At 42.8% G+C, this 205,691-nt stretch carries 181 protein-coding genes, 2 tRNA genes, 1 other RNA gene, 6 pseudogenes and 1 other annotated feature; of the genes and pseudogenes, 97 read left to right on the forward strand and 93 right to left on the reverse strand.

Features of this window, described 5'->3' with window-relative positions:
* Positions 1–449 precede the first annotated feature (449 nt).
* An RNA gene (ffs, locus tag BM135_RS00990) (signal recognition particle sRNA small type) lies at positions 450–546 on the forward strand.
* 83 nt (positions 547–629) lie between these two features.
* On the opposite strand, the gene BM135_RS00995 is transcribed toward ffs, so the two are convergent.
* From BM135_RS00995 to BM135_RS01010, 5 genes are all read right to left on the reverse strand, one after another.
* Positions 630–833 carry an HHA domain-containing protein gene (locus tag BM135_RS00995; RefSeq protein ID WP_010845060.1) on the reverse strand — a complete coding sequence of 68 codons (204 nt, stop codon included), beginning with the start codon at positions 831–833 and terminating at the stop codon, positions 630–632.
* A 121-nt stretch (positions 834–954) separates the two neighbouring features.
* Positions 955–1,170, reverse strand: coding sequence for a hypothetical protein (locus BM135_RS17800; protein WP_422646144.1), 216 nt, complete (start codon positions 1,168–1,170; stop codon positions 955–957).
* 16 nt (positions 1,171–1,186) lie between these two features.
* Positions 1,187–1,270: a hypothetical protein gene (locus BM135_RS17855; RefSeq protein WP_422646145.1), complete on the reverse strand. Its 84-nt coding sequence runs from the start codon at positions 1,268–1,270 to the stop codon at positions 1,187–1,189.
* A 528-nt stretch (positions 1,271–1,798) separates the two neighbouring features.
* Positions 1,799–4,948, reverse strand: coding sequence for an efflux RND transporter permease subunit (locus BM135_RS01005; protein ID WP_092516999.1), 3,150 nt, complete (start codon positions 4,946–4,948; stop codon positions 1,799–1,801).
* 14 nt (positions 4,949–4,962) lie between these two features.
* The gene (locus BM135_RS01010; RefSeq protein ID WP_092517000.1) at positions 4,963–6,162 is read right to left on the reverse strand and encodes an efflux RND transporter periplasmic adaptor subunit; all 1,200 of its coding nucleotides are present in this window, start codon (positions 6,160–6,162) and stop codon (positions 4,963–4,965) included.
* 141 nt (positions 6,163–6,303) lie between these two features.
* On the opposite strand from BM135_RS01010, the gene acrR reads away from it, so the two are divergent.
* Entirely contained in the window at positions 6,304–6,954 is a 651-nt protein-coding gene (gene acrR / locus BM135_RS01015) for a multidrug efflux transporter transcriptional repressor AcrR (RefSeq protein ID WP_139204064.1), read from the forward strand.
* A 114-nt stretch (positions 6,955–7,068) separates the two neighbouring features.
* Here acrR and rsmS read toward each other — a convergent pair whose 3' ends face one another.
* Complete coding sequence (gene rsmS / locus BM135_RS01020; RefSeq protein ID WP_092517004.1) at positions 7,069–7,221, reverse strand: pleiotropic regulatory protein RsmS; 153 nt, start codon at positions 7,219–7,221, stop codon at positions 7,069–7,071.
* Between the two features lie 23 nt (positions 7,222–7,244).
* Positions 7,245–7,787 carry a primosomal replication protein PriC gene (gene priC / locus BM135_RS01025; RefSeq protein WP_092517293.1) on the reverse strand — a complete coding sequence of 181 codons (543 nt, stop codon included), beginning with the start codon at positions 7,785–7,787 and terminating at the stop codon, positions 7,245–7,247.
* Positions 7,788–7,994: 207 nt separating this feature from the next.
* On the opposite strand from priC, the gene apt reads away from it, so the two are divergent.
* The 9 genes from apt to BM135_RS01070 all read left to right on the forward strand — a co-directional run bounded on the left by apt (position 7,995) and on the right by BM135_RS01070 (position 18,612).
* Positions 7,995–8,546, forward strand: coding sequence for an adenine phosphoribosyltransferase (gene apt / locus BM135_RS01030; protein WP_092517006.1), 552 nt, complete (start codon positions 7,995–7,997; stop codon positions 8,544–8,546).
* A gap of 97 nt (positions 8,547–8,643) precedes the next feature.
* Positions 8,644–10,623 carry a DNA polymerase III subunit gamma/tau gene (gene dnaX, locus BM135_RS01035; protein WP_092517008.1) on the forward strand — a complete coding sequence of 660 codons (1,980 nt, stop codon included), beginning with the start codon at positions 8,644–8,646 and terminating at the stop codon, positions 10,621–10,623.
* 48 nt (positions 10,624–10,671) lie between these two features.
* Positions 10,672–11,001, forward strand: a complete 330-nt coding sequence (locus tag BM135_RS01040) for a YbaB/EbfC family nucleoid-associated protein (RefSeq protein WP_092517010.1) — start codon at positions 10,672–10,674, stop codon at positions 10,999–11,001.
* Positions 11,001–11,609 carry a recombination mediator RecR gene (gene recR / locus BM135_RS01045; RefSeq protein ID WP_092517012.1) on the forward strand — a complete coding sequence of 203 codons (609 nt, stop codon included), beginning with the start codon at positions 11,001–11,003 and terminating at the stop codon, positions 11,607–11,609. The genes BM135_RS01040 and recR overlap by 1 nt, the downstream gene beginning before the upstream one ends.
* A gap of 202 nt (positions 11,610–11,811) precedes the next feature.
* Positions 11,812–13,701 (forward strand): molecular chaperone HtpG, encoded by a 1,890-nt coding sequence (htpG, locus tag BM135_RS01050; RefSeq protein WP_175485886.1) that lies wholly within the window; start codon positions 11,812–11,814, stop codon positions 13,699–13,701.
* 167 nt (positions 13,702–13,868) lie between these two features.
* Positions 13,869–14,516: an adenylate kinase gene (gene adk / locus BM135_RS01055; RefSeq protein ID WP_092517016.1), complete on the forward strand. Its 648-nt coding sequence runs from the start codon at positions 13,869–13,871 to the stop codon at positions 14,514–14,516.
* 239 nt (positions 14,517–14,755) lie between these two features.
* Positions 14,756–15,736, forward strand: a complete 981-nt coding sequence (hemH, locus tag BM135_RS01060) for a ferrochelatase (RefSeq protein ID WP_092517018.1) — start codon at positions 14,756–14,758, stop codon at positions 15,734–15,736.
* Between the two features lie 180 nt (positions 15,737–15,916).
* The gene (gene wzz(fepE), locus BM135_RS01065; protein WP_092517020.1) at positions 15,917–17,029 is read left to right on the forward strand and encodes an LPS O-antigen length regulator Wzz(fepE); all 1,113 of its coding nucleotides are present in this window, start codon (positions 15,917–15,919) and stop codon (positions 17,027–17,029) included.
* 272 nt (positions 17,030–17,301) lie between these two features.
* Complete coding sequence (locus BM135_RS01070; RefSeq protein ID WP_092517295.1) at positions 17,302–18,612, forward strand: inosine/guanosine kinase; 1,311 nt, start codon at positions 17,302–17,304, stop codon at positions 18,610–18,612.
* Positions 18,613–18,731: 119 nt separating this feature from the next.
* Here the strand turns inward: BM135_RS01070 and ybaL are convergent, their stop codons facing one another.
* The gene (gene ybaL, locus BM135_RS01075) at positions 18,732–20,438 is read right to left on the reverse strand and encodes a YbaL family putative K(+) efflux transporter (protein ID WP_092517022.1); all 1,707 of its coding nucleotides are present in this window, start codon (positions 20,436–20,438) and stop codon (positions 18,732–18,734) included.
* 226 nt (positions 20,439–20,664) lie between these two features.
* Positions 20,665–21,906: an MFS transporter gene (locus BM135_RS01080; RefSeq protein WP_092517025.1), complete on the reverse strand. Its 1,242-nt coding sequence runs from the start codon at positions 21,904–21,906 to the stop codon at positions 20,665–20,667.
* Between the two features lie 272 nt (positions 21,907–22,178).
* Here BM135_RS01080 and ushA point away from each other — a divergent pair, with 272 nt between their 5' ends.
* Entirely contained in the window at positions 22,179–23,840 is a 1,662-nt protein-coding gene (gene ushA, locus BM135_RS01085) for a bifunctional UDP-sugar hydrolase/5'-nucleotidase UshA (protein WP_092517027.1), read from the forward strand.
* Between the two features lie 289 nt (positions 23,841–24,129).
* On the opposite strand, the gene ybaK is transcribed toward ushA, so the two are convergent.
* From ybaK to copA, 3 genes are all read right to left on the reverse strand, one after another.
* The gene (gene ybaK, locus BM135_RS01090) at positions 24,130–24,606 is read right to left on the reverse strand and encodes a Cys-tRNA(Pro)/Cys-tRNA(Cys) deacylase YbaK (protein WP_092517029.1); all 477 of its coding nucleotides are present in this window, start codon (positions 24,604–24,606) and stop codon (positions 24,130–24,132) included.
* Positions 24,607–24,682: 76 nt separating this feature from the next.
* On the reverse strand, positions 24,683–25,495 hold the full coding sequence (locus BM135_RS01095; RefSeq protein WP_092517031.1) for a TraB/GumN family protein: 813 nt from the start codon (positions 25,493–25,495) through the stop codon (positions 24,683–24,685).
* Between the two features lie 139 nt (positions 25,496–25,634).
* Positions 25,635–28,394 (reverse strand): copper-exporting P-type ATPase CopA, encoded by a 2,760-nt coding sequence (copA, locus tag BM135_RS01100; RefSeq protein ID WP_092517033.1) that lies wholly within the window; start codon positions 28,392–28,394, stop codon positions 25,635–25,637.
* A gap of 79 nt (positions 28,395–28,473) precedes the next feature.
* Here copA and cueR point away from each other — a divergent pair, with 79 nt between their 5' ends.
* Positions 28,474–28,878: a Cu(I)-responsive transcriptional regulator gene (gene cueR / locus BM135_RS01105; RefSeq protein ID WP_092517036.1), complete on the forward strand. Its 405-nt coding sequence runs from the start codon at positions 28,474–28,476 to the stop codon at positions 28,876–28,878.
* On the opposite strand, the gene BM135_RS01110 is transcribed toward cueR, so the two are convergent.
* The 5 genes from BM135_RS01110 to tesA form a co-directional block, all read right to left on the reverse strand.
* Complete coding sequence (locus BM135_RS01110) at positions 28,869–29,330, reverse strand: NfeD family protein (protein WP_092517038.1); 462 nt, start codon at positions 29,328–29,330, stop codon at positions 28,869–28,871. The genes cueR and BM135_RS01110 overlap by 10 nt on opposite strands.
* A 2-nt stretch (positions 29,331–29,332) precedes the next feature.
* Complete coding sequence (locus tag BM135_RS01115; RefSeq protein ID WP_092517040.1) at positions 29,333–30,262, reverse strand: SPFH domain-containing protein; 930 nt, start codon at positions 30,260–30,262, stop codon at positions 29,333–29,335.
* 46 nt (positions 30,263–30,308) lie between these two features.
* Positions 30,309–31,187, reverse strand: coding sequence for a co-chaperone YbbN (locus BM135_RS01120; RefSeq protein WP_092517042.1), 879 nt, complete (start codon positions 31,185–31,187; stop codon positions 30,309–30,311).
* A 75-nt stretch (positions 31,188–31,262) separates the two neighbouring features.
* A complete protein-coding gene (locus BM135_RS01125; RefSeq protein WP_092517044.1) occupies positions 31,263–32,039 on the reverse strand; it encodes an SDR family oxidoreductase in 777 nt (258 codons plus the stop codon).
* A gap of 63 nt (positions 32,040–32,102) precedes the next feature.
* Positions 32,103–32,735 (reverse strand): multifunctional acyl-CoA thioesterase I/protease I/lysophospholipase L1, encoded by a 633-nt coding sequence (gene tesA, locus BM135_RS01130; RefSeq protein ID WP_175485888.1) that lies wholly within the window; start codon positions 32,733–32,735, stop codon positions 32,103–32,105.
* Here tesA and ybbA point away from each other — a divergent pair.
* Both ybbA and ybbP read left to right on the forward strand, forming a co-directional pair.
* Entirely contained in the window at positions 32,706–33,392 is a 687-nt protein-coding gene (ybbA, locus tag BM135_RS01135) for a putative ABC transporter ATP-binding protein YbbA (protein WP_092517046.1), read from the forward strand. The genes tesA and ybbA overlap by 30 nt on opposite strands.
* Complete coding sequence (gene ybbP / locus BM135_RS01140; protein ID WP_092517048.1) at positions 33,389–35,821, forward strand: putative ABC transporter permease subunit YbbP; 2,433 nt, start codon at positions 33,389–33,391, stop codon at positions 35,819–35,821. Before ybbA ends, ybbP begins: the two co-directional genes overlap by 4 nt.
* Positions 35,822–35,896: 75 nt before the next feature.
* Here ybbP and BM135_RS01145 read toward each other — a convergent pair whose 3' ends face one another.
* The 5 genes and pseudogenes from BM135_RS01145 to BM135_RS01160 form a co-directional block, all read right to left on the reverse strand.
* Positions 35,897–36,952 (reverse strand): LLM class flavin-dependent oxidoreductase, encoded by a 1,056-nt coding sequence (locus BM135_RS01145; RefSeq protein WP_092517050.1) that lies wholly within the window; start codon positions 36,950–36,952, stop codon positions 35,897–35,899.
* 42 nt (positions 36,953–36,994) lie between these two features.
* Complete coding sequence (locus BM135_RS01150) at positions 36,995–38,272, reverse strand: MFS transporter (RefSeq protein WP_175485871.1); 1,278 nt, start codon at positions 38,270–38,272, stop codon at positions 36,995–36,997.
* A gap of 54 nt (positions 38,273–38,326) precedes the next feature.
* Complete coding sequence (locus BM135_RS01155; protein ID WP_092517054.1) at positions 38,327–39,217, reverse strand: outer membrane protein OmpK; 891 nt, start codon at positions 39,215–39,217, stop codon at positions 38,327–38,329.
* 590 nt (positions 39,218–39,807) lie between these two features.
* A pseudogene (locus BM135_RS16485) lies at positions 39,808–39,923 on the reverse strand (IS6 family transposase); the annotation flags it as partial.
* A 217-nt stretch (positions 39,924–40,140) separates the two neighbouring features.
* Positions 40,141–40,779, reverse strand: coding sequence for a TetR/AcrR family transcriptional regulator (locus BM135_RS01160; protein ID WP_092517056.1), 639 nt, complete (start codon positions 40,777–40,779; stop codon positions 40,141–40,143).
* A 549-nt stretch (positions 40,780–41,328) separates the two neighbouring features.
* Between BM135_RS01160 and BM135_RS01165 the strand changes: the two genes are divergently transcribed.
* Complete coding sequence (locus BM135_RS01165; RefSeq protein WP_092517057.1) at positions 41,329–42,483, forward strand: porin; 1,155 nt, start codon at positions 41,329–41,331, stop codon at positions 42,481–42,483.
* Between the two features lie 255 nt (positions 42,484–42,738).
* On the opposite strand, the gene rdgC is transcribed toward BM135_RS01165, so the two are convergent.
* On the reverse strand, positions 42,739–43,650 hold the full coding sequence (gene rdgC / locus BM135_RS01170) for a recombination-associated protein RdgC (RefSeq protein ID WP_092517058.1): 912 nt from the start codon (positions 43,648–43,650) through the stop codon (positions 42,739–42,741).
* A 169-nt stretch (positions 43,651–43,819) separates the two neighbouring features.
* On the opposite strand from rdgC, the gene mak reads away from it, so the two are divergent.
* Positions 43,820–44,728, forward strand: a complete 909-nt coding sequence (gene mak, locus BM135_RS01175; protein WP_092517059.1) for a fructokinase — start codon at positions 43,820–43,822, stop codon at positions 44,726–44,728.
* 470 nt (positions 44,729–45,198) lie between these two features.
* Here mak and BM135_RS01180 read toward each other — a convergent pair whose 3' ends face one another.
* From BM135_RS01180 to BM135_RS01220, 10 genes are all read right to left on the reverse strand, one after another.
* A complete protein-coding gene (locus tag BM135_RS01180; protein ID WP_092517060.1) occupies positions 45,199–45,882 on the reverse strand; it encodes a helix-turn-helix transcriptional regulator in 684 nt (227 codons plus the stop codon).
* A gap of 35 nt (positions 45,883–45,917) precedes the next feature.
* Complete coding sequence (locus BM135_RS01185) at positions 45,918–46,406, reverse strand: helix-turn-helix transcriptional regulator (protein ID WP_339385121.1); 489 nt, start codon at positions 46,404–46,406, stop codon at positions 45,918–45,920.
* Positions 46,407–46,537: 131 nt separating this feature from the next.
* Positions 46,538–46,672, reverse strand: a complete 135-nt coding sequence (locus tag BM135_RS17640; RefSeq protein ID WP_281244085.1) for a hypothetical protein — start codon at positions 46,670–46,672, stop codon at positions 46,538–46,540.
* A gap of 96 nt (positions 46,673–46,768) precedes the next feature.
* On the reverse strand, positions 46,769–47,128 hold the full coding sequence (locus BM135_RS17260; RefSeq protein ID WP_245737256.1) for an ATP-binding cassette domain-containing protein: 360 nt from the start codon (positions 47,126–47,128) through the stop codon (positions 46,769–46,771).
* Positions 47,129–47,156: 28 nt separating this feature from the next.
* The gene (locus BM135_RS01195; protein ID WP_245737258.1) at positions 47,157–47,318 is read right to left on the reverse strand and encodes a hypothetical protein; all 162 of its coding nucleotides are present in this window, start codon (positions 47,316–47,318) and stop codon (positions 47,157–47,159) included.
* 100 nt (positions 47,319–47,418) lie between these two features.
* Entirely contained in the window at positions 47,419–47,997 is a 579-nt protein-coding gene (locus BM135_RS01200; protein WP_092517062.1) for a TerD family protein, read from the reverse strand.
* A gap of 54 nt (positions 47,998–48,051) precedes the next feature.
* On the reverse strand, positions 48,052–49,080 hold the full coding sequence (locus BM135_RS01205; protein WP_092517063.1) for a TerC/Alx family metal homeostasis membrane protein: 1,029 nt from the start codon (positions 49,078–49,080) through the stop codon (positions 48,052–48,054).
* A gap of 27 nt (positions 49,081–49,107) precedes the next feature.
* Positions 49,108–49,563 (reverse strand): tellurite resistance TerB family protein, encoded by a 456-nt coding sequence (locus BM135_RS01210; RefSeq protein WP_092517064.1) that lies wholly within the window; start codon positions 49,561–49,563, stop codon positions 49,108–49,110.
* A gap of 42 nt (positions 49,564–49,605) precedes the next feature.
* The gene (locus BM135_RS01215; RefSeq protein WP_092517065.1) at positions 49,606–50,757 is read right to left on the reverse strand and encodes a TerD family protein; all 1,152 of its coding nucleotides are present in this window, start codon (positions 50,755–50,757) and stop codon (positions 49,606–49,608) included.
* Entirely contained in the window at positions 50,757–51,347 is a 591-nt protein-coding gene (locus BM135_RS01220; RefSeq protein ID WP_092517066.1) for a TerD family protein, read from the reverse strand. Before BM135_RS01220 ends, BM135_RS01215 begins: the two co-directional genes overlap by 1 nt.
* A 592-nt stretch (positions 51,348–51,939) precedes the next feature.
* Here BM135_RS01220 and BM135_RS01225 point away from each other — a divergent pair.
* From BM135_RS01225 to BM135_RS01245, 5 genes and pseudogenes are all read left to right on the forward strand, one after another.
* Positions 51,940–53,016: a phosphoribosyltransferase domain-containing protein gene (locus BM135_RS01225; RefSeq protein WP_245737266.1), complete on the forward strand. Its 1,077-nt coding sequence runs from the start codon at positions 51,940–51,942 to the stop codon at positions 53,014–53,016.
* A gap of 62 nt (positions 53,017–53,078) precedes the next feature.
* Positions 53,079–53,345: pseudogene (locus BM135_RS01230) on the forward strand (hypothetical protein); the annotation flags it as partial.
* On the forward strand, positions 53,338–54,420 hold the full coding sequence (locus BM135_RS01235; RefSeq protein ID WP_092517070.1) for a cysteine protease StiP family protein: 1,083 nt from the start codon (positions 53,338–53,340) through the stop codon (positions 54,418–54,420). The pseudogene BM135_RS01230 and the gene BM135_RS01235, both read left to right, overlap by 8 nt.
* On the forward strand, positions 54,417–55,340 hold the full coding sequence (locus BM135_RS01240; protein ID WP_092517072.1) for an HpcH/HpaI aldolase/citrate lyase family protein: 924 nt from the start codon (positions 54,417–54,419) through the stop codon (positions 55,338–55,340). Before BM135_RS01235 ends, BM135_RS01240 begins: the two co-directional genes overlap by 4 nt.
* Before the next feature lie 142 nt (positions 55,341–55,482).
* Positions 55,483–55,968: a tellurium resistance protein TerW gene (locus BM135_RS01245; RefSeq protein ID WP_092517074.1), complete on the forward strand. Its 486-nt coding sequence runs from the start codon at positions 55,483–55,485 to the stop codon at positions 55,966–55,968.
* Between the two features lie 53 nt (positions 55,969–56,021).
* On the opposite strand, the gene BM135_RS01250 is transcribed toward BM135_RS01245, so the two are convergent.
* The 7 genes and pseudogenes from BM135_RS01250 to rsmE form a co-directional block, all read right to left on the reverse strand.
* A complete protein-coding gene (locus tag BM135_RS01250) occupies positions 56,022–56,516 on the reverse strand; it encodes a TIGR00645 family protein (protein ID WP_092517076.1) in 495 nt (164 codons plus the stop codon).
* A gap of 120 nt (positions 56,517–56,636) precedes the next feature.
* A pseudogene (locus BM135_RS01255) lies at positions 56,637–56,798 on the reverse strand (SDR family oxidoreductase); the annotation flags it as partial.
* 6 nt (positions 56,799–56,804) lie between these two features.
* Entirely contained in the window at positions 56,805–56,969 is a 165-nt protein-coding gene (locus BM135_RS17265; RefSeq protein ID WP_175485869.1) for a hypothetical protein, read from the reverse strand.
* A complete protein-coding gene (locus BM135_RS01260) occupies positions 56,966–58,186 on the reverse strand; it encodes an isochorismate synthase (RefSeq protein ID WP_092517078.1) in 1,221 nt (406 codons plus the stop codon). The genes BM135_RS17265 and BM135_RS01260 overlap by 4 nt, the downstream gene beginning before the upstream one ends.
* Positions 58,187–58,220: 34 nt before the next feature.
* Positions 58,221–58,774: pseudogene (locus tag BM135_RS01265) on the reverse strand (IS1 family transposase).
* 56 nt (positions 58,775–58,830) lie between these two features.
* A complete protein-coding gene (gene gshB / locus BM135_RS01270; protein ID WP_092517080.1) occupies positions 58,831–59,781 on the reverse strand; it encodes a glutathione synthase in 951 nt (316 codons plus the stop codon).
* Positions 59,782–59,790: 9 nt separating this feature from the next.
* The gene (gene rsmE, locus BM135_RS01275; protein WP_092517082.1) at positions 59,791–60,522 is read right to left on the reverse strand and encodes a 16S rRNA (uracil(1498)-N(3))-methyltransferase; all 732 of its coding nucleotides are present in this window, start codon (positions 60,520–60,522) and stop codon (positions 59,791–59,793) included.
* Between the two features lie 363 nt (positions 60,523–60,885).
* Between rsmE and BM135_RS01280 the strand changes: the two genes are divergently transcribed.
* Complete coding sequence (locus BM135_RS01280) at positions 60,886–61,332, forward strand: prepilin peptidase (protein WP_092517084.1); 447 nt, start codon at positions 60,886–60,888, stop codon at positions 61,330–61,332.
* A gap of 848 nt (positions 61,333–62,180) precedes the next feature.
* Here BM135_RS01280 and BM135_RS01285 read toward each other — a convergent pair.
* Positions 62,181–63,065: an MBL fold metallo-hydrolase gene (locus BM135_RS01285; protein WP_092517086.1), complete on the reverse strand. Its 885-nt coding sequence runs from the start codon at positions 63,063–63,065 to the stop codon at positions 62,181–62,183.
* A 140-nt stretch (positions 63,066–63,205) separates the two neighbouring features.
* Between BM135_RS01285 and BM135_RS01290 the strand changes: the two genes are divergently transcribed.
* On the forward strand, positions 63,206–64,120 hold the full coding sequence (locus BM135_RS01290; RefSeq protein ID WP_092517088.1) for a LysR family transcriptional regulator: 915 nt from the start codon (positions 63,206–63,208) through the stop codon (positions 64,118–64,120).
* Here BM135_RS01290 and BM135_RS01295 read toward each other — a convergent pair.
* A complete protein-coding gene (locus tag BM135_RS01295) occupies positions 64,103–65,032 on the reverse strand; it encodes a LysR family transcriptional regulator (protein ID WP_092517090.1) in 930 nt (309 codons plus the stop codon). The genes BM135_RS01290 and BM135_RS01295 overlap by 18 nt on opposite strands.
* A gap of 155 nt (positions 65,033–65,187) precedes the next feature.
* On the opposite strand from BM135_RS01295, the gene lysA reads away from it, so the two are divergent.
* Entirely contained in the window at positions 65,188–66,468 is a 1,281-nt protein-coding gene (gene lysA, locus BM135_RS01300) for a diaminopimelate decarboxylase (protein ID WP_092517092.1), read from the forward strand.
* Between the two features lie 75 nt (positions 66,469–66,543).
* Here lysA and fadE read toward each other — a convergent pair whose 3' ends face one another.
* Complete coding sequence (fadE, locus tag BM135_RS01305; protein WP_092517094.1) at positions 66,544–68,991, reverse strand: acyl-CoA dehydrogenase FadE; 2,448 nt, start codon at positions 68,989–68,991, stop codon at positions 66,544–66,546.
* A gap of 583 nt (positions 68,992–69,574) precedes the next feature.
* Here fadE and BM135_RS01310 point away from each other — a divergent pair.
* The 3 genes and pseudogenes from BM135_RS01310 to pcp all read left to right on the forward strand — a co-directional run bounded on the left by BM135_RS01310 (position 69,575) and on the right by pcp (position 72,001).
* Positions 69,575–70,301 (forward strand): annotated as a pseudogene (locus tag BM135_RS01310) (DUF969 domain-containing protein).
* The gene (locus BM135_RS01315) at positions 70,298–71,317 is read left to right on the forward strand and encodes a DUF979 domain-containing protein (protein WP_175485892.1); all 1,020 of its coding nucleotides are present in this window, start codon (positions 70,298–70,300) and stop codon (positions 71,315–71,317) included. Before BM135_RS01310 ends, BM135_RS01315 begins: the two are co-directional and overlap by 4 nt.
* A 36-nt stretch (positions 71,318–71,353) precedes the next feature.
* Positions 71,354–72,001 carry a pyroglutamyl-peptidase I gene (pcp, locus tag BM135_RS01320; protein WP_092517098.1) on the forward strand — a complete coding sequence of 216 codons (648 nt, stop codon included), beginning with the start codon at positions 71,354–71,356 and terminating at the stop codon, positions 71,999–72,001.
* A 35-nt stretch (positions 72,002–72,036) separates the two neighbouring features.
* On the opposite strand, the gene pgpA is transcribed toward pcp, so the two are convergent.
* The 11 genes from pgpA to queA all read right to left on the reverse strand — a co-directional run bounded on the left by pgpA (position 72,037) and on the right by queA (position 82,121).
* A complete protein-coding gene (pgpA, locus tag BM135_RS01325) occupies positions 72,037–72,528 on the reverse strand; it encodes a phosphatidylglycerophosphatase A (RefSeq protein ID WP_092517100.1) in 492 nt (163 codons plus the stop codon).
* On the reverse strand, positions 72,521–73,567 hold the full coding sequence (gene thiL / locus BM135_RS01330; protein WP_092517102.1) for a thiamine-phosphate kinase: 1,047 nt from the start codon (positions 73,565–73,567) through the stop codon (positions 72,521–72,523). The genes pgpA and thiL overlap by 8 nt, the downstream gene beginning before the upstream one ends.
* Positions 73,568–73,668: 101 nt before the next feature.
* Complete coding sequence (gene nusB, locus BM135_RS01335; protein WP_092517104.1) at positions 73,669–74,085, reverse strand: transcription antitermination factor NusB; 417 nt, start codon at positions 74,083–74,085, stop codon at positions 73,669–73,671.
* A 28-nt stretch (positions 74,086–74,113) separates the two neighbouring features.
* Positions 74,114–74,584, reverse strand: a complete 471-nt coding sequence (ribH, locus tag BM135_RS01340; RefSeq protein ID WP_092517106.1) for a 6,7-dimethyl-8-ribityllumazine synthase — start codon at positions 74,582–74,584, stop codon at positions 74,114–74,116.
* Positions 74,585–74,680: 96 nt separating this feature from the next.
* Positions 74,681–75,802 (reverse strand): bifunctional diaminohydroxyphosphoribosylaminopyrimidine deaminase/5-amino-6-(5-phosphoribosylamino)uracil reductase RibD, encoded by a 1,122-nt coding sequence (ribD, locus tag BM135_RS01345; protein ID WP_092517108.1) that lies wholly within the window; start codon positions 75,800–75,802, stop codon positions 74,681–74,683.
* Between the two features lie 34 nt (positions 75,803–75,836).
* On the reverse strand, positions 75,837–76,286 hold the full coding sequence (gene nrdR / locus BM135_RS01350; RefSeq protein ID WP_092510219.1) for a transcriptional regulator NrdR: 450 nt from the start codon (positions 76,284–76,286) through the stop codon (positions 75,837–75,839).
* A gap of 122 nt (positions 76,287–76,408) precedes the next feature.
* Positions 76,409–77,377 (reverse strand): protein translocase subunit SecF, encoded by a 969-nt coding sequence (secF, locus tag BM135_RS01355; protein ID WP_092517110.1) that lies wholly within the window; start codon positions 77,375–77,377, stop codon positions 76,409–76,411.
* A gap of 10 nt (positions 77,378–77,387) precedes the next feature.
* Positions 77,388–79,235: a protein translocase subunit SecD gene (gene secD / locus BM135_RS01360; protein WP_092517112.1), complete on the reverse strand. Its 1,848-nt coding sequence runs from the start codon at positions 79,233–79,235 to the stop codon at positions 77,388–77,390.
* 28 nt (positions 79,236–79,263) lie between these two features.
* Positions 79,264–79,596 (reverse strand): preprotein translocase subunit YajC, encoded by a 333-nt coding sequence (yajC, locus tag BM135_RS01365; protein WP_092517115.1) that lies wholly within the window; start codon positions 79,594–79,596, stop codon positions 79,264–79,266.
* 185 nt (positions 79,597–79,781) lie between these two features.
* Positions 79,782–80,906 (reverse strand): tRNA guanosine(34) transglycosylase Tgt, encoded by a 1,125-nt coding sequence (gene tgt, locus BM135_RS01370; RefSeq protein ID WP_092517117.1) that lies wholly within the window; start codon positions 80,904–80,906, stop codon positions 79,782–79,784.
* Positions 80,907–81,017: 111 nt separating this feature from the next.
* Positions 81,018–82,121, reverse strand: coding sequence for a tRNA preQ1(34) S-adenosylmethionine ribosyltransferase-isomerase QueA (gene queA / locus BM135_RS01375; protein WP_092517119.1), 1,104 nt, complete (start codon positions 82,119–82,121; stop codon positions 81,018–81,020).
* 104 nt (positions 82,122–82,225) lie between these two features.
* Here queA and BM135_RS01380 point away from each other — a divergent pair, with 104 nt between their 5' ends.
* The 3 genes from BM135_RS01380 (at position 82,226) to ggt (ending at position 85,655) form a co-directional block, all read left to right on the forward strand.
* Positions 82,226–82,813, forward strand: coding sequence for an acyl carrier protein phosphodiesterase (locus BM135_RS01380; protein WP_092517120.1), 588 nt, complete (start codon positions 82,226–82,228; stop codon positions 82,811–82,813).
* 221 nt (positions 82,814–83,034) lie between these two features.
* Positions 83,035–83,637: a peroxiredoxin C gene (locus BM135_RS01385; protein ID WP_092517121.1), complete on the forward strand. Its 603-nt coding sequence runs from the start codon at positions 83,035–83,037 to the stop codon at positions 83,635–83,637.
* Between the two features lie 257 nt (positions 83,638–83,894).
* Positions 83,895–85,655: a gamma-glutamyltransferase gene (gene ggt / locus BM135_RS01390; protein ID WP_092517122.1), complete on the forward strand. Its 1,761-nt coding sequence runs from the start codon at positions 83,895–83,897 to the stop codon at positions 85,653–85,655.
* A 148-nt stretch (positions 85,656–85,803) separates the two neighbouring features.
* On the opposite strand, the gene brnQ is transcribed toward ggt, so the two are convergent.
* The 3 genes from brnQ to phoB all read right to left on the reverse strand — a co-directional run bounded on the left by brnQ (position 85,804) and on the right by phoB (position 89,600).
* Positions 85,804–87,144 carry a branched-chain amino acid transport system II carrier protein gene (gene brnQ / locus BM135_RS01395; RefSeq protein ID WP_092517123.1) on the reverse strand — a complete coding sequence of 447 codons (1,341 nt, stop codon included), beginning with the start codon at positions 87,142–87,144 and terminating at the stop codon, positions 85,804–85,806.
* Positions 87,145–87,532: 388 nt separating this feature from the next.
* Entirely contained in the window at positions 87,533–88,834 is a 1,302-nt protein-coding gene (gene phoR, locus BM135_RS01400) for a phosphate regulon sensor histidine kinase PhoR (RefSeq protein ID WP_092517124.1), read from the reverse strand.
* A 76-nt stretch (positions 88,835–88,910) separates the two neighbouring features.
* Positions 88,911–89,600: a phosphate regulon transcriptional regulator PhoB gene (gene phoB / locus BM135_RS01405; RefSeq protein WP_092517125.1), complete on the reverse strand. Its 690-nt coding sequence runs from the start codon at positions 89,598–89,600 to the stop codon at positions 88,911–88,913.
* 277 nt (positions 89,601–89,877) lie between these two features.
* Here phoB and sbcD point away from each other — a divergent pair, with 277 nt between their 5' ends.
* Both sbcD and BM135_RS01415 read left to right on the forward strand, forming a co-directional pair.
* Positions 89,878–91,095 carry an exonuclease subunit SbcD gene (sbcD, locus tag BM135_RS01410; protein ID WP_092517126.1) on the forward strand — a complete coding sequence of 406 codons (1,218 nt, stop codon included), beginning with the start codon at positions 89,878–89,880 and terminating at the stop codon, positions 91,093–91,095.
* Positions 91,096–91,112: 17 nt separating this feature from the next.
* Positions 91,113–94,820 (forward strand): AAA family ATPase, encoded by a 3,708-nt coding sequence (locus BM135_RS01415; RefSeq protein ID WP_092517127.1) that lies wholly within the window; start codon positions 91,113–91,115, stop codon positions 94,818–94,820.
* A 449-nt stretch (positions 94,821–95,269) separates the two neighbouring features.
* Here BM135_RS01415 and BM135_RS01420 read toward each other — a convergent pair whose 3' ends face one another.
* The 4 genes from BM135_RS01420 to exbB all read right to left on the reverse strand — a co-directional run bounded on the left by BM135_RS01420 (position 95,270) and on the right by exbB (position 99,712).
* Positions 95,270–96,322: an alpha-xenorhabdolysin family binary toxin subunit B gene (locus BM135_RS01420; RefSeq protein ID WP_092517128.1), complete on the reverse strand. Its 1,053-nt coding sequence runs from the start codon at positions 96,320–96,322 to the stop codon at positions 95,270–95,272.
* Positions 96,323–96,363: 41 nt separating this feature from the next.
* Entirely contained in the window at positions 96,364–97,578 is a 1,215-nt protein-coding gene (locus BM135_RS01425) for an alpha-xenorhabdolysin family binary toxin subunit A (RefSeq protein WP_092517130.1), read from the reverse strand.
* A gap of 694 nt (positions 97,579–98,272) precedes the next feature.
* Entirely contained in the window at positions 98,273–98,698 is a 426-nt protein-coding gene (gene exbD, locus BM135_RS01430) for a TonB system transport protein ExbD (RefSeq protein WP_092517132.1), read from the reverse strand.
* A 6-nt stretch (positions 98,699–98,704) separates the two neighbouring features.
* Complete coding sequence (exbB, locus tag BM135_RS01435; RefSeq protein ID WP_092517134.1) at positions 98,705–99,712, reverse strand: tonB-system energizer ExbB; 1,008 nt, start codon at positions 99,710–99,712, stop codon at positions 98,705–98,707.
* A gap of 474 nt (positions 99,713–100,186) precedes the next feature.
* Here exbB and metC point away from each other — a divergent pair, with 474 nt between their 5' ends.
* The 3 genes from metC (at position 100,187) to dkgA (ending at position 103,552) form a co-directional block, all read left to right on the forward strand.
* Positions 100,187–101,380, forward strand: a complete 1,194-nt coding sequence (gene metC, locus BM135_RS01440) for a cystathionine beta-lyase (RefSeq protein WP_092517135.1) — start codon at positions 100,187–100,189, stop codon at positions 101,378–101,380.
* A gap of 307 nt (positions 101,381–101,687) precedes the next feature.
* Complete coding sequence (locus BM135_RS01445) at positions 101,688–102,359, forward strand: DedA family protein (RefSeq protein ID WP_092517137.1); 672 nt, start codon at positions 101,688–101,690, stop codon at positions 102,357–102,359.
* Between the two features lie 362 nt (positions 102,360–102,721).
* Complete coding sequence (gene dkgA / locus BM135_RS01450) at positions 102,722–103,552, forward strand: 2,5-didehydrogluconate reductase DkgA (RefSeq protein WP_092517138.1); 831 nt, start codon at positions 102,722–102,724, stop codon at positions 103,550–103,552.
* 3 nt (positions 103,553–103,555) lie between these two features.
* On the opposite strand, the gene BM135_RS01455 is transcribed toward dkgA, so the two are convergent.
* A complete protein-coding gene (locus BM135_RS01455; protein ID WP_092517140.1) occupies positions 103,556–104,224 on the reverse strand; it encodes a YtjB family periplasmic protein in 669 nt (222 codons plus the stop codon).
* A 132-nt stretch (positions 104,225–104,356) separates the two neighbouring features.
* On the opposite strand from BM135_RS01455, the gene serB reads away from it, so the two are divergent.
* From serB to BM135_RS01475, 4 genes are all read left to right on the forward strand, one after another.
* Positions 104,357–105,334: a phosphoserine phosphatase gene (gene serB, locus BM135_RS01460; RefSeq protein ID WP_092517142.1), complete on the forward strand. Its 978-nt coding sequence runs from the start codon at positions 104,357–104,359 to the stop codon at positions 105,332–105,334.
* A gap of 39 nt (positions 105,335–105,373) precedes the next feature.
* Complete coding sequence (radA, locus tag BM135_RS01465) at positions 105,374–106,756, forward strand: DNA repair protein RadA (protein ID WP_092517144.1); 1,383 nt, start codon at positions 105,374–105,376, stop codon at positions 106,754–106,756.
* A gap of 658 nt (positions 106,757–107,414) precedes the next feature.
* Positions 107,415–108,641 carry a multifunctional transcriptional regulator/nicotinamide-nucleotide adenylyltransferase/ribosylnicotinamide kinase NadR gene (gene nadR / locus BM135_RS01470; protein ID WP_092517145.1) on the forward strand — a complete coding sequence of 409 codons (1,227 nt, stop codon included), beginning with the start codon at positions 107,415–107,417 and terminating at the stop codon, positions 108,639–108,641.
* Positions 108,642–109,317: 676 nt separating this feature from the next.
* Positions 109,318–110,046, forward strand: a complete 729-nt coding sequence (locus BM135_RS01475) for an ATP-binding cassette domain-containing protein (protein WP_092517147.1) — start codon at positions 109,318–109,320, stop codon at positions 110,044–110,046.
* 106 nt (positions 110,047–110,152) lie between these two features.
* Here the strand turns inward: BM135_RS01475 and ettA are convergent, their stop codons facing one another.
* Entirely contained in the window at positions 110,153–111,820 is a 1,668-nt protein-coding gene (gene ettA / locus BM135_RS01480) for an energy-dependent translational throttle protein EttA (RefSeq protein WP_092517149.1), read from the reverse strand.
* Between the two features lie 408 nt (positions 111,821–112,228).
* Here ettA and sltY point away from each other — a divergent pair, with 408 nt between their 5' ends.
* Together sltY and trpR are read left to right on the forward strand one after the other, a co-directional pair.
* A complete protein-coding gene (gene sltY / locus BM135_RS01485; protein WP_092517151.1) occupies positions 112,229–114,148 on the forward strand; it encodes a murein transglycosylase in 1,920 nt (639 codons plus the stop codon).
* A 57-nt stretch (positions 114,149–114,205) separates the two neighbouring features.
* Entirely contained in the window at positions 114,206–114,529 is a 324-nt protein-coding gene (trpR, locus tag BM135_RS01490; RefSeq protein ID WP_092517152.1) for a trp operon repressor, read from the forward strand.
* A gap of 122 nt (positions 114,530–114,651) precedes the next feature.
* On the opposite strand, the gene yjjX is transcribed toward trpR, so the two are convergent.
* Positions 114,652–115,185, reverse strand: coding sequence for an inosine/xanthosine triphosphatase (yjjX, locus tag BM135_RS01495; protein ID WP_092517154.1), 534 nt, complete (start codon positions 115,183–115,185; stop codon positions 114,652–114,654).
* 54 nt (positions 115,186–115,239) lie between these two features.
* Here yjjX and gpmB point away from each other — a divergent pair, with 54 nt between their 5' ends.
* Positions 115,240–115,887, forward strand: coding sequence for a 2,3-diphosphoglycerate-dependent phosphoglycerate mutase GpmB (gpmB, locus tag BM135_RS01500; RefSeq protein WP_092517155.1), 648 nt, complete (start codon positions 115,240–115,242; stop codon positions 115,885–115,887).
* Here gpmB and robA read toward each other — a convergent pair.
* Positions 115,884–116,765: an MDR efflux pump AcrAB transcriptional activator RobA gene (gene robA, locus BM135_RS01505; protein ID WP_092517157.1), complete on the reverse strand. Its 882-nt coding sequence runs from the start codon at positions 116,763–116,765 to the stop codon at positions 115,884–115,886. The two genes, gpmB and robA, sit on opposite strands and share 4 nt — an antisense overlap.
* 441 nt (positions 116,766–117,206) lie before the next feature.
* Between robA and creA the strand changes: the two genes are divergently transcribed.
* A complete protein-coding gene (gene creA, locus BM135_RS01510; RefSeq protein WP_092517159.1) occupies positions 117,207–117,683 on the forward strand; it encodes a protein CreA in 477 nt (158 codons plus the stop codon).
* 157 nt (positions 117,684–117,840) lie between these two features.
* On the opposite strand, the gene arcA is transcribed toward creA, so the two are convergent.
* A complete protein-coding gene (arcA, locus tag BM135_RS01515; RefSeq protein WP_092517161.1) occupies positions 117,841–118,557 on the reverse strand; it encodes a two-component system response regulator ArcA in 717 nt (238 codons plus the stop codon).
* A gap of 54 nt (positions 118,558–118,611) precedes the next feature.
* On the opposite strand from arcA, the gene BM135_RS16840 reads away from it, so the two are divergent.
* The 4 genes from BM135_RS16840 to thrC all read left to right on the forward strand — a co-directional run bounded on the left by BM135_RS16840 (position 118,612) and on the right by thrC (position 124,068).
* Positions 118,612–118,773: a hypothetical protein gene (locus tag BM135_RS16840; protein ID WP_175485882.1), complete on the forward strand. Its 162-nt coding sequence runs from the start codon at positions 118,612–118,614 to the stop codon at positions 118,771–118,773.
* Between the two features lie 466 nt (positions 118,774–119,239).
* Positions 119,240–119,356, forward strand: a sequence feature (Thr leader region).
* Positions 119,357–119,381: 25 nt separating this feature from the next.
* Positions 119,382–121,841: a bifunctional aspartate kinase/homoserine dehydrogenase I gene (thrA, locus tag BM135_RS01525; RefSeq protein WP_092517165.1), complete on the forward strand. Its 2,460-nt coding sequence runs from the start codon at positions 119,382–119,384 to the stop codon at positions 121,839–121,841.
* Entirely contained in the window at positions 121,823–122,773 is a 951-nt protein-coding gene (gene thrB, locus BM135_RS01530) for a homoserine kinase (protein WP_092517167.1), read from the forward strand. Before thrA ends, thrB begins: the two co-directional genes overlap by 19 nt.
* A 2-nt stretch (positions 122,774–122,775) precedes the next feature.
* On the forward strand, positions 122,776–124,068 hold the full coding sequence (gene thrC / locus BM135_RS01535) for a threonine synthase (protein WP_092517169.1): 1,293 nt from the start codon (positions 122,776–122,778) through the stop codon (positions 124,066–124,068).
* Between the two features lie 102 nt (positions 124,069–124,170).
* On the opposite strand, the gene yaaA is transcribed toward thrC, so the two are convergent.
* Positions 124,171–124,947, reverse strand: a complete 777-nt coding sequence (gene yaaA, locus BM135_RS01540; RefSeq protein WP_092517171.1) for a peroxide stress protein YaaA — start codon at positions 124,945–124,947, stop codon at positions 124,171–124,173.
* 171 nt (positions 124,948–125,118) lie between these two features.
* Between yaaA and tal the strand changes: the two genes are divergently transcribed.
* Entirely contained in the window at positions 125,119–126,072 is a 954-nt protein-coding gene (gene tal, locus BM135_RS01545) for a transaldolase (RefSeq protein ID WP_092517173.1), read from the forward strand.
* 115 nt (positions 126,073–126,187) lie between these two features.
* Positions 126,188–126,763, forward strand: coding sequence for a molybdopterin adenylyltransferase (gene mog, locus BM135_RS01550; protein ID WP_092517175.1), 576 nt, complete (start codon positions 126,188–126,190; stop codon positions 126,761–126,763).
* Positions 126,764–127,404: 641 nt separating this feature from the next.
* Here mog and satP read toward each other — a convergent pair.
* On the reverse strand, positions 127,405–127,977 hold the full coding sequence (satP, locus tag BM135_RS01555) for an acetate uptake transporter (protein ID WP_092517177.1): 573 nt from the start codon (positions 127,975–127,977) through the stop codon (positions 127,405–127,407).
* Positions 127,978–128,316: 339 nt separating this feature from the next.
* Between satP and dnaK the strand changes: the two genes are divergently transcribed.
* Both dnaK and dnaJ read left to right on the forward strand, forming a co-directional pair.
* Positions 128,317–130,227, forward strand: a complete 1,911-nt coding sequence (gene dnaK, locus BM135_RS01560; protein ID WP_092517179.1) for a molecular chaperone DnaK — start codon at positions 128,317–128,319, stop codon at positions 130,225–130,227.
* Positions 130,228–130,459: 232 nt separating this feature from the next.
* Complete coding sequence (gene dnaJ, locus BM135_RS01565) at positions 130,460–131,587, forward strand: molecular chaperone DnaJ (protein ID WP_092517181.1); 1,128 nt, start codon at positions 130,460–130,462, stop codon at positions 131,585–131,587.
* 378 nt (positions 131,588–131,965) lie between these two features.
* On the opposite strand, the gene BM135_RS01570 is transcribed toward dnaJ, so the two are convergent.
* Positions 131,966–132,127, reverse strand: coding sequence for a hypothetical protein (locus tag BM135_RS01570; protein ID WP_245737261.1), 162 nt, complete (start codon positions 132,125–132,127; stop codon positions 131,966–131,968).
* Positions 132,128–132,464: 337 nt separating this feature from the next.
* Between BM135_RS01570 and nhaA the strand changes: the two genes are divergently transcribed.
* Positions 132,465–133,625: a Na+/H+ antiporter NhaA gene (nhaA, locus tag BM135_RS01575; RefSeq protein WP_092517183.1), complete on the forward strand. Its 1,161-nt coding sequence runs from the start codon at positions 132,465–132,467 to the stop codon at positions 133,623–133,625.
* A gap of 155 nt (positions 133,626–133,780) precedes the next feature.
* Complete coding sequence (nhaR, locus tag BM135_RS01580; RefSeq protein ID WP_092517185.1) at positions 133,781–134,713, forward strand: transcriptional activator NhaR; 933 nt, start codon at positions 133,781–133,783, stop codon at positions 134,711–134,713.
* A gap of 126 nt (positions 134,714–134,839) precedes the next feature.
* Here nhaR and rpsT read toward each other — a convergent pair whose 3' ends face one another.
* Positions 134,840–135,100, reverse strand: a complete 261-nt coding sequence (gene rpsT / locus BM135_RS01585) for a 30S ribosomal protein S20 (protein ID WP_038269713.1) — start codon at positions 135,098–135,100, stop codon at positions 134,840–134,842.
* 348 nt (positions 135,101–135,448) lie between these two features.
* Between rpsT and ribF the strand changes: the two genes are divergently transcribed.
* The 5 genes from ribF (at position 135,449) to ispH (ending at position 141,479) form a co-directional block, all read left to right on the forward strand.
* Positions 135,449–136,393 (forward strand): bifunctional riboflavin kinase/FAD synthetase, encoded by a 945-nt coding sequence (gene ribF, locus BM135_RS01590; protein WP_092517187.1) that lies wholly within the window; start codon positions 135,449–135,451, stop codon positions 136,391–136,393.
* Positions 136,394–136,544: 151 nt separating this feature from the next.
* Positions 136,545–139,367 carry an isoleucine--tRNA ligase gene (gene ileS, locus BM135_RS01595; RefSeq protein WP_092517189.1) on the forward strand — a complete coding sequence of 941 codons (2,823 nt, stop codon included), beginning with the start codon at positions 136,545–136,547 and terminating at the stop codon, positions 139,365–139,367.
* Positions 139,367–139,870, forward strand: a complete 504-nt coding sequence (gene lspA, locus BM135_RS01600; protein ID WP_092517191.1) for a signal peptidase II — start codon at positions 139,367–139,369, stop codon at positions 139,868–139,870. The genes ileS and lspA overlap by 1 nt, the downstream gene beginning before the upstream one ends.
* 204 nt (positions 139,871–140,074) lie before the next feature.
* Positions 140,075–140,545, forward strand: coding sequence for an FKBP-type peptidyl-prolyl cis-trans isomerase (gene fkpB, locus BM135_RS01605; protein ID WP_092517193.1), 471 nt, complete (start codon positions 140,075–140,077; stop codon positions 140,543–140,545).
* Complete coding sequence (gene ispH / locus BM135_RS01610) at positions 140,526–141,479, forward strand: 4-hydroxy-3-methylbut-2-enyl diphosphate reductase (protein ID WP_092517195.1); 954 nt, start codon at positions 140,526–140,528, stop codon at positions 141,477–141,479. The genes fkpB and ispH overlap by 20 nt, the downstream gene beginning before the upstream one ends.
* Before the next feature lie 181 nt (positions 141,480–141,660).
* On the opposite strand, the gene BM135_RS01615 is transcribed toward ispH, so the two are convergent.
* A complete protein-coding gene (locus tag BM135_RS01615; protein ID WP_092517197.1) occupies positions 141,661–141,828 on the reverse strand; it encodes a hypothetical protein in 168 nt (55 codons plus the stop codon).
* Between the two features lie 317 nt (positions 141,829–142,145).
* Between BM135_RS01615 and dapB the strand changes: the two genes are divergently transcribed.
* The 5 genes from dapB to BM135_RS01640 all read left to right on the forward strand — a co-directional run bounded on the left by dapB (position 142,146) and on the right by BM135_RS01640 (position 149,405).
* On the forward strand, positions 142,146–142,967 hold the full coding sequence (gene dapB / locus BM135_RS01620) for a 4-hydroxy-tetrahydrodipicolinate reductase (RefSeq protein ID WP_092517199.1): 822 nt from the start codon (positions 142,146–142,148) through the stop codon (positions 142,965–142,967).
* A 437-nt stretch (positions 142,968–143,404) separates the two neighbouring features.
* Complete coding sequence (gene carA, locus BM135_RS01625; protein ID WP_092517201.1) at positions 143,405–144,565, forward strand: glutamine-hydrolyzing carbamoyl-phosphate synthase small subunit; 1,161 nt, start codon at positions 143,405–143,407, stop codon at positions 144,563–144,565.
* 17 nt (positions 144,566–144,582) lie between these two features.
* On the forward strand, positions 144,583–147,813 hold the full coding sequence (carB, locus tag BM135_RS01630) for a carbamoyl-phosphate synthase large subunit (RefSeq protein WP_092517203.1): 3,231 nt from the start codon (positions 144,583–144,585) through the stop codon (positions 147,811–147,813).
* Positions 147,814–148,019: 206 nt separating this feature from the next.
* Positions 148,020–148,700, forward strand: a complete 681-nt coding sequence (locus tag BM135_RS01635; RefSeq protein ID WP_092517299.1) for a tyrosine-type DNA invertase — start codon at positions 148,020–148,022, stop codon at positions 148,698–148,700.
* Positions 148,701–149,063: 363 nt separating this feature from the next.
* Positions 149,064–149,405 (forward strand): DUF4156 domain-containing protein, encoded by a 342-nt coding sequence (locus BM135_RS01640; protein WP_092517205.1) that lies wholly within the window; start codon positions 149,064–149,066, stop codon positions 149,403–149,405.
* 170 nt (positions 149,406–149,575) lie between these two features.
* On the opposite strand, the gene epmB is transcribed toward BM135_RS01640, so the two are convergent.
* Positions 149,576–150,607, reverse strand: coding sequence for an EF-P beta-lysylation protein EpmB (gene epmB / locus BM135_RS01645; protein WP_092517207.1), 1,032 nt, complete (start codon positions 150,605–150,607; stop codon positions 149,576–149,578).
* 40 nt (positions 150,608–150,647) lie between these two features.
* Here epmB and efp point away from each other — a divergent pair, with 40 nt between their 5' ends.
* The gene (efp, locus tag BM135_RS01650) at positions 150,648–151,214 is read left to right on the forward strand and encodes an elongation factor P (RefSeq protein WP_092517208.1); all 567 of its coding nucleotides are present in this window, start codon (positions 150,648–150,650) and stop codon (positions 151,212–151,214) included.
* A gap of 201 nt (positions 151,215–151,415) precedes the next feature.
* Positions 151,416–151,730, forward strand: coding sequence for a quaternary ammonium compound efflux SMR transporter SugE (sugE, locus tag BM135_RS01655; protein ID WP_092517209.1), 315 nt, complete (start codon positions 151,416–151,418; stop codon positions 151,728–151,730).
* Between the two features lie 45 nt (positions 151,731–151,775).
* Here the strand turns inward: sugE and BM135_RS01660 are convergent, their stop codons facing one another.
* Positions 151,776–151,988: a helix-turn-helix domain-containing protein gene (locus tag BM135_RS01660; protein ID WP_092517210.1), complete on the reverse strand. Its 213-nt coding sequence runs from the start codon at positions 151,986–151,988 to the stop codon at positions 151,776–151,778.
* 144 nt (positions 151,989–152,132) lie between these two features.
* On the opposite strand from BM135_RS01660, the gene BM135_RS01665 reads away from it, so the two are divergent.
* Positions 152,133–152,372, forward strand: coding sequence for a helix-turn-helix domain-containing protein (locus tag BM135_RS01665; RefSeq protein ID WP_092517211.1), 240 nt, complete (start codon positions 152,133–152,135; stop codon positions 152,370–152,372).
* Between the two features lie 309 nt (positions 152,373–152,681).
* Here the strand turns inward: BM135_RS01665 and uriH are convergent, their stop codons facing one another.
* A complete protein-coding gene (uriH, locus tag BM135_RS01670; protein WP_092517212.1) occupies positions 152,682–153,632 on the reverse strand; it encodes a uridine-preferring nucleoside hydrolase UriH in 951 nt (316 codons plus the stop codon).
* A 440-nt stretch (positions 153,633–154,072) separates the two neighbouring features.
* On the opposite strand from uriH, the gene BM135_RS01675 reads away from it, so the two are divergent.
* The 4 genes from BM135_RS01675 to phoA all read left to right on the forward strand — a co-directional run bounded on the left by BM135_RS01675 (position 154,073) and on the right by phoA (position 159,019).
* The gene (locus tag BM135_RS01675) at positions 154,073–155,374 is read left to right on the forward strand and encodes an NAD(P)/FAD-dependent oxidoreductase (RefSeq protein ID WP_092517300.1); all 1,302 of its coding nucleotides are present in this window, start codon (positions 154,073–154,075) and stop codon (positions 155,372–155,374) included.
* 99 nt (positions 155,375–155,473) lie between these two features.
* Positions 155,474–155,842, forward strand: a complete 369-nt coding sequence (locus tag BM135_RS01680) for a cupin domain-containing protein (RefSeq protein WP_092517214.1) — start codon at positions 155,474–155,476, stop codon at positions 155,840–155,842.
* A gap of 27 nt (positions 155,843–155,869) precedes the next feature.
* A complete protein-coding gene (locus BM135_RS01685; RefSeq protein WP_092517216.1) occupies positions 155,870–157,363 on the forward strand; it encodes an aldehyde dehydrogenase family protein in 1,494 nt (497 codons plus the stop codon).
* A 213-nt stretch (positions 157,364–157,576) separates the two neighbouring features.
* Positions 157,577–159,019 (forward strand): alkaline phosphatase, encoded by a 1,443-nt coding sequence (gene phoA / locus BM135_RS01690; protein ID WP_092517217.1) that lies wholly within the window; start codon positions 157,577–157,579, stop codon positions 159,017–159,019.
* A 216-nt stretch (positions 159,020–159,235) separates the two neighbouring features.
* Here phoA and BM135_RS01695 read toward each other — a convergent pair.
* Positions 159,236–159,322 (reverse strand) — tRNA-Leu (locus tag BM135_RS01695).
* Between the two features lie 217 nt (positions 159,323–159,539).
* Positions 159,540–160,553, reverse strand: coding sequence for a 16S rRNA (guanine(1207)-N(2))-methyltransferase RsmC (rsmC, locus tag BM135_RS01700; protein ID WP_092517218.1), 1,014 nt, complete (start codon positions 160,551–160,553; stop codon positions 159,540–159,542).
* A 138-nt stretch (positions 160,554–160,691) separates the two neighbouring features.
* Between rsmC and BM135_RS01705 the strand changes: the two genes are divergently transcribed.
* The 17 genes and pseudogenes from BM135_RS01705 to BM135_RS01785 all read left to right on the forward strand — a co-directional run bounded on the left by BM135_RS01705 (position 160,692) and on the right by BM135_RS01785 (position 179,296).
* A complete protein-coding gene (locus tag BM135_RS01705) occupies positions 160,692–161,102 on the forward strand; it encodes a DNA polymerase III subunit psi (RefSeq protein WP_092517220.1) in 411 nt (136 codons plus the stop codon).
* Positions 161,071–161,520, forward strand: coding sequence for a ribosomal protein S18-alanine N-acetyltransferase (gene rimI / locus BM135_RS01710; protein WP_092517222.1), 450 nt, complete (start codon positions 161,071–161,073; stop codon positions 161,518–161,520). Before BM135_RS01705 ends, rimI begins: the two co-directional genes overlap by 32 nt.
* A 230-nt stretch (positions 161,521–161,750) precedes the next feature.
* A complete protein-coding gene (prfC, locus tag BM135_RS01715) occupies positions 161,751–163,340 on the forward strand; it encodes a peptide chain release factor 3 (RefSeq protein WP_092517224.1) in 1,590 nt (529 codons plus the stop codon).
* 253 nt (positions 163,341–163,593) lie between these two features.
* On the forward strand, positions 163,594–164,004 hold the full coding sequence (locus BM135_RS01720; RefSeq protein ID WP_092517226.1) for a BON domain-containing protein: 411 nt from the start codon (positions 163,594–163,596) through the stop codon (positions 164,002–164,004).
* A gap of 269 nt (positions 164,005–164,273) precedes the next feature.
* The gene (locus tag BM135_RS01725; protein ID WP_092517228.1) at positions 164,274–165,401 is read left to right on the forward strand and encodes a patatin-like phospholipase family protein; all 1,128 of its coding nucleotides are present in this window, start codon (positions 164,274–164,276) and stop codon (positions 165,399–165,401) included.
* Positions 165,402–166,172 carry a TatD family hydrolase gene (locus BM135_RS01730; RefSeq protein ID WP_092517229.1) on the forward strand — a complete coding sequence of 257 codons (771 nt, stop codon included), beginning with the start codon at positions 165,402–165,404 and terminating at the stop codon, positions 166,170–166,172.
* A gap of 352 nt (positions 166,173–166,524) precedes the next feature.
* A complete protein-coding gene (locus BM135_RS01735; RefSeq protein ID WP_175485894.1) occupies positions 166,525–167,790 on the forward strand; it encodes a NupC/NupG family nucleoside CNT transporter in 1,266 nt (421 codons plus the stop codon).
* A 468-nt stretch (positions 167,791–168,258) separates the two neighbouring features.
* On the forward strand, positions 168,259–169,038 hold the full coding sequence (gene deoC, locus BM135_RS01740) for a deoxyribose-phosphate aldolase (protein ID WP_092517233.1): 780 nt from the start codon (positions 168,259–168,261) through the stop codon (positions 169,036–169,038).
* 103 nt (positions 169,039–169,141) lie between these two features.
* Positions 169,142–170,512: a thymidine phosphorylase gene (gene deoA / locus BM135_RS01745; RefSeq protein ID WP_092517235.1), complete on the forward strand. Its 1,371-nt coding sequence runs from the start codon at positions 169,142–169,144 to the stop codon at positions 170,510–170,512.
* A gap of 77 nt (positions 170,513–170,589) precedes the next feature.
* Positions 170,590–171,813, forward strand: coding sequence for a phosphopentomutase (gene deoB / locus BM135_RS01750; RefSeq protein ID WP_092517237.1), 1,224 nt, complete (start codon positions 170,590–170,592; stop codon positions 171,811–171,813).
* A 70-nt stretch (positions 171,814–171,883) separates the two neighbouring features.
* Complete coding sequence (gene deoD, locus BM135_RS01755; protein WP_092517239.1) at positions 171,884–172,600, forward strand: purine-nucleoside phosphorylase; 717 nt, start codon at positions 171,884–171,886, stop codon at positions 172,598–172,600.
* 217 nt (positions 172,601–172,817) lie between these two features.
* Entirely contained in the window at positions 172,818–173,357 is a 540-nt protein-coding gene (locus BM135_RS01760) for a fimbrial protein (protein WP_092517241.1), read from the forward strand.
* 557 nt (positions 173,358–173,914) lie between these two features.
* A pseudogene (locus BM135_RS01765) lies at positions 173,915–176,565 on the forward strand (outer membrane usher protein).
* Between the two features lie 133 nt (positions 176,566–176,698).
* Complete coding sequence (locus BM135_RS01770; RefSeq protein ID WP_092517243.1) at positions 176,699–177,460, forward strand: fimbria/pilus periplasmic chaperone; 762 nt, start codon at positions 176,699–176,701, stop codon at positions 177,458–177,460.
* 73 nt (positions 177,461–177,533) lie between these two features.
* Positions 177,534–178,097 carry a fimbrial protein gene (locus BM135_RS01775; protein WP_092517245.1) on the forward strand — a complete coding sequence of 188 codons (564 nt, stop codon included), beginning with the start codon at positions 177,534–177,536 and terminating at the stop codon, positions 178,095–178,097.
* Between the two features lie 65 nt (positions 178,098–178,162).
* The gene (locus BM135_RS01780; RefSeq protein ID WP_092517247.1) at positions 178,163–179,002 is read left to right on the forward strand and encodes an MrpH family fimbial adhesin; all 840 of its coding nucleotides are present in this window, start codon (positions 178,163–178,165) and stop codon (positions 179,000–179,002) included.
* 18 nt (positions 179,003–179,020) lie between these two features.
* The gene (locus BM135_RS01785) at positions 179,021–179,296 is read left to right on the forward strand and encodes a helix-turn-helix domain-containing protein (RefSeq protein ID WP_092517249.1); all 276 of its coding nucleotides are present in this window, start codon (positions 179,021–179,023) and stop codon (positions 179,294–179,296) included.
* A gap of 193 nt (positions 179,297–179,489) precedes the next feature.
* Here the strand turns inward: BM135_RS01785 and groL are convergent, their stop codons facing one another.
* The 3 genes from groL to BM135_RS01800 all read right to left on the reverse strand — a co-directional run bounded on the left by groL (position 179,490) and on the right by BM135_RS01800 (position 182,227).
* On the reverse strand, positions 179,490–181,136 hold the full coding sequence (groL, locus tag BM135_RS01790) for a chaperonin GroEL (RefSeq protein ID WP_092517251.1): 1,647 nt from the start codon (positions 181,134–181,136) through the stop codon (positions 179,490–179,492).
* Between the two features lie 58 nt (positions 181,137–181,194).
* Positions 181,195–181,488 (reverse strand): co-chaperone GroES, encoded by a 294-nt coding sequence (locus BM135_RS01795; protein ID WP_092517253.1) that lies wholly within the window; start codon positions 181,486–181,488, stop codon positions 181,195–181,197.
* Between the two features lie 175 nt (positions 181,489–181,663).
* On the reverse strand, positions 181,664–182,227 hold the full coding sequence (locus BM135_RS01800; RefSeq protein WP_092517255.1) for an FxsA family protein: 564 nt from the start codon (positions 182,225–182,227) through the stop codon (positions 181,664–181,666).
* A gap of 357 nt (positions 182,228–182,584) precedes the next feature.
* Between BM135_RS01800 and aspA the strand changes: the two genes are divergently transcribed.
* The 5 genes from aspA (at position 182,585) to BM135_RS01825 (ending at position 188,177) form a co-directional block, all read left to right on the forward strand.
* A complete protein-coding gene (aspA, locus tag BM135_RS01805) occupies positions 182,585–184,009 on the forward strand; it encodes an aspartate ammonia-lyase (protein WP_092517257.1) in 1,425 nt (474 codons plus the stop codon).
* A gap of 141 nt (positions 184,010–184,150) precedes the next feature.
* On the forward strand, positions 184,151–185,452 hold the full coding sequence (locus tag BM135_RS01810; RefSeq protein WP_092517258.1) for an anaerobic C4-dicarboxylate transporter: 1,302 nt from the start codon (positions 184,151–184,153) through the stop codon (positions 185,450–185,452).
* Positions 185,453–185,662: 210 nt separating this feature from the next.
* Entirely contained in the window at positions 185,663–187,381 is a 1,719-nt protein-coding gene (locus BM135_RS01815; RefSeq protein WP_092517260.1) for a protein-disulfide reductase DsbD, read from the forward strand.
* An 18-nt stretch (positions 187,382–187,399) separates the two neighbouring features.
* Positions 187,400–187,972: a division control transcriptional repressor DicD gene (dicD, locus tag BM135_RS01820; protein ID WP_092517262.1), complete on the forward strand. Its 573-nt coding sequence runs from the start codon at positions 187,400–187,402 to the stop codon at positions 187,970–187,972.
* A gap of 129 nt (positions 187,973–188,101) precedes the next feature.
* Positions 188,102–188,177 (forward strand) — tRNA-Phe (locus tag BM135_RS01825).
* 350 nt (positions 188,178–188,527) lie between these two features.
* On the opposite strand, the gene BM135_RS01830 is transcribed toward BM135_RS01825, so the two are convergent.
* From BM135_RS01830 to BM135_RS16500, 9 genes are all read right to left on the reverse strand, one after another.
* Positions 188,528–189,556: a tyrosine-type recombinase/integrase gene (locus tag BM135_RS01830; protein ID WP_092517264.1), complete on the reverse strand. Its 1,029-nt coding sequence runs from the start codon at positions 189,554–189,556 to the stop codon at positions 188,528–188,530.
* A gap of 139 nt (positions 189,557–189,695) precedes the next feature.
* A complete protein-coding gene (locus BM135_RS01835) occupies positions 189,696–190,652 on the reverse strand; it encodes a TraI domain-containing protein (RefSeq protein WP_245737262.1) in 957 nt (318 codons plus the stop codon).
* A 224-nt stretch (positions 190,653–190,876) separates the two neighbouring features.
* Positions 190,877–191,560, reverse strand: coding sequence for an N-6 DNA methylase (locus BM135_RS01840; RefSeq protein WP_092517268.1), 684 nt, complete (start codon positions 191,558–191,560; stop codon positions 190,877–190,879).
* Between the two features lie 108 nt (positions 191,561–191,668).
* The gene (locus BM135_RS01845; protein ID WP_092517270.1) at positions 191,669–192,592 is read right to left on the reverse strand and encodes a DUF1281 domain-containing protein; all 924 of its coding nucleotides are present in this window, start codon (positions 192,590–192,592) and stop codon (positions 191,669–191,671) included.
* A gap of 89 nt (positions 192,593–192,681) precedes the next feature.
* Positions 192,682–192,978: a TA system toxin CbtA family protein gene (locus tag BM135_RS01850; RefSeq protein ID WP_092517272.1), complete on the reverse strand. Its 297-nt coding sequence runs from the start codon at positions 192,976–192,978 to the stop codon at positions 192,682–192,684.
* 15 nt (positions 192,979–192,993) lie between these two features.
* On the reverse strand, positions 192,994–193,536 hold the full coding sequence (locus BM135_RS01855; protein ID WP_092517274.1) for a hypothetical protein: 543 nt from the start codon (positions 193,534–193,536) through the stop codon (positions 192,994–192,996).
* Positions 193,537–193,658: 122 nt separating this feature from the next.
* Positions 193,659–194,078, reverse strand: coding sequence for an antirestriction protein (locus BM135_RS01860; protein WP_245737264.1), 420 nt, complete (start codon positions 194,076–194,078; stop codon positions 193,659–193,661).
* Between the two features lie 60 nt (positions 194,079–194,138).
* The gene (locus tag BM135_RS01865; protein ID WP_092517278.1) at positions 194,139–194,573 is read right to left on the reverse strand and encodes an antirestriction protein; all 435 of its coding nucleotides are present in this window, start codon (positions 194,571–194,573) and stop codon (positions 194,139–194,141) included.
* Positions 194,524–194,808 carry a hypothetical protein gene (locus BM135_RS16500; RefSeq protein WP_139204065.1) on the reverse strand — a complete coding sequence of 95 codons (285 nt, stop codon included), beginning with the start codon at positions 194,806–194,808 and terminating at the stop codon, positions 194,524–194,526. The genes BM135_RS01865 and BM135_RS16500 overlap by 50 nt, the downstream gene beginning before the upstream one ends.
* A 943-nt stretch (positions 194,809–195,751) precedes the next feature.
* Here BM135_RS16500 and BM135_RS01870 point away from each other — a divergent pair.
* From BM135_RS01870 to BM135_RS01885, 4 genes are all read left to right on the forward strand, one after another.
* The gene (locus tag BM135_RS01870) at positions 195,752–196,975 is read left to right on the forward strand and encodes an ABC-three component system protein (RefSeq protein ID WP_092517279.1); all 1,224 of its coding nucleotides are present in this window, start codon (positions 195,752–195,754) and stop codon (positions 196,973–196,975) included.
* Positions 196,972–197,460 (forward strand): three component ABC system middle component, encoded by a 489-nt coding sequence (locus BM135_RS01875; protein WP_092517281.1) that lies wholly within the window; start codon positions 196,972–196,974, stop codon positions 197,458–197,460. Before BM135_RS01870 ends, BM135_RS01875 begins: the two co-directional genes overlap by 4 nt.
* The gene (locus BM135_RS01880; RefSeq protein ID WP_092517282.1) at positions 197,457–199,412 is read left to right on the forward strand and encodes a DUF3732 domain-containing protein; all 1,956 of its coding nucleotides are present in this window, start codon (positions 197,457–197,459) and stop codon (positions 199,410–199,412) included. The genes BM135_RS01875 and BM135_RS01880 overlap by 4 nt, the downstream gene beginning before the upstream one ends.
* 200 nt (positions 199,413–199,612) lie before the next feature.
* Positions 199,613–200,836: a deoxyguanosinetriphosphate triphosphohydrolase family protein gene (locus BM135_RS01885; RefSeq protein ID WP_092517284.1), complete on the forward strand. Its 1,224-nt coding sequence runs from the start codon at positions 199,613–199,615 to the stop codon at positions 200,834–200,836.
* A gap of 259 nt (positions 200,837–201,095) precedes the next feature.
* Here the strand turns inward: BM135_RS01885 and BM135_RS01890 are convergent, their stop codons facing one another.
* The 5 genes from BM135_RS01890 to BM135_RS16505 form a co-directional block, all read right to left on the reverse strand.
* Positions 201,096–201,953 carry a DUF4365 domain-containing protein gene (locus tag BM135_RS01890; protein ID WP_175485884.1) on the reverse strand — a complete coding sequence of 286 codons (858 nt, stop codon included), beginning with the start codon at positions 201,951–201,953 and terminating at the stop codon, positions 201,096–201,098.
* 146 nt (positions 201,954–202,099) lie between these two features.
* Positions 202,100–202,588 carry a hypothetical protein gene (locus BM135_RS01895; RefSeq protein WP_092517288.1) on the reverse strand — a complete coding sequence of 163 codons (489 nt, stop codon included), beginning with the start codon at positions 202,586–202,588 and terminating at the stop codon, positions 202,100–202,102.
* Positions 202,589–202,592: 4 nt separating this feature from the next.
* The gene (locus tag BM135_RS01900; protein ID WP_092517290.1) at positions 202,593–203,006 is read right to left on the reverse strand and encodes a hypothetical protein; all 414 of its coding nucleotides are present in this window, start codon (positions 203,004–203,006) and stop codon (positions 202,593–202,595) included.
* A gap of 505 nt (positions 203,007–203,511) precedes the next feature.
* Positions 203,512–204,429 (reverse strand): integrase domain-containing protein, encoded by a 918-nt coding sequence (locus BM135_RS01905; protein WP_092517292.1) that lies wholly within the window; start codon positions 204,427–204,429, stop codon positions 203,512–203,514.
* Between the two features lie 471 nt (positions 204,430–204,900).
* The gene (locus tag BM135_RS16505; RefSeq protein WP_139204066.1) at positions 204,901–205,092 is read right to left on the reverse strand and encodes a hypothetical protein; all 192 of its coding nucleotides are present in this window, start codon (positions 205,090–205,092) and stop codon (positions 204,901–204,903) included.
* Positions 205,093–205,691: the final 599 nt, after the last annotated feature.

Consider the following 205,691-nt stretch of genomic DNA (forward strand, 5'->3'; position numbering starts at 1 on the left):
TATAGGCCATAGCGCATTTTCCTTTGGCGAGAAAGATGCCTACTATAGCAACTGACCACCTTTTTCAGAAATTGCACCTATCATGCGAATCCAAGTGATAAAACAATGATTAATTAATATTATTAAATGTATTTATTGTTGCATTTGTTTGCTTCTGTATGTTACGTCCTCTCGTCTACTATGAGTTACTAACTTGAAAAAGTTGGAAAAAATTTCAGGTTTAAAAAAATGCTAAATGCATTTCATTAAGCAAAATCATTAGATAGTAGAATGATTAAAGATCAGGTAGTAGACGTAGGCATTTTCAGTGCCAAAATTTCTATTTTGATGGTTTTTGCAACGAAATGAGCAATAAACCAGCATTCAAATGACGTTTCCTTGCTATTTCATAATGATTGAAAGATAATGACCACCGCTTCGAAATTTGAAGCTAACGTCAATGGGGGCTCTGTTGGTTCTCCCGCAACGCTAACTTGTTAACTTGGTCAGGTCTGGAAAGAAGCAGCCATAGCAAGGGATGTGTGTGCCGGGATGTCGCTGGCAGAGCCCTCACCAGTTTCAAAATTGTTATCATACTGTTAGCCGATAATAGTTACCGGCTTAGTCACTTTCTATCTGAACACTACAACTTAGCGGACAAACTTCCAAACAGATGATGGGATTTTATCATAAAGTTTATTCATGGTAAGCTCAGCTAAACGGTGGTCAGCCGCGGAGTAGAACAACTCAAGTTCATCATCCGAAAGTTCATATTTATTTTTTTCAATTACACGTTCCAGTGTTTCAATAGAAGTGCATTTTCTCAAACGCATCAGATAGTCAGTTTTAGTCATAGTCGCCTTATCTTCTTGGGAATAAAAAATAGTTAGAAATATATTTATTAGGTTTTGCTTAAAGGAGCAGTCAAATCATGTAACAGAATCTAAGTTAACTGTTCATTTCATTTGTTTTTTGCTACTTTGTAAGTTCAATAAAACTTATATTATCATTTTCAAACAAATTATATGTTTCATCTAGATAATTATCAATTAAGACACTTAGAATGTAGTTGTCTGAGTATTTAATTTTAGAGCTCCAGACAATAGCTGCAATGTGTCCAATCAACTTGTTTAGTTTTAAGCTTTTCTCAGAAGCCAGATCGTAAATCCAGTGATTATCAGTGTGATTCAGGGTAGAGCCTCATGAATTAAATTTCACATAAGTATTTTAATTCAGCAGCATCATGTCTTCTTGGTGAATATTCGTCCATAATCACCTCCGTAAATGACATATAGCTTATTTGACCTAAGGTTTATAAATGAGCTTATACATGCTCATTATTATAGAATAGAGCCTATCAAAACATGATTATTATTTATTAATATTAAAGCTTTGTTTTACGTTTCTGCCAAGTGCTAGCTCTCTACTACGCAGAGTACCCATATCTACATATTTTGTAGATATATAGAATTATACTAAGACAGTAGATGTTGTAGCAATAGCACACGAGTCATTATAGGCGATTATATTACGACTTTCAAAATCAATATAGTGCCATTATTACATATGTCACCATCAAGATGGAAAATTTTTTACCATTAACGGTATGATCAAGAGAAAAACAAGGAAAATTGCTAATTTATCTTCTGTTTATTATAAAAAACAGGAAGATGTTACTTTTTTAAACGTAACCTGTTTTTCATAAGTATTTATTTTAATTAGACTATGGATGAATTTTAACTTAGATATTGTAATTTGTTGTTTGAAGAATTTTTTACCCATTTTAAAAGGCCACTCATGTGGCCTTTTGTAGTTAAATTTAGTGAGGGGTTGAGATATGTTCAATTTCCTCATTTTTCTTCGAGAACCGCCTCTTAATGACAACGAAAAACACAGGGACAAAATAAATTGCTAATGATGTAGCAGCAATCATACCACCCAATACTCCCGTTCCCACGGCATTTTGTGCACCGGAACCTGCACCATTACTCAGTACCAGAGGCATAACTCCAAGCATAAAGGCTAAAGAAGTCATCAGGATTGGGCGCAAACGCATTCTGGCAGCATCAAGTGTTGCTTCTATTAACCCTTTTCCTTCTTTCTCTATCAAATCCTTAGCGAATTCTACGATAAGGATGGCATTTTTCGCTGACAACCCGATGGTAGTCAATAAACCAACCTTAAAGTAAACATCATTATCCAGTCCACGCATTGATGTTGCCAGTAATGCACCGATAATCCCCAGAGGGACGACTAGCATGACCGAGAACGGAACAGACCAGCTTTCATATAACGCTGCCAGACAAAGGAATACAACGATCAATGACAGTGCATACAGAGCTGGAGCCTGATTACCGGACAGACGTTCTTGATAAGACATTCCAGTCCAGTCATAGCCAATTCCAGGGGGTAGCTGTGATGCTAGTTGCTCCATAAGAGCCATTGCATCACCAGTACTTTGTCCATGAGCTGCTTCACCCACAATTTCCATAGAAGGGAGACCATTATAGCGTTCTAGGCGCGGTGAACCATAAACCCACGGCTCTTTTGATACATCTATGAACGCAGAAAACGGTACCATTTGGCCACGGTAGTTACGGACATACAACTTGCTGATATCGCTTGGCAACATACGGAAAGGAGCATCCGCTTGGATATAGACTTTTTTGACACGACCTCGGTCGATAAAGTCATTGATGTAAGCACCACCAAACATCGTACTCAAAGTTGAGTTGATATTAGTCATAGATACACCCAGTGCTTCTGCTTTTTCCTTATCGATATTAATGCGATATTGCTGTGTGTCATTTTGCCCATTGGGGCGAACACTCGTCAGCATTTCTGGATGTTGTGCAACCATACCAAGCAATTGGTTGCGTGCTGCTGTCAATGCTTCATGTCCCAGATTTCCTTTATCAATCAATTGGAAATCAAAACCGGTGGCAGAACCCAACTCTACAATTGAAGGTATATTAAACGCAAAGACGATACTTTCCTTGATTTGAGCAAAATTAGCGTTTGCTCGGTCAACAATAGCTGGAACCTTGTCTTTCTGCTCCTTACGTTGCACCCAATCTTTTAAGCTGATAAATGCCAGACCAGTATTTTGCCCTTGACCACCCAAACCAAAACCATTAACTGTAAACACAGATTTAACAACATCTTTTTCTTTGGTATAGAAGTAATCATTAATTTGATCCAATACCTTTTGTGTTTGCTCCTGAGTTGAGCCAGATGGTAATTGAACCATTGCTAATAAAACACCCTGATCTTCTTCTGGCAGGAAAGAGGAGGGCAGATTTTTAAATATCCAGCCCATGCCAGCGATCAATATGACATAGATCACCAAGTAGCGCCCTGTGCCACGTAACATCTGACCGATACTATCAGTGTAGTGGTGTGTGCTCTTTTCAAACAGGCGGTTAAACCAGCCAAAGAATCCTGTATGAGTTCCATGGCTGCCTTTGGCAACAGGTTTGAGCATCGTCGCGCACAGTGCAGGAGTCAGGATTAAGGCCACCAGAACAGACAGTATCATTGCTGAAACGATAGTGATTGAGAACTGGCGGTAAATCGCTCCTGTTGCACCTCCGAAGAATGCCATTGGTACAAATACAGCAGAAAGCACTAGCGCGATACCAACCAGAGCACTCTGTATCTGCCCCATCGATTTTTTGGTGGCTTCTTTCGGTGATAGTCCCTCTTCCTGCATGACTCGTTCGACGTTTTCCACCACAACAATGGCATCATCCACGAGCAGACCTATGGCAAGTACCATGGCAAACATGGTTAATGTATTGATGGAGTAGCCAAATGCAGCAAGAATGGCAAATGTACCAAGCAGTACAACCGGAACCGCAATAGTTGGGATCAAGGTGGCCCGGAAGTTTTGCAGGAACAGGTACATGACGATAAACACCAACAGGATGGCTTCTGCTAATGTTTTTACCACTTCAAAAATAGAAATTTTGACGAAAGGTGTGGTGTCATATGGATAAACAACCGCCAACCCTCGAGGGAAGAAAGGTTCCATCTCAGTCAGTGCTTCTTTGACTGCTTTGGAGGTATTCAATGCATTGGCACCTGTTGCCAGTTTGATACCAACTCCCGCTGAAGGTTTGCCGTTAAAGCGGCCAATAATACTGTAATTTTCAGCGCCCAATTCAATGGTAGCAACATCATGCAAGCGAATTTGTGAACCATCAGGATTCATGCGCAACAAAATATTGCCGAATTCTTTTGTTGAATTCAGACGAGTTTGTGCAATTATCGACGCATTTAAACGCTGCCCTGGAACAGGTGGCGTTCCTCCTAATTGCCCGGCTGCAACCTGATTGTTTTGTGCCTTGATTGCACTAATAATATCCTGAGTAGATATTTTATAGTTGAGCAATTTGTCAGGATCGAGCCAAATACGCATGGCATACTGTGTGCCGAAGAGTGTTGTTTCTCCTACGCCAGTAACACGGCTCAAGTTATCTTTGACACTAGCCCCGACATAGTCGGCGATGTCATCTTGAGTCATGGAACCGTCTTGAGAGATGAAACCGGCCACCATCAAAAATGAACTGGTGGTTTTATCAACACTGACACCTTGTTGCTGAACTTCTTGAGGCAACAGTGGCATCGCCAATTGCAGTTTATTTTGAACCTGAACTTGCGCGACATCTGGATTTGTGTTCGCTTCAAAGGTCAGCGTGATATTCATATGGCCCGCAGAATCGCTACTAGAAGACATATACACTAGATTATCGATGCCATTCATATTCTGTTCGATAATTTGTGTTACAGTATTTTGTACTGTTGTCGCGTCAGCTCCCGGGTAAACTGCTGAAATAGAAATAGCAGGTGGGGCAATTGCGGGGTATTGCTCCACGGGTAATTTCATGATTGCCAGCAGGCCAGATAGCATGGTGATGATCGCTATCACCCATGCAAAAATTGGCCGTTCGATAAAAAACTTAGGCATGAATCACCGACTCCTTATTGAGGCTTTTTTGCAGATTCATCTTGATTAGCCGTAGGCTTGGCGTTCAGATCTGTTTCCGTTGGCTTAACTGTTATTCCCGGTGCTATTTTCTGTAATCCTGTGACGATTACTCTATCCCCAGTTTTCAGACCATCTGCTACCAGCCATTTGTCACCGATTGCCTGAGTAGCATTGATATTGCGCAATTCTACTTTATTATCTTTATTCACAATCAGTGTGGTTGCCTGACCACGAGGTGTTCTGCTAATAGCTTGCTGAGGAACCAAAATCGTATTTTTGCGCACACCTTCTTCCAGCTTGGTGCGGACAAACATACCCGGGAGTAATTCTTCATTCGGGTTTGGGAACACGGCTCGCATAGTAATAGAGCCGGTTGTTTCGTCAACCGCCACGTCAGAAAACTCAAGGTAACCTTCTCGACTGTATTCTTGCCCAGCGTCAGTTATTAGGCGGATTTTGGTTTTTTTACTCTCTTTTTGAACTGTTCCTTTTGCAATTTCATTTTTGAATCGCAGGTAGTCGTCACTAGATTGAGTGATGTCAACATAGATAGGGTCTAACTGCTGAACAATTGTTAGGGCTGTTGGCTGACCCGCAGAAACCAGTGCTCCTTCTGTGACGGTGGACTTACCCGCACGCCCAGAAATAGGAGATGTCACTTTGGTGTATGCCAGGTTGATTCTGGAACTTTCTAACGCAGCCTTAGAGGATTCAACATCTGCTTTTGCCTGAGCATAATCTGAATTTGCTTTATCAAATTCCTGCTTACTCACATATTGTGTGCCCAGTAAGGACTGATAACGTTCAACGGTTAAGCGGGAAACGTTCTCGTTGGCTTGTGATCTGGCCAGACTTGCTTTGGCTTTACTATACTCTGTTTGATAAGTTGCTGAATCTATTTGGTATAATGACTCCCCAGCAGCAACATCACTTCCTTCTTTATAGTTACGTTTCAGTATGATACCGCCGACTTGGGGACGAACCTCAGCAACACGATAAGCCGATGTACGGCCCGGTAATTCTGTGATAACCGTTAGAGGTTCTGCCTTCAGCGTTACGATACCAACTTCAGGAACATGCTGACCAGCGGCCCCTTGCTGTGTATTTTTATTGTCATTACATCCTGAAAGAATGAAATTGCCTGAAATTACCAGTAATGTAGCCAGAGGCAAAACTCTCCTGTTCTTTCGCATAAGTAAACCTCAATTTTTCAATATTGATTCTCTAATCTGACAAGTGAAATCATTACTTCATTGATTAAGGGTGCTATAATACAAACATACATGAATGTATGTAAATCAGCCTCAGTCAAAAATAAAGTTTATGGCACTAAAATGGCACGAAAAACTAAACAGCAAGCAAACCAAACTCGTCAGAAAATCATAGAAGCTGCGATAAAGACTTTCTCTAAGAGAGGCATTTCAGCTACCTCACTATCCGATATCGCAATTGCCGCAGGTGTAACGCGCGGAGCAATTTACTGGCATTTTAAAAATAAAACGGATCTACTTTCTGTTGTTTGCAGAATGCCAGAGCACAAAATAGACGAACTAGAGAAAGAGTATCAATCAAAATATCCGGATAATCCACTTATTGCTTTGAGATATTTATTGATTTCTATGTTACGAATGGTAATTGATGATTCTCAAATCCGCCAATTAATGGAAATTTTTTTCCATAAATGTGAATTCGTTGGAGAAATATCTTCGTTAGTAGAGGAAATTAGGGAAATATGTATTTCCGATTACAAGAAGATTGAAAAAATGTTAGCTGATTGCATTCAATCAGGGGAACTGCCTTATGATCTTGACCTTAGGCGTTCAGCCATTATGTTGAGAGCATTAATGACAGGATTACTGGATAACTGGTCATTCTCACCGGACAGTTTTAATATTCAAGAACAGTCTGCTCATTTGGTGGATAGTTTCATAGATACACTAAAATACAGCCACCATTTGCGGAACAAAAAAGAAAACGAGTCTTGAATACAGGAGCAAATGTCATGGAATCCATTTTCTATTCTGTCTTTTGTTTAAGCTGTTTTTTGCTTAGATATGTAGTCTGAGAGGGATAAGTGTTAATCCTGCTTATTCCTCAGACTACGGGGGCTGTTTTTCCAATTTTTCTTGAAGATCATGTTTGACGATGTCTAATGCTGCCAATGCGATAGCAGGAGGAACTTCGTTATATTCAAGCAAATAAATAAGATCTACGGCGAGTTGCACTTCCGGCGGCGCTTGTTCCAGAGTCATAGTTGGTTTTATTCCCCTTGTGATTAATCTGAATTTTCTTGCTTTTCTATCGATTTCTCGATCCGCATTAATGCTTGACGACAGCGGGCGAGTCTGCCAGCTAAAGCGGCTATTTCTCTTTGCAGTTTATGCTGATTGGTAAGTGTCATTTGTGTGCTTAACTGTAATTCTCTGTCATCGATCATTGCAATTAATCGACGCTCATAATCCTGATGTTCTGCCAGACGTTGGTAAAGATCCCGTTCTTGTGATAGGCGCTCAAATTTATCTTCCTGTTTTCGCAGCGATTGAGTTGATATTTCGCGTTTAAGTGCCTCGATTTGTGTTACTAAACGCTCGGCAAGGAATTTCACTTGCTTAGTACGATAATCGCTTACACAGATTTTCAATTGTTCCATATTTTGTCTGATTTCTTGCATATACCCACCGAGTTTATTGCTGTTGTGGTGGAATAGTGCTTGATCAAAACGAGCGGTGGAAAAAGGGATGTCTGGCAGTAAAGCGAGATCTTTTTCCAGAATACTGATTTGTTTTTCAAGCGCACTTAATAAATTTTGTATGCCCATCAGCATCTCATTATCATTAATAATCTGTTTGTCAAAGCCCATTTTAATTAGCTTAGCATATTCGGTTGTAATGACACCGAATGTGGCAGGTGTGAATCTTGATTTAATTCAATAAAATATAAGCAGCAACTTATCTTGCAGTTGCTTTTTTTCGGTAGTTTGAATAGATTTTACCGTTTTCTTTTTATAACCTAGCTGGCATCAATTATGACCGCTAACGCACAAATACTGCAATTAATTAAAGATAGTATCGAAACAATCCCTGATTATCCAAAGGCGGGAATACTTTTTCGTGACATTACCACATTGCTTGATAATCCAGCAGCCTACCAAGCTACAATAGATCTATTGGTGGCTCACTATCAGGATAAGGGCATCACGAAAATTGTTGGTACTGAAGCACGTGGTTTCTTATTCGGAGCTCCTGTTGCATTGCGGCTGGGGGTTGGTTTCGTTCCTGTTCGTAAAAAAGGTAAATTACCGCGTGAAACACTGAGCGAAACTTACGATCTGGAATATGGTACAGATACTCTGGAAATTCATAAAAGCAGCATCAACGAAGGAGATAAAGTTCTGGTTATTGATGACCTGCTTGCAACTGGTGGCACCATTGACGCGACGGTACGCTTGATTCGTCGTTTGAGTGGTCAAGTTTCCGAAGCTGCATTTATCATTGGGTTACCGGATTTAGGTGGTACTGAGCGTTTGAAAAAACAAGGCGTTGACTGCTACACGATCGTTGAATTTCCCGGCCACTGATTATTCTGTTTTTTGCATTAATGATACATCAGCCTCGCCGTTAATGGTGAGGCTGTGCTAGCATGATAGGCAGTCATGTTCAATTTCTTCGGTACTTATGAGCTATCAGGTACTCGCCCGTAAGTGGCGCCCACAAATATTTTCTGATGTGATTGGTCAGCAACATGTGCTGACTGCGTTGGCTAATGGTCTTGCACACCAACGCCTCCATCACGCTTATCTTTTTTCCGGTACTCGTGGTGTTGGGAAAACTACTATTGCACGTCTGTTGGCAAAAGGACTGAATTGCGAAACAGGTATAACAAAGACTCCGTGTGGCCAGTGTGCGAACTGTCTTGAAATTGAACAGGGTCGGTTTGTTGATCTGATTGAAATCGACGCGGCTTCCCGCACAAAAGTAGAAGATACCCGTGAGTTATTGGACAATGTCCAGTATGCGCCCGCTCGAGGGCGTTTCAAAGTTTACCTTATTGATGAAGTTCACATGCTTTCTCGCCATAGTTTCAATGCATTATTGAAAACATTGGAAGAGCCTCCAGAGCATGTGAAATTCCTTTTGGCAACGACAGATCCACAGAAACTGCCAGTGACTATTCTTTCACGCTGTTTGCAATTTCACTTGAAAGTACTTGATGTGAATCAAATCAGTAGTCAATTGGAGCATATCCTTAATGCAGAACAAATAGAAAGCGATGTTCGTGCTCGTCAACTTCTTGCCCGTGCTGCGGATGGCAGTATGCGTGATGCCTTGAGTTTAACGGATCAAGCCATTGCTCTTGGTGGAGGAAAGCTAACATCGGATATTGTTAGCCAGATGTTGGGAACGCTGGATGATGATCAACCATTGGCGATGATTGAATCGTTGGTGCGTGCAGATGGTCAACAAATGATGGCTCTGGTGGAGCAAGTGGCCTCTCGCGGTGTGGATTGGGAAAACTTGCTGGTTGAAACATTATCGCTGTTGCACCGTATTGCCATGCTCCAGTTATTGCCTCAGCAACCTGAAAACGAGCCTTCTTCAACGGAAGGGCGGTTGCGTTTGCTGGCCAGATCAATCTCTCCGACTGATTTGCAGCTTTATTATCAAGCGCTGCTGGTAGGGCGCAAAGAGCTTCCTTATGCACCAGAACGGCGGATGGGAGTGGAAATGGCATTATTGCGAGCTTTAGCCTTTCACCCAAAAACTGTCATTGAGGAAACGTCACCATCTACTGTGGAAAATCTCGTATCACCAATTGAAGTAGTGCCTGTAGCACAACCTCCGGCTCAGTTTTCCTCAGGTCATCTGTCCTCAAATAATAATGCAGGAAACGAACGTCCTGAGCAAAAAATGCCTCAGCTACTGGGTAATGAATCCTCTGCAAACAGCCCAACAGCGAAACTATTGCAAGCGAGAAATTCGCTGAATCGCCAAGGAAATACACCACCAAAAAAGCCTGAGCCGGCAGAGTCTGCGAAGGCTAAGCCGGCAAGTTCGGCGTTAGAGCGACTGGTGGCGGTAGCAGAGCAACGGCCTCAATCTTATGTCCCTAAAAAACAGGAACCTAAACCAGTAAAAAAAGAAGCTTATCGCTGGCGGGCAACGAATGCTGGGGAGGAAAAGCCGCGTTCGACTGCGACACCGAAAGCGATCAAAGCGGCGCTGGAGCATGAGAAGACAACAGAATTGGTAGAAAAGCTGACCATTGAATCGAAACAAAGAGATTCATGGGCTGCGGAAATTGATAAACTGCATATTCCAAAATTGGTTCAGCAGGTAGCACTGAATGCGTTTAAAGAACAGGTTGATGAAAATCGCCTTTGTCTGCATTTACGTTCAAAGCAATGCCATCTTAATTCAGCATCGGCTCAGAAAGTATTGACTGAAGCATTAAGTGAGTTATATGGAAAACCTATTGAACTCAATATCATTGAAGATGATAATCCTGCGGTAAAAACGCCGCTGGAGTGGCGACAAGCCATTTATGAAGAAAAATTGGCACAAGCGCGTCAATCCATTATTTCGGATAAAACGATTCAAACACTTCAGCAACTATTCGATGCGGAATTGGATGAAGAGAGTATCCGGCCTGTTTAATTGCCATAGTGTATTTTTATGCTGTGGCTATAGCGAAGAGAGAGAATTATGTTTGGTAAAGGTGGTTTGGGTAATTTGATGAAACAGGCCCAGCAGATGCAAGACAAGATGCAGAAAATGCAGGAAGAAATTGCAAATCTGGAAGTTACAGGTGAATCTGGTGCAGGACTGGTAAAAATTACTATTAATGGCGCACATAACTGCCGTCGTGTTGAAATCGATCCAAGTTTAATGGACGACGACAAAGATATGCTGGAAGATCTGATTGCTGCGGCATTCAATGATGCAGCTCGCCGCATTGAGGAAACCCAGAAAGAAAAAATGGCCAATGTTTCCAGCGGAATGCAATTACCGCCTGGATTTAAGATGCCATTCTAATGCAAACCAGTCCTCTTCTTGAATCTCTGATGGAATCCCTGCGCTGTTTGCCCGGCGTAGGCCCCAAATCTGCGCAGCGGATGGCATTCCATCTATTGCAGAGAGATCGCAGTGGTGGAATGCGATTGGCACAGGCACTAACGCGAGCCATGTCTGAAATTGGGCACTGTCGGGATTGCCGGACATTCACGGAACAGGAACAATGTACGATTTGCACTAACCCCCGTCGTCGGCAGAATGGTCAGATCTGTGTAGTAGAAAGCCCTGCGGATATTCATGCCATCGAACAAACTGGCCAGTTTACGGGGCGTTACTTTGTCCTAATGGGGCATTTATCGCCGTTGGATGGCATTGGGCCAATGGATATTGGTTTGGATCGTTTAGAAGAACGTTTATCTTCTGAAACCTTGTCAGAAATCATTCTGGCAACCAATCCAACTGTCGAAGGAGAGGCAACGGCAAACTATATTGCAGAAATATGCTTTCAATATGGTGTGACAGCCAGCCGAATTGCTCATGGTGTCCCTGTGGGGGGGGAGCTTGAAATGGTGGATGGAACAACGCTTTCTCATTCACTGGCTGGCCGTCAAAAAATCACTGATTTGTGATTTATCTTCCAAATTAAGATAAGTGACATCGATGGATGGTACTGATTATACTGCCATCCATAGTTTATTTACTCGCTCATCAAACTAATTTTACATTCTTCTTGTTATCTTAACTTGAAACTTCCCGTATCTATCCCCATTTGATTATCATCGTCCGATTTTACATATCTGAACTAGATTTAGATTGAGGTAATAAATGAGCATGAAAGGTCAGGAAACCCGTGGATTTCAGTCTGAAGTTAAGCAACTGTTGCAATTGATGATCCATTCTCTCTATTCCAACAAAGAAATTTTTCTCCGTGAACTGATTTCAAACGCATCTGATGCTGCTGACAAATTGCGTTTCCGTGCATTGTCCGCGCCTGAGCTGTATGAAAATGATGGTGAATTGCGTGTGCGTTTAGCTGTTAATGGCGAACAAAAAACCATCACCATCAGCGATAATGGTATCGGCATGTCCCGTGATGAAGTGATTGATAATCTGGGAACGATTGCAAAATCTGGTACTAAAGCATTTCTTGAATCCATTGGTTCTGATCAAGTAAAAGACAGTCAATTAATTGGTCAATTCGGTGTCGGCTTTTACTCTGCATTTATCGTTGCGGACAAAGTTACTGTACGTACTCGTGCAGCAGGAACTCCAGTTGAACAAGGTGTATTCTGGGAATCAACAGGAGAAGGTGATTACACTGTTGCTGATATTGAAAAATCAGAGCGTGGTACAGAAATTACTCTACATCTGCGCGATGAAGAAAGCGAATTCCTCAATGACTGGCGTCTGCGTTCTATCATTGGTAAATATTCTGATCACATTGCTTTGCCGGTTGAAATTGAAACCCAGACTAAAAACGAAGAAGACGACTCGGTTACCGTTACATGGGAAAAAATTAACAAGGCTCAAGCCTTGTGGACTCGTGGTAAAGCTGAAATCAGTGATGAAGAGTATCAAGAGTTTTATAAACATATCTCCCATGACTTTACAAACTCTCTGATTTGGAGTCATAACCGAGTTGAAGGTAAGCAAGAGTACACCAGCCTGCTGTATATTCCTTCTCAGGCACCTTGGGACATGTGGAACCGTGAACATAAGCATGGACTGAAACTATATGTACAGCGTGTGTTCATCATGGATGAAGCTGAGCAGTTCATGCCAAATTACCTGCGCTTTGTCCGTGGTCTGATTGATTCCAACGACCTGCCATTGAACGTTTCCCGCGAAATTTTGCAAGATAGTACAATCACTCGTAACCTGCGCAGTGCGCTGACCAAACGAGTGTTGCAAATGTTGGATAAACTGGCGAAAGACGACGCAGAAAAATATCAGACCTTCTGGCAACAGTTCGGCTTGGTGATGAAAGAAGGGCCTGCCGAAGATAGTGCAAATAAAGAAGCCATTGCTAAATTACTGCGCTTTGCTACGACTCACAATGATGACTCCGCTCAAACCGTTTCTCTGGAAGATTACGTTAGCCGCATGGCAGAAGGGCAGGAGAAGATTTATTTCATTACTGCAGATAGTTATGCTGCGGCGAAGAATAGTCCACACTTGGAGCTGTTCCGCAAGAAAGGCATTGAAGTTCTATTGCTGTCTGACCGTATTGACGAGTGGATGATGAGCTACCTGACAGAATTTGATGGCAAATCACTCCAATCTGTCAGCAAGGCTGATGAATCCCTCGACAAACTGGCGGATGAAAACAAAGCTGAGCAGGAAGAAGCAGACAAAAAACTGGAGCCATTTGTTGAGCGCGTGAAGGCTCTACTGGGTGAGCGAGTGAAAGAAGTTAAGCTAACTCATCGTCTGACAGAGACTCCGGCTATCGTAACAACCGATGCCAATGCAATGAGTACTCAAATGGCGAAGTTGTTTGCGGCTGCAGGTCAGTCCGCACCAGAAGTAAGTTATAACTTTGAGCTGAATCCTGAACACGTTCTGGTTAAAAAAGCAGCTGACATTGATGATGATGTTCAATTTGCTGATTGGGTAGAATTGTTGCTGGACCAAGCATTATTTGCTGAACGTGGCACATTGGATGATCCAAACCAATTTATTCGTCGAATGAATCAACTATTATTAGCTGAAAAAGCTTAAAATCTTTGAAATAATGATAAAAACCACGCTTCAACGAAAAATAGAGCGTGGTTTATTTTTTGGTGAATGCGAAAACGTTTACCTGTTTTCTTGAGCCACCCCTATTCAAATGGTATGGTGGTGCGTTTTTTTAAATACGAAAAGTAAATAGCAAGGGGATTTACGCAATGCGTATTATTCTGCTAGGCGCCCCAGGCGCCGGTAAGGGGACTCAGGCACAATTTATCATGGAGAAATATGGGATTCCCCAAATTTCTACTGGTGACATGCTGCGTGCTGCAGTAAAAGCTGGCAGCAAATTGGGTTTACAAGCAAAAGAGTTGATGGATAATGGTCAACTGGTGACTGATGAGTTGGTCATTGCTTTGGTTAAAGAGCGCATCAAACAAGATGATTGTCACAATGGCTTCTTGTTGGATGGGTTCCCGCGTACCATTCCTCAGGCTGATGCCATGAAAGAAGCGGGTATCAAAGTCGATTATGTTCTGGAATTTGATGTTCCTGATGAAATTATCGTTGAACGTATTATTGGTCGTCGTGTGCATGCGCCATCCGGTCGTGTTTATCATATCAAATTCAATCCACCAAAAGTGGAAAACAAAGATGATGCCACTGGCGAAGAACTGACTATCCGTAAAGATGATCAGGAAGATACGGTTCGTAAACGTCTGGTCGAATACCACGCACAAACTGAACCTTTGGTTTCTTACTATCAGAAAGAAGCACAGGCTAGTAACACAGAATACTTCAAACTTGATGGTACTCGTCAAGTAACAGAAGTTAGCGCAGAACTGGTTAACATTCTGGGCGAATGATTTAGTGTATCTTTGAATGATTATCCCCCAAATTGTTTCAGGTCTTTGCTTGAAAGATGAAGGGGATAAATTTCGAATTGTTAAACAGGTAGTTTGCCGCCACCTGGCTTTTTGTCGTTTTTATCCTTGTTTTTGTAATTTGCTCATCTGTATGAGAAATTCACTCCATGAAATGTTACATGTGGCTATCATTCATATTTTATACTAGATTGTCAGTCATTTTAATGGAGCTATGAGGAATGAGTAGCAAGAAGTATGGTGTCCTATTGGTGAACCTTGGTACACCTGATGCGCCAACACCAGCAGCAATAAGATGTTATCTGGCAAAGTTTCTGAGTGACAGAAGAGTCGTTGATATCCCTAAATTTATTTGGAAACCTATATTGAATGGTTTTATTCTTCCTTTCCGTTCTTTTCGTGTTGCTAAGCTTTATCAAGAAATTTGGATGGAAGAAGGTTCTCCTTTATTAGTTTATAGTCGCCGTCAGCAGAAATTGCTGGAGGAAAAGCTATTGAAAGAAAAGTTGGTGAATATCTCTGTTGTTTTGGGAATGACTTACGGCTCCCCCTCTTTGCCTCAGGCAGTAGATAGTTTACTGCAACAAGGCATTGATGATCTCATTATATTGCCACTTTATCCTCAATACTCCAGTACAACTTCGGCAGCGGTTTTTGACAGTATCAGTAAAATATTGCGGGGATACCGGACAATTCCTACCTTATATTTTGTCCGTAGTTATGCCACACATCCTGCCTATATTGCAGCATTAAAGGAAACCATTGAGCAGAGCTTTGAAAAACATGGTCGGCCTGATCGTTTAATTGTTTCCTATCATGGTATTCCTGAACGTTTGGCAGCGATGGGGGATATTTATCCACAAGATTGTCAGGCTACGACTGAACTGTTGAGCCAGGCACTGGATTATCCAACAGATAAAATTATGATGACATATCAATCGCGTTTTGGCCGCTTACCGTGGTTATCTCCTTATACAGATAAAACAGTGGCATCATTGCCAAGCCAGGGTGTGGAACATGTTCAAGTAGTATGTCCGGGGTTTGCATCAGATTGTTTGGAAACATTGGAAGAGATTGAGCAACAGAATAAAACGATCTTTTTGGGCGCTGGTGGGAAAAAGTTTGAATATATCTCCGCACTTAATGATAATGAAGCCCACATTTTGTTGCTTGCCCAATTGGTAACTAATGTTATGAAATAACATGCAACTGCTTGTTATGGGACATTATCACACATAGTGAATGGCAGGCATTGATAGTTATATGATTTTTAAGGATGTGGTTTTTAAGGGTACGGTTTTTAAACCAATAAGTACGGTAAGCGGGAGAAAAGGCTTGCGTATCAATGAAAATCAAAATTATTTGGATTGGACATATAAATAATGAGTAATAGACCTATTAAGCACCCCGATTTTTACGAAGAGCATTCAAATTATTATCATCCAGCGAAGGAAGATGAAATTGATTTGTTTGAGCTATTTTCTGTGCTCTTCCAGTCAAAATATTTGATTATTGCGATCTCTCTCGTTTTTGCAATTATTGGTTTCAGTATTGCATCATTTTTACCCCAAAAATGGACCAGTACAGCTGCCGTGGTGCAACCAGGATTGGAAGAATTCCAGCCATTAAAAGTTGTGTTAACGGATTTGCAGGTTCTGAATCTTGAACCTAAAGTGACCGAAGTATCGTTGTATAAGCGGTTCGTTGAAAATTATAACTCACGTGTATTACGCGAAGAATATTTAGTTAATACAGATTACTTTAAAGCCTTGTCCACTAAGAATCATGATGGTCCCGGGCAGGAGCAAAGAAAACTTATTGAGCAAATAGTTAATAAAAACATTGAAATATCGTTACCTAAGTTACCTAAAAAAGATAACGATATTGATGAAGCAATTCTCTCTTTCAGTGCTGATAATGCAAAAGATGCTTATAATCTATTAAATGGCTATATCAAATTCGTCTCTGCAGTGGTTCGTGATCAAGTAAAAGATGAGCTGAATGATATAGTTCATCAGAAATTGGTGTACTCACAAAAGCTTTATGCTCTCGATTTTTCTCGTGCTGACAATTTGCGCAATGTGGATATTGAGCGATTAAAGTATGCGATTTCTATTGCTAATTCTGCCGGTGTCAAAAAACCTGTATCGAATGGTGGAGCTATGATCAAGGATGATCCGGATTATTCGATCGCATTAGGTTCTGATGCACTGCAACGTAAGTTACAGATTACTGAAGAAATTACTGATCCAGCTAAAATTGATGCAGATATGCGTAACCGTCAGTTATATATCAAAAATCTGGAAAAAGTGAATATTGATAAGGTTGATTTCGTGCCATTCAAGTATATGCAGGAACCTTACGAGCCAACTTCAAAAGACTCACCTAAGCGTTTGTTGATTTTGATTGGAGCAGGTTTCATTGGATTGATTTTATCCATCATGTATATTCTGCTGCGCCACATGGTACGTAGTCGCCAGAAACAAGAGGCTTAATATTATTTAAAGCTCAATCTTTATTCTTCGTTGTTATATACCCTTCGCCTTCCAAGTTGCCTCTTTGTTGGCTGCGCTTACTCCCCCTGGTCACATAGTTATCTATGCTTCCGGGGATTCGCTTCCTTACCACCGCGACGCACCTTAAATCCATTGGGATAGATAACGTTAACGTTCTGATAGCTGATGTTTCGTATTATAACGAATTGTATTGTAACAAATGGTACTGTGCTAATATGCTCCATATTTTGGCTCTATATCAGCAATTAATTATGAAATTCCCTGGTAAACGTAAATCTAAACACTATTTTCCTGTCAGTTTAAGAGATCCTCTGCTCCAACCTATCAAAGAGATGATGGATACTGAAAATAATCAAGCCTATATTGTTGGCATTGATCAGACACTGGTTGATATCGAAGCCAAAATTGATGAAGATTTTATCCAACGTTATAACCTGAGCCAAGGACACTCTTTAGTCATTGAAGATGATGTAGCCGAGGCACTCTACAAAGAACTGACAAACAAGAATCTAATCAGCCACGAATTTGCAGGGGGAACTATCGGTAACACCTTGCACAATTACTCTGTTCTGGCTGACGATAAATCCGTATTGCTTGGTGCCATGTGCAATAACATCCAAATAGGAAGTTATGCGTATTACTATCTTTGTAATACATCCAGCCGTATGGATTTAAATCACCTTCAGGGTGTTGATGGTTCAATCGGTCGCTGTTTTACCTTAGTGACAGAAAATGGTGAAAGAACGTTTGCTATCAGCCCTGGTTTAATGAATCAGCTTCATCCAGAAAGTATTCCCGAACACATTATTGCGGAAGCATCAGCTTTGGTCATCACCGCTTATCTAGTGCGCTGCAAACCGGGTGAGCCCATGCCAGAAGCGACGATGAAAGCCATTGAGTATGCGAAGAAATATAACGTACCTGTTGTATTGACGCTAGGAACAAAATATGTCATTGCTGATGATCCACAATGGTGGCGTGATTTTCTAGCTGAAAATATTTCTGTCGTTGCAATGAATGAAGATGAAGCTCATGAACTGACAGGTTTCAGTGATCCGTTGTTAGCGGCTGATAAGGCACTAGATTGGGTGGATTTGGTGTTGTGTACCGCTGGACCTGCTGGATTGTACATGGCGGGTTACACTGAGGAGGAGTACAAGCGCCAAACGACGCATCCATTGTTGCCTGGTGCGATTGCGGAATTTAACCGTTATGAATTCAGTCGTGCGATGCGTAAAGTGGATTGTCAGAATCCCATACGGGTCTATTCCCATATTGAACCTTATATGGGTGGACCTAAAAAAATCATGAATACCAATGGTGCTGGAGATGGCGCATTATCTGCATTACTGCATGATATCACTGCTAATAGTTATCATCGCCTGAATGTGCCGAACTCTAGTAAGCATATGCGTTCTTACTTAACTTATTCTTCTTTGGCTCAGGTATGTAAGTATGCTAATAGAGTGAGTTATCAGGTATTGAGTCAGCATTCTCCGCGCTTGACCCGAGGGTTGCCGGAGAAAGAGGATAGCCTGGAAGAGTCTTACTGGGAGCGTTGATTCTGGTAGCCTGAAATGATGTGAAATGTTGGTAATCTGAAATATTGCTTTAACTGTTTTTATTGGATTTACTGGAATATCCCCAAATTGTGGGGATATTCCTTAGTTACAAATTACATTTATGCTGGAGCCGTTGGTGAAGGTAGTGGTGGTGGTTCTATCGGACAACCCTCCTCATATTCAGGCAGTGCATCAGCCATTGCTCGTGCTATCTCATGTTCACCAATTATGATATGGCTAGTACCTCGCTCTTTAATGTAGGTGACTTCATCATCATAATGGGCTCGAACAATGATATTGATATCTGGCCTGATTTCTCTGGCATTCGCGATAATTTCACCCGATTCATAACCATTGGGGATTGTCAAGAATAACGTAAAAGCGCAATCAAGCCGTGCCAGGGCCATGATCTCTTTATTGGCAGCGTTACCTATTACTGCGCTGATACCCATTTCGTTCATTTCTTCAAATCGGGCACGTGTATCTTCAATAACCACAACTGGGAAGTTTCTTTCTTGTAAATGTTGGCAAAGTTGGCGGCCTACTCGACCATAACCTACCACAATAGCGTGACCACAAATATTGATAGGGATTTGAGTTTCTTCTTCCAGTGTTTCTTCGAGTAATTGTTCTTCAATAGTTTCTGTTTTTTCCAAATAGCGATCCAGTAAACTGAATAGAAGAGGATTCAACATAATTGAAATGATGGCGCTAGCCAATACAAGATTACGGGCTTCTCCACTCAAGAACCCTAGTGTGACACTGAGTCCCGCGAGAATGAAGGCAAACTCACCAATTTGGGCAAGGCTGACAGAGATGGTTAGAGCGGTACGGCGTGAATGCCCAAACATTTTGACCAGTATCATGGCAGCCAAAGATTTGCCAATGATAATAATAGTAAGGGCTCCTAAAATAGCCAGAGGCTGCTGGAACAGAACCATAGGATCAAATAGCATCCCAACAGAAACAAAGAAAAGAACCGCAAAAGCGTCTCGTAAGGGCAAAGTGTCTTGAGCTGCCCGGTGGCTCAATTCTGATTCATTCAGTACCATACCCGCGAAGAATGCTCCGAGAGCAAATGAAGCATCAAATAGTGACACAGCACCATAAGCAACACCTAATGCAATGGCAAGTACCGCCAGTGTGAATAATTCACGGGAGCCTGTTCCTGCCGTTTTTGCCAGTAACCAAGGTATGACCCGTCGTCCGACGAAAATCATCAATAAAATAAAAGCAATGACTTTTCCAATTGTGACAGACAACTTTAATAATAATTGCCCAAAGTTTGCATTCTGATTGTCCAGAATACCCGCCACTGCTGGGAGTAACACCAACGCCAGTACCATTGCCAGGTCTTCAACAATTAACCAACCAATGGCAATTTGTCCTCTTTGGCTATCAATGAGTTGCCGTTCTTCTAATGACCTGAGCAATACCACTGTGCTGGCGGTGGACAGACAAAGACCAAAAACAATGCCGTTCAATAATCCCCAGCCAAGTAGTGCCGATAAACCTGTACCCAATAAAGTTGCGACTGCAATTTGGGCGATTGCACCAGGAATGGCAATGGATTTAACGGCTAACAAATCTTTAAGTGAAAAATGTAGACCGACACCAAACATCAATAAAATCACGCCAATCTCTGAAAGTTCTGGAGCTAAAGACGTATCGGCAATGAAACCTGGTGTAAAGGGACCCGCTAGTACACCTGCTACAAGGTATCCTACCAGAGGTGAGATTTTCAGGCGCTGTGCAAGCATTCCAAGCAGATAGGCGAGAACAAAGCCGCCAACAATGGTCGTGATAAGAGGTGTCGAATGCTCCATCAAGGCTCCTTTTGGGTAGCGAATATAATAATTTGTATAGTTATGTGAGGTAATAATATATTTTATAAGTAATCAGCGATAAGACTGCTAAAAAATATCCTGATCGATGAAAATGAGCATGATCTACATAAATGGCATTTTAATGTAATTTTAATGTAATTTTATGTAGATATTATCATTATTTACTCTTGTTTACAAAATATACATGGTGTAATAATTGTGATTATTATACATTGATTTTGTTATTTTTTTGGTTTTTATTTTCTATATTTGGCAGTAATAGAGTAAAAATGCCAATAAGTGGTAAAAAAGCACAGATTTTGTAAACCCATTCTATACTGGTCTTATCCGCAACATAGCCAAGCACAGCAGCTCCAATACCACCCATACCAAAGGCCAGACCAAAGAATAAACCTGCGATCATGCCTGTTTTACCGGGAATGAGTTCCTGAGCATAAACTAAAATAGCAGAAAATGCAGATGCCAATATTATACCGATAATAACCGTTAGTATGCTTGTCCAAAATAGGGATGCATAAGGTAACATCAAGGTGAAAGGTGCAACGCCAAGAATTGAACCCCAAATGACATATTTCCTGCCTATCCTATCCCCAACGGGTCCCCCAATCAGAGTACCTGCTGCTACAGAAAACAAAAAGACAAATAGGTGGATTTGGGCGTTTTGTACTGATACCCCAAATTTCTGTATTAAGTAAAATGTATAGTAGCTACTAATACTGGTTAGATAAAAGTATTTGGAGAAAATCAGTAATAAAAGTATAGCAAAAGAATTTATGACAGTTTTTCTAGGCAGGCTTGGCAAGGAAGTCGCTCGAGCAGATAAGGGAGTTATAGCTTGATGTTGCATCTTATACCATTGGCTGACCTGCAAAAGAATTACGATAGCCAATAATGCTGCCAGAGAAAACCAACCGACATTTCCCTTGCCGTAAGGAGCAATGAAAATAGCTGCCAGTAATGGTCCCAGTGAACTTCCTAAATTTCCTCCTACTTGAAATAATGATTGCGCCAGTCCATGACGTCCACCTGAAGCCATGCGTGCGACTCGTGACGATTCCGGATGAAAAACAGATGAACCTGTACCGACTAGGGCGGCAGCCATTAATATAATTGAAAAATTTTCAGCATAAGCTAGTAGGAGTAAACCGGATAAAGTAAATCCCATACCGATAGGCAATGAAAAGGGCTGCGGGTATTTATCCGTATACCATCCGATAAGAGGTTGCAATAGAGATGCTGTTATCTGATAAGTCAAAGTTATCATACCAATCTGAATGAAACTGAGTGTAAATTCAGATTGCAGCAGTGGATAAACCGCCAGAATTAACGATTGAATCATATCATTCAGCATATGGGATAAGCTGATAGCGCCAAGAATTGAAAAAACTGTCCGATGTGTTTTTGTTGATGAGGTTGGCAAAGGAGCTATTTTACTTTTCTCACTCATATTTATTCGCTTCTCAATATTTTTATAGGGGAAAATTTAATCGATTAGTTTAATTTCTGTTTAATTTTTACACCATAATCTATCTTAGATAACTAACAAAAATTTTGCTCATATCGGTATAATTTGACTGCTATCTCAAAAAGGTGAAAGAAGGCATTATTTAATGACGCAATTATGTAATCCTGATCAGAAAAATGTGGTATGTATGCCATTTTTCACACCCTATTTGGGGACTATAACCAATAGAATTTTAAATAACATGGAGATACCCCATGAAACTATCGTTTAAAGCATCAGTATGTGCCTTTGCCATTTCTCTGTCATTAGTGCCATTAATTGCAAGCGCTTGGGAAAAAGATAAAACCTATGACATTACAATTTTGCATACTAATGATCATCACGGTCATTTCTGGCATAACGATCATGGTGAGTATGGTTTGGCAGCCCAAAAAACGGTAGTAGACTCCATTCGGCAAGAGGTTGCTAAAAAAGGAGGCAGCGTATTGTTATTGTCTGGTGGTGACATTAACACAGGCGTACCGGAATCAGATATGCAAGATGCTGAGCCAGATTTTAAGGGCATGAATCTTGTAGGGTATGACGCAATGGCATTGGGGAATCATGAATTTGATAAGCCATTGAATGTATTGAAACAGCAACAAAAATGGGTAAATTTCCCATTTTTATCTGCCAATATTTATCAAACCAGTACAAGCAAGCGTTTATTTAAGCCATATGTCATGTTTGATAAGCAAGGTGTGAAAGTTGCAGTTCTTGGTCTGACAACTAATGATACAGTGAAAATAGGCAATCCGGCTAATTTTCCGGATGTTGAATTCCGCGTTCCTGCTGAAGAAGCTAAAAAAGTTATTGAAGAGCTGAAAAAGAATGAAAAACCGGATGTGATTATTGCGGCAACCCATATGGGGCACTATAACGATGGTTATCATGGCACTAATGCACCGGGAGATGTTGAAATGGCGCGCAGTTTGCCTGCGGGTTATTTAGATATGATTGTGGGTGGTCACTCACAAGATCCGGTATGTATGTCGGCAGAAAACAAAAACTATAAACAAGTAGATTATGTTCCGGGCACACCTTGTTCTCCAGATCGCCAAAATGGTACTTGGATTGTTCAAGCCCACGAATGGGGGAAATACGTGGGCCGTGCTGATTTTCAATTCCGTAATGGTGAATTCAAGCTGGTTCATTACCAGTTGATCCCCATCAACTTAAAGAAAAAAGTGACAAAAGAAGATGGCAGCACGGAACGCGTTTACTATACACATGAAATTCAGCAAAGCCCTGAGATGCTTAAATTGCTGACACCTTATCAAGATAAAGGCAACCGGAAACTTAGTGTAAAAGTGGGTTTTGTCGATAACAAATTGGAAGGTGATCGCAGTAAAGTACGTTTCGTTCAAACAAATATGGCACATCTTGTATTGGCTGCTCAGATGGAACGAACAAATGCTGACTTTGCAGTGATGAGTGGTGGCGGAATTCGTGATTCAATTGAACCGGGTGATATTACTTACAAAGATGTCCTGAAAGTTCATCCATTTTCTAACCAACTGGTTTATGTGGATTTCAAAGGTAGCGAAGTTCTGCCATATTTGAAGGCTGTTGCAAATATGGAAAAAGATTCTGGTGCTTATGGACAGTTCTATAATGTTAGTTTTGTAATGAATGGTAAGAATATCCGTAATGTAAAAATTGGCGGTAACCCATTGGATCCAAATAAAACTTATCGTATGGCAACTTTGAATTTCAATGCGATTGGAGGAGATGGTTATCCACGGATTGATAATTTGCCTGGTTACGTTGATACGGGTTTCATCGATGCTGAGGTATTGAAAGGCTATATTGAGAAACATTCTCCATTGAAAACCTCTAATTATGAGCCGAAAGGTGAAATTTCACATAAGAAATAACAACTAGTTAATAGATTGTTGTTAGTTACCCGTATAACTAGTTACCCGCATAAAAGACCATCTTATTTTCAGATGGTCTTTTACTTAACTATCTGTAAGGACTGTTATACATAACCTAAATCGGGATAGCTGAAACTGAATAATAATTTAATTATTAAATAAGTTAATTGAAATGGTAATTAATACTTTTATCACTGTGATAAAAGTATATCGGTATTATTTATTACAAGGCTCTGCTTTAAAAAAACGGAGCTGGCTCGAAAAAATTAGTGGGAGTTGCAATTTAGTTTCAAATTTTAGCAATATCAGCAAACGAACAGTTAAGTAGTTGGCATAAGTCTGCAGGGGACAATTCAATATCTAATCCACGCTTGCCACCAGAAATAAATAAAGTTAGCAAATTTTGAGCCTGATTATCAATAACGGTAGGTAGACATTTTTTCTGTCCTAACGGGCTAATGCCCCCCACTAAGTAACCCGTTACTTTTTGTGCCTGCTGAGGATCGGCCATATCTGCTTTTTTTGCCTTAAAAACTTTGGCTACTTTTTTCAAATCGAGTTGTCCAGCAACAGGTGTAACAGCGACAGCAAGGTTTTTAGGATCGCCATTCAATGAAATTAATAGCGTCTTAAAAACTTGTTTGGCATCTAAACCGAGTTTTTTAACTACTTCATCACCGAAATTGTGTGCATTAACATCATGTTCATAAGGATGGAGTTTGAAATTTATTTTTTGTTTTTCCAGCAAAACGATGGCGGGAGTCATATTTTTTCCTGTAACTGTCTATTTTGTAAATGTTTATCGGTAATGATTTTTCAACATGAAGCAGATAAATATGTTTTTATTCTTGCGATCTTACCAGCATTTGTCCTAAATTGTTCTCTCCATGAAGATGCAATGCTCCTACAGCAACCAAATATTTCCCTGCTGGTAATCTATGTAATTGCTCACTCCATTGGTGGTTTCTTTCAGTCATTAAGGTCTGGTAAATTTCTTCGCAGAATGTCATCGGTAGTACCTGATTTTGTTTCTCAGGCCTGTAATTCATCCACCAACTAATCATAGTCTGTAACGCGCGCGCATTGGTGTGCCAATGGGTGATAGTATCTTCCAACAAAGAAAGCCCTCCATTTGGCAGATTGATGAGAAGGTCGACCTGCGCATCGGTTCCTTCTAACTCAATGATGGGTTTATTGATGGTTTTTGCACTGTTCAGTAATTGGTAATCGATACCATATTGAGGGCGCAATCCCAAATACTGGGCTTGGGCAGCCTGTAATATCAATGCAACTTGCCATGATGGCAATGGATCCAGCAGTGTGACAGGATGTTGAATTTCTCGGCAATAACGTTGTAAACAGTCAAAATGTTCGGGAGATAAACGTTGTGATAGCTCAATCTGCTCAGGGAAAGTTTCCTTGAAGGGGGAATCAATTTGAGTGATATCTGCCTCAACAATAAGAGCGTCCATTTGCTCCAGTTGTCCCAACAATATTGCAGAAAGCGGGTACATATTTTCTGCACCCATATGAATACTGCCAACAATATGCAATTGTTTGTTTTTATTTAAAGTAATGTCGAAAGCAGGATAGGGATAACGCCTTTGGGAATTGAGTCCCAATATCTTACTGAAATATGTCATTAATTTACCCATGCTGCATACTCCAATAGTTGGCATTGAACGGTATGCTAACCTGTTAATGGTTAACAAGAAAGAGGGAAAAGTACGGGATGAAAAGCTAAATGGAATATATTTAGCTTTTCGGATGCAATGTAACTGCCTGAATGTTATGTCAGAATTTAGGTTTGAAGCGCAATAAGCGATTGGCGTTACTAACGACAGTAATTGAAGACAATGCCATGGCTGCACCGGCAACTACAGGGTTTAATAACGTCCCGGTAAGAGGGTACAAAATACCGGCTGCAATTGGAATGCCCAAGGTATTGTAGACAAATGCACCAAATAAGTTTTGTTTCATATTGCGCAATGTGCCTCGGGATAATTCAACTGCATCAGCAACTCCATGCAGACTATGACGCATAAGGGTAATGCTTGCTGTTTCTATGGCGATATCACTGCCACTTCCCATTGCGATACCAACATCCGCTTGTGCCAATGCAGGTGCATCATTAATGCCATCACCGATCATTGCCACTTTTCTGCCTTCTGATTGAAGTGATTTAATGGCTGCTGCTTTGCCATCAGGTAAAACACCAGCAATGACATGGTCGATTCCAGCTTCTTTAGCGATAGCATTCGCTGTGGTGGGGTTATCCCCTGTCAACATGACCAAACGATAGCCTTGGTTATGTAAACGAAGCAGAGCAGAAACGGTATCTTGACGCAAGGGATCGCGGATAGAAAACAGAGCAGCGATTTTTCCATTGGCTGACAGAATGACAGGAGTTATGCCTTTTTCTGCCTGCGCCACCACTAATGGCTTTAATTCCGTCGTATCAATCTGATGTTGCCCAAATAATTTTTGATTACCTAATAATAGGGTGATATCCCCGATTTCCCCCTTAACACCCAATCCTGCGAGTGTGCGGAATGTCTGCACCTCTGGTAATTTTTGTCCTTCAATCTTCATCAAAATGGCTTTTGCCAGAGGATGATTTGAGCCACTTTCCAATGCACCAGCCCATATCAATACTTGTTCTTCGGTGAAACCATTGAAAGTGTGGATCTCAGTGACTTGTGGCATACCTTCAGTTAAGGTGCCGGTTTTATCAAAGACAATGGTATCCAGTTGGCTGGCATGTTGCAGAGCATCAGCATCACGCACTAATACACCTAACTCGGCGGCTCGTCCCACCCCAGAAATGATCGACATGGGAGTTGCCAGCCCAAGAGCACAAGGACAGGCGATAATTAAGACTGTAGTCATAATGACCAGCGCGTACATGATTTGTGGAGCAGGACCGATAAAATACCAGAGCGCGCCAGCAATCAGGGCGATAGCAACGACGATAGGTACAAATATCGATGATATTTTATCTACCAATTGACCAATTTCAGGTTTACTGCTTTGTGCCTGACGAACTAATTTGATGATGCGCGCTAATGTCGTTTGGCTACCAACCGCATTGGTTTTAAACAGTACCGTACCGTCTTGAACTACAGTGCCAGCATGGACGATATCACCGATAGTTTTTTGTTGAGGAATGGGTTCACCTGTCAGCATGGCTTCATCCAGCCAAACTGTACCCTGAGTAATTTCACCATCGACCGGAACACGATCTCCTGTTGTCAGGCGCAATATCATATCAGGCATAACATCTGCCAGTGGCAGTATTTTTTCGCCTTCAGCGGTAACCACCCGTGCTGTTGGCGGCGTTAAGTCCAATAATCGCTCAAGAGCTTTGGAAGAGCGTTGACGGGCACGTTGTTCTAATGCATGGCCGAGATTGATCAAACCAATAATCATGGCACTAGCTTCATAATAAAGATGACGAGCTTGAGGAGGAAAAATCTCTGGCCACAAATTAACACTAATTGAATAAAGCCATGCTGCACCAGTACCCAGAGCGACGAGAGTATCCATTGTCGCACTGCCATTTCTTAGGCTTTGCCACGCATTGCGATAAAAATGCCCGCCGGCAAATACCATTACAGCCAGTGTAAACAAACCAATAGTTAGCCAAATAGTGTGATTTGAAGGTGTAAGTATCATATTGTCACCTATCATTCCCCACACCATGACAGGTATCCCAACGACTAACGCAAGGGCTGATTGCCAACGAAAGCGCCGCATATTAGCTTGCGCCACTTGCTGTTGGCGCTCACGGCGCTCAGCTTCATCCTGAATGACTTCCGCACCATAACCAGCCTTGATAACTGCTTCAACTAAGGCGTTTGGTGTTACATGGCCTGTGACTAATGCGCTTCTTTCCGCAAGATTGACTCTGGCATGTTCCACGCCATCAATAGATTGCAGAGCTTTTTGTACCTTGCTGACACAGCTTGCACAGCTCATACCATCTAGCAAAAGTTGAATGTTGTCATCATTGCTGTCATTAACACTTGCATTATTTTTGTTGCTGTACCCAACAGAGGTTGTTTCTACCGGAGTTGAATGGATTGCCGCTGTCAGGGACTCCGGAGTCTGTGGAACATGTGTTGCCAGCGGCTTATTTTTTGGGAAATCTACCTCCGTTGCTAATTCGGCGTGGTATCCGGCTTGTTCAACCGCATGAATTAACGCACTGCTCTCTGCTTTACCATAGATTTTTGCTGTTTGGGTATCAACTTCAGTAGCGATAACACCTTCCACGGTTTCTAATGCTTTTTGTGTCTTACCTGCACATTTCATGCAGTTTAAACCTGACAATTGCAATTCAATATCAGGTTGAGTAGCAACAGTGGCTTTATAATTTTCGGCAACAATGCTGGCAATCAATTCATCAGATGAAACATTGCTGATAATTTTGGCATAATTCAGATTCACATCTGCCAGCTCGACGCCGGGGATTTTTTCCAGAGTTTTTTTGACCCTGTTGACACAATGCATACAAGTTAAGCCTTGAAGTGCCAGAATGGTGGTTGTGGACATAACAATATCTCCTGATACAGAGTTATATACTTATCATTAAGGCTAAACCTTCCAGCAAGGGGAAGGTCAAGGGGGAATTATGAATATCAGTGAAATTGCCCATAAGACTGGTTTAACCAGCAAAGCGATCCGGTTTTATGAAGAAAAAGATCTTATTACTGCGCCGGAGCGGGGAGATAATGGCTATCGTTATTATGGGCAAAAGCATATTGATGAGCTGATACTTTTGCGTCAGGCGAAAGAAGTCGGATTTACGTTGGAGGAGTGTCGTGAATTACTGCGATTATTCCGCAATCCTGGCCGCCACAGTGCGGATGTAAAAACGGCGACCCAGCAAAAAGTGGCAGAAATAGAAAAAACGATTTTGAAATTGCAAAAGATCAAGAAAAAACTGCTGGCATTGGTGGCTGAATGTCCGGGAGATGATGGAGCTGATTGCCCCATCATTGAGCATTTATCTGGCTGCTGTAAGCATCACATTTGACGGGAAATAGGTCTCACCTTCAATGTAATTCCGTCAACGGCGATGACCTCAACTTCAGTATTGGCAGGAAGTTCTCGGTCACAGTGAACGCGCCAACTACCGTCGGCCAGTTTGACTCGCCCAAAACCGTTTTCGGTATTCGTGATTAAACGGGTACGAAGTCCAATCAGCTGGTGATTTTTCTGATTGAGAATTTTATCACTAGCCTTGCGGGGTCGATGGCGTAGCCAGCTACGCCATGCAATAGCAGAAAGCAAGGTCAGAGCAGCAAACAGAGTACCTTGCAGTTCCCAGCCCACGTTAGGAAAAATCCATGTGATCAGGGCGACAACGATGGCTGCGGTTCCTGTCCACAACAGATATCCCCCCGTTCCCAGCAATTCCGCAATCAGAAGCAGTCCACCAATACAGAGCCAGAACCAAGCTGGCTGAGCGGCGATCTGTTCAATCATGGCTATTTATCCTGTTTGCTTTTTTTGCTTTCACCAATTAATTCAGCAATACCACCAATGGCTCCCATTAAATTGCTGGCTTCCAGTGGCATCATAATAACTTTGCTGTTATTTGAGGCACCAATGTTGGTGAGGGCATCAGTATATTTTTGGGCAACAAAGTAGTTAATTGCCTGCATATCGCCATCAGCAATAGCGTCAGAAACCATTTTAGTTGCACGAGCTTCTGCTTCTGCAGCACGTTCACGGGCTTCCGCTTGCAGGAAAGCTGACTGCCGCTCACCCTCGGCTTTCAGGATTTGTGACTGTTTTTCCCCTTCGGCTTTCAGAATGGCTGCCTGACGGATACCTTCTGCCTCAAGAATATCTGCACGTTTAGTACGCTCTGCTTTCATCTGAGCGTTCATTGCGGAGACCAATTCTTTAGGAGGACGCACATCGCGGATCTCAATACGCGTGATTTTTACACCCCACGGGTTAGTGGCTTCGTCGACGATTGTCAGCAGTCGGCTGTTGATGGAATCGCGCTGGGACAGCATTTCGTCCAGTTCCATAGAACCCAGCACGGTACGGAAGTTAGTCATTGTCAGATTAATGATGGACAGTTCCAGATTACTGACTTCATAGGCTGCACGTACTGGATCGACAACCTGAATAAAGCAAACGGCGTCAATGGTTACATTAGCGTTATCGCGAGAAATGACTTCCTGCGATGGGATATCCAGAACCTGCTCCATCATATTGATTTTACGGCCGACACGATCAACAAACGGCATGATGATATGCAGGCCAGGCGTTAATGTACGAGTATAGCGCCCAAAGCGCTCAACAGTCCATTGATAACCCTGTGGAACGGTCTTTACACAAGTAAAGACGATAACAACAGCAATAATGATTAAAATTGGTACGGCACCAAAAGAGAGTAAATCCATAACAATTTCCTTATTTATCAACCATAAATATATAAATTTTATTTACCTAATAGAGTAAGGAGTATACATGACGACGGTATTTAGATGCCAGTACATCTCCAGTACCCAGTGTAGAAAAAATATCCATCATTGTCGTTTTCACTGCCCCATCGGCAGCAGCAAGGTCTTTCTTCAAAAAACCAAACAACAATTCCAGGGCTTCTTCATTACGGCCAACTTTGTGTAATTCGGACGCCAATTGTACGGCTAATTCCGCATTTTCTGGCTGAGCTGTCAACTCTTGTTGCAGTTGTCGAATCTCAGGTGAATCTGCGGCCTCTTTCTGAGACTTAATATGTTCAAATAACTCATGATAACGTTCATCTTGTTCTTCTAATGGGACGGTATCCAGTATTTTTTGGGCATCTTCAAGATGATTGAGTGAAAGATTTACTTCGACCAACAATAACGTAATTTCAATGTCTTGAAGATTTTCTTTATGGACTTCTTTCAGTAAAGATAACGCCTCCAGATTTTTGCCTTCTTCAAGCAACTCGTTCACTTGTTCTAATGGTGACTTTTCTTCTTGTACCAAAAGAGTAGAGAAAATTTTTCTGATAGCGTCATCGGTTTGGATGCCTTCAAAACCTTGAACAGGGCGAGCTTCTTTTACAAACAGCACAGTAGGCAAGCCACGTACACCAAATTGTGCGGCAAGATAGGGAAGTTCGCCACAATTGACTTTTGCCAGAGTAAATTGCCCTTCATATTCATGGGCTATTTTGTCAAGAGTTGCTTCTAATTCATGGCAATGTAGATCCTGTGGCGACCAAAAATAGAATACAACGAGTTGGTTAAGTGAGTGCTGTACAATTTGAGCAACATTCGATTCATCAATATTAATGATATGAGCAGTATTATTGTTTATATTCACTGAGGGTTCCATGGACGTTTCTCTCTGGTTCATTGCTAGGCGATGATATGTGTAAATAAGGCTCGTTTGTACGGTTTTCAATGCTCCTTAACTTTGCCAACATACGATTTTATCGAGCCATTTTTCTGGGAGTATACGACGCATTATTTTTACGGTGTAAGTTATCAATGTAACAGAATAACGTAATTTAGGATTGGGACTTTCCAAAGCATGAATCAGTTTCGAAACCACATCTTCGGGCATAAGCGTGAAACGGCGAGCAAGGCTTGGATTTTCAACCGGATGATCCTGCTGCGTTTGATTCACATTCTCCGTAAAACGGGTATTGATTGACCCCGGTTCTATCAGACTGACTTTAATGCCTGTTTTTGCCAGTTCTCCCCGCAAAGCATCTGACCATGCTTCAAGGGCATATTTACTGGCTGCATATGCACCACGGCCTGGTGTTGAGAGTAATCCCATAACAGAGCTAGTCTGGACAATTCGTCCCGAACCATAAGCACGTATCGCTGGTAGTAATAAGCAGGTAAGTTGATGAGTGCCAAAAAAATTAGTGGAAAACTGTTTTTCCATCTGCTCACGCGAAACGGTTTCCAACGGACCATAAACAGCGAATCCACTATTATTGAATAGCCCGAACAGACGACCGTTGGTTAACTTGATTACTGTTTTGGCTGCATGCTCTACACTTTCTTTATCATCTAAGTCCAATTCAATCGGTTCGAATCCCAATTCTTGCATATGAGCTAAATCAGTAGGTTTACGGCAAGCTGCGAGTACGCGGTAACCACGTTGATGAAGTATTTTGGCTGCTGCTAAGCCAATCCCACTAGAACATCCTGTAATAAGAATTGTTTTTTGCATAACTTTACCTGTTATCTACATCAATTTATGGAAATAAATGATTTACTATTAGGAATAATTTACTTAAGGATAGTTGATGTATGCCGACAATTTGTTGGACATCCAATCAGCAATAAAAGGTTGTGCAGCTTGATTAGGGTGCAGCCCGTCGTCTTGCATCCACTCTGGTTTGATAGCAACCTGCTCCATAAAAAATGGCAGTAGGGGAATTTGATTGCGTTCAGCAAGTGTAGGATAAATTTTTGCAAAGGATTCGGTATAACGTTTTCCGTAATTAGGAGAAATTCGAATTTGCATTAACAATGGTTGTGCGCTGGCTTGTTTGATCAAAATAATACTCTGTTGCAAATCTTGTTCTATGTTTTGAATGGGAAAACCACGCAGTCCATCATTCGCGCCAAGTTCTATCAGAACCCATTTGGGATTGTGCTGCTTCAATAATTCAGGCAAACGTTCGAGACCCTGCGCTATGGTATTGCCACTAATACTGCCGTTAACGATGACCGTTTTTTTACCAGCTTGTTGCCATTGTTTTGCCATCAGAGCAGGCCACGACTGCTCAACCGGCAAACGGTATCCGGCACTGAGGCTATCTCCCAATATCAGCAGAGTATCCGAAGCAGTTGCTCTGGCACTGCATAGCACCAACAATAAAAGGAAAAATACATGGCTGTAGAAAGTATTCTTGAAGTTCATCATCTCACTAAACATGTAGGCCAAGGGGAACAGGTAATTAATATATTGCAGGGTATTGAGTTGGTTGTCGAGCCAGCACAGACAATTGCATTAATTGGCGAATCAGGTTCAGGGAAGTCGACACTTCTGGGGATTATTGCTGGATTGGATGATGGCAGCGGGGGAGAGGTCCACCTGTTGGGACAGAATATCAGCCGCATGAATGAAGAACAGCGGGCGCAGTTAAGGGCAGAAAATGTAGGTTTTGTTTTCCAATCGTTTATGTTGATTCCAACCCTGAACGCGCTGGAGAATGTTCAACTTCCGGCGTTATTGCGCGGCGAACCGGAACACCAAAGTCGTAAACAGGCTATTGAGTTACTCGAACAGTTGGGATTGGGAAAACGCCTGAAACATATGCCAGCCCAACTTTCGGGTGGTGAACAGCAGCGAGTGGCTTTGGCTCGGGCGTTCTGTACCCGCCCCAAAATTTTGTTTGCTGATGAACCAACAGGCAACCTTGATCGCCAGACAGGTGATCGCATTGCTGATTTATTATTTTCTCTCAATCAGGATTACGCTACTACTTTGATTTTGGTCACCCATGACAGCCAACTTGCTGCCCGTTGTCAGCGTCGTTTACGTCTGGTGGATGGAAAATTGCGGGAGGAAGCATGATCTGGCGCTGGTTTTGGCGTGAATGGCGCACACCATCTCTTCTGATTGTTTGGTTATCCCTGACATTGGCGGTGGCCTGCGTGCTGGCATTAGGGCGTATCAGTGATCGCATTAATCAAAGTGTGCATTATCAAAGCCGTGATTTTTTGGCGGGTGATCTTGTCTTAAAGGCTTCTTATCCGGTTGATGAAACTTGGTTGAGCAGGGCACAAGAGCAGGGATTGACATTGAGTCGCCAAATTTCATTTTCGACCATGACATATGCGGGAGATATTCCACAACTGGCTCAGGTAAAAGCCGCAGATGAGCGTTATCCTCTATATGGAGAACTGGAAACTAATCCGCATGGGTTAAAGCCAGAGAAGGGTTCTGTGTTGGTGTCGCCGAGATTACTGACGCTGTTGGGAATTAAGGTTGGGGATAATCTTGACGTGGGGGATGCCACGTTGAAAATTAGCGGCGAATTGCTGCAAGAACCTGATAGCGGGTTCAGTCCCTTCCAGATTTCTCCCCGAATTTTAATCAATATTGATGATGTTCAGGCAACAGGAGCGATTCAACCCGGCAGCCGCTTGACTTACCGTTATATGTTTGCGGGTTCTCCTGCCGCCACCCAATCATTCCAGCAATTTGTTGAACCACAACTAAAAGCGGATCAACGCTGGCTGACATTGAAACAGGATAATGGCGTAATGGCGCAATCCATTGAACGCGCCCAGCAATTTTTACTCTTATCAGCTTTGTTGACATTGCTGCTTGCTGTAGCTGCGATGGCAGTATCTATGACTCATTATTGCCGCAGTCGGCATAACCTGATTGCCATTCTGAAAACACTGGGGGCAGGACGTTGGGCTTTGCGCCAATGGATCATTGGGCAATGGTTGGTAATATTGCTTGCTGCCATAGCGGTAGGCTCTACTTTAGGCTTGGTTTTTGAATCGGCATTGATTCGAATTTTGGCTGAGATGTTGCCTAAGGTGTTGCCAGCGGCAGGAATATGGCCGTGGGTATGGGCGATTGTAACCCTATTTGGTATTGCAATATTGGTGGGCATTCGCCCGTATCGCCAACTCATGGCTACCCAGCCTTCACGGGTATTGAGAAGTGATGTAACAGCGTCTATCTGGCCATTACGTTATTATTTATCTGTGGTGGCATTAATGATAACGGGGGGATTGGTATTATTGGCAGGTACTCAGCCTTTGTTATGGTCACTTTTGGCAGGAGTGCCGGTTGTTGCATTGTTTTTGGCGTTATTGGGATGGCTGGGATTATGGTTGCTGCGCCGTGTGACATTCCGTCAGATAAGCCTGCGTCTGGCGGTCAATCGGTTACTGTGTCGACCGTTTCAGACCATGACCCAATTGGCGGCATTTTCCCTGTCATTTATGTTGCTGGCTTTACTTATTATGGCAAGGGGTGATTTATTGAGTCGATGGCAGCAGCAATTGCCGCCGGATAGCCCGAATTATTTCCTGATTAACATGACCCAACCACAAATTGCTCAAGTTAATGATTTACTATCCAAAGATCAGGTGAAGCCTACCGATTTTTATCCTGTAGTGTTGGCGCGATTGACGCAAGTGAATGGACAATCTGCGCTTGAATGGGCGGTTGAAAAACAACCTAACAGTACGACAGTGAGTCGTGAACTAAACTTAACATGGAAAACAGAATTACCGCCTTTTAATACCTTAAGTTCGGGGACATGGCCTCCTAAGCCGAACGAAGTTTCCATAGAGCAAGGCGTTGCAGAACGATTGAAAATCAAGTTAGGAGATAGGCTTACATTCACGGGCGATACCCGAACGTTTCATACCACAGTAAGCAGTATTCGCAAGGTGGATTGGGAAAGTATAAATCCAAACTTTATTTTCATTTTTGCTAAAGAGACGTTGGAAAATCAGCCCAGAACGTGGCTGACCGGCTTTCATTATGAAGGCGATGGGCGGCTGTTAACAGAAATTAACCGTCATTTCCCGACCATTGGCATACTGGATATTGGCTCGATAATCAAGCAAGTACAAAGTATTTTGCAGCAAGTTAGCAAGGCATTGGAAATTATGGTTGTTCTGGTGATGATTTGTGGCGGATTGCTTTTGTTGGCACAAATTCAGGTCGGGATGAACCAACGACAACTTGAATTAGTGGTATACCGTACATTGGGAGCGAGCAAAAAACTTTTGCGTCGTACATTATGGAGTGAATTTGCTCTGCTTGGTTTGATGGCGGGTTTGGCGGCAGCATTTGGTGCAGAAATTGCACTTTGGTTGTTGCAGACTCAGGTCTTTGATTTCCCGTGGCAACCACAATGGTTGATGTGGCTTCTGCTTCCGACCATCAGCAGTTTGCTGCTTTCAGTATGTGGTGGTTGGTTGGGTGTTAGGCTATTGCGGAAACAAGGGCAATATCAGCGTTTGCCTGAATAATTCTCGCTATATGCTATATATAGAAATAAACCTCGTTATTTAAACGAGGTTTATCATTTGAAAGGCTGGATATTATCAGGCAAATTCCGCTCTTAATCTGGGTAGGATCTGATCCCCAAAAACTGTTAATCCTTTGATGTAATTGGGGAAAATCAACATCACACCATCCAAATCACAATTACGCATTAAATCTGTCAGTTGTCTATAGCAGGTATCCGGTGTACCAATGGCGGTATGGGTCATAAAGGCATTTTGCGAACGTTCTACCATTGCATTGCTTTTTCCATCCATATCGACCCCAAAACTGTGCATCATATTTTTGACGGCTTCTACATCCAAACCTTGATGGTAGAACTGGGCGAGCGTTTCAGCATAGGCATCTGTTTCAGCGCAAATCACGGTACACATGCAGAATGTTTTGGTTGTTGTATTATACTCAGCGGCGATGCGTTTGGCGGTTAAACTGATATTTCGGGTTTCTGTCTCATCTTTGCCCCCGATAAAACATACATCGGTATGGCGTACACTGAAACGCAGCCCTTGCTCGGATTGACCAGCACAAACAAGATAAGGACGAGGAAGGGAAAGAGGTTTAGGTTCAGAAACGCACTGCTTTAAATGAAAGTAAGTGCCTTCGTGGTCTACCTGTTTTTCACGCCAAAGACGTTTAATCAACTGAGTCCATTCTTCGGTCATGGCATAGCGCTGGTCATGGCTCAAACTATCATCCCACTCCCCCATTTGTTCAAATTCATCCCGGAATGAACCTGAAACAATATTCAGCCCGGCACGACCTTGACTAATATGATCCAACGTAGCGATCATTTTGGCGGTAACAGCCGGATTATGCAGTCCGGCATGAACAGTGGCGATCAATTTTGCACGGTGAGTAACTTCGGCAATGCCAGCCATCAGCGTGACGGATTCGAGTGAGGAACCCCAATGATCGGTTTCACCGCCAAACCCGCGCCATTTTCCCATGGACATAATGAAATCAAGACCAATATGATCGGCCAAAATAGCAGCTTCACGGTTTTGTTTATAAGACGCATCCAGTGGCGGTGTGTTTTTGGAGATGATCCATCCACCTTTGGCTATGGGAAGAAATACACCGAACTCTTTCTTTGACATCACTATTTCCTTGTTTGTACGTTGTTTCAGTTCACTTTTATCCTATTCAGTAAATTGAGTATTTTTTATTGAGTGCTTTCCCATTTTCTGAGCAGGTGGTTTCATCATCAATGTTACGACAAGAACAACAAATACGGGGATAGCAATAATTAAGAATGCTGAAGTAAAACTGCCTGAATAATCCTTGATGGCACCAGCTAAAAAAGGCGCCAGACACGCCAACGTGGAAATCAGGTTCATGATTGAAAACAGTTCCAGATAAGGCTTGCGGCCAAAATAGTTTGCCAGCAGTACACTGGAAGCGAGGAAGGTCATGCCATATCCCATCCCGACAAACACCGTGAACGTAATCAAAAATAGCCATGAAGAGGCAATGCTCAGTGCAATTAAACCAAGAATGATGATAGCCAGACTACCAATCAGTAATTTTTTCGGATCTACCCACTCTCCGATTGCACCACCTGCCAATCTGGAAAACGCATTGATAAAGGCCATTGTACTTAGTAACCCAGCAGCGATAGCTTCGCTGAAACCATTTTCAATAATATGGGCAACCGCAAAACTATTGACTGTAATACCACACCATAAAAATGCGGTGTAAGTTGCGGCAATCACATAGAACTGCCATGTCCGCAGAGCTTGATGTGCCGTCCAACGTTGCTTGGTACGATAAATGCTGGGATTATCCTGACTGTTATTTTTTTGATTTACAGCCTTGGCATGGGCAACTTCCCGTTTTCCCTCTTGAAGAGTAATAATTGTCAGGATAACGAAAATGGAGAGGGCAATGGCGGAAATCATCCAATGCATTCGCCATGTCCCCCAAACACGAGTTGCCAGAAAGTAGATCCACGGGCCTACCACGCCTCCCAATCCTCCTATTGTGAAGTAGAAACCAAAAGCAAGGGATTGTTTCTCATATAGCCGTGAAATCACATAAGTACCCGGGACTGTCGCCAAAAAGGTAAAACCGATACCAATTAAAGACGCACCAATAAAATACGATGAAATAGTGTGTGTGTGATAAAGATTGTAGAAACCAGCCAGAAAAATTAGCAGGCCGATGGACAGAGTGAAACGAACGCCAACTTTACGAATGAATACCGTTGGCAGGAAACTGGATAGTCCGCAAGTTAGGCCAAGCAGCGTGAAGCCTAAACCAGCATTTGTCCAGCTCCAGCCCAGTTCATTAATCATACTGGGCAGGACAACACCCAATGACGTAAAGGTTGTTGCTGTGGATAAAAAATAGACCATGCCTAAAAGTATCAGCAAAAACCACTGATAAGTACGCCCGAACTTGTCGTGTTGAATGGACATTGTGACCCCATCAAGGATATAAACCATTAAAAACGGCACTAGTTTATGTGTTTATCAGAAAAAGCTGTATCGAATAAACACTCCATAGCTAAATTGATTCGTACGAAAGTCAGATGTATCTTTTATTTTATACTTATTTTTGACCGGATTTACGACAACACCTGTCCACAGGTGACCAGCTTGATACCCTAATTTTTTCCCCAAGTCATAATGTAGCTCAGGTTTGAAATCGATCATTTCGGAGTTATCGCCTAAGCCCAATGTATAATCGAAAGTTCCTACAACGCGGAAATCCCCCAGTTGATTACTGAAAGGAATGCCATAATCAATATGGATACGCTGATCGTTCCAATTTCCCTTGGCATTATTTTCAAAATAAAAGATAGTACGCAACCAACTGAATCCACCCACTTGCCAATCAAGGCTGATACCGGGGAAATAGTCATATTTTACATTTTTGGTTTTAGCTATCCACTGAGCAAACAGCACATCTTTTAATGGGCCATAGGAAAGATCATAGCCTGTGATTTTACTGGCACTGAGTCTTGGTACGAATTTATAGTAATAGGTACTTTTATCGCCTTTGTAGTCATGTTGCAGAGAGTTTTGCCAAATGCTATAGACATACATATCACCAATCTTGTAATCACCAAAGGCTTCTACAATGGGTGAAATGGTTTTTTGAGGATCAATCTTATTTTCGAATTGGAAGTAAAGGCTGGTATCGATGGATTGAAAATTGACAAAACCTTCTGCTTGCACATTTTTTGTAAGAATCTGTAATAGTATCAATGATAAGATTATTGGATTTGAAAAAATGCTTTTTAAAAAATGAGGAGTTGATTGTACCTTATAACGTACATTAAAGCATAGAAAGTATTGTGATCTTTTTTGAAAGAATTGTAAGCGGTTTCCTATTTTGTATTTATTGCAGAGAAATAGCATGTTATGAACTCATTTCATTGGAATATAAATAAGGAAAATAATATTTAACTAACGATAATGAGGTGTCAAGAGGGTTAAGTATTCAATATGTGTATTCTGGTTTTATAAAGTCAATTTTAATGCCGAACAAAGCCAGTAGAATAAGACGATTGAACTAATCGAATGCTATCGTGTGTATTGCTAGATCAACAGATTGAATACTTGACCGATTAATACCTAATGTAATTGGTGAAATAATAATGAACGCATCCCGTTTCAAGGTAAAGTTACTCTGGTTATAAAACTCTTGGTTTACTCAGGTCTATTAGCCCGGTAACACGGAGAGCTGGAAAAACACCTGCCAGAAAACAGTTTACCTCCTCACCTGTTCTTCATTTATCTACTCGCTTTTTTTGTATAATATGCGCGAGAAATGAGGAATGCGGTAAGTAGTACAATTTATTTCATTGTTATTCCTCATTTTTTACTCATTTTAATCTTCAGGTTCTGTCGTATTAACAAAAAAGTACGAGTGAAGATGAGGTGATTGATTTTTACTCAGCTAATTGAGAGAAAAATGCCGCGGGTGAAATCGGACACCCTTCTTTTTATCAGTATTGTCCTTTGCACAACATACAGACCAATTCAATCCCTGCCAACACGGTCTGGGCTCGTCTGAAGTTTTTGAACCCCAGCAAGGACGTGTTCGCCGTTTGACATTGCGGTGAGTTGGGGAGTTTTACAGAGATGAAGTGTGGCTCCCCTCAGATTTACGGCATCATAGTGCCCACGAAGTGATGCATTCCGCATCCGATACTGGAGCCACAAGATGAATTATATATCGGTGGAATTTAGCAAGGGCGCTGATGAAATAGTTGTTTCAGCGCCAATTATATTTTTGTGAAACTGAGATAGCCAGTGAGTAACCAGTCAAGCAATAATGGCTATTTCTCGACAATCCCATGCTTAAGCAAAGTCATTGCTGCGTTAATGCGAGGCATAATGTCTGTTTCTGGTAGTGGCGGAAGTAGCCCTAGAGCCATTTGTCTTAGTGGCTCTGCAATGACCATTGAGATTATGAGTTCACTGGTGATATGAAAATCCATTTTTTTCAGTAATCCTTGCTGATATTGGCGTTCAAGCCAATGGGCCAAAATATTTTTGCTTCTTTCAATACTACTTTTTTGATATTTATCCAATAGTGCTTCACTATAAGGGAAATCAGACTGTAATAATCTAAATAACCCTACGGCTTCCATAGATAATGATTTCTTTGCCAGTTCAATTAAATATATTTTCAATAATTTTATGAAGTTCTGGTAATTATTGGCTTCTTTCTCAAAGTCAGGAATAGAACTATCTTTCCAACGCATAACAATCTGTCCGAGTAAATCTTCTCGATTTCTGACAAAACGGTAGAGAGTTTTTTTGGCAATACCCGCTTTTTTGGCAACCACATCCATAGTCGTTTTACTATAACCTTGATTAATAAGAAGTAGTAAGGTGACTTCATGAATTTTTTGGCGTATTTCTTGCTCTGGAATTGTGGGGCGACCTCGTGGACGTGAATGATTTTCTGCCATTTTAGCACCTTATGAGTTGTGAATATTTGTACCGCACTGGCGTGATCCCATTAATAAACAGAACATACTGATTTAAGTTTAAATGGAAGAAATAAATCACATTTCATCAAATACAGAACTCTTAGGTGCTTGTCAACAATATCGAATAATGACTATCACTTAAGCTATTATAAATATTCGTGAAAATACAGATTAAAAATAATCAAGTAGCTTCCCAGTATGAAAAAACTTATTTTTTATCAATTCACTTATTTTTTTATAACTTACTGTTTTAAATAAGTTATTGTCATAATTAATGCTATTTGGTTATGAGATTTATGCCTATGATGTGACTCTCTTCACAGGATGGCATTTTTTGCTAATTTTTGTTAGCAAAAGGTTTATTTAGATCTTAGTATCGTCATTGTTTGTTACAAATTTAACATTTAAATAACCAAAGTGTGTAAAACATTCCGCTCCCCTGATTCTTTATTCCAGAAAAAACATTTCTTGGGATGTGGATTTTTTGGCGGTGGCGAAATAATAACAAGACCAATGAGGATCACGATAATGATAAAACACAACACAATAGCAATGACAATGGCAATTCCGGTACTTCTCATGACTGGGGCTGTAAATGCCGCCGAGATTTATAATAAAGATGGTAATAAAATCGATTTATACGGAAAGGCCGATGTTCAGAGAACATTCTCTAAATCAAGTAGCGAGGCTGGTGACGGCTCTGTTGGTCGTATAGGCATTAGAGGTTCAACCCAAGTTACGGATAAACTGACAGGCTTCGGGCGCTGGGAATTCAATATGGGTGCCAATGGAACAGAAGTGGAGAGCGGTAAAAATACCAGAACACGCTACGCTTTTGCTGGCATTAAATATGGTGAATATGGTTCGCTGGATTACGGTCGTAATATGGGAATCGTCTATGATGCCAACTCATGGACGGATGCTCTGCCAGTATTTGGTGGTGATTCCATAGCAGCAACTGATAACTTCTTAATGGGGCGTTCAACTGGGTTATTAACGTATCGTAATACTGACTTCTTTGGTTTGGTGAATGGCTTGAATTTTGCCTTACAGTATCAAGCTAAAAATGACAGTAGCACCAAAAATAGCCGCAGTGATATTGCAAGACAAAACGGTGATGGTTTTGGTCTTTCTAGTTCTTATGATTTTGGTAACGGTTTCAGTGTTGGTGCTGCATACGGTAATTCTAACCGCACTTCGGCACAGAAACTGGGGACTGAGGAAGCTAAAGTTCTGGCTAAAGGAAATAAAGCGGAAGCGTGGATCGTCTCTGCCAAGTATGACAAAAATAATGTGTATCTGGCGGCCATGTATGGTGAAACTAGCAACTTGACCAGATTTGGTAGTTCTGTGGACAAACACACTATGTTTGCCAATAAAACTCAAAACATTGAACTGACGGCTCAGTATCAGTTTGATTCTGGCTTGCGCCCATCAGTTGGTTTTGTTTATTCCAAAGGTAAAGATTTGGGCAAGGATCTAGCTGATAAGAGCATATTGACAGACAAGGGATCTGAAGATTTGGTGAAATATGTTGCTGTCGGTGCTTCCTATAACTTTAATAAGAATATGCGTACTTACGCTGAATATCAGTTTAATTTGCTGAAAGATAATAGCTTCTCTAAAAATACCAAGATCAACACTGACGATGTGTTTGGTATCGGATTGGTTTATCAATTCTAATTGAAGTAAATGTCTTAAAACAAATACCTTAAAATAAGCACCGTAAAATAGCACGGTGCTGCTTCGTCGAACTGCCTCAATAAGATATACCTTTGCAGGCAGTTCGTTAGTTATACCCTTCATCTTTCAAGTTGCCTCTTTGTTGGCTACGCTCGCTCACCCCGGTCACATAGTTATCTATGCTCCCGGGGACTCACTCTCTTGCCGCCGCGATGCAACTTGAAATCCATTGGGTATATTCCCTTTTGTCTTATATTACCTTTCTGCCTCACCACCCAACGCATCAATAGTGTTTTTGATCAATGCACTTAATTCACCCGTCATTAAGGTAAAATCTGCGTCAAATCGTTGGGCAACATCTTCACGATCGATATCATCGTTTTGTTCACGTAAGGTTTCGCTGAATTTGATACGTTTGAAAGCGCCATCATCTGACAGCATAAACTGAATACGTTCTTCCCAGTCCAAAGCCAACTTAGTGACATACTTACCGGATTCAATATGTGCTGCAATTTCGTCTGACACCAAATTCTGTTTTTTACAGCGGATAACCCCTCCTTCTTCCAGAATGGCTTTCAGCTCGGCTTCATCCATCAAAGCATAGCCTGTAGGGAGATTACCAGAACGTACCCATTTGGTTAACGTCAGTTCAATGGGATCGGTGAAAGTAAGAGGGACAACGGGCAAGGAACCTAATGTTTTTCTCAACAGTGCCAGATTATCTTCAGCGCGTTTTGCGCTGGCAGCATCAACAATGATCAAATGGTTGACGGTATCGATCCAAATATAAGTTTGGCTAAAACGACTGAACGCTCTCGGCAACAGAGTGTGGATTACTTCATCTTTCAGTGAGTCTTTTTCGGTTTTTTTCAGCTTACGGTGCTGTTCACCTTCCAGACGGACTATTTTGGCCTGTAATTCCTGCTTAATTACAGGCGAAGGCAGCATTTTTTCTTCTTTGCGCGCGCAAATAAGGATTTGATTGCTGGAAGCATGAGTTAATGCTTCACCGTGAGAACCCATTGGAGAAATCCAGCCAGTTTTCATCATATCTTGGCTACCACATGGGGTGAATGCCAATGGGCTTAATTGTTTTTCCAGTTCATCCGCCGAAAGGGAAATCTCTCGGTTTAAACGGTAAATCATTAAATTTTTGAACCATAACATGCAGTTACCCCATATTGTTGCGCATCGTGACAAAAGTTATCTTAAAATATAAGGGGGCATAATAACGAATCATGTGACGAAGCCCTAGAACTTCATCAGTTTCATATAATAACTTCCTCAGTTTCATATAATAAAAAGCGTCGTTCTGCTAAATTAGGAAAGGTAAGCTATGCGTATAGGAATTGATCTCGGTGGAACCAAGATTGAAGTGATTGCATTAGGTGATCAGGGGAAAGAGTTATTTCGCAAACGGGTGGATACGCCCCGTAATAACTATCAAAAAACACTGGAAGCCATTGTTGGGCTGATTATTGATGCGGAAAAGGCAACCGGGCAGCAAGGAACTGTGGGAATTGGCATTCCCGGCGCTATTTCGCCTTTTACCGGAAAAGTAAAAAATGCCAATTCAGTTTGGATGAATGGACAAATATTGGATAAGGATATAGCCGCTTTGTTGGGACGTGAAGTACGTATTGCTAACGATGCAAATTGTCTGGCGGTATCAGAAGCCACTGATGGTGCAGGTGAAAGAATGCCAATGGTATTTGCCGTTATCATTGGAACGGGTTGTGGTTCAGGGATTGCATTTGGGGGGCAGGTTCACGCCGGTGGCAATGGATTGGCGGGGGAATGGGGGCATAATCCATTACCGTGGATGGATGAAGAAGATCAGGCATATCAGAATGAAGTTCGCTGTTTTTGTGGCAAACCGGGATGTACTGAGACTTTTGTGTCAGGCACTGGATTTATGACGGATTATTTCCGTTTAAGCGGAGTTAAGAAAAAAGGTTATGAAATCATAGAGGCTTTGGCGCAGGGAGATAAATTTGCAGAATTGGCGATAAGTCGCTATGAAAGGCGTTTGGCACGGGCACTGGCACAGGTGATTAATTTACTGGACCCGGATGTGATTGTACTTGGCGGTGGAATGAGCAATGTCGATCGTATTTACCAAACATTGCCGGATTTAGTCAAAGAGTGGGTTTTTGGTGGAGAGTGTGCGACACCAATCAGAAAAGCAGTGCATGGTGATTCCAGTGGTGTGCGTGGTGCGGCTTGGTTATGGCCTCAGCAATAAAGTGTATTCCTGCCAACGATAACGGCATACCTTAAAATACATTTCAATCTAATTTTTCGCCTACATTCATAATCTGGTTATGTATTCAATGTGTGTATTCTGGTTTTATAAAGTCAATTTTAATGCCGAACAAAGCCAGTAGAATAAGACGATTGAACTAATCGAATGCTATCGTGTGTATTGCTAGATCAACAGATTGAATACTTGACCCTTGAATGAAAACGAGTTTATTGGACGAAAATTTTTTGATAGCTACCTAGAAAATAAAAAGGATAAAAATCTGAAGAGCAGCAATGCGATTTCGGAGTTATTTAAATATTATATTCTGGGATTTTTTAAGGTATCTTAACAGGCCTAGATAAAGGTGGTCATCAGCGTTAGCGTTATTTGTTTTTTAAAAATTCACTGTGATGTATAACAATAACTGAGGTTGACCACTTCTTATTTTGGAGGTTATGTAAATTTTATATTCAAATAAGAATACGGCTTTCAGGACGCAGAAATCTTTCTGGTACATAGAGATCGAAATTATTAAATCGACAGTATTCTTCTAATTGTTGGGCAGAACTAACACCTGTCTTTTTATATATTTGTGCTGTATAATTTTCGACGGTACGATAGGAAATATTTAATACTCTACCAATTTGTTTACTGGTATATTTGTGTAGAGAGAGAAAAATAACATCCCATTCTCGTTGGGTAAATAAATGAGTAGGTGGTTGAAACATAATGGAAGCAGGGAGTTTTCCATGATATAAGCGAGTTAATGAATAATCTTGGGCTTTCCACAGGTGATAGATGATTCCTATACAATCACCATTTTCATGATAAAGAGGTGATTTTTCACAGAAATAAGAAGATAAATTTTTATCTTCTCCCCAAATATGTGTTTCAAGTGAAACATACGACTTTTCTTCTTGCATGACTTTTTGGTCATGATGAATATATTCTTTTGCAAACTCTGCACCATCCCAAGGAAGCTCGTTATCATAAAATCCTTCAAAATCAAATGAATCAGAAAATCCTTTAATGGTATTTAATGCTTTATTGCCATAAATAAAGCATGAGTTTTTATCCTTTATTCCCCAAGGGTCATTACTTGCTGCTAATGTATTTATTATTTGAGGTGAAATGATACTCTTCTTGTTGCTCATGTCTTTATTCCTTTATTATTTTTTGAATAGTATAATCAATTTAGTTCTCTACTGCCAATGGTGACAAATCGTTCTGGGATATAACTATCAAATTTTTGTTCTTTGCAAAAAGATCTCAGATCTGTATCTCTTGAAATATTAAATTTTTGATAAATTGATTGTATATAATTAACAACATATTCTGTGCTTATCATTAATTCCTTTCCGATATTTTTTTCATTCAATGAGCACAAAATCAGAAAAAGAATCTCCCACTCAATTTGTGTCAGAATATTGTCAGGAGGAGTGAATTCCAGGGTTGCTGGAGTAGCTTTATCATAATAATAAGAAGTAGAGAAGCTTGGAGTTTTGTACATGTGAAAAGTGATGCCAATACAATCACCGTTATCATCAAAAAGAGGACATTTATCACAGAGATAAATCTGCTTAACTTTATTTTTTCCAAATAGATGAGTTTCCATTGAAGTTACTCGTTGCATAGCCTGAATAACTTTTTGTTCCTGATGGTTGAATTTTTCGGTCAAGTATTCAATCTGTTGATCTAGCAATACACACGATAGCATTCGATTAGTTCAATCGTCTTATTCTACTGGCTTTGTTCGGCATTAAAATTGACTTTATAAAACCAGAATACACATATTGAATACATAACACATCATCCATCACTACGTTTCAGGGATTTTAGATATTCTTGAGGATTCATAAATACGCCATTAACCATATCAAAAACTCTGTCGGCCGCAGCAATAGCATCTGGTCGATGAGCCGCAAAAAGGCGTGTTATTTTCATGGATTTAATGGCTTCGTTAATCTTCCGCTCATTTTCGATATCTAGGGCTGATGTCGACTCATCCTGTATGAGAATCTTCGGTTTTCTATAAAGCGCTCATGCAATGGAAATTCGCTGTTTCTGACCTCCTGATAAAACGCTCCCCATATCTCCAACCATAGAGCTATAGCCGTCTGGCATCATATCTATCTCATCATGAATAGCAGCTACTCTTGTGCATTCATATATAAATTCAATGTCCGGCTGTTCGGCAAAGCAGGTGATATTTTCCTGCAATGATCCGGTAAACAAAAAATCATTCTGTAAGACATAGGAAACATGCTTACGATAAGCCTCAAGGCCAATGTTAGATATGGATACACCATTAACTCTTATACTCCCCTCGGTAGGCTCAAGCAACGAAGCAAGAACATGCAGCAATGTTGATTTACCACAACCGGATGAACCTACAAACATAATGGCGTTCGAAAGGTGTCCAGTCTTGTTAATTCAGGATCTCCGCAACAATAAATGCACGGCGTTCTCCCATTTGCCTGAGATAATCACAAAGAGAAAGAGAACCCTCCAATACAGATAAATGCTGCGCTTTGACAAACTGACGTTTGGTGTGAGCTGATGGTTCCAGTTTTCGAGTGAATAAGGTCATAAAAGATCCGCGCCCAAAGGAAGAGCTCAGATCTTAATGGATAACATGAGCTTTTACGACACCCTCGCCTGGGCGAGGGTTTACGGCGGATTTTGCTAAATTAAGCAGCATTGATACCATACTGCGCACAAACAGAAGCCAGGCCACCAGCGTAACCTTGACCTACAGCACGGAATTTCCATTCTGAGTTGTGGCGATACAGTTCACCGAACAGCATAGCGGTTTCAGTAGAAGCATCTTCAGTCAGATCATAGCGAGCGACTTCAATTTGAGTATCATCGTTAACCAGACGAATGAATGCACCGGAAACTTGACCGAAGCTCTGGCTACGAGCTTGTGCATCATGGATAGTGACAACAAACACTACTTTGTCTACGTCAGCAGGAACTTGATCCAGTTTGATTTTCAGTGATTCGTCATCGCCATCGCCTTCACCGGTACGGTTGTCGCCAGTGTGCATGATGGAACCGTCAGACGATTTCAGATTGTTATAGAAAATGAAATCTGCATCACCGCGTACTTTTCCGTTTGCCGCCAGCAGGAAAGCTGATGCGTCAAGGTCAAAGTCTTGTCCGTCAGTCGAACGAGCATCCCAACCAAGACCGATCAGAACGTTTTTCATGCTTGGCGCTTCTTTGCTTAGAGAAACGTTACCACCTTTAGAAAGAGATACACCCATTGTTATTTCCTCATTTTGTTACATCGTGTTAATTGATTATTCTTAATACCGGATTTAGCTTGCGTTTTCTTTTTGTGGGAACAGCAGGCTGGCAATAATACCGGCTGCCAGAACCCCAATCACCACAAACAAGCTGCTTGTCGCTGAAATCGAATAGCCGTGATGGAATATGTGCTCAGAGGCGTTCAGACCCAGTTTAATGGCGATGAAGAACAGCAAAACGATTACTGCCTTTTCCAGATGCGCCAGGTACTTTCTCAATGCCTCAAGTACAAAATAGAGCGTACGCAGGCCCAAGATGGCAAACATCATGGCGCTATACACAATTAAAGGTTCCCGGCTGACAGCAATAACTGCTGGTACAGAGTCAAAGGCAAACATAACATCAGAGAGTTCAACTACTGCCAGACACAGCATCAGTGGTGTAGCATAAAGCGTGAATTTACCTACTCGACCCACTTTTACATCGGCGTTTTCTGGTTTAGCCAGCTCTTCATCTACTTCTTTTTGGTTCAGCACAAAAGCATGACCGCGCAGTTTCGGCCAAATTGGGAAGAAGCGCTTCACCAGACGATAGGCAAGATGCTGTGAGTAGTCTTCAATCTCATCGTCATCATCACCGCTTTTCAGCATCATGACCGCTGTCCAGCCAACAATAACCGCAAACAAGATTTCAACCCACGGACCAAGTGCCAGAAGGCTTGTCCCGATGGCGACGAAAATGCCGCGGAAGACGATAGCACCGATAATTCCCCAATACAGGACTCGGTGGCGATAGCGGTCAGGAACAGCGAACCAAGAGAAAATCGCCATGATGACAAACAAATTGTCGACGGAAAGCACTTTTTCCAGCGCGTAGCCCGTTACAAACAGGCTCGCTGTTTCTGCACCATGATGAACATACAGAAATCCCGCGAAAACAAAAGCAATCGCGATCCAGAAAATAGACCAAAGAGAGGCACTGCGCAGCGAAATCGGCTTATCATGACGATGCATAAACAGGTCGATAAAGAGCGCGCCAACCGACAGGAAAATGAATACAGCAACGGTTTCCATCGGAAAACCAATGTGCAGGGATGACATAGAGTAAGTCTCTTAAATTATCTGCGATTATAGTCCGAAGTCAGCCGGTGCAAAGCCAAGGGCTAAGCAAATTTCTTGAACCGCCTTTTTTTCGTTGTCATCAAAATCATCATCACTTTTGGCAACTGCGATACCTACGCGCAAAGCAAGCTGTGCCGCTTCCGGCTGTTGTTTCAGGGCCATGATGAATTTCATCGCTTCACCTTTGCCAATATCAGCATCAAATTCATAGCTGCTGACCAGTTTGTTAAAGAATCCGATAATTTCTGTAGTATCGAAAACATTTAGTTCAGGGGAGTTTTTAATAAACCCTATCATTTTCTGCTTTTCTTCTGAGCTGACACCATTGCTCGCCATGGCAACGTGTGCACATACTGCTACAGTGCCTTCCATGAATTTTTTGTTTTTGAAGCGACTAACTTGATTGGTTAGTTCTTCACGTCCTGAGTTAAATGCTGATTTAATTTTGTTTAAAAAGGACATAAGCCCCTCCACTTGTGTAAAAACGTCTTGTACAAAAGAGTATTATTTACTACCGGATGTCCAACTAAAGCCCCATCCAAATGCTCTGTCCATTTCTTTATGTCCTTTGAAGTATTGATTTATACGTTCTACTTTGATGGCTCCATTTTCATTTACAAGGCGTGCAATGGCACACATGCCTTTGTTGTTGTGGCCTTCCGTCATACGCGTTTCAATTGGTGGCTGGTCAGGGACATAGATTGTGACTACACCGTCGGTTTTGTTCCAGCTAGGTGCACCTTCATAGATAAAGGCGTAGATCAAAACTTCACTGATGTTTTTCCATTCAAGGCCATTGATGTGGAGCCATTCACCGTCACTTACGCTACCAGTGCGATCATCGCCCTGTAATTCTACATATGGCTCATAACGGTAATCGCCAAAGCTGTTCCCCAATGCCTGCACAACGCCCCGGCTTCCATCCTGCAGCCGGATGAATGCACCAAGATCCAAATCCACATTTTTATTTGAACCAAACATACCCTGCAATACGCCCCTTGGGGAGGATGAGGAGGTTTGATTCCAGTTCAGATTGATACGGATTTTACCGTAGTTGTCGCGTTTACTCAGACTGATAGCCGGCTTTTCTTTGGTCAGGGAAACTTTGCTTAAATTAACGTTATTTGATGTTGCGGGAGCTGGTGTTGAAGTTGGCGCATCATCAATGATATCCATACCAAAATACTCTGCCAGTGGCTTGAGGCCGCCATTAAAACCTTGGGCTATAAAACGGAATTTCCACTCGCCATTACGGCGATACAGTTCACCGAGGATTAAAGCTGCTTCTGGACGTCCTTGTACTTCAACATCTCCCTGCAAAATCACGCTGCTGTTCAGTTCAACCCGAATAGATAGATTGCGCAGATTGGAAATCGTTTGGTTGCCGTCGCAGGTTGCAGTGAACGCGACTTTCTGAACATCCTGCCCCAATGCGGGTAAGTTGACGCTGAATGAGGTATTGATGTTGCCGCCAGTCAGACGAATGGTATTGTCGTTATTGACCGGCTGACCGTAGAACACCATGTCTGGATCGCCCTTGACTTTACCATTTGCATATAGACGAAAAGCAGACACATCAACGGCTGAACCAGACAAAACCCGTACTGTAATGGTCTGATTAGAAACGGGGGCGTTGCCCCCGGGGGTTAAATTCATTACCACACCACCACCGTCTTAACGATCTGCGGATACATAGCGTCAATGGTACGTTCAAGACAAGGAACGCCATGTGCCGTAAAATCCCACTGACCACCATTGCGGCGTAGGGAGGAGATGATAATGCCTGTGTGGGTTCCTTGTTCATTCAACTGATAGCGAGCCAGCTCTTTACCGCTTTGATCAACAACGCGACAGAAGGAATTTTCAACATCATTGAAGGTTTGACCACGGAAACTATTGACGGTAAATACAAGGTATTCGACATTCGCGGGGAGTTTGAGCAGATCGACGCGAATAACTTCATCATCGCCATCACCTTCTCCCGTCAGGTTGTCGCCAGTGTGTTGTATAGAACCACATTTTGATTTCAGCTGGCCGAACCACACCGTATCGATAGCATTGCCAGATTTATCAAGCATAATGCAGCTTGCATCCAGATCTATTTCATCATTGCCACTGCCGAATAAACTCGCCAGAAAGCCTTTCTTTCTGATGACAGGATCCCATCCCAGACCAAAATCTACTTTAACCAGTGATGCGCTCTGTTTGGCGAGCGAAACTGACTGATTTTTGTTTAACGAAACCATTAATGACACCTCTATCCTGTTTGTCGGTGAATCACGGCAATTTCACGTATTAAAAAATCATAATATGACAAATAGATAGCTGAAATCTGTCATATTATGATTCCCATAAACAGTATGTCTGGCTGTTAATCGTATGATAGGAAACGATCTGACTTCGTAGATTATAATTTCTTTTTCATAAAAAAAAGTCAAACAAATTTTACACTAAAAAATCATAATATGATTGACATGTGTTTATTGCCGATTCTAGACTGCCGTTTTTATCGCACTACATTAAGAGTAAATTCTGACAGTTACGGCCTTGAATTGTGGGTGTTTAACAGTTTGGTGACTTGGTAATCTGACCATTTAACTATGGTCTATCACTGAATAGATTTATCACTGAATAGCGGAATTTGATTTATGAAAAAGGAGTCATTGTTTTCATAAATTATCCGGAATGTGTTGAAATTTTTTAAAAGGCAACATTATGACTGTGTTGGGTGACCCCCATGTTTATAAAAAACAAAATCATAAAAAACAAAACTATAAGAAACAGGTTGTTCAAAAACAGATTTACCAAAAAAAATTAAACAGTGGGACGTTGACGGTGATGGCTTCCCGTGGCACAGCCTCTTTGGAAACATTGTTTGATATCGCTGAACGCCGTAATCCCAAAAGGGCCTTCTTATTTGTCAGTAAGGTCTTGGGACGGCATATTCCGATCAAGCCATCGGTCATGCGTTCAATTTATCAGCAATTATCTGGGCAGTTCCCTGCTAATCTTCCCAGCCCAGCCTTGTATATTGGTATGGCAGAAACGGCGGTCGGACTAGCTGCGGGTGTATTTCAGGAAACGAAACACAAAGTTGATGAGTCAGTTTTCTTGACTTCGACACGCCATCCCGTTGATGGAGACTTATTGTGTGAGTTTAAGGAAAATCACAGCCATGCTACGGATCATCTGATTTATTGGCCAACAGAAAACCGCTTGCGCCAAAGGGTGATAAATGCCAGAACTCTGGTTCTGATTGATGATGAAGCAACTACGGGTAACACATTCCTGAATTTGCTGGATGCACTGCGTAATGCAGGGCTTGAGCATATTGAGCATATTGTCACAGTGACATTAACGGATTGGAGTGGAAAATCGATTGTGAAACGCAGTCCATTACCTGTGTCTATAGTGTCTCTGATTGAAGGAAACTGGCAGTGGGATGCTGATATGTCTGCTCCTGTTCCGGTGATGCCTCCAGTTAATGTTACAGCTCGGGGAGAAGTCAGCATTATCGGCCAACAGAACTGGGGGCGTTTAGGTCTGGATGAAATTCAGTGTGATATCGGTACAACAATCAGGGTTAAAGCAAGTGAAAATGTGTTGGTATTGGGTTCCAGTGAATTTGTCTGGCAGCCGTTCCTGCTTGCTGAGCGGCTTGAGCAGGAGGGCGCATCGGTAGTATTTGGTTCAACAACCCGTTCCCCTATCTCTTGTGGTCATGCCATTCAATCTGTAATGGCTTTTACAGATAATTACGGGCTTAGCATTCCGAATTTTCTCTACAATGTCGCACACCAGAAGTTTGACCGTATACTGTTCTGTCTTGAAACGCCAAAAATATCCGTTGATCCGGCGTTGATGGCACAGCTTGTCCAGGTTTCTCCGGTTGTAGAGATCGTTGGATATGATTAAGCCTGTATTTTTGATCGATCTTGATGACACGCTATTTCAATCTCGTCGAAAGCTGAAAGAAATATCGGATACATCGACTTTCCGGGTGGGAGCGTTGGCTCGGAAAAATTTTCCCCACAGTTATAAAGTGTGTTGACAAGGGGTTGGCCACTCATCATCTTTTGCAAAAGCTTCGCGCCGAGAGAGGCGTTTTTCCGGTTATTGGCCTGGGAGATAGTCTGAGCGATCACCGTTTTATGCAACTATGCGATTGGTTTGGTATGCCCCAGCAAAGTCAGTTTTCTGACCTATTAATGAATGCTTTATTTGGAGCTGTAAATAATGAATAGCTTTCCTCCTTTCTCTGGGAGTTATGCTTCTGATGATGTTCAATTTCTGCTGGAACCCGTTCAAATTGAGATGACGCCTGTCGATATTAAGGAGCAGTTGATCCAGTCTGGCGCTCGTCATTATTCAGATATGTTAAGTCAGGAGCCAGAGCCAACGCCTTATCACCTTGAACTGTTTGATAAAGCGCTTGAACAAGGAGCTGTCCGGCTGGCGACGGAAGTTGTTATGCTCGCCAAGGCACTGATAGCTCGCTTTGGTGATACGCCGATTGTGTTGGTCAGTTTGGTCAGGGCGGGTGTTCCTTTGGGAGTTATGTTGCATCAGGCTCTCAGAAAAATGGGCAAGTGTTCTTATCATTATGGCATTAGCATTATTCGCGATCGTGGCATTGATAATACAGCTTTATCGTATATCGAACAGAAACATGGAACGGATGGAGTAGTATTTGTTGATGGCTGGACAGGCAAAGGTGCGATTACCACAGAATTGTCGCGATCTTTGGCGGGGAGAGACGGTTATTCAGGGATCCCTCGTCTGGTAGTTTTGGCTGATCCTTGTGGCTGTTCGTGGCTGGCAGCCAGCGATGATGATTGGTTGATTCCTTTCGGCATTATGGGGGCACCGGTATCGGGGCTGATATCGCGCTCGATCTGGCGTGAAGAAGGTTTGCACGGTTGTATGCAATGTGATCACCTGATCAAGTTTGAATGCAGTCGCTTGTTGGTGGATACTGTTGCTGATTGGCATGTTCGATTTGATGTTGCCGCTATACCCGAAGCTGTTTGGTTTCCGCAGGAAAAAGCGCCTTTGCAGCAATTGAGTAAAACAGTGATTTTCGATCTTGCTGAAAAATACCAGATTGACAGTATTAACCGAATTAAACCCGGTATTGCAGAAGCAACCCGCGCAATATTACGGCGTGTGCCAGAACATGTACTGGTGCGTTCTCAGGATGATCCTGATGTTGCCCTGTTGGTTCACTTGGCACGTCAGAAAAATGTAGTGATTACGGAAGTCGGTGCTTTAATAGGTCAATATCGTGCTGTAACTATCATCAAAAAGGTCGTCAGATGAAACCGATTCCTTCTCCATATCAACTTGGTGCCACTCTGTATATGCCAGCTACCCGCCAAAATATTGCAGAAATTGTATTGCAGAATAAGATCCCTGATCTGCGTTCTTTGGTTATTTGTCTGGAAGATGCGGTCAGTGAGCAGGAGATTCCTGCTGCCATCGAAAATCTCAGTGAGATTATGCAAGCATTGACGGAAGCTGATAATTTTTCTTCTAATGTCGAAAGCCATCGTCCCCTGATTTTTATCCGTCCGCGTAATGAAATGATGGCGAAATATCTGGTTGCCAATGTGAATCTCAGTGCTATTGATGGTCTGGTTTTACCCAAATTTACCCACGCTTCATTATCCGGTTGGTGGGATATCATTGGCCCAACTCATCTGTGCATTATGCCAACATTGGAAAGTGAAGAGGTGTTTGATGTTCAGAAAATGAATCGGCTTGCTGACATTCTCAAAACTCACCCTTGCAAGGATCGCATTATTACCTTGCGCATTGGCGGTAATGATCTGATGAATGTCATGTCCCTGCGGCGCTCCCGTAATTTCACCCTTTATGATGGTCCGATGGGATATATCATTAAAATGCTGGTTGCCGTTTTTGTTGCACGGGGATTTGTTCTGACTGCGCCAGTTTGTGAACATATTGACGACTTGAAATTGCTTGAGAAAGAGCTGGAATTAGATATTGCTCACGGTCTAGTAGGAAAAACGGCCATACATCCAAAGCAGATTAAATGCATCCAACGAGCGTTGAGAGTCAGCGCCCATGATCACGCTGAAGCGCTGAATGTTCTTAATTCCAGTAAGGCTGTTTTTAAATCACGGGGAGTTATGTGTGAACCTGCGACTCATCAACGCTGGGCGGTGAATATTCTTGCGAGAGCAGAACATTATGGTATAGAGCCTGAAGCAGCATAGAACCCGAAACAGGTAAAATATTATTAATGATTTTAATTTGTTTTGATATTGATTTACCTGTGATAGTGGTTATTCTGAAAATTATTTTCTAGTTAATAGTCGGAAGCTTGGGGGCCTTTGCCCCTAACTTGGTAATAAAAAAATGCTGCTCAATCCCAAACAATTCAGAAACTTCAAGTTAACTTTATTACTTTCACATGGCAAACCGGTTAGTAAAGTTAGGATCATTAGGGAACTTAATTGTTCGGAGCCAACATTAACACGTGCATTACGGGAATTGAGAGATCTTTACTGTGCTGATATCCGGTTTAGCAAGATGGGAAATACCTATCAGTTAGTTGATAAAGGGATGCTGACCAAGAAGGATGTGAAAAGGATTGAAGAATTGCTTGTCCAGCATCTCAGCTTTAAAGCTGAAGAAGTCACCAGTCATGTTTTCCTTGATAAAGAGAAGAAAAAACCCATTTCTCTTTCTCTGAGAATGTCTGTGCTCAGAAAAATTGATGGTCTGGCCAATCGTCTGGAGACAACTAGAAGTGAAGTGGTTGAAATGGTAGTGGATAAGTTCATTGAAAAGTTGTTAAAAGAGAATATGAACGGAAACATATCAAAGCGGCGAATCCCCTGACGTCGATTGAATTCAATTGGCGTCAGGGGATGTTTGTTAATTTGATAGATCACTTAGTGATGACTGCGGGTAAGTTTATCAAGGTATCCCATTATAAATGCAGATAAAACGAAGGTGAGGTGGATAATGACATACCACATAAGTTTATTGTCTGGCACTTCCTTGGCTTCCATGAAGATACGCAGCAAGTGAATGGAAGAAATAGCGACAATTGAGGCTGCAACTTTACTCTTGAGTGAAGAGGCATCCATTGTTCCCAACCAACTCAATTTCTCTTTGTGTACGTCGATATCCAGACGTGAGACAAAGTTTTCGTAGCCAGAAAACATCACCATAATCACCAGCCCACCAACCATAGCCATATCGATTAGAGTAAGCAGTTTCAGGATTAGCTTAGCTTCATCCATATTGTGAAATTCTATGCTTATGGCATAGATTTCATGGAAGAATTTTCCTGCAAGGGCAAGTAATGCCAATGATAAACCGAAATAAACCGGCGCAAGTAGCCAGCGAGAGGAGTACATCAAATTTTCGAAAAAGCGTTCCATTGTGTATTCTATAAGTTACAAAAAGGATAAAAAAGAGCAGCAGTATAACCTGAATTTAGGTTAATTAATAACTGAGTGATATATTTTTATTTGGGTAATATTTGGTGGTAGTCTTTCAGCTCAGCTACCCAAAGTTGCACCACCATCGACGACAATATCCTGCATGGTGATATGGCTGGCGAGATCAGATGCAAGGAAAAGAACCGCATCTGCAATTTCCTCCGGCAAGGCAATTTTTTTCAAAGGAATACCTAACTTAAACTTGTCAGGAAAGCCATCAATGATGCTTTATCTGGATGCTGCACTTTGCCACATATCATTCAACAATCCTCGGTCTACTTTACTCTGATGATTGGGCTGGGCTGTGTAAAAAACGGGTATTCCCTGCCAGTAGCCGAGTTGGCGATAACGCTGTGATAATTCTTCAGGCCAGCGATTAAACTCAATACTCATAACACATGTTCCTTATTCTCAGATAATCCTAGTGCTTGTAGCATGGTGCCAAGTTTCACCCCGGTTTCTTGCCACTCGGCATTGGGTTGAGAGTCAGCAACGATGCCTGCTCCGGCAAAGAGGCGAATATGGTTTTCGAATACTTCTCCACAGCGAATGGCAACAACCCATTCGCCATTGCCCTTGGCATCACACCAACCGACAATGCCGCCAAAATAGTTGCGTTTGAAAGGCTCGAGTTGAGCGATGAGTTCGTATGCTCGTTCTCTTGGTGCTCCGCAAAGTGCTGGCGTTGGATGGAGTAAACTGGCAATTGAAAGGGAATCTGCATGCTTGTTGCGTAATTCGCTACGTATTTCTGTGGCGAGATGCCAGAGTAAAGGGGTACTGAATATTGAAGGCGAATCAGGGATCAACAGTTCAGTACAATGTTCAGCGAGTGCGGTTCGTATAGCATTAATCACTAATTGATGTTCATGCTGATCTTTAGCTGAATGCAGCAGTGATTGGCGCAAGGCTTTGTCTTCTGCGATATTGCGGCTTCTGCGTGACGAACCCGCCAGTGGTTGAGAAATAATGGTATTTCCCTGTTTTCGTAGTAGAAGTTCCGGGCTGGCACCAATTAACGTGCTGTTCTCTAGCGGAAGATGAAAGTTGTAACTATAAGGGTTTTGGGCATTAAGCTGCATAAAAAGCCGAATAGTGTCAGGCTTCCGATCAAATTCAATGTCCAGTAGGCGCGAAAGGACAACCTTATCAAGCAGACCATAACGTATGGCGTCAACTGCCTGAAAGACCATCTGGCAAAACCCTGCTTTTGCCGGCCATAAATGGCTCTGCTGCAATTGTAGCCATGGCATGGGGGATAGAGCAGAAAAATGTAAGGTTTCCCGTTCTAACCAACGGTGTTCATAAGGTATATAGAGAGCAGACGGTTGTTGTTTATCAAAAGGAATTGCCCCTACTACAATGGGGTTTTTAATTCCCGCCTGTTCAGCCTGATGGAATAATTGAGACAGATTGTCACTTAATGGGTTGCCTTTTAACGGATTGCCACTTAATAAATTGCCAATATAATCATGATGATTGGCAGGTGTTGTTATTTTGGCAAAACATCCTTGTGCATGCAGGCTTTTATTTGAGGACAGGAACACAAAATCATCACAACTAAAGCCCAATAATTCGGATGTGTAATATTCAGTTGTTAAATTAAGCACGATGTTTCCCTATTATTTTGGTATCGCCTCCAATTTATTGATAATGGTGAATGTTCAGATAATGTCTGATGACTCTGTCATGCAGTTTGATGGATTTTGAAAAAGACAAGGTTTTGCGAGTCAGCCTTGCTAAGTCTTTTTCAAAATGTTGGCGAAGATTCAAGTTATGTCTCTCTATGTGTTGGGTATAACACTTGCTGGCCACATGCAATTTCCCCATTAGCGTTTTTTCATGGCTTTGACTTCACGTACGACCATTGTTTATCCATTTCACAGCAGACAATCACTTTGGTGCCAGGAGCAATGACTTCTGTTACCGATTTGGTCTGAGCTTTTTAAATGGCGAAGAACCGTATTCAGGCCAATTCCCATGACACGTGCTGTCGCCCGACATCCCATTCTATTCATGGCCATATCGACAATTTGCTTATGTGTTCCGGGACGACAAGCGGCATAAGTGAATTCCCGTTGCCAAGAATGACGGCAGGACTGGCAAAGATAATGTTGATGACCAGAGCGAGAGCGCCCATTACGGTGGATCCCTTTAACGGCACAACAAGATGGGCAGGTCACATCAATCTTTGCCATCTGAATGTTCTCCAAATAGATATACTATACATGATTCAATAAATTGATATCATGACCTATTTTTCCAATCGTTTTTCGATAGCGTTCATCAACATACCAGTAATGGAAATTTCTGGAAATGCCGCTTCTATTTCACGTACACAGGTTGGGCTGGTAACGTTGATTTCTGTTAAATGGCCGCCAATGATATCCAGCCCAACAAAGATGAGTCCTTTCTCTTTTAGTACTGGGGCAACTGCGCGGGCAATTGCCCAATCACTTTCTGACAATGGGCGTGCTTCTCCTCGCCCACCTGCGGCAAGGTTGCCACGGGTTTCTCCCTGAGCCGGGATACGGGCAAGGCAATATGGCACAGGTTCGCCATCAACAACTAATACGCGTTTATCTCCATCTTTAATGGCGGGCAGAAAATTTTGCGCCATACAATAACGGCTGCCATGTTCAGTCAGGGTTTCAATGATAACTCCCACATTGGCATCGTCTTGCTTCAAACGGAAAATGGAAGTGCCTCCCATGCCATCCAATGGCTTAAAAATAACATCGCCATGTTTTTGATGGAACTCGCGTAAGTTTTTAGCATTGCGGGTAACGAGCGTATCGGGTGTCCATTCAGGGAACCAAGCAGTAAACAGCTTTTCGTTACAGTCGCGCAGACTTTGAGGTTTATTAACGATCAGGCTGCCTTTGGCTTCTGCTCTTTCCAGAATGTAGGTCGCATAAATGTACTCAGTATCAAAAGGTGGATCTTTGCGCATCAAAATAACTTGCAAAGTGTCGAGGGCTATTTCTTGTTCACTACCAAACTGATACCACTGTTGTGGATTTTCTTCTACTGTGAGCAAACGAGTACGGGCACGAGCCTCTCCTTGATGCAGGTAGAGATCATTCATTTCCATATAATGGATTTCCCACCCGCGCTTTTGTGCTTCCAGCAGCATGGCAAAACTAGTGTCTTTCTTGATTTTGATGGATAAGATAGGGTCCATCACTATACCGAGCTTGATCATTTTTTCTCCTTAACCCAGATCACCGAAACGTACTTGCAATGCGGTAATTGCGGTGAGCGCCGTAGTTTCTGTCCTCAGGATGCGAGGCCCTAACAGAATATCAGTAAATTGATGTTTTGCTGTCATTTCTATTTCTTCGGCAGACAATCCCCCTTCAGGCCCAATCAGCAGGCGTACTTTTTCCACGGGGAATGGGAGGGTATTGATGCTGTGGCTGGCACGGGGATGCAGATTCAATTTTAGACTGCCATCGTTTTCAGTACACCACGCTTCAAGTGGCATAACGGGGCGGATTTCGGGGATCCGGTTACGTCCACATTGTTCACAGGCAGAAATGACAATCTTTTTCCATTGTTGTAATTTCTTTTCTAATCTTTCTGCATCCAGTTTTACACCACAACGTTCAGACAGTAGTGGAGTAATTGTGTTGACGCCCAGTTCAACGGATTTTTGGATGGTAAATTCCATCTTTTCGCCACGGGACATAACTTGTCCCAGATGCAGGTTCAGTGGTGATTCATGATCGGACAATTTGCCATCAAGGATAGACACTTTGACCATTTTTTTACTGGTTTCAGTGAGTTCTACATCAAAAACCTGATTGCTACCATCAAAGAGTTGCAATGCTTGCCCGTTACTCATTCTAAGTACGCGACCAACGTGATTGGCAGCATCATCACTCAAATAGATTTCAGTTCCTGTTGAGAGCAGTTCAGGATGATAGATGCGGGGGATTCGCATATTTATTCTTTCCTTCTTTTTTCCGGATTCTTCCGGCATGGCGTACACAGCCACATGACAAAGTTAATTCATCGTCATGATAAATGAGCGTAGTTTGAGTGATCAAGTTATCTCTTAGCTTAAAGAATACAAATTATCTCCTTGCGAGCTGGTTCGCATATTTATTTTGTAATCGTTTTTTTAGCTAAAATTCTATTGCCAATCGCCGGAATAAAAAATTATTATCCATTTTGTCCTGATTAATGTCAGGAAATAGGGAAAGAACATAGTGACAAGGATGTTATTTATAAAGGGATTTTAATTTTTCACAAATGATGCAAAGGATTTAATTCTATTTTAATTTATGTAAATTATATAATAATTATGTTTTTCTGTAGCACTTTATTGTTATTATCTGTTATCGATATAAAAACATATTGCTTGCCAGATATTATCACTTTTCCATTGTTATGGCTTGGGCTTTTATTTAATATTGATAGTAATTTAGTTTCAATAAAGAGTGCAATATATGGCGCCATATCAGGGTATCTTTTTTTGTGGTTTTTGTATTGGTTATGTCGATATACTTTAAATAAAGAGGGAATAGGTTATGGCGATCTTAAATTAACCGCAGCAATCGGTGCATGGTTAGGGGTGGAAATGATCCCAATATTGATGTTGATGGCTTCATTATCTGGACTATTTGTATTTATCATTATTGGAATAAAAAGAAAATATTTTCCTGAATTTATTGCATTTGGTCCTTATTTATGTTTGTCCGCTATAGTATTGGTTTGGGGGGTGTCAGATAGTAACTACGTAACAACTTGAAATATTAATGATGAGGTGAATTCGCCAATAAGTTGATATTCAGGATGGATAATTATTTTTAGGTGGTATAGTTATCAATAATTATAGCTGTTTTTAATTACTTTCAGCCATCGATTTCATTATCGGTTTTATTATCAATAGCATTGATGTTAACTGTAAACAGGAAGGAAATAAAAAATGGCGGAGAGAGCAGGGCTTGAACCTGTGATATACATTCTGCATATGCTAGACGTTAAAAGCATCTAGTTAGCTTAGGCCGCTTTTTTGCATATGCTAGATGTTAAAAGCATCTAGTTGGCTTAGGCAGCTTATCCTGTATATGCTAGACGTTTGAAGCGTCTAGTTGGTTTCAGGCCGTTTATTCTGCATACGCTAGATGTTAAAAGCATCTAGTTGGCTTTAAGCTGCTTGCCTTACATGTGCTAGATGTTAAAAGCATCTAGTTAGTTTTGGCTGCTTGCTTATCTCTCCGCCGACATCAAATTTAAGAAAAAAGAGATTTTTATTCAAGCGGATTTATTGAGTTATGGACTATTGATCACAACCTCAGTTTATTCATTATTTCAAATGTTAAAAAGGGGCTAAATATCACATCATTCAAGAAGAGATTGTGTTTATTTCATAAGTTTTTTCATCGAAAAATTAATTATTTTTCTGAATGTTGAGTGAGGATAAATATAAATTATTAAAGTGGGTTTTTATACAAGTATTATCAGTGTTTGATACGGGTGTTTTATTTTATCTTTAGGGTGTTAGATTATTGAAAATTGAAGGGATGCTAATTATTTTTCTATAACTGGCGTGATTTATATGGGCGTTACTATCAGCAACGCCCGTGATATTTTAACTTACTGAGGCCACTTCATTTCACCTTTTAATACTTTGGCACTTAGTTCAAGGCTGGATTCGTCAGCAAGGTCTGGATAGTGTTTTTTCATAGCTGCAATCAACGCATCGGAATCTTTTGCTTTTGGTAATTCTTTTTCCAATGTAGTCAGATAATTCTGTGTAAAAGTCACGGAATCTAACGTCATTGACGAATTCCCTAAATAATGGCCTGGAACAACTATTTCAGGTTTCAGGCTTTTGATGCGATCTAATGTTTGTCTCCAGTGCTTGCGTGATTCTTTGGTCTGAGTATCCGCAATCCATACATGGATATTGTCAGAAACAGTGACACCACCAACAACGGCTTTCAGTTTAGGAACCCAGACAAAAGTGCGATCTGCGGCTGGGCCATTTAAACCTTCAACAATCAGTTTCTCACCATCAACAGTAAAGGAATTTCCTTTCAATGGCTCTGGTATGACGATCTTTTTTGGAGCCTGTTCTGCAAGAATGCCACCCCAGTAAGCTAGCTTGCCGTCTTTGGTTTCATTGATCGCTTTGATAGTTTCTGGTGATGCAATGACTTTAGCGTCAGGGAAAGCTTCGGTGATCAGATCAAGGCCAAAGTAAAAATCAGGATCGGATTGGCTGATGTAGATCGTTGTCAGTTTTTTGCCTGTTTGCTGGATCATTTTTATTAGTTCTTGTGCATCGTTTTTCTTAAATTGAGCATCGATCAGAACAACTTCATGATCACCACTGATAATTTCAGAAGAAACGGGGAAGATACCTTTTTCACCCGGATTATAGATGTCCAACTTGAGATCAGTTGCTTGAGCCAGTGATGCCATTCCCAAAGAAAGAGCCGCCGCCAAAGCGATATTTAATGTTGTTTTGCGAGCCATAATCGAATTCCTATATCAAAATACTTGTGTGCTTGAATGGTATGTATAATAAGTTGCATATTTCGATTTAAAAACTCTAAAATCAGCAATTATTTGTTGCATAAATCGATCTAATTAGGGCAAAGAATAGGTTGGTCGAAATGGATAGGATCACAGCAGCACGAGTATTTATTACGATTGTTGAGCAGGGTAGCTTAATTGCCGCAGCAGATCGGTTGGATATGTCGAGGGCGATGGTATCGCGATATTTGGCTGAGATGGAAAAGTGGGTGGGAGTTCGTTTATTGCATCGTACAACACGTAAAATTGGCCTAACTTCGGCGGGTGAGAATGCTTATCAACGCAGCCTTAAGTTAATGGAGCTGGCAGAAGGAATGCCTGTACAGCAATCTTTGGAAGCGCAAACCTTAAAAGGATTGTTGCGTGTGAGTTGTTCCCAATCGTTGGGCATTAGTGCACTGGCGGTTGCTATTCCTGAATTTATGCGGATGTATCCACAGATTGCTGTCAATTTGCAGATAAATAATAAAGCCGTCAATTTGATAGAAGAACGCATTGATTTAGCGATCCGTATTACCAATAATCTGGAACCAAATCTGATCGCTCGTCCATTATCAACTTGCCATTCTATTGTTTGTGCTGCACCGTCTTATTTAGTGGGAAAATCTATTCCCCAAAACCCTGCGGATTTAACATCACATAACTGTCTGACTTATAACTTTTTCGGCAAAAGTTTATGGGTATTTGAAAAACAGCATGAGAATTATTCCGTCCCAGTCAGCGGTACGTTAAGTGCCAATGAGTCGACTGTATTAATGGAAGCTATTTTGCAGGGGGCGGGAATTGCAATGCAACCTTATTATTCTGTTTCTTCTTATTTGATGTCAGGACAATTAGTTGAGTTATTACCTGATTATCAACCCCAGGCTATGGGAATCTATGGTCTTTATGCCAGCCGCCAGAATATGCCATCGACTTTGCGGGTTCTGTTAGATTTTCTGGCGAGTTGGTTTACTACATCAACCTATTGGCAGCAGTTAATGTTGAAACGCTAATGCCAATTTTTCGGGAAATAGGGCAGCCTGCTGTTGTAAATGAGTAATAAAAGCTTCGACGGGTTCTGAGGATGGCCGATGTATGGGCTTGATTAAACTTACTGTGAATGGAATGTCGATGCTGAATGGTCGAATGCAAATTTCTGAATTATTATCCAAATAATCCAATGCAGTTAGCGGGTTTACGATAGACACACCGATTCCTTCGTTAATCATGGTGCAAATTGAGGCTGCGCTGTGAGTTTCCATCACTATCTTGCGATTGACCTGATGCTCAGTAAAGATTGTATCAATGAGCTGTCTATAGCTGTCCGTGATCGAGAGGCTGATAAATTTTTGATTGTGAAAATCTGCTGGTGTCAGTTGTGCTTTTTGACTGAGTGGGTGATTGGCAGGTAAGACGCAAATTTCATTTAAGGTTATTAACGTTTTTCTTTCAGTACCGGCAGGGGTCTGTAAATGTTCGGTTAAGCCGATATCGTGGCGTTGTGCTGACAACCATTCTTCCAATAAGGGGGATTCTTGCGGAATGATAGTCAGTTTGGCTTCTGGGTAGTATTCGATAAAACTGCGACAGGCTTTTGGCAGCAGAGATTGGGAGAACATTGGCAAGCAGGCAATGGACAATTGTGCCTGTTCAAATTGTCGGATACTGTCAGCCGCGTTGATGATTCTTTCCAGTCCATAATAAGAGCGCTGTACTTCTTCGAATAGCCGTAATCCTTGCGCAGTGGGAAACAGGCGTCCTTTGATTCGATCAAACAATTTAAATTTCAGTAATTGTTCAAGGCGAGCGAGTTCGCGGCTAACTGTTGGTTGGGACGTTTTCAGCAATAACGCTGCATCAGTCAGGTTTTTAGTTGTCATTACAGCATGAAAAATTTCAATGTGTCGCCATGAGTAAGAGTGCATATATTTGTCTCTTTAATTACTGAGTTTTTCTTTAAGCGAATAAAAAATAGACATAACGATATCAAAAGTGAATAGACTATAGCCAAATAGATATTTTTATTCCTGCTTTGTTATTGTCAATAATGAAGAATCTGCTGATTTAGTGAGACGCTTCAATGACTATATCGACTTTCACTTATGGTTTGGGGAAACATTTTACCCCTGAGAATCTACTCCGTTTACCTATTCAATATGGAACACCATTGTGGCTTTATGATGGTGATAGCATCATCAAACAAATTGAAAAATTGAAGCAATTTGATGTTATTCGGTTCGCACAGAAAGCGTGTTCGAATACCCATATTTTACGCTTAATGAGAGAGCAGAGAGTGAAAGTTGATGCGGTGTCATTGGGAGAAATCGAACGAGCGCTTTATGCAGGTTTTAATCCCGGATGCGATAAATCAGAAATTGTGTTCACTGCGGATTTGATTGATGAGGCGACATTGTCGCGTGTTATTGAGCTGGAAATTCCGGTCAATGTCGGTTCTATTGATATGCTGGAACAAATTGGTGAACGGCAGTCTGGGCATCCGGTTTGGTTACGCATCAATCCCGGATTTGGGCATGGACATAGCCAAAAGACCAATACTGGCGGTGAAAATAGTAAACATGGGATCTGGTTTCAGGAGCTTTCTCTGGCAATAGGAAAAATTCATCAATATGGCCTGAAATTAGTGGGGTTGCATATGCATATTGGTTCAGGTGTGGATTATCAGCATCTTTCTAATGTATGTAATGCCATGGTGAAGCAGATCATTTTGTGTGGAGAGAATATTCAGGCCATTTCAGCAGGCGGTGGCTTATCAATTCCCTATAAAATCGGTGAAGAGTCAGTAGATACCGAACATTATTATAATTTGTGGCATGAGGCTCGTCAGCGTATTGAGCAACATTTGGGGCATCACGTTGAACTGGAAATTGAACCCGGTCGTTTTTTGGTTGCTGAATCAGGTATTTTAATGGCGGAAGTGCGGGCGGTTAAATCTATGGGTAATCGGCATTACGTGCTGGTAGATGCTGGTTTCAATGATTTAATGCGTCCGACAATGTATGGCAGTTATCACCATATTTCTGTGTTGCCGATAAATGGCTGTGAAAGCAGTGAGTGTATTGAAAATAGTGAAAAATTAGCAACTATAGTCGCGGGGCCGTTATGCGAGTCTGGTGATGTTTTCACTCAGTTGGCAGGAGGTGATCTTGTACCACGTCTGCTACCCCGTGCCCGAGTCGGGGATTACCTGATTTTTCATGACACCGGCGCTTATGGCGCATCCATGTCTTCAAATTATAATAGTCGTCCTTTAATCCCTGAAGTTTTGTTTATCGGGGGAGAAAGTCGCCTGATTCGCCGTCGCCAGACAATTGAAGAGTTATTATCGTTGGAATCCATTTAAAATAAAATACGGGGCACTTTATCTCCCCGTATCTTATTTCCTGTATTTGTACTGAATCAGTTTTTCCGGTCAGCATCAAGCGGCTTTATTTTGACGCTGACTTTCAGACTTTTTTGCAGAATTTGGTACAGCAAATGCATCCGGCTCAAATTCATCGACATTGATTGAACGCAGCCGACTGTTTTCAGCACGTTTCAGGATATCAGCTTCTTCCTGAGTAATTTTGTGCTCTGCCAATGCTTTTTCAGCTAATTCGTCTAAACGAGTAAAGCTTAGGTTTTTACCTGCTTCACGGCTTAAGCGTGCATGGATGGGCTCTGCGGCGATGATATCGTGCAATGCTTCTTCCAGTAACCCGTGAGGGTTGTGTTCGCTTGGTGTCAGATATTGTCCACGTCCAATCCGGCTACGGGTTGCGGAAGGGGTTTGTAAGAGCTGAGCCAGTTTGTGATCCAATTTATCGGATGGTGCGGTATGTACACGTCCCAATGGGAAGACAATCACACGGATTAAACCTGCGACCAAACGGTTAGGGAAATTGCGCAGCAAATCATTCATGGCCTGTTCAGCTTGGTGCAGGCTATCTTCTACTGCCCATTGTACCAATGGTAGATCTTCTTTCTGGCGTCCTTCATCTTCATAGCGCTTCAAGGTAGCAGAAGCTAAGAAAATCTGGCTCAGAATATCCCCCAGACGAGCTGAAATGCGTTCACGGCGTTTCAGGCTGCCACCCAATACTCCCATTGAAACGTCTGAGAGCAGAGCAAGGTTGGAACTTAATCGATTGATCTGTTGATAGTAACGTCGAGTAGCGTCATTGGCTGGTGAACTGCTGGTTCTGCCTTTGGTAATGCCAAGCCACAGACTACGCAGAGTGTTGCTGGCAACATGGCCCAAATGACCAAACAAGGCCTTGTCAAAATCTTTCACATTGTTGCTTTCTGCTGCTGCTATTTCAGCCAGCACATAAGGGTGGCAGCGGATTGCACCTTGACCAAAGATAATCATGCTACGAGTCAGGATATTCGCGCCTTCCACGGTGATGGCAATTGGGGCACCCTGATAGCCGCGGGCAAGGAAGTTGGATGGGCCAAGACAGATGCCTTTACCGCCAGCAATATCCATCGCATCAATGACGGAACGCTGTCCCCTATGCGTACAGTGGTATTTCACGATGGCAGATAGAACCGCTGGTTTTTCACCCTGCATGATACCGCTGGTAATCATGGTTGCGGCTGCGTCCATCAGGTAAGAGTTACCTGCGATACGTGCCAATGGCTCTTCAATACCTTCCATCTTACCGATAGGCAGTTTGAATTGACGGCGGATATAAGAGTAAGCACCGATTGCCATCGCTGCACTTTTTAATCCCCCTGTTGCGTTGGATGGCAAAGTAATGCCACGACCAACAGACAGACATTCAACCAGCATACGCCAGCCCTGACCTGCCATTTTTGGCCCACCAATGATGTAATCAATAGGGACAAAAATATCTTTACCACGGGTTGGGCCATTCTGGAATGGGATATTCAGCGGGAAATGGCGGTGACCAATTTCAACCCCCGGGGTATTGGTTGGAATTAAAGCACAGGTAATTCCCAGAGATTCAGTATCACCCAGCAGATGATCAGGGTCATATAATTTAAATGCCAATCCCAAAACAGTAGCGATAGGAGCAAGAGTAATGTAACGCTTATTCCAATTCAGGCGCATACCAAGAACTTGCTCACCTTGCCATTCACCCATACAGACAACACCTGTATCAGGAATAGCCCCGGCATCTGAACCGGCTTCTGGGCTGGTCAAGGCAAAGCAAGGAATTTCTTCACCACAAGCAAGACCCGGCAAGTAACGTTTTTTCTGTTCATCAGTGCCGTAGTGTTGCAGCAATTCACCTGGCCCCAAGGAGTTAGGTACACCAACAGTAATTGCCAGGATACCTGATACTCCAGCCAGTTTTTGTAGTACCTGAGATTGAGCGTAAGCGGAAAATTCCAGACCACCATATTCTTTCTTGATGATCATGGCAAAGAAACGATTTTCTTTCAAATAAGTCCAAAGCTCTGGAGGTAAGTCAGCCAATTCATGAGTGATTTGGAAATCATTTGCCATGCGGCAGGCTTCTTCTACCGGACCATCAATAAATGCCTGTTCTTCAGTGGATAACTGCGGTTTTGGGTAGTTATGCAGTTTTTGCCAGTCAGGGTTACCACGGAATAAGTCACCTTCCCACCATGTGGTTCCTGCATCAATAGCCTCTTTCTCTGTTGTGGACATGCTTGGCATAACCTTACGGAAGGCTTTTAAACCGGGAGCAGAGAATAAAGAGATACGTATTGGTGTAAAGACAAGAGGAAATAGGACAATGGCTAATGGTAACAGCAGCCAGTAGCTCCAAAGACCCGTCATGCCCATCACTAGTGTATAGGCAACAAGCAGTAAGCTACTGAGAGTCAGGCTGACTTTGCGGTAACAAAACCCGCCAATCAAGACTAAAAAAACAATAATGCTGAAAGCGGTCATAGTAAAACTCCTGTAAATCTCAGATTGAGTTGTCAGAGGTCTGACCTGTTGAGGTGTTCTTCTTTTTTAGATGAGGAAAATGTATTTATCAATACATTTACATCTTAATTACAATCTAGCTCACAAAGTCATTATAGTTTTGCGGGTGCGTATTCCCATCCAAGTAGATCACTTTTAAGCTCCCGTGTTATTCGGCGATCTCCATCCATGGTATTTGCCTTTCCTTTGTCACAGGTGGGTCAAGTATTCAATCTGTTGATCTAGCAATACACACGATAGCATTCGATTAGTTCAATCGTCTTATTCTACTGGCTTTGTTCGGCATTAAAATTGACTTTATAAAACCAGAATACACACATTGAATACATAACCCATTCAAGAAGTGAGCTGTATTCCATTTTTACAATCTAATGCGAATTTTATTTGCCTATTTGTTAAGCACAATCTATTTATTGTTCAACAATACTAAAGAAATGGATTAACAATAAGCACAACTCAAACCAACAACTCAAACCAACAATACAAACCAACAATACAAACCAACAATAAAGCAACACAAAGTTTATTCATGGGGAAGTAGAATATGCAACAAACTATCAATTTCTGGCCTCTAATCGGGATCGCCGTCATTATCATCGGTTTTGTCATCAGATTTAATCCTGTCCTGGTCGTCACTATTGCCGGCTTTGTCACGGGATTGGCTGCCCACATGCCTATCGCTGATATTCTGGAAAAGCTATTCTGGGTTTGTTCATACCCTGAATTTAACACTGACTATCCTATTTCCTTTAGTCATTATTGGACTACTGGAAAGAAACGGCTTAAAAGAACGGGCACAGAAATCCATTGCTCATATCAAAACTGCTACCACTGGGCGTTTATTGATTGTCTATCTGTTTATACGAGAAACTGCTGCTGCCTTGGGTTTAACCAGTTTAGGCGGACATCCACAAATGGTTCGCCCTCTGCTGGCGCCAATGGCAGAAGGCGCGGCTGAAAACCAATATGGGGAGTTACCGGATTCCGTTCGCCATCGTATTCGCGCCATGTCGGCAGCAACGGATAATATCGGTCTGTTCTTCGGGGAAGATATTTTTGTCGCTTTTGGGGCAATTATCTTTATGCACAATTTCATGTTGGAATCAGAGGGTATTCAAACCGAACCACTACATATTGCTCTTTGGGGAATCCCTACTGCCATTTGCGCTTTTCTTATCCATTCGGTTCGGTTATATCGCCTTGATTACCATCTTGCTAATGAACTGGATGCCTTGAATCACACCAGGCTGCATGGCAAGGGGAAGAAATAATGTTTCAGTTACAATATCTCTATATGCTGGCAGGACTGCTCTTGATCGCTGTCGCTATTATGTCATGGCGTGATAAAGCTAACTCTCATCGTTTAACTACAGGCTTATTTTGGGCACTTTACGGTTTAATCTTCCTGATGGGGAAATGGAGTCATCATCTGGTGAATATCTGGATCAGCGATGAAGTCTATGCTCAACAGATTACTCATATTAGTATCGGTATTCTGGTTGTTTTTATGGCAATATTGGCAGGATTCGGTGGGGTTAGACTGGGAAATTATCATCAACGTACCCCAGAACAACGGCAGGAGAGTGCTGATCGTCTTGGCAATCGATTATTTCTTCCCGCCCTGCTGATCCCCATTGTCACAATGATTAGTGTGTTAATGTTTAACCACATTCCCGGCTTGCAACAAGCCGCCTTCGGAGAGGGAAATCATTCAACACTAGTGACTCTCTTTTCTGTGACTCTCGGCTGCTTGATAGGGTTAATTATCGCATTAAGCATGAGTCGTGATGCCATGACACAGCCAATACAGGAAACTCGTCGTCTGCTCGATTCCATTGGTTGTGTATTTATCCTGCCACAACTTTTGGCTACGCTCGGATTACTGTTTACCATCGCTGGCATAGGTACTGTGATTGCCCACTTAACTGAAAATTATGTCGCTGTCGATAATCGCTTTATCGCCGTAGTATCGTATGTATTTGGGATGGCGCTGCTGACCATGATTATGGGAAATGCTTTCGCAGCCTTCCCTGTTGTTACCGCTGGTATTGGTATCCCTATTTTGGTCTTACAACATGGTGGTAATCCTGCCGTTATGGCAGCCATTGGTATGTTTTCTGGCTATTGCGGTACATTGATGACTCCCATGGCTGCAAATTTCAATATCGTTCCTGCTGCTCTGTTAGAATTGCCCGACCGCAATGCAGTCATCAAGGCACAGATCCCTACGGGATGTGTTTTGCTGATTATCAATGTCTTTCTACTCTATTTTCTCATGTTCTTATAAAAATAATTACCTATAAATCAATAACAAGGAATCGTCATGAACAATGTTTTAGTTACTGGCTTTGAACCTTTCGGTGGTAAGGCGATAAATCCATCATGGGAAGCTGTTCGTCCATTGCAGGGATGTCAAATCGCAGGTGCTAATATTGAAGTTTGCCTGCTTCCTTGTGTTTTCGATACTTCTCTGGAATATCTTTATGCCGCAATTGAACGCCTTAAACCAGAATTGGTTATTTCAGTAGGGGAAGCCGGAGGCAGATCAAATATCAGCGTAGAACGCGTCGCAATCAATATTAATGATGCCCGTATTCCTGATAATACAGGTAAACAGCCCATTGATATCCCTGTAATTATAGATAGCCCTATGGCTTATTTTTCTACTCTGCCTATCAAAAAAATCGTTAATGAATTAAATCATGCAAAAATACCGGCAACCGTATCCCAAACTGCGGGAACCTTCGTTTGCAACCATGTTATGTATGGTTTGCTGCATTATTTGAACCAGCATTTTCCTACTGTACGTGGCGGCTTTATCCATGTTCCTTATTTACCAGAGCAGGCAAAAAAATTTTTAGATGAGCCAAGTATGGCTGTAGAGATGATGATCGCAGCTTTGAAAATAGCCATTGAAGCAACATTGAGAAATGAAAAAGACATTGCCGTCACAGGTGGAGCAACAAACTGAAAAGAATAGCCACTGAGCTCCAGTGGCTATTTACTTTAGAAAGGTAATACTTGGTAGAAATTCAGCAACCAGATGACCGCTACCGCAAAGATTGCTGCGATAATGTCATCCAGCATGATGCCAACCCCACCTTTTACATAACGGTCGAACCAGCGAATCGGCCACGGTTTCCACATATCGAAAATGCGGAATACCACAAAACCAACCAAAACCCATTGCCAGTTGAGCACAGGAATTGCCATCAGTGTGATCCACATGCCAATGAATTCATCCCAAACCACACAGCCTGGATCTTCCACGTTCATGGCATCAGCAGCTTTCTGGCAAATCACACAACCAATGATGGTTCCCAACACAATAGCCAACCAAATTCCCCATGTCGGTAATTGCACCAACAAGAACCAAAAGGGGATCGCCGCGACTGAACCCATCGTGCCCGGCATAATCGGCGATAAACCACTACCGAATCCCGTAGCCAGTAAATGCCACGGATTACTCATTTTTAAGTGGCGTTTTGCGTTATCCATGAGTTCCCTCCGTTTGATCTTTTTCTTCCTGATGTGCAACCGAACAAGGAACCACGGGTTTTTTATCCGCTTTAAAGTGATCAAAGCCGTTCAGATCCAGCTCAATTTCTTTGTTATTATTAAAATAGCGGATGCCTTCTGATTCTGGCCTGATTTGCCCAATACAGCAAAAACTCGCACCCGTATGGGCCAAAGCCATATTTAACGCGCCACGATTAAGCTCAGGTACGGTGAAGCACAACTCATAATCTTCCCCACCACTCAGCGCCCATTTCAACGCCTGTTCAGAGGAGACATATTGCTGCATTGCTTCCGAATAAGGCAACGTGTCCAGATTAATACGCGCACCACATTGGCTGGCTGTCAGAATATGATTGAGGTCAGAAATCAATCCATCGGATAGATCAATCGCGGAAGAAGCCAGAGCACGCAGTGCCTGTCCTTGTAAAACGCGTGGTTGTGGGCGGAGATGACGTTTAATCAGCCAATTGTGGATCGCTGTATCTTCCACCGTCAGACGCTCTTGCAACAAAGCAAGCCCTGCCGCACTATCACCCAATGTTCCGGTGACATAAATCCAGTCACCGTTCCTCGCTCCAGCACGACGCAACGCCCTGCCAGCCGGTACTAATCCATGTACAGTTAGCGTTAAGCTCATGGGGCCTTTTGTAGTATCCCCACCAATCAACTGCATACCGTAATAGTTCAATTGTTCAAACAGGCTATCACTGAACGGTTTTAGCCAATCTTCATTGACGTCGGGCAATGTTAACGCCAGAGATGCCCACGCAGGATCGGCCCCAACGGCAGCCAGATCACTGATATTGACAGCCAGTGCCTTATAAGCCAAATCTTCCGGTGAGATATCAGGAAGAAAATGGACACCAGCAACCAACGTATCCGTTGTTACTGCTAATTCTTGCTTATCTGCAACGGTCATCAGTGCACAATCATCGCCGATCCCTAGGTTTACATCACGTCGGCGGGTAAGACGGCGATTGAAGTAACGTGCAATGAGGTCAAATTCACCACATGCCATAATAGAATTCCAGAAAGTGACTAACGATGAGCACATGAGGCCGGATTTCCGGCCTCATGTGTAAAATCATCGAGTTATAATGGGGAACTCCTGGCAAGCAATCACTTTTTCTTGCGTGCTGCTGGGCCAGCTTTATCCAGCACCCCATTCACGAATTTATGGCTATCTTCAGCGCCAAACACTTTTGCCAGTTCGATGCCTTCATTAATAACCACTTTGTAGGGAACATCATCACGAAAGCTTAGTTCAAACATCGCAACGCGCAAGATGGCTTTTTCTACCTGACCTAACTCTTCGAGCTGGCGGGAAAGATAAGGTGCCATCAAGGCATCCAATTTTGTAGCATTGACCGCTACCCCGGACAGCAATTCACGGAAATAGGTGACATCAACACCGGTTACGTCCTGCTCTGACAGAAACTGCAATTCAACATCAGCAATGCTGTTTTTGGATAATTGCCATGAATAAATTGCCTGAACAGCACACTCACGAGCACGACGACGAGCAGCAGGTTTCACAAAATTCCCCTTAATTAAAACTAAAAATTCAGCCTTTAATGGCTTTGATTACATTAATCATTTCCAATGCGGTCAAGGCAGCTTCCGCGCCCTTATTACCCGCTTTAGTGCCAGCACGTTCAATCGCCTGTTCGATATTTTCGGTTGTCAGAACACCAAATGTCACAGGAATGTCGCTGGACATTGCCACGCTGGACAAGCCAGAACTGCACTCGCCGGCAACATATTCGAAGTGGGCTGTACCGCCACGGATAACTGTCCCCAAAGCGATAACTGCATCATATTTTTGGGATTCAGCCAGCGCTTTGACCGTCAATGGCAGTTCATAGGCACCCGGTACCCATACTACGGTGATATTGTCTGAAGAAACCTGACCGATGCGTTCCAACGCATCAATGGCTCCTTCCAGCAGGCTGTCATTAATGAAGTTGTTAAAGCGGGCAATTGCAATTGCAATGCGGGCTTCAGGAGCTGCAACAACACCTTTGATTACGTTCATAGCCTTCCTTTACCTTATTCATATCCGCAGGGGCGCGGATCTTATCACATTATTTTTCTCTGCGTCTTGGTTTATGTCCAAACTTAAATCAGGGCACTAGAGTGGTCGCAAGCGAAGGCGCACATCAGGCCCAATCTGTTGTACATCAAACAGAGAAAATTCAGGAGCATTCGATAATTTTTGCAATTCAGGGATATCGAACAACCCACGGGCATTGTTTCCCAACACCTTAGGCGCGATATAAAGGATTAATTCATCTACCAATCCCAATGTTAATAAAGCCCCAGCTAAAGCAGGACCACATTCTGCCCAAACAGAATTTGTCTGGCGCTTACCAAGCTGCATCATCAATAACACTAAATCAACACCATTACCGTGTCTTGGCAATAAAATCTGTTCGACATTATCAGGCCATTCTTGATCAGCCGACTCTTGCTGATCTTGGTTAGTACGTGCTAACCAACATTCTCCTGTTTGCTGCACGACTTGATGCTGTGGGGTTACACGATTTTGACTATCCGTAATGATCCGAATTGGTTGGCGGAGCAGCTCTTGAGGATAAATTGCTTGTGTTTCAGCATCCAGTTCATTCCAACGGACAGTCAGAGAAGGATCATCCGCCAGGATCGTTGCGCTGGAGCTCAAAATAGCACTGCACTGCGCCCGTAATTTCTGCACATCCTGACGGGATTCTGGTGAGGTAATCCACTTGCTTTCACCCGATGCCAAGGCAGTTCGGCCATCCAATGATGCTCCCAGTTTCAATTGCAGGTAAGGGAATCCTGTACGCATTCGTTTGAGAAAACCCTTATTCAAGGATTCCGCCTGTCCCATCATCAAACCATGTTCAACTGCAATACCTGCCTGCTGCAATTTATACAAACCACGCCCAGCAACTTGAGGATTAGGATCTTGCATCGATACCACAACACGGCTTAAGCCTGCGGCAATCAAAGAATCAGCACAAGGAGAGGTTTTACCATGATGACTGCATGGTTCAAGGGTAACGTAAGCTGTCGCACCTTTAGCGTTTTCGCCAGCCATGCGAAGGGCATGAACTTCTGCATGGGGTTCGCCAGCCTGTAAATGGAAACCTTCCCCTACTATCTGCTCATCCTTTACGATGACACAACCTACATTCGGATTCGGGGATGTTGTAAAACGTCCCTGATGCGCCAGCTCCAGCGCTCGGGACATATATATTTCATCAAGTGTCATAGTATTCAGTAAATGTCGAGTAATTATCGATTGTTTAGTCTTGTAATCTGGCGATCTCTTCACCAAATTCACGAATATCTTCAAAACTGCGGTAGACAGATGCAAAACGGATATAGGCCACTTTATCGAGTTTTTTCAACGCATCCATGACAAAGTTTCCGATCATTTTTGACGGAATTTCACGCTCTCCCGTTGCCCGTACCTGCGACTTAATGTGGCTGATTGCTGTTTCTACATCATCAGAGCTGACAGGACGCTTTTCCAGAGCCTTCTGCATTCCACGACGCAATTTCTCTTCGTCGAAAGGCTCCCGAATATCATCACTTTTAATGACGCGCGGCATTACCAGTTCTGCAACTTCAAACGTAGTAAAACGTTCATGACATTCTAGGCACTGACGGCGACGGCGCACTTGTGAGCCATCCCCGACCAGGCGGGAATCAATAACTTTAGTATCAACGGCTGCGCAAAATGGGCAATGCATATCGTTTCCTGACAGTTAACCGAAGGGGTTACAGTGTACCTTGAAGTGATGATGAAAAACACCCTGTCAGTAAGTACTCACAGGGCGTTTTAGTGATATCAACACTCGATCATGCAAAATAATCAAGGGAGGATGGAAGGTTGATCAGCCCCTTCTTTCTCAACTTTCTGCTGAATCATATGTTCGCGCTTCATGCCCAACTTTAACGCCAGTGCAGAAGCAACATAAATGGAAGACACTGTACCGATAGAAACACCGATTAACATTGCCAGTGAGAAGCCCTTCAGCATTTCGCCACCGAAAATGTACAACATCAATACAACCAACAAAGTAGTTGCGGAAGTCATGATCGTGCGGCTCAGAGTCTGAGTCAGAGAAACGTTAGTAATTTCATACGACGTACCACGGCGTATCTTGCGGAAGTTCTCACGGATACGATCTGACACAACGATACTATCGTTCAATGAATAGCCGATAACGGACATCAACGACGCAATGATAGTCAGGTCAATTTCGATGTGGAAAAACGACAGAATACCCAGTGTAATAACCACATCATGCGCAAGCGCGATAACCGCCCCCAATGCCAGACGCCACTCAAAGCGGAAACCGACATAAATCAGGATACAGATCAGTGCAGCCAATAACGCCATCGCTCCGGTTTGTGCCAGTTCGCTTCCCACACTTGGGCCAACGAACTCCACACGCTTGACCTTGGCATCTTTATCGATGTTTTGGTTAATAACCGAAATAATCTTGTTGCCAAGCTCTTGCCCTGCATGACCTTCCACAGGTGGCATACGAACCATCACATCACGGCTGCTGCCAAAATTTTGCAAAAGTGGATCAGCAAAACCATTCTGAGCCAGGCTCTGACGCATCTTGTCCAGATCTGCTGGTTTACTCAGCTTTACTTCAATTACCGTACCACCGGTAAAATCAAGCCCCCAGTTAAACCCACGAGTTCCCATCATAATGATGGAAGCAATCAACAGCAGGAACGAAACCCCAAAGGCAACGTTGTCCCAGCGCATAAAGTCGATGACTTTACGCCCGTAGTTTAATTGTTCAACAGTATAATCCTGTGCCACAACGTGCTCCTTAAATTGACAACTTATTGACGCGCTTGCCACCGTACAGCAAGTTCACGATTGCACGTGTTCCCACAATAGCTGTGAACATTGAAGTCGCCACACCAATACTGGTTGTGATCGCAAAGCCTTTGATCGAACCAGTACCCACGGCATACAAAATGATGGCAGTAATCAGTGTGGTCAGGTTTGCGTCAATGATACTGGAGAACGCCCCTTTATAACCTTCATGAATTGCCTGCTGTACCGTACGGCCATTGCGCAACTCTTCTTTGATACGTTCGTTTATCAATACGTTCGCATCCACAGCCACGGCAAGTGTCAAGACGATACCGGCAATTCCCGGCATGGTCAGCGTCGCTCCCGGCAACAGGGACATAATACCGACGATCAGCACTAAGTTAGCCAGCAATGCACTACTCGCAATCAGGCCAAACTTGCGGTAGTAAATCACCATAAATACGATGGAAGCAATCAGGCCCCACAAACAAGCATCAAGGCCCTGCTTAATATTCTGCAAGCCCAGAGTTGGCCCAATGGTACGTTCTTCCACAATCTGGATTGGCGCAATCAACGCACCCGCACGCAGTAACAACGATAACTGGCGGGCTTCAGCCGGATTGTTAATGCCGGTAATACGGAAACTATTACCCAAACGTGACTGAATAGTGGCTATGTTGATAACTTCTTCTTGCTTAGCCAGAATCGCACGACCATTAGCATCTTTCTTACCGCTGTCCTTGTATTCCACAAACAGCGTTGCCATTGGTTTATGCAGATTATCTTTGGTGAAGTTAGACATCGCTGTGCCACCAGCATTATCCAGAGAAATATTTACCTGAGGATAACCATTCTCATCAGTACTGGAAGTAGAATCGGTGATATGGTCGCCTGTCAGAATAACGCGCTTATACAACACAACAGGGGCACCATCACGGGTATCTTTTACTTCTGAATCAGCCGGAATACGACCATATTGCACTACGTTTTGGTCAACATTGGTATTTACCAGACGGAATTCCAGTGTAGCGGTTGCTCCGAGAATTTCTTTCGCACGGGCAGTATCCTGAATGCCAGGCAGTTCAACAACGATACGGTCTGCACCCTGACGTTGAACCAAAGGTTCCGCAACACCCAATTGGTTGACACGATTACGCAAGATAGTGATGTTCTGCTGTACCGCATAAGAACGGGCTTCACGCAAACGCTCATCACTCATAACAACTTTCAGTGTGCTGTTTGCTCCAGCGGAGAAGACTAAATCGCGGTGGCGAGATTCAAGATAGCTTTCTGCTTTAGAACGAGCATCGTTATCACGGAAACGAACTTCGACGCCATAATTATCAATTTTGCGTATAGTAGAATAAGGAGTGCCTTGAGTACGCAGTTCAGATCGCAGGCTATCAATATTCTGTTCCTGTAATTTGCCCAGTGCAGTATCCATATCCACTTCCATCAAGAAGTGAACACCACCACGCAAGTCAAGCCCCAGTTTCATTGGTTCAGCACTGATTGCTCTCAACCAGATAGGCGTTGCTGGCGCAAGATTCAATGCCACGACATACTGTTCACCCAGTGCAGAAACCAACGCTTCACGCGCACGGAGCTGTACATCAGTATCACTGAAACGAGCAAGAATCGCTCCATTTTCCAATGCAATGGACTTGCTCTTGATTTGATCTTTTTCTAAAACATTACGGACTTGGTCCAGCGTTTTTTCACTGGCGGCGATGCCTCGCGCACCAGTGATTTGTACAGCCGGATCCTCACCATAAAGGTTGGGAAGTGCATAAAGCAAACCGATGAGGATCGCAGCGATCAGCATCAGATACTTCCACAAAGGATAACGGTTCAACACGGCAGTTCCCTTCGGGAAAATCGGAAAATTAAATAGCTTTCATTGTACCTTTCGGCAAAATGGCAGCGACGAAATCACGCTTGATAGTTATTTCTGTGGTGTCATTCAAAGCAACAATAACGTAACCTGTATCAGACACTTTAGAGACACGACCAACCAAACCACCAGAAGTCAGCACTTCATCTCCTTTGGAGATGGAATCCATCAGTTTTTTATGTTCTTTGGTACGTTTTTGTTGTGGACGCAGGATCATGAAATAGAAAATCAAACCGAAAACAACCAGCATGATAATCAGAGAATATGGGCTTCCTTGCGCTGGCGCACCAGCAGTTGCCGCAGCTTCAGAAATAAAAAAACTCATCAAATTTCCCTCATTGTTATCGAATACATAGTCATCGAATACATAGTTGTCGAAAAATATTGTTGTCGAAAAGATTGTTGTCGAAAATGCTACTGTCGAAAATATTGCTATTGAAAATCAACAGCGGCTCGATCAAAAACCAGCTCAATATGCTACACATATTGAGACTGATTAGTCACGATAAATTATATATTTAACGGCGGAACAGGTTTACTGATCTGCTGATAAAACTCTTCAACAAACTGTTCCAGTTTATCTTCTTCAATGGCTTTGCGAATTCCAGCCATCAAACGCTGATAATACCTTAAATTATGTATCGTATTCAGCCTTGCACCAAGGATTTCGTTACAACGATCTAAGTGATGGAGATATGCACGGCTATAATTGCGGCAAGTATAGCAATCACAATGCTCATCCAACGAAGAAGTATCTTCTTTATGTTTAGCATTGCGGATTTTGATAACGCCTTCAGTCACAAACAAATGACCATTGCGGGCATTACGTGTTGGCATCACACAGTCAAACATATCGATACCACGGCGAACACCTTCAACCAAATCTTCTGGCTTGCCGACCCCCATTAAATAGCGAGGCTTATCCTGTGGGATCTGAGGACAAACATGTTCCAGAATACGGTGCATATCTTCTTTAGGTTCACCAACAGCCAAACCACCTACAGCGTAGCCATCAAAGCCGATTTCCACCAGACCTTTTATAGAAACATCGCGCAAATCTTCGTAAACACTGCCCTGAATAATACCAAACAAGGCATTTTTATTATCCAACTCATCAAAACGCTGACGACTACGGGCAGCCCAGCACAATGACATTTCCATGGAACGTTTCGCATAATCCCAATCAGCAGGATATGGCGTACATTCATCAAAAATCATGACAATATCGGAACCCAAATCATATTGGATCTCCATCGATTTTTCTGGGCTGAGGAATACTGGGGTTCCATTGATTGGGTTACGGAAGTGAACACCCTCTTCCTTAATTTTACGCATAGCACCGAGGCTAAAAACCTGAAAACCGCCAGAGTCAGTCAGAATCGGGCCTTGCCATTGCATAAAATCATGCAGGTCACCATGTAATTTCATGATTTCCTGTCCCGGGCGCAACCAAAGGTGGAAAGTATTTCCCAATAGGATCTGCGCTCCCGTTTCTTCCACTTCTTCGGGAGTCATGCCTTTTACCGTGCCGTAAGTACCCACAGGCATAAATGCCGGGGTTTCCACAACGCCACGATCAAAAATCAATCGACCACGACGGGCATTTCCATCCGTCTTTTGTAACTCAAATTTCACTTAACCTCCAGACATCAAAAAAACAGTCTGATGTTTGTTTATACGCCATTCAAACCAGCGGAGCTGAAATGAAGAACAATTTTGATTTTAGAATCTTTTATTCCAAGCTATTTATTTCGATACCGCGGCGTCCGATGCTGCCAATTCTTTTGAAGGCACAGTATTTCGATTGATAAACATCGCATCACCATAACTGAAAAAGCGATATTTTTCTGCTACCGCTTCTTTATAGGCATTCATGGTATTTTTATAACCCGCAAACGCCGAAACCAGCATGATAAGTGTGGATTCTGGCAGATGGAAATTAGTAATCAGTGCATCTACAACCTGATATTCAAATCCAGGGTAGATAAAGATCTGAGTATCATCAAAAAATGGCGAGATAATCCCATCCTGGCAAGCTCTCGCGGCACTTTCCAGTGAACGGACGGAAGTTGTTCCTACAGCAATAACTCTATTGCCACGCGCTTTACATGCCAGTACCGCATCCACGACATTCTGTGGCACTTCAGCATATTCAGCATGCATCACATGATCTTCGATGGTTTCCACCCGCACCGGCTGAAAAGTACCCGCACCAACGTGCAAAGTGACAAAGGCCATCTCAACGCCTTTTTTACGCAGGGCAGCCAGAAGAGGCTCATCAAAATGCAATCCGGCAGTCGGTGCAGCCACTGCGCCCGGACGTTCGCTATAGACTGTCTGATACAACTCGCGATCCGCATCTTCATCAGGACGAGCAATGTAAGGAGGCAGAGGCATGTGACCAATCTGATCCAAAATGGTCAACACATCACGCTCATCATCAAAACGGATTTCAAACAAAGTATCGTGACGCGCCAGCATCGTTGCCTTAATGCTCTGGGTTTCACCGAGAACGTCCTCACCGAGAATAAGTTCAGCGCCTTCTTTCGGTGCCTTGGAGGCCCGAACGTGAGCAAGCACTCGCTTATTATCCAGCATCCTTTCGACTAAAACTTCCAATTTTCCGCCCGTTGCTTTACGGCCAAACAAGCGTGCAGGAATGACGCGGGTATTATTGAAAACCAACAGATCACCGGCTTCCAGCTTATCCAGCACATCAGTAAAAATACCGTGCGTCAGCTTTCCTGTTTCACCATTAAGGGAAAGCAGGCGACAAGCACTTCGCTGCGGCTGGGGATAGTGAGCAATTAGCTCTTCTGGCAGTTCAAATGTAAAATCAGCGACACGCATTTTATCTGTATCATTCAAAAAAACAGGCGGACTAGTCTAGTGCTGCAAACGCAAGGGTGCAACAAAGAAGCATCTAGTTTAACTATTTACGGTATACTTCCACTATGAATTTTCTCGCACACCTTCATTTAGCTGCATTATCAGAAAGTTCTTTATTGGGGAATTTGATGGCGGATTTCGTCCGGGGTTCTCCTGAAGGCGCATTCAGTTCTGACGTTGTAGCGGGTATCCGTATGCACCGTCGGGTAGACAGCCTGACGGACAAGCATCCGCTTGTCACGGAAGCACGCAAATTATTCCGCTACGAATATCGACGCGTTGCACCAATTACTCTTGATATTATCTGGGATCACTTTCTTTCCCAACATTGGGACGAATTTGAAAAAAATTACTCTCTACCTGAGTTTGTCAATTTTGCCCGCAACAATATAGAGCCTCATCTCGCTTCAACGCCTGAAAAATTTCAAGAACTGAACAGTTATCTCTGGTCACAGGACTTGCTCATCCGTTATGCCGATATATCATGCATCGCCAATGTCTTGCAGAGCATGGCACACAGGCGCCCGAAATTATCCGCACTAGCGGGATCATATCAGGATATAGAAAACCATTACCTTGATTTTGAAGCACTATTTTGTCAATTCTATCCAGAAATGATGACATTAGCGTTAAATAAGCGTTTACTTGAGTAGGAGGTTTTTCCAGACCTCATATTTTGCATATCTTGTATTTTTCACAACTTGCACTTTTCATAAATAGCTTTATCTTATGTAGGCCAAAGGAATTAAAACCAAATTATTGATAGGTGATATCTATTACATCGATTGGTATTTTATCCTTTATTGCTATACCCTAATTCCTTATGCTGTAACCCGTTTTTACATAACACCTTTTAAAATCACAGGAGTCAATTATGGTTTTAGTAACCCGCCAAGCCCCTGACTTTACAGCTGCTGCGGTTCTCGGTAACGGTGAAATCGTTAATAATTTCAATCTGAAAAAACACTTGAATGGCCGCCCTGCTGTTATTTTCTTCTGGCCAATGGATTTCACTTTTGTCTGTCCTTCTGAGCTGATCGCTTTTGATCATCGCTATGAAGAATTCCAGAAACGTGGCGTTGAAGTTATCGGTGTCTCCTTCGACTCTGAGTTCGTTCACAACGCATGGCGTAAAACCCCAATCGACAACGGCGGTATTGGCGAAGTCAAATACCCAATGGTCGCTGACATCAAACGTGACATCATGAAAGCTTACGGCATCGAGCACCCAGAAGCTGGCGTTGCTCTGCGTGGTTCTTTCCTGGTTGACAAAAATGGTGTTGTTCGTCACCAAGTAGTTAACGATCTGCCACTGGGCCGTAACATTGATGAAATGCTGCGTATGGTTGACGCTCTGCAATTCCACGAAGAACACGGTGAAGTTTGTCCTGCACAATGGGCAAAAGGTCAAGAAGGCATGGGCGCTTCACCTGAAGGCGTAGCAAAATACCTGACCAAAAACGCTGACAAGCTGTAATCTCTATCAAGCTTAAATAGTTCATAATATTTGAACTGCCATAAACCAGTCGCTTAGTCGGCTGGTTTTTTATACTTAATTCAATTTCCCATCCATTATGTTTACCTATCTAAAATTTCTTACCTCATTGACTTCTTCATAGAAAATCACCTTCCAAAAATCCTGAGCTTTAGATAATGTAAGTTACATATTTACAACATAAAAGCCATAACCATTCAAATCCATTAACAGTAATCTTATCCTCAGGAGAACAACACATGTTCAAAACATGGAAAATTCCACTTATAGCTGTATCCCTACTCATTTCCACCCCACTTTATTCTGCTACTGAACCTGCTGTTGAGGCCAAACAAGGTATGGTTGTCAGCTCACAACACCTTGCTTCACAAGCTGGCATAGACATTCTCAAAATGGGCGGAAACGCCATTGATGCCGCTGTTGCCGTTGGATATACCCAAGCTGTGGTTAATCCCTGCTGCGGCAATATTGGCGGTGGCGGCTTTATGACCATTCATCTCGCCAATGGCAAAGATACTTTCATTAATTTCCGTGAAACAGCCCCTGCCGCAGCCAGCGCTGATATGTATTTGGATAAAGACGGGAATATTATCAAGGGTGCCAGCCTGTATGGTTATAAAGCAATTGGTGTACCGGGTACAGTCATGGGACTTGAAGAGGCACTAAAAAAGTACGGTACATTGACCCGCGAACAAGTCATGGCACCAGCCATCAAGCTGGCGCGCGAAGGCTATATTCTTACCCGTGGCGATACCGATGTTCTGGACACTACAGTTAAGCGTTTTGCTCAAGATCCGGAAGCTGCCCGTATTTTCCTGCGCAAAGATGGTACGCCATTCGAACCCGGTGACAAGCTCATCCAAACAGATTTGGCCAACACGCTGGAAATGATAGCCAAACAAGGGCCTGATGCTTTTTATCACGGCAAAATCCCTCAATTAGTTGAAGCAGCATCAAAAAAATCAGGAGGGATTATTACCGCAGCAGATTTTGCCAATTACTCCATCACAGAAACAGCTCCTATCACCTGTAGTTACCGTGGCTATAAATTCATCTCTTCTCCGCCTCCCAGCTCTGGTGGCGTTACGCTATGCGAGATATTAAACATAGTTGAAGGCTATGATCTTAAATCCATGGGATTCAACTCTGCTGCCTATATTCATACATTGACCGAGTCCATGCGTCACGCCTATATGGATAGAAATACCTATCTGGGCGATCCAGCATTTATTAACAATCCACTTGATCGGTTGTTGAGCAAAAGCTATGCAGAATCGATCAGAAAAGAAATTCAGCCCAACAAAGCCACTCCATCAGTGAATATTCAGCCGGGCAGTCGCCCTCATGAAAAACCAGAAACTACACATTATTCCGTAGTGGATAAAGAAGGAAACGCAGTATCAACAACCTATACCATTAATGGGCGTTTTGGTGCTGTCGTGATTGCACCAGGAACCGGCTTTTTCCTAAACGATGAAATGGACGACTTTACAACTAAAGTTGGCGAGAAAAACCTGTATGGACTAGTACAAGGTGCAACCAATTCAATCGCCCCTGGTAAGCGCCCACTATCATCCATGAGTCCAACACTCGTGACCAAAGATAATAAAATATTTCTGATCTTAGGTTCACCGGGAGGCTCACGCATTATCTCCATCACGCTACAAAGTGCCCTGAATATCATTGACTTCAACATGCCACCACAAGAAGCTGTCAATAGTCCACGAATTCACCATCAATGGTTACCTGATGAAGTTTATTATGAGCAACGTGGCCTATCGAAAGACACCCTGAATTTACTGGAAAAAATGGGTTACAAAATGGTGGAACAGACACCATGGGGAGCGACAGAATTAATCATGATTGGATTACCAGGCGCAGCCGGTGTAGCTCCAGATTCATTAGGCAATGATTCAGCCGTATCAGGTATTGTCCGTGAAGGTTATATCTACGGTTCCAATGATGTACGGCGACCTGCCGGTGCCGCCATTGGTTATTAATTCAGCGTAAATAAACAAAGGTGAGTTGTTTTTATCAACTCACCCTTATCATCTCTATATCACCACTTACATCATAAACAGAACCTTGTATCATGAGCGGGCTTATGAAGTTAGCAGATAACCGCTTGTAATGAGCAAACCTTACTTCCTACTTTTCGTCATGCTGCACTTCATACTTTGGGAGTTTTACTCCTCCTGTGATACGGTCATAAATAGCACACACAGCAATAGTCAGCACAGTAGGCAGTAACCAAGCCAGACCTTGATCTGCCAGTGGCAGATGCTTCGCCCACTCAGGCAGTAAATGAGACAGATACTCAGAAGATTTTACTGCATCCAAAAGCCCGAATAGCAAGCTGATAGACATTGCAGGTGCCAGAATGCGTGTAGGGTTATGCCACCAGCGGATTGTAAAACTCAGCAATATCAGCGCGATACATGGTGGATAAATTGCCGTCAGTACTGGAATTGAGAACTTAATCAAATGGCTTAAACCCAGATTAGAAACCAGCATCGAGAACGTACCCAAAATCAGCACCAGAGTACGATAGGACAACGGCAAATAACGGCTGAAAAATTCAGAACAAGCACAAGTCAAGCCAACAGCGGTAACTATACAAGCAATGAAAATCAGCACCGCGAGGAAGAAACTACCGTAGTTACCAAAAACATTTTGGACATAGGCATGCAAAATCACTGCACCATTTTCTGCTGTAGGTACTAATGTACCGCTGCTTTCCCCTAGTTTGAATAAGGAGAGATACACCAGCGCTAAACCAAGACCTGCAATCAAACCAGCCCACATGGCATAACGAGTTAACAGGGAAGAAGCCTCAATCCCTCTGGAACGTGCTGCATTGACAATCACAATACCGAATACCATCGCGGCCAGCGTATCCATTGTCAAATAGCCATTGACAAAACCATTTGAGAACGGAATTTCCTGATAGGTTCCAGTGGCAGGAATAGGCCCCCCAGCTGGCAACAGTACCGCCGCAATACCCAAAATTGCCAATGCCAGAATTTTGATTGGAGCCAATATATGACCGATGCTATCCAACAGCTTGCCCGGATATAATGAAATCAGCATCACTAGCGCAAAATAGATCACGCTATAGATGAATAGAGGAAGCTCCCCCGTTCCGGTAAGAGGTGCAATACCCACTTCAAAAGAGACCGTTGCCGTTCTTGGGGTTGCAAACAGAGGGCCAACAGCCATATAGCAGACAGTTGCCAGAATCAAACCTGCAACTTTTCCAATGGGAGAACTGAGTGCCTCAATTCCTCCACCCACTTTTGCCAAAGCGATTACAGTAATGACTGGTAAGCCAACAGCAGTTAGCAAAAAGCCTAGTGCAGAGATCCAAACATTCTCTCCTGCCTGCAAACCAACCAGAGGCGGAAAAATAATATTTCCCGCTCCAACAAACAAGGCAAAGGTCATAAAACCTAATGCCCAAATATCCTTCGATGATAAACGGTGTGCCATAATGATTGTTAATGTATTATTGCCAAAAGAAATGAATGTACGATAGTCATATCGCAACCACTTGAATTTTCACTGGCGAGACTGAATTCTGATTTAACAATCAGTGATAAACATAATATTCACTGATAGATGCAAGATACAGAATGATAGTGGTAATACAGCTAGAATCGCCAACAACAGCCCACAAGTAAAACTTTTATAGCGTTAAAAGGCAAGGGTCAAACCAAAAACTAGAACAATATTCCAAACTAATTTTCAAAATCAGTGATTATTGTTATCTATCATTGAATACACACTATATGATTTGCATATTTCTTGCTCATATTGATTAATAAATCATTTTTTGTCTATATTGTTATCACTTAGTTATATCAATCTTGTTGTTTTCTTATGAAAATTTTTTAGCAGAAACGATAAGCCGAGACGCCAATAGAAAACTAAAAACAGATCCTTTCCCTAAGGCACTCGAAATATCAAGACAAGTATTGTAGTGATGCAGTGCATGTTTCACTATCGCCAAACCTAACCCACTGCCCCCAGTTTGACGCGAACGGGAACGATCTACACGATAAAAACGTTCTGTCAGACGCGGTAAGTGTTCAGTGCTAATTCCATCGCCATTATCTTTCACTTTGAACAGGGCACCCTGAGAAACATTTTGCCAACTAATCTCAATTCTTGTTCCCGGAGAAGTATGTTTAATGGCGTTGTAGACAAGGTTCGACATTGCACTGCGCAACTGTTCTTCATTACCGAAAACTTTCAGCTTTTCATCAATGTTAAACACAATATCGTACTGCTCATTACCCAAGGCTAAAGCCTCCTGCTGCAATATTTTCAATATGTTAGGGACATCAACAACTTCATTTATATCCACTTGTGGCCCCACTTCGATTTTGGAAAGATGCAACAATTGCTGAACCAGGCTATCCATTCTCCGTATTTGTTCCTGCATCGTACCAACGGCTTTTTGATTTAACTTATTGCTGCATGTCCGATCCTCCATCATCTCCAAATAACCTTGCAGTACAGTAAGCGGTGTTTTCAGTTCGTGACTCACATTGGCAAAAAAATCCCGTCTGGCATTTTCCAGCTGTCGTTTTTGGGTAATATCGCGTGCGACCATCAATAATTGCGTCTCGGAATAAGGCATGATGCGGAATTCCATCATATTTCCATTATTCAATTCGATGGATAGAGGGCGGGAAAAATCATTCACCGTGATATAACGGCTGAAATCGGGGTAACGAAGTAGATTGAAGATATGCTGACCATTATCCTCAGGCCAACGAAACCCAAGTAAATGTTGTGCCAGACGATTACACCAAAAAATATTGCCTTCCGTGGTCATCATCACAATGGCATCCGGCAGTGATTCAGCTCCACTGCGAAATCGCTTGATTAATAATGCCAGTTCACGACGCCGTTTGCGATTGCGTTGCTGCATCTGGTAAATACCATAAAAGATAGGTTCCCAGCCGCCATGACCAACTGGCGGTAATGTACTGCGATCCAGCCATAACCAATCGGATAACTTCAGCAAATTATAGCCATGCCATACCAGAGCTAAAAATAGCGCGATAACCAGCAACCATGCCAAATGACCAATAAAAAGAGACAAAATGACAGCAGGCAAGCAAAAAAGCACAAGACCCAATACCAACTTTTTCCAAGATAAACGTTCAAGCATGCTACTTTACTCCGGAATAAAAACACTAAGACTAAATTACTAGTCAATACCCCAATGCCAACATCATCAATAACAGTCAATAACGGATAGAAAAGCGGTATCCTGTACCCCGCACAGTCTGTACCATCTTATCGTGATTTCCTATCTCCAACGCCTTGCGTAAGCGTCTAATATGTACATCAACCGTGCGGTCTTCCACATAAACATCTGTTCCCCACACATAATTGAGTAACTGTTCGCGGCTATAAACACGCTCAGGGTGAGTCATAAAAAAGTGGAGAAGCTTGAATTCAGTTGGCCCCATTTCCAAATCCTGTCCCTGACTGGAAACGCGGTGGGATGATGGATCCAGAATCAATCCATCCATATCGATAATGTCTTCCGCCTCCATAGGTGAAAGACGACGCAAAACAGCCTTGACGCGGGCAATCAATTCCTTGGGCGAGAAAGGTTTCGTTATATAGTCATCGGCTCCTACATCTAAACCACGTACCCGATCTTCTTCTTCTGTCCGGGCAGTTAGCATAATGACAGGGATCGTCTTGGTATTATTATCCCGTTTCATTTGCCTGATAAGTTGTGTTCCCGATCCCCCCGGAAGCATCCAGTCCAATAATACTAAATCTGGATAAGGCTCAGACAAACGTCTTATTGCTGTATCGTAATCTTCGGCTCCAATGGCCTGATAACCGTTTTGCTCCAGTATAAAACAAACCATTTCACGAATCGGTACTTCATCTTCAACTACCAAAATGCGTTTCACCATGGTTAATCCTGCTAATATCATTAAAGTCAGCAACATTCACTTTGAAACATTATGAGTCAATTTTATGACAATTTTATGAAAACTATTATTTCTTAATCATCAAGAAACAAACCGACTCTCAAAAAAAATCTTGCGCCTTTTTCATATTTCATTATGAATACGAACCAGCTCGAAAATTCAGTAAAAGAAACTGAATTGCACAGGACATCCCTCACACTACCATTATAATTAGCGCTTGTAACAGGTAGGAAAAACACACAGGCAACGGCGGGAAATCATGCGAATAATTCATACATCGGACTGGCATCTTGGCCAATATTTTTTTACCAAAAGCCGCGCCGCAGAGCATAAACACTTTTTGCAGTGGCTGATTGAAAAAATCGTGCAGCATCAGGTTGATGCACTGATTATTGCTGGCGATATTTTTGATACAGGCTCTCCTCCCAGCTATGCACGCGAACTTTATAATCAATTCATTGTGGCACTACAGCCCACAGGCTGCCAGCTTGTCATTCTCGGAGGAAACCACGATTCCGTTGCCACGCTCAACGAATCAAAATCCCTCCTTTCTTACCTGAATACTACTGTGATTGCCAATACTGAATCCGGAGATATAGCGCAACAGATAAAGATTCTGAATAACAAAGATGGCAATGCAGGAGCGATTCTCTGCGCCATTCCCTATCTTCGTCCACGGGATATCATGACTAGTCAGGCGGGGCAATCTGGCGTACAAAAACAACAAGCATTACAAGATGCCATCACCGAACACTACCACAAGCTCTACCAACACGCTTGTGCATTACGGGAACAACTCGGCCAGCCATTACCGATCATTGCCACTGGTCACCTCACTACAGTGGGGGCTTCCACTACGGATTCCGTCCGTGATATCTATATTGGTACATTAGATGCTTTCCCTGCACAGGCATTTCCACCCGCTGACTATATTGCACTAGGGCATATCCATCGCCCGCAAGTTATAGGTAAATCAGAACATATCCGCTACAGTGGTTCCCCTATTCCACTCAGTTTTGATGAAGTGGGACAAGAAAAAAGTGTCAGCTTAGTAGACTTTCAATCAGATAAGCTCAATAGCATCACACTCTTGCCAATACCCCATTATCAACCGATGCAACTTATTCGAGGGAATTTGAAACAAATCGAAGAGCAATTACAGGCTTTCAAGGAATATCAGGGAGAACGGCCTGTTTGGCTGGATATTGAAGTTGCAACTCAAGATTATCTGCATGATATCCAGAAACGTATCCAGACCTTGAGTGAAGGTCTGCCGGTCGAAATCATCCTGCTACGCCGCAGCAAAAGCGCTCGTCCACTTTCACTGTCTGAACAAAATAAAGAAACACTTACCGAACTCAGCGTAAATGAAGTCTTCGAGCGTCGTTTGATGCTGGCAGAAATAGACGATCTTTCCCAGAAACAACGCCTGACCACCCTGTTTAAACAAACGCTGGATGATATTTCTCAGCAATAACATGAAGAGAACACGCTATGAAAATTCTTAGCTTACGGCTGAAAAATATCAATTCCCTGCAAGGTGAATGGAAAATTGACTTTACAGCAGAACCATTTTCCAGCAATGGATTATTTGCTATTACCGGCTCAACTGGCGCAGGAAAAACCTCCTTGTTGGATGCCATTTGCCTCGCCCTTTATCATGAAACCCCACGGCTCAAAACCATTTCTATTTCACAAAATGAGCTAATGACTCGCCATACCGCTGAATGTCTTGCTGAAGTGGAATTTGAAGTCAAAGGCGTCGCTTATCGAGCCTTTTGGAGCCAGCGCCGTGCCCGTAACCAAGTAGATGGCAAACTGCAACAACCAAAAGGAGAATTAGCCCTCAAAAAAGAGGGAAAAATCTTGGCTGATAAGCTCCCAGAAAAAAAAGAAAAAATTGCCGAAATAACCGGACTGGATTTTAGTCGTTTTACCAAATCCATGCTTTTATCACAGGGAGATTTTGCCGCATTTTTAAATGCGCAGGATAAAGATCGGGCAGATCTACTGGAAGAGTTAACTGGTACAGAAATTTACGGCATTCTGTCCCAAGAAATTTATCAACGCCATAAGGAAGCACAATCTGAGCTGAATATTCAGCAGGCCAAAGCCTCTTCCATTGAATTACTCACGCCAGAACAACAACAAACATATCAAAATCAACAGCGACAACTTATTGCAGAAGAAGCTCAACTCAGTCAACAAATGAAAGCGTTGCAAATTGCCGAACAGTGGCTATTTCGACGGAATGAACTACAGCAATCACTGGTAAGTAATGCTTCCCTTTTGCAACAAACCGAGCAAGCTATTCAAGAAGCTCAACCTCAATTACAACAACTTGCCGCCAGCGAACCAGCAGAGAAAATTCGTCCGTTGTGGGATGCACAAAACCGGGCTTTCAACGAGAAACAGCGGCTCACTGAACAACGTATAAAAATAGAGAATGAGCGCCAGCAACAACTGGAAATGCAGCAACCTGCGGAACAACAACTGATACAGTTGGAGAAAATTCGGGAAGAGCACCAACATCATCAAAATCAGCAGGAAAAGCTCATCTCAGAGCAAATTATGCCACTCGATCATAAAATTGATATTCAATCCAAAGATCTGCTGAAATTTGAAAAAGATATCACAGGGCAAAATCGCGATCTAACTGACATATTATCCCAATACCAAATCGCACAAAATCAAACAGCCGCCTTGAATAACGAGCAAAAGGCGTTGGCATCCTATTATGAGCAGCACCCTTATTACCGCAATTTAGATAGCAAACTACCGGAATGGAAACAGTTATTCACTCGCCAGAAAGAGCGACAAGAAAAAATAACCCAGCTCACTCAAAGTACCCAACAAATCGCTTCTGATCTTACCCGCACAACCGAGCATTTAAATACATTGAATGCGAAATTGGCTAAACAACAAGAACAGCACCAAACACTGGACAACAGCGTGGCCTCTGCTGAAAAGCAACTCGCAGCTTTGCAGCACAAGCACCCATTGGAGCAGTTACAGAAAAATTTAGAAGATTATCAGAAACAATTGGCATCACAGAACCAACTGGAGATCTTGCTCCCCCAGATCCAACAGTTACAAACTACGATCACGACTGATCAGAATCAGTTGATACAATCCCAAGCATTGATAAAAGCCTTACCGGATCAGATCGCAACCCTCAACCAACAATTGGCAGACAAACAGCAACATTATGATGATCTTACCAATCGAATTCGTTTAGAGCAGCGGATCGTCAGTTTGGAAAAAGAACGAGCACAATTAAAAGAAGGTGAACCTTGTCCGCTTTGCGGCTCAACTCACCATCCTTTAATCAGCGAATACCAGAATATTGCGCTACCGCACTCAGAAGAGCGTTTGAAATCTCTGCGACAACAGATTGATAAATTTCAAGAAAATCGCACAACCCTACAGCAAAAACAACAAATTCAGCAGCAGCACTGCGAACAATTGCAACGAAATATTGCACAGTGCAATGTTAAGTTGACAGAATTGACTAAACAATGGGAACACCATTGCCAACAATTACAAGCTATAGAACTGTCTATGAATGAAGAGTCAGTTAATCATTTTATCAGTCAACGGCAATCTACCTACCATCAGTATCAGGCTCAACAAGAAGCACTTTTGCAGGCAGAAAAAAACCATCAAGTAGCCGAAAAAGCACTCGTCGCCAATCGGGAACAATATCAAGCCAGTGAAAAGACCATCGAGCTGGAAAAGTACAAACTGGATTCAGCCCAGAAGCAATTGGCAGAAAAAACGGCAGATATTCAACAAATAGAAGCCGATTATGCAGCTACATCACAGCAGTTAACTACAGAGTTACAGCCGACACCTTTCACACTTCCAACCCATCAGGAAACCGAAAACTGGCTGCAACAACGTGAGCAAGAGTCAAAAAACTACCATGATTCACGTGAAAAGTGGCAGCAACTGCAAAACGAACAAACAGCCTTGCAAAGTAAGGTGAGTGAATTGGATAAGCAAAAAAATAAGCTCACTGTCCATATTCATACTTTAAATGAGCAACAGCAGCAGCAAAAATTGTTATTGGAGCAAACGTGTCAGGAACGTCAGCATTTATTTGGCGAACAATCCATAATTGTCGTTCGTCAGGCTTTGCAGCAAAAAACCAATGAACTGGAAGTGGCCTGTAAACAAGCTGCTCTTCACCTGCAAAAACTACAAAACAAAATGAGTCAATTAACCGGAGCTGCCAGTGAAATTGAAAAAAACCACACCGCTGCCGAAGTAAACTGCAAACTTGTTGCCAGTCAATTCCAAACAGGCTTGGAGAAGCAAGGTTTTCCCGATCAATTATCTTTTGAACGAGCTTTATTGGAACCGGAACAACGGGAAAAATTACAACAGTTACAGGAAAAACTTGAACAGCAACAATTGCAAGCCAAAACACGGAATCAAGAATCTCAAATAGCCTTACAGCGGCACACAGAAATGCAGCCTCAGTTACCTGAACAATATTCGCTTGAACAATATGCAATTGAACAAGAAGACCAGCAATTATCCACCGTATTAGCCGACGTTACGGCTAAGTTGAAATACAACAACCAGCAACAAGGTGAAGTCAGAACCCTATTGAACAGCGACGCAACTCGCCGTCAACAACAGCAGGAGTTACTTGCACAAATCACTTTTTCACAACAAAACTATAATGACTGGAGTTATCTCAATAATCTCATTGGCTCTGCGGATGGTGCTAAATTCCGCCGTTTTGCTCAAGGTCTGACATTGGATCACCTTGTACATCTGGCAAATATCCGGTTGGAAAAATTACATGGGCGTTACTACTTGCAACGCAAAGATGATGGCAGTCTGGAATTACAAGTCGTTGATACTTGGCAAGCAGATGCCATTAGAGATACTAAAACTCTTTCCGGAGGAGAAAGTTTCCTTGTCAGTCTTGCCCTTGCTCTCGCCTTATCTGATCTAGTCAGTAACAAGACTCAGATAGAGTCCCTATTCCTTGATGAAGGCTTTGGCACACTTGATCCTGAAACCCTGGATATTGCTCTGGATGCACTGGATCATCTTAATGCCTCAGGAAAAACCATCGGGGTAATCAGCCATGTAGAAGCCTTAAAAGAACGGATTCCCGTTCAAATCAAAGTGGAAAAAAAGAATGGATTGGGATTTAGTCAGTTAGCGCCAGAATTTCGGGTTTAACACAGAAATTAGCCATCAAATTTGCTGAAATAACAAACAACCTGAGTGGTGTGTATTTGAGCCAGTTCGAAGACAAAACAGACCGTATTTTAATATTACACTGCCATTGCGTTTGATTAATCGCATTGATACCAAAGTTAAACAGCATCCTGAGTATGGCAGCCGTAATGCATTCTTAGCTCTGACTGCACATAAGGCGTTGCAATAAATCATGGAGAGCCTGCCAAAGCAGGCCCTCAGACCATTGACAAACTTCATTTAACCTAATGCTTAATGACATAAAGATCTTTCGTTGCTGTCATATCAGTAAGATTAGAATAGTAGCTTCCAATATAAGGCTTCACTAATTGAGCTGTCACATAATAATAAACAGGAGCAATAGGAGTATCTTTTGTCAGAATATCTATAGCCTGTTGAAAATCATCAATGTGAATATTCACCCAATATATTTATTTCAGCATATTATATTGCGCTGCCAAATTATCCAAGAAATCTAATTGTCCTTTTATCAGAACCGTTATATTGGTCTGATTAATTTCCTTACCTGATAATTTGTGTAATTGATTGGTGAATGAACTCCACGCTTGCTCCAGTTTAACCGCCTCGGAAAGCATAGTGGTGCGTTCTGTATCGATTTGTATCACATCGTTTAAACCAGAAAGCCGCTGTTCTGTTTCCCATAATGTAGTTTCCAGCGTGTCAGATTCTTTCATTACCTGATCGATTTGATCACTGAGTTTCATTCTGGCATCCGCCAAATCGATATATTTCAATCCTTCAGAAACTTTGCCCAATATTTTTCTGGTAATCTCAGCACCTTGTTTAATAGCCTGTTTTATGGCTTCTTTTTTAGGTTGTGTGAGGTCTAAACTATCAATATCACTGGCGCTTGGGATAAAATCCTTAAACATATCGGCAATATTATTTGCGCGAATGACATCCTGACTTTCGATAACGTTATCCCGTTCAGCATCCAATTTATTTCTTTTTTCGGTTTTACCCTTAATATCGCTCTGTAACTCAGCTTTTCGTAATTCAGTTTGCGTCAAAATCTCCTCTAAACGTTCTGCAATCACCATATTTCGGATATCACTGATTTTTGAAGATAACTGATTGGTTCTGCCTGTGAAACTGACAATCACATTATCAATATCTTGTGATAATATTTGGATCAATTGATCACGTTCTTCCAGAAGAGCTTGACGATCATCATCACTCAAATCAGGAGCAGCCAAAGCCTCATCAATTTGATTAATTGCTTTAAAAGTTTCTCCCACAGCAAACTGGCTGAGTATCGGTGTTAATTGTGATAAAGAACTACGTACTAATTCATTGAGGTCACGACAATAGAGCCTGATGCGTTTAACTTTTTCCTCAATGATTGCAATACTCGAAGTTTGTCGTTCAGCCAAAAGCCAAATAGTATTTGCTGCCTGATTCAGGGCCTTAATATTAATTTCTGGGTACAAGATTTCTTTTTGTAAGATGGTATTTTCAGACATTTTAATATTCCTTTTATTTTGTATATTCTTCTAAGAAGAAATTAGCTATAGAGTTTCTTATATTCTGCCAGTGCCTCATCAAAAGTTTTAACTAATTGCGCAGCAGAACCTTGTACTTCTTTCCAAGGGCTAATAACTTGCTTAAACGTTGTTACAAAAGAGGTCAGTTTCAATGCATTATTAATCTCAGCAAACTTATCTTTTGAAGTCGTAATTTGTGTTAACATTGTGCTCCACATGAAATCCAAGTGGTTTAAGGCAACTTCTGCATCCAGCATACATGTATGAATGCTATAAAAATTCAGGGACAAATTTTGAATAGCCGTTTGCAAGACACTTTTATCTTTCACTTGATTTTGCAAACCGTTGACTTCATCGATCAATTCATTTTTTCGTTTACGGGCTTTTTCTGCTTTATCACCGAAAATACCGCCGGTAATCGCCCAACCAATAATTCCCCCTGCCATTCCCGAAAATGCCAGACCAACATATTTATCATAATCTCTTTTGAGTTGTTCAATCTCTTCGTTCTTCTCTTCGATCCTATTTTGTAAATCTTTTATAGTAGATGAAATATGATTATCATCCATCAGTTTTTTCTTATTATTGACCTGAGGCTGTAATCCCTGAGCAATATTGCCATCTGATAATGTCCCACCAATCAGTGTAATTTTAAAATCGGTTACCGCATTTTTAACTCTCTGAGTATTTTCCTGTTGCTTTTTAATATCTTTTTTCATACTTTCGAAAATATTACCCAGCTCAACAGCAATCTCTTCATCATCATTGGTATAAGTTATTTTAGCTAATTTCTCATTAGTTAAATCGCCTAATTTTGTCTTGACGCGTTCAATGATCGGCATTTGATCAATAACGCTGATTATATCTCCTCCTGTTTCGGTAATTTGTCTACCAGCATTTTCCAAGTCGATACTTTGCTGTTGAACTTTACTTTCTACATTACTCCAGCTAATTGCATGATCATGAATATCTTTAAACAAGGAGGTAATATTTATGGGTTTCAAGCCATTAATATCAATATCGTTGTAACCAATATAATCCTTGACTCCCTGCAAAGTAAAAGGAAGTTCTAAACTATGTTTAACATATAATTTAATACTAATGAGATCTTCTTTAGTGAAGATACCCCCTTGGCGAGCAGCCCCCTCTATCTTACTGGTTAACATTTTTAAGGTAATAGTGGGAACTTCTGTTACGGATATCTTATTTTCCGCCAAAAATTCATTTAATGACATGTTGTTCTCCATTAGTGTTATTCGCTTAATTCATATTAATTAAACTTGGTATTTTTCCATCTGAAAACCCTTTTATCTTAATATGATTAAAATACTCACATTTACATTAAACCTAATGTAAAAAGGTGATATTTTTATCTGGACATTTATTTTAGCTTTCCCGATTTATTTTGTTTATTTTCATTATGAAAGAGTTTTAATAAAATTAAAATTTTACTAATTTATCATTTAATTAACCAAAATAATCAGATTAATAAACTATTATCAATATTTATTTGCAGCATATTATATTATATATTCCAACCATTCATGGAAAACTAAGTCAGAAGATATCCCCATCAGAAAATAAAATAATAGAAGAATAACTCAAGTTAAATACAAATCTAATGATATGAGTATAAATAAATATAGAAAAAACAATCCTACATTTACTTTTTTTAATACATAAGCCAGACTTGTAAGTCACAAGAATAAACAAAAAAAAATAATGCCATTATAAATGGCATTATCCTGAAAAAACGGCATTGGTGATATCCTGATAGGATGTTCACCTAAAGGCAAAGTGACTTTTAGGAATTAAGTGAGATACAAATAATAAACTCAGAAGACGGTTTTAAAGGTTAAAACTGCCCGACTTCACTAATCGGGCAGTTTACTATTTTGGTCGTTTATCTTCTCAGATAATCAAGAAGGGTTATTGAGCGGAAACGGACTCCATCCCCACTAATCCGACTTTGAGGTAACCTGCTTTGCGTAGAGAATCCATTACGCTCATCAGAGTTTCATAATCCACAGTTTTATCTGCCTGGAAGAAAATTGTTGTTTCTTTGTTGGATTGCGTGGTTTGATCCAATATCAAAGACAAGTTATCACGATCAACCACCTGTTCTCCCACATACAACTGTTTATCTGCTTTCACAGTCAAGAATACAGGTTTTTCCGGTCGTGGTTGCGGTTTAGCGGACGATGCAGGCAAATCAACTTTAATATCTACGGTTGCCAATGGTGCTGCCACCATGAAAATAATCAGCAGCACCAACATCACGTCAATAAATGGCGTGACGTTAATTTCATGCAGTTCACCGCTATCGTCCAAATCTTCATTAAGACGTATTGCCATAATTTATTACCTTGCTTCTGCTTTTTCTGCTTTGCTTTCAGCCAGATCAAGATCACGCCCCAGCAACAGGATTGCCTGAGCTGCCATATCACCCACCTGACCACGGTATGATGAAATAACGCGGGCAAAGACGTTATAAATCACTACCGCAGGGATCGCCGCCACCAGACCCAATGCTGTCGCCAGCAGTGCTTCCGCAATACCCGGTGCTACAACGGCCAAGTTAGTGGTTTGTGAGTGAGCGATACCAATGAAGCTGTTCATTATCCCCCAAACAGTACCAAACAGCCCCACAAATGGCGAAATTGCGCCAATGGTCGCCAGATAACCGTTACCACGTCCCATATGGCGGCTGATTGCTGCTACAGTACGTTCCATGCGGAATGAAGTCCGTTCTTTGGTTCCAACCTTGTCAATACTATCAGCAGACAGGGCACGCTCTGATTGTGCTTCACTCAACAGCAAACGGCTGATGCTGCGATTGCCAAAGTCTGCTGCAATTTTCACTGCCGTATCCAGATTGGCAACGTCAACCAAAGCCAATTGCTCTTTACGTAAACGGCGGCGAGCCATTAAGAGTTCAACACCTTTGGAGAAAAACAGCGCCCAGGTAATAACAGAAGCGATCACCAGCCCCACCATGACAGTTTTTACTACCGCATCCGCGTTTTGGTACATGCCCCAAACAGACAGATCTGTTGCGAAACCACTGGACAAGTTTTCAGAGTCGTCTTGGATTGGTGCCACAACTGTTTCAGTGGTCGGGGTTTCTGTCGTTGTCAGATTTTCTGCTGTATCAGCCGCCACAGTTTGCGGTGCTGTGGTTGATGGTACGTCAGTTTTCTGCGTGTTAACTGTTAGCTCAGTCGCTTGTGGAGCTACGGGAGATGCTGGTGTTGCCGGAGCGGCTACCTGAGCAGCAGCCTGATTTTCTGGCGCGGCTAGCACTGTATCAGCCCATGCTGAACTTGTTAATCCAAGTGCCAATAGAATAGAAGCTGTCAAATTACGCATCAGTTAGCCTTACTCTCTTTCTTATAGATTCTGTTACTTAGCAGTGAATCACGTTTACTCATCTTGCTAATCCTAATATTTACTGAATCAGGGTTCTCTTTTTCATCTTGTATCTCCATCATCTTGTCGGTTGCAGCTTGATTACTGCACTGCGAGGTGAATTAAGGGAGATGCAGACTACGTTTGAGTCCTGATTTATGCTTCTTACCACGAAAGGGGAAAAAGTCCGCTGCAAATAATATCAGACATTGTGCGATTTGATAGTAATTATCATTACTATTTAATAAAAAAGTACAAATTAATGATGTCCCTTCGTTAATCTATTCTGATTTACCTTCAACAACTCACCTTGAATTTTCGTCAAGTTGCGCGAATCCTTTTGGCAAAACCGTCCTAAATCTTTTAACTTGCTAATCATTATTTGAACAATTTTATTGAAATCATAAGCAGGAAATTAACTTGGGGAACGACGCCATGACAGAAAAAAAGCTAGAAACCTTATTGGTCAGTGCAGGGAGACAAAAAAAATTTACGCAGAGCGCCGTCAATCCCCTTATTCAACGTACTTCATCTGTCATTTTCGATACTGTTGAAGATTTAAAGCAAGCCTCGAAGAACCGTACCAAAGGTGAATTATTCTATGGACGCCGTGGCACACTGACACATTTTGCCTTTCAAGATGCAATGGCAGAGCTGGAAGGCGGCGCAGGCTGTGCCCTATACCCTTCCGGGGCGGCAGCAATTACCCATTCGATTTTGGCATTCGTAGAAACGGGTGATCATGTTCTAATGACAGGTACTGCTTATGAACCCACGCAGGAATTTTGCGATCACTTTCTGAAAAAAATGGGGATTTCCACCGATTATGTTGATCCAATGATCGGAGAAAATATTGTTTCGCTGATTCAACCCAATACCAGAGTTCTCTTTCTTGAATCACCCGGTTCCCTGACGATGGAAGTTCAAGATATTCCCGCCATCGTGTGTGCGGCTCGACAAGTTAATCCTGAAATTGTGATTATTATCGATAACACATGGGCGGCTGGGGTACTGTTTAAAGCCCTTGAATTTGGCATTGATATTTCCGTTCAATCCGCCACAAAATACATTATTGGTCATTCAGACGGAATGCTGGGTACAGCAGTCGCCAATGCACGATGTTGGGAGCAGCTCAGAGAAAGATCTTACTTGCTAGGGCAAATTGCCGATCCCGATACGGTATACATGGCAAACCGAGGGCTGCGCACATTAGCAATCCGTTTAAAACAGCACGAAGAAAACAGTATCAAAATTGCAAAGTGGCTCGCACAGCGACCGGAAGTTGCTGAGGTCTATCACCCTGCTTTACCTTCTTGCTCAGGACATCAGTACTTTCAGCGTGATTTCACCGGTTCCAGCGGGCTATTTTCTTTTATTTTGCATACTCAGCTGACACCTGAACAATTCGCTGATTATCTCGATAATCTGAGCCATTTTAAGATGGCCTTTTCGTGGGGAGGTTTTGAATCATTGATTTTGGGAATTCAGCCGGAAATGCTTAAGCAACTACGTCAGTACCACTCGCCACAGAAAACCGGCACCTTATTCCGCCTCCATATTGGGCTGGAAAATCCACAGGATTTGATTGACGATTTGGAAGCGGGCTTTGCTCGTTTGGCGATTCGTTAACGTCAAGAGAGCCTTAATGAAGGCTCTAACAGCCCAAGACGGTTAAATCATGGCAATTTTATTCATTGTTCATCGCTTATCGTAAGGGGCTGAATCAAATCACCTCCCATCCCATCATTTTGCGGTACACTGGGACATACCCTTCGTCTTTCAAGTTGCCTCTTTGTTGGCTGCGCTCACTCTCCCCGGCCACATAGTTATCTATGCTCCCGGGGATTCGCTCCCTTGCTGCCGCGATGTACTTTGAAATCCATTGGGTATAGATCGTTTGTTAATTATTTTACTCGCAAAAATCACAGGATAAACAATGGATACGTTAAGCGAGATCGTACATGCACTCTGGCATCATGATTTTAACCAACTTGCCAATCCGGATGTCATCTGGGTTATTTATGGCGTCCTCTTTATCACGCTCGTATTGGAAAACGGGCTACTGCCAGCCGCCTTTTTACCCGGCGATACTTTGTTGGTGCTTTCCGGTGCCTTAATTGCCAAGGGTGTCATGAGTTTCATCCCCACGATAGTTCTGCTGACCATCGCAGCAAGTCTGGGTTGTTGGCTGGGTTATTTGCAGGGGCGATGGCTCGGTCATACTCACATTGTCAAAAACTGGCTGGCTCAGCTTCCTCTTCAATATCGTCAACGTGCCAATGTGTTATTTTCCAAACACGGACTGTCTGCCCTGCTTATCGGACGCTTTTTAGCATTTGTTCGTACTCTTCTGCCAACGTTTGCCGGGATTTCTGGCCTAAATAATAAACGCTTTCAATTTTTTAACTGGTTAAGTGGCTTTTTATGGGTCATTATTATTGTGGGATTTGGCTACATCTTGAACCAAATTCCTTTCATCAAAGCACATCAGGATCTGGTCATGAATATCTTGATGATCTTGCCCGTCATTCTACTGATCAGCGGGTTGTCTGCTTCTCTGCTGATGTATTGGCGTCATAAGAAAGGAGCATTAAAGAAGAACAAGTAATATGCTTACCGCTTTAACGTACTTGTCGTTTTGACGCGATCGCAAAACCACTATTTTTCTATTTACCAGGCTATTTACTAGACTATCAATTTACTAGGTTATCAGTACAAAATCCGAACAACTAGAGTCCATTCCAACAGGCAGCGTGATTACCAACTGTTTGGTTCTGCCCAAATTTAACATGCTGAATGACGTTCCCTGAATGGGATGGACAACTTCATAAACCAATATCGAAACATAAAAATAGATTCTCTGGTACAGCCAAAAACTTACATGGTTCTGTTAGTAAGGGGCAATGATTATGCAAAACTTCACACTGCACACACCCACTAAAATCATTTTCGGCAAAGAAGGAGGTCAGAATGGGTCAGCAGACAATTATTAAACTCGTTGATGAAAATCACATGCCACAATTGGGGCTTGGGGTTTGGAAAGCGAGTAATGAGCAGGTTGTTAAGTCTATCCATACCGCGTTAGAAGTCGGTTATCGCTCCATTGATACGGCAGCGATTTTTCATAACGAGGAAGGTGTAGGGAAAGCCTTGAAGGAAACTGATATCCCACGCGAAGAAATCTTCATTACCACCAAACTTTGGAATAATCGCCATCTGGATGCTAGTGCGGCATTACAAGAAAGTCTGGACAAACTACAGCTAGATTATGTTGATCTCTATCTCATTCAGTGGCCTGTGCCTGAACAAGATCATTATGTTGATGCCTGGGAACAACTGATTGAACTGAAAGAAGCTGGCCTAACTCGCAGTATTGGTGTGTGTAATTTTCATATCGAGCACTTGCAAAAAATAATGTTGGAAACTGGCGTGGTTCCCGTAATCAATCAAATTGAATTGCATCCCTTATTCCAACAGCGGCAACTTCACTCATGGAACGCCACCCATCATATTACAACCGAGTCTTGGAGCCCGTTATCACGAGGCGGAAAAGGTGTTTTTAATTCTCCACTGGTTGAACGCCTGGTGCTTAAATACGGTAAAACTCCAGCGCAAATTGTGATTCGCTGGCATCTTGAATGTGGAATGATTGTTATTCCTAAATCTGTTACTCCTTCCCGTATTAAAGAAAATTTCGATGTATTTGATTTCAGACTGGAAAAAGAAGACCTGACAGCTATGGCTGAGTTGGATATTGGCAAGCGGATAGGGCCAAATCCCGATACTTACAATCAGTTTTAATACTTAACCTGAATTCTGTTTTTCAACAGGGTTCAGGTCATGTACTTCATCGGAAGGCTTAGTATTGGCGGTCAGCAGATAGGGAGACTGCTGCCAGCGACTAGGGGATAGTTTCAGTAAGGTGTGAGCCAGAATAAATCCAATCGCCAAAGATAGCAGGAGCATTATCCTAAGTAAGTTAGTCGTGTTATCGACCTGCTTAGCCTCAGTTGCCAATTGATGAGTATCCAATGTCAGACGAAGAAAACCTTTTGGGCGATCTTTTCCCTGTATGGGTACTACGATTTGTTGGTTGAAATAGCCACTGGATTTTTTACCTTTCAACAATAATCGTTCACTAACAGAAATAGGTTCACCACTTTGTGCTATCTGCGTTCCGTTCTCCAGATAAACGGCGGCATCTAAAATGCGGCTGTAGCTAGTCAAGTAATCTAAACTAGCTACAATCTTTTTGTTATTAATATCCTGGCTATCATTCCCCATATCATCAGACAAGCTGAATGCAACCTGTTTTGCCAAAGTTTTCGCCAGATCTTCAAACTGATCCATCGGAACCAATTGTTGAGAACGGCTGAAATAGGAAACTCCCTGCATCAGCAGAACTAACAGTGCTATACATATTAATATAATCGCTGTCTTGTGCAGTCTAAGTTTTAGTTTTGCTTTTATCATCGTTATTTTATTCCATACTCATAAAGCACATGTTGCCAGATGTAGTATTGATAGGATAGTTTGAAAATAGAATAGTTTGAAAAGCATTTTTTGCCTCCACCAAATTATATGGAATTACAGGAGACTATGTTCATGTCGAATAATCTGGCCTATCGTTACTTACCGGATGAGATTCATAAATGGCCCGGATTACCCTTGTCCCTCAGCGGCGATGAAGTCATGCCACTGGATTATAGAGCAGGAGATAGCGGCTGGTTGCTGTATGGACGTGGTTTGAATAAACAGCGTATCAGTGATTTTCAGCATCGGCTCGGAGCAGCCATTGTAGTGGTTTCTTCGTGGCGAATTGATGATTATCAGGTTGTCCGCATTGCCGGTAGCCTTTCTCCTCGCATTAAACGACTGGCTGATGAGTGCCGTTTGGATGTCGTTCCATTGGGGCAGATCCCGCGTCTTCGCTCCCCCGGTTTATTGGTGATGGATATGGATTCCACCGCTATACAAATTGAGTGTATTGATGAGATTGCCCGTCTGGCAGGTGTTGGCGATAAGGTAGCGGAAATCACCGAGCGGGCGATGCAAGGCGAACTGGATTTTTCAGAAAGTCTGCGCGAGCGAGTTGCCCAGTTAGCAGGTGCCAACGCATCCATCTTGCAACAAGTGATGGAAACTCTTCCTCTCATGCCGGGGCTAACCAGCCTTGTTCGCAAGTTACAATCATTGGATTGGCACGTCGCAATTGCCTCCGGCGGCTTCACTTTCTTTGCCGATAATCTTCGCCAACAACTGCGTCTTTTTGACGCAGTCGCCAATCAACTGGAAGTAAAAGATGGCAAGCTAACCGGTAAGGTTAAAGGCCCGATTGTTGATGCGAAATACAAGGCAACCACGTTGATAAGATTGGCAAAAACTCTGGATATTCCTCTGAGTCAAACCGTCGCCATTGGAGATGGAGCCAATGATCTGAAAATGATCCGTAAGGCAGGATTAGGAATAGCCTATCACGCCAAGCCAAAAGTTTATGCCCAAGCCAAAGTTGCTATCCGCCATGCAGATTTAATGGGCGTTCTGTGTGTGTTGAGCGGTGGTTTAAAACACGAAGAACGTTAATGCCAACAGGCAAAAATCATTATATTGAGGGAGAACGAAGTGGCAAAAGCAGCAAAGCGGGCATTTGTCTGTAACGAGTGTGGTGCGGATTATCCCCGTTGGCAGGGGCAATGTACTGCGTGCCACGCATGGAATACTATTACGGAAGTACGTTTGGCCGCAGCTTCATCATCCCGTAATGAGCGTTTCAGCGGTTATGCGGGGGATACTGGTATCAGTAAGGTACAAAAACTCTCTGATATCAGTCTGGAAGAACTGCCCCGCTTTTCAACCGAGTTTAAAGAGTTTGACCGTGTTCTCGGCGGCGGTGTGGTTCCCGGCAGTGCCATTTTGATTGGTGGTAATCCCGGAGCAGGGAAAAGTACCCTGCTTTTACAAACCATGTGCCAATTATCAGCTCAGATGAAAACCCTGTATGTGACAGGGGAAGAATCATTGCAGCAGGTGGCGATGCGAGCACATCGGCTGGGTTTGCCGACAGATCAACTCAACATGCTATCGGAAACCAGCATTGAACAAATTTGTCTGATTGCAGAGCAAGAGCAGCCCAAACTCATGGTGATTGATTCAATTCAGGTCATGCACATGGCTGATATTCAATCGTCACCAGGCAGTGTTGCTCAGGTAAGGGAAACCGCAGCCTACCTGACACGGTTTGCCAAAACGCGGGGTGTAGCCATAATCATGGTTGGGCATGTGACAAAAGATGGCTCTTTGGCTGGCCCCAAGGTACTCGAACACTGTATAGACTGCTCCGTTATGTTGGATGGTGAAGCTGATTCCCGTTTCCGTACTCTACGCAGTCATAAAAACCGCTTCGGTGCCGTTAATGAGCTGGGCGTGTTCGCTATGACTGAACAGGGATTAAGGGAAGTGAGCAACCCTTCCGCCATTTTCCTGAGTCGTGGTGATGAAATTACCTCGGGTAGTTCGGTCATGATTGTCTGGGAAGGTACTCGCCCTTTACTTGTTGAAATTCAGGCATTAGTCGATCACTCCATGATGTCAAATCCACGCCGTGTAGCAGTAGGGCTTGAACAAAACAGGCTGGCTATTCTACTCGCAGTTTTGCATCGACACGGCGGCCTGCAAATGGCTGACCAAGATGTTTTTGTGAACGTTGTTGGCGGGGTAAAAGTCACGGAAACAAGTGCTGATCTGGCGTTATTGCTCTCTTTAGTTTCCAGTTTTCGTAATCGACCTCTGCCCCATGATCTGGTGGTCTTTGGTGAAGTGGGGTTGGCAGGTGAAATACGCCCCGTTCCCAGTGGACAAGAACGCATTTCAGAAGCAGCTAAACACGGTTTTAAACGAGCTATTGTTCCTTATGCCAACATGCCGAAAAAATCACTGCCTGATATGAAAGTATTTGGAGTCAAAAAATTGGCCGATGCCTTATCTATTCTAGATGATCTAGATTAAGAAAATTTTTTTATTTCTTCTGGATCTATACCCCCAATAGATTTCAAGTTAATACTTGAAATCTATTGGGAAGCGATTTAGGTATTTTTCCTAATTAACGAGAATATTTTCTGCCTGCCGTCACATAACAAATGAGGGATTTAATTTAATTAACACTCTTTATTTATCGATTTAAATTTTAAAAAATATTATTCAAAAATGAAAAATTCAGAATATTCTTAATTTAAGGATATAATCTAATAAAATTTCAGAGAAGTATTTTTATTCATTCTTATTAAATAAAAAATCAAGCTATTAAACATCACATTATTTAAATTTTTCTATTCTTACTAAGCGTCATTATTTATTGATCAAAAATCATTGGCTAAATTTAAACCAAAAATGGTTATGTAAATACTTATACATCGAATAAAGACAATCAATCTATCCAATAAAAATTCAACAAATACCATTATTATCCACTTTATGGATAAACCAAAAATTTAGTATTTGGTTATTTTATTTTATATATATACCTGATTATACAATTTTAAATACCAATAGTAGTTAAAATTACAGAATTTAACCCCAAAGCATCAATAAACAACCAATTTTGTTTTTACCTTTCATAATAAGCATGCTACCTTGTTTAGTATACTAAACAAAAAAAGGGGGTTTTATGGGGCAATTTGACTATTTAAAAGAGGCGATCAAACAGGCAGGTTACACGTTACAGCAAGTTGCTGATGCCAGCGGAATGACAAAAGGCTATCTAAGCCAACTTATTAACGACAAGATAAAGAGTCCTAGCGCGCAGAAGCTGGCTTCTCTTCATCAATACCTAGGACTGGCGTATCCCATGGAAAAGAAAACAACTGGAGTTGTGTTTGGTAAATTTTACCCATTACATACTGGACACATTTATTTGATTCAACGAGCATCCAGTCAAGTTGATGAATTACACGTTGTGCTTTGTTATGACAAAGTGCGTGATTGTGAGTTATTCATTAATAGTTCAATGTCTCAGCAGCCTACTGTAAGTGACCGCCTGAGATGGTTACTGCAAACATTCAAGTATCAGAAGAATATTCATATTTATGCATTTGATGAACAAGGAATGGAGCCATATCCAAACGGCTGGGAAGCATGGAGTAAAGGTGTTAAATCGTTTCTGGCAACAAAAAGTATCAATCCTGAATATATCTATTCCAGTGAATCACAGGATGTTTCTCGCTATAAAGAGTACTTCGGCATTGAAACCGTACTTATCGATCCACAACGCTCATTCATGAATATTAGCGGTAGCCAAATTCGCCAGGCTCCTTTCCGTTATTGGGAATATATCCCTACAGAAGTGAAGCCATTCTTTGTACGCAAAGTTGCTATTCTTGGTGGTGAATCCAGCGGGAAATCGACATTAGTGAATAAACTCGCCAATATGTTTAACACTACCAGCGCATGGGAATATGGACGTGAATACGTATTTTCCCATCTTGGGGGAGACGAAATGGCCTTGCAATACTCAGATTATGATAAAATTGCATTAGGTCATGCTCAATACATTGATTTTTCCGTTAAATATGCTAATAAAGTTGCATTTATTGATACTGATTTCGTGACAACACAGGCATTTTGCAAATACTATGAAGGAAAAGAACACTCTTTTGTTCAGGCAATGATTGATAAGTATCGCTTTGATTTAGTTATCTTTTTAGAAAACAATACTCCGTGGGTTGCCGATGGTTTAAGAAGTTTAGGCAGCGAACAAGACCGTAAAGAATTTCAACATTTACTTGAGGATTTGTTGAAGAAAAATAATATCGATTATGTCTGCGTCAACTCACCGGATTATGATCAGCGTTTTCTACGTTGTGTTGAACTAGTTCAACAAATGTTAATGGAGTAACTAAATTTTATATATAAAATAGATTACTCTTATATTATTATCATGATTAATTGATAGTGACTTATTATTCACTACAATCTTTATCACCTTGTATTCATACCATTTTAACATTTAATTAAATGTTAACTTTAGTTATTTTCACAATAGTAATAAAATAAATTGTGATAATAATATTTTTTGATACTTTAATTTTACTGTTTTGACTTGAATTACAGAGAAATAAGTCATTTAATGAACAGGTCTATTGATTTATTTATATAAAATTTATTAGTCATTAACAATTCCACAAATATTCTAGGTGTTTTTATCAATAACGGAGGTAATGAGAAGTAGCTTTAAAACATTAACGGAATATAAAATGACTTTTTCCTTATTATCAAAGTGGAATAAAAGTAGAAGAATTTATGCTATTTTTATTTGATTTAATCATTGTCTTAAGCATAATTTATTAATATTCTTGATTTTTTATTCTAATACTAAGAAACATCTCATTTATTAGATAGTCATTGTAAATAATAATTGACATAAGATGAGCATATCCTTGGTGAAGATGTTTCACATATAGACTATTTTTATTCATACAATACCATGAATATATTAATGTTATTACGAATGGATTTAGACAGCATATGTTAAGGAAAAAGCTTTAATCTTTTAACCTAATTGTGTTGAGAATATGAACTTAAATCAATTTAAATCGATTGAGGTTATCAATATTTCATATGGTTTAACTGGTACTACAGTTAATCATGAAATGATTTCAGATATCACATTTTCTATTATACCAGGTGAAATTACTTTGATAACAGGGCCGAAGGCATCGACTAACCGTACAATATTGTCGATTGCGTCGGGTATGTTACAACCAGATCAAGGAGATGTATTAATTAATAATAACAAGCTGAAACTAATGAATGATGTAGAATTAGGAAAGTTTCATAGTGAAAATAGTGGGTTTATTTTCCAAGATTTCAACCTATTTAGTGAACTTACGCTATTAGATAACTTGTTATTATCAACGTCTTATGGACTATCGCTTTCTCGCGAACAAGCAGAAAGAATCGCGCAGAAATCGTTGGATGTTGTGAAATTAGGTGATAAGAGCCGTTATTATCCAGGGGAACTGTCTGAAAACGAGAAACAGCTGGCTGCAATGGCGAAAGCCATAGTTAGAAGACCTGAATATTTATTTGCAGATGACCCAACACGCAATTTAGATCATCAGGCATTTCAGACGTTCATTAATATCTGTAAATTTATTGCACATGAACAAAAAGGCACAGTTGTCATTGCCTCCCAAGATAAACGCCTGATGCAGCATGCAAGTAGCGTTATCACTTTGGCAAGGGGAAAGGCTGTTAAAACTTATGAGTCCGTTATGGAACAACGAGTTTTAGTGCAGTAACGTAGTAATGCAATAATTTAGTGACTATCAATAAAAAACGGCCTGATATCAGGCCGTTTTTCTATACATCAAATTTACTACTCAGCAAATTTACTTGCTATCAGACTTACTTGCTGATCTTTTTATATTTGATGCGGTGAGGCTCCAGTGCTTCAGCCCCCATAGTTCGCTTCTTGTAATCTTCGTATTCACTAAAGTTCCCTTCAAAGAAGGAAACTTTACCTTCATCCTGATAATCAATAATGTGTGTCGCGATACGGTCAAGGAACCAACGGTCATGGGAAATAACCATCGCACAGCCCGGGAATTCCAGCAGGGCGTTTTCCAAAGCGCGTAGAGTTTCAATGTCCAAATCGTTGGTTGGTTCGTCAAGCAGCAACATGTTGCCGCCAACTTGCAGCAGTTTGGATAAATGCAGACGACCACGCTCACCACCAGACAATTCGCCAACACGCTTGCCTTGATCTACGCCTTTGAAGTTAAAACGGCCAACATAGGCACGGCTTGGAATTTCAAAGTTGCCAATGCGCATAATGTCTTGACCGCCTGAAACCTCTTCCCAAACGGTTTTGCTGTCATCCATGTTATCGCGGAACTGATCAACAGACGCCAATTTAACAGTTTCACCCAATGTAATCGAACCAGAATCTGGCTGCTCTTGACCGGATAACATACGGAACAGAGTTGATTTACCGGCACCATTCGGGCCGATGATCCCAACAATCGCCCCTTTCGGCAGGGAGAAATTCAAGTTGTCGATCAGAACGCGATCATTGTAAGATTTGGTCAGATTGGTGACTTCCAGTACCTTGTCCCCCAAACGTGGGCCAGGTGGAATGAACAATTCACTGGTTTCATTGCGCTTCTGGTAGTCGACGTTATTAAGTTCTTCAAAGCGAGCCAGACGTGCCTTGCCTTTTGCCTGACGTCCTTTCGGATTTTGGCGAACCCACTCAAGTTCTTTCTCAATGGATTTACGGCGAGCCGCTTCTGATGCTACTTCCTGTGCCAGACGAGCATCTTTTTGTTCCAGCCATGAGGAGTAGTTGCCTTCCCATGGAATGCCTTCACCACGATCAAGCTCCAAGATCCAGCCAGCAACGTTATCAAGGAAATAACGATCGTGGGTAATCGCAACCACAGTGCCTTCGTAATCATGCAGGAAGCGTTCTAACCATGCGACAGATTCAGCATCAAGGTGGTTAGTCGGTTCGTCAAGTAACAGCATGTCTGGTTTTTCCAGTAACAGGCGACAAATCGCTACACGACGACGCTCACCACCGGACAGATGTTCAATCTTAGCATCCCATGCAGGCAGGCGCAGGGCATCAGCCGCTCGCTCAAGCTGGTTTTCCAGATTGTGCCCGTCATGAGATTGGATTATCGCTTCCAGCTCACCTTGCTCTTTTGCCAGCTTATCAAAATCCGCCTCCGGCTCAGCATAAGCGGCATAGACTTCATCAAGGCGAGTCAGGGCATTTTTAACTTCGCTAACAGCTTCTTCCACTGCTTCACGAACGGTATGTTCAGGATTAAGTTTAGGTTCCTGCGGTAGATAGCCGATTTTAATGCCCGGTTGTGGGCGAGCTTCGCCCTCAATATCTTTATCAATACCCGCCATGATGCGCAGCAAGGTAGATTTACCCGCACCATTCAAGCCGAGAACACCGATTTTTGCTCCAGGGAAAAAACTCAGAGAAATATTTTTCAGAATATGCCTTTTCGGGGGCACAATTTTACCCACCCGATGCATACTATAAACATATTGAGCCAATGTATTTTACCTTTTAATTAATCAGGAAATTTTTAAAATTGTTTGCATTTATAGGACTTGAAGGGCGTATTTTACCCTAAATTTTACGTATCGTGTTTTTACGTATCATGTCACCACCTAATTAGAGATAAAGTTAGGTACTCCGTGACCGCAAACGGTAAAGATCATCTGAATGTGGAACTTCTGTTTATGGACAGTATCGCTATTCCAGCCTGTTGATTGTATTCGCTACGGAATGGAAAACAAACAGGCTTGCCGCTGCTCTTATCAAATAACACTATTCCAATGCGTTCCGTTCTGTCTTCGCCAATTGTAATAACTTGTATCAATAATATGATTATAATTACATAGCATTTGGGCACTGGGTATTGGGACACTGATAGTAGTCTTCTGGAGGAGTATCTGGCAATGAATAAGTGGCAGCATTTCGTTATGGCTGTAAGTATGGTTTCTGTTGTTGCGGGAGCGGCACATGCTGATTCTCTGTATGCTCAACGTCAGCGATATAAAGAAATACAACAGGCATGGAACGCAAAAAATATGGTGGAAGTGGCACGGTTGATGCCAACACTGAAAAATTACCCGCTGTACCCTTATCTTGAACATCACCAATTATCTCAGAATTTGGCAATTGCAACTCCTGAGCAAATACACCACTTTATTAATACTTACCCTACTCTGCCATTAGCGCGTTCACTAACTCCGCAATTTATCAATATACTGGCCAATAATGGTGACTGGAACGGCATCCTGGCATTCAATTCCAGCCCTCCAAGTGCAATTAAAGGACGCTGCAATTATTACTTTGCACAATGGGCAACAGGACACCAGCAAGTCGCCTGGAAAGGAGCACAAGAAATTTGGCTAAACGGCAATTCACTGCCTGATGACTGCAATAAACTATTCAATGCCTGGGAGCAAGCTGGATACCTCTCTACAAATTTAATTTTGCAGCGTATCCAATTGGCAATGAAAGCCAATGATGCCACGTTGGTTACCTATATTGCCAAGCGCTTGCCATTGGATTATCAGCGCCTGGGAGCAAGTTTGATAAAGCTGCAACATGATCCTGAATTTATTGAACAATTCGCCACAACATCAACTCCAACCGATTTTACCCGCTCGGTTATCGTGACAGTCTTTCCCCGGTTTGCCCGCATAAATGCTGAACGTGCCATAGAAAGTATCCCGATACTTGTCCGCTCACAAAAGATGAATGATGCCGAGCGACAGCAATTAAAAGATAACGTCGCATGGCAATTGATGAAAAACGTTACGCCAGAACTGGCAAAATGGCGGGACGATACCATTCTCCATTCACATTCAATCGAGTTGCTTGAACGACGTACTCGCTTGACATTACAGTATATGGGGCATCCTGGGCTTGAAAAATGGATTGCGTTGATGCCCCCAAAAACATTGCAACAAGATGAATGGCAATATTGGAGTGCCATGATTCTGCTCAATCAGGGAAAAACCACTGAAGCCAATACCATATTACGTAAACTGACCAGGTATCGTGGTTTTTATCCTATGGCGTCAGCCCTAAAATTAAATATGTCCTATCCTCTAATCATCAATAAAATAGAGAAGCCCGATAGCTCCCTTACCAATATGCCGGAAATTAAGCGTATCCGCGAGTTACTGTATTGGAATATGGATGACCGAGCACGCTCAGAATGGATTAGCTTGGTTTCTTCGCAAAATCGCGTGAAACAGAAGCAGTTAGCTCGTTATGCGTTTGAGCAACAGTGGTCAGCATTCAGTGTACAGGCAACCATTGTGGGAAAAATGTGGAATCATCTCGAAGAACGTTTCCCGCTAGCGTGGAAAAACGAATTTGCAAACTTCACATCAGATAAAAGTATTTCCCAGAGTTATGCAATGGCAATTGCCCGTCAGGAAAGTGCATGGAATCCACAAGCGCGTTCTTCCAAAGGAGCCAGCGGGTTAATGCAGATCATGCCAAAAACCGCCGAATATACGGTAAAGAGTAAGAAAATTCAGGGTTATGTCAGCAGCAGTCAATTAATGAACCCTATTACGAACATTAAAATTGGTACGGCTTACCTAGACTCAGTCTACCAGCGTTTTGGTAATAACCGGATTCTTGCCAGTGCTGCTTATAATGCTGGCTCTGCAAATGTTGATCGTTGGTTGGCTAATACCTCAGGGAACATCGATCCAATCGCCTTTATTGAGAGCATTCCTTTTCCTGAAACACGTAACTATGTCAAAAACGTTCTTGCCTACGATATGTTCTACAATCATCTTATGGGGAAAATGACTAACGTGCTGACTGATGAAGAATGGCAAAGACGTTATTAATTTAAAAGATATAATATGATATGCTGCCATACTAGTTAAATAGTATGGCAGTTAATTATGACACCTAATCATTTGATTGATCCTGCACTTTCCCCTGAAGATGGCGATGACTGGCTCGCTTTTGTCGGACTGTTACAAACCGCATTTGAACAAAATTTGCAACATTCTATTTTGCAGCTATTATTGACTCCTGATGAACGCACTGCTTTATCAACTCGGGTGAGAATCATTCAGGAATTGATGTGTGGGCAAATGAGCCAACGTGAACTGAAAAATGAGTTGGGTGTAGGCATTGCAACAATTACGCGTGGTTCCAATAGCTTAAAAAATGCACCAGATCATGTTAAAAAATGGCTGGAGACGCAGTTATTAACTGATTGAAAATAGCCACTATAAAATAACGGTTGAAGTCATTCGGTGGGGGCCATCCAATCGTGCCCCCAAATAGCTATTTTATTACATATCGCGTAATTATATACAGTTGGCGTTAGGTAGACGCACCGTTAAGATTGGTTATTTAACTCTTTGTAAACTTCATGATGGATAGGCACAAGAGCCAGTATCAGGGCTTGATGATAAACGCTGGTACGCGTAAGAATACCGTTGGTGAAGAAGCCGATCGCACCACCTTTCTGCTTGATATTATCAATGCCAGCTACACCTGCCATTTCATGGCCAAGTTCGCGTCCTTGACGAATGCCTTCCAAGACTTTTTCAGGCAACATCAGGCTAGCGGAACGCGATTCTCCCCGAATTTGTTTATACTCAACGACCATCCAGGCAAACGTCATGTCACCTTCAATTCCTGCTTCAACCCCAACCCAGAAATCAGCTTCTGGCCGGACTTGCCGAGCAGCCATAACTCGATGACGAGCACCTGTGCGGGTTTCAGTATTACCAATAGGTTGTTGAGGTACGCTGCTGTCTACATTGACATCTTCTATGTGGTAAGAGTCCGGGCCAAAAACATCATCGAATGCAAGGCTAATCGCTTTTATCTTCGCAGGGTTAGTTGTTGCTGCAATAACGTGGTACATATAAATAAATTATCCTTTGAATTATTTCATGATGCAGTATAACGGAAAATAACTATGTTACAGGTCTATCTTGTTCGTCATGGCGAAACCGAATGGAACGTGGCTCATCGTATTCAGGGGCAATCTGACAGTCCTTTGACTGAAATTGGGCGGCGCCAAGCTCACTTGGTCGCGCAAAGAGTTAAATCAGAAAACATTACCCATGTTATCACCAGTGACCTTGGCCGGACACGCCAAACAGCAGAAATCATCGCTAAAGCCTGTGGCTGCGACGTCATACTGGAACCACGCCTGCGAGAGTTACATATGGGCGTTCTGGAAAATCGCGAACTAAGTTCCCTCACACCTGAAGAAGAGTCTTGGCGCAAAAGTCTTGTCGATGGTACACCAAATGGACGGATCCCAGAAGGTGAATCGATGCATGAGGTATCTGCCCGTATGCGCGCCTCACTGGAAGACTGCCTCAATCTGCCTGTCGGCAGCCGTCCACTGTTGATAAGTCATGGAATGGCACTCGTCAGTTTGATCTGTTCTATTCTAGGTCTTCCTGCTAATTCAGAGCGCCGCCTGCGATTAAGAAACTGTTCCATCTCGCGCGTGGATTATCAGAATAGCCCATGGCTGGCTTCAGGTTGGATAGTTGAGACAACGGGCGATATCACGCATCTGGATATGCCCGCCCTGGATGAATTACAAGGTTAACGCTCAATTGGGATGAGATACTCAAATTCAACAACATGATTTTGGGACTCATCCTCAAGATTTTTCCATTCAAGGTTAGTGAGGTAATATCGCTCGACATCGTACCCCTTTCTGCGAGTGATGTTTAGTGTTGGCAGACAGACACCATAAATGGTAAAGAGGAATTCTTGTAACTGTTCTTTATCACCAAAATAACTGAATGAAATATAATCCCCACCCGGCAAGACAACAGGATGACTTTCTTTAGTATCAAAGGTCGCATATTCTGGCTCTATGGCCGTGGTATAGAATACAGTCTGTTCATCTTCATGCTCCATACTGAGAGTAGTATGGTGTAATCCATAAAGCCTCGGTGGTAATACCTCTGCATCCTGTAGGTATTTAATCCAGAAATCATGGCGCATATTCTTGCAAGCTTCTGACCACTGCTCAAGCATATAGCTACAAGTGTGCTCAGTACCGATAAGCGGCTTCTCTTCTAATGTGACATATTTGTGCTTTGGCAGGGGTTTGTTATCCAGCAAGATAGGAGGGCATATTCCCTTTGCGCACCACTCTTCGCTTCGACGATAGGATGCTGGCGTTCGGTCAAATTGTTTCTTGAAAGCTCTAGTGAAAGTTTGCTGAGAATCAAAGCGATATTGCAAGGCAATGTCCAAAATAGGACGGCTGGTTAAACGTAATGCAACGGCAGCTCTGGATAATCTTCTCGCGCGGATATAAGAACCGATTGCCTGACCTGTTATATCCTTGAACATACGCTGTAAGTGCCATTTGGAGTAACCCGCTTTTGCTGCAACATTATCAAGGGACAATGGACGATCCAGATTATTATTTACCCAATGTAGCAAGTCTCGAATGATATTGGTTTGATCCATACATATCCCTAAGTCATTAAGACAAAAATCAATTGATTGATAAATCTTACTATCACTAACTAATATTTATTTCATGAGTACCAATAGACTTGATACTATGTCAAGTATTGTCTTGGCAAATAAATCAATAGCATGGAATATAAGAAAAAATCACTATTGACGTGTTGAATGTCGCTCTGGTACCAATGCCGCAGCTTTTTGCTTGAAATGCCGCCTATTTTAGCGTCTTAAACGGAGAACAAATCGTCAACGAAATAGATTTAAAAGCCATTGATCGCTCGTCTTGGTGCATATTCAGCTATAATGCCACGGTTTTTCACCGCAGATGTTTTCACTACAAATGCATTCACAGTGAAAATAGCTTGATTGAAACTATTAATTTACATTATATGTGAATGATAGATATTTTCACTGTATTTATTTAATTCAAATGGACTAAATATGGGAACAATAAAGAAAGTAGCAGTAGCGGCAGCCTTACTCTTTTCTCCTGTGATTCTACATGCTGAAGAGATCGGTTCGGTTAACACGGCGTTCAAAATTTTGGGACCTGATAATAAAATAGTAATAGAAGCCTTTGATGATCCTGACGTTAAAAATGTCACCTGCTATTTGAGCAGAGCCAAGACCGGAGGAATTAAGGGAGGATTAGGATTGGCAGAAGATACATCTGATGCGGCCATATCCTGCCAACAAGTTGGTCCGATTGAGTTAGCCGATAAAATAAAGGAATCCACCCAGCAAGGACAAGTCGTCTTCCAGAAACGTACTTCTTTGGTATTTAAAAAATTACAGGTTGTACGCTTCTATGATAAAAATCGCAATTCTCTGATTTACTTGACCTATTCTGACAAAATAATCAATGGATCTCCTAAAAATGCGATCAGTGCCGTGCCAATTATGCCATGGAAAAAGTGAATAGATCATTGAAGCAAACACTATCCAAAAAGCCCTGATGTCATAAGACATACAGGGCTTTTTGACAAATAAGCTACATCATCAAACGATTATGTACCTGTAAAGTTATCTACCTATAAAAAATAACACCTCTAAAGAAGTATCGAATAGGTATCAATTAGTCTTCTAACACACCACAGAAACGGTAACCTTCACCGTGGATGGTCACAATGATTTCTGGGGTATCTGGTGTCGACTCAAAATGTTTACGAATACGGCGAATAGTGACATCAACAGTACGATCGTGAGGCTTCAGTTCACGACCGGTCATTTTTTTCAACAACTCAGCACGGGTCTGGATTTTTCCTGGATTTTCACAGAAATGAAGCATCGCGCGGAATTCACTACGCGGCAGTTTGTACTGATCTCCCATTGGGCTAACCAAAGAACGGCTATTGATATCCAGTTCCCACCCACTGAACTTATAACTTTCAACTTGACGACGTTCTTCACCTGAATGATTCAGATTCATTGTCCGCAAAAGCAAATTCCGCGCACGGATGGTTAACTCACGCGGGTTAAATGGCTTGGTTATATAGTCATCAGCACCGATTTCGAGACCAAGGATTTTGTCCACTTCATTGTCACGGCCTGTTAAAAACATCAAGGCGACATTTGCCTGCTCGCGTAATTCACGGGCAAGCAATAATCCGTTTTTACCTGGTAGGTTGATATCCATAATCACTAAATTGATAGCGTTATCTGACAGAATGTTGTGCATTTCTGAACCGTCAGTGGCTTCATAAACGATATACCCTTCAGCTTCAAAAATGCTTTTAAGAGTATTGCGTGTGACAATTTCATCTTCAACAATCAAAATGTGCGGAGTTTGCATGGTTGCTACCTAAAATCGCTAAAAAACAGAATCTGTGTGACACAAGCTGTTATTATGAAAAGAAAATATGCTGATTTTGTTCTGAGTCACAAAAAACCAGCTTATGCCCAAAATAAATATTTTGATATGTTTTATGCTAAAAGCCAGCGTCGCTTTGCGGGAGGGTACATACCTGAAAAAACCCGATTTAAACAAGGCACCATATTAATCTATTAACAGCAATATAACAGCTAGTAATGCGTTTGCCTTATAAAAAAACTAACTTTTGTTGATACATATCAAAACCAATTGTAGCATGTTAACATTAATTATAATTGTTAATTTTTATCTGGGTAATTTGTTATTAGCATGTTAATTACCATCGGGTTGTCGTGAGTGCTTAAAGAGATTGGCTCAGTATTAAAACACCCAGACAGCACGTTTTTATCATAAAGATTAAATAATTAAAAAATATGTTTTTTTTCAAAATTAAATTTTATTAAAAAAGCAATTAACCAGATAATGGTTTGTTAATTTTGTTATGTATTGAATAATTACGATACAAAAAATGACGACTTTCTCTTCTTCCATCCTAAAAAATATTTGACATTGACCACAATTTAATTTACCCAATATAGGGTTAAACGAATCAAAAGACAGACAGGAAACTATGCACCATATCAGCCCGAAAAAAATGGCTCTTATAAACGCCACGACAACCACCACGATTACCACCAGAACCATGAGTTGCGGTGCGGGCTGACACATACACATAAAATAACAATAAGCCCGTATCCCACAAGATACGGGCTTTTTTTTGGCAGAAAATCAGGAGAAGAATGTTAATGAGAGTATTGAAATTTGGGGGAACCTCAGTTGCAAATCACCAGCGTGTACTGAGTGTCGCAGATATCGCCGAGAATGAGTTATCCCTTGGGCAAGTTGCCTTAGTACTCTCTGCACCGGCAAAAATCACTAACCATCTGGTGGCAATGATTGAAAAAACGATTGCAGGGCAAGACATTGTTTCCAATATGAGCGATGCCACCCAAATCTTTACTGATTTGTTATTAGGGTTAAAAGAGCAACAAGCAGGGTTTGATTATGAGCGTCTGAAAGGGATAGTAGAGCGTGAACTGGCCAGCCTTAAGCAGATTCTGCACGGCATTTTCTTGTTAAAACAATGTCCAGATAGTATTAATGCCTCCCTGATCTGTCGTGGTGAAAAACTATCGATTGCCATCATGGAAGCAGTATTACAGGCTCGTGGCTATAAAGTGACTGTCATTGATCCCGTCAAAAACCTTTTGGCACACGGGTATTGTCTCGAATCCACCATCGATATCCATGAATCTTCCAAACGAATTGCTGAACTTAACATTCCTGCTGACCACATCATTCTGATGGCTGGCTTCACTGCGGGTAATGAAAATGGCGAATTGGTCGTGCTAGGACGCAATGGCTCTGACTATTCGGCCGCAGTACTGGCAGCTTGCCTGCGAGCAGATTGTTGCGAAATCTGGACTGATGTAGACGGTATTTACACTTGTGATCCAAGGGCGGTTAAAGATGCACGCTTGCTGAGAAGCCTATCATACCAAGAAGCAATGGAATTATCTTATTTTGGTGCGAAAGTTCTTCATCCCCGTACCATCGCCCCTATTGCCCAATTTCAAATCCCTTGTCTGATAAAAAACACCGCTAATCCTGATGCTCCCGGAACTTTCATTGGTAATGGGAAAAATGATGAGAACATACCGATCAAGGGCATTACCAACCTGAATCACATGGCAATGATCAATGTCTCCGGCCCCGGATTGAAAGGCATGGTCGGGATGGCGGCACGGATATTTTCCGTGATGTCTCGTGAAGGCATTTCCGTTGTGTTGATTACACAATCTTCGTCAGAATACAGCATCAGTTTCTGCGTGCCGCAAAAAGAGTTGCTGAAAGCGCAAAAGGCGCTGACAGGAGAGTTTTATCTGGAATTGAAAGATGGCATACTTGATCCCATTGACGTTATGAATAATCTTGCCATCATCTCAGTCGTTGGAGATGGCATGCGTACCCAGAGAGGAATTTCAGCCCGTTTTTTCTCCGCCTTGACACGCGCCAACATCAACATCATTGCTATTGCGCAAGGCTCTTCCGAGCGTTCCATTTCCGCTGTAATTGAAAATGATGCAGCAACTACGGCTGTCCGACTCTGCCACCAAATGCTGTTTAACACCGCTCAAGTTGTTGAAGTCTTTGTTGTCGGTGTAGGGGGTGTGGGCAGTGCTTTAATCGAGCAAATACGCCGTCAACAAATCTGGCTCAAGCAGAAACACATCGAACTGCGCGTCTGTGGTATAGCCAACTCCCGCGCTTTGCTGACTGATATGCAAGGTATCTGTTTGGATAACTGGCAACAAGCACTCTCAGAAGCAACTGAGCCTTTCAGCCTGAGTCGTCTGATCCGTCTTGAAAAGGAGTACCATCTCCTGAATCCGGTCATTGTAGACTGCACTTCTAATCAGTCGATTGCGGAACAATATGCCAGCTTCCTCGGCGACGGCTTTAACGTTGTCACACCGAACAAAAAAGCCAATACTTTGTCGATGGCTTATTACCGCCAAATCCGTCAGGCGGCAGAAAAATCAAAGCGCAAATTCCTGTATGACACCAACGTAGGGGCTGGATTGCCTGTTATCGAAAACTTACAGAATCTGCTTAATGCCGGTGATGAATTAGTGCAATTCAGTGGCATCCTGTCTGGTTCTCTGTCCTATATCTTCGGCATGCTGGATGAAGGTATGACGCTTTCACAAGCAACCATGCTGGCAAAAGAGAAAGGCTTTACTGAACCCGATCCACGGGATGATCTCTCAGGCATGGATGTTGCCCGAAAACTACTGATTTTGGCGAGAGAGGCGGGCTATGAACTGGAACTGGAAGATATCCATGTTGAACCAGTTTTACCAGCATCGTTCGATGCCAATGGCGATGTTGGCAGCTTCCTGCAACGTTTGTCACAATTGGATCAGGAATTCAGCCAACGTGCGGGAGATGCCGCTGAACAAGGGAAAGTTTTACGTTATGTTGGCTTGATTGAACATGGTCGTTGTACAGTGAAAATGGTCTCTGTTGATGGCAACGATCCACTTTATAAAGTCAAGAATGGCGAAAATGCGCTGGCTTTCTATACCCGTTATTATCAACCTATCCCACTGGTATTACGTGGTTATGGCGCAGGGAATGATGTAACGGCAGCAGGAGTTTTTGCTGATATATTACGCACTCTATCATGGAAATTGGGGGTTTAATGGTTGTCAGGGTTTATGCGCCTGCCTCAATCGGGAATGTTGGCGTCGGATTTGATGTGCTTGGCGCAGCGGTTTCTCCCGTTGATGGCTCGTTGCTTGGAGATTGTGTCTCCATAAGTGAAGCTGAAAGTTTCAGTCTGAATAATGAAGGACAATTTGTCGGCAAGTTACCTACTGATCCCAAAGAAAATATTGTCTACCAATGCTGGCAACTTTTTTGTCAACGGCTGGGGAAAAAATTGCCCGTTACCATGACATTAGAGAAAAATATGCCGATTGGTTCGGGATTAGGCTCTAGTGCCTGTTCTGTAGTTGCTGGCTTAGTGGCATTGAATGAGTATGTAGGCCGCCCATTTAACCAAAACCAGTTGCTGGACATGATGGGAGAATTAGAAGGACGCATTTCCGGTAGTGTTCATTATGATAACGTCGCCCCCTGCTATTTAGGAGGGCTACAATTAATTTTATCCCAGGAAGATACTACCTGCCTGTCGGTTCCCGCGTTTGATGATTGGTTGTGGGTAATGGCTTATCCCGGCATCAAAGTATCGACATCAGAAGCCCGTGCGATCCTACCAAAACATTATGTCCGCAATGACATCATTGAGCATGGACGTCATTTTGCTGGTTTTATTCACGCTTGTCATACCCAACAACCAGAACTGGCTGCCAAATTAATGAAAGATGTTGTCGCGGAGCCTTATCGCACACAACTCTTACCAGGATTTACCAACGCACGTGATGTGGTCAAAAAGTTAGGGGCACTGGTGTGCAGCATTTCAGGTTCAGGCCCAACCCTCTTTGCCATTTGTAATGAAATGGCTGTAGCAGAAGAAGTCTCACAATGGCTGCAACAAAATTACGTACAGAATGATGAAGGCTTTGTTCATATTTGCCATCTGGATCTCGCAGGCGCACGACAGGTAAAGTAACCATGAAATTATATAACTTAAAAGACAGCAGTGAGCAGGTTAGTTTTTCACAAGCAGTAAAACAAGGGTTGGGTAAGCGACAAGGCCTCTTTTTTCCGCAGGATTTACCAGAATTCAGCCGTAATGAGATTGACGACTTATTGAAATTGGATTTTGTCAGCCGCAGCCAACGCATTCTCTCCGCCTTTATTGGCGATGAAATTCCCGCAGAGCAATTGGCAGACCGAGTGAAGAACGCTTTTGCTTTCCCTGCTCCCATCACTGCTGTCGAAGATGATATCGCTTCACTGGAGCTTTATCACGGTCCAACGCTAGCTTTCAAAGACTTTGGCGGTCGTTTCATGGCTCAAATTCTTGCTCAGATCGCGGGAGAAAAGCCCGTTACTATTTTGACAGCAACATCCGGTGATACCGGTGCCGCAGTTGCCCATGCTTTCTATGGCTTAGATAACGTACAGGTTGTGATCCTCTATCCCGAAGGCAAAATCAGCCCGTTGCAAGAAAAACTCTTTTGTACTTTAGGTGGCAATATCCATACAGTTGCTATCAAAGGGGATTTCGACGCTTGTCAGGCCTTGGTCAAACAGGCTTTTGATGACGAAGAATTGAAACAAGCCTTGCATCTCAATTCAGCCAACTCAATTAATATCAGCCGCCTACTGGCACAAATCTGTTATTACTTTGAAGCAGTTGCGCAGATCCCTGTAAAAAAACGTGAGCAGTTAGTCATTTCCGTTCCAAGTGGCAATTTCGGTAATTTGACCGCGGGACTACTGGCAAAATCGCTGGGACTACCGGTAAAACGTTTTGTTGCGGCAACCAATGTCAATGACACCGTTCCCCGTTATTTAGCAGAAGGTAGTTGGATGCCGCATCAGACTATCCCGACGCTGTCCAATGCAATGGATGTCAGTCAGCCCAATAACTGGCCGCGCATTGAAGAACTGTTCAAACGCAAAGGCTGGGAACTGAGTGAACTGGCTAACGGAGTTGTGGATGATGCGACTACTCAAAGCACCATGCGCGAACTAGCGGCAAAAGGCTATATTTCCGAACCACATGCTGCCATCGCTTATCGTGTCTTACGTGATCAATTGCAGGAAGGAGAATATGGCTTGTTCTTGGGCACTGCCCATCCAGCCAAATTCAAGGAAAGTGTCGAGACAACCCTCGGTCAGCCGCTGCCATTACCTGTAGAGTTGGCAGATCGAGCTGATTTAGCTTTGTTATCTCACTTTTTACCCGCTGATTTCTCAACGTTGCGAGAATTCCTGATGGAAAGAGCGCTGAAATAACATGGCATTTATCACTCCACCCATTTAATAGGTGGAGTGATTCCATGCGGGCTTTATTGATATTATAAATTAGCTGTACTGAAAATCAGTTATGCTGAAAAACTAATTCTTCTCAGGGCGCTTAAATACCAGCTCATTTCCTTTAGAAAGAGACTCATCAAAGAAATACCCTTCCAGATTGAACTCCACCAGCCGAGCTGGATCGGTCAGTTGATTCTGAATGATAAAACGGCTCATCAATCCACGGGCTTTTTTAGCATAGAAACTAATGACTTTGTATTTGCCATTTTTTTCATCAAGGAAAACAGGCTTGATAATCCGGGCGGCCAATTTTTTGGTATTTACCGATTTGAAATACTCATCTGATGCCAGATTAACCAAAACATCATCTCCTTGCTGTTCCAGTGCTACATTCAAGTTTTCAGTAATACGATCGCCCCAAAACTTATACAGATCTTTACCGCGCGGATTTTCCAGTTTAATTCCCATTTCCAAACGATAAGGCTGCATCAGGTCAAGAGGACGCAAAACGCCATACAAGCCAGATAAAATTCTCAAATGCGTTTGTGCAAAATCAAAATCGTCAGCGGAGAAAGTTTCTGCCTGCATACCAGTATAAACATCGCCCTTAAATGCCAAAATTGCCTGACGGGCATTTTCTGGTGTGAACTTTGGCTGCCATTCACCAAAACGAGCAGCATTCAATCCCGCCAACTTATCACTAATACTCATCAAACTACCGATTTGTGCAGGTGTTAAAGTCCGGCAAACATCAATCAGTTGTCGAGATTCCGCCAATAATAGCGGCTGACTAAATTTTTCTGTCGCGAGTAGACTTTCATAATCGAGTGTTTTTGCAGGTGAAATGGTAATAAGCATTATTTTTTCCTAATAATTCAGACTTTCCCCACTTTAGCAAAAAAGAACAAAAAGAGGAGAATCTCAGCGATAGGATTTTCCTACCTTACAGCCGCGCTTGACCATGTTATTATCACAAGATGGCGAGGCAACGTTGCCAAAGATTTTACGTATAATGATGAGATATTAAACATGACCGATAAACTGACTTCCCTGCGTAAACTGACAACAGTAGTAGCAGATACCGGGGATATCGCGGCGATGAAACTGTATCAGCCGCAAGATGCAACCACCAACCCTTCCCTGATTTTGAATGCAGCTCAAATTCCAGAATATCGCCAACTGATTGATGAAGCCGTTGAATGGGCACGTGGTCAAAGTGATTCTCGTGAACAGCAAATTATTGATGCCGGCGATAAATTGGCTGTCAATATTGGCCTGGAAATTCTGAAACTGATCCCTGGCCGTATCTCCACTGAAGTTGATGCTCGCTTGTCTTATGACACCGAAGCCAGCGTAGCGAAAGCAAAACGCTTGATCAAACTGTACAACGAAGCGGGCATAAGCAATGATCGCATTCTGATCAAACTGGCTTCCACATGGCAGGGCATCCGTGCTGCGGAACAGCTGGAAAAAGAAGGCATCAACTGTAACCTGACCCTGCTGTTCTCCTTCGCCCAAGCCCGTGCTTGTGCAGAAGCTGGCGTCTACCTAATATCCCCATTTGTCGGTCGTATCCTTGATTGGTACAAAGCAAATGGCGACAAGAAAGAATTCGCGCCACATGAAGATCCAGGTGTGACTTCCGTTTCTGAAATTTATCAATATTACAAAGAACACGGTTATAACACTGTTGTTATGGGTGCAAGTTTCCGTAACTCTGGTGAAATTCTGGAACTGGCTGGCTGTGACCGCCTGACCATCTCTCCAGCACTGCTGAAAGAGCTGTCTGAAGCAGAAGGCGAAGTTGAGTGCAAACTGGGCTATGAAGGCGAAATCAAAGCGCGTCCAACCCCAATGACTGAAGCTGAGTTCTACTGGAACCATCACCAAGATGCAATGGCAACTGAAAAACTGGCGGAAGGTATCTGTAAGTTTGCAGTAGACCAAGGCAAACTTGAGAGCATGATCGCTGATCTGCTGTAATCTTAAACGACACGCTATTTTTTCTTATATAAAGGCGACAGAATAAGTCGCCTTTTGTTTTTCCATTTCACCATCAAGAACATTTTCTCTATTTTTGTCGTTAATTGAGGTTTGTATGAACGTATTGCGCATTGGCCTCGTGTCTGTTTCTGATCGGGCTTCCAACGGAATTTATCAGGACAAGGGGCTGCCTGCACTGAATACATGGCTCGCAAAAGCAATTACCACTCCTTTTAGTGTAGAAACCCGTCTAATTCCTGATGAGCAAATCCTGATTGAGCAAACATTATGTGAATTGGTCGATGAACTCGGATGCCATCTGGTTCTGACCACTGGAGGAACAGGGCCAGCACGCCGCGATGTCACGCCGGATGCAACGCTGGCGATTGCTGATAGAGAAATGCCCGGATTTGGCGAACAGATGCGCCAAATCAGCCTTCAATTTGTGCCAACGGCAATCCTGTCCCGACAGGTAGGAGTGATCCGCAATCAAGCGCTGATTCTGAATCTTCCCGGACAACCTAAAGCCATCGCAGAAACACTGGAAGGACTGAAAGACGAAAACGGCAAAGTGCTGGTAGCGGGAATTTTTGCCAGTGTTCCCTACTGTATCCAACTGCTGGACGGCCCTTATGTTGAAACGGATGACACTATTGTGGCTACATTCAGACCGAAAAACGCACGTCGTTAACAACCCGCATTTTTCTTTTTGTCATCAATAATTGAATACTATAAATGCCATAAATGAATATCATAAGGTTCTGAACAAGCTCAGAACCTTATGGAGTAAGAGAGCTTATAGATAAAAGATAAAACTATTCACTCAATTCGCTCAAACTACAGCCATTGGTTTCAATCACCTGCTTATACCAATAAAAACTATTCTTGCGGCGTCATTCTAACTAACGTTCCTGTCCCCTGCTCATTTTGAGCAACATAGATATAACCGTAGCGTTTGGTTATCTTATTTACTTTTTTGTCAGCTCGATTTTTAAACGATACAAATGTGATTATGATCGCTAGATATTTATTAATTTCCTATTAGAGAAGAATGTTAGATTAAGAAGCCAGTAGCACAGACTTCTGACAGCGTAAAACTGTATTTAACCGCGCTGTTTTTTACATTATTTTCTTGTTGGATAACTGTCGATAGATTTCCTCTGCTTACCGACAGAAGATACTTTTTGGCATGATTTTAAAAAAGCATTTACCTGCGGAAAAAATCTATATGAAATCTATATGAAAAAAAGATGGGAAATTAAAGAGGCATGGTTAATGCTCTCATGATCAAGCACAGGATGAGCATTAATCACTCATCCTGTCTAAAAATGGTTAAGCTTGTTTCACTTCACCGATTGGCAGAACCGTACGACCATATTGTTCATTCAGAACTTCAGCCATTGCCAGATAAAAAGCACTCGCACCACAGACAATGCCTTCAAAACCCGCAAAGGTCAAAATGCTGGCATTGCCTGTGATATTGCCAATTGCCAGCAATGCAAACAGCAGCGTCAGGCTGCCAAATACAAATTGCAGGACACGGTTGGCTTTCAACGTACCAAAGAACATGAACAGGGTGAAAATTCCCCACAGGGCTAGATAAACACCAAGGAACTCATGGCCGGTTTTTTCGGCCAAATCCATCATTGGCAGAAACAGTAAGGCAATCAGGCTCAACCAGAACATACCGTAAGAGGTAAATGCGGTTGCAGCAAAAGTATTCCCTTTTTTATACTCAAAGATACCGGCCAGCACCTGAGCCAAACCACCATAAAAAATTCCCATGCTCAAAATAACTGATGCCAATGGGAAAAAACCTGCGTTGTGCAAATTCAACAAAATGGTTGTCATGCCAAAACCCATTAAACCCAATGGGCCTGGGTTAGCCAATTTATTAGAGTGCATAATTCCCCTAGAAAATACAAAATATTAAAAAGTTATCATGGCGCTTTCCCGCACCAAGAAACCATAAAAGGCGGCGAATCATAATGTGATGGCATCAACTACACAATGGCCTTGGAAAAATTTTTTTATTAAATCTCAATTTTTTTTCAATCGGCCCCTTGATGATGAGATGAATGACCCCATCTAAGTCTCAACTACAGTTACTACTGAATATTTCAGCATTAGCTGAAAAATAAAATGAGGAATTTCTGGCAAACAGAGCCATTGAAAAGAAAACATTCGTCCTCATATAGCTTAGTAACTTGACCGAATATATGAATTCTTTGTGGAGGCGTTTAGATGGGTAAAATTATTGGTATCGACTTGGGAACTACCAACTCTTGTGTAGCAATTATGGACGGCACAACTGCTCGTGTGCTTGAAAACAGCGAAGGTGACCGTACCACACCTTCCATCATCGCATATACTCAGGATGGTGAAACTCTGGTTGGTCAACCAGCTAAACGTCAGGCTGTTACTAACCCGCAAAATACTCTGTTCGCCATCAAGCGTTTGATCGGCCGTCGTTTTCAGGACGAAGAAGTACAGCGTGACGAATCCATCATGCCATACAAAATCATGGCGGCGGATAATGGCGATGCATGGCTGGAAGTGAAAGGCCAGAAAATAGCACCACCTCAGATCTCTGCTGAGGTTCTGAAAAAAATGAAGAAAACAGCAGAAGATTATCTGGGTGAACCAATAACCGAAGCGGTTATCACCGTTCCTGCATACTTCAACGATGCACAGCGTCAGGCAACTAAAGACGCTGGTCGTATCGCAGGCCTGGAAGTTAAGCGTATCATCAACGAACCAACCGCTGCTGCTCTGGCTTACGGCCTGGACAAAGAAGTGGGCAACCGCACCATCGCGGTTTATGATCTGGGTGGCGGTACTTTCGATATTTCTATCATCGAAATCGATGAAGTTGATGGCGAAAAAACTTATGAAGTTCTGGCAACCAATGGTGATACTCACTTGGGTGGTGAAGACTTCGACAGCCGCATGATCAACTATCTGGTTGATGAGTTCAAGAAAGAACAAGGCATCGACTTGCGCAATGATCCACTGGCTATGCAGCGTCTGAAAGAAGCGGCAGAAAAAGCGAAAATCGAGCTTTCTTCTGCACAACAGACTGACGTGAATCTGCCATACATCACAGCAGATGCAACCGGTCCTAAGCACATGAACATTAAAGTAACTCGTGCAAAACTGGAATCTCTGGTTGAAGACTTGGTTAAACGTTCTATCGAGCCTCTGAAAGTCGCACTGAATGACGCAGGTCTGTCTGTATCTGACGTTCAGGACGTTATTCTGGTTGGCGGTCAGACTCGTATGCCAATGGTGCAGAAAGCAGTTTCAGATTTCTTCGGCAAAGAGCCACGTAAAGACGTGAACCCAGACGAAGCAGTTGCAATGGGTGCAGCAGTTCAGGGCGGTGTATTGGCAGGTGACGTGAAAGACGTTCTGCTGCTGGACGTGACTCCACTGTCTCTGGGTATCGAAACTATGGGCGGCGTGATGACTTCCCTTATTACCAAGAACACCACTATCCCAACCAAGCATAGCCAAGTGTTCTCTACAGCGGAAGATAACCAATCTGCGGTAACTATCCACGTACTGCAAGGTGAGCGTAAGCGTTCCAGCGATAACAAATCTCTGGGTCAGTTCAACCTGGATGGTATTCAGCCAGCGATGCGTGGAACTCCACAGATCGAAGTTACTTTCGACATTGATGCTGACGGCATCCTGCACGTTTCTGCGAAAGACAAAAACTCTGGTCGTGAACAAAACATCACCATTAAGGCATCTTCTGGTCTGAATGAAGAAGAAATTCAGCAGATGGTACGTGACGCTGAAGCAAATGCTGAAGCTGACCGTAAGTTTGAAGAACTGGTTCAGATTCGTAACCAAGCTGATCAACTGGTTCACGGTACTCGCAAGCAAGTTGAAGAAGCCGGTGACAAACTGACTGCTGACGATAAAGCTGCAATCGAGAAAGCAACTTCTGAGCTGGAAACTGCTGCGAAGAGCGAAGACAAAGCTGAAATCGAAGCGAAGATCCAAGCTCTGGTTGAAGCATCCAAGAAATTGCTGGAAATCGCACAGCAACAAGCTCAAGCAGGCGCTACCGATGCTGATGCAAGTAACGCGAAGAAAGAAGACGACGTTGTAGACGCTGAATTCGAAGAAGTTAAAGACAAAAAATAATAGCCCTTAAGCCCAATAGATTTCGAGTTATATTAAGACGGTAAGCGTTTGAATCCCAGTCACATACATAGATAGCTATGTGACTGGGATGAATGAGCGAAACCAACAAAGAGGCAACTTGAAAGATGAAGGGAATAGCGGGCAAAGTAACAGATATCCTGTTACTTGTTAACTGTACGGGCGTTTGAGGTGACTCTGCGCCCGTGCGTGCGTGTTAAGGGTAAACAATACGATGGCAAAAGAAGATTATTACGAAGTTTTGGGAGTTTCCAAAACCGCAGACGAAAAAGAGATCAAAAAAGCCTATAAACGACTGGCAATGAAATATCATCCTGATCGTAATCAGGGTGATAAAGATGCAGAAAGTAAATTCAAAGAAATTAAAGAAGCGTATGAGATCCTGACGGATTCTCAGAAACGTGCCGCTTATGATCAATATGGTCACGCTGCCTTTGAACATGGTGGTATGGGTGGTGGCGCAGGTGGCGGAGCTGACTTTAGCGATATCTTTGGTGACGTTTTCGGAGATATTTTCGGTGGTGGCCGTCGTCAGCAGCGTCCTAGCCGTGGCTCAGACCTGCGTTACAGCATGGAATTAACCCTGGAAGAAGCTGTCCGTGGTGTGACCAAAGAGATCCGTATTCCAACACTGGAATCTTGTGATACCTGTCATGGCAGCGGAGCCAAGGCGGGCACCAGCCCACAAACTTGCCCGACCTGTCACGGAGCAGGCCAAGTACAGATGCGTCAAGGGTTCTTCGCCGTTCAGCAGCCTTGCCCTCAGTGTCATGGACGCGGAAACGTCATCAAAGAGCCTTGTGGTAAATGTCATGGACATGGTCGCGTTGAAAAATACAAAACTCTGTCTGTCAAAATTCCGGCCGGTGTCGATACCGGTGATCGCATTCGCTTGAGTGGCGAAGGTGAAGCAGGTGAACACGGTGCACCAGCAGGTGATTTGTACGTTCAAGTTCAAGTCAAGGCTCACCATATCTTCGAACGCGATGGCAGCAACCTTTACTGTGAAGTTCCAATTAACTTTGCAACAGCAGCATTGGGTGGCGAAATTGAAGTTCCGACCCTTGATGGTCGCGTCAGCCTGAAAATCCCTGCGGAAACCCAGACCAGCAAACTATTCCGCATGAAAAGTAAAGGTGTTAAATCCGTCCGTGGCGGTGTTCAAGGCGACCTGATGTGCCGTGTCGTGGTAGAAACACCGGTTAAGTTGAATGAAGAGCAAAAAGAACTAATGCGTAAACTGGGTGAATCTTTTGGCGGAAAAAGCGGGGAAACCAATAGCCCTCGTTCCAAAAGTTTCCTTGATGGCGTGAAAAAATTTTTTGATGATTTAACAAAGTAATTTAATACCTTGAAAAATATCTAATAATAATTCCTCCTGATCATTTTTTAGTTTATTGATTTTCAGGGGGATTTTTTATTTATTAATTTTCTTAAAGATTATTTAATTAATGTTGCATATTATTTAAAAAGAGCAAAAAATATCATTTTAAAATATCCACATACAAATAATATGAGTTACAGGAAAATCCGGGTTATCCTTTATATAAAAATACATTTGATATGATGAATAATAGTTCAAAAATAGTATCAGATCAGGCTATTACAAAGCCTGATGGTACGGTTGTAATTAGTAATTCAAAATTTGAATATGCCAACCAATAAAATTACTCAAAACGAATTGGAATCTCCAGGTTTTTATTTATTACTTGGAGATCCATTACCCTAATTTAGTACTAATAATCCTAATGATAATCACAACACAAGCCAATAATCGCATTTTGCTAAACGGTTCCTGCAAAATAAAAACCGACAACAGCATTGCAAACAGCACGTTGGTTTCACGCAATGCCGCAACCATTACAATTGGGGCATGGCTCATCACTCAACATGCCGACAAAAAAACGATGATTGATATACCCAAAAATCTATCAGCACTGATTTTGACTAAAACGTTCCAACTGGCATGCAGCAGGGCAGCACCGAGAACAGATAATAATAGGAATGTTGTCATGAGATACTTTAATCAATTGTTAATAAATAGCTGATAAAAGCAGCTTTTGATTCTGATTGCAATGTACTCATCCCCGAAAAAATGTTAATTTCATCATGTTATAGTTCGCATATGACGAACAATATCACACAAATAATCTGCTTTTTCCGATGTAATGACTATCATAACATTATTATCCTAATCAAACTCATAGGCTAATTTATCCATGACTGCAATTATTCGCCAATTTTTGAAATTAGAGGCAGCAGGAGGAATCCTTCTCATTATTGCAGCAATTGTTGCGCTGGTTATGGCGAATACGCCATTGCAGGGTATTTATCATCAAGTTCTTAACCTTCCTGTTGCCATACAATTCGCAGCATTGGAAATCAACAAGCCATTATTACTCTGGATAAATGATGGGTTAATGGCGGTATTTTTCCTGATTGTCGGGCTGGAAGTAAAACGGGAACTCATGGAAGGCTCGCTGGCTGGCCGTGACAAGGCAATTTTTCCAGCCATTGCAGCGCTTGGAGGTATGTTGGCTCCTGCATTGATCTATCTGCTGTTTAATGGCAGTGATGAGATCACACGACAAGGTTGGGCAATTCCCGCAGCAACAGATATTGCTTTTGCACTTGGGATCATGGCCTTGCTGGGGAAACGCGTCCCCACCGCATTGAAAGTATTTTTGCTTACACTGGCGACCATTGATGATCTGGGTGTAATTATCATTATCGCTTTGTTCTATACCAAAACGGTGTCTTTGGGAGCATTAAGTCTGGCTGCTGCCATGATTACGCTACTGGTCTGGATGAATAGGAAAGGAATAACTAAAACATCTGCTTATCTGGTTGTTGGTGTTGTTTTATGGGTATGTATATTGAAATCGGGTATTCACGCCACGTTAGCTGGTGTTATCGTTGGATTCTTGATACCGCTTCGCAACAAAAAAGGCGAATCACCTTCTGAATCACTGGAACATGAATTGCATTCATGGGTAGTTTATTTAATTCTGCCACTGTTTGCTTTTGCTAATGCTGGCATTTCATTACAGGGCGTCACACTAAATGGCTTAACAAGTGTGCTGCCTATGGGCATTGCACTTGGTCTATTTATTGGCAAGCCATTGGGTATTTTCCTGTTTAGCTGGATTTCAATAAAACTGGGAATAGCTAAACTGCCGGAAAAAATCCGCATGGGACAAATTTTCGCGGTTTCCGTACTGTGTGGGATCGGTTTTACCATGTCTATCTTTATTTCGGGTCTGGCATTTGAAAGTTTAAATGACGACTCCAGTACCTACTCCCGCTTAGGAATATTGATTGGCTCTACAACCGCATCTGTCGCTGGTTATGGATTATTAAGGGCATTATTACCGAAGTAATTCATCCTCTTTCATATTCGTGGCAAAACATTTATAGCTGCTATGCCACGAATATTTCGTATCAATAGAAAAATAGGAAAACGCCATAATATGGCTACCTGAAATGTATGGTTACGGCTGTTATACAGGCGTGAGACATACACAAGGATAAATATATGCAGGTTTCACATTTAAATTTTAACCATCTCTATTATTTTTGGCATGTTTGCAAAGAAGGCTCTGTTGTGGGTGCAGCAGAAGCACTATATCTGACACCCCAAACCATTACAGGGCAGATAAAAGCGTTGGAAGAGCGTCTGAATGGGAAATTATTCAAGCGCCAAGGAAGAGGCTTAGTGCCCTCAGAACTGGGGCAATTGATTTTCCGCTATGCGGATAAAATGTTTACACTTAGTCAGGAAATGCTGGACATCGTTACTTACAGCCGAGAATCAAACCTGCTGTTTGATGTAGGAGTCGCTGATGCACTATCCAAACGTTTGGTCAGCAAGGTACTGGAAACTACCGTTGTGGAGCATGAAAAAATCCACTTGCGTTGTTTTGAATCGACACATGAAATGCTGCTTGAGCAACTTAGCCAACATAAACTGGATATGATCCTCTCTGATTGTCCAGTAGATTCTTCTCAACAGGAAGGCTTATTTTCCGTGAAATTGGGGGAATGCAATATTAGTTTTTATTGCCGCCAGCCGATCCCAGAAAAGTCCTTTCCTGAATGTTTGGAAGAGCGCCGCTTATTGATTCCTGGTCGCCGCTCCATGCTGGGCAGAAAGCTCCTGACATGGATACGTAATAAAAACCTTCAAGTTGAAGTGTTGGGTGAATTTGATGATGCTGCTTTGATGAAAGCATTTGGTATGTATCACAATGCCATTTTCATTGCGCCTTCTTTCTATGCCAATGATATTTTCGCAGATAGTGATATTATTGAGATAGGTCGATTGGATGCTGTACAGGAAGAATATTATGTCATCTTTGCAGAGCGTATGATTCAGCATCCGGCAGTCCAGCGAGTATGTAACAAAGACTTTTCTGCTTTATTCAGTTCTCCACCCAAAAGTCGCCCTGAAAAATCTTTAAAACTGTGACGTAAGAACCGTAATTTTAAAGTCATTACCTTAAAATCAGCATTTCAAAACTGACAGATACAAAAAAACCGGCTTAAAGCCGGTTTTTTTAGCACTATCAATTTTTAGCACCATCAAAACAAATGATTACATTGCTTTGATTTGCGCAGCCAAAGCAGATTTATGACGTGCTGCTTTGTTTTTGTGGATCAGACCCTTACAGGCGTGACGATCAACAATTGGTTGCATGTCATTGAATGCTTTCTGTGCAGCTTCTTTATCGCCAGTAGCGATAGCCGCGTATACTTTCTTGATAAAAGTACGCACCATAGAACGACGGCTTGCGTTGTGCTGACGGCGTTTCTCAGACTGTACGGCGCGTTTCTTAGCTGATTTGATATTAGCCAAGGTCCAACTCCCAAATATATTCTATCGAGGACAATTCAAAGGCCGAGGAATATGCCTGTTCAGCCTTCTTTTGTCAATGGATTTGTGCAAATAAACGTCGTTGTACGACGACGCTGCTTACGTTGTGATGGGGCGGGATTTTATCAGCTTACTGAGAGGGAATACAGTCCTTCACAATAAAAAACTGAATGAATCACAGAGAAATGCAATAAATTAAATATTTTTCGGGCATCTAGCCTATTTTTATTGTATGAATCAGGTTATTAATTAAAACCCTTTGTGATCGTGGGTTAACCTTGAGCTTTGTACAAGGTATAATCCGACAATTTCCACGGTATTGAGCCAGCTATGGAGCTAATTCGCGGTATACACAATATCCGGGCGCGTCACCATGGTTGCGTGCTGACGATTGGTAATTTTGATGGTGTCCATCGCGGGCATCAGGCTTTACTAAAACACTTGAAGCAAGAAGGGCAGCGTCTCGGATTACCGACGATGGTCATGATTTTCGAACCGCAGCCTCTGGAAGTTTTTGCTACAGATAAAGCGCCAGCCCGCCTGACAAGGCTGAGAGATAAAATAAAGTATCTAGCCCAAAATGACGTTGATTATCTGTTATGTGTGAAATTTGACAAATATTTTGCAGCTAACTCACCTGAAGCTTTTGTTTCACAGTTGCTCGTTAAGAAACTGGGTGTTAAGTTTCTGGCAATAGGCGATGATTTCCGTTTTGGCAAAAATCGCCTCGGAAATTTCCACTATTTGCAGCAAGCAGGTAAACAATACAATTTTGATGTCGCCAGCACAGACAGTTTTTGTGATAGCGGTCTTAGGATCAGCAGTACAGCCATTCGTCAAGCACTGCAAGATGATGACTTGGCTTGGGCCGAAATATTACTGGGGCATCCTTACAGCATAAGTGGCAGAGTCGTTCACGGTAAACAATTAGGGCGCACGATCGGCTTTCCCACAGCCAACTTACCGTTGAAACGTTTAGTTACACCTGTTAACGGTGTTTATGCTGTTGAAGTCTATGGATTGGGCGATAACCCCCTACCAGGCGTTGCGAATATAGGCAATCGCCCCACAGTTGCAGGTAAGGGCCAGCAACTTGAAGTGCATTTGATTGATACCCAAATGGATCTGTATGGGCGTCATATTGATGTGGTATTACGAAAAAAATTGCGTAACGAGCAGCGATTTGCTTCACTTGATGCGCTTAAACAGCAAATCGCAAATGATGTGATTGCTGCAAGGAACTATCTCCTGCAGCTATCCGAGTCATGTATCTAATATCTAATAGGTTTCAAGTTGTAGCGCACGGCAAGTAAACTAATCCTCAAGAACATAGTCCACTATGTGACTGGAGTGAGAGAACACAGCCAACAAAGTAGCAACTAGAAAGACGAAGGATATAGCGGAAAATTGGAACTGAGAATCTATAATGAGTGACTACAAAGACACCCTGAATTTACCGGAAACAGGGTTCCCTATGCGCGGGGATTTAGCCAAGCGCGAACCAGATATGTTGAAACGTTGGTACAAAGAAGGTTTGTATCAGGCGATTAGAAAAGCAAAATCTGGCAAAAAAACGTTTATTTTGCATGATGGCCCTCCATATGCAAACGGCGATATTCATATTGGTCACTCAGTTAATAAAATTCTCAAAGATATTGTCGTTAAGTTCAAAGGGCTATCAGGCTTCGATTCGCCTTATATTCCAGGTTGGGACTGCCACGGTTTGCCTATTGAGCTCAAGGTTGAGCAAATTATCGGTAAGCCGGGGGAAAAATTTTCCGCCGCTGAATTCCGTGCTGAGTGCCGCAAATATGCCATGACTCAGGTCGAAGCACAAAAAGCGGGCTTCAAGCGCTTGGGCGTACTGGGTGATTGGGATAAACCTTACCTGACCATGGACTTCAAAACTGAAGCAGAAATCATTCGGGCGCTGGGCCGCATTATCAAAAATGGGCATTTGCTGAAAGGCGTAAAACCTGTTCACTGGTGTACTGATTGTGGTTCCTCTCTTGCTGAAGCAGAAGTTGAATACTACGATAAAACCTCCCCTTCCATTGACGTACGCTTCGTTGCCGTTGATGCTGATGCCATATACGCCAAATTTGGCGCACAGCACCTCAGCCTGCCTGTTTCTCTGGTTATCTGGACAACCACACCGTGGACATTACCAGCTAACCGAGCGATTTCACTGAATGCTGACATTACGTATCAGTTGGTTAAAGTTGAAAAAGTTGAAGATGAATGTCTGATTCTGGCAGCGGAATTGGTTGAATCCGTCATGCAACGTGCAGGCATTACTTCATGGGAAGTCGTCAGTGATTGCACGGGCGCAGATCTGGAACTGCTACGCTTCAAGCATCCATTCATGGGCTGTGATGTTCCTGCCATTCTAGGCGATCATGTTACGCTTGAAGCAGGTACAGGTGCGGTGCATACCGCTGGCGGCCACGGCCCTGATGACTACAGCATCAGCCTGAAATACAATCTTGAAATCGCCAATCCTGTTGGCCCGAATGGTTGTTATATCTCTGGCACTTATCCTTCACTGGATGGTCAGTTTGTTTTCAAAGCGAACGATATCATCGTTGAACGGCTGAAAGAAAAAGGCGCATTACTGAGTCTGGCAAAAATCCAGCACAGCTACCCTTGCTGCTGGCGCCACAAAAAACCAATCATCTTCCGTGCAACACCTCAATGGTTCATCAGCATGGACAAAAATGGTTTGCGTGAACAATCTCTGAAAGAGATCAAAGACGTTCAATGGATCCCAGGCTGGGGACAAGCGCGTATCGAATCCATGGTAGAAAACCGTCCGGATTGGTGTATCTCCCGCCAGCGTACATGGGGTGTACCAATGTCGCTGTTTATTCATAAAGAGACACAAGAGCCACACCCACGTACCGTTGAATTGATTGAAGAAGTTGCCAAGCGCGTTGAAGTGGATGGTATTCAGGCATGGTGGGATCTGGACGCAGTAGAACTGTTGGGTGATGAGGCCGCTGATTACACCAAAGCGCCGGATACGCTGGACGTCTGGTTTGATTCAGGAAGCACCCACTCTTCTGTTGTCGATGCTCGTCCGGAATTCCACGGCAATTCAGCCGATATCTATCTGGAAGGCTCTGACCAGCACCGCGGCTGGTTCATGTCCTCACTGATGCTATCCACTGCGATCAAAGGCAAAGCCCCTTACCGTCAGGTGCTGACTCATGGTTTCACCGTTGATGAGCAAGGACGTAAGATGTCCAAATCCATCGGCAATACCGTCAGTCCACAGGATGTGATGAACAAACTGGGAGCCGATATCCTGCGTTTATGGGTAGCATCCACCGATTACAGCGGTGAAATCGCTGTTTCTGACGAGATCCTGAAACGCTCTTCTGATGCTTACCGCCGTATCCGCAATACCGCCCGCTTCCTGCTGGCAAACCTGAATGGCTTCAACCCAGAAGAGCACATGGTAAAAGCAGAAGATATGGTCGTTCTGGATCGTTGGGCTGTAAGCTGCGCTCAGGCAGCACAGGCAGATATTCTCAAATACTATGACGAATATGATTTCCACTCCGTAGTTCAACGCTTGATGCAATTTTGTTCTGTGGAAATGGGTTCGTTCTATCTGGATATCATCAAAGATCGCCAGTACACCGCGAAAAATGACAGCCTTGCTCGTCGTAGCTGCCAAACGGCATTGTTCCATATCTCAGAAGCACTAGTTCGCTGGATGACACCGATTCTGTCGTTCACTGCTGATGAAGTTTGGAATGAACTACCGGGTAAACGTACTCAATATGTCTTTACCGAAGAGTGGTATGAAGGACTGTTTGGTTTGGCAGATGGCGAAGATATGAACGATATTTTCTGGGCTGATCTGTTGGCAGTACGTGGCGAAGTGAACAAAGTTCTGGAACAGGCTCGTGCTGACAAACATATCCGCAGTTCTCTGGAAGCGGCTGTCACGCTCTATGCAGATGAAGCATTAGCAGAAAAACTCAGCAAACTGTCTGATGAACTACGTTTTGTTCTGCTGACCTCTCAGACTGAAGTTGCAGATTATGCAACCGCCGACGAGAATGCGCAGCAAAGCGAACTTGCTGGCCTGAAAGTGGCCTTCCGCAAAGCAGACGGAGAAAAATGTCCACGTTGCTGGCACTATGCTAAAAATGTGGGTCTGGTGGCGGAGCATGCAGGACTTTGTGGCCGCTGTGTGACTAACGTTGCCGGTAACGGTGAAGAGCGTAAATTTGCCTGATGAATAAACCCATTTGTTCCACCGGACTTCGCTGGCTTTGGCTGGTTGTTGTGGTATTAATACTGGATTTGGGAAGTAAGTACTTAGTGTTGCAGCATTTCACGCTGCACGAATCCATTCCACTGATACCATATTTCAACCTGACTTATGCCCAGAATTTAGGGGCAGCTTTCAGTTTTCTGGCCGATAAGGGCGGCTGGCAGCGCTGGTTCTTTGCATTGGTGGCAATTGCCATTACGGTTGTATTGCTGGTGTTAATGTATCATTCCAACGCTAGGCAGAAACTGAGCAATATTGCCTACTCCTTAGTGATTGGTGGGGCATTGGGAAACTTGTTCGATAGGCTGGTGCATGGCTTTGTTGTTGATTTCATCGATTTTTACGTCGGGGAATGGCACTGGCCTACCTTTAATATTGCAGATTCGGCAATTTGCATCGGGGCTGTTCTCATTATTATAGAGAGCTTTATCACCCCTGATGACAAAAACAAGAAAGTGGCCTAGAAAGCATAATTCATTAAAATAAATACTTATTGATATAAATAGTTATTGAAAGAATGATAATAAATCAGCCCCAGTTTTGTGAGCTGGGGCTGAAAACTTCATCTATACCCAATAAATTTCAAGTGGTAGCGCAGGCAACAAAACAAAAACTTGGAAGATGAAAGGTATACTTGCAATCGTTTTTAAGTAAAAGGTTTGAGCAACATGTCAATGCAGGTGCAAGCGCACAGTGCAGTTTTGTTACATTTCACATTAAAGCTGGATGATGGCTCTACGGCAGACTCGACTTACAGTCAAGGCAAGCCCGCTTTATTCCGCCTTGGTGATGGAAGTCTCTCTGCCCCACTGGAACAACAACTTCTTGGTTTGAAAGTCGGTGATAAACACCAATTTACTTTGGCTGGAGAAACCATTTTTGGCAAACACAACCCTGATTTAGTTCAATACTTCACTCCTCGTGATTTTTCCGATGCCGGTATCCCAGAAGTAGGAACCATCATGTTATTCACAGCCATGAACAGCAATGAAATGCCGGGGCTTGTCAAAGAAGTAGCTGAAGGTTCCATTACTGTTGATTTTAACCATCCACTGGCTGACCAAAACATCACTTTTGAGATTGAAGTGTTGGAAATTGACCCTCAGTTGGAGGAAACCCATGCAAATATTGCTGGCTAACCCTCGTGGTTTCTGTGCTGGTGTTGATCGCGCCATCAGCATCGTAGAACGAGCACTGGAGTTGTACGGCGCTCCTATTTATGTCCGCCATGAAGTAGTACATAATCGCTATGTTGTTGACGATCTCAGAAATCGTGGCGCTATTTTCATTGAAGAAATTTCAGAAGTTCCTGATGGCGCTATTCTGATCTTCTCCGCTCATGGTGTTTCCCAAGCCATTCGTGCCGAAGCCCGCTCCCGTGATTTAACCATGCTGTTTGATGCAACCTGTCCACTGGTCACCAAAGTACATATGGAAGTAGCAAGGGCGAGCCGCAAAGGTAAAGAAGCAATTTTAATCGGACATGCCGGCCATCCTGAAGTAGAAGGCACGATGGGACAATATAATAACCCCAACGGCGGCATGTATCTGGTGGAGTCACCGGAAGATGTATGGAAACTGCAAGTCAAGGATGAAAATAACCTCTGCTTTATGACACAGACAACACTTTCTGTTGATGACACCTCAGAAGTGATTGATGCACTTAATGCAAGGTTCCCCAATATTATCGGCCCACGTAAAGATGATATCTGCTATGCCACGACCAACCGCCAAGAAGCGGTTCGTGATCTGGCTTCAGGAGCTGATGTTGTTTTAGTTGTAGGTTCTAAAAACTCATCAAACTCAAATCGTTTGGCCGAACTTGCACAACGCGTCGGGAAACCGGCTTACTTGATTGATTCCGCTGAAGATATCGAAGAAGAATGGATTACTGGTGTGAGCGCAGTGGGCGTAACGGCGGGTGCATCTGCGCCTGATATTTTGGTACAGCAGGTTATTGAACGTTTAAAAGCTTTCGGTGCAGAAACAGTTAACGAACTGCATGGTCGAGAAGAAAACATTGTTTTCGAAGTACCAAAAGAGCTGCGTGTTGAAGTGAAAGAGATTGATTAATTTCAGATTAGCTTAAAAACAGTAGTTTCAGAATCATGAAATTCAAACTCGGCTTTTTCGGGTTGGAAGGCGTAAGCATTAATCCCGACACGATTTCTAACAAAAAGCCGAGTATATTACGGCGTCTGAATATCCAGTTAACACCCTCATTCCTTATGGGTAAATTTATTATGGAAATAAATTACGATGAAAATACTACATCATATTGTACCGATAGATTGCCTTTCCTTTCTCTTATAGCCTGTGTCTTAATTCCTTGAATTTGCCCTAATGAACTTACATGTGTTCCTCCACAAGGATAAGGTATAAATTCACCAAAACCGACTTCCCTGATCCCATCACCATGCATAGTAATTTGGCAAAGTAAATTTTCATCAATAACTTGGTGTATTCATAGAGTTTCTGACCAAATGCCTTCGTAAAAAACCCTCCTCAGATAAAATAACAGCCAAAGGTCGGTTAACCCATAACTACGAATTACCAGAGGCGGGGGGAGTAACGATATACAGGGTAATATCCGCTGTTTAGTTTTTTTCATAACTTCCCGTCGGATCCCTGTTTTTCTTATTATCAGACTATAAGTCTGGCGCAGCCAGTTCTTGGCAGTTAAGCTGTAAAAAATTTCCTTTGTCACCTCAATTAAAAATGATTTATAGAGAGGGCCTTATGGCTGATACAGATATTCGCGTTGCTATCGTAGGCGCTGGCGGGCGTATGGGACGTAATCTTATTCAGGCCGTCCAGCTGTTGGATGGTGTTACTCTTGGTACCGCATTAGAGCGTTCCGGTTCTTCATTGGTAGGAACTGATGCTGGAGAACTGGCGGGAATTGGTAGTAATGGTGTAATTATCAATGATGATCTGCATCAGGTTATTGAACATTTTGATGTACTGGTCGATTTTACTCGTCCTGAAGGCACATTGGCTTACCTCTCCATTTGTCGGCAACATCACAAATCAATGGTTATCGGCACAACAGGTTTTGATGATGCCGGAAAACAAGCCATTGCAGAAGCCTCCCGTGAGATCCCCATTGTTTTTGCCGCGAATTTTAGTGTCGGCGTCAATCTGGTACTAAAATTGCTGGAAAAAGCCGCCACCATTATGGGGGAATATACAGATATCGAAATTGTTGAAGCACACCATCGCCATAAAGTGGATGCTCCATCAGGAACAGCACTGGCCATGGGAGAATCCATCGCTAATGCATTAGGCCGTGATCTCAAAACCAGTGCAGTGTATACCCGTGAAGGCTATACCGGAGAGCGGAACCCTAAAAGCATTGGATTTGCCACCATACGGGCAGGAGATATCGTTGGAGAGCATACCGCGATCTTTGCAGATATCGGTGAACGTATAGAGATAAGCCACAAGGCCTCAAGCCGTATGACCTTTGCTAATGGTGCAATTAAGGCTGCACTATGGTTAACAGGAAGAAATAGTGGCCTTTACAACATGAAAGATGTATTAAAACTTGATGATATTTGATTTAAAAAAATCATAATTATTTGTAATTACACAGATATTTAATAAATAACTGTGTAATTATGATATAAAAATAATTTTCAATAACACACTTGGATTAATCACTATTTTCATAACAATACTGAGTCTTTTTGTTGCCTTTTTCTCATGAACACGAAAAAAAACATACTTTTTTTCTGTTTTTAAGTTTTCTCTTACAGTAATCGATTATCCTCTCCTACTTTCCTTATGCTTTTCAGCTGCATTTACCCAATACAAGACCAAAAATTGTAAAAAAGCCAATAAAAATGCCATTTTTTGTAGACACCCCCCCCTCTCATCATTAGAATGCGCGCAATTTGCCAAAATTTTGACAAAAATCATGATTGGCATTGATTTTAAGGATTAAATCTGAATTAATATGCATTGGATGCGACTCATTATTCATTCTGGAGGGCGTTTTGATTAAGTCAGCTATATTGGTTCTGGAAGATGGAACCCAATTTCACGGTCGCTCCATTGGTGCAGAAGGTGTGGCTGTTGGAGAAGTGGTCTTCAATACCTCAATGACCGGATATCAAGAAATACTTACCGACCCTTCCTATTCCCGCCAAATTGTTACTCTTACTTATCCTCATATTGGTAATGTCGGCATCAATGCCGCTGATGAAGAATCCCCCGCCATTCAAGCCCAAGGCTTAGTTATCCGTGATTTACCCTTAGTGACCAGCAACTTCCGCAGTGAAGAAAATCTGTCTGATTACCTGAGACGTCACAATATTGTCGCCATCGCAGATATAGATACACGTAAACTGACCCGACTATTAAGAGAAAAAGGGGCACAGAACGGTTGTATCATTGCGGGAGATGAGGCAGACGCCCAAGTTGCACTGGAAAAAGCAAAAGCATTCCCTGGCTTGAAAGGCATGGATTTAGCGAAAGAAGTCACGACAGCACAACCTTATCAATGGATACAAGGAAGTTGGACATTAGCGGATGGGCTACCAGAAGCCTGCAAAGAGCAAGAATTGCCTTACCATATTGTGGCCTATGATTTTGGCGTTAAGCGCAATATCCTGCGTATGCTGGTAGATCGCGGCTGCCGCGTTACTGTTGTTCCGGCAAAAACTCCGGCTGATGAAGTGCTGAAAATGGCGCCGGATGGCATCTTCCTGTCCAATGGACCTGGTGACCCAGAACCATGCGACTATGCTATCGAAGCAATCAAAACTTTCCTGAATACCGAAATCCCTGTCTTTGGTATCTGTTTGGGACATCAATTACTGGCACTGGCCAGTGGTGCAAAAACCGTGAAAATGAAATTTGGTCATCACGGTGGCAACCATCCTGTTAAAGATTTGGATCGCGATGTCGTCATGATCACAGCACAAAACCACGGCTTTGCGGTTGATGAAAGTTCACTGCCAGCCAATCTGCGCGTCACGCATAAGTCACTCTTCGATGGCACATTGCAAGGAATTCATCGCACTGATAAACCTGCATTCAGTTTCCAGGGGCATCCTGAAGCCAGCCCCGGCCCACATGAAGCTGCTTCTTTGTTCGATCACTTTATTGAACTTATTGAAGAATATCGCCAGACAAATGCCCAGAACACCAAATAATCAGGAGAAGAAGAAAAATGGCAAAACGTACTGATATTGAAAGTATCCTGATCTTAGGTGCTGGCCCAATTGTTATCGGTCAGGCTTGTGAATTTGACTACTCCGGCGCACAAGCTTGTAAGGCGCTGCGGGAAGAAGGTTATCGCGTCATTCTGGTAAACTCGAATCCAGCAACAATAATGACCGATCCTGAAATGGCAGATGCGACCTATATCGAGCCAATCCATTGGGAAGTTGTACGTAAAATCATTGAAAAAGAACGTCCAGATGCAGTCTTGCCTACAATGGGAGGACAAACAGCACTAAACTGTGCGCTGGAACTGGAACGCCAAGGTGTACTAAAAGAATTTGGCGTAACCATGATTGGTGCGACGGCTGATGCGATTGATAAAGCTGAAGATCGTCAACGTTTTGACAAGGCGATGAAAAAAATCGGTTTGGATACTGCACGTTCTGGTATCGCCCATACTATGGAAGAAGCGCTGTCAGTAGCAGAAGATGTTGGTTTTCCTTGCATTATTCGCCCTTCTTTTACTATGGGTGGAACCGGAGGTGGTATAGCCTACAACCGTGAAGAATTCGAAGAAATTTGTGAACGCGGCTTAGATCTTTCTCCAACCAATGAATTGCTGATCGATGAATCACTGATTGGCTGGAAAGAGTATGAAATGGAAGTGGTGCGGGATAAAAATGATAACTGTATCATCGTCTGCTCCATTGAAAACTTCGATCCAATGGGCATCCATACTGGTGATTCTATCACTGTAGCACCAGCACAAACGCTGACTGACAAAGAATATCAAATCATGCGTAACGCTTCGATGGCAGTATTGCGTGAAATCGGCGTAGAAACGGGTGGCTCAAATGTTCAGTTTGCTGTGAATCCGAAAAATGGTCGCCTGATTGTCATTGAAATGAACCCACGCGTATCCCGTTCATCAGCGTTGGCTTCGAAGGCAACAGGTTTCCCGATTGCAAAAATCGCGGCAAAACTGGCAGTCGGTTATACCCTTGATGAATTGATGAATGACATCACGGGCGGCCGTACTCCTGCATCTTTCGAGCCTTCCATCGATTATGTTGTGACAAAAATTCCTCGCTTCAACTTCGAGAAATTTGCAGGCAGCAATGACCGCCTGACCACACAGATGAAATCTGTTGGTGAAGTGATGGCAATTGGCCGTACTTTCCAAGAATCCATGCAAAAAGCCCTGCGCGGTCTGGAAGTCGGCGCGATAGGATTTGATCCTAAAGTCAATTTGGATGATCCACAATCTCTGACCAAAATCCGCAGTGAATTGAAAAATGCAGGTGCTGAGCGTATTTGGTACATCGCTGATGCTTTCCGCGCTGGCATGTCCGTTGATGGGCTTTTCAACTTAACCAACATTGACCGCTGGTTCCTAGTACAAATTGAAGAATTGATCCGTCTGGAAGAGCAAGTTGCAGAACACGGTGTTAACAGCCTGACCTCTGATTTCCTGCGTCACCTTAAGCGTAAAGGTTTTGCTGATGCGCGTCTAGCGAAACTGGTTGGAATCTCAGGTAAAGAGATCCGTAAGCTACGCCATGATTACAACTTATATCCGGTTTATAAACGTGTTGATACCTGTGCGGCAGAATTTGCTACCGATACCGCTTACATGTACTCCACATACGAAGACGAATGTGAAGCCAACCCGAACAATGACAAACCGAAAATCATGGTATTGGGTGGTGGTCCGAACCGCATCGGGCAAGGTATTGAGTTCGATTACTGCTGCGTACATGCTTCTCTGGCTCTGCGTGAAGATGGTTTTGAGACCATCATGGTGAACTGTAACCCAGAAACTGTTTCTACCGATTATGACACTTCCGATCGTCTTTACTTTGAACCTGTCACACTGGAAGATGTGCTGGAAATCGTGCGTGTTGAACAGCCAAAAGGCGTTATCGTTCAATATGGCGGTCAGACACCACTGAAACTAGCTCGTGAACTGGAAGCAGCAGGTGTACCTATTATCGGTACCAGCCCTGATGCCATTGACCGTGCAGAAGATCGTGAACGTTTCCAACAAGCCGTTAATCGCCTTGGCCTGAAACAACCAGCAAATGCCACCGTTACGGCTATCGAACAGGCCGTTGAAAAAGGTAACGAAATTGGTTATCCATTGGTCGTTCGTCCATCTTATGTATTGGGTGGACGTGCAATGGAAATCGTATACGACGAATCTGACTTGCGCCGTTATTTCCAGAATGCAGTTAGCGTATCCAATGATGCGCCAGTCCTGCTGGATCGCTTCCTTGATGATGCAATTGAAGTAGACGTAGATGCCATCTGTGATGGTGAACGTGTCCTGATTGGCGGCATCATGGAGCATATCGAACAAGCGGGTGTTCACTCCGGTGACTCAGCCTGTTCTTTGCCTGCTTATACCTTGAGCAAAGAAATTCAGGATGTAATGCGCCAGCAAGTTGAAAAACTGGCCTTTGAACTGCGCGTTCGTGGTCTGATGAATGTCCAATTTGCGGTGAAAAACAACGAAGTCTATCTAATTGAAGTAAACCCACGCGCAGCACGTACCGTACCGTTCGTTTCCAAAGCAACCGGTCTGCCGCTGGCAAAAGTAGCGGCGCGCGTAATGGCAGGTCAGTCTCTGCTTGAGCAAGGTGTTACTGAAGAGATTATTCCTCCTTACTATTCCGTGAAAGAAGTGGTACTGCCATTCAATAAATTCCCGGGTGTTGACCCAATTCTGGGGCCAGAAATGCGTTCTACCGGTGAAGTGATGGGCGTTGGTCGTACCTTTGCCGAAGCTTTTTCAAAAGCGATGCTGGGCAGTAACTCCACCATGCGTAAAAAAGGCCGGGCACTTCTGTCTGTACGCGAGGGAGATAAAGAACGAGTTGTCGATTTGGCAGCTAACTTACTTAAGCATGGTTTTGAACTGGATGCGACACACGGTACTGCGGTTGTATTGGGTGAAGCAGGAATCAATCCACGCTTGGTAAATAAAGTTCATGAAGGACGTCCTCACATTCAGGACAGAATCAAAAATGGTGAATATGACTATATCGTCAATACCACCGCAGGCCGTCAGGCGATCGAAGATTCAAAACTGCTGCGTCGCAGCGCACTGCAATATAAAGTGCACTATGACACAACCCTGAATGGTGGTTTTGCAACCACTATGGCACTCAGTGCTAATCCTACTGAGCAGGTTACTTCTGTACAAGAAATGCATGCCAAGATTGCCAAACAGCAATAACCCTATCGGATAAGATATCGCCACTTTTGGCAATATTCTCCTAAAAAACGGCTTCCCCAAAGTTGGAAATCCAACGAGTAAGGAGGCCGTTTTATTTGGTATTTTGTTTATTAATGATGCTTAATATTGAAGTCTGTGAATAATCAGCAACAATCATAGTAGGTAACTTTGATAATCATCGGGAGTCGAATACTGTGTCAAACATCATATTAAAACGTAAATATCTAACCCATTCAGAAATTGAAGTGTTACTGAAAGAATTGGAAAAGCACTCACATGCAGACCGCAATATCTGCATGATATTCATGGGATTTATCCATGGTTTTCGCGTATCCGAATTGCTTGGGTTACAGTTGGCAGATGTGGATTTAGAAGGGAAAAAGCTGCGTGTGCAGAGACTGAAAAATGGCTTTTCCACCATCCATCCAATGGTGGCAAGAGAAATACAACTAATACGGAAATGGCTTTCCCTGCGCCAACGCTATAAAAACAGTGATCAGAGTGACTGGTTATTCCTGTCCAGAACAGGTGCGCGCATGTCTCGCCAGCAGTTTTATAAAATCATCCGACAAACGAGTTTAAAGGCTAATTTAGCGGTTTGCGCGAATCCGCACATGTTACGACATTCTTGCGGCTATGCCCTAGCAGACAATGGCGTAGATACCCGCTTGATTCAGGACTATTTAGGCCATCGGAACATTCGTCACACTGTTCGCTATACCGCAAGTAATGCGGGTCGCTTCGAGACAATATGGCTGGAAAGAGGAAAACGAAAATTGTCGACAATTAGTACCAAACTGTTAACCAATAAATTATCTCATTTTTTCAACTCCATTTATCTACATCCAACCTACAAAAAACAAAGTAACTCATTGATTTATCCTTAAAAAAATAATCAATCATTTAAAAATTTCTTTTCACTTTTTCCTCATCATAATTTTTCTCTTTTTCCATCACGTTGAACAAAAATTAAAATTGCTCGACATCGAAAGCGGTATAATTTAACGCCATCAATTATGTTAGAATAATAAACCAATATAATGTTAAAACTAAGTTTAATCATCTTGTGTTAACAGTTTGGTACTAATTGTTAACCATTTGACATGTTATTTTTTATGTTTCCCAATAAAGTTTGAATTACAAAAAAGCCATCCCTGAACGGGAATGGCTTTGATTTTTTTGTCTTAATCGAATACAAAAGGGTATATTTATCATCATGGTAGTAATCCCTATAATCAATGAGGAAAGTTATGCGAATCAAAATGTTGCTTGGTGCGTCAGTACTATTGTTGGCAGGCTGTACAACAAATCATCAATTAACTTCTGCCGGTGCTAATGTGCGTTTTGTCGATACTCAGCCAGGCAGCGAATGCCAGCGGTTAGGGGAAGTTGCTGGTATGCAAAGCAACTGGCTCAACGGCGTTAGCAATGAGAGCAGTTCTATGCGTAGTGCCGCCAATGACTTACGCAATAAAGCAGCTGAAATAGGTGGCAATGTTATTTATGGTGTAAGCAGCCCATCAGAGGGATTATTGGCTAGTTTTGTTCCCCTTGATAGCAAAATGGTTGGTCAGGTCTATAAGTGCCCATAGGCACTAATATCGATGGGGTTGGTAAGAAAGTGGTTTGGGCAATGCTCAGAAAGAATGTTTCGAAATATTAAGATTTGCGTATACATTCATTCGGTTTCTGTGCGCTGCCCATCCAGAAGATTTTCAATAATGGCGTGGAATTAATCAGTGATTGACTGGTATGAGGAATGTCACTGGTTTTGGGTTAACCCTAAATCCAGAGGCGTTTTGCTTGGCTCTCCACCAATTTCCCTTGTCAGGCTCGGAATCAGATAGCCAGAGACTTTAGTCAATAATTCCCGCATGATAGCTTTTGCTTCTTCATCTTCCACAAGAAAATGCGCAGCACCTTGAACCTTGTCCAGAACGTGAATGTAGTAAGGCAATATACCTGCGTCGAATAATGCATTACTTAAATCAGCCAGAGTATCTGCATTATCATTGATATTACGTAGCATCACACTTTGATTCAGAAGTGTCACACCCGCTTGCTTTAGTCTCATCATGCTTTCGCGGAACGCGTTATCAATTTCATTTGCATGGTTGATGTGGGTCACCATGATCACCTGCAAATTGGTTTGTGCTAAACGGTTACACAGTGAAAGAGTGATCCGATCGGGGATTACAACCGGCAAGCGCGTATGGATCCGCAACCGCTTAATGTGTGGAATGGATTCAATTTGACTGATTAACCAGTCCAGCTCATGATCCTTGGCCATGAGTGGATCACCACCAGAGAAGATAATTTCGTCAAGCTCTGGGTGCTGTTCAATATAGTCCAAAGCAAGCAGCCAGTTGTTTTTGTTACCTTTATTTCCTTCATAAGGAAAATGACGACGGAAACAATAACGACAATTGACTGCGCACCCTCCTTTGACCAATAGCAAAGCCCGATTGCGATATTTATGTAAAAGACCAGGAACAACACTGCGTTGTTCATCCAGTGGATCAGTAGAGAAACCAGGGGACGTAGCAAATTCTTCCCGTGAGGTCAGGACTTGTAATAAAAGAGGATCGTGGGGATCGCCCTTTTTCATTCGTGTTACAAATGCTCTTGGTACACGCAGAGGAAACAAACGCTTTGCTTCATTACCTTCTTGTAGCGTTGCATGCGTGCTTAAGGATAATAGTTGTAACAGCTCATTGGGATCAGTAATAACATCCGCAAGTTGTTTTAGCCAGACTTCTCTGACGGGGTGAATATGGGTTATAATATGTGCCATTTTTTGGCTAAGCCATTTTGTTAAAAATTAGAGGATCTCCATGGCTACTTATAGTACCAATGAATTCCGTTCAGGTCTTAAAATCATGTTAGATGGCGAGCCGTGCGCTATTCTGGAAAGTGAATTTGTTAAACCAGGTAAAGGGCAGGCATTTGCCCGTGTTCGTATTCGTAAACTGATTTCTGGTAAACTGCTGGAAAAAACATTTAAATCAACAGATTCTGTTGAAAGTGCAGATGTCATGGATGCCAACCTGACTTATTTGTATAACGACGGTGAATTCTGGCATTTCATGAATAACGAAACTTTCGAGCAGCTGGCTGCAGATGCGAAAGCCGTTGGTGACAATGCAAAATGGTTGATCGATCAGGCAGAATGTATTCTGACTCTGTGGGATGGCCGTCCTATCGCTGTTACTCCCCCAAACTTCGTTGAGCTGGAAGTGGTTGAAACCGATCCAGGTCTGAAAGGTGATACCGCTGGTACCGGTGGTAAACCTGCAACTTTGAGCACTGGCGCTGTGGTAAAAGTACCTCTGTTTGTACAGATCGGCGAAATCATCAAAGTTGATACCCGTTCTAATGAATACGTATCTCGCGTAAAATAATTGCGTTTGTCATTAAAAAAACCGCAACCTCTTCGTCTAGAAGTTGCGGTTTTTTTGTTTTAGCTCATCGGTCGTTATTATTGCGACTGCCAGATCGGATAGCTATAATTCTGTTTCATTTCTTATCGTTATCCTGGACGACCTGGATAAACGTCATTTCATTGGGGACGGCCCCACTAGTCATCATATAAAGGGAAAGGCATGTCTTGGTTGATCCTTCTTATTGCTGGTTTGTTAGAAGTGGTGTGGGCGGTAGGCCTGAAATATACTCAGGGTTTTTCACGTTTGGTGCCAAGTGTAATCACGATTAGCGCGATGGCTGCCAGTGTGGGGCTATTAGCCTATGCAATGAAAAGCCTACCGACAGGAACTGCATATGCTGTGTGGACAGGTATTGGCGCTGTAGGTACGGCGATTTTCGGCATTATGGTGTTAGGGGAATCTGCGAATTTTGCCAGGGTGTTGAGTCTTAGCTTGATTGTGATAGGCATTATTGGCTTAAAGCTGGCGAGCTGATCTTATGTAACTAAACCCAGCCAGGCTGGGTCTATTTTACAATCATCATTTTTTTTCATAACGCGAAGGCCATATTTCTTCTGGCGTGCGTTCCAATGCTGCTGCGATAAGACGCTCACCTTTTGGCCAGTGTCGTTGCAATGCATTGGCAAGAGTTGATGATGCCAGCCCTGCTGCTCGGGATACTTCTGACAATGTGGTTCCGCGTTTTTTCAATTCAGCGATGATATCAGCAGAATGCCAGTCTTTTTTTTCCATCCTTAAGATCTCCAATTATCTATTATTTTTCAATTAAAAAGTAAGTGTTAAGTAGATTATAAGTCACATATCATAGCATAACTCAAATTGAAACGTGACTTATAGTCCGTGGTCGGATAAGTAACACGAATCGATACTTATCGGATGAAAAAATCGAACAGCATCAAATCCCTTTTTGGACAAAGAATTAGGTATCTCAGGAGAGAAGCTGGGATGTCACAGGAAGCTTTTGCTGATAAATGTGGGTTGGATCGAACCTATGTCAGTGGCATTGAGCGTGGTGTCAGGAATCCTACCTTGGAAATTATTTATGTAATAGCAAATGGACTACAGATTGAACTTAATGAGCTGTTCAATTTCGAAACAATACATCCTCCCCATTAAATATTCTCTATATCTACCATATTTCAAGTTGCAGCCAATAAAGCTGCGACTGAAAAATCATTTTTCTCTTGTTATTTCTCTTTAATACGAAACTGAAGGCCAAATGCAACCACAATCCAGTATCTGATGAAGCATTTGCCTGACAGGGTATTACAATATGCCACATTGTTCTTGATCTTATGCAGTGCTGTATTGATGGGATTCCGACTAATTTGAAGAGACTTCCTTGACTATTGAGTCGAATGATAGGCTCAACAGCCAAGGAATATATTGAACATAATTAATAAATCAGTAATTGATATTAATAAATCAATAAGTGGTTTCGCCAATATTTTTCAGGGCATCAATCACTAATTGCCAGAACTTACTGTGATCCAATTTGACAGCAACTTGTGTATGGCAATCTTCAGGTGGAGAAAAACGGAAATCTGCTACTGTCATTCCGGTTGTTAATGCTCCCGTTAGCTCGATATTAACGGGAACTTTTTGGGTCGTCATAACATCAGGCTCGATCACATAAGCTACAGCACAGGGATCATGCACTGGAGGATAACCAAATCCCTGATGCTCACGATATCTATCCCCATAAAATTTCAGCGCATCCAACACAAATTGCGAGGAACGTGTCTTAATTTGAGCGATTGCCTCGATAATTTCAGGTGTTGCTTGAGCTTGATGAGTGAGATCTAAACCAACCATCGTCAGCGGCCATTTTTCATTAAAAACAATGTGTGCGGCTTCTGGATCGATCAAAATATTGAATTCCGCAACTGCACTTCTGTTTCCTTTATGATAACCCCCTCCCATCAATACGACTTCCTTCACCCGCTCAACGATTTGCGGTGCTTTGCGTGCGGCCATAGCGATGTTTGTCAAACCCGCGGTCGGAACCAAAGTCACACTTTTAGGCGGATTTTCCATAATCACATCAATAATTAAATCAATTGCATGGCGAGCATCCAGTTTCATTGCTGGCTCAGGAAGAATGGGGCCATCTAAGCCAGTTTCACCATGAATGTCTGGGGCTGTATTGATCTCTCGAACAAGTGGGCGGTGGCATCCTGCTGCGAAAGGGACATTGTGGATATTGGCGATGCGTGCAATGCAAAGGGCATTGCGGGTTACTTTATTCAGGGTTTGATTACCAACAACGGTTGTGACAGCCAACAGCTCAATATTCGGGTTCCCGTGGGCAAGCAGGAGAGCAATGGCATCATCATGTCCGGGATCGCAGTCAAGGATAATTTTCTTGGGTAGCATATTTATTCCTTTCAGTGACTATACCCATTATTTTCAAGTCATTGTTTTGTCGGTGATAACTCGAAACTTATTAGGTACATATATAAATATCTTTTTTCAGAATAATTCACTAACAGAAAAAATTCCTCCCAATTCATCACAAAGTGAAAATATAAAAGTTACATCTTGTTAATAAATATTTTAATAATTGTGATTTAATTAACATGAAAACAACAAATGATTTGAGCATTTCAATTACATATGATTCATATACATATCAGACATTAAGTGCGTGAATTGTTATTTATATCAATTTGTTAATATTTCGACCCTTTATTGCTTTGTTAATACACCTGAATAACTAATATTCAATAGATGTGATAAATCCCCCTGAGAAACGGAGTAGCAAGGTGATCGGCTGAACACCATCAGGGGATAAGCAGATGCTCATGGGGTATAACATGAATAATCAACTTGATTCATTAACATACTATGCGGCAACAAAAAAATACGATCTTCGTTTTCCAATGCTGACAGAAGATTTGGATGTTGATGTAGTTATCATTGGCGGAGGTTTTTCTGGTATCAATACGGCATTAGAGCTGGCAGAAAAAGGCATCACTAATATTGCAATTTTGGAAGGCCGGACTTTGGGATATGGTGGTACAGGCCGTAATGGTGGTCAAGTGATGACGGGCATTGGTCATGACTTGGATAAGATCAAGCGCCATACGGGTAAAAAAGGTTTAGAAACCATATTTAAAATCAGTAGCTTGGGGGCAGGGATAATTCGTGATCGAATTGCCAAATATAATATTCAGGCTGATTTTTGCCAAGGTTATGCTTATCTTGGCTGTAATCCGCGACATGATAAAACATTGCATAGCTGGTTACACGAATTTCGTTCGGCTTCCCCTGATGAAGAAATTGAACTTTATACTGGTGCGGATGTTAAGAAAGTTATTGGTTCGGACCGCTATACCAGCGCATTAAAACATATGGGGGGCGGGCATGTTCATTCGCTCAATTTGCTGTTGGGAGAAGCCAAGGCTGCCACTGAATACGGTGTCAAAATTTTTGAAAACAGTCAGGTTGTGAACGTAGAGTATGGCCCCAGAGTTACAGTTCGCACATCAATGGGGTCAGTTCGAGCCAATAAGATGTTGTGGGCATGCAATGCCTTTTTGGCTGGACTCGAACCAACTATTTATAGAAAAACGATCAATACCTATGCCTTCCAATTGATGACAGAAGAATTGTCGGACGATTTGATTAAAAGGATCAGTCCGATTCGTGGGGCATACAGTGATATTAGCCCTGTTATCGATTATTACCGCGTTACCAAAGAAAATCGTTTGCTATATGGCAGCGCGACACATTTCATTGAATATATACCTTCCGATTTAAAAGCATGGAACCGCAATCTCATGCTCAAAACTTTCCCTTATTTGAAAGATGTGAAGATAGAACTGGCATGGGGCGGACCATTATGTTGCAGCGCCAATCTGTTCCCGCAAATTGGTTCTCTGCCTGATCATAAAAATGTGTTCTATGTTCAAGGGTATTCGGGTTTTGGTGTGACGCCCAGCCACATTATCTGCAAAATTCTGGCTGAAGGAATGAGTGAAGGCTCAGATCGTTATTCGCTACTGAGTTCGATTCCACACATCAATATTATCGGGAAAGACAGATTGAGAAATGTACTGCTCTCTGCCGGTAAGATTTGGCATCAAACTGCAGGTTATTGGCAAGGACGTCGTTAGTTTTATCGCTGTTTAGATTTTTTTCTTGTCACTATTTTCTTTTTACTATTTTTTGAACAGTAACTATTTTTGAACAATAACCATTAAAAGGTAAAAGTCATGATAAAGCCACTATTGTTAGATAAAGCACTTCCTGAATTAATGCCAATTGGCAGCGTCACCAATCTTGGTTCTATTGTGGTGGAAGGGGATCCGCAGGTGAGTGTCGCCATGACCCATGGGGAACCAGCGGATAATCTGACATGTGGTATTTTCGCCTGTACCAAAGGCACATTTAAAATGACCTATTCCTTTGATGAAATGGCAACGGTGCATGAAGGCTCAGTGAAACTGACTGATGTCAAAACAGGAAGTACGGTTGAATATCATAAAGGCGACTCGTGGTTTGCGGTAAAAGGGACTGAAGTATTGTGGGAAATCACCTGTGAACGTTTCGTCAAACATTACATGGCTTGTATAAACGGGTAAATATCAGACTAGACAGAGGGAAAAATGATGAGTGAAATTAATTTGCTGGAGTCGGTTACTGCTTTCTTGCAGCGTTCTCACGGTCATTATATTAATGGAGTCTCTATTCTTGGTCAGGAAAGTGAAACTTTTTCTATCGTTAACCCTGCTTCTGGTGAAATGATAGCGACGATCAATCAGGGAGGAGAAGCCGAGGTTAATCAGGCAATGCAGGCGGCATCAACCGCTTTTCACGGATCATGGGCACAAATCTCCCCTATAGAGCGGGGAAATTGTCTGAATCGGCTGGCTGATCTATTACAGAAAAATGGTGAGGAGCTAGCGCAATTGGACAGTTTATGCTCTGGTAAACCGATTCAATTATCCCGCATGCTGGAGGTGGGAGCATCAGCCGATTATTTACGCTACTTTGCGGGATGGTCGAGCAAAATCACTGGTGAAACATTGAATGTCTCATTGCCATCGTTTAAAGGAGAAAAATATAGCGCCTTTACTCATCGTGAGCCTATTGGCGTTGTGGTCGGTATTATTCCGTGGAATTTCTCCATTATGATAGCAACTTGGAAATTGGGCGCAGCACTGGCCTGTGGTTGTACGATTGTGCTTAAACCCAGCGAATATACTCCTTTAACTATACTGCGTGTGGCTGAGCTGGCAAAAGAAGCGGGAATTCCAGATGGTGTGATCAATATCGTCAATGGTTCAGGTGCTCGCATTGGATCTTCTCTGATTAGCCATCCTCAATGTGCCAAAGTCACTTTTACAGGCTCAGTTCCAACGGGAATGATTGTGGGTAAATCGGCTCTGGAACAGGGATTGAAACGCACAACACTAGAGCTTGGTGGCAAAAATGCAGCGGCGTTTCTGTCGGATATGACCGTTGAGAAAATCGTTGATGGCATATTGGAAGCGGGATACGTGTATCAAGGGCAAATCTGCGCGGCTGCGGAACGTTTTTATATTCCATCTGTTCATATGGATGATGTTTTAACGTTACTTACTGAACGATTATCTGCGATGAAAATCGGCTCCCCCCTTGATGAATCAACGGAAATGGGGCCTCTGGCAAACAAAGCTCATTATGACAAAATTCTGTCTCTGTTTGAAAAAGCGCGTCAGGAAGGTTGCGAAATTGTCTACGGAGGCTACGCACTGGAAGGGCCGGGATTTTTTGTCGCACCCACGATCGTGAAAGCCAATAGTACTGAAGACACGTTAATGAAAGAGGAGACATTCGGGCCGATCGGGACTTTCCTCAGTTATGACGATGAGGAAGAGCTAATTGACATGATGAATGCAACGCCATTTGGGTTGTCTGCCAGTTTATGGACGAACAATATGAGTAAAGCAATGCGTATGACTTCACGTATTGAAGCCGGCATTGTTTGGATCAACATGCATACGTTTCTAGATCCTGCGCTACCGTTTGGTGGCTGGAAATCTTCAGGGATTGGGCGTGAGTTTGGCAGTGCATTTATTGAACATTACACGGAACTGAAATCGGTCATGGTGCGTTATTGATGGAATATTGAGTTTATATTTAGGTTTATATTGATAGAGCGCTGCTCGGTTTTTGGCTGTTGAAGCGCTCATTTTACTCTTCCTGCCTTGCAGAAAAACGCTGTCATAAGAATGTCGTCATAGGTTCAAATAAGTGTCATGTGACATATCTATTATCTGAGCAACTTATCACGATGTTTTTCATCCTATTCATATGACTGCAAGGAAAATCCTATGTCGCGTAATTATGAAAAAAATCTGCTGGCTGCGGTGGTTGCTGTAGTAATGTCAGGAGCTACTATGCCTGTATGGGCAGCCGACGATTCAAATTACATTATGGCGCAACAGCGTGCAGCACAAGGCAATATTACCAAATTTGGTGGAGCACGCCGTTTGGCTCAAGATCAAACAGAAGCACTTAAGGCTGCCTTGAGCAACAATAAAGCTAAGAATGTGATCCTATTTATCGGCGATGGCATGGGGGATTCTGAAATTACCATTGCGCGTAATTATGCAGAAGGTGCAGGTGGTTTTTTTCAGGGGATAGATGCCTTGCCATTCACAGGGCAATATACTCACTATTCGTTAGATAAGAAGACTCAGAAACCCAACTACGTGACAGATTCAGCCGCTTCTGCCACGGCTTGGGCAACGGGAGTAAAAACCTATAATGGGGCGTTGGGAATTGATGTTTTTGGCAAACCTCATCAATCTCTTTTGGAATTAGCCAAAAAGAACAGCAAAGCAACGGGAAATGTCACCACGGCTGAAATTCAGGATGCAACTCCAGCGGCTTTATATGCCCATGTGACGGGTCGCAAGTGTTATGGTCCAGAAGAAACGACGAAGAAATGCGCCACTGACGCTTTAGAAAATGGTGGTAAAGGTTCCATTACCGAACAATTGCTGGCAGCACGTGTTGATGTGACCTTGGGAGGTGGTGCAAAATCATTTACCCAACAATCAATATCAGGAACCAATAAAGAAAAAACATTGCAACAACAAGCATTAGAACAGGGATACCAATGGGTAACAGATGCGAAGTCATTAACCGCCGTCAAAGATGCCAATCAACAAAAGCCATTGTTAGGTTTATTTCATGATGGAAATATGGATGTTGCCTGGGAAGGACCAAAAGCGGTTTATCACGGCAATATTGATGAAAAGCCCGTAAAATGCGCAGTGAATTCTAAATTAGATCCTAACGCACCAACGTTGGAACAAATGACAGAAAAAGCCATTGATTTACTGAAAGAGAACAAAAATGGCTTTTTCCTGCAAGTCGAAAGCGCTTCGATTGATAAACAGGATCATAATGCCAATCCTTGTGCGCAGATTGGTGAAACCGTGGCCTTGGATAAAGCCGTACAAGTTGGTCTGAAATTTGCGAAAGAACATGGCGACACTCTTGTGATAGTGACTGCTGATCATGCGCATTCTAGTCAGATCGTTGAACCTGATGTCAAATCACCTGGCTTGACTCGATCGCTGATTACGAAAGATGGTGCAGTTATGACAGTAAATTATGGTAATTCGGAAGGGAATAGTCAGGAGCATACTGGTACACAGCTACGCGTTGCCGCCTATGGCCCACATGCTGCTAATGTTGTCGGTTTGACTGATCAAACGGATCTGTTCTTTACCATACGTGATGCAATGGATCTGAAAGAACAGTGACCTGCTTCAATTGTCTTTTCTCCATTCTTGATTAACGGCGCGGGGGCTTTTATCCCGCGTTCTTCTTCTTAGATTTCGAAAAGAAATTGGAGCCTTGAGTAAACAATAAAATCAGCAATTAGATTATAAGAAGGATCAAATAAGATTGAGGAAACTATAAGAAGGGAAAAAAGGGGAAGCACAAGATAAGAAAGAAAGGGAAGAAAAATGAAACAGTGGTGCGAAGGGGGGGACTTGAACCCCCACGTCCGTAAGGACACTAACACCTGAAGCTAGCGCGTCTACCAATTCCGCCACCCTCGCATATATCAGAAACTATCACTTAAATGGATAGCATGGAGGCGCATTCTAGAGATTTTATGGCTGGCGTCAATCATTATTTAGTGAGAAAACGTGTGATTGGCGTAAAAATCGGCATGTCAAATATGCTTGGGAAAGGCAGAGATAATATGCTGATAAATAGAAATTGCCTGCCCATTAAATTAGAGCAGGCAAAACAGGGATGCATTTAATGTCTGAGTTATTTCTTCGTCGCTTGGTATACTTTGAATTTACCTGTTTGCGCAATGACTTCATGGTTACCGAAGGCATTATCCAGCAGGGCAGGATAAGGTAAGAAAGCGTTTGCGACGATCCGCAATTTACCACCGGATTTAAGATAATTTGGTGCCATGCGAATCATATCATCGGCAGCAACCAAGTTAGTTTTCAAGCCATCATGGAATGGTGGATTAGAAATAATCCAGTTGAATTTTTCTTCAATGGCAGAATACACATTACTGGTGACCACATTACCTTCCAGCTTATTAGCTTTCAATGTTGCCTTGCTGGATGTGATGGCGGCAGCACTGACATCGCTTAGTGTCAGGGACAGATCAGGGTTCTTTTTACCCAATACGGTTGCCAGTACCCCAGCACCACAAGCAATGTCCAATAGGCTACCAGAGATAGGGGTATCAAAAGTGGAAAGCAGCAGACGACTGCCGACATCCAAATCATCTTGGCTGAATACACCGGGCAGCGTATTGACCGTGACATCTCCCACCTGATAGCTGTTCCACCAATTGTTTTGATCAAACTGAACCTGATTTTTCAATTGACCATAAAACAGACTGCAACGACGTGCTGTATCAATTTTGTGGAAAGTAGCAATACCTTCCATTAATTTATCAACACTGCGTACACCACTGCGATTCTCACCCACGATAAAAATATCCGTTCCGGGAGGCAGGATGGAGAACAGATTGCGTAGTTGGAAACGTGCTTCTTGTTTGCTTTTTGGCCAATAATAAATCAGTGTGTCACACTCTTTGATAAATGTGCTGTCTGCTAAAAGGCCAAACCAGGCATTATCACCAAGCTGACGGATCAGGGATTGCCAATGGTGATATTGGCTAGTATGCACACGCACACTTGCAGTTTCAATTTCCGTTGCTAGATTGTCCTGAAGATCACCGGCAAAGAGTAAGTGATGAGAGCGGAATTGCTCATGATGGCGCAGAATAACTTCGCTGGCCGGGGTTAATACTGACATCTATGTATAGCTCCTATAAATCTTTATCCAAGTATAAGTATCAGTGGGCAGAACTGAATGCCATGCTGGTTGGCGCAGAGATAAGCCCTCTGATAATATATTACCTGTTATTTTTTATGGCAGATGGAATAAAACACGATGACGAAGCGTGACAGATTACTCTCCCAACTGGGAATCACCCAATGGGTTTTGCGTAGCCCAATGACCTTGCAAGGTGAATTATCTGTCCTCATCCCTGATTCAACCCATCTATTGATCATTAGTTATGATCAAATTGACTTAAGTCATTCATTGTTTGCTGATATTTTTACAGCCATGGGGATTGATGCCTCATCGGTATATTGCATCACGACAAAAGATGTTGAGCTACTTTCAGAATCAATCCACTGCCCGTGTTGGCTGTTAGGGGTTGATATTACCTTACCAATACAAGGGATTTCTTTGAGAAGCCCGGCATTAAATGATTTATCTCTTGATGGGAATGCAAAACGTGCTCTTTGGCAACAAATTTACCATTATGAAGAATATTTCTCTATTAACTCTCGCTGATCTTCCAGCCGCATTTCAAATAGAACAGGCCAGCCATGTGTTTCCGTGGAGTGAAAAAACCTTTTACTCCAATCAGGGAGAACGTTATATCAACTATAAAATAACGCAGAATAACCAGATTATCGGTTTTGCGATAACACAATATGTCATGGATCAAGCAACGCTATTTAATATTGCAATTCATCCTGAACATCAATCGTGTGGACACGGCAGGGCATTGCTAATGTATCTCATTAATATATTACCTGAAAAACAGATCAACACGCTGTGGCTTGAGGTACGGCGCTCGAATCAATCTGCCATTCGTTTATATGAAGATATAGGTTTCAATGAAGTTTCCATCCGCAAGAATTATTACCCGACTGAGTCAGGGAAAGAAGATGCCATTATTATGGCATTGCCGTTGTTTGGTGGGTGAAGGATGTTGATAAAAATTGTTGCGAAGTAGTATGTAACATTATCAAATTTCAACTGAATTAATTAATGATTGGCTTATGCTTTATCTTGAATATCATTGGTTGTTTATAAGTCCAAGTTCAGCGAAAATAACCGCCAATCACGATTAACATGACGGATTGAAAAGTGAAGTGCCAATTGAGGCGCTTCCAAATGGTATCAATCCGTGCACAGACTAGAAGATACCAATTGATGTCAAATTCCCCATTTCTGCAAGAAGTCGCCAAACGGCGCACTTTTGCAATAATTTCCCACCCTGATGCGGGTAAAACAACTATTACTGAAAAAGTATTGCTGTTCGGACAGGCGATCCAGAAAGCGGGCACGGTAAAAGGCCGAGGCTCTAACCAGCATGCTAAATCAGACTGGATGGAAATGGAAAAACAGCGTGGCATCTCCATTACCACTTCCGTAATGCAGTTTCCTTATAGTGATTGTCTGGTTAACTTACTGGATACCCCTGGGCATGAAGACTTCTCTGAAGATACCTATCGTACTTTGACAGCCGTTGACTGCTGTTTGATGGTCATTGATGCTGCGAAAGGGGTTGAAGATCGTACTCGTAAGTTGATGGAAGTTACTCGTCTGCGTGATACGCCGATTCTGACATTCATGAACAAGCTCGACCGTGATATTCGTGATCCGATGGAGCTGATGGATGAAGTAGAAAATGAACTGAACATTGCCTGTAGCCCGATTACATGGCCAATCGGCTGTGGCAAATCTTTCAAAGGTGTTTATCATCTCTATTTTGATGAAATTTACCTGTATCAGTCTGGTCAAGGACATACCATTCAGGAAGTCCGTGCTATCAAAAGGTTGGATAATCCTGAACTCGATACGGCAGTGGGTGAAGAGCTGGCGAACCAATTACGCGAAGAGCTAGAACTCGTCAAAGGGGCTTCCCATGAATTTGATCAGGAAGCTTTTTTGCAGGGCGAACTGACACCTGTCTTTTTCGGTACTGCATTGGGTAACTTTGGTGTTGATCATATGTTGGATGGCCTTGTTAAATGGGCTCCAGCTCCAATGCCTCGTCAGGCTGATGTGCGTAAAGTGACTTCCAGTGAAGATAAATTCACAGGTTTTGTTTTCAAAATTCAGGCCAATATGGACCCGAAACACCGTGACCGCGTAGCATTTTTACGGGTTGTTTCCGGTAAATATGAAAAGGGCATGAAACTGCGCCAAGTCCGCATTAAGAAAGATGTTGTCATTTCCGATGCACTGACTTTTATGGCGGGAGATCGTTCTCATGTTGAGCACGCTTACCCAGGGGATATTATCGGCCTGCACAATCATGGCACCATTCAGATTGGGGATACTTTTACCCAAGGTGAAGAGCTGAAGTTTACTGGTATTCCTAACTTCGCACCTGAATTATTCCGCCGTATTCGTCTGCGTGATCCATTGAAACAGAAGCAATTGCTGAAAGGTCTGGTGCAATTGTCAGAAGAAGGTGCTGTACAGGTATTCCGCCCTCTTTCCAATAACGATCTGATCGTAGGGGCAGTAGGTGTACTTCAGTTTGATGTTGTTGTTGCTCGTTTGAAGAGTGAATACAACGTTGAAGCATTGTATGAACCAGTTAACGTTTCCACAGCTCGCTGGGTAGAGTGCAGCGATGCGAAGAAACTGGAAGAATTCAAGCGTAAAAATGAGCAGAACTTGGCTTTTGATGGTGGTGATAACTTAACTTACATTGCCCCAACAATGGTCAATTTAAACTTGACTAGTGAGCGCTATCCTGATGTTGCTTTCCGTAAGACACGGGAACACTGATATTCTTTTCAGAGCCAACAATCCTGTTGGCTCTGATCGCTGACAAATCCCGTTGCCTTGAGCACGACTCAACTAAAACAACACCTATAAATCTTAAGAATAAGATTCTCGTTTAACAAGTGTTTATGTTGCTTTCTGTAATATTAGCCTCAAGCCAATCTCAGCTGTCTAATTGATATACCGACACACTGAGGCTGTCTAAATAATACACTGATCGTTGAAGATCTTAGCTCATGTAAAATAAGGTGATAGTATGAATAAGTCTCGAATTGCACATTCATTAGTGGCTGTTGTTTTAGGTTCAGTACTGGTAAGTAGTAGTGCTTTTGCAAATAATATCTTTTCAGGAAATACACAATCATCGCAAGAAACAGCGAAGAAAATTGATAAACCGCTAAATAACTCAGAGGTAAAAGTTACTAGTCCTGTGCAGAATGCAGGTAACACTTCTAACGACACTACGATTACTACAGCCGTAAAAGGGAAATTACAGCTACAAAAAGATATAAACATTAATGACATTTCAGTGAAAACAGAAAAAGGCATTGTCTATATTGCAGGCTTTGTTAAAAGCCAACCTCAGAAAACTAAAATAGTTGCTCTGGTTAAGAGTGTGAAAGGCGTTAAGTCTGTGCAATACGCTCTAGTAGTAGTTAAAAAATAACTGTCGTATTGAAAGGGTGGCTATTAATAAGCCACTCTTTGTTAACAAGGTTAAATTTAAATATAGATAACTTTGGTGGATAGTTAATCAGCAAAAACCACGCTATGATCATCATTGAGATTGAGGATTTGAAGGTGAAAAACCTGTGAACGTTCGCCCTTTAGGGTGGAGAGGATGTCAAAAATAAGTTGTTTGAATAACAACATATTGATAGATATTCAGCATATGGATTAGCCTTGATATTGGCATTGACTTTTAGAGGAGGAAGAGTGGGGAAGCATATTCCAATAACGTTGGGTAATATAGAACCCTTAGCTTATAAGTCACAGATAAAGCCAGGAAAAATTGCGCTTGTTTGTGAAGGAGGTGGTCAAAGGGGGATTTTTACCGCTGGTGTTTTGGATGAATTCCTGCGTCTTGGTTTTAATCCGTTTAAGTTGTTCCTTGGGACGTCGGCGGGAGCTCAGAACCTTTCTGCCTACATTTGCGGTCAGCGTGGTTATGCACGTAAAGTGATCAATCGCTATACAACAGATTCAACCTTCTTTAATCCATTTCGTTTTGTTCGCGGTGGGCATTTAATCGATCTGGATTGGTATATTGATACCATATCTGAGCAGTTGCCACTCAATATTCCTGTTGCAATGAATCAGTTTAATTCTGGGCGTGAATTCTATATGTGCGCTTGCCGCGCTGATAATTTTGAGCCGGATTATCTGCATCCTAATGAGCGGAATTGGATGGATATTGTTAAAGCATCGAGCGCCATCCCGGGATTTTATCGTAATGGTGTTACTCTTAGTGATGTGGTTTATCAAGATGGTGGCATTTGTGATGCTATTCCAGTGCAAGAAGCCTATCGCCGAGGAGCGGATACTATAGTCGTGATTCGGACAGTTCCTTCACAACTTTATTATACACCTCAGTGGTTCAAACGCATGGAGCGCTGGTTAGAGGTTAGTAGCCTACAAAAAATGGTCAAGATGATCAACCTTCATGCACAGAGTTATCACCGAACACAGAAATTTATTGAAAATCCACCGGATGATGTACAAATCTTCGAAATCTATCCACCCGCACCATTGGCTGCAATGGCATTAGGAAGCAGGCTCAGCGCACTAAATCAGGATTATCATTTGGGACGGCGTTGTGGACGATATTTTCTGGCGACTATCGGGCATACGTTTGTTGAAGGAAAATTTGGAAATGCAGAACGTAAAAGTTATGGAGTATGTCGTACGAGATTAAACTCTGACGGGGCCAATCATAATTATTTTCGGAGAAATGATTTCCTGAACAGCGTCAATAATTACCCGAAAGTGGAACCCCCAGCGTCTGATATGGTGGAGAATGTGCAAACGACAGAGACGAGCATGATAGATAATTTGGACAAATAGATGTTTATCGATACACATTGCCATTTTGATTTTTTCCCTTTTGCGAGTGATGAAATAGAGAGCCTGAACCAAGCCAGACAAATGGGAGTGGAAAAAATTATCGTTCCCACGATAAGTCAAATGAACTTCCAGAGAGTTGCGGCGTTGGCCGAGAATTATTCCCCAATCTATGCTGCATTTGGTTTACATCCACTCTATGTTGCTGAACATCAAGCGGTTAATCTGGATGAGTTGGATCAGAAGCTACAGGAAAAAGATGCTAAATGTGTAGCAGTAGGTGAAATTGGCCTTGACCTTTATATGTCTGATCCGCAGTTTGAAAAACAAAAAAGTATGTTAGAAGCGCAGCTAAAACTTGCTGAACAACATGACTTACCCGTAATACTTCATTCCAGAAAAAGCCATGATCAATTGGCTGCAATCTTGAGAAAGCACAAGTTACCACGAACAGGGGTTTTTCATGGTTTTTCAGGTAGTTTGTCCCAAGCCCAAGCCTTTATTCGCCTGGGGTTTTACATTGGTGTTGGGGGAACAATTACCTACGATAGGGCACAAAAAACACGTAACACCATTTCACAATTGCCTCTGTCATCTTTAGTATTGGAAACAGATGCACCTGATATGCCATTGTCGGGGTTTCAGGGGCAGCCAAATCGACCAGAAAGAGTTGCACAGATTTTCTCAGTATTGTGTGAATTGCGCCAAGAACCGTCAGATGAGATTGCCAATCAAATTTATCACAACAGCAAGATACTATTTTCATTGGGGTGATTTGAACGACTAAAAATCATCAAGGTGTTTTATCCGAGGAAGCATACAACTCATCTTTATTAAACATTAATAATGCTTAACTTACATTCCTTGCCTATTTATCCTATTTTTTACCTTTTTCTCCATCAAATTATCTAATCCCCCCGAAACTAGATGGATTTATGTGATGCAGATCTCATTTTGCGTTTTTATATCGCTTTTTGCTGCATTAATTTGTGATGTTGGTTGCTTGTTCCTTTTTGGTACTCGGTATAATCAGCTCACATACAATGTCAGTAGGAACGTATAAAATAACTGACATATTTTTTTATTATTCATTCAGTGAACAGGGATCCTTCCAATGCAACTCCTTATGAGCCTGATAGGGATAGTAGTGCTGATTTTTATCGCAGTGCTCTTCTCCAGTAACTACCGAGCCATTAAAATCCGTACTGTCCTGGGCGCCTTTTTGATTCAGGTTGCTATTGGGGCATTTGTACTTTATGTGCCAGCCGGCAAAGACATTCTGGGAGGAATGTCAAGAGGCGTTTCCAACGTGATAGGGTATGGCCAAAAAGGAACAGATTTTATTTTTGGCGGACTGGTTTCCGACAAAATGTTTGAATTGTTCGGCGGTGGTGGTTTTATTTTTGCTTTGCGCGTTCTGCCAGTGATTGTTTTCTTCTCATCACTCATTGCGGTGTTATATTACATGGGTATTATGCAGCTCATCATCAAAATACTGGGTGGTGGATTGCAGAAAATATTGGGAACATCACGGACTGAATCTCTGTCTGCGACTGCAAATATTTTCGTGGGTCAAACCGAAGCTCCTCTGGTTGTGCGTCCTTATATTGCGACCATGACTCAATCCGAGTTATTTGCGGTTATGTGTGGTGGCTTGGCTTCCGTCGCGGGTTCAGTATTGGCGGGCTATGCATCTATGGGTGTTCCATTGGAATATCTGATCGCGGCTTCATTCATGGCAGCACCAGGTGGTTTGCTGTTTGCGAAGCTGATAGTGCCGGAAACAGAAAAAACTCACGATACTGCTGATGCGATGTCATTGGTTGCAGCGGAAGACCGTCCTGCAAATATTATTGATGCAGCGGCATCGGGTGCAGCATCCGGTATGCAATTGGCTCTGAACGTCGGCGCAATGTTGTTGGCATTCACCGCATTAATTGCTTTGCTCAACGGTATCTTAGGTGGTATCGGTAGCTGGTTCGATTACCCTCAATTATCTATGGAACTGGTTTTGGGCTGGGTTTTTGCACCAATTGCCTACCTGATCGGTGTTCCATGGCATGAAGCAACAATTGCAGGTTCTTTCATCGGCCAGAAAGTCGTGGTCAATGAGTTTGTGGCATTCATGAACTTTGGTGAATACCTGAAAGCTGACGATGTGGTTAAGGCTGCGGGTCTGCAAGTGCTTTCCGATCATACCAAAGCAATTATCGCCTTTGCTTTGTGTGGCTTCGCTAATTTGTCTTCTGTTGCGATCCTTCTGGGCGGCTTGGGTGGTATGGCACCAAACCGTCGCGGAGATATTGCCCGTTTCGGCTTGAAAGCTGTATTGGCGGGGTCACTCTCTAACTTGATGAGTGCAACAATTGCAGGATTCTTCCTCGCGTTATAAGACGCAGAGAGCGTATATCAAATTGAATATAGGTGAGATTTCTCACCTGTTTTTGTTTTTCCTGAAAATATTAAATGTGATTTAATTCACAATAAAATATTTGTTGTTGCAACAATCATGTAATTAGTGTGATTTTAAGCATGAATTATTGTTCATTTACATGTTCAAATAATGATGTGCAGAAAAAATGCGCAGATAGAGACAAATAGCGCAGAAAACAGAAAAACAGCGCGGAGAGAGGGAACTCTGTTGTTGCAGGGGCATATTGCTATAGCAACATCTTCAAGGAACCAAGTCCGCTCGCCAACAAACAAACGAACTTATTGTTAAAAAGATAATGGTTAAAAAAATAATGGTTAAAAACAATTACCATAAATAATCGTTAAAACTAATCGTTCGTTCAAAATAATCGTACAAAAGAATGTGTGAACTGGTTCAGTCACGATAATAATACCGTTGGAGAGTTCTATGACCGATTTAACCGCCGCCGCTCAGCGTGCGCTGAGTTTAATGGATTTAACTACACTTAATGATGATGATACAGATGAGAAAGTAACAGCACTTTGTCGTCAGGCAAGCAGCCCCGCCGGACATACGGCAGCTATCTGTATCTATCCACGTTTTATTCCTGTGGCACGTAAGATATTGCATGAACAGGGAACTCCCGATATTCGCATTGCCACGGTAACTAACTTCCCGCATGGCAATGATGATATCGATATAGCACTGGCTGAAACTCGTGCTGCCATCGCTTATGGTGCAGATGAAGTGGATGTTGTTTTCCCTTATCGTGCGTTGATGGCAGGTGATGAACAGATTGGCTTTGATTTGGTAAAAGCCTGCAAAACGGCCTGCACTGAATCAGGCGTATGGCTAAAAGTCATTATTGAAACGGGTGAATTGAAAGATACTGCTTTGATTCGCAAAGCATCTGAAATTGCAATTAAGGCTGGTGCTGATTTCATCAAAACCTCAACCGGTAAAGTGCCCGTGAATGCGACACTAGAAAGTGCCGAAATTATGCTAAGCGTAATCTGTGATATGGGCGTAGGCGATAGCGTTGGTTTTAAACCAGCGGGTGGCGTGCGTACCGCGGAAGAAGCAGCACAATATTTGGCGCTGGCGGAACGTATCATGGGAGACAAATGGGCTGATTCCCGTCATTTCCGTTTTGGTGCATCCAGTTTGTTGGGCAGTTTACTGACTACACTTGGATATCAGAGTCAAAAGCAGAGCAGTGATTATTGAGATCAGCAATATTTATTGAGATCAATAGTGATTAATTGAATGCACGCTAAGATAGTGTGCATTACTGCCATTCTTTTCAGATAATAATGATTGGGAGGTAGCTTTGTTTCTGGCACAGGAAATTATCCGCAAAAAACGTGATGGTTATCCATTGAATGAAGAAGAGATACGCTTCTTCATTAACGGAGTCCGCGATAATACGGTTTCCGAAGGGCAAATTGCTGCACTGGCAATGACCATCTATTTCCATGATATGACGATGGAAGAACGTGTCGCACTGACATTGGCGATACGTGATTCTGGTACGGTTTTAGACTGGAAGAAATTGAATTTACCCGGCCCGGTTGTCGATAAACACTCGACGGGCGGTGTCGGGGATGTCACTTCCCTAATGCTTGGCCCAATGGTAGCGGCCTGTGGCGGATACGTGCCGATGATATCGGGACGTGGCTTGGAGCATACCGGAGGTACGCTGGATAAATTGGAGTCTATTCCCGATTTTGACATTTTTCCCGATGAACATCGTTTCCGTAACATTATTCGTGATGTGGGCGTTGCCATTATCGGACAAACTAGTTCACTGGCACCTGCGGATAAACGTTTTTATGCGACGCGCGATATTACGGCGACAGTTGATTCCATCCCTTTGATTACAGCCTCTATTTTGGGCAAAAAACTGGCTGAAGGGCTGGATGCTTTAGTCATGGATGTGAAAGTGGGTTCCGGGGCATTTATGCCAACCTACGAACAATCGGAAAAGCTGGCTGAATCTATCGTCGAAGTCGCTAATGGTACGGGGTGCAAAACCACAGCACTATTGACAGATATGAATCAAGTCTTGGCATCCAGTGCAGGTAATGCGTTGGAAGCGCGTGAAGCAGTCCAATTCTTGACGGGGGAATACCGTAACCCCCGGTTATTTGAAGTCACTATGGCGTTGTCTACTGAAATGCTGGTTTCGGGCAATCTGGCCATTGATCGTGATGATGCATACCGTAAGTTACAGGCAGCACTGGACAGTGGCAGAGCGGCGGAAACATTTGGTCGCATGGTAGCTGCACAGAAAGGGCCAACTGATTTTGTCGAAAATTACGCCCGCTACCTACCGACTGCGGAGTACATCAAGCCAGTATTGGCCGGACAGATGTTAGATGGCCAAAGTGGCATCGTAGCAGAAATGGATACCCGAGCTTTGGGAATGTCTGTTGTTGGATTGGGTGGAGGACGCCGTAAGGCGACAGACCCGATTAATTACAGTGTGGGGCTGAGCAATATCGTTGCATTGGGCACAAAAGTGGATGCAGATACGCCGTTGGCAATAATTCACGCCAACAGTGAACATGCTTGGCATGAGGCCGCAAAAGCAGTCAATAAGGCCTTTGTTCTGAAAGGGATAGATTTTAAGGAAACAGTTCTTAAGGGAACCGGAACACAAGCCGCCACACCGATGGTTTATCGTCATATCAGTAGATAAATCAAACAAGAATTGAAATCGATTTTAATAGCTGGCAGTTTCCGCATTGATAGCGTGAATTGACGCAGGAGAAAATTATGAAACGTACATTCATCATGGTATTGGATTCCTTTGGTATTGGCGCAAGTGCTGATGCTGAAAAGTTTGGCGACGAGGGATCTAACACTTTGGGGCATATTGCAGAACAATGCGCCCGTGGTGAGGCTGATATCGGCCGTAAAGGGCTACTGCACTTGCCAAACCTGAGCCGTCTGGGATTGGGCAAGGCAACAGAAGAGTCTTGTGGAACTTTCCCTATTGGTTTGGATAAATATGCTGAAATAATTGGCGCTTATGGTTACGCAAGTGAACTTTCTTCTGGTAAAGACACACCATCAGGCCACTGGGAAATTGCGGGCGTTCCGGTTCTGTTTGACTGGGGCTATTTCCATGACGAAGAAAACAGTTTCCCACAGGAGTTGCTGGATAAACTGGTCGAGCGCGCTAATCTGTCGGGTTATCTGGGGAACTGTCACTCTTCCGGTACAGTGATTCTGGATAAACTGGGCGAAGAACATATGAAAACCGGTAAGCCGATTTTCTACACCTCTGCGGATTCTGTTTTCCAGATTGCTTGCCATGAAGAGACATTTGGCTTGGATCGTCTGTATGAGCTGTGCGAAATTGCTCGTGAAGAGTTAAATATTGGTGATTATAATATTGGCCGCGTTATTGCCCGTCCATTTGTGGGTGATAAAGTCGGGAATTTCCAGCGTACTGGCAACCGTCATGACTTGGCCGTTGAGCCACCAGCACCAACCATCCTGAAAAAATTAGTTGATGAAAAGCAAGGTGAAGTGGTTTCCATCGGTAAGATTGCAGATATCTACGCGAATGTAGGTATTACCAAAAAGGTCAAGGCGACAGGAATTGATGCTCTGTTTGATGCTTCACTGATTGAAATGGAGCAAGCAGAGGATAACACCATCGTATTTACCAACTTTGTTGATTTTGACTCTTCTTACGGTCACCGCCGTGATGTTGCTGGTTACGCGGCTGCACTGGAGTTGTTTGATCGCCGTTTGCCAGAAATGCTGAAATTGGTTAAAGAAGACGACATTCTGATCTTCACTGCTGATCATGGTTGTGACCCAACTTGGGCAGGCTCTGATCACACCCGTGAGCATATTCCAGTTCTGGTTTACGGACCTAAAGTTAAACCGGGTTCATTGGGACATCGTGAAACGTTCGCTGACATTGGTCAGACAGTAGCGAAATATTTCGATCTGACGCCAATGGATTACGGTAAGGCGATGTTTTAATTTTTGTGGGGACCGATGGGACTCCACATTTTCATCTATTTTGATACATAAAAAACAAGGAAATAAATATATGGCTACCCCACATATTAATGCTGAGATAGGCGATTTTGCTGATGTTGTTTTGATGCCGGGTGACCCACTGCGTGCAAAATACATCGCGGAAACTTTCTTGGAAGATGCTCGTCAGGTTAACAATGTTCGCGGTATGCTGGGTTTCACTGGTACTTACAAAGGCCGCAGCATCTCTGTTATGGGTCATGGAATGGGTATCCCATCTTGCTCGATTTATGCCAAGGAACTGATCACTGAATTTGGTGTTAAAAAAATCATCCGCATTGGTTCCTGTGGTGCAGTCAGTGAAGACGTTAAAATCCGTGATATTGTGATTGGCATGGGGGCGTGTACCGATTCCAAAGTAAACCGCCTGCGTTTTAAAGATCACGACTTTGCAGCAATTGCTGACTTTGATCTGGTTCGTAATGCTGTTGATGCGGCCAAGGCGAAGAATATCAACGCACGTGTTGGTAATATTTTCTCTGCTGATTTGTTCTATACGCCAGATCCTCAGATGTTTGACGTCATGGAAAAATACAGCATTCTGGGTGTTGAAATGGAAGCGGCAGGTATTTATGGTGTTGCTGCTGAATTTGGTGCAAAAGCACTGGCTATTTGTACTGTTTCTGATCATATCCGTACTGGCGAGCAGACCACAGCTGAAGAACGTCAAAATACATTTAATGACATGATTGAGATTGCGCTTGAATCCATTTTGATCGGTGACAATTAAGAAAGCGTAAATAGTTTTAGTCTTTCATTAAAAAATCATTTGACTTAAGGAGTATTATGTAGAATTATGTTTTCGATTTAGTTTATTTTGACCAGTTATGATTTATGTCAAAAAACTAAATAATCATTTGCCTAAGTGTCAGAACTTAATTTCTGTGCTTTGGTCTCCCTTCGGTTATTAGTATTTATTTTTTACAATTAAAGGAATACGTTAAATTATGAAACTTAACAAATTGACGATGGTTTTAGGCTTGGGTGTGGCTTTAACTGCTGGTATGGCAAATGCGGCACCTTCTCAAGGTAATGGCACAGTCAAATTCACGGGTGCTATTATTAATTCAGTTTGTTCAATCAAAAACAATAATATTGAAGTTGATATGGGGCAAGTAAACAACATTATTCTGCAAAATGGTGGTGAATCAGCTTCTAAGCCTTTCAAAATTGAATTACAAGACTGCGTTCTTAATACTATGAAAGGTGTAACAACAACTTTCACTGGTCCAGAAGCTGATGGTTCTGTAAAAGGTTTATTGGCTCTTGAAGGTAAATCGCAAGGTGCTGGGATCATGATTACTAATCATGGTAATAAGCATATTCCTTTGGGCAAAGCATCAGAATCGATGTCCCTGCATGATGGCGATAATACCCTGAACTTCGCTGCTCGCCTGAAAGGTCTGCAAAAAGCTAAAGGTGAAAATATAGATGTGAAAACAGGTAGCTTTACTGCTATTGCAAACTTCACTTTGAACTACCTGTAATATTATAATCTGACTGACAGACTATTTTTAATAGTTGAATATCAGGAAACCTATCGCGGTTTATATTACGAGTTTCCTGATGATAATTTCAGGGTATTTCTTGAACATCATATGTTAGCTGTAATAACACTGCAGTATTCTGTAACCAGAATAGTGTTATTGATATAAATCAATATTACTAACAATTGGGTAAACAGAAGGTGCTATTAACGGAGTGATACCTATAGAGGTAAATTGAAATACCCTTTTTTGTTTTTTTGATCTACGGAGTTCTCTATTGACTGTATTAGGAAAATAAGAATTTTTACCATTCAAAAGTAATTTTTAATGGCATACCGATGGTGACATGCTTTCTCTATTCCCCGCAGTACGGTAAAGCCAGTAAAGTGTAAAACAGAGAACGTAACTGTTACGGATAAAAGCAGGATATGTGGCTACCTCTGCAACCTAATTATCGGTCAAGGTCCTCAATTTAGAATGATGAATTTTAATGATGCCATGTATTTGATGATAACTCCTACACACTTACAAACTTGGTCGTATCAAACAGCGGCTAAATTCAAATTGGATTATTAACAATTCATTGTTTAGAGGACGCTATGGCTTTATTTTCAGATTCTATGAATCATGCTCTTTCATCTATTAATAAAAAAAAGATAGCTAACAAGACAAAAATAGATCATTTAATCTACGGAATTAAACCTCTTTCCGCTCTAGTACTGTTTGCATTATCTAGTATTCAGGCAGGTTATTCCAAGCCGCCAATAGAATTCAATACCGATGCTCTGGATATCAGTGAACGTGCCAATATTGATTTGGATAAGTTCGCTCGCGCAGGTTATATCATGCCGGGTAACTATATTATGGGGGTTCGGATGAATCAAAACGAATTTCCAGATATGTATTCTGTCGATTTCATTGCTCCACCTGATGATCCAAAAGGCAGCGAAGCCTGTATATCCCCGAATTAGTAAAGCAAATAACATTGAAACCGGAGTGGATAGAAAAATTGGGTTGGCAGAAGAATGGAGAATGCCTTGATTTTAATACCCTACCTGGCGCATCAGCCAGAGGTGATTTGGCCACTTATACACTTTATTTAATCGTACCTAAAATCTATCTGGAATATGATTTGCCAGACTGGAACCCGCCCTCTCATTGGGATAATGGGATTTCTGGATTACTGTTTGACTATAACTTCAATGCCCAAACCTCCAAACCCGCTCATGGTAGTAGTCACCAACAGATAAGTGCTAACGGAACAGCGGGGATGAATGCAGGAGCCTGGCGTTTTCGGGCTGATTGGCAGGCCAGATATAATCACCTGAGAACTCAGCAGGGCGATAAATCAGATCATTCTAGTGGAAGAGATCGTGAGTGGGATTGGAGTCGTTACTACGTGTATCGTGCGCTCCCACGCTTAGAAGCGAAATTGACATTGGGTGAGGATTACCTCAATTCCAGTATTTTCGATAGCTTTCGCTATACGGGCGTTAGTTTGGTAACTGATGAAAATATGTTACCACCGAATTTACGTGGATATGCGCCTGAAGTCACAGGTGTAGCCCGGACTAATGCCAAGGTAACGGTTAGGCAGCAGGGAAGAGTATTATATGAAACTCAGGTCGCTTCTGGCCCATTCCGTATTCAGGATCTCAGTGATGCCGTGTCAGGAACACTGGATGTCCGAGTTGAAGAGCAAGACGGTGGTATACAAGAGTTTCAGGTTAACACTGCGACTATTCCTTACCTGACTCGTCCCGGTCGAGTGCAGTACAAAATTGCGGGCGGTCAATCTACCAATGACAAGCACCGTCGTGAAGGGCCAGCGTTTGGTATGGGTGAGTTTTCCTGGGGGATCAACAACGGTTGGTCATTGTATGGTGGCCTTTTGGCAGCAGGGGACTATAACGCTTTGTCACTGGGGATCGGTCGTGACCTGATGATGTTTGGTGCACTATCATTTGACGTGACGGAATCAAGGGCAAAATTGCCGAGAGATAATACGATTCTTACGGGCGGATCTTATCGTCTCAGTTATTCGAAACGTTTTGATCAATACAATAGCCAAGTGACATTTGCCGGATATCGCTTTTCTGAGCGCGATTTCATGAATATGGGGCAGTATATTGATCGTCGTTATCGTAACGTTTCTTCTGATAGTGGCAAAGAGCTGTATTCCATTATTTTCAATAAACAATTTACAGATATCGGTCTGAGTACCCACCTCAACTATAGCCATCAAACCTACTGGGATCGTCCCAAAAATGATCGCTATAACATTTCATTATCCAAATATTTAGATATTGGGCGTTATAAAAATATCAGCGTCAATTTATCAGTCTACCGCAACAATTTTGATAACAAAAAAGATGACGGTATGTACCTGAATCTTTCCATTCCGTGGGGAGAAGCTGGCACTTTCAGCTATAACGGAATGGTTAATCGTCAGGGTAACTCTCATATGGCGGGTTACTATGGCCGTATTGATGATCGCAATAACTATCGTATTTCAGCAGGAACCAGCACTGATGGCAAGGCATTGGTCGATGGTTATTACACTCACTATGGCGATAGGGCGTTATTGACTGCCAGTGCCAGTTATCAGGACGGTGGCAACACCACTGCGGCACTTGGTTTGCAAGGTGGAGTGACTGTAACAGCAAACGGAGCCGCGCTGCATCGTATCAATATGCCGGGTGCTACTCGTTTGATGGTAGATACAGAAAAGGTTAGTAATGTACCTGTCCGAGGATTTGGTTCAGCGGTACACACTAACTACTTTGGTAAAGCTGTGCTGGTTGATGTGAACAACTACTTCCGTAATACGGCAAATATTGACTTAGATAACTTACCAGATGATGTAGAAGCATTACGTTCTGTCCAGCAGGCAACATTAACGGAAGGCGCGATAGGTTATCGTAAATTCCAAGTTATGTCAGGGATCAAGGCGGTGACTATCATCCGATTACCTGACGGTTCACTCCCGCCTTTTGGTGCCTCTGTCATGAATGCATCTCAACGTGAAATCGGGATTGTCAGTGATGATGGATATGCTTACCTGAGCGGAATGAATCAGGGTGAAAAGATGCAAGTGCATTGGGATGGACGTGCCCAGTGCGAGATTACAGTACCGGATGATATTGCGACAGAATCTTTAACTGCATTTTTATTACCTTGTCAGTTTTTAAAAGACGAAAATAAATAAAGTGTAACAAAGCAGGCCATAGTACCTGTTTTAAATAGCGTATTATCTTGCTTTTTTTGACATGAAAAGTGCTGTTATTGGTTAACACAGCAATATAAACCTGAGCTTCTTTTGAGCATGAGCAAATAACACTATGAAACTGAAAAAAATTCTAATGATAACTGCCATGACGGTAACCGGCTTAATGTCAGTTCATCAGGCAATGGCGGCGATAACGTTGGATCGTACCCGAGTAATTTTTAATGGGGATATGAAATCCGCCAGCCTCAACATTGAAAATCAACATCTTTATTTGCCTTATTTGGCACAATCATGGATTGAGGATGACGAGGGAAATAAAATCAATGGTCCACTTGTAGTTGTTCCCCCGGTACAGCGTGTTGAATCCGGAGCAAAAAGTCAGGTCAAGATTCAAACATTGCCAACAATTGCTCAATTGCCACAAGATCGAGAGAGTTTGTTCTATTTCAACATTCGTGAAATTCCCCCACGCAGTGAGAAACCTAATGTACTGCAACTTGCCTTGCAGACACGTATCAAATTGTTTTACCGCCCGAAAGCTGTCATTGCAAGCCGCATCGATCTTGATAATCCATGGCAGGAAAAACTCACCTTAACCCGCCAAGGAAACCAATATGTGGTAAATAATCCAACACCTTATTACATCACTATTTCAGAAGCATCGAACAAGACAGATGGTAAGAGTGCGGAGGGCTTTCAGCCTCTCATGCTGGCTCCCAGAAGCAGTGAAAAACTTGGTGGAACAATCAATTCACTAGGTAATACACCGGTACTGACTTACGTCAATGATTATGGTGGACATCCACAATTAACATTTAACTGTAGTGGTAATACTTGTACGGTGACAAAAATCGTAACTGAAAAAGCGGGTTGAGTTGTATAGATGATATCCCATCAATAATGATATTGACGGGGTATCTGGTTGGATGAATATAGGGTAAATGATAATGGGTTCGTTAAGCATCAAATTATCTAAATATATATTGCCAGCGCTATTTCTTTTTAGCATTAACAGCCAGCAAAATGCATATGCAAAAGATAACCTGCGCCAAGATGTCAATATTACGCTAACTGTACTTGCACCTACTTGCTCGATTAAGACGAAAGATAAAAAAATGGAAGTGGATTTGGGAAACATTCTTGATCGTGATCTTTATGCGAAACATCGCACAGAAGGCAAGCCATTTTATCTGAATTTAGAGGACTGCGATCCTCGTATAACAAAACGACTAAAAATTAAGTTTTTGGGAGAGCCGAGTCATGAGCTACCAGGGTTATTGGCATTTAGCTCTGGCAGTCGTGCTTATGGTGCTGCTATTGGTATGGAGAAAACCGATGGTACACCAATGCCATTTAATAAAACCAGTGAATTCCCGTTATTAGCCAATAGCAGAAATAATGTAATTTCATTCAGAGCGTATGTACAAGCTGAACCTCGTGCTCTCCAACGGAAAAAAATTGGTTCTGGTGAATTCAGTGCAACTGCGACTTTTGAGGTTAATTACGACTAGTCATGCTGACTGGTTTTTCATCCACGATATTTAGTCAGAATTTGATGCTATTTGGAAAATAAATTATGCGCCATATTAAGAAATCGTTGTTGAAGCTAGCAGCCTTATTGTTTTTAGTTAGTGCCACACATACTTATGGTGGGGCTTATGTTATGCCAGTTAATACCATTCAACAGGGTAATCAAACCATGACAACTATGGAAATCATTGCATGGACAGAGGAAGAGGGTATTCCTAATCCTTGTTATGAAGAACATAAATGCTACGTTGGCCCTGATGTTCAATATAGAAATGGTAAAAAACCCGGCATGTACGGCTCTTGTAGGGATGCAAGGGTATGCTTGCTAGATGCCCAGAGATATCGGACAACCGCTGATGTAATGAGAGCTTATAAAAGACAGATTGGTATCCCTATACGGGTTACATTTCCGATTATTAGCGCAGAAGCGGACTGCGTAGGTTTATTTTATTCTCCTCAAATCGATAAGGGATATGGTGAAGGGAAAACATTCCCTAACTCTACTTGCAACAAAATGCCTCCTCCGAATCAAAGTTGTAAAATCGAGTTGCCTTCTGAAATTGCCTACGGGGAATTAACTGCACCAGAAGTGAATAATGCGACCCGATCAATTAAAGGCCAATTTGAATGTGCTATTTATAGTAGCAAAATAATACTGCATGCCAGATCAATTAATAATGAACCGAGTGTGTATCTCGATTCTAATAAACAAATGTATTCAACATTACAAATTAATGGAAGAAACGTAACAGATGGCGTGAATGTTACTGCTCAAGGAGAGAATATACCTACTAATTTCACATTAACATCAACACTGCACACTATAACTCCACCAAAAGCCGGTAAATATGAAGGTACTGCAATAGTTTTTTTAACTTATTTATAAATTAAGAGTAGAGATATTATGCAAGTCAGTATGCTGGTAGGAAAAAGAATCCAAATCAAAAGAAGAGAAATTGGAGTGACAGCAGTAAAGCTGGCAGACAAAATTGGAGTAAGCCATCAGCAATTGTCACGTTATGAGCGCGGAACGAATAAAATCAGTCAGGAACATTTGGTTGTTATTTCTATTGCCTTAGAGACTCCCGCAGATTGGTTTCTGGAGGACTGTTTTACTCCCCCTAAGGTTCATATGAATAATCAATATGCCTGTGTAGCGGAAACGGTATTGGGCTTGTAATACCAAGTTATATTGATATCAAATTTAGCTCTTCACTGAATGAAGAGCCGATGTTCCAGGAGAATTTAAAGCCTGGAACATCGGACATTTATCATATTTATGCTATTTCGGCGGGAAGGTAGTAAGTACAACTTTTAGTTAGTACTTACTATGGACATAGCCCGCTCGGCCTACCTACACGACTCTCGTCGCACTACATCATGCCGCCCATACCACCCATGCCGCCCATGCCACCAGCAGCACCTAAGTCAGCTTTGTCATCTTTAGGCAGTTCAGTCACCATGGCTTCGGTAGTAATCATCAAGCCTGCGATAGAAGCTGCGAATTGCAGTGCAGAACGGGTTACTTTAGTTGGATCCAGGATACCCATACCGATCATATCGCCGTACTGTTCGGTTGCAGCGTTATAACCGTAGTTGTCTTTACCCGCTTTCACGTTGTTTACAACAACAGATGGTTCTTCACCTGCGTTGTCTACGATCTGGCGCATTGGTGCTTCCATTGCACGCAGTGCAACACGGATACCCACGTTTTGATCTTCGTTGTCGCCAGTCAGCTCAGAAATAGCAGCAGCTACGCGAACCAGAGCAACACCACCACCAGCAACAACACCTTCTTCTACAGCCGCACGGGTTGCATGCAGTGCATCGTCAACGCGAGCGCGTTTTTCTTTCATTTCAATTTCAGTTGCTGCACCGACTTTGATTACTGCAACACCGCCCGCCAGTTTAGCTACACGCTCTTGTAGTTTTTCACGATCATAGTCAGAAGTAGATTCTTCGATTTGCTGACGGATTTGAGTAACACGTGCAGCAATTGCGCCTTCTTCACCTACGCCATCAATGATAATTGTGGTGTCTTTGTTGATAACAATACGTTTTGCTTGACCCAGATCTTCCAGAGTCGTTTTTTCCAGCTCCAGACCGATCTCTTCAGAGATAACAGTACCATTAGTCAGGGTAGCGATATCTTGCAGCATTGCTTTACGGCGATCACCAAAGCCAGGAGCTTTAACCGCAGCCACTTTCACGATACCACGCATGTTGTTAACAACCAGAGTTGCCAGCGCTTCACCTTCAACATCTTCAGCAATGATTACCAAAGGCTTGCTTGCTTTAGCTACGCCTTCCAGAACTGGCAACAGTTCACGGATGTTGGAAATTTTCTTGTCAACTAACAGGATGTATGGGTTTTCCAGTTCAACAGAACCAGACTCTGGTTTATTGATGAAATAAGGAGACAAGTAGCCACGGTCGAACTGCATACCTTCAACAACATCCAGCTCGTCTTCCAGACCAGTACCTTCTTCAACGGTGATTACACCTTCTTTACCAACTTTGTCCATCGCTTCTGCGATCAATTTACCTACGGTGTCGTCGGAGTTTGCAGAGATAGTACCAACCTGTGCAATAGCAGTGGAATCAGAGCAAGGTACGGACAGTTTTTTCAACTCTTCAACCGCGGAAACAACCGCTTTATCGATACCGCGTTTCAGATCCATTGGGTTCATGCCAGCGGCAACAGCTTTCAGACCTTCAGTGACGATCGCTTGAGCCAATACGGTTGCTGTGGTAGTACCATCACCTGCTGCGTCATTGGCTTTAGAAGCGACTTCTTTAACCATCTGAGCGCCCATATTCTCGAATTTGTCTTCCAATTCGATTTCACGTGCTACAGATACGCCGTCTTTCGTGATGACAGGCGCACCGAAAGATTTATCTAAAATTACGTTACGGCCTTTAGGGCCCAGGGTTACTTTAACTGCATCAGCCAGTACATTCACACCACGTAGCATTTTGCTGCGAGCATCATTACCAAATTTAACGTCTTTCGCTGCCATTGTGTCTTTCCTTTAAATTCGTTCAATTAAGAAGATCTGAGCGTAACAAGATACTCAATTACGCTTCAACAATTGCCAGAATGTCGCTTTCAGACATGATCAATACTTCTTCATTATCGATCTTTTCTGTTTTGACGCCGTAACCTTCATTAAAAATGACGGTATCACCCACTTTTACATCCAGCGCTTTCACTTCCCCATTTTCAAGGATGCGACCATTGCCGATTGCCAAAATTTCCCCACGGGTAGATTTGCCCGCAGCGGAGCCAGTCAGAACAATCCCGCCAGCGGATTTTGATTCAACTTCTGTACGCTTGACAATAACGCGGTCATGTAATGGACGAATTTTCATTGGTAGATCTCCTATAAATAAAGTCCATATCAGGTAAGAGGATTGATACCAGACCTCAACAGAACCAGTACCACGAAGCTACAAGTTGGGGCTTGAGGTCATTACTTCAAGGGGGGCAACAAAAAATATTTTACTTTTTTCTTACCCACTGAAATTTTAACTAAAGCAGAGATCATTATTTCTTATTATGCTCGCTGCCATGTCCACCATGATTTTTTTGCTCACCGGATTTTTGATCATCCAATGTATAGGAAGAGCCATCTTGCCTACGCTCATATTCTCCCTCAAATGTTTGTCCATTCTGACCATAACTATCGGCATGATTACCGGGACTATGTTTATCAGAACCATGTTTACCGGAACTATAAAAAGTATTCGGGCGGTACAACTTAATATGAGGCAATAACTTCGCTGTCAGGCGTTTTTGTACTGGGGACAACAACAATAATAATCCGAGAAAATCGGTAAAAAAACCGGGCAATATCAGCAAGAATCCAGCTATTACCAGAGAAACACTTTTGACTGCTTCTTCCGCTGGGCTCTCACCTGCTGCAATTTTTTGCTGCATAGACATAAAATTCTTGATGCCTTGATTACGCACAAGGGACACACCAAGACAAGAGGTAAGGATAACCAACAACAGAGTCAACAGGACCCCAACTTCAGAGGCAATCCGAACAAACAGGACAGACTCGATGTAAACCAGAAGGCATATAAGAATAAGTGGGAGCCAGTGCACGTGGGTCTCCTTTCATTATTATTGAGAGTTCACACTATTTGATCATGCACACTATATTAGATCACATAATATGGGGTTAGATAGTGTATGTGGGGATTATGGTGGCAGTTTTCAATACTTCGGACACTTAACTTTTTCCCTGTGTAATTGTGACCTTAGTCACACATATGTTATTTCATTAGTAAAATAGCATTATAAAGTGATCCAGGTTCAAGGCATTTCTCACAAATCCACATATGATCGCGCAGCAATTCCATGATAAGTGACTAATATCAGGGAAATTGTTGTTGGCAACATTATTTCTCAACAAACACATAATAGAACAGTAAAAAACGCATCTAATTTAAGAAGGTTCTCATGTCAAACAACATTCGTATCGAAGAAGACCTGTTAGGTAAACGAGAAGTTCCTGCTGAAGCCTATTACGGCATTCACACTCTACGTGCGATTGAAAATTTTTATATTAGTGACCGTACCATCAACAACGTGCCTGAATTTATCCGAGGCATGGTGATGGTAAAGAAAGCCGCAGCACTGGCAAACAAAGAACTCCATACTATTCCGGGAAAAGTGGCGGACATTATTGTCAAAGCATGTGATGAAGTCCTCAATGCAGGCAAATGTATGGATCAATTCCCTGTTGATGTCTTTCAGGGTGGCGCAGGTACTTCACTGAACATGAATACCAATGAGGTGCTGGCAAATATTGGCTTGGAGTTGATGGGACATCAAAAGGGTGAATATGAGTACCTGAACCCAAATGATCACCTGAACAGAAGCCAGTCAACCAATGATGCTTATCCTACAGGCTTCCGTATTGCTGTTTATAATTCCCTGATGCACTTAATTGGCTCAATTGAGCTTCTGAAAGCAGGCTTCGACAAAAAAGGGATTGAATTCGATGACATCCTGAAAATGGGCCGTACCCAGTTGCAGGATGCTGTCCCAATGACTCTGGGCCAAGAGTTCCGTGCTTTTTCCATTCTGTTGAAAGAAGAGATCAAAAACATCACCCGTACGGCAGAACTGCTGCTGGAAGTCAACCTTGGCGCTACTGCTATCGGTACTGGTTTGAATACTGCACTAGGTTACCAACAACTGGTCGTTGAAAAATTGGTGGAAGTGACAGGCTTGCCTTGCCTGCCAGCAGAAGATTTGATCGAAGCTACTTCTGACTGCGGGGCTTATGTTATGGTTCACAGCGCGTTGAAGCGTCTGGCTGTTAAGATGTCCAAAATTTGTAACGACTTGCGCTTGCTCTCTTCCGGTCCCCGTACTGGCCTGAATGAAATCAACCTGCCAGAATTGCAGGCTGGTTCTTCCATCATGCCAGCTAAAGTTAACCCTGTTGTACCAGAAGTCGTTAACCAAGTGTGCTTCAAAGTCATTGGTAACGATACCTGCATCACGATGGCAGCAGAAGCCGGTCAGTTGCAGCTTAACGTAATGGAACCGGCGATTGGTCAGGCTATGTTTGAGTCTATGTCTATCCTGAGCAACGCATGCCGTAATCTGGTTGAAAAATGTGTCAACGGCATTACTGCCAATAAAGAAGTCTGTGAAAGCTTCGTGTTCAACTCTATCGGTATTGTCACTTACCTGAACCCATTTATTGGCCATCATAATGGCGATATCGTGGGCAAGATCTGTGCTGAAACTGGCAAGAACGTCCGTGAAGTCGTGCTTGAGCGAGGTTTGCTGACTGAAGCTGAGTTAGATGATATATTCTCCGTTGAGAACCTGAAACATCCAACTTATAAAGCCAAACGTTTTGATGACTAATTAAATTGATTATAATAACGAGTTCGTCTTAATTATTAAGGCACGCAATTCCAACCGGAAGCGTGCCTTTTTAATTTTCAGCAAACACAAAATATTAACCATAAATTTTCATAAGACTAAATAAATGAAGGAGTATTTAACATGTTAGCCGTAGAATTGGTTATCGTTCTGCTGGCCATTTTTCTAGGGGCAAGATTAGGAGGAATAGGTATTGGTTTTGCTGGTGGACTTGGTGTGATAATTCTCGCCGCCATCGGTGTTAAACCAGGCAGTATTCCATTTGATGTTATCTCTATAATCATGGCTGTCATTGCTGCAATATCAGCCATGCAAGTGGCTGGGGGGCTAGATTATCTAGTTCAGCAAACTGAGAAATTACTGCGCAAGAATCCCAAATACATCACAATCCTTGCACCTATCGTCACTTATTTTCTGACGCTGTTTGCAGGTACGGGAAACATCTCACTGGCAACACTGCCAGTTATTGCAGAAGTTGCTAAAGAGCAGGGCATAAAACCATGCCGTCCACTCTCAACCGCTGTTGTCGCTGCCCAGATCGGGATCACTGCTTCCCCTATTTCTGCAGCTGTTGTTTACATGGCATCCATTATGGAAGGACAAGGCATCAGTTATATCCATCTGTTAATGGTATTATTACCTTCAACATTTTGCGCCATCATCCTTATGTCATTCATTATTTCATGGCTTTTTGATTCCAAGTTGTCGAATGATCCCGTTTACCAAAAACGCCTTGCAGATAACTTGGTAGAAATGCGTGGAACCAGCCAGATTCAAATCAAGCCCAAAGCAAAACGCTCTGTTTTGTTGTTCTTCCTGGGGGTCGTTAGTGTCGTCATTTATGCCATTATCAACAGCCCGAGTATCGGCCTTGTTGAGAAACCCCTGATGAACACTACAAATGCGATTTTGATCATCATGCTCAGTATTGCTACCCTTACCACCATTATTTGCTCTGTTAATACCGACGCTATTTTAAATTCAAGCACTTTTAAAGCAGGGATGAGTGCATGTATCTGTATTTTGGGAGTTGCATGGTTAGGGGACACATTTGTTCAAGCTAACATGGGTTGGATCAAAGAAACTGCGGGGAGTTTGATTCATGCCCAGCCGTGGTTATTGGCAATTATATTTTTCTTCTGTTCAGCTTTGCTCTACTCACAAGCCGCAACAGCGAAAGCCTTGATGCCAATGGCTCTGGCACTGCATGTCACGCCATTAACAGCGATCGCATCTTTCTCTGCCGTATCTGGCCTGTTTATCCTGCCAACTTATCCGACATTAGTTGCGGCTGTGCAGATGGATGATACCGGAACTACCCGTATCGGGCGTTTTGTTTTCAACCATCCATTCTTTATTCCAGGCACTATTGCCGTTGTATTGGCTGTCACATTCGGTTTCCTGTTTGGTGGTATGATTTTGTAGCTTCAACATATCGAATGTTTTGAAACGTTATTTCAGGGGCTGACAGGCCCCTGAACTCTCCCGTCCTTGCACTTTATTCCTTTTCAAAAACATATGATTGTCTTAATATTATACGATTAACTTTCTGCTATGAACATCATCGATTGTAGTTCAGGTTCTTATAAAGTTTACGAATCAAACCCACGATACAGGCAGGTTAAAGATTACCTTATGATGAAACGTATTCTCATGTTGTTTCTCTTGTTTAGCGGTATCGTTCTGTCTCCTAGCAAAGCTAGCGCACTGTTTGAACAATCCGAGAAACATCTCTACCTTCCTGCTGATCAGGCATTCATGTTTGATTTTCAGCAACAAGGAAATAAACTCACACTGAACTGGGATATCAAACCCGGTTATTACCTCTATCGAAAACAATTCAGTATCACTCCTAATCAAGAAGCATCACTGGGTAAAATTACGTATGCCAAAGGCATCAATCATAAAGATGAGTTTTTTGGTAAGACAGAGGTCTATTTTCAATCAGCGCGCATTAATATCCCTATCCTGTCAGCCACCAACGATGGATCTCTTCAGGTTACTTATCAAGGATGCGCAGAAGCGGGTTATTGTTATCCACCTGCAACCCTGAACGTACCATTGCAAGCCGTTGTTGCTTCCCCCCAATCCAGTAATGAAACCGCGCAACAAGGATATGTTCCCTCTAAACCCCATGACACCCCATTTTCGCCACTCTGGGCGCTGTTAATTGGAATTGGGATTGCTTTTACTCCCTGTGTGCTGCCCTTGTATCCGCTGATTTCCAGCATTATTTTGGGTCAAAAACGCCCTGACAGCTTGAAACGAATCTTTTGGCTCGCCATGAGTTATGTTCAGGGGATGGCGCTCACTTATACTATACTTGGCGTAGTCGTCGCGACTGCCGGCTTACAATTTCAAGCGGCTCTGCAAAATCCTTACATCCTTGTAGGGCTGTCAGTACTGTTTATCTTGCTCTCCTTATCAATGTTTGGGCTATATACATTACAACTTCCTTCTTCTGTCCAAACTCGTTTAGTGAATTGGAGCAATCAACAGCAAAGCGGCTCTTACATTGGCGTATTCGTTATGGGGGCTTTAGCGGGATTAATAGCTTCTCCCTGCACTACCGCACCGCTCAGTGCTATTTTGCTTTATATAGCCCAAAGCGGTAATACATTGGTCGGAGGATTAACTCTGTATCTTTACGCATTGGGAATGGGACTGCCGCTTATCGCAGTCACACTATTTGGTCACAAACTCCTGCCACGCAGTGGCCCGTGGATGCAGTATGTCAAAGAAGCCTTCGGATTCATTATATTGGCTCTGCCAGTCTTCTTGCTTGAACGGGTGCTTGGCGACACATGGGGCATAAGATTGTGGAGCCTATTGGCTGTATCTTTCTTTGGTTGGGCACTTGCATTAACACTAGGCAGCAAAAATGGCTGGATGCGGGTCTTACAGATTATTTTACTGGCTCTGGCTCTTATCGCTTCACGCCCTTTGCAAGATTGGGTGTGGGGAAGTTCTACAGCGGAACAGCAAAAAACTACCCTGCAATTTCAACAAATCAATAACTGGCAGGAATTAAGTCAAATTTTAGCTGAGAATCGCCATCAACCGATTATGTTGGATCTGTATGCTGAGTGGTGTGTGGCTTGCAAGGAGTTTGAAAAATATACTTTTAGTGATTCACAAGTACAGGCACAATTGAACCAATTCCTTTTGTTACAGGCGGATGTCACAGATAACGGCCCAAAGCAGAAAGAATTGTTACAAAAACTGAATGTATATGGACTTCCCACTATCTTATTTTTTGATACGCAGGGAAAAGAGCTAACCGAGTTGCAAGTCAATGGATTCATGGACGCACAGCGTTTTAACCGGCAACTACAGCGACTACAACAAAAATAATCTGGAAGGAGAGCTACTGTGCAACGTGAATATGTACTTAGACATGTTCTTAACTCATTGGAACAGCATGGACTGTCAGCAACACTGGAGACACTTTTAACTCCCCTGAATGTTGATATTAGCCAGATAAGGCATTTTTGGCCCGATCGTGAAGCGCTGCTCTATGATTGTCTTCGCTATCACAGCCAACAGATTGAAATCTGGCAGCGTCAAACCCTACTGGATGAGACCTTAAGCCCTGAGCAAAAATTATTGGCACGCTACGATGCCCTCAAGGACAAAGTCCAAGAACATCGTTATCCGGGCTGTTTATTCATTGCTGCTTGCAGTGCTTTTCCTGACGCAGACCATCCAATCCACCAATTGGCAGAATTGCAAAAACAAAATTCTTTTCATTACACGGAAGAGTTATTGCAACAACTTGATATTGACGACAGTAAGCAAGTCGCCAAACAGATGGAACTTATCCTTGAAGGATGTCTCAGTAAGTTATTAGTGAACAGAAAGCTTGAAGATGTAAACACAGCGAAACTACTGGCACAAGATATACTAACCATCACAAAATGCCGGAAAAATGGGGCATTAAGTTAATAAAAAACAGCCCTAGCTGAATAACCACACTAAGTTGGTATAAAAATAGAGCAAGCAATCAATTTTAATAGTTTTTTTGCAGAAAGCGTTTGACGGATTAGGCTGAATACGGTTTAATGCGCCCCGTTAGCCCGGATAGCTCAGTCGGTAGAGCAGGGGATTGAAAATCCCCGTGTCGGTGGTTCGATTCCGCCTCCGGGCACCAAGTTTCCATGCGGGTTTGTCCTAGGTTGTTAAATTTCCTGACAAAAGCGCAAAAAAGAATCAATCGTTAATTAAATGTTAAATCCTAATCAGCTCAATTTGTACTGTTTAGTTGAAAAGAACATTTAAGACAAGATGACAGGGTAGCTGTTTTAACAGTTACCCTTTTCTCGTTTAAGGTAATGATTTCAGTAATTGATTCTGATGTCAAGTAAGGGAAAAACTTTACGGGACAGGGGATCGAAATTAGCCATTTTTTCATACCATCCCTATTGATGCAGGGCAGTTCACTCACACCTCCACCTCAATCCTGTCTGAAACCTGCCCTGTCTTTTTTTATTTTACGCCGTTTTATTCATTCTCATCGGAACTCTCATCAGAGCGATCGGTATACAACCCCAGCTCCCGTTCCAGAGTTTTGCCCGTCACTTCCATATCAAGATCAATGTATTCCATCGTGGTCGCCACATTACGATGCCCCAATAAGCGTTTTACCAGCGGCAGATTACGATCCGGCGATTTCATCAGTGTCGTTGCCATCGTATGACGAAAACGGTGGGGAGAAACTGCAAAGCCGCACTCTCTGGACAACCGACGGAAGAAAGAACGGAGCTGTTGTTTTTCCCTGTCAATATCATAATTGTAACGGGAAAGCCGGCTTTGGTGCGGCACACTTAATCGGCTGAGATCGAAAATAGGATCGTCAGCTTTAGCGTCGGCGGCTATTGCACGCTTAACTAATTGCGCCAACCGGGGTTTGAGTGGCTGAACAATCGGTATCTCCCATTCACAGTGGTTTTTACTGCCTTCCAGACCCAGTTCTATATAATTATTTTCCAGATTGATATCCCGCAGCCGCAGGTGCAGTAACTGATTCTGGCGTATTCCCGTAAAGCGCAGGGTAAACAGCACCGTTGACCAATACCAGGTCGGATACAAGGCACATCGCCCTCCCCGTGGTATCGTCTGTGTTCTTTCTTCTTCAGCAAACTTCCCCATCAACAGGTTCATACGGTTTATCTGCGAATCACTCAGGATCTTCTTCTTTTTCTTCTCTTTTTTCACCACCGCATTGTTAAACGGGTTCTCGGTATGGGGCAGTAATTTCCGCTCCATACCAAAATTAAAAATCGCCCGCAGATGAGCCACTTTATTATTCCAGGTGTGGCTTGACTGTTTTTTCTCCAGCAGAAGATGACGCCGCCACCGCAACACCTCCCGGTGAATCACCTGTTCCGGTGATATGCCTTCCCCCATAAATCGGGTAAAACCCCGCACGACCTTCCGATAGCTCCACTCGGTGTCTGGTCTCAGGATATGTGAAAAAAAGTACTCGTCTAACAATTCATCCCAGCCCATTTTTTCTTCTGTTCCGTGCATCATTTTTTCCTGTTATCAACAACACAACAACGCTGCTTTTCGATACAGCAAGCAGCTAATAATTCCGTAAAAATAAATAACTAAATAAAATTATTTCAATATTAACATATTGATAAGCCACTCACGGCGGCTCATCAAATTACTTCAAATCGTTATCATTTTTATTCATACCTATTGACGGCAAAGCTTCATCATTGAATTGAAATAATGACAATAACGTCTGGGTATCATCCGAAGTGGATTGAGATAAACTTTTCATTTCATTTGCGGGAGGAATGGATATGGTTTCCGGTACGACATCAATTTCAGAATCGAAATCTGTTTCTGCTACCGGAGGCGGTGAAATCACCGGCTTCACCAAGGGCGAGTGAACCCATTCGGCCGCTTCCTGAAGCAAAGCGTCAATCAGTGAGAGAGAAGAGGGATTTCCATTCATGTGCAGTATCAAACAACACCATGCTTCTGGCACCGTCATCACCCACCGGATGACCTCTTCCGGTAACAGGCGGGCGGCCAGCAATAGCTCCTGTGGTACAAGCAACACATTTCCGGGCGCACGAAAGCGGAAACGAAACGGTTTGTCGGGGATACAGACGCCCGGCTGCCAGTAATGCCCGTCGTCCAGCTCACCCTCCAATTGCCGCAACAGCGGCAGGTGGTAAGATAACGCTGCCCAGAACACCACCGCCTGCCATAAGACACTCTGTACTGCCTGCGTTTCTGGTGCGACACCCGGTGGTAACAGATGCCCTTTCGCTAACCGCACGGCACAGGTGGTAAATTGCATCGTCAGGTCAGCAAACCCGCCACGGCCTGACCAGTCGCCCTCCGGAGCGGCGGGTACCTGCTGAACGCTGCCCAGCAATTGCTTCACCGGTGCAAGGTAAAAACGCTGATACAAGCCTTCGGGTAATGTACTGTTTTGCCATAATTGTTGCAGGCACTGACGGCGCAAGGGCGTTGCCAGCAACGTATCAGTCGATTGTGGCCAGAAATAGCCCCCGTTATCACGAACCTCGCTTATTTTTTGCTCTGATGATTTTTTCTGTGGCGCAGGCGGACGGGTAAAATGCGATTTAAAACGTTCAAACATCATTTTTCTCCTTTTCAAATTTGGCCCAGTGTCGGTCAATCCCACTCTGAAACAAGGAGAAACTCTTTTTGCGAAAATGAAAATTAACCTGACTCGTTTCACCTATTGTTCAGCTTACTGAATCAGCTTAATTTTCATCATAAATCAATAGATTAATGGCATTGAAAAATTAAAAAGCGCCCCGAAAGGCGCAATGAGTCGGAAGCATAGTCAATGTGAAAAAAGGTTCATGCGGCTTGTTCATAGGCCGGCAAACGCTGTGACCAGTTACCCAGATAGTGGGCAGGCGTGTAGCGGGTTCGTTCGCTGCCGGGATCACGCAACGCATCGCCGATAGTGACCGCAGCCGGAATACCGGTCAGGGAAAGCTGGATATACGTCATCACCGCTGCCAACGGGTCAATATCAATGGCACAGACCCACAGACTGGATAACGGATCATGCCCCTGCTCCCGTAATACCTCGGCAGCGGCTAAAGTCATGCAACCGGCACCACAGCAAGGCTCGTGGAGGGTGACAAAAGGCTGGGTCTGCAACAATTCAGACACATCATTCAATTGTAATTGTGCCATCATTCTGGCCACGCCCCAGGGGGTAAAATACTGCTGAAGCCCCTTATCCCCCAGTTCCAGCCGCATAAACACACTGCCGAGAAAATCACAGGGTTCTTCTGCCAGCGCCAGCACGGTATACGAAAAAAGTTTGACGATCCGGTCAACATCTTCCCGCTTGTACTTCCTGATGGTTTTCAGATAGAACTGCTCCAGTTCCTCACTGAAACAATATTTGTTGTGGATCGCCGCCATCGTACAGTTGCAAAAATCCCGAAAGACCTGATGACGGTTGTGGTAGCGTGCAGTTTGTTTAAACAGCGAAATAAATTCATGTTGATAATCAGGACGTGGTGCCATTGCGTGTTTTCCTTATAAAACAAAAAAAGGAAAACACACCCCGAAAGGGGAACCTGCTTCCCCATTCGGTTGAAGTAAAGATAAATTAAAGATAATTTAAACAGAGAGTTACTGCCCGACGGCAATCGCAGGTAATGCCGGTGCTGTTTCGGTTTTGTCGCCGTTAACCAGATACAGTGCCGGACGATTTTCACGTCCTGCCTGCCCGTTGTGGCTGTCCACATGTTCGCCCTGATCATAACAATCGTAGCCTTTGAGCTGGCCTGACGGTTCGCTGTACCAGTGCCGGATTTCACAATCAAACACCGACGACAATCCGCCCATCAGTTCCGCCGAGGGCGGTACCCACGGGGTGTCAAAACGCACCATCAGACTGCTGACATTGCGCCGTTCCCAGCGGACATGATAACCGAACGGCCATTCCAGCCCATAGTGCTCATCGTAGAACTGAGCCGTGGTGGCTATCCCTTTCAGCAAGCCACTGTTGCCGTTAATTTCCGTGGCCAGTCGGGTTGGTCGTATCATCAGCATATCGCACGGCTGTGCAGAGGTCGGGGAAACCGCCAGCTTCTCCCAGCATGCACTGATATCAAGATTGTCAGACCAGCCCACCATCCCGAACCAGTCAGTGTACTGGCGGGTCAGAAGGCGGGCGATAATGTCACGTGCTGACGTCGGCACATTCTCCCAGCGCAGCAGGCTTAAGCCCGACTGGCGGTAGATACTGTCAATCCGCTTCATATTTTCTGTAGTTAGCAACACATTGTCCTGTAACAGCGCCAGCCATTGTTCAAACGCCAGATTCTGCGCGGTCGGCGCTGCCGTCCCCCGTACCAGTTCCGGATACGGCGTGTAGGTTTGCGGTTTGGTCGGCTTTAATATCCCCGCACAGCCGGCCAGAAACAGCCGCAGGCTCTGCAATACAGCCTGACGGTAACGGGGGAATTCTTCCCCACAGACCCATTGCTGCATCACATCGATACAGACGGATTTGCCGGTGACTTCCAGTTGATTAGTAACCCATTCTGCCATGATTATGTTCCTCATAAGTTTGATAAGCGTAAACAGGAGAAACTGTTCCCCACAGGAGTCAGTTCCCCCGATGGGTAATAAAAAAAGGGTTACGGTTTGGCTTGCCTGAACAGCATTTCAGCCAGACCGCTATCAAAAATGACCGTCAGTTCATCGTGGATATCCAGATAAGGCGTACTGCGTGGAATAGCCTGCGAATTCAGCCGGGTTAAGTCGTATTTATCCACCAACTCGTTAATGGCTTCCGAAGGCCGGACACCGCTGGTTAGCAGTTCCGCCACGGTACCGGTTTCACACAACACCGTATCGTTCAGGTTCAGGCCAAAATGGCGTTTCAGTAGCGCAGCGGCAATCATCTGCCAGACCGTTAAACGTAAGGGTTCCATGGTGATACCTCACTTTCAGATACTGACAGTTGTGCCGTGCCGAAGAATATCCTGTACTTCATGATGGTGCTGATAATCAGGCGACACCACATGCAGCGACAGTAAATTCGCCTCATGCCACAAGACACGGGCCGCCTCTGCATTCTGCCAGCTCAGCTCAAACGTGGCCAACTGACACAAGCGCAGTTGTTTCTGCTCCAGTGACAGACGCTCTGACGTCACTGTGACCGGCTGCGCCCAGACAATCTCGTCATAAAAGCGGCCGCCGAGTACCTTGTTATCTTTGGCGTCATAAATCATCACGGTCAGTGGAAAAAAAGCCCGCCGACACTGAGTAGAGGGCATTTCCGGTACCGGCCAGTCACCCAAAAAATGAATCACTTTCAGCCGTTGTACCGCTTCGGTGACCGAGTCTGTCTCACACACGGTCAGGGTTTCCTCCCGCAGCGATTGGGGCCGTTGGGGATGTTGCAGCAGGCCGGTGACTTGCACGGTAAAAATGTCTTCCTGCGAGGCCAATACCGTGTTATCCGGCATCGGTAAAAAAACCGGGTTCATGGTGCAGCTCCCCCTTGATTTGACGTCAATAAAAGACAACACCCGCCCAATACAGGAAGGTGTTGTCGGCTCCCCGGTCAGGCGCTTAAGAAAAGAGTTAACAGCTTCATGGGCTGATAACGTCAGTGGTCATTGTTGTTATTCGGGCTATGGACAAGTGCCGGACTGATGACTTCTTCTTTAGGCTGTAACGCCAGTACAGCACGTATCAGCCCGGTTTCCGGGTGGTGTAGCGCGTATTCCCGCAGTTCGCAGAACCGGAACGCATCGGCATTCGGTTCATCCAGCTGTGCGATACGGGCAAACACAATAGCAGTGACGGCCAGACCAAACGCATCCGCAGAAAGCGTGACAGTCAATTTCGTCTCCGGCAGATAAACCGAATAGGTTTTTGCCGCTGTGGGTATCATATACGTCAGTGATTCAGACACTTTCCGGCTGCTCCACCGCTCAGGACGATACGCACCACACAACTGTGAAGCGGTATTCGCCAGCAGAAACCCCAGAAACAACCGTTCCAGCGGGGTTTTGTCGGGAAACACGACCGACAGCGCAAGACTGTCCAGCATAATCAGTTCATTATTTAGCATCACTTTCTCCCGCTATGCACCCTTTAAACCTAAAGCCGCCCGGATACACGAAGCCTGAGGATGTTGCCACGCATATTCACGCAAGGCGCAAAACCGCTCAGCGTACCCGTCCAGCTTCATCAGGTCAGTCAGATAACCCAATACGCTCAGGGTCACCATCAGTCCAAAGGCATCGGCGGAGACTTCACCTTTAAAGTCAGTCGTATCCACGTTAACCACAGAAGAATCCGGCCGCATCGGCACGATATAGGCGATGCGGTCTGACACTTTCCGGTACTGCCATCGGTCACACCGCTCATCGTCACAAAGCACAGCAGCGGCTTTAATGAACGTGTGCTCCAGCAGCATCAGTTCCAGTGAACCGGTGTGCGGAAAAATTTCAGCAAAAGGGGATAATTCAGCCGGGGACACAGTGTGCACCGTGGCCGGGGTGGTATTTTGTTGCATGGTATTCTCCTGATAAAACAACGGAGAACACCTGACCCAATGGGAAATGTGTTCCCCGTTGGGTGACTGGCCTGTTGGCCATCATGGATGAGATTAAGAGACCTTCATCGTCATCAGACTGACGATATCTGCTTCCAAAGGTGCGCAGATGTACCACACAGTGTGTACTCCCTTGCAGGCTACAGGAGTGTTGCTGTCGCTGCCCGAAGGTGATCCTCGCAAGCGACCGGATCATTGATAAGTCTGACTACGCTAATAAACGGAAATCATCAGGTCAATGGGTAATTCATTTCCTGGGACAAAAAAATAATGTCAGGAACACAACGGGATTTTGGGGGAGTCAGGGAGAGGTTGTCAATACGAGGTGACCCGTTCTGGTCGTTTGTCTAAATCATTTATGCCCTATTGTGTGTTGGTGTCGCTGGCTGAATTATATCGGTAACCTATTTCCAGACCACTCCAAATAGAAGGCTTTAAATTTACGTTAATATGACATGTGAAAGAGAATCAAAATAGTCATGATAGTCATGATTTTTATTAGCTGCGACTTGACCTGACTCTATCCTACGGTAGGGCACGATTAAATTTGACGGTCGGCTATGAACGAGGAGCGGACGTTAAAAGTTTTACGTTGGTTTATCCGGCGGAATTAATCATAACTACACGTTGTGCTAGTAAGTCTACTGGCTCAGCACCCGATATGTAAACTTAGTTTCCTGATTATTCTTATTGCTGCCAGATAACCTCTATGTTTAACCGGTTTCCGTAAGAATAACGATAATTACCCTGCCTTCTCTGGATCCTGTAAATGCATCATAGGAATCATCACATGATCTTGTCTTTGTTCCATCTAATGTTTTATATCCCATTGATATTGCATACAGCGTTGACAGGTAGGTGGCTATAAGATTAAATTTACTTTTGGAATCAAGTGGTGATGTGAAAAAGAAACAGCGTAGAATTTTATATCGCTAGACGAACATCTCAAAAATCTCCATATAGAGAGCTATGTCTCATTCTGCCTGCAATTCGTCGTTTTATAGGCACATATGGGCTGGCATGCGGGACAAGCAACCAGCAGTCTCGAAGAAGCCGAAGCCTGTGATAAATGGGACGTGGGTAGATGTGCATATTCCCACAACGTCGCCCCCCTTCGAAAATTAGATTAGGAATTTGAGATGGACGGAACTCCCACCGACAAGTTTGCTGCTGGTGAGCAGGGTTTGGGATACATCTACCAGACACGCCTTGCCCTGCTACATATACTCCAGTTGCCGGAAGATACTGCTATCTTCCTTGAAAAGGATGATGATATCGACTTTCTCGATAGCAACGGAGTCAAATCTTTGGCTTCGCTTAAACACAAGGCAATAGGTGATAGGCTGACCGACCTATCGACCGATTTCTGGAAGTCAGTCAATATCTGGATGGTGCGTTACAAGCGAGATGGTTGCCTTGGATCGAACCTACGGTTCTTTCTATTCACCACTGGTACAGTATCGACAGACTCATTCCTTACACGCCTTCTCCCAGGGCAACCTGTCATTTCTAACGGTGCAGAAACACTTAGCGAGTTGGTCAATGCTGCGCTCGCTCAGTCAAAATCAAAACTCATCACGCCGATCGCGGCGGCGTTTAATGAACTAAGTGATTCTGAAAAGCAAGACTTCCTTGAACGCATAGTGATCCTTGATGGCAGCCCACGTATCGACGATATTCCAGCTCTCATCAGGGATAATCATATGCGAAGTATCCGGCGCGAGCACCGTGAATTCGTCTTCGAACGACTGGAAGGCTGGTGGACTGATGCAGTGATCAAACAATTGACCGGCACCAGAGTAGAGGGAATATTTGGCTACGAAGTCTCGGACAAGCTTTCTAACTTTTCCGAGGAGTACAAAGCAAACAACCTACCCATCACTTTTCGCGGGAAAATGCCTGTTGAGGAGATTGATACAGATGCCGATCCGCGTCTGTTCGTAACTCAACTACGTAAAATTGGCATCTCCTCTAGCCGGATCAGGAATGCGATTTTGGACTTCTATCGGGCGTTCGAGCAACGGTCGGCTTGGGCGCGCGAAAACCTGCTTGTGTCGGGAGAGGTCGAGGAATATGAAGAGCGTCTCGCCGACGAGTGGAGTCGTTACAAGGATGTCGTTTTCGAGAATCTAAAGGACGATAGTGCCGAGGATGCGTTGCGTGAAGCTGGTGCCACTCTCTACAACTGGGCGGAATTTGAAACCGGGAAAATTGAATCCCTGCACATCCGCTCACGGGTGATGGAGCCTTATGTCCTTCGTGGTAGCTTTCACATTCTAGCCGATACCTCACCAAAACCTAAGGTCTACTGGCATCCCAAATTCCTTGAGCACCTCGGAGATGTGCTAGGGGGCGCTTCATGAAACGATGGGATCAGCGCCCTTTCGAGATTCGAAACCTGTTTAACCCCGCATTCTGTGGTTTGGTTCTGTTCCGTGCCCTACATGGCTATGAAGAAGAAAACTCCCGTGGTATGCCATTCTCTCTGTCATTACTTGTTCTGCCCCTATGTCTATACAAGGATTCGCGCGAGGTGATTGCCAGTAATCCACGCAGCTATCTGCTTAAGATAGCAGAAACGAACCAGCAAATTATGGTGGGGTTCGCCGATCGGGTTACGCAAATGCTGCCATATGCCCTCGAGGGGTTTGGTTTGCTGATGGAAAGGGGATGCATCACCATTGCAGACGATGGTCGCATCCAGACCGTGTCCAAGAAAGTGCGCAAGAGCATTAAAGGAACCGCCGAGACTGTAGCTAGCCAGAAAGTAGCGCGCATCGTCGGTAAGGAGTTTGCACGCATCGCCGACAGGGCGACTGTTTATACAACTTTTGGAATCCGTCCATGAAAATCAGATCCATTCATATATATAGCCATGATAGCCAGCGTCGTGACCTGCGATTCAAGGTGGATGGGCTCAACATCATCACAGGTCGCTCTTCCACAGGCAAGTCCGCACTCTCCGAGATCATCGAATATTGCATGGGGCGTTCTTTGTTTAACGTCCCCGAAGGTATCATCCGCGATAAGGTGGCTTGGTTCGCCGTGATCTACCAGTTCGAGAAAGAGCAGGTTATGGTCGCCAAGCCGACACCACTTGGTGGTAGCGCAAGTTGTAGCATAGCAATGCTGCGAAGAGGGACCGAGTTAAAAGTACCCGACTTCAAGGAGTTGGTAGCCAATACGGATGACGACAGTATTGTTGAACTGCTGTCGCGCTTGCTCGGTATTCCCGAAAACCGCACTGAAGTTGCGCTTGAACACAGCCGTAACAGTTACAATGCGAACGTCAAACACACTTTCTATTACCTGTTCCAGAAGCAAGGATTGATCGCCAATAAGGACCAACTATTTTACCGTCAGAATGAGCAATTTCAGCCGCAGGCAATCCGTGACACGTTACCAATTCTGCTCGGCGTATCTTCCCATGCTCGCTTCGAACTTGAGTCTAAGCTACGTATAGCTCAAAGGGACCTAAGGATCAGCAATAAGAAACTGGAACTGGCGCGCGATAACGTCGACACATCTCTGGTGCAGGCCATCAGCCTTTACTCGGAAGCTAAGACTGTTGGGGTCATTGAGAACATCGGCGAGAACCCGAATGTTGAAGTGACCATCAAGGCGTTGAGATCTGTGCTGTCATGGAAACCCGAAATGGTGCCGGACGATGACGGTAACCGAATTTCGTATCTAGAAGATGAACTGGTCCAATTACGTCAAGCCCGCCGTGATATTCAGGCCCGCATTGACGCGGCGAGACAGTTCACCAGAAGAGCAGGCGGATACGAAAACGAGGCCACCGAACAGATAGACCGACTTGCTTCGATCAAGGCACTACCGAAGAACCCTGACAGCGGCGAATGGCAGTGGCCGTTCAGCGAAAAGAACTTGGCGCTGGAGTCTCCTGTCGCCATCGTCTTACTGAACGAATTAGAGTCTCTGGACAAAGAATTACGTATCGCCACCGGCCAGCGCCCTAAGCTTGAAACTTACTTGGCCGAGTTGACTGGTAAAGCGGACGGTATCGCTGGCAATATCAAACGGAAGGAAGCGGAACTGTCAGCGGCTATCTCTGCCAACGAATTCATTGCTCAGATAGGGACCCGCAATAACGCGGCTGCGAGAGTGGTTGGTCGTATCAGCTTATTCTTGGAAACGCTCCTTCCAAACGAAGATCTTGCTAAACTGGAAATTGAAAATCGCCGACTTATTAACAAGGTCAAACAACTTGAGGGGCAGATTGGTGCCGATGACAGCAATGAACGTCTGACCTCGATCCTCAATAATATCTCTGCGCAGATTGCTAAGTATATTCAGAAATTCGAGGCCGAGTTCCGAGACTTTCCTGCAAGGCTCAATCTACCACAACTGACGATCATCTTCGATCGCCCTGAACGTCCAGTTCCCATGAGTCGCACTGGTGGCGGTGAAAACCATCTGGCCTACCACTTGTCTGCATTGCTTGCACTGCATATGTTCGCAGCGAAAAATAATCGTCCATTCCCGCATTTCCTGTTGATCGATCAGCCGACTCAAGTCTACTTCCCATCTGAGCAGGTCTACAAGGATGCCGACGGTTCAGTGCAAAGGACCGAAGCTGACGCAGACCTCAACGCCGTGCGTCGGTTGTTCGAGTTGCTACTGAAATTCACTAAGGAGGATGTACCTGGCTTCCAACTGATCGTCACTGAACATGCAAACCTGCGCGAGCAGTGGTTTCAGGATACATTGATTGAAGAACCGTGGACCAAGCCACCCGCTCTGGTTCCAGAAGATTGGCCGTCAGAAACGGCGGGCTGACGCACTTTACAACTATCTATGCCGGCGGTTGTTTTTATATTTGGCTGCCGGATTGACCGGCCCATCTTTTAACTCACTCATTATACACGGGTAAATCTGTGTGCTGTTAACTGAACTCTACAGCGCCATGTTAGTAGATTGCTAGCTTTAACATAGTTGGCATCTTTGATAGTGGCTCTAATTATAAGGAAGGATATAGCATGTCAAATGATACGACTAAAGAATTTGCAAAAGTTCAAGAGGAAAAATTAAATAGCTCTTTGGGTATCAACAGGGAACATAGCGATAGTAACTCTGATACAAGGAAACGAGATAATTTCCAGCGAGATTATGCACGTATTCTATATTCTTCTTCATTTCGCAGATTACAGGAGAAAATGCAGCTTTTCGAAGTTGATCCTGAAAAATTCAACAGAAATAGGCTAACTCACAGTTTAGAGGTTGCTCAGATAGCACGAAGCATTGCGTCAGACCTTGGAATGACTAACCCTGTCGTCGTAGAACTGGCAGCTTTGGCACATGATATAGGAAATCCCCCATTTGGACATTCAGGTGAAAAGAAACTTAATGAACTGTCAGCAGGCATTGGTGGCTATGAAGGCAATGCTCAAGCACTACGAATTTTAAGAACCCTTGAGAAGAAATATCCTCACTGCAACGGATTAGACCTAACCTACCGTAGCTTACTTTCTGTAATTAAATATCCGTTTAAAAATGAGAGCAGCGATAAGTTTATTTATGATGAGGATTACAATTTTTATTCTAATTTGATTTCTGATAAAGGGTTGGAGATTAAACCCGGTGAGAAAACAATCGATGCACAGATTATGGATTTGGCGGATGAAATTGCTTATGCTGCTCACGATCTTGAAGATGCTCTGAGCCGCAACATGGTCAATATTGAAGATATTGAATATGAGTTTAAGATTTCACCAAAGTATAATAAGGCTTATGATGACTTTGTTAAAATAGTCGAAATGTCAAAAAGTACTGCATCAAAAGTAAAAGACCTTAAATCTTCTGAAGAATTTTCCATTATCTACAGAAAGGAACTAACTGCTAATATTGTCAATCATCTAGTCAATGATATAACCGTTGTAGAAGATAAGGGCTTCAGTGAATTAGGATATGGACGATATGGCGCTTTGTCTGAAGGGCTTAAAAAACTTTTATTCAAAGTAATTATGAGGAAGAGAAATATTCTCTCTTATGAATCAACTGGAAATGAAGTTATTACAGACTTATTCAGTTTTTATATGTCTAAAAATAACGTGAATTTCCTCTCCCCTGAGTTAAAATCTTCTTTACCAGATAGTAAGTCTTGCTGTTATGAACATAAAAAAATGCGGGCTATCGTAGACTACATTTCCGGAATGATGGATACGTTTGCCATCAAAGAATGGGAGATTCATTGCCGTAAATAGTGTTACTTCATTGGAAAGTGCGATTGCTTGTTCTTCACCTCGCGCTTTTCTAGCCTGAATGCGATCCGTTCGCCTGCTCTAACATATACTGGATTGTTCATCCAAATGATTTTTATGTCTGTCGGTTACGAGCGAAAAGCTGACGTTAACATTGGAGCTAAGAAGCAGGCACAAGCGGCGTATAAATGCGAAGCATACGCAGGTTGGGGCTGTTCAGCTCTCGAAGTGAGTAATCTTGAGCGACTTGTTCGCTTCTATTTCAATAAATTGTGTTGGCATCATTTTCTGCTAAGAAGTTTTCGATGTCTGTAAAACTATTGAGACTGCTAGCTAATAGATTAAAGTTGTATCGGTGAGGAAAATTGGAAAAGACGGATGAATCAGTATTAAGATCAAGTGATTGGACGAATGACAATAACTCTTTTGCGCATGATTTATTAATGCAGCAGTCATTGTACTTGAAGATAATCCTTAGGTTATTTATTTGCCTTGCCAATCGCACTATGTGTCCCAAAGAATCCGGATCTAGGTTGAACTGGCCGCATGAAACTGCATCTAGCTGGCTTGAAAGATGGAAATAGCTCTCACAAAACTCCACCCTTTCTTGGATTAGCCGGGGTCTTGATGCAATTTTCTCTATCTTTTCAAAGTTTGAAGATATTTCATTATGAGTCGGTATATCTACTGTAAATGAATCTTTTGCTTCGGTTCTCCATGCAGGCATGCCTGAGTCAAGAACATCTCTGATATAGCGTTGAATCCATAAGAAGTATGACTTCGCATCTTCTGATGAGACATCCACTCTAAATAACAAGAAAGGAGTACTGAACCGCTCTGTGTAGAGCAAAGATCCTTTATTAAATTGGTAGCTTAAATTGCCATCTCTTTTTATTTTTAATGCCGACGCTGTTCCTTTAACTTGTGCATGAAATACGGCTCCTGTTGAATCGTATACATCGTGATCGTATTGGTTCATCCCAGTTTTTTCAAAAATTTCCACCATAAGATCAATGCCATAATCACGCTCAGTAAGCTCACGAATCACCCAGTGATCTGGGAGGATATTTAGGACTCGCTTAATTGAACGAGTGTCTATGATGTGCTGTGTGGTACGCATATATTCCTCTATATACCTTTTCATAATAGTGAGAGTATCCGCATGTCGTGTTTCCTTATCCTGCACGGTGCGCGGGATAAGGAATACTCCTATCATTTTGACAAACCATATAGGAGAAGCTAACGACTGCATTTGTAGGCAAAGAATTACTCGCCTTCATTAATATCTGTGAAGGGAATCTCTGGGTAGTGTGCTTGAATTTTTGCAAAGCCTGTTGCTGTGTACCACTTAACAGGTGCAATTTCTTTTGCATTTTCCAAAACTTGTTGTGCTCCCTTGGTTAATCGAATACCGCCTATTCCCCAATGTTCAGCAAATTCAAGATTCTTCGATATATCATCAACGAAGCCTAGCATTGTGCTTTTGTTAATTGGTTTGGTATAATTTTTAATCTGGACTCTAACATCAATTTGTGCACTAGAAAGTGCAATATTGGAACCACCAATTTCTACAATCTCATCGAGTTTTGTAGACAAGTTATGAGGCACTTTTAATGCTAGGTCTACTCCATTTTCAGGAGTGGTAGTAGTGTTGGCTCGTACAACTTCGATATTTTTTTCATGAACACCTATGTTTGAAAAAATCGCAGTAGCTGCCAATTCCCCCCTTCTCCCTTTTTCAGAGTTCTTTGACATAGTCTTACCCTATGATAATTTTAATATTTTCAGACTCAGCAAATTTTTCAATTTTTTCCTTCAGCACTTTTCGCATGTTGAGCCAAATTGACAAGACATCAAAGTCATTATCCAGTTCTTTCTTGGCTATAACTTCGCCTGAAGTGTGCTCTTTAGTTTGCTGGATCAAAGAAACCAAATTGGTTTCAATGTGAGGCAGTACGTTTCTCAAACAGTTCTCAAAAGTGATAAATGTTACAGGAATATCAGGAGAGACCCCGGCTTCCTCCTTTATTTGTATTTCAAATGAATAGTTATTATCGCTAAGCCAGTTAATTAATTCGTCGGGGATATATGCTGATTGCAAAACTTTTGAGGTTTCATCGAGAGGAATTTCATCCTCTAGTTCATACTTAACTAACAAGATTTTTTGACTCATAACCTTCCTCGATTTATTGGTTCTGCCTAACAATTTAATAGAAGGCAGCACGCCCGAAATTCGGATGTTTTAATCACCTTATTTGCGATTTTGACTCATAGCAACTTAACGTCGTTATACCGGTTTTTCAACGGATATTTTAGCTTGAGCTGCAAATGGCTTCCGACAAAATGTACACACGCAGTTCGCGAATTGTTCTGAAATATACTCATGCTTGATTACTGGATATTTAACTAGTTGTTATAAGAGGTTTTAGCCTGTGGAGAGGGAAGCGACACAAAAGGTAATCCATTTGCTTCTGGAACAAAGCCGCCTGTCTGGTTAGGTCTTACTCATCATCAATAGTGTCAGATTGAGTCTTATTTGGTGATCACATTGGTACAACTAACTCACGTTTGTCCAGAAGTGAGTTAACGATAACATATGAATAATCGCCTAAGATTCAAGGTTAGTTTGCTCGTATTCCAATGACCAAAACAGCAGGCCGTGTGTGATCCAATACAGTTTATTCACTCTCAATATTCTGGTAATACACCTGCCGAATATAGCGCCCTCGCCCATCACCATGCCCTAAATCCATCGACACCAGAGCCAGCGCTTCCCGCTCGCTAAACCCTTGCGCTATATAATGCTCTCCAGATTGCTGAGCAAAATGATAACGCATACTGTGTGGCGCTTTATTGCCGTGCAGTCCTGCATGTCTGACAATATAGCGGTAACGGTCGATAGCCTGCGTGATTGTGGGTTTATCAATCAATTTTCCACTGCGCTCGGCCTGTTCACGTTCCGCATAAGCAATCGCGTGTTGCAGGGCTTTCCGATCCAATATGACCGTCTGCCGAGGTCGCCCGCCTTTGGTGCCGAACACTACCCACACGGAAGTCTGCCCGTTTTCCAGTGCTTTCTTCCAGGTCGCTAACGATTTGTAGGCTTCGACCGCTTCTTTGGTACGCAGTCCCAGCACATACGCCAGTTGCATCACAGCCGCGACACGCCGGTCTTTTTGCTCCACCTGCTGAAAAATGTCCCGGAACACAGACGGTGTCAGCGCCATTTTCGTTCCCTTGCGGCTCATATCAGCGATACCCAAAGCCTGATTGCTCAGACGGGCATTCGCGGGATTGGCCAGCTTGTGCTTTCCGGCCTGCGCTAAAATGGCTCGCAGTACAGACATCTCATTTTGCAGAGTTCGATGATTAATATGGTGAGCTTTTCGTTCGGCAATGTAGCGCTCAATATATTTCACCTTCAGGCTATCCATTTGCCGGAGTTTGATGCCATTGTTTTTTAAATAATCAAGGAAGTACCGTGCAATCCGCTCACGATCCGCCACTGTGACAAAACTCCCGCCCGCCTGTCGGGCATGAGTGATAAATGCTTTTCTGAACTGCTCAACCTTTGAACGTGTCGATCCCTGCGCCATTCCCGCCTCTCTTGCTACTTTTTCATTTTTAGTCGTTTTTAAAACAATTCCCTGCGTGTCGGTTCAGGTTCACCGTTCCGTGGTGCGTCAGATAATGTGTAGCAGGGCGGAATTGTGTTGAGTTATTGCAGGAGCTCGCGGCGTGCTCAGCACGGCGATGGCATGCTCCCCGTTCAGGGTCTGATCCAATCAGAATGAACGCCTCATTATCTTGACGTGATTCATTTCTCCTTAATTTTTACTGCATCAGCCTGCAATCAGGCAGTGGGTTGAAAATCCGATATGACGATCGGTTATCAATCAAACAAGATAGCGGTTAATGGTCTGTTTTTAGTGGTTTCACTGAGTAATGCGGGGTTCAAATCGGTCGTAAAGCCAGACCGGATGGGCTATGGACGTTAGCCGCCCGGCGGCGTCACTTGGTAATCGCTGCGCTGTTACGCAAGTGACGCCGCACAGTTTTCTGGACGTTTATCGTGATGAATTGAAAACATAGGTGAATGCTATACCGATTAAAATGGTATCGGTCAGCGTGAGCCAGAAGATGCTCTGTCTGTTAGGTGGTAAGCCGATCTCATAACGAAATCGGGAAACTTTCATCGCCAGACGATGGGTTAGGTGTCCGACGATATCTGCTTCCAAAAGTGCGCAGATGTACCGCATTGCGATGCACTCCCTTTCAGGCTACAGGAGTTTTCGTTCGCCACCCGAAGGCGATCCTTGCAGGCGATGGGATCATTAAGATAACCAGAAGATATTAACTATTACATAAGGAACGGTCAAACTTTTGCTTTATGCTATCCCTCATTTTTCATTGAGTATCTCCCATCAATTCGAACATCTATCTCGCCAAAATGGATAGAAATATATTTTTAATATTGCCCATATGAGAATTATCTTATAGAAATATTAATCTTTATCTCAAACAGAAACTTAATTTACACTTTTACATAAATTAAATACTTATTTTTGTTATACCATTCCATTTAATAATTTGGTTAATAAATGTATTCATCTTTTTAAAAAAATTTTTTGCGATCATTATCATAAAATGAAAATGATCATGACCTTCAAAAGAATAAATTTTATTTTTTATTTTTAATTCAACGTGTTATAGCATCCTCTATTTATCTAATGGCAACATCCTGTAAAATAATAAGTTTATTACTTGGATTCGCATGATAGGTGCAATTTCTGAAAAAGGTGGTCAGTTGCTATAGTAGGCATCTTTCTCGCCAAAGGAAAATGCGCTATGGCCTATA

The organism is Xenorhabdus japonica (genome assembly GCF_900115195.1).
GTDB classification, from domain to species: Bacteria; Pseudomonadota; Gammaproteobacteria; order Enterobacterales; family Enterobacteriaceae; genus Xenorhabdus; species Xenorhabdus japonica.

What these genes read in the sequence shown, in the direction of transcription:
- BM135_RS00995 (WP_010845060.1), bottom strand. Translation starts at nt 833, where the DNA reads ATGACTAAAACTGACTATCTGATGCGTTTGAGAAAATGCACTTCTATT.
- BM135_RS17855 (WP_422646145.1), bottom strand. Translation starts at nt 1,270, where the DNA reads ATGTCATTTACGGAGGTGATTATGGACGAATATTCACCAAGAAGACAT.
- BM135_RS01005 (WP_092516999.1), bottom strand. Translation starts at nt 4,948, where the DNA reads ATGCCTAAGTTTTTTATCGAACGGCCAATTTTTGCATGGGTGATAGCG.
- BM135_RS01010 (WP_092517000.1), bottom strand. Translation starts at nt 6,162, where the DNA reads ATGCGAAAGAACAGGAGAGTTTTGCCTCTGGCTACATTACTGGTAATT.
- acrR (WP_139204064.1), top strand. Translation starts at nt 6,304, where the DNA reads ATGGCACGAAAAACTAAACAGCAAGCAAACCAAACTCGTCAGAAAATC.
- rsmS (WP_092517004.1), bottom strand. Translation starts at nt 7,221, where the DNA reads ATGACTCTGGAACAAGCGCCGCCGGAAGTGCAACTCGCCGTAGATCTT.
- priC (WP_092517293.1), bottom strand. Translation starts at nt 7,787, where the DNA reads ATGGGCATACAAAATTTATTAAGTGCGCTTGAAAAACAAATCAGTATT.
- apt (WP_092517006.1), top strand. Translation starts at nt 7,995, where the DNA reads ATGACCGCTAACGCACAAATACTGCAATTAATTAAAGATAGTATCGAA.
- dnaX (WP_092517008.1), top strand. Translation starts at nt 8,644, where the DNA reads ATGAGCTATCAGGTACTCGCCCGTAAGTGGCGCCCACAAATATTTTCT.
- BM135_RS01040 (WP_092517010.1), top strand. Translation starts at nt 10,672, where the DNA reads ATGTTTGGTAAAGGTGGTTTGGGTAATTTGATGAAACAGGCCCAGCAG.
- recR (WP_092517012.1), top strand. Translation starts at nt 11,001, where the DNA reads ATGCAAACCAGTCCTCTTCTTGAATCTCTGATGGAATCCCTGCGCTGT.
- htpG (WP_175485886.1), top strand. Translation starts at nt 11,812, where the DNA reads ATGAAAGGTCAGGAAACCCGTGGATTTCAGTCTGAAGTTAAGCAACTG.
- adk (WP_092517016.1), top strand. Translation starts at nt 13,869, where the DNA reads ATGCGTATTATTCTGCTAGGCGCCCCAGGCGCCGGTAAGGGGACTCAG.
- hemH (WP_092517018.1), top strand. Translation starts at nt 14,756, where the DNA reads ATGAGTAGCAAGAAGTATGGTGTCCTATTGGTGAACCTTGGTACACCT.
- BM135_RS01070 (WP_092517295.1), top strand. Translation starts at nt 17,302, where the DNA reads ATGAAATTCCCTGGTAAACGTAAATCTAAACACTATTTTCCTGTCAGT.
- ybaL (WP_092517022.1), bottom strand. Translation starts at nt 20,438, where the DNA reads ATGGAGCATTCGACACCTCTTATCACGACCATTGTTGGCGGCTTTGTT.
- BM135_RS01080 (WP_092517025.1), bottom strand. Translation starts at nt 21,906, where the DNA reads ATGAGTGAGAAAAGTAAAATAGCTCCTTTGCCAACCTCATCAACAAAA.
- ushA (WP_092517027.1), top strand. Translation starts at nt 22,179, where the DNA reads ATGAAACTATCGTTTAAAGCATCAGTATGTGCCTTTGCCATTTCTCTG.
- ybaK (WP_092517029.1), bottom strand. Translation starts at nt 24,606, where the DNA reads ATGACTCCCGCCATCGTTTTGCTGGAAAAACAAAAAATAAATTTCAAA.
- BM135_RS01095 (WP_092517031.1), bottom strand. Translation starts at nt 25,495, where the DNA reads ATGGGTAAATTAATGACATATTTCAGTAAGATATTGGGACTCAATTCC.
- copA (WP_092517033.1), bottom strand. Translation starts at nt 28,394, where the DNA reads ATGTCCACAACCACCATTCTGGCACTTCAAGGCTTAACTTGTATGCAT.
- cueR (WP_092517036.1), top strand. Translation starts at nt 28,474, where the DNA reads ATGAATATCAGTGAAATTGCCCATAAGACTGGTTTAACCAGCAAAGCG.
- BM135_RS01110 (WP_092517038.1), bottom strand. Translation starts at nt 29,330, where the DNA reads ATGATTGAACAGATCGCCGCTCAGCCAGCTTGGTTCTGGCTCTGTATT.
- BM135_RS01115 (WP_092517040.1), bottom strand. Translation starts at nt 30,262, where the DNA reads ATGGATTTACTCTCTTTTGGTGCCGTACCAATTTTAATCATTATTGCT.
- BM135_RS01120 (WP_092517042.1), bottom strand. Translation starts at nt 31,187, where the DNA reads ATGGAACCCTCAGTGAATATAAACAATAATACTGCTCATATCATTAAT.
- BM135_RS01125 (WP_092517044.1), bottom strand. Translation starts at nt 32,039, where the DNA reads ATGCAAAAAACAATTCTTATTACAGGATGTTCTAGTGGGATTGGCTTA.
- ybbA (WP_092517046.1), top strand. Translation starts at nt 32,706, where the DNA reads ATGGCTGTAGAAAGTATTCTTGAAGTTCATCATCTCACTAAACATGTA.
- tesA (WP_175485888.1), bottom strand. Translation starts at nt 32,735, where the DNA reads ATGAACTTCAAGAATACTTTCTACAGCCATGTATTTTTCCTTTTATTG.
- ybbP (WP_092517048.1), top strand. Translation starts at nt 33,389, where the DNA reads ATGATCTGGCGCTGGTTTTGGCGTGAATGGCGCACACCATCTCTTCTG.
- BM135_RS01145 (WP_092517050.1), bottom strand. Translation starts at nt 36,952, where the DNA reads ATGTCAAAGAAAGAGTTCGGTGTATTTCTTCCCATAGCCAAAGGTGGA.
- BM135_RS01150 (WP_175485871.1), bottom strand. Translation starts at nt 38,272, where the DNA reads ATGTCCATTCAACACGACAAGTTCGGGCGTACTTATCAGTGGTTTTTG.
- BM135_RS01155 (WP_092517054.1), bottom strand. Translation starts at nt 39,217, where the DNA reads ATGCTATTTCTCTGCAATAAATACAAAATAGGAAACCGCTTACAATTC.
- BM135_RS01160 (WP_092517056.1), bottom strand. Translation starts at nt 40,779, where the DNA reads ATGGCAGAAAATCATTCACGTCCACGAGGTCGCCCCACAATTCCAGAG.
- BM135_RS01165 (WP_092517057.1), top strand. Translation starts at nt 41,329, where the DNA reads ATGATAAAACACAACACAATAGCAATGACAATGGCAATTCCGGTACTT.
- rdgC (WP_092517058.1), bottom strand. Translation starts at nt 43,650, where the DNA reads ATGTTATGGTTCAAAAATTTAATGATTTACCGTTTAAACCGAGAGATT.
- mak (WP_092517059.1), top strand. Translation starts at nt 43,820, where the DNA reads ATGCGTATAGGAATTGATCTCGGTGGAACCAAGATTGAAGTGATTGCA.
- BM135_RS01180 (WP_092517060.1), bottom strand. Translation starts at nt 45,882, where the DNA reads ATGAGCAACAAGAAGAGTATCATTTCACCTCAAATAATAAATACATTA.
- BM135_RS17640 (WP_281244085.1), bottom strand. Translation starts at nt 46,672, where the DNA reads ATGAAAATAACACGCCTTTTTGCGGCTCATCGACCAGATGCTATTGCT.
- BM135_RS17260 (WP_245737256.1), bottom strand. Translation starts at nt 47,128, where the DNA reads ATGTTTGTAGGTTCATCCGGTTGTGGTAAATCAACATTGCTGCATGTT.
- BM135_RS01195 (WP_245737258.1), bottom strand. Translation starts at nt 47,318, where the DNA reads ATGACCTTATTCACTCGAAAACTGGAACCATCAGCTCACACCAAACGT.
- BM135_RS01200 (WP_092517062.1), bottom strand. Translation starts at nt 47,997, where the DNA reads ATGGGTGTATCTCTTTCTAAAGGTGGTAACGTTTCTCTAAGCAAAGAA.
- BM135_RS01205 (WP_092517063.1), bottom strand. Translation starts at nt 49,080, where the DNA reads ATGTCATCCCTGCACATTGGTTTTCCGATGGAAACCGTTGCTGTATTC.
- BM135_RS01210 (WP_092517064.1), bottom strand. Translation starts at nt 49,563, where the DNA reads ATGTCCTTTTTAAACAAAATTAAATCAGCATTTAACTCAGGACGTGAA.
- BM135_RS01215 (WP_092517065.1), bottom strand. Translation starts at nt 50,757, where the DNA reads ATGAATTTAACCCCCGGGGGCAACGCCCCCGTTTCTAATCAGACCATT.
- BM135_RS01220 (WP_092517066.1), bottom strand. Translation starts at nt 51,347, where the DNA reads ATGGTTTCGTTAAACAAAAATCAGTCAGTTTCGCTCGCCAAACAGAGC.
- BM135_RS01225 (WP_245737266.1), top strand. Translation starts at nt 51,940, where the DNA reads ATGGCTTCCCGTGGCACAGCCTCTTTGGAAACATTGTTTGATATCGCT.
- BM135_RS01235 (WP_092517070.1), top strand. Translation starts at nt 53,338, where the DNA reads ATGAATAGCTTTCCTCCTTTCTCTGGGAGTTATGCTTCTGATGATGTT.
- BM135_RS01240 (WP_092517072.1), top strand. Translation starts at nt 54,417, where the DNA reads ATGAAACCGATTCCTTCTCCATATCAACTTGGTGCCACTCTGTATATG.
- BM135_RS01245 (WP_092517074.1), top strand. Translation starts at nt 55,483, where the DNA reads ATGCTGCTCAATCCCAAACAATTCAGAAACTTCAAGTTAACTTTATTA.
- BM135_RS01250 (WP_092517076.1), bottom strand. Translation starts at nt 56,516, where the DNA reads ATGGAACGCTTTTTCGAAAATTTGATGTACTCCTCTCGCTGGCTACTT.
- BM135_RS17265 (WP_175485869.1), bottom strand. Translation starts at nt 56,969, where the DNA reads ATGAGTATTGAGTTTAATCGCTGGCCTGAAGAATTATCACAGCGTTAT.
- gshB (WP_092517080.1), bottom strand. Translation starts at nt 59,781, where the DNA reads ATGATCAAGCTCGGTATAGTGATGGACCCTATCTTATCCATCAAAATC.
- rsmE (WP_092517082.1), bottom strand. Translation starts at nt 60,522, where the DNA reads ATGCGAATCCCCCGCATCTATCATCCTGAACTGCTCTCAACAGGAACT.
- BM135_RS01280 (WP_092517084.1), top strand. Translation starts at nt 60,886, where the DNA reads ATGTTTTTCTGTAGCACTTTATTGTTATTATCTGTTATCGATATAAAA.
- BM135_RS01285 (WP_092517086.1), bottom strand. Translation starts at nt 63,065, where the DNA reads ATGGCTCGCAAAACAACATTAAATATCGCTTTGGCGGCGGCTCTTTCT.
- BM135_RS01290 (WP_092517088.1), top strand. Translation starts at nt 63,206, where the DNA reads ATGGATAGGATCACAGCAGCACGAGTATTTATTACGATTGTTGAGCAG.
- BM135_RS01295 (WP_092517090.1), bottom strand. Translation starts at nt 65,032, where the DNA reads ATGCACTCTTACTCATGGCGACACATTGAAATTTTTCATGCTGTAATG.
- lysA (WP_092517092.1), top strand. Translation starts at nt 65,188, where the DNA reads ATGACTATATCGACTTTCACTTATGGTTTGGGGAAACATTTTACCCCT.
- fadE (WP_092517094.1), bottom strand. Translation starts at nt 68,991, where the DNA reads ATGACCGCTTTCAGCATTATTGTTTTTTTAGTCTTGATTGGCGGGTTT.
- pcp (WP_092517098.1), top strand. Translation starts at nt 71,354, where the DNA reads ATGAACAATGTTTTAGTTACTGGCTTTGAACCTTTCGGTGGTAAGGCG.
- pgpA (WP_092517100.1), bottom strand. Translation starts at nt 72,528, where the DNA reads ATGGATAACGCAAAACGCCACTTAAAAATGAGTAATCCGTGGCATTTA.
- thiL (WP_092517102.1), bottom strand. Translation starts at nt 73,567, where the DNA reads ATGGCATGTGGTGAATTTGACCTCATTGCACGTTACTTCAATCGCCGT.
- ribH (WP_092517106.1), bottom strand. Translation starts at nt 74,584, where the DNA reads ATGAACGTAATCAAAGGTGTTGTTGCAGCTCCTGAAGCCCGCATTGCA.
- ribD (WP_092517108.1), bottom strand. Translation starts at nt 75,802, where the DNA reads ATGACACTTGATGAAATATATATGTCCCGAGCGCTGGAGCTGGCGCAT.
- nrdR (WP_092510219.1), bottom strand. Translation starts at nt 76,286, where the DNA reads ATGCATTGCCCATTTTGCGCAGCCGTTGATACTAAAGTTATTGATTCC.
- yajC (WP_092517115.1), bottom strand. Translation starts at nt 79,596, where the DNA reads ATGAGTTTTTTTATTTCTGAAGCTGCGGCAACTGCTGGTGCGCCAGCG.
- queA (WP_092517119.1), bottom strand. Translation starts at nt 82,121, where the DNA reads ATGCGTGTCGCTGATTTTACATTTGAACTGCCAGAAGAGCTAATTGCT.
- BM135_RS01380 (WP_092517120.1), top strand. Translation starts at nt 82,226, where the DNA reads ATGAATTTTCTCGCACACCTTCATTTAGCTGCATTATCAGAAAGTTCT.
- BM135_RS01385 (WP_092517121.1), top strand. Translation starts at nt 83,035, where the DNA reads ATGGTTTTAGTAACCCGCCAAGCCCCTGACTTTACAGCTGCTGCGGTT.
- ggt (WP_092517122.1), top strand. Translation starts at nt 83,895, where the DNA reads ATGTTCAAAACATGGAAAATTCCACTTATAGCTGTATCCCTACTCATT.
- brnQ (WP_092517123.1), bottom strand. Translation starts at nt 87,144, where the DNA reads ATGGCACACCGTTTATCATCGAAGGATATTTGGGCATTAGGTTTTATG.
- phoR (WP_092517124.1), bottom strand. Translation starts at nt 88,834, where the DNA reads ATGCTTGAACGTTTATCTTGGAAAAAGTTGGTATTGGGTCTTGTGCTT.
- phoB (WP_092517125.1), bottom strand. Translation starts at nt 89,600, where the DNA reads ATGGTGAAACGCATTTTGGTAGTTGAAGATGAAGTACCGATTCGTGAA.
- sbcD (WP_092517126.1), top strand. Translation starts at nt 89,878, where the DNA reads ATGCGAATAATTCATACATCGGACTGGCATCTTGGCCAATATTTTTTT.
- BM135_RS01415 (WP_092517127.1), top strand. Translation starts at nt 91,113, where the DNA reads ATGAAAATTCTTAGCTTACGGCTGAAAAATATCAATTCCCTGCAAGGT.
- BM135_RS01420 (WP_092517128.1), bottom strand. Translation starts at nt 96,322, where the DNA reads ATGTCTGAAAATACCATCTTACAAAAAGAAATCTTGTACCCAGAAATT.
- BM135_RS01425 (WP_092517130.1), bottom strand. Translation starts at nt 97,578, where the DNA reads ATGTCATTAAATGAATTTTTGGCGGAAAATAAGATATCCGTAACAGAA.
- exbD (WP_092517132.1), bottom strand. Translation starts at nt 98,698, where the DNA reads ATGGCAATACGTCTTAATGAAGATTTGGACGATAGCGGTGAACTGCAT.
- exbB (WP_092517134.1), bottom strand. Translation starts at nt 99,712, where the DNA reads ATGCGTAATTTGACAGCTTCTATTCTATTGGCACTTGGATTAACAAGT.
- metC (WP_092517135.1), top strand. Translation starts at nt 100,187, where the DNA reads ATGACAGAAAAAAAGCTAGAAACCTTATTGGTCAGTGCAGGGAGACAA.
- BM135_RS01445 (WP_092517137.1), top strand. Translation starts at nt 101,688, where the DNA reads ATGGATACGTTAAGCGAGATCGTACATGCACTCTGGCATCATGATTTT.
- dkgA (WP_092517138.1), top strand. Translation starts at nt 102,722, where the DNA reads ATGGGTCAGCAGACAATTATTAAACTCGTTGATGAAAATCACATGCCA.
- BM135_RS01455 (WP_092517140.1), bottom strand. Translation starts at nt 104,224, where the DNA reads ATGATAAAAGCAAAACTAAAACTTAGACTGCACAAGACAGCGATTATA.
- serB (WP_092517142.1), top strand. Translation starts at nt 104,357, where the DNA reads ATGTCGAATAATCTGGCCTATCGTTACTTACCGGATGAGATTCATAAA.
- nadR (WP_092517145.1), top strand. Translation starts at nt 107,415, where the DNA reads ATGGGGCAATTTGACTATTTAAAAGAGGCGATCAAACAGGCAGGTTAC.
- BM135_RS01475 (WP_092517147.1), top strand. Translation starts at nt 109,318, where the DNA reads ATGAACTTAAATCAATTTAAATCGATTGAGGTTATCAATATTTCATAT.
- sltY (WP_092517151.1), top strand. Translation starts at nt 112,229, where the DNA reads ATGAATAAGTGGCAGCATTTCGTTATGGCTGTAAGTATGGTTTCTGTT.
- trpR (WP_092517152.1), top strand. Translation starts at nt 114,206, where the DNA reads ATGACACCTAATCATTTGATTGATCCTGCACTTTCCCCTGAAGATGGC.
- yjjX (WP_092517154.1), bottom strand. Translation starts at nt 115,185, where the DNA reads ATGTACCACGTTATTGCAGCAACAACTAACCCTGCGAAGATAAAAGCG.
- gpmB (WP_092517155.1), top strand. Translation starts at nt 115,240, where the DNA reads ATGTTACAGGTCTATCTTGTTCGTCATGGCGAAACCGAATGGAACGTG.
- robA (WP_092517157.1), bottom strand. Translation starts at nt 116,765, where the DNA reads ATGGATCAAACCAATATCATTCGAGACTTGCTACATTGGGTAAATAAT.
- creA (WP_092517159.1), top strand. Translation starts at nt 117,207, where the DNA reads ATGGGAACAATAAAGAAAGTAGCAGTAGCGGCAGCCTTACTCTTTTCT.
- arcA (WP_092517161.1), bottom strand. Translation starts at nt 118,557, where the DNA reads ATGCAAACTCCGCACATTTTGATTGTTGAAGATGAAATTGTCACACGC.
- BM135_RS16840 (WP_175485882.1), top strand. Translation starts at nt 118,612, where the DNA reads ATGAAAAGAAAATATGCTGATTTTGTTCTGAGTCACAAAAAACCAGCT.
- thrA (WP_092517165.1), top strand. Translation starts at nt 119,382, where the DNA reads ATGAGAGTATTGAAATTTGGGGGAACCTCAGTTGCAAATCACCAGCGT.
- thrB (WP_092517167.1), top strand. Translation starts at nt 121,823, where the DNA reads ATGGAAATTGGGGGTTTAATGGTTGTCAGGGTTTATGCGCCTGCCTCA.
- thrC (WP_092517169.1), top strand. Translation starts at nt 122,776, where the DNA reads ATGAAATTATATAACTTAAAAGACAGCAGTGAGCAGGTTAGTTTTTCA.
- yaaA (WP_092517171.1), bottom strand. Translation starts at nt 124,947, where the DNA reads ATGCTTATTACCATTTCACCTGCAAAAACACTCGATTATGAAAGTCTA.
- tal (WP_092517173.1), top strand. Translation starts at nt 125,119, where the DNA reads ATGACCGATAAACTGACTTCCCTGCGTAAACTGACAACAGTAGTAGCA.
- mog (WP_092517175.1), top strand. Translation starts at nt 126,188, where the DNA reads ATGAACGTATTGCGCATTGGCCTCGTGTCTGTTTCTGATCGGGCTTCC.
- satP (WP_092517177.1), bottom strand. Translation starts at nt 127,977, where the DNA reads ATGCACTCTAATAAATTGGCTAACCCAGGCCCATTGGGTTTAATGGGT.
- dnaK (WP_092517179.1), top strand. Translation starts at nt 128,317, where the DNA reads ATGGGTAAAATTATTGGTATCGACTTGGGAACTACCAACTCTTGTGTA.
- dnaJ (WP_092517181.1), top strand. Translation starts at nt 130,460, where the DNA reads ATGGCAAAAGAAGATTATTACGAAGTTTTGGGAGTTTCCAAAACCGCA.
- BM135_RS01570 (WP_245737261.1), bottom strand. Translation starts at nt 132,127, where the DNA reads ATGAGCCATGCCCCAATTGTAATGGTTGCGGCATTGCGTGAAACCAAC.
- nhaA (WP_092517183.1), top strand. Translation starts at nt 132,465, where the DNA reads ATGACTGCAATTATTCGCCAATTTTTGAAATTAGAGGCAGCAGGAGGA.
- nhaR (WP_092517185.1), top strand. Translation starts at nt 133,781, where the DNA reads ATGCAGGTTTCACATTTAAATTTTAACCATCTCTATTATTTTTGGCAT.
- ribF (WP_092517187.1), top strand. Translation starts at nt 135,449, where the DNA reads ATGGAGCTAATTCGCGGTATACACAATATCCGGGCGCGTCACCATGGT.
- ileS (WP_092517189.1), top strand. Translation starts at nt 136,545, where the DNA reads ATGAGTGACTACAAAGACACCCTGAATTTACCGGAAACAGGGTTCCCT.
- lspA (WP_092517191.1), top strand. Translation starts at nt 139,367, where the DNA reads ATGAATAAACCCATTTGTTCCACCGGACTTCGCTGGCTTTGGCTGGTT.
- fkpB (WP_092517193.1), top strand. Translation starts at nt 140,075, where the DNA reads ATGTCAATGCAGGTGCAAGCGCACAGTGCAGTTTTGTTACATTTCACA.
- ispH (WP_092517195.1), top strand. Translation starts at nt 140,526, where the DNA reads ATGCAAATATTGCTGGCTAACCCTCGTGGTTTCTGTGCTGGTGTTGAT.
- BM135_RS01615 (WP_092517197.1), bottom strand. Translation starts at nt 141,828, where the DNA reads ATGCATGGTGATGGGATCAGGGAAGTCGGTTTTGGTGAATTTATACCT.
- dapB (WP_092517199.1), top strand. Translation starts at nt 142,146, where the DNA reads ATGGCTGATACAGATATTCGCGTTGCTATCGTAGGCGCTGGCGGGCGT.
- carB (WP_092517203.1), top strand. Translation starts at nt 144,583, where the DNA reads ATGGCAAAACGTACTGATATTGAAAGTATCCTGATCTTAGGTGCTGGC.
- BM135_RS01640 (WP_092517205.1), top strand. Translation starts at nt 149,064, where the DNA reads ATGCGAATCAAAATGTTGCTTGGTGCGTCAGTACTATTGTTGGCAGGC.
- epmB (WP_092517207.1), bottom strand. Translation starts at nt 150,607, where the DNA reads ATGGCACATATTATAACCCATATTCACCCCGTCAGAGAAGTCTGGCTA.
- efp (WP_092517208.1), top strand. Translation starts at nt 150,648, where the DNA reads ATGGCTACTTATAGTACCAATGAATTCCGTTCAGGTCTTAAAATCATG.
- sugE (WP_092517209.1), top strand. Translation starts at nt 151,416, where the DNA reads ATGTCTTGGTTGATCCTTCTTATTGCTGGTTTGTTAGAAGTGGTGTGG.
- BM135_RS01660 (WP_092517210.1), bottom strand. Translation starts at nt 151,988, where the DNA reads ATGGAAAAAAAAGACTGGCATTCTGCTGATATCATCGCTGAATTGAAA.
- BM135_RS01665 (WP_092517211.1), top strand. Translation starts at nt 152,133, where the DNA reads ATGAAAAAATCGAACAGCATCAAATCCCTTTTTGGACAAAGAATTAGG.
- uriH (WP_092517212.1), bottom strand. Translation starts at nt 153,632, where the DNA reads ATGCTACCCAAGAAAATTATCCTTGACTGCGATCCCGGACATGATGAT.
- BM135_RS01675 (WP_092517300.1), top strand. Translation starts at nt 154,073, where the DNA reads ATGAATAATCAACTTGATTCATTAACATACTATGCGGCAACAAAAAAA.
- BM135_RS01680 (WP_092517214.1), top strand. Translation starts at nt 155,474, where the DNA reads ATGATAAAGCCACTATTGTTAGATAAAGCACTTCCTGAATTAATGCCA.
- BM135_RS01685 (WP_092517216.1), top strand. Translation starts at nt 155,870, where the DNA reads ATGAGTGAAATTAATTTGCTGGAGTCGGTTACTGCTTTCTTGCAGCGT.
- phoA (WP_092517217.1), top strand. Translation starts at nt 157,577, where the DNA reads ATGTCGCGTAATTATGAAAAAAATCTGCTGGCTGCGGTGGTTGCTGTA.
- rsmC (WP_092517218.1), bottom strand. Translation starts at nt 160,553, where the DNA reads ATGTCAGTATTAACCCCGGCCAGCGAAGTTATTCTGCGCCATCATGAG.
- BM135_RS01705 (WP_092517220.1), top strand. Translation starts at nt 160,692, where the DNA reads ATGACGAAGCGTGACAGATTACTCTCCCAACTGGGAATCACCCAATGG.
- rimI (WP_092517222.1), top strand. Translation starts at nt 161,071, where the DNA reads ATGAAGAATATTTCTCTATTAACTCTCGCTGATCTTCCAGCCGCATTT.
- prfC (WP_092517224.1), top strand. Translation starts at nt 161,751, where the DNA reads ATGTCAAATTCCCCATTTCTGCAAGAAGTCGCCAAACGGCGCACTTTT.
- BM135_RS01720 (WP_092517226.1), top strand. Translation starts at nt 163,594, where the DNA reads ATGAATAAGTCTCGAATTGCACATTCATTAGTGGCTGTTGTTTTAGGT.
- BM135_RS01730 (WP_092517229.1), top strand. Translation starts at nt 165,402, where the DNA reads ATGTTTATCGATACACATTGCCATTTTGATTTTTTCCCTTTTGCGAGT.
- BM135_RS01735 (WP_175485894.1), top strand. Translation starts at nt 166,525, where the DNA reads ATGAGCCTGATAGGGATAGTAGTGCTGATTTTTATCGCAGTGCTCTTC.
- deoC (WP_092517233.1), top strand. Translation starts at nt 168,259, where the DNA reads ATGACCGATTTAACCGCCGCCGCTCAGCGTGCGCTGAGTTTAATGGAT.
- deoB (WP_092517237.1), top strand. Translation starts at nt 170,590, where the DNA reads ATGAAACGTACATTCATCATGGTATTGGATTCCTTTGGTATTGGCGCA.
- deoD (WP_092517239.1), top strand. Translation starts at nt 171,884, where the DNA reads ATGGCTACCCCACATATTAATGCTGAGATAGGCGATTTTGCTGATGTT.
- BM135_RS01760 (WP_092517241.1), top strand. Translation starts at nt 172,818, where the DNA reads ATGAAACTTAACAAATTGACGATGGTTTTAGGCTTGGGTGTGGCTTTA.
- BM135_RS01770 (WP_092517243.1), top strand. Translation starts at nt 176,699, where the DNA reads ATGAAACTGAAAAAAATTCTAATGATAACTGCCATGACGGTAACCGGC.
- BM135_RS01775 (WP_092517245.1), top strand. Translation starts at nt 177,534, where the DNA reads ATGGGTTCGTTAAGCATCAAATTATCTAAATATATATTGCCAGCGCTA.
- BM135_RS01780 (WP_092517247.1), top strand. Translation starts at nt 178,163, where the DNA reads ATGCGCCATATTAAGAAATCGTTGTTGAAGCTAGCAGCCTTATTGTTT.
- BM135_RS01785 (WP_092517249.1), top strand. Translation starts at nt 179,021, where the DNA reads ATGCAAGTCAGTATGCTGGTAGGAAAAAGAATCCAAATCAAAAGAAGA.
- groL (WP_092517251.1), bottom strand. Translation starts at nt 181,136, where the DNA reads ATGGCAGCGAAAGACGTTAAATTTGGTAATGATGCTCGCAGCAAAATG.
- BM135_RS01795 (WP_092517253.1), bottom strand. Translation starts at nt 181,488, where the DNA reads ATGAAAATTCGTCCATTACATGACCGCGTTATTGTCAAGCGTACAGAA.
- aspA (WP_092517257.1), top strand. Translation starts at nt 182,585, where the DNA reads ATGTCAAACAACATTCGTATCGAAGAAGACCTGTTAGGTAAACGAGAA.
- BM135_RS01810 (WP_092517258.1), top strand. Translation starts at nt 184,151, where the DNA reads ATGTTAGCCGTAGAATTGGTTATCGTTCTGCTGGCCATTTTTCTAGGG.
- BM135_RS01815 (WP_092517260.1), top strand. Translation starts at nt 185,663, where the DNA reads ATGATGAAACGTATTCTCATGTTGTTTCTCTTGTTTAGCGGTATCGTT.
- BM135_RS01830 (WP_092517264.1), bottom strand. Translation starts at nt 189,556, where the DNA reads ATGCACGGAACAGAAGAAAAAATGGGCTGGGATGAATTGTTAGACGAG.
- BM135_RS01835 (WP_245737262.1), bottom strand. Translation starts at nt 190,652, where the DNA reads ATGATGTTTGAACGTTTTAAATCGCATTTTACCCGTCCGCCTGCGCCA.
- BM135_RS01840 (WP_092517268.1), bottom strand. Translation starts at nt 191,560, where the DNA reads ATGGCACCACGTCCTGATTATCAACATGAATTTATTTCGCTGTTTAAA.
- BM135_RS01845 (WP_092517270.1), bottom strand. Translation starts at nt 192,592, where the DNA reads ATGGCAGAATGGGTTACTAATCAACTGGAAGTCACCGGCAAATCCGTC.
- BM135_RS01850 (WP_092517272.1), bottom strand. Translation starts at nt 192,978, where the DNA reads ATGGAACCCTTACGTTTAACGGTCTGGCAGATGATTGCCGCTGCGCTA.
- BM135_RS01855 (WP_092517274.1), bottom strand. Translation starts at nt 193,536, where the DNA reads ATGAACCCGGTTTTTTTACCGATGCCGGATAACACGGTATTGGCCTCG.
- BM135_RS01865 (WP_092517278.1), bottom strand. Translation starts at nt 194,573, where the DNA reads ATGCAACAAAATACCACCCCGGCCACGGTGCACACTGTGTCCCCGGCT.
- BM135_RS16500 (WP_139204065.1), bottom strand. Translation starts at nt 194,808, where the DNA reads ATGATCCGGTCGCTTGCGAGGATCACCTTCGGGCAGCGACAGCAACAC.
- BM135_RS01870 (WP_092517279.1), top strand. Translation starts at nt 195,752, where the DNA reads ATGGACGGAACTCCCACCGACAAGTTTGCTGCTGGTGAGCAGGGTTTG.
- BM135_RS01875 (WP_092517281.1), top strand. Translation starts at nt 196,972, where the DNA reads ATGAAACGATGGGATCAGCGCCCTTTCGAGATTCGAAACCTGTTTAAC.
- BM135_RS01880 (WP_092517282.1), top strand. Translation starts at nt 197,457, where the DNA reads ATGAAAATCAGATCCATTCATATATATAGCCATGATAGCCAGCGTCGT.
- BM135_RS01885 (WP_092517284.1), top strand. Translation starts at nt 199,613, where the DNA reads ATGTCAAATGATACGACTAAAGAATTTGCAAAAGTTCAAGAGGAAAAA.
- BM135_RS01890 (WP_175485884.1), bottom strand. Translation starts at nt 201,953, where the DNA reads ATGCGTACCACACAGCACATCATAGACACTCGTTCAATTAAGCGAGTC.
- BM135_RS01895 (WP_092517288.1), bottom strand. Translation starts at nt 202,588, where the DNA reads ATGTCAAAGAACTCTGAAAAAGGGAGAAGGGGGGAATTGGCAGCTACT.
- BM135_RS01900 (WP_092517290.1), bottom strand. Translation starts at nt 203,006, where the DNA reads ATGAGTCAAAAAATCTTGTTAGTTAAGTATGAACTAGAGGATGAAATT.
- BM135_RS01905 (WP_092517292.1), bottom strand. Translation starts at nt 204,429, where the DNA reads ATGGCGCAGGGATCGACACGTTCAAAGGTTGAGCAGTTCAGAAAAGCA.
- BM135_RS16505 (WP_139204066.1), bottom strand. Translation starts at nt 205,092, where the DNA reads ATGCGGTACATCTGCGCACTTTTGGAAGCAGATATCGTCGGACACCTA.